This is a genomic window from Aureimonas sp. SA4125 (genome assembly GCF_019973775.1).
GTDB lineage: Bacteria > Pseudomonadota > Alphaproteobacteria > Rhizobiales > Rhizobiaceae > Plantimonas.
Map to the genome: position 1 here is coordinate 3,865,961 of NZ_AP025032.1, position 227,507 is coordinate 4,093,467.

Consider the following 227,507-nt stretch of genomic DNA (forward strand, 5'->3'; position numbering starts at 1 on the left):
CATCGAGGCGACCAAGGAGGTCTATCGCGGCGTGCCCGTCGCCAGCGCCCGGCGCGAGCGGCGGCGGATCATCAAGCCGGTACTGGTGCCCCAGGGCGCGGGAGCGACGCGGCGCGAGGGCGGCGAACCGCCGAAGCCATCCCGCGGGGGCTGACCTCGACCCGCATCGCGCTATGTGTCTCCCGGTACTACCCAAATTCCTGGAAGGCAAACGCCATGAAAAAGCGTACACTCGGCCGCGACCTCGTCGTCTCCTCTCTCGGCCTCGGCTGCATGGGCATGTCGGAATTCTACGGCGAAGGAGACGATGCCGAATCGATCAGCGTCATCCACCGTGCCCTCGATCTCGGCGTCACCTTTCTCGATACAGCCGACATGTACGGCGTCGGCCGCAACGAGGAACTCGTCGGCCAGGCCCTCAAGGGCCGCCGCGAAGGCGTCGTGCTGGCGACGAAGTTCGGCAATGTCCGCGGCCCCAGGGGCGAGCGGCTCGGCATCAACGGCCGGCCGGACTATGTGAAAAGCGCCTGCGAAGCCAGCCTGAAGCGCCTCGGCGTCGAGGTCATCGACCTCTACTATCAGCACCGCGTCGACCCTGCGACGCCGATCGAGGAGACGGTGGGCGCCATGGGACGTCTCGTCGAACAGGGCAAGGTACTGCATCTCGGTCTGTCGGAAGCCGCGCCGGAAACCATTCGCCGCGCCCACAAGGAACACCCCATCACGGCCTTGCAGACGGAATTCTCGCTGTGGAGTCGCGACCCCGAGGACGAGATCCTGCCGACGGTGCGCGAACTCGGCATCGGCTTCGTGCCCTATTCGCCGCTCGGCCGCGGCTTTCTGACCGGTGCCTTCAAGACGGAAGCCGACCTGCCGGAAGGCGATTTCCGCAAGGGTTCGCCGCGCTTTTCCGGCGAGAACTTCCAGAAGAACCTGAAGCTCGTGCAGCTGGTCGAAGCGATCGCGGCCCGCAATGGCGTCAAGGCCTCGCAGGTGGCGCTGGCCTGGGTGCTGGCGCAGGGCGACGACATCGTCCCGATTCCCGGCACGAAGCGGACGAAGTATCTGGAGGAGAACGCCGCGGCCGCCACCGTCACACTGTCCGCCGACGACCTCGAAGAACTCGCCGACGCCTTCTCGCCGGGCGCCGCAGCCGGCACGCGCTACCCCGAGGCGGGGATGAAGGCGGTCAATCTCTGAAGCGAGCGTTCCGAGGAGCGCTCTGAGCAGGGCTCCCTGCCGTCGGCTGGGGGCCTCGACTGGCCGTCAGAAGCCTTGCGAAGTGCCGCATCGATGCGTTCCTCCCAGTCGCCGCTGCTGGCCTGAAAAAACCCGACAATGTCGGCGCTGATCGGAACCGCAACTTTACCCCCGACGCCAGCTGCAGTCCGGGGAAAGGCCGCCAGAACTTCCGGCGGGAGATCGGCAGCGGAGTGAGCTCAGGCAAAATCGTCGGCCGTCCACTCCGGGTTGTCGTCATCGATGATCGGATCGGGAGCGCGTGACACAGCGCTTCACTTCCTTTCCATGAGCACGGCAAAGGCTGATCACCGTGATATGTCCCTCGCGTATTGCCTAGACAAGGCAAGGGTGGCGTCGTCGATCAGACCGAACGCACGGAAACGGAGTTGCCCGTAGTCGTGCCGGTCGTCGGCGACGACCGCCTGGATCTCCCACCGCGCGTGCCAGGGAGAGCCCGTGTTTTTCGAAGTTGGCCGCGTCCTCGTCACTGTCGAACTCGATCCGCATCGCGCTCCCTCGAAGGGCCGCTGAACAGCTACCGGCTGAGCACGAACACGCCCTGCTGGCCGAAGAGATTCCAGAAGGCCCAGGGCATGCGCATGCCCATTTTCTGCCCGGTCGCGTTGATCGCCATCGCCGTCTCGATCCTGGCGCCGATCTCCTCGGTCAGTTCGACGAAGTCGCGCATGGTGCAGAAGTGGATGTTCGGCGTCTCGTACCAGGCATAGGAGACGTTCTTGGTCACCGGCATCCGGCCGGTGAAACCGAGCGATAGGCGGATCGACCAGTGGCCGAAGTTCGGAAACGAGACGATCGCCCGCTCGCCGATGCGCAGCAGTTCCGACAGGACGACCTTCGGATTGCGCGTCGCCTGGATGGTCTGCGACAGGATCACATAGTCGAAGGCGTCGTCTGGATAGTGCACGAGATCGCGGTCGGCATCGCCCTGGATGACGGAGAGGCCGCGCGCCACGCATTCGTTGACGCCGGCCTGACTGAGCTCGATGCCGCGCCCGTCCACCTGGCGACGGAGTTGCAGCAGTTCCAGGAGCGAACCGTCGCCGCAGCCGACGTCGAGGACGCGGCTTCCCGGCCGGACGAGATCGGCGATGAGTTGCAGGTCGATGCGCTGCGCCGCCTCGGCGAGAACGGCGCTGGTCGTCGCGGCGGGCAATCCCGAGGTCCGCGCATCCATCAGGCGATCCCCCGCATGCGCGCCGCCGACGAGATGAAGCCCCCGATCGCGGCAAAGAAATCCGGCTCTTCCAGGAGGAAGGCGTCGTGGCCGCGGTCGGTGTCGATCTCGACGAAGGAGACCGATGCCGCGGCGGCGTTGAGAGCATGCACCACGGCGCGGTTTTCCTCGGTCGGGAACAGCCAGTCGGACGTGAAGGAAACGAGGCAGAAGCGCGTCCGCGTGTTCCGGAAGGCGTCGGCGAGACTGCCGCCATAGTCTGCGGCGATGTCGAAATAATCCATCGCCCGGGTCATGTAGAGATAGGAATTGGCGTCGAAGCGGTCGACGAAGGTCATGCCCTGGTAGCGCAGGTAGCTTTCGATCTGGAAATCGGCGTCGAAGCCGAAGCCGAGCTGTGTGCGATTCTGGAGGTTGCGGCCGAACTTCCGCTGCAGTGCCGCCTCCGAGAGATAGGTGACGTGCGCGGCCATGCGCGCGACGGCCAGGCCCTTGTGCGGGCGCGTGCCGGCGGTGATGTAGCGCCCGGCCTGCCAGTCCGGGTCGGCCATGACCGCCTGGCGACCGACCTCGTGGAAGGCGATGTTCTGCGAGGAATGGCGCGCGCCCGTGGCGATCGGCAGCGCGGCGAAGACACGGCCGGGATAGCTCACCGTCCATTCCAGCACCTGCATGCCGCCCATCGAACCGCCGACGACGGCAAACAGCGTGTCGATGCCGAGCCGGTCGACGAGCATCGCCTGGGCCCGGACCATGTCGCGGATGGTGAGTACCGGCAGGTCCAGCCCATAGGGCTCGCCGCTGGCCGGGTCGATCGACGCCGGCCCCGTCGAGCCCATGCAGCCGCCGATGACGTTGGAGCAGACGACGAAGTATCTGTCGGTGTCGACGGGCTTGCCGGGGCCGACCAGGGCCGACCACCAGCCGGCCTTGCCTGTCACCGGATTGGGGCTGGCGACATACTGGTCGCCCGTCAGCGCGTGGCAGATCAGGATGGCGTTCGACCGCGCCGCGTTGAGGGTGCCATGCGTCGTATAGGCGATCTGGAACGGCGCGAGTTCGCGGCCGGCGTCGAGCTTCAGCGGTTCGTCGGCGCCGAAATGGGCAACGAGGCTCGACGGCTTACGCGCTTCGCGGCGGGCGACGTCCTCCGTCTCAGCCGGCGGGGAAGGGGCGATGATCGTCATGAAGCCAGAAATCCGTCGTCGCTAATCGATCGGCCGACCAACATCACGGTCCGCCGGTCAACGCAAGTTCTCGCCGATGGCCGCATGGCTTTGCAACCCTCCCCGCGCCCGGTAGAAGGACCGTCAATGCCCGGGATTGAGAGAGGTGGAGAATGACGGCCCTCACGGCTGCGGACCCTTCGAGGCTCGCGGAACTGCGCGCCAAGATCGACGCGATCGACGAGTCGGTTCACCGCCTCCTGATGCAGCGCGCTATGGTGATCGACGAGCTCATCGAGGTGAAGGGCACCGCGCGCAATGGCGCCGCCTTCCGCCCGGGCCGCGAGGCCGACATGATGCGCCGCCTGGCGCAGCGCCACCAGGGACATTTGCCGCTGACCGCGATCGAGCACCTCTGGCGCGAGATCATCTCCACCTTCACCGCCCTGCAGGCGCCGTTCGAGGTCGCGGTGTCGACGACGGGCGACTGCGTGGCGGCCGTGGAGACCACCCGCTTCACATTCGGATTCTCCGTGCCGCTCCTGTCCTGCGCCAGTTCCGACGACGTCGTTGAATGGATCGAGGAGGGCGGCGACCGGCTGGGCGTCGTCATGCTCGGCGACAAGGCCGATGCCTGGTGGGAGGGGCTGACGAGCGGACAGGTCGTCGCCCGCCTGCCGTTCTTCGAGGCTGCGGACCGCGAGGCCGGCGCCCCCGCTCTCGTTCTGGCGCCGCCTCTGGCCGATCCCGTGCCCTTCGAGATCGAGTGCCTCGTGGTCTCCGGCCCGTCGCGTGCCGTCGCCACCCTTATGGCAAGTCCGCTCCTCGGTGACGGGACTGCCGAGACCCTCGGCGAGGAGCACTGGGAGGACAGCAGTTCCCTCCTGATCGCCACCGCCGACGCCGCTTCCCTGCAGCAGGCCGCGGCTGCCGCGGGTCTCGACATCAGGGCGGTCGGCGGCTATGCGGCACCCCTTGGCATCGACGCCTGACGCCAAGGCTCGGCACGGCCGAATTCCCTTCCTGGAAGGACGACGATCATGACTCCTGGCGCGCTCCCGGCCCCCAAGCCCGGCATTCTGGACATCGAGGCCTATGTGCCGGGCAAGAGCGCGGCGCCGGCCGGCATCACCCTGCACAAGCTCTCCTCCAACGAGACGCCCATCGGCCCTTCGCCGCGCGCCGTCGAGGCGATGCTGGCAGCCACGACGCATCTGGAATTATATCCGGACGGCCAGGCGACGGCGCTGCGCCAGGCGATCGCCGAGGCGCACGGACTGAACGCCGCCAACATCCTCTGCGGCAACGGCTCGGACGAGCTGCTCGGCCTCCTCTGCAGCGGCTATCTGTCGCCCGGCGACGAGGCCATCCACACCGAGCACGGCTTTCTCGTCTACGACATCTACATCCGCGCCGCCGGCGGCATGCCCGTCGTCGCGTCCGAGACGGACGCGCGTGCCGACGTCGACGCGATTCTTGGCTGCGTCACGGAACGCACCAGGCTCGTCTTCCTCGCCAATCCCAACAACCCGACCGGCACCTACCTGCCTTTCGACGAAGTGCGGCGGCTGCATGCCGGGCTGCCGGGCCATGTCATCCTCGTCCTCGACGCGGCCTATGCCGAATATGTCCGCCGCAACGACTACGGTGCCGGCATCGAGCTGGTGTCGGAGGCGGAGAACGTCGTGATGACGCGCACCTTCTCCAAGATCCACGGCCTTGCCGCCTTGCGCGTCGGCTGGATGTACGCGCCGGAAGCCATCGTCGACGCGCTGAACCGCATCCGCGGCCCGTTCAACCTCAACGCCCTCGCGATCGCGGCGGGGGCTGCGGCGATCGGCGACCGGGCGCATGTGGAGCGGGCCGTCGCCCACAACAGCGAATGGCTGGACTGGCTGACAGGGTGCCTGGAGGGGCTCGGCCTCAAGGTGACGCCGAGCGTCGGCAATTTCCTGCTCGTACATTTCTTGGACGCGCCGGGGTTCGGCGCCGCCGAGGCCGACGCCTTCCTGACCGAGCGTGGCTTCATCCTGCGCCGCGTCACCGGTTACGGCTTTCCCAACGCGATGCGGCTGACGATCGGCGGCGAGGAGGCCAATCGCGGCGTCGTCGCCGCGCTCGCCGATTTTCTCGGGCGTCCCACGACATGAGCGAGCCCCTCTTCGACCGCATTGCGCTTGTCGGCATCGGCCTCATCGGCTCGTCGATCGCGATCAACATCCGCGACAGGGGCCTCGCCCGCCACGTCGCGATCTCGACGCGCAGCGCCGAAACGCTGGCGCGCGCAGAGGCACTGGGGCTCGGCGACAGTTTCCACCAGGACCCGGCGGATGCGGTGCGCAACGCCGATCTCGTCATCCTGTCGGTGCCGGTCGGCGCCTCCGGCGCCGTCACGAAGCAGATCGTCGCCGCGCTGAAGCCCGGCGCCATCGTCTCCGATGTCGGCTCGGTCAAGGGTTCGGTGATCGAGCAGATGCAGCCGCTGCTGCCGGAGAACGTGCATTTCATTCCCGCTCATCCGCTCGCGGGAACCGAGCAGTCGGGCCCGGATGCGGGCTTTCTCGAACTGTTCGAGAACCGCTGGACGATCCTGACGCCGGTACTGGGAACCGCGCCTGAAGCCACAAGACGTCTCACGGCCTTCTGGGAGGCCTGCGGGGCGCGGGTCGAATCGATGACCCCGGAGCATCACGACCTGGTGCTGGCGATCGTCAGCCATGTGCCGCACCTCATCGCCTACAACATCGTCGGCACGGCCGCCGATCTGGAGACCGTGACGCAGTCGGAAGTAGTGAAATTTTCCGCCTCGGGCTTTCGCGACTTCACCCGCATCGCGGCGTCGGACCCGACGATGTGGCGCGACGTCTTCCTGAACAACCGCGACGCGGTACTGGAGATGCTCGCGCGCTTTTCCGAGGACCTCGCCTCCCTGCAGCGGGCGATCCGCTGGGGCGACGGCGATGCGCTGCATGCGCTGTTCACCCGCACGCGTGCCATCCGCCGCTCCATCGTCGAGGCCGGGCAGGACACCGACGCGCCGAATTTCGGCCGCCAGCCCCTCACCCGAGCCGCCGGCGATGCCGGGTCGCCAAAGACGGCGGCGTCGGCGCAAGGCCCCGAGGTCAGTGCAGAGGCGGCAGTGTCCCCAGGGGAATGACGCCGAGCATCGCCTGACCGTCCGCGACGGTGATGCGGATGGTCGTGCGGCCATTCTCCGTCGTGCCGGCGAAGGCGACGCCCGAGGCGAGCGAACCGGCGATCGAGGCCGCCTCGGGGGCGACCGCCGCGACGAGGGCGGCGATCGCCTGGGGGTCGCTGACGACGATGTCGAACGCACCGGAGAGGGTATGGTCGTCGGCGAAACGGAACGGGCCGGAGACCTCCGCGCTGCCGGCACTTGCCCCTCCCAGGTCAAGCCGAAGCGAGCGCAGGACGCCGGTCTTGCCGGCCAGCGCCTCACCCAGCGTCGTGCCGTCGCGCCGGCCGTCCAGCCAGTCCGCGGCCCCCTCGACGGTGAGATCGACGCTCGTGTCGAAGGCGGGAAGGGCGACCAGCGTCGGCCCGAAAACCCTGACGCCCCGATCGGTGACGGCGAGGTCGAGACTGTCGTTGCGGCGACGGGCGTGGACTTCGAGACGGTCGGACTGGACGAGGGGGCGGCGCGAATTCGCCGGCTCGCTGAGGGCGAGAACCGGGTTTTCCAGAAGCAGCGCGAAATGGTCGAGGCCGCGGGTCCGGAAGGTCATGCTCGCCTGGGCCAGGGTCCAGCGGATGTCGAGCGGCGGGACGCGCTCGGCGTCGATGATAACAGGCCCGTCGAGTTCGGCGACCACCTTGTTCGGCTGATAGATCTGCGCCGCCGTGCGAAGCGCCCCGCCGCCGGCGCTGAAATCCCCCGCCGGCGCGTCGATGTGGATCGCGTCGCAACGCAGACCGAGGCGGAACGGATAGCCGAAGACCGAGCGGTTGTCGCAGGCGATGGCGACGCCCTGCCCGCCCGCCGTCTCGATACCGGCTCGGACGGCGACGTCCAGCCGATTGGCGAGGTAATACCAAGCGCCGGTGAGCGCGGCGGCGAGCACGATCACGACCACCAAGATCCAGACGAAGGCGCGCTGCGCACTCCGGTCGGTTCCGTCCCTTGACTGCGTCATGTCTATCCCTTTTGTGCAGTCCCAACAGACCTTACGAGGCCATCCGTCACGCAATGAACGATCTATGGGTCTTTGGCTATGCCTCGCTGATCTGGCGACCCGGCTTTGCCTTCGAGGAACGCGCCAAGGCTCGCCTGGCGGGCTATCACCGCGCGCTCTGCATTCGCTCGCATGTCCATCGCGGCACGCCGGAACGCCCCGGCCTCGTCTTCGGGCTGGACCGCGGCGGCTCCTGCGTCGGCATGGCCTTCCGGGTGCGTCACGAGGAGCGGGAGGCGGTGCTGGACTATCTGAGAGGACGCGAGCTGGTCACCAACGTCTACCGCGAGGTGACGGCATCGGTGCGGCTCCTCGACGGGCGGCCGGTGCGCGCGGTCGCCTTCGTCGTCGACCGCGGCCACAGCCAGTATGCTGGCGCGGTCTCCATCGAGCATGCCGCCGAGGTCGTCGCCCGGGCGCACGGACAGTCTGGCCCCAACACCGAGTATGTCCGCTCCTCGCTGGCCGAGATCAGGGCGATGGGGCTGCGCGATCCCTGGCTGGAAGCGGTGGTCGCCCGACTTTGACCGTCAGGACTCCTCGCGCAGCCTTTCGGCGATCACCGGCGTGATCGGCAGGTCGTCGCGTTCCCGATAGGCCATGCGCAGCAGGTCGAGCGACCGGCCCTCGATGGCTCCCTTCACCTGACGCAGCAGCGCATGGCGGTCGAGACCCGGCATGATTGCCGGCATGAACTGCGCCCGGACAGTTCCCTCCCGGCGAACGAAGCTGTCACGCGGCCAGTAGACGCCGGAATTCAGGGCGACGGGAACCAGCGGGACACCGAGGCGGCTGTAGAGGAAGTGGACGCCCGGACGGTATTCCGGTTCGGCGCCCGGCTCCGTGCGGGTGCCCTCGGGAAAGATGATGATCTGCCGCCCCGAGGCGACGGCCTTCTGCGCGCCGACGAGGATCGAGTTCAGCGCCGCCCCGCGCTTTTCCCGGTCGACGGGAATCATGCCGAGACGGCGCGCATACCATCCAAACAGCGGAATACTCATCAGCTCCTTCTTGAGGACGAAGGTCGGCCGGTCGAGTTCGGGAACGAGGGCGAAGACCTCCCAGAAGGCCTGGTGCTTGGCGGCTATGAGGGCCGCGCCGGCGGGAATGTTCTCCTGCCCGGTGATCTCCGCGCGTGTTCCCGTCACGACCTTCAAGAGCCAGAGGCTGGTTTTCGCCCAGCTCCGCGTGACCCACCAGATCACGTGGTCGGGGCCGAGGAGCACGGCCGGCGAGAAGATCACCATGTGCCCGAAAAGGTTCAGATAGAAGAGGGCGGTGAAGACAAGCGAGCGGAAGGCGGTCATCGCGAAAACGGATTCCGGTTTGTCGGGTGCGTCAGGCGAAGCTTCTGGAGTTCCCCGTTGCGCGAGCACCAATGCACGATGGCGTCCCTTGGTGCCAGCTTTTCACCGCGATCAGGATGCGCGGTGGGGGTTCGTGATCGTGCCGCTCCACGCGACAGGCGCCTCGACGCCGGCGGCCAGCCGCAAACGCGTCGCCAGAAGCTTGACATATTCCGTCAGCAGAACCTTCAACCCGAGCCCACTCGGGAGCGCGTCCCCTGCCCAGAGATCGTCCCGCGCAACGGGATACGGGCGAATCACCGATACATGCGAGAACCGCTCGAACTCCAGCAGCGTTCGCGGCATGTGATAGTCCGAGGTGACGAGGATCAGAGCGTCGAACCCCTGCTCGCGGGCCCAGATGTCGGTCATCTCGGCATTGCCGATCGTGTTGAGCGCGTCGTAGTCGAGATCGACGCAGCAATCGAACCAACGCCGGTCGGTCTCCGTCAGCCTCGACAGGGCGCCGACGCTGGTGCTGCGATTGACGCCGCTGATCAGAAGGCGCTTGGCACGACCTTCCTTCAGGAGATCGATCGCCTGGTCGACCCGCAGGGCGCCGCCCGTCAGGACCACGATGCCATCGGCCGCAGCGACGCGCTGGGGGGGCGCCATTTCGGCCACTTCCTGGGTGAAGCGGATGAAGCCGCCGGCAAAGTAGCCCGTCATGACCACGAGAAGCGCGAGCATGCCGAAGAGCCCTCGCCGCACTGTACCCGCCACGCGATGGCCAGTCCGCTCACGCCCGTCGTCCGGGTGCGTTGACGTCGCAGCCTGCTCACGCAAGGCCGCGACGGCCTCGGTCAGGGACAGCGAAGGAGAGCGGAGGGAAGACATTTATCGATCAACGGTCCCGTTTCGTATCGTGAAGAGTGGGCGCATTTCCTTAACGGATTCTTCCGCCCCTCGGACTGGCCGTTCGGCCTAGCCTTCGACGGGCGATATCATGTCGATCGCCGCCAGTTGCCGCTTGACGGTCAGTCTCGAGGTCAACGCCGTGAGGCCACCGACGGTTGCGACGAGAATGGCGACGCCGACATAGCCGGTCCAGCCGATCGCGAACGACCCGAAAAGGGCACTGATCTGATCGGCTTCGGGGGTCGCCTGGTTCGAGCGTGTCCAGAGACCCATCATCAAGAAAACCAGAACGGCAAGAGATCCCCCCACCATGGCGCCGGCAAGGCCAAGGCGCAGGAAGTGGCCCTGAAACTCGTTGGCGATGAAGCCCGCCCGCGCCCCGACGAAATGCAGCACCTCGATGATGTGGCGATTGCCGGTCATGGCGCCGCGCGTGGCAAAGACCACGGTGAGGATCGTGGCGATCATCACCAGCGCCAGGATCGCGACGCCGACCAGAACCGTCGCATTGGCCATGGTGACGAGGCGCGAAACCCAGGCGCGGTGGTCGTCGAGGCTGGCCTGCGGCACAGCGGCCACCAACCGGTTGCGCAAGGCGGCGAAGTCGGGCGGCGCGTTCTCGTCGATGGCGATGAGCACCAGGCGCGGCACCGGCAGATCCTCGAGGTCGAGCCCCTCGCCGAGCCAAGGCGACAAAAGGCGTCCCGTCGCCGCATCGTCCATCACCTCGACGCCGGCAATGCCGGGCGTCGCCAGCGCGATCTGGCGCACCGTCTCGAGCGCCGCGGCCATGTCCAGCCCGTCGTCGGGACGCACCTGCGCGGTGATCTCGCGCGAGATCTGGCTTTCCCACACGGAGGCGGTGTCGGAGACGAGTGTCACCGCCCCGAGCGTCAGGCTGGCCAGGAAGGTCATGATGCCGATCACCGTCATCAGCGCCCGGCCGGCGACGTTGCCCGGCGGCACGATCGGCGTCTGCCGGGAATCGCGCTTGCGCGCCATCCCGGCGATCTGACCGATGCCGCTCACTGCTGCGCGTCTGACGCCCTCAATCATAGATTTCGAGCCTGCCGTCGGAAAGGATCAGGCGGCGCGCCTCGACCTGGTCCATGAGGCCGAGATCATGCGTGGCGATGATGACGGCGGTTCCCGTCCGGTTCAACTCCATGAACAGGCGCAGGAGGCGGCGCGCCAGCGGCGGGTCGACATTGCCGGTCGGCTCGTCGGCGAGGAGGATGTCGGGCTGGTCGATCAGCGCCCGGGCGATCGCCGCGCGCTGCTTCTCGCCGCCGGAGAGGACGATCGGCAGCGCATGCATCCGTTCGCCCAGCCCGACCCATTTGATGAGGTCGATGACGTCCTGGCGGTAGCTCGCCTCCTCCTTGCCCCGGACCCGGAGCGGCAACGCGACGTTCTCGTAGGTGGTCATGTGGTCGAGCAGGCGGAAGTCCTGGAAGACCACGCCGATGCGCCGACGAATCGCCGGCAGGTCAGCGCGCGACAGCGTCGATGCGTCGCGGCCCAGCATGGTGATCAGTCCGCGCGTCGGCTTCAGCGCCAGGAACAGCATGCGCAGGAGGCTGGTCTTGCCGGCGCCCGAGGGTCCGGTCAGGAACTGGAAGGACTGCCGCTTGATCTCGAACGTCAGGTCGCGAAGCACTTCCGGCCCCATGTCGTAGCGCAGACCGACATTCTCGAAACGAATCACCCGGAACTCCCTCGTGTCTCTGCGCCGTCGCGGCCGCTACCGGAAGCCTGCGCCAGCGCCTGGCGCCGCGCCGGACCTCTCAACGCGGCCACTGTGGCCGTTTCGGGCCGGAGCCCCGCGACAAGTCAGGGACGCCGCTTCACGCTTCGTTAACCATAAATCCTTACCGTTTCCTGAACAGTAGGGGATCGCCATGACCGAGACATCGGCTTCGACCGCCACCCGCCACGCCTGGCCGAGATCATCCAAGGTCATCGACGGTGAAGCCGTTGTCGTCGCCGCACGGCAGGGCGTCAAATCGGCGAGCGCCAAAGCGGCCGCCGCCCCCATGGCGCCGCCGGAAGCCGAGCCCGACGCGCGGCTGTCGATCCGGCTCGCCCCTGCCTTCGAGCGACCGCAGCACCCCATGGCACGGGGCGCCGGGCCGGCCCGCAGGCGCCCCGACCTCGACCTCCTGTTCCAGCCGCCGCAGGAATTTGCCCCGCCGACGCGCGCGAGCGGGCTGACTCTGTTTCTCAAGGACACCGGCGGCAGTGTTCCGCGCAACGGGCGCATTGCCGGGCTCGGCGCGCTGTCACTGGCGCTCCTCCTGCCGGCCGTCCTGTTCCTCTTTCCGGAGGAGGCGGTTGGTTCGGCCGTCGCAGGCGTCCAGGCCGGCGGGTTCCGCGTCGCGGAACTCAGCGCCAGGATCGTGCCGCGCGGCGATGCCGCGGTCCTGTCGGTCGAGGGAAGGATCCAAAATTCCGCAGCGAAGGCCGGCTTCGTGCCTGCCCTCCGCATCGCGCTGAAGTCCGCCGATGGCGTCACGCAGACGCGCATGCTCGCACCGGGCACCAAAAAGCTTGCCTCGGGCGGCGCCCTCCTCTTCCGCTCGACCGTCGCGGTTCCCGCCGGCTCGCGCGGCGATGTCAGCGTCGACTTCATCGGCGACGTCAGGATCGACGCCGTCGGACCGTCGCCACGATGATAACCGTCCGCGGCCGCCCCATCGAGACGCTGTTCTCACAGGAAGCCATCGCCGTCGAGGTCGAGCGCCTGGCAGGCGAGATCGCCGGCCGTGTGACCGGCGAGCTTCTCGTCGTCGCCGTGCTCAAGGGCTCCTTCGTCTTCGCCGCCGATCTCATTCGTGCCATGCACCGTTCGGGTCTGGCGCCCGAGGTCGAATTCATCTCGCTGTCCAGCTACGGCGCCGGCACCGAGGGCGGGCAGGTCCGCATTCTGCGGGACGTCGAGACCGACGTGACGGGCCGCACCGTGCTGATGATCGACGACATCCTCGAATCAGGCCGTACCCTCAAGTTTGCGCACGACCTGATGCTGTCGCGCGGCGCCGCCGGTGTCGAGATCGCCGTCCTCCTGGACAAGCCGATGAAGCGCAAGGCCGACATCGCCGCCGATTACGTCGGCTTCGACTGCCCGGACCATTTTGTCGTCGGCTATGGCATGGACGTCGCTCATGCCTTTCGCGAACTGCCTTTCGTCGGGCGCGTCCTCGACTGAGGCCAGCGCCCGGAGGGGCGCTGGACCTGGGGATGAAGACAAGTCGAGGCATTGGCGTCGCGCTTTGTTAAGGTTCACGCCCCTAGAATCCGTCCATACCGGCAGCGGAGCCGACGCCAGTTTCGGGAAAGCTCGCCATGCCAGGACAATCATGGCGGGATTCAACCGGGATTGCGCCTGCCCGTGCGATCGAGGCAAGGACATGACATGGCAAGAATACTGGTGGTCGAAGACGACGAGGGTGTGCGCCTTCTGGTGACGCGCGCCCTGCGTCTGGAGGGCCATCAGGTCGCAACCGCCGAGGACGGCGAATACGCCCTCGAAGCCCTCGTCGCGGCCAACGGCGCCTTCGACCTCATTTTGTCCGACATCCGGATGCCGGCCATGACCGGTATCGAACTCGCCCACGCGGCCAGCAGCCAGTGGCCCGAGCTGAAGATCCTCCTGATGACGGGCTATGCCGAGCAGCGGGAGGCCGCCGACGACCTCGCCCGCATCATTCTCGGCGTCGTCGACAAGCCGTTTACCGTCGCCGAGATACGCCGGGCCGTTGGCGCAGCCCTGTCGCGCATCGATAGCGTCGACCTGTCCGCGCCGATCGAGATCCGCCGATACGGTTAGGGCGGTCAGACCGCGTCGCTTCGCATCGCCGCGATCAGGCGCGCCGCATCGGGGCTTGCCCACTCCGCCGGACCGGTCAGCACCGCCCGGGCGCATCCCGCTTCGTCGACGAGAAGGCTGACCGGCAGGCCGATCGTCACGCCTTGCGACTTCAGGTCGTTGAAAACCGCCATCGTCTGGTCGCGAAAGAACGGCAGCGACCGGAGGTTCGCCTCGGCATAGAAAGCCTTCGGCTTGTCGGCCACGCCGAGATCGACATTGATCGGGATCACGCCGAAATCCGCTCCCCCTTCCCGCGCCTCGAGCGCGTCCAGCGCCGGCATCTCCTGCCGGCACGGCACGCACCAGGTCGCCCAGAGATTGACCAGGAGCGTCTTGCCGGCGAAGTCGCGGAGCGTCATCGGCTTCGCATTGCCGTCCTCGAAGGCCACGCTGGAGACGTCGAAGGGCTGGTCAAGCGGCGCGACGGCCGCAACCTCGCCCGTCGCCGCCGCCAGCAGCGCCTGCTTCAGCCGGTCGTCCGCCGGGCAGGCTGCGGCCGCTTCATTGCCAGAGCCCGCGTGATTCACGTATATGCCGGCGACACCGGCGACGATGCCCGCGCAGAGCGCCAGAACGCCGACCTGCAGGAAACGGCGCGGCGAGCGGACGGGGCGGTTTTGTTCCGGCATGACGATGCGACCTTTGTGCCTGTGTTTGATGAGCGAGTAGCACGATGACCGAGAGACCGGTGGGCAATGAAATGTGGGGCGGACGATTCGCCGCGCGCCCCGACGCCATCATGCAGGAGATCAACGCCTCGATCGATTTCGACAAGCGTCTCTTCCACGAGGACATCGACGGTTCCAAGGCACATGCCGCCATGCTGGCCGCCCAGGGCATCATCTCGCGCGAGGACGGCGCCGAGATCGCCCGCGGCCTCGAACAGATCCGCGCCGAGATCGTTTCCGGCGACTTTGCCTTCTCGCGGGAGCGCGAAGACATCCACATGAATGTCGAGGCGCGGCTCGCCGAGATCATCGGCCCCGCCGCCGGACGCCTGCACACCGCGCGGTCGCGCAACGACCAGGTCGCCGTCGATTTCCGCCTGCACGTGAAGACCGCCTTCCAGAACGCCGAGGCCGCCTTCGGCCGGCTGATCGAAGCTCTGCTCGCCCGGGCCGAGGAACATGCCGAGACGGTCATGCCGGGCTTCACCCATCTGCAGGTCGCCCAGCCCGTCACCTTCGGCCACCACTGTCTCGCCTATGTCGAGATGGCGGCGCGCGACCGCTCGCGCTGCGTCGACGCGATTTCGCGCCTCGACGAGTCGCCGCTCGGCGCTGCGGCGCTCGCCGGCACGGGCTTTGCCATCGACCGCCATGCGACCGCCCTCGCCCTCGGCTTTCGCGAGCCGACGCGCAACTCGATCGACTCGGTCTCGGATCGCGACTTCGCGCTCGAATTCCTGTCCATGGCCGCGATCGCCGCCGTGCATCTGTCGCGTCTCGCTGAAGAGATCGTCATCTGGTCGACCCCCCAGTTCAACTTCGTCCGCCTTTCCGACGCGTTCTCGACCGGCTCCTCGATCATGCCGCAGAAGCGCAATCCCGATGCGGCCGAACTCGTCCGTGCCAAGACCGGCCGCATCAACGGGGCGCTGATCTCGCTGCTGACCGTGATGAAAGGCCTGCCGCTCGCCTATTCCAAGGACATGCAGGAAGACAAGGAACAGGTCTTCGACGCGATCGACAGCCTCGAGATCGCGCTGGCCGCGGCAACCGGCATGGTCGGCGACATGACCGTCAACGTCGAGGCCATGCGGACCGCCGCCGGCCACGGCTTTTCCACCGCCACGGACCTCGCGGACTGGCTGGTGCGCGAGCTCGGCCTGCCGTTCCGCGAGGCCCATCACGTGACCGGCCGGGCGGTCGCGCTGGCCGAGAGCCGGAAGGTCGGGCTCGAGGATCTGCCGCTCGACGCGTTGCAGGCCCTGGAGCCGCGGATCACGGACGCTGTCTATGCCGTCCTTGGCGTCGATGCGTCGGTGCGCAGCCGCGTCAGCTTCGGCGGGACGGCGCCCGACAATGTCCGCAGCGCCATCGCCGACTGGCGCCGGCGCCTGCATCAGGCGCAGGAGGTGATTTCTCCGGCCGGAGCAGGTATCAACAACGTGGCCGCCGTTGAGCGTCGATGATGGGTGACGGAATGATGCGCTTCAATCTTTCGATCCTGGTGCTGGCGGCCGCGCTGGCGCTGGGAGGCTGCGGCCGGAAGAACCTGCCGGTCGCGCCGCAGCCCCAGAACACGCCCATCGGCGAATCGAGGACGCCGAACGAGGATGCCCCGGCGAGCGTCGCCAACTTCCAGCGCGCGAACGGACTTGGCGCCACGGCAGGCCCTTCCGGCAGCAGCGACAGCAGCCTGACGATCTCGCCCGCCGAGGTCAGCAACAATCCGAATGCCGCGAAGAAATCCTTCCCGCTCGATTTCCTGCTGAACTGACGGCGGCCGGCCGGCCGATCATCCTTTCTCCGAATCGAACGGAACGCGCCAGCGCTCCGGAGACAAGTCATGAACCATTTCCACTACCGGGACGGCGTCCTTCATGCCGAGGACGTCGACATCCCGGCAATCGCGGCCAGCGTCGGCACGCCCTTCTACTGCTATTCCACGGCGACGCTGACACGGCACTACCGCGTCTTCGCCGACGCCTTCGCCGATATCGACGCCCTCGTCTGCTACGCGATGAAGGCCAATTCCAACCAGGCCGTCCTCAAGACGCTCGCCGGTCTCGGCGCTGGCGTCGACGTCGTCTCGGGCGGCGAACTGATGCGCGGACTGACGGCGGGCGTTCCGGCGGAAAAGATCATGTTCTCCGGCGTCGGCAAGACGGCCGAGGAGATCGACCTTGGCCTGAAGACCGGCATCTTCTGCTTCAACATCGAATCGGAGCCCGAGCTCGACCTCCTTTCGGCCCGCGCCACGGCGCTCGGCAAGACGGCCCATGTCTCCTTTCGCATCAATCCCGACGTCGACGCCAAGACCCATGCGAAGATCTCGACCGGCAAGAAGTCCGACAAGTTCGGCATCGCCTTCGACCGCGCCATCGAGGTTTACGACCGCGCCCGCCATCTGCCGGGCATCGCGGTCGCCGGCATCGACATGCATATCGGCAGCCAAATCACCGAGCTCGAACCCTTCGACATCGCCTTCGAGCGGCTTGCCGGCCTCGTGAGGGCGTTGCGGCAGGCAGGACATGCGATCACCCATGTCGACCTCGGCGGCGGGCTCGGCGTACCCTATCGCAGAGACAACAGCCCGCCGCCGGAGCCGACGGCCTATGCCGAGACGGTGAAGCGCCGCGTTCGCGATCTCGGCTGCAAGGTGATCTTCGAGCCGGGACGGCTGATCGCCGCGAATGCGGGCATTCTCGTCTCGCGCGTCCTCTACGTGAAGGACACCGGCGACAAGGTCTTCGTCATCGTCGACGCCGCAATGAACGATCTTGTCCGGCCCACGCTCTACGACGCCTGGCACGAAATCTCCGCCGTTGCCGAACCGTCGAGCGACGAGCGGATCGTCGCCGATGTCGTCGGCCCGGTCTGCGAGAGCGGCGACTTCATGGCGCACGACAGGTCCCTGCCGAGACTCGCCGCCGGCGACCTGATCTCGATCGCCTCGGCGGGCGCCTATGGAGCGGTGCAGTCCGGCACCTACAACTCACGGCCGCTGATCGCCGAGGTTCTGGTCAAGGACGATGCCTTCTTCGCCGTCCGCCCGCGCCAGACGCTGGAGGAGCTCATCGCCCTCGACCGGCTGCCGCCCTGGCTGGATGGCGTCTGACGACAACTTCACAGATCGGTCACCGCCTCGCCTTCGCCGTAAAAACTGTTAACCTGCAGGTTCGACAGCGAAAACGAGAGCACGCCGGATGGCCAAGGATTCCATGAGGATGGCAGAACGGCGGCCGGCACCGGTCGGCCTGCCCTGGACGCGGCGCCGCACCCGCTTGGCTCTCGTGGTCGAGCGTCTGTGGCCGACGCTTCTTGGCCTTGCCGGCCTCGCCTCGCTGTTTCTGATCCTTTCCTGGTTCGGTCTTTTTGCCGCCCTCCCGATGGTAGCGCGCTGGGCCGTGCTGGCCGCCCTCCTTCTCGGGGCAGGGTTTCTCGCCTGGAATCTGCGCGGGTTCAGCTGGCCGGGCGAAGACGAGACCGACCGCCGGATCGAGACGGCCAGCCACCTCGCCCATCAGCCGCTCCAGGCCCAGGGTGACCGGCCCGCGGTGCAGGACGCCTTCGGTGCCGCGCTCTGGCGCGAACACCAGGACCGCATGGCAGCGCGCCTTCGCGACCTTTCCGGCGGTGCGCCGCGGACCCGCACCGAGCGGCTCGATCCCTTTGCCCTTAGGGCGATGCTGGCGCTGCTGTTGTTCACCGCCTTCGGCTATTCCTTCGGCTCCGGCGGCGGCCGAGTCGCCGACGTCTTCACCGCCCCCATGGCGGCGCCCGGCGCCGAGGGACGCGTCGATGCCTGGGTGACACCGCCCGCCTATACCGGCCGCGCCCCGATCTTCCTGACCGAAACCACGGCGACGGGCGCCCCGGCGCCGATCGAGGTTCCGACCGGGAGCATGCTGTCCGTCCGCATTTCCGATGGCACGGAGACGGCCCTCGTCTACACTCCGGCGTCGGGCGGCGAGCCGATGACGATCACGCCCGGCGGGCAAGTCGATCCGGCAGCGCCAGGCGAGAGCGAGACTGCGCAATCCGCGGACGGCGAGCCTGCCGTGGCGGAGCCCGCCCCTCCGACCGAGGCGTCCGATGCGACCGACGCGGCCGGCGCCGGCGAATACGAGTTCAGCCTCGAGGCCAGTGGTTCGGCCGCGCTGTCGACCACATTCCGCACGCTCGGCACCTGGTCCTTCACCGTCACGCCCGACACGCCGCCGACCATCGCCTACGCCGCAGAGCCCGGCGTCACGCGCAATGGCGCCCTGGAACTATCCTATCTCGTCGCCGACGACTATGGCGCGCGCAAGGGCCTGGCCGAGATCGAGGTGAAGGAACCCGTCGCGGCGGGTGCCCGGCCGCTGATCGCCGTGCCGGAGATCAACCTCGCTCTGCCGCGCCGCGCCAAGGGCACCGAGTCCAAGGGCCGGACGGTCAGCGAACTGACCGACAGCCCCTATGCCGGAGCCCGCATCGCCCTGACCCTCGCCGTCACCGACGATGCCGGGCAGGCAGGGCGCTCCGAGGCGAAGATCTTCACGCTTCCCGAGCGCTCCTTCACCAAGCCCCTCGCCCGCGCCGTGATCGAGCAGCGGCGGATGCTGGCGCTCGACGCCAACGCCGCACCGACGGTCGTCGGCATGCTGGATGCGGTGACGCTTCGCGGCGAGGAGACGATCGCGAACCCCAGCGACTATCTCGCGCTGCGCGCCGTGCGCAGCCGCATCGCCCATGCCGAGAGCGACGAGGAACTCGTCTCGGCCGTCGACTTCATGTGGCAGATCGCCCTCGGCATCGAGGACGGCAACCTGTCCCTCGTCGAGAAGAGGCTTCGCGACGCCCAGGAGAACCTCGCCAAGGCGCTGGAGGACGGGGCGAGCGACGCCGAGATCGACAAGCTGATGGCGGAGCTTCGCGAGGCGATGCAGGAATACATGCAGGCGCTGGCCGAGGCGATGAAGAACCAGCCGCCGATGTCGCAGCAGCAGATGCAGAACGCCCAGGAAATCCGCCCGCAGGATCTCGACAAGATGATGGACCGGATCGAGGAGCTGGCAAAATCCGGCTCGAAGGAGGCCGCCCAGCAATTGCTGTCGCAGCTGAAGGAGATGATGCAAAATCTCCAGGCGATGAAGCCCGGCCAGCAGCAGCAGGGTGGCCAGCAGGACGCCATGCGCCAGCAGATGGACAAGCTCGGCGAGATGCTGCGCCAGCAGCAGGCGCTGAAGGACCAGACCTACGACCTCGGCCGCCAGCAGATGCAGCAGCAGATGAACGAGAACGGCGATCCGGGCGAAGAGGGGCAGCAGGGCGAACAGGGCCAGGAAGGCCAGCAGCCCGGCCAGATGAGCGCCGAGGAACTGCAGAAGCAGCTCGACCAGCTGAAGCAGCAGCAGGGCCAACTGCGCGAGGATCTGGAAAAGCTGCAAGAAGCGATGAAGGGCATGGGCATGCAGCCCGGCGAAGGTCTTGGCGAAGCCGGCGAGGCCATGGGCGAGGCGGAAACCGCGCTCGGCGAAGGGAATGACGGCGATGCCGTCGGCCAGCAGGGCAAGGCCATGGATGCCCTGCGCAAGGGTGCGCAGGACATGATGCAGCAGATGCAGCAGGCGATGCAGCAGGGCGAGGGCCAGCAGCCCGGCCAAGGCCAGATGGGCCAGGGCTACGGTCGCGGCGAGCAGCGCTCGGGCCGCGATCCGCTGGGACGGCCTCAGTCGACTCAGGGCGCGGATTTCGGTCAGGACGTCGAGGTCCCCGACGAGATCGACACCCAGCGCGCCCGCCGCATCCTCGATGCCATCCGCAACCGTCTCGGCGACGCCCTGTCGCCGCAGCTCGAGCGGGAGTATCTGGAACGGCTGCTGAAGACGCAGTAGGAACGGCTGATGAGCGCGAAACGCGAGCCGGCCGACTGGCAGCCCGATCTCTATCTGCGCTTCGAGGACGAGCGGACGCGGCCGGCGCACGAACTGCTCTCGCGGGTGATGTTGCGCGAGCCTCGGCACATCGTCGACATCGGCTGCGGCCCCGGCAATTCGACCGAGCTGTTGTCTCGGCGCTGGCCGGCGGCGGACATTCTCGGCCTCGACAGCTCGCCCGCGATGATCGACGCCGCGCGCCGGCGCCTGCCGGGCCTGCGTTTCGAGCAGGCTGACATCACTGTCTGGATGCCCGACACGCCGCCCGATCTCATCTTCGCCAATGCCGTCCTGCAATGGGTGCCGGACCACGCCGCGCTGCTGCCGCGTCTCTTCGCCTCGCTCGCCCCCGGCGGCATCCTCGCCATCCAGATGCCGGACAATCTCGACGAGCCTTCGCACGCCGCGATGCGCGAGACCGCGGCCGAGAGGGAATTTGCTGCCCCTATGGGCGACGTGGCGAAAGCGCGGACACGGCTGCCGACGCTCGATGCCTACTACGACATGCTGGCGGCCGATGCCGCGGGCGTCGATGTCTGGCGCACCACCTACCACCACCCGATGGCGGATGCCGAAGCGATCGTCGAATGGCTGAAGGCGACGGGCCTGCGGCCTTTCCTCGACGCCCTCCCGGAAGGGCTGCGTTCGGGTTTCATCGCGCGCTACCAGGCGCGGATCGACGCGGCCTATCCCGCGCGGGCGGATGACAAGCGGCTGATGGCGTTTCCCAGGGTCTTCATCGTGGCGCAACGCGAAGGCGGCTGAGATTCGAGCCAGTCACGGCGAGGCGCTTTCGTCGCCAGATAGTCATTCTCGGGCTTGGGGACCCATGCGCTATCGCCATACGCAGCCACTTCGGCTCAGGAAGAGGCAATCTGACCCCCCGTCTGATCATCGATGCCGCGCGGCATGGGTTGTCGGGTCAAGCCCGGGAATGACTATCCTGAGAAGTTCGGAGCCTTGGAAATTCGGCTGGGGCGCGAGGCAGACGCCACCCGGCAAAATTGCGCCGTGTCCTGACTGTCCTCCCCCATCCGCCCCTTCGGGGTTCCTTCTCCCCAAACGAGAGAAGAATGCGTCGCGCAGTCTACCGCGTCGGGACCGGCACTTCCCCGCGATAGTCGTAGAAGCCGCGCTGGGTCTTGCGGCCGAGCCAGCCGGCCTCGACATATTTCACCAGCAGCGGACAGGGACGGTACTTCGAGTCCGACAGTCCGTCGTGCAGGACCTGCATGATGGACAGGCAGGTATCGAGCCCGATGAAGTCGGCAAGCTGAAGCGGGCCCATCGGATGGTTGGCGCCGAGCTTCATCGCGGTGTCGATGCTCTCGACCGAGCCGACGCCTTCGTAAAGCGTGTAGATCGCCTCGTTGATCATCGGCAGCAGGATGCGGTTGACGATGAAGGCCGGAAAATCCTCCGAGACCGTGGTCGTCTTGTCGAGCGTTGCGACGAACTGTTTTGACGAAAGGAACGTCGCGTCGGCGGTGGCGATGCCGCGCACCAGCTCGACCAGTTTCATGACCGGCACCGGGTTCATGAAATGGATGCCGATGAAGCGCTCCGGCCGGTCCGTCGAGGAGGCGAGCCGGGTGATCGAGATCGAGGACGTGTTGGTGGCGAGAATGGCGTCCGGCTTCAGCACGGGGCAGACGGTCGCATAGATCTTGCGCTTGACCGTCTCGTCCTCGGTCGCCGCCTCGATGACGAGATCCATGTCGGCAAGGTCCGCGACGCCGCTGGCCGCCGAGACATGGGCAAGCGCCGCAGCCTTCTCCGCGGCGGAAATCTTGGCCGAGGCGAGTTGCCGGTCGAGCGTGCGCTCGACCTGCTCGAGTCCCTTGGCGGCGCGCTCGGGCGAGACATCGTAGAGCGTGACGTCGTAGCCCGCGAGCGCGACGACATGGGCAATGCCTGTGCCCATCTGGCCGGCGCCGACGACCCCGATCTTGTTCAGCTTTTCCGCCATGATCCCGATACCAAACACCAATGGCGGGCGATGATGCCCGCATATCCCTGTCCGACGGTCCGCGCCGCAGCGCCGCGACCATCGCTCTGCCCGCAAATGTCGGCCGCGGGCGTCACTCTCTCACACGGCGGCGCGGGACGGTAGCCGACACCGCTCGGTCTTTGGTCGCACCGCCCCGCGAAGGGTATGGGCGATGCCGCCCGCTCGCCAGCGACGACAGTTCGCTGGGTCTCGGCGCGTTTGAAGCGTGGCGATCATCGGGCGATAGAGGAAAATCGCCCGATGCTCCCTGGCTCTCCTCGTCGCACCGGCCGACGGAGACCCTTTTTCGCCTGGCGACTCAGAGCTTCGACTGGAGCTCCGGCAGCAGCGTGAAGAGATCGCCGACGAGGCCGTAATCGGCGACCTGGAAGATCGGCGCCTCCTCGTCCTTGTTGATGGCGACGATCACCTTGGAGTCCTTCATGCCGGCAAGGTGCTGGATCGCGCCGGAAATGCCGGCGGCGATGTAGAGGTCGGGGGCAACGACCTTGCCGGTCTGGCCGACCTGCCAGTCGTTCGGGGCATAGCCCGCGTCCACCGCCGCGCGCGAGGCGCCGATGGCCGCGCCCAGCTTGTCGGCGAGCGGCAGAATGACCTCGTCGAACTTTTCCTTGGAGCCGAGTGCCCGTCCACCGGACAGGATGATCTTCGCCGAGGTGAGTTCGGGCCGGTCGCTGGTCGCCAGGCGATCCTCGATGAAGGTCGAGAGCGCCGGATCGGCTGCGGCGGCCACCTTCTCGATCGCGGCCGAACCGCCCTCGGCGGCCGAAGCGAAGGACGCCGTGCGCACCGTGACGATCTTCTTGGCATCGGCCGAGGTGACGGTCTGGATGGCGTTGCCGGCGTAGATCGGCCGCTCGAACGTGTCGGCGCCCATTATCGCCGTGACGTCCGAGATCTGCATCACGTCGAGGAGGGCGGCGACACGCGGCAGAACATTCTTCACCGTCGTCGTCGACGGCCCGACGACAGCCTCATAGCCGGGGGCGAGCGAGACGATGAGATCGGCGAGGGGCTCGGCCAGATGATGGGCGTAAGGGGTCGCTTCAGCGAGGAGCACCTTGGCGACGCCAGAAAGCCTGGCGGCGGCGTCCGCGACGGCGGCGGCACCCTCGCCGGCGACGAGGACGTGCACCTCGCCACCGAGGGCGAGCGCGGCCGTCAGCGCCTTGGCGGTGAGGTCGGAGAGCGTGTGGTTGTCATGTTCGGCGAGGAGAAGCGTGGTCATGGCAATTTCCTTCGGGCGATCAGAGGACGCCGGCTTCGTTCTTGAGCTTGGCGATCAGTTCGTCGACCGAGGCGACCTTCACCCCGGCGCCGCGCTTGGGGGGCTCGACGGTCTTCACGACGGTCAGCCGCGGCGCGACGTCGACGCCGTAATCGGCCGGCGTCTTCTCCTCCAGCGGCTTCTTCTTCGCCTTCATGATGTTCGGCAGCGAGGCGTAGCGCGGCTCGTTGAGGCGAAGGTCGGTCGTGACGATCGCCGGCAGCGTCAGCTCCAGCGTCTGCAGGCCGCCGTCGACCTCCCGCGTCACGATTGCCTTGCCGGCCTCGAGCTCGACCTTGTTGGCGAAGGTTCCCTGGCTCCAGCCGAGGAGCGCAGCCAGCATCTGGCCGGTCTGGTTGCAGTCGTCGTCGATCGCCTGCTTGCCGAGGATGACGAGGTCGGGCTTCTCGGCCTCGACCACGCCCTTCAGGAGCTTGGCGACGGCAAGCGGCTCGGTGACGCCGTCGGTCTTGATCAGGATGCCGCGATCGGCACCCATGGCGAGCGCCGTGCGCAGCGTCTCCTGCGCCTGTTGCGGGCCGACGGAGACGGCGACGATCTCGGTGGCGATGCCCTTTTCCTTCATCCGGATCGCCTCTTCGACCGCGATCTCGTCGAAGGGGTTCATGCTCATCTTCACATTGGCGAGATCGACGCCCGTGCCGTCCGGCTTGACGCGGATTTTCACGTTGTAGTCCACCACCCGCTTGACGGCGACGAGGATCTTCATGCCTCAACTCCCACTGGCCCGGCCTGGCCGGGCAATCCCTGGACGCGCCGGAACCGCTGTCCCCATCCCCCGGGGATGTCTCGGTTCTCGGCGCGAAACGCGCTCCTGCGTTATTGCAGTTTGACGTGAAGGTCAAAATCCGAACGTGATCATCGGTGTTTTTGGGCTTTCGCCCCGCCGCTTTCAAGTCTTGCCGCGGCAGCCGTGCGCCTGTTCGCGACGCGGTCCTCCGGTCCCGTCACAAACTCTGCGCAGGCGGTGCAAACAGCGGCACGCCGCGCCGGCGCAGTACCAGCGTCAAAAGGGCTCCGGCGAGGATGCCGCCGGCATGGGCGCCGTAGGAAACGTCCGTGTCGCCGAGGGCCAGCATGGTGAACTGGTAGGCGATCCAGACCAGGAGCAGGATCCAGGCGGGCAGCGCCAGGGGAAAACGGCCGAGCACCAGCACCCAGATCCACACCCTCGGGCTCAGCATCAGATAGGCCGCAACGATGCCGGAGACGGCGCCGGAGGCGCCGAGAAGCGAGCTGTCGGATTGGGGAAGGGTCAACGCATGCGCGCCGGCCGCAGCGGCCGCGCACAGCATGTAGAAAAGGACGAAGCGGACGTGCCCGAAGCCATCCTCGACATTGTCGCCGAAGACCCAGAGGAACAGCATGTTGCCGAGCAGATGCCAGAAATCGAGATGGATGAATGAATAGGTGACGAAGGAGAAGGCCGTCGGCTGCACGTGATATTCCGCCGGCAACTGCGCGTAGTCGTTCACGACGGAAGGGATGAAGCCGTAGGACAGTTCGAAGCCGGAGAGATAGGCCCCGGTTTCCCCCGTTGCCGAGAAAAACACCCAGATCACGACATTGGCGACGATCAGCGCCAATGTCAGATACTGAAAGCGGATCCCTTTCAGCCGGTTGTCGTCATAGAAGGGGAGGAACATTCTGACGCCTTCGCCGCATGGGTCGTGCCATCAAAACTTGGCTGGCACTGGAAGGCAATGGCATGGCCGCGGGACAGTCGCCTGAGGGCGCAGGTCCACCCCCGCCGGGGCGCGGCAGTCGCTGGGAAGGCCGGCCTTGCCTCTCGGGGCCTCGCGCCGCTTCCTGCCGGGATGTCGCCGCGCTCGCGCGATCAGGCCACGACGAGCTTGATGTCCTCTGCCTTGAACCGCTCGAGCAGCGTGAAATAAATGGCGCTGCGCGTCGCGTAGACCGAGCCGGGGCTGGCGACGAAGGCGAACGCCTTGAAGACGACCTTGCTCTCCTCGATCCCGTCGATGAAGACGCTGGGAGCCGGACTGGCGAGAATCGCCTCATGCGTGCCGAGAATGTCGAGAAGCGTATCGCGCACGGCCGCCGCATCGACGTCGAGCGGCGTCGCGAAGCCGATCTGGACGCGACCGAGGGGGTTCGCCATCGTCATGTTGCGGATCGATTTCGTGATCAGCTCGGAATTCGGGACGATCAGCGTCGAACGGTCCGCGATCTGGATCTCGGTCGATCGGACGCTGATGCGCCGAACCTCCCCCTCGTCGGCTCCCAGACGGACCGTGTCGCCGATCTTCACCGGACGCTCGGCAAGGAGGATGATGCCCGAGACGAAATTCTGGGTGATCGCCTGAAGGCCGAAGCCGATGCCGACAGACAAGGCGGAGACGACCAGCGCGATCCGTTCGACGCCGATGCCGAGCGTCGATAGCGCCCAGAAGCCGGCGAGGATGATGCCGGCATAGCTGACGATGGTCGAGACGGAATTTCGCGCGCCGGGATCGAGGTCGGTGGCCGGCAGGAAGCGATCGTCCAGCCAGCGGCGCACGCCGCGCATCAGCGCGATGCCGACGAAGAGGACGATCGTCGCCTTCAGGATCGATCCGGGGACGATGCTGAAGCCGCCGATCTGGATCTCGCTGGAATTGCCGAACTGGTAGAAGAGCGAGCTCGCGCCGGGTCCCAGCGGTCCGGACAGAAGGATGGCAGCGACAACGAGGATGGCGAGCCGCAGCAGCGCCGAGACGATGACGCCGAGCTGATCGACCTGCGCCTTGCGCAGGCCAAGGCCGGCGTGGAGCGATCTCCCGAGCCGGCTCTCGCCCGACAGGAAAGTCGTCGAGACGTCGTCGACGACGATCAGCAGCAGATAGGTCGCGGCCGAAACGATCGCCGTCCAGATCGTCTGCCGGCTGACGAAGAGCGCAAGATTCACATAGCCCTGGAGCGCCGCGACGAGCGCGATGACGACGGCGCCCCAGCCGAGGAGCGTCGCCACGGTCGCGATGGTCGTTTGCGCGCTCGGCTCGGCTCCCTCCGGATGGGTGCGGCGGTAGCGCATCAGGCCGATGAGGAGGGTCGAGATGAGAATGCAGTAGCTTGCGGTGACGGCATAGTTCAGGAAGATCGCCGCCGTCGGGCTGACGCCGACCGCCTTGCCGCCCTCGATCAGGAGGACGCTGAGGAAAGTCAGGATCGCGGCAAGACCGGGATAGGGACGCAGGCGACCGACGGCTTCGTCGCTGATCGGCGGCAGCCGCCAGGAGGGCTGCCCTGAGAGAAGCAGGCCGGCGCCGAGCGAGACCATGAAGCCGCCGATGCCGGCGGTAATCGCCAGCGTCTCGGCAAGCGGTCGCGTCCAGCGGGTGAGGAAGTCACCCCAGTTCAGCGCCTGGTAGACGATGAGGAAGGCAAGGGTCGACGTCAGCGTGCCGACGACGACGAACCAGAGTGCGAGCGCGGACCTGCGGGCGCGCGTGCCCGGCACCTGCTCGACGGCAAAGCGCCGTCCGACCTGGCGCAGCCCCCGCCGGACGGGCAGGAGCAGGATCGCGGCAAGGACAAGGCCGGCAGCGAGGAAGACGAGGCGCAGGCCGATATTCGCCTTGGGGATCGCCAGGACGGAAACGCGCACGAAATCGCTCAAACGCGCGCTGTCGTCTGACAGGCTGCCGGCGAGATCCGCCCATAAGGTCGGCGACAGCGGCGAGGCGACCTTTTTGAACGTGTCGCGGTTGAAGGCCTCGTTGATCTCCCGGATCATCCGGTCGATCATTTCCTTGGCGTCCGCGGCCAACAGGCGGCCACGCTTGATCGTCGAGTCGAGCTCGCCGCGTTCGGCATCGAGCCGCTGCCGCTGCGCCTTGATGTCGGGCGCCTCGTCGTCGAGGACGGGACCGAGTTCGGCGATGCGCGCGTCGATCTCGGCGAGCTGCGGCACGAGCTGGGCGACGGCCGTATTGGCGGTGCTGCCCGCCACCATTCCGCGATCGCGCAGCTCCGCCTTCTCGTCGGACGACGTCTCCGCGTCGGCCGCCCGCTTGATGGCGGCCAGTTCCGCTGCCTGCTGGTCGAGAATGACGATCGGGTCGGTCTCTGGCGCCGCCGCGTCCTGTGCGGCGGCGGGCATGACAGCGACGGCGAAGGCTAGAATCCAGACGAGCGACAGGGACCGGAGGAGATTCCGAAATGTCATGCGGCTGCCTCGTGGTGGGTCGCGATGCGGCAGGCGACAGAACCGCGACGATCAACCGGGGAGACGGCATCGTCGCGGCAGTCGGAGCCGGTTGGTCAGTTGCCTTCGCTACCGGCTCGCGCCCGGCACCCAGAGCACGTCCGCCCGGCCGTCGTCGTTGGCGATGCGGCCGGCGACGAAGAGATGGTCGGACAGGCGATTGACGTAGGTCAGCGCCGCTTCCGAGACCGTTTCGCCCGGCGCCTGCGACAGGGCGACCATCAGCCGCTCGGCGCGCCGTGCGACGGTGCGCGCGAGGTGAAGATGCGCGGCGGCGGGAGAGCCGGCCGGCAGGATGAAGCTCGTCAGCGGCGTGAGGCGAGCGTTCATCGCGTCGATCTCGCGCTCCAGCCGCTCGACCTGTGACGGAATGATGGCGAGCCGCTCATAGGGCAGCTTCTCGCCGGTCTCGGGCGTGGCGAGATCGGCACCGAGGTCGAAAAGGTCGTTCTGGATCGTCGCCAGCATGGCGTCGAGTTCGCCCTCGGTATGCAGGCGCACCATGCCGATCGTGCCGTTCAACTCGTCGACGGTGCCGATCGCCTCGAAGCGCAGGTCCGATTTCAGCCGCCGTTCGCCGGTGCCAAGGCCCGAGGTGCCGTCGTCGCCGGTGCGGGTGTAGATCTTGTTGAGCTTGACCATCAGCGTGCCAGCCAGAGCGCGCCGACCATGATCAGCACCGCGACGCCCTGCAGCATCACGCGGGCCCGCATCAGCTTCTGCGAGCGGTTGCCGTCGCCGCCGCGCATCATGTTGAAGAGCCCCATCAGGAGGACCGCCGTGACGGCCGCCATGGCGACCAAAGCGAGAATGGACAGGATATCGGACATTGGCATCGTTCCGGTTGGGGCATCGTTCCGGTTGGGGCATCGTTCCGGTTGCCGTCGCACCGGATATAGGCTGCGTCGGCGCGATAGGCGAGTGGACCTTGCGTCACGCCTGCGAAACAGGGGGCACGTCGCGTTTCCAGGTCGCCGCGGCGACGCCGGCGGCGGCAAGCACCATGCCGGCGAGCTGGATCGGCGCCAGCGTCTCGCCGAACAGAAGGAACGCCATGCAGGCGGTGACGCCCGGCGTCAGGTACATCAGCGACGACACCTCTGACACCGCCCCCTCGCGAATCAGAAACAGGAGAAGGAAGACGGCGCCGATCGACAGGACGAAGGTCAGCCAGACCAGGGCGAAGACGAGCTCAGCCGTGACGTCGACGCGAAAACTCTCGAAGGCGACGGCGCAGAACGCCATCGGCACCAGCGCACCGAGATACTGCAGCGCCGTGCCGACCCGGAGATCCACGCCGCCGACGAAGCGCTTCTGCCAGATCGTGCCGACCGAGATGGCAAGCGCCGCCAGAAGTGCCGGCAGCAGCGTCAAACCCGAGAGGCCGGCCCCGGTGCCGAGTTTCGGCGCGACGACGAGAGCGACGCCGAGAAGGCCGAGCGCCAGCCCCAGCCAGTGCCGCGGCCGGATCGTCTCGCCGAGGAAGGCTGCGGCGAGGAGCGCCGTCAGGAGCGGCTGAAGGCCAACGATCAGCGCCGCGATGCCGGCCGACAAGCCGTGCCGGACGGCGAAGAAGACACCGCCGAGATAGACGCCGTGGATCAGGCCGCCGGCGAACATGGCGTGCAGCGCCGGTCTGCGCCCGGGCCAACCGCCGCGCACCATGAAGGCGACGGGCGAGAGGAGGACGAGCGCCAGCGCAAAGCGCAAGGCGAGAAAGCTGAAGGGCTCGGCATGCGGCATCGCGTAGCGCGCGCCGATGAAGCCGGTCGACCAGAGGACGACGAAGATGGCGGGAAAATAGGGAAGCAGACGGGGCATGATCGGCCTGTTCTGGGGGCCTTCAGGCCGGCCCCCGTCGCGCGGCGGCAGCCGCCTCGCCTTATGCGACGTCCGGGCCGCCGCGTCTGTTGCCGGAGGGCAACGCGCCGACGACTTCCGGGCCGCGTTGACCCCTCTTGTCTGTTCATCCCGGGCAAACCGCAGCAGACACGGACAGACAGCCGTCTGCGCCGCCGAGGGCCGACGGGAATCGGCACCGACCGGCCGGCACGACACGAGGCTTTCGCCGCACCGCCATGCAGATCATCCTCACCGTCATCGTGCCGATCTTCGCGGTCATCGCCGTCGGCTTTCTTGCCGCGCGGCTGAAGCTGCTGGGCGATTCGGTCGGCGAGGGCCTCGCCAAGTTCGTCTTCGTCATTGCCGTACCGGCGCTCTTGTTCCGCACGCTCGCCACCGCCAACTTCGCGGGCGCCAATCCCCTCTTCCTGTGGCTCGCCTATTTCCTCGGCGTCGCCCTGACCTGGGCGCCGGCGACGATCCTCGTACGCCGCTTCATGGGCACGGACCGGCGCACCGGCATCATCGCCGGCATCTCCGCCAGCTTTGCCAACACGGTCTTCATCGCGATTCCCGCGGTGCAGCGCGCCTATGGCGATACGGGGCTGGAGGCGCTGTTCCTCATCATCGCCATCCACATGCCCGTCATGATGACCGTCGCGACCCTCCTGATGGAGCGCGCGGCAAGGCTCGATGCGGCCGAGAGCGGCAACGCGGCGCCGGCTGGCTCGGCGCTTTCGACGATCGGGCGGATCGCCGTCAACCTGTCGCGCAACGCCATCATCGTCGGCATCCTCTGCGGCCTCGCCTGGCGGGTCACCGGCCTGGCGCTCCCCGGCCCGGTCGAGGACGTGGTGCGGCTCCTCGGCTCGACGGCCGGCCCGGTCTCGCTCTTTGCCATGGGCATGTCGCTGACCCGCTATGGCCTGCGCGGCGACATCGGCAGCGCCGTCGTCATCTCGGCCCTGTCGCTGGTGCTGATGCCGGCCGTCGTCTACCTCGTCGGCACCGCGCTCTTGCCGGCGCTCTGGCTGAAGGTCGCCGTCCTCACCGCGGCGAGCCCGGCGGGTGTCAACTGCTATCTCTTCGCCAGCTATTTCAAATCCGGCGAAAAGCTCGCTGCAACCTCGATCCTCGTCTCGACGCTCCTCTCCGTCGTCACCCTCGCCGTGTGGCTGGCGATCCTCGGCTGATCACGCGCCCGCCACCGCCGCAGTAGCCGGCAGTCCGACCATCCGCCGGATGTCCTCGGCGGTGAGGCCCGCCGCGCGCATCGATCCGAGCGAGGTGTCGCGCGCGCTCTTGGACAGTTTTCGCCCGTCGGGTCCCAGGATGAGGTTGTGATGGTGGTAGATCGGCCGGGGCAGGCCGAGCAGTGCCTGCAGCACGAGGTGCACGGAGGTCGCGGCCAGGAGGTCGCGGCCGCGCACGACATGCGTCACGCCCTGCAGCGCATCGTCGACGACGACCGCGAGGTGGTAGCTCGTCGGCACGTCCTTGCGCGCGAGGACGACGTCTCCCCAGGCCGAGGGATCGGCGACGATCTCGGCCGCTTCCCCGTCCGGCACGGCGCCGGTCTCGATGAAGGACAGCCGGCCGAGGCCGGACAGCGCCTTCGCCATGTCGAGCCGGAAGGCGTGCGGCTCGCCGGCCGCGATCCGGGCATGCCGTTCGGCGTCCGGGAGATGCCGGTCGAGCCCGGGATAGAGCGGCGCGCCGTCGGGATCGCTCGGCCAGGGGGTGCCCGTCTCCTCGAAATGGCGCTCGGCAAAGGCACGGATCTCGCTGCGCGACAGAAAGGCGGGATAGACGAGGCCGGCATCGACAAGCGCGTCCAGGGCCGCGCGGTAGTCGCCGAAATGCTCGGACTGCCGGCGCGGCGGACCGTCCCAGGAAAGACCGAGAAAGCCGAGATCGTCCTCGATCGCCTGCTCGTAGGCGATCGAGCACCGCGCTCTGTCGATGTCTTCCAGGCGCAGCAGGAAGCGCCCGCCCTCGGTCCGCGCCAGGCCATGATTGAGCAGCGCCGAAAAGGCGTGGCCGAGGTGCAGCTCGCCGTTCGGGCTTGGGGCAAAGCGGTAGACCGGTCGGTATTCGTCCATGCAGGATTGCACTCCGCAACCTCCTCGAGGCATTCAGCGGAATGGATATAGGCCAAAGCACCAGGGCGCAGCAGCGATGATCCTGACAGAAGACGACATCGCACGGGAACTTGCGGCGCTTTCCCTGATCGATCCGCGTCTGGCCGCCCTGGTCGAGATCGCCGGCCCCCTCCCCGTCCGTGCGACGCCCGGCGGGCTGAGGGGCCTGATCGGCATGGTCGTCGGCCAGCAGGTGTCCCGGGCGAGCGCCGTGGCGATCCTGACGCGTCTTGGCGCCGCCATGGATCTCGACGACCCCCGCTCCATTCTCGCCGCGACGGATGCCGACTTCCGCTTCGCCGGCATGTCGCGCGTGAAGGAGAGGACCGCGCTGGCCCTGGCCGAAGCCTGTCTCGACGGCCGGCTGGATTTCGCGCGAATCACGGAGCTTTCGCCGGACGCGGCCATCGGCGAGCTCATCGCGCTTCCCGGTATCGGACCGTGGACGGCCGAGTGCTTCCTCCTCTTCTCGGCCGGCCATCCCGACATCTTTCCGGCGGGCGACCTCGCCTTGCAGATCGCGGTCGCGCACGGGCTCGGCCTCGCCGAGCGGCCGAAGCCGAAGCCGCTGGTGGCGCTGGCGCGCGACTGGGCGCCGCACCGCTCGGCTGCAGCCCGGTTGTTCTGGGGCTACTACGCCGTTCTCACCCGCCGCGACGCAGCGCCCGTCGACGCCGCGACCGGCGCCCAGAACCGGCGCGGCGATGATTTGCCGGCGGCTGAGAACGAGGCGGCGCGGGCAGGCGCGACACCGGCTGTGGCCAAGCGCAGCAGGCGCCTTCCCCAAGGCTTCACAAAGGCGACACGATAGGACACCATAGTTCCTGCAAGAAGACGCAAGTCGTTTGGTGAAGGAGACTGTCCTTGACGATTGCAGTAGCTCAGAACCTGTCGCCGACGCTGGTTCTGAACGCGGACTTCCGGCCCCTGAGTTACTACCCCCTGTCGCTGTGGAGCTGGCAGGATGCGATCAAGGCCGTGTTTCTCGACCGGGTGACGATCCTCGCCGAATACGACCAGACGGTCCGCAGCCCGACCTTCAGCATGCAGCTGCCGTCGGTGGTCTGCCTGAAATCTTACGTGAAACCCGCCCGGCACCCGGCCTTCACACGGTTCAACGTCTTTCTGCGCGACCGTTTCCAGTGCCAGTACTGCCATTCGCCGAACGACCTGACCTTCGACCACGTCATCCCCCGCTCCAAGGGCGGGCTGACCACCTGGGAAAACGTCGTCGCCGCCTGCTCGCCCTGCAATCTGAAGAAGGGCGGGCTGATGCCGCGCGATGCCGGCATGCTGCCGCACCAGAAGCCGTATCAGCCGACGGTGCACGACCTTCACAACAATGGTCGCCTGTTCCCGCCCAACTTCCTGCACGAGAGCTGGCTCGACTACCTCTATTGGGACTCCGAGCTGGATCCGGAATAGCCGCGCCGTTTCAGGTGCATCGCCGAGGCGACCAACCCCCGGCCATTCGGGTGATGTCTTCCGCCGGTCGTTCGGATACGTGCCGGTGATTCGACAGGCTCGTGCAAGCCGCGACTGATACGAAAGCCTGTCCTCGGAGCGCTTGGCGGGAACGGGCGTCGGAGACGATGTTGCACCGGCAGGCGGGCCCGGCGCGGACGAGAAACCGCGGCGAGCTTCTCCCCATCAGGCGGAAGGAGCCTTCATGAGCGCCGTGTCAGCCACCGGCAGGATCGCGGCGGTGTTCGAGCAACCCTCCGACAATCCCCGCGACCCGAAAGAAGAGGGCGTCATCATCGCCGTAGAGCCGATCGCCGACGGTACCGCCCCGGCCGAGAGCGGCAATGAGCCGAATGTCGGCAGGTCCACGGCCGAGACCGTCACGGGCGACGTCGCCCTGGCACTCCTGGACGTCCAGCAGGCCGGCAGGACCCACACCGCTTCGCTCTGTGCCGCGGACGCCCTGGCCGAGTACCTGTCGTCTGAAACGGCTTAGGGCGCGCCTGCGGACTTTCGCCAGCGCACGAAATGCGCGCGCTCCATGGTCTGGCCTATCGCATCATCTGGACATCGGATCTTGCAACCCACTCTGTAACGCTCTGCCTCAGACGCGGCGCTCCCCGCGGCCCGTTGCCGCGGCAATGGCGAGACCTGCAAAGAGCAGCGACGCCACCACGTTCCAGCCAGCGAAGGACAGGCCAAGAAAACGCCCCGCGGCCGTGTCGCAGGCGGGCGGGCGGATGGTGTCGATGGTCGAGAGGAGGTCGCCGCTCAGGTCGGCATTGCCGGCCGCGCAGCCGGAAGGTCCTGCCCAGAAATGCCATTCGACGCCCGCGTGATAGATGGCAAGGCAGAGACCGACCAGCATCGCGGCGGCGATCAGCCAGAGCAGGCCGCGAACGATCCACGGCATGGCCCGCCCGGCGGCTGCGACCAGGGCGACGGCGGCGAGGACGATCGAGACATAATAGGGCCAGCGCTCCTGCAGGCAGAGCGCGCAAGGAATGTAGCCGCCGACATGCTCGAAGAGGAGCGCCGTGCCGACGGTCGCCGCGGAGCCGAGGAGAAGCACCGCCGCTCCGATCGTCTGCATCGAGCCGGTCGGGCGGGCGAGACGGGAGGGCGCTGCCATGGGTCTTGCTTCCTGGAATGGGCCGGCGCGCCGGCCAGTGCCTGTGAGCCCTGCTCTAGCACCGCGGCCATGGCGAGGAACAGCCTCGCGACCGCGTTGACGCCCGTCAAAAGTCGGCTGGAAGGCCAGCTTGATCTGGCAATCGCAGGGCATGTGTCGTATACGGGGCGCCGCGGCCCCGACACTTTCGTGCCGGGGCAGGCGCCGTGCGGGCGTGGTGGAATTGGTAGACGCGCCGGACTCAAAATCCGGTTCCGCAAGGAGTGTCGGTTCGATTCCGACCGCCCGCACCACTGCTTCCCATCGGGACGCGCCAGACACCCTCTTCACAATACACAGCGACCGACCAGCAGCGACCCGCGATCCGACACCTTGAGGCCGGCTCGGCGACCCGCGCCATGAGCGGCGGCCGGCGATGGCGCTACGCCCGCGAAAGCCTAACCCCGCTGGAACATCGCCTTCACGCGCTGGCGCATCAGCCGCGCCGCATTGCGGGTGCGGCGGACCTGATCCAGCCCGGTGGCGGCGCGCTCCACCGCGCGGCCCGACTCGCGCGTCAGTCCGACGACGAGCGTCTGGATCGGCAGACGCTGCTTCCAGAGCCGGTTCATCAAAAAATGGTCGGGAACGGCGCAGGAGTCGGCCCGCGTCACGTCGGGGTCGGCGATCAGGGCCTCGGTGGCCAGCACCATCATCTGCAGCCCCGGCGAGGCTGCGGCGTGGGTCTCGTCGAATCCCATCTTCCAGGCAAAGGCCTCTCCGCCGATGACGAAGGCGACGAGGCTGGCGATGGCCTGGCCGTCGAGCCTCAGGGTGAAGATCCGGACACGGTCCTTGTCGGCGAGCTTGTGGATGCTCTCGCGGGCGAAGGCCGCGCGGTAGCGATCCATGATGAGGGCGCTGCGCTCGCGCCCCTTCCAGCCGCTCGCCTCGAGCGTCAGGAACTCCTCCATCGCCAGCCGGATCGCGTCGGGAGTGCGGGCGATGTCGAAGCTGACGCAGCCCTTGGCTTCCAGGAGGCGTCGCTGCCGCTGCAGTTCGCGCCGTCGCTTCGACGACAGGACATTGGCCATCGACGCGCCGGGCGACGCATCCAGTGCGGCACGGTCGAAACTGTGGGCGGCGGAGACCGGAAGCCCCAGCCGCTCGGCGGTCGACATCAACGTGCGCGCGAACGGCTCCTCGATGCGGATGTCGGGAAGGACGAGCACGGAGGGGAAGCCGAGGTCCTTGCGCGACAGCGTCTCCAGAAGATGACCGATCGTGGCGTCGGGATCGTCGGAATCGACCAGGGGGGTTCCCAGCGGGCCGAAGGGGTGCGTCCAGGCGCGGATCACCGGCGGGCCGCCGAACAGACCGGTGCGCTCGATCGAATAGGGCATCAGGAAGCGCAGGCGGCTGCGCTGCGGCCCCTCGTCGCGGATGACCATCAGCCGGACATGGCGCTCGTCCAGCCGCGGCATGGCGGGGATGAGAAATTGCGGGGCGAAGAAGACGTTGTGGTCGATCGCGCGGCGCGTGAGGAAATCGAGTTCGGCTTCGAGATCGAAGGCCGCGGCCGGCAGGTAGGTCGAGAACCGCCGGACACGATCGCCGTCGCCGAGCGTCAGGTTGATGACCGGATTGTCGAGACATCGTCCCTGATCGAGAAGACCGATCGCCGGCGCGGCGCTGGGCGAGGCCAGCATTTCGTCGAGAAGCGGCTTGGCGCTCATCCGTCTTCTCCCGAAGGGCGGGCGCGCGACGGCCCGGCAAAAATGAACATTTTCAGGCCGAGCCGCCGGTAGGCGACCGTCGCCAGCGATGTGGCCTCGAAGATCATCGCCAGCGCCGTGGCAAAGGCCGCCCCGTAGAGGCCGTAGAGAGGGATCAGCATCACGTTCAGCCCGATATTGAGGAGGATCGTCATGAAGTAGACGGCCGCGCAGGCCTTCTGCTCCCCCGACATGGTGAGGACGCTCTCCGCCGGCCCCACGGCCGCGCGTGCCAGAACGCCGATGATCAGGATGAACAGGAGCGGATAGCCGGCGTCGAAGGACGGACCGAAGAGGCCGAGAAGGAGTTCGCCCCCGATGAGGATCAGGATCGCCATCGCCAGGGAGGGCCAGAAGGTCCAGCGGATGGTTTCGCGCACGAAGCTCTCGAACGCGAGCGGCTCGCCCGCATGGTGGTAGTGCGAGAAGCGCTGCGCGGCGCTCGCCTTGACGGCGAAATAGACGAAGTGGACGAGCGCCAGGGTCTTCACGCTCGCATAGTAGATCGCGACGTCGGAGGGCGGCAGGAAATGCCCGACCATCAGGATGTCGACATTGGTCAGGAGGTTGAAGAATCCCTCGACCAGGAAGATCGGCAGCGCCATCGCCATCCAGGTGCGGAAATCGATCCGCCGCGGTCCGCTCCCCGCCCGACGGTCGGTCGTTCGGCGCACCATGAAGAGCTGGACAAGCGTCGTCGTCCAGGTCGCCGCGACGAGACTGCCGACAGCCGTCACCGCATCGGCGGCAAGCCCGGTGAATTCCACCGCCAGCGCCATGTAGGCGATGATCAGCAGCGGCCGGGCGATGAAGGTCGGCAGCAGCGCGAGTCCCGCAAGCGCATGCGCTCGCGACGTCCCGTCGAGCACTTCCCCCAGTGCCATCACCGGCAGGCAGAAGACCCCGATGACGAGCGGCAGAAGGTAGTAATGTGGCACGCTGTCTTGAAACAGCCAGAGCGCCGCAAGGCCAAGCAGGCTGATGATGCCGGACGATGCCAGGGCAAAGAGGCGGCTTGTCACGAGGATCCCGCGCAGGAGATCGAGCTGCTGCGTTACCCGGTATTCCGGCGCGAACCGGATGACCGCGGTCTGGAAGCCGAGGCACGACAGACCGCCGACGATGACGGCGGCGACGAGGACGAAGACGAAGACGCCGTATTCCGCGCTGCCCATCCAGCGGGCGAGAACGACCTGGCTGAAGAAGGCGATCATCGCCGAGACGACGCGGACCGAAAAGGCAAAGAGCGCGATACGGCCGGCGACGGCCTTTTCGCCACGCCCCGACAGCACGGCGTCGATGCCGGCAAAGGCCGGTCGAAGCCGTTCCATCAGCGGTGCCGAAATCCACCGGCCCGCCATTCTTTCCGTCGACGGCATCACGTCTGTCCGTTCTCCCCGGCGGTCTCGCGACCGGACAGAACGAAACTAGCAGTCGAGGTTTAAGATTTGGTCGAGTGCGCCGTGTCCGTCCCCTGTGTCGCCTTCAGAAACTCGAGCTCTTCCTCGCTCGAAGGGCGTCCGAGGATCACGTTGCGGTGAGGAAACCGGCCAAAGCGCCGAACGGTTTCGCGGTGCTCGTGCGCGAAGGAGAGGTTGTCGGGATCGACCTCCTCCATCAAGGCGACGCAGGCATCCTGCATGGCGAGATCCTCCGCGTGCATCAGCGGCAGGACGAGAAACTGGTTGACGTCGTCGCCGACGGCCAGGTGGTCGCCCCGCGCGAGGGCCTCGCGCGCGAGGTGCAGCGCCTTCGCGTCAGTCTGGTACATGCGCCGGTGACCGCGAAACATGTTGCGCGGAAACTGGTCGAGGAGGAGGACGAGGGCCAGGGCGCCGTTCGGCTCCTCGGTCCAGGAATCCAGTTCCCCGAGCGCGGCGCGTTCGTAGATGTCGAGAAAGCGTTGCCGGATCAGACTGTCGAAGTCGGCATCGGCAAAAAACCAGCGATCGGGCCCGGCCTCGCGCCAGAAGTCGATGATCGTCTGCGGGTCGGTAAAGGTTTCGCTCATGGGAAGTCCGGTTCGACGGGTGCCGCTGGCGCGGTGCCATGGCTTCAAGCAAGGGAGGGCCGAAGATAGGGCGGGGTGATGGCCGTGACAAAAATCGCGGTATCAGGAAGAGCTTTTGGCGTCCCGTCTCACGTTTCGCTGGCAACGATCCGCTGGCCGCGCTCGACAGGGCGCATTGCTGCCGGGAGCGTCCATGGGCACCTTCCGGGTTTGCAGGCGAAAGGCATGTCAGTCGGCAGCGCCGGGGTCGCGGGCACGACCAGTTGCCGCGTCAGAACGACATGCCTGGCACGGCGAGCGGATTGTCGGTCAGCGCCGCACGATCCGGCGCGTCGACCCGCGGCTCGCCGACAAAGGCGGCGAAAAGATCGCGCACGAGCCGCTCGTTCAGCCCCTCGCCGATGAGGACGAGGCGCGAGCCCGGCGCGACGCCTTCGGGCCAGGCCGGCAGCAGCGCCGGCGGATGCAGGTACTGGCGCACGCCGTGCAGAACGAGCGGCCGCAGCGGCTGTTCGCTTGTCAGGACGACGGCCTTCATTCGAAGAATGTTTGCTCCCTGCAAGTCCCGCAGCAGATCGAGGAAGGCCTCGATCTGCGCGCGGGGGATCGGCGCCGGATGCTGGATCGAGAAAGTGCCGATGTCGCCGTGCCGCCCCGCCCCGTCATGCCGGTGACCGGCGACGGACGCGGCATGCGCGTGATGATGGTGCCCGCGATGGTCATGTCCCGCAAGGACGGGCTCGGCCTCGTCCTGAAACCAGCGCCGGACATCGGCGGTCTTCGTCGCGGGATCGTAGAGGCCACAGCCGAAGAGGGCGCCCGGCCCCGCTTCGCCGGCAGCCGAGAGGAGTGGTGCCCGCGGATTGAGCGGGCGAACCATGTCCGCCAGCGCTGACATGGCTTCCGGTGGTGCGATGTCGCTCTTCGTCAGGACGATGCGATCGGCGACCGCCACCTGTCGGCGCGCTTCCTGGCGTGCGGCAAGATTCTCCGGTCCGGCCAGCGCGTCGACGACGGTCACGACGCCGTCCAGCGCATAGGCGGCGACAAGCGCCGGATGTCCCATCAGCGCGGCGATCAGGGGCGTCGGGTCGGCGATGCCCGTGGTCTCGACGACGACGCGGGCAAGCGGCGCGATCCGACCCGTCTGCATCCGCTCGGCTAGGTCGGCCAGCGTGTCGACGACCTCGCCGCGGACGGTGCAGCACAGGCATCCGTCGGCAAGTTCGATCACCCCGTCGCGGGCCGTCTCGACCAGGAGATGGTCGATCCCGGCCTCGCCGAATTCGTTGACGATGACCGCGGTGTCGGTGACGCCGGGATCGGCGAGAAGGCGGTTCAGGAGCGTCGTCTTGCCGGCGCCGAGGAAGCCGGTGAGGATGGTGACGCGGATCGGGAAGGCCGGGGTCCTGGTCGATAAGGTCGGCGTCAATTCGTCATCCCGCCGCGCAGGCCGTCTTCTCCGATGCTGCTGGACAGACGCCCGACCTTCTCGCTCTCGGGCTGGTCGGGACTGCTTGTCGCCGGATCGAGCGGACTTCCGATCGCCTTCGCCTTGTCTCCGCCCGTCGGCGCTTCCTGCTCGATGTCGGGGCGCCACCGCGGAAGCGGAATGCCGTAGCCCGGGATCTGCGTGATGCCGGCAACGAAGGTGTCGCCCGCCGCTGCGCCGCCAACGCTGACCGGCACCGTCGCGGGCTCGCGCTTCATCTCGTGCAGGTAGGGCGAGCCCGATGTCTTCTCGGCGCGGGCCGCCTCGGCCTGGCGCTCCTTGGCGCGCTCCTGCTGTCCGGCCGGCGAGCAGATCTCCTTGCTGATGTCGGCCGGGGGGCCGCTGGAGGCAGGCAGCGCCTCGACCAGCGTGCCCATCTTCGCGGGATCGGTGCGGAACCCGTTCTCGAGGAGCTCGGCGGCCATCCGGTCCCGCACGATCGTACCCTCAGCACCGAGAACCACGGCGACGATCGTGCGCTTGCCGCGGGTGGCGGAGGCCACGACATTGAAACCGGAAGCACAGATGTAGCCGGTCTTCATGCCGTCGGCGCCCTCGTAGCGGCCGAGGAGCGCATTGGTGTTGCGCAGCAAGGTGTTGCCGGTCGAGATCGCCTCGACGCCGAAAATCTCGCTGAAGGCCGGGAAGTCGCGGCGCAGGCGGATGGCCAGGATCGCGAGGTCCTTGGCGCTGGAAAACTGCCCGGGGCCCGGCAGGCCGTTGGGGTTGATGAAGCGCGTGTCCTTCATTCCCAGCCTGTCCGCCTCGGCGTTCATCATGCCGACGAAAGCCTCGATCGAGCCGCCGCCGAGCGCCTGGCCGATCGCGACGGCGACATCGTTGGCCGACTTCACCAGCATCATCCTCATCGCCATGTCGAGGCGAAGGATCGTCCCGGGCTCGAATCCCATCTTGCTCGGCGCCTGGCCGGCGGCATAGCGCGTCATCACCACCGGGCTGTCGAGCGTGACCGTCTCGCTCTTCAAGGCCTTCAGGGCGAGGTAGGCGGTCATCAGCTTGGTCGTCGACGCCGGATACCAGCGCGCCGTCGCATCCTTCGTCGACAACACCTTGCCGGTATCGACGTCGACGACCACGGAGGTCTCGGCTCTTGCCGAGGCCGAGCCGAAGGCGACAGCCAGGACAAGAGAAAGCGTGGTAGCCAAGCGCCGCGCCGCGCCCTCCGTGATATTCACAATCCGGTCCTTCGGTGAACAGTTCGAGAATGCATTCTTCGCGCCTATCTCGCCTCTATGGCAGCGTCATGGCAAGGTGCAGGCGACTTGCGGCTGCGATCTCTCTCCGCTGCCGCCAACCGCCACGATGCCGCGCGAAGGATTCCATGCCCGTCAACAACCGCATCGCAGATCGTCAGGACGACATCGCCGGCTGGCGCCGGCAACTGCACCAGATCCCGGAAATCCTGTACGCCGTCGACGACACCGCCGCCTACATCGCCGAAAAGCTGACCGCCTTCGGTTGCGACGAGGTGGTCACGGGCATCGGCCGCACCGGGGTCGTGGGCGTCATCCACGGCCGCAGCGGCCCCGGCTCCCGGCGCATCGCTCTTCGGGCCGATATGGACGCCCTGCCGATCGTCGAGGAGACCGGCGCCGCTTATGCCTCGCTGCGCCCGGGCGCCATGCATGCCTGCGGCCATGATGGCCACATGGCGATGCTTTTGGGCGCGGCCGAGAGCCTCTGCGAGACGCGCGGTTTCGAGGGCAGCGTGGTCGTCGTGTTCCAGCCGGCCGAGGAGGGCGGCGCCGGCGCCAAGGCGATGATCGATGACGGGTTGATGGAGCGCTTTGCCATCGACGAGGTCTACGGCATGCACAACATTCCCGGCCTGCCGCTCGGCCATTTCGCCATCTGCGCCGGCCCGATCATGGCCTCGACCGACACTTTCGTCCTCGCCATCCGCGGCCGCGGAAGCCATGCCGCCATTCCGCAGCAGGGCCTCGATCCGATCGTCGCCGGTGCCGCCCTCGTCCAGTCCCTGCAGCAGATCGTCGCGCGCAATACCGATCCGCTGCAGTCGCTCGTCGTGTCGGTGACGCAGTTTCATGCCGGTTTCACCAGCAATGTCATTCCCGAGACCGCCGTCGTTTCGGGCACGGTCCGGGCGCTGACGGCGGCGATGCGCGATATGGCCGAGACGCGCATGGGCGAGATCGCCGCCGGCATCGGTGCGGCGCATGGTGTCACGATCGAGTTCACCTACGACAGGCACTATCCCGTGACCTTCAACCATGCCGGTGCGACCGATTTCTGCGCCGCCGTCGCGGCCGAGATCGTGCCGGCGTCGCAGGTTGACACGGCGGTGGCGCCTCTCATGGGCGGGGAGGATTTTTCCTACATGCTGGAGGCGCGCCCGGGCGCCTTCATCTTCCTGGGCAATGGCGACACCGCGGGCCTGCATCACCCGAAATACGATTTCGACGATCGCGCCATCAGCTATGGCGCGTCCTACTGGATACGTCTTGCCGAAAGAGCGCTGGCGGGCAGCTGAGCGCCTTTCCCGAGGAATTTCATCCCGCCCGATCCGGCAGCCGTCGCATTATTGCGGCTTGCCGTTCGTCCAGGTCGGCGCAGCGGCAAACAGCGGTATGGTCGAGATCGCCATCTTGGCGCTGCCTTCCTTGATCTCGCGCGAATGCGAGAGATAGATCAGCGTATCGTTCGCCTTGTCGTAGATGCGCTTGACCACCAGCGCCTTGAAGATGAGCGAACGGCGGGTCGAGAAGATCTCCTCGCCGTCCTTGTCGAGATCGATCTCGCCGATGACGACAGGTCCCGTCTGGCGACAGGCGATCGAAGAGTTCGAGGGGTCCTCGAACCAGTTGCCCTGCCGCAGGCGATCGATGACGCTGCGGTCGAAATAGCTGACATGACAGGTGATGCCCTGCACCTCGGGATCGCTGATCGCTTCGATCTTGATGTCGTTGCCAAGCCAATCGGTGGCGATCTCGCCGACTTCTTCGGCGGCGACGGGGGCGGCAGACGCGAGGGCGACCATTACGGCCGCCACGATGGACAATCCTGAATTTCGCATCTTCCGGCTATCCTCGGGTGACAAGTGGTCGCACGCACATGGTCCCTTCAAGGGCCGAGTGCAACGGGATTGAACGAGGATCGGGCGGCGGCAAGCCGACAAAACGCACGGAGTGCGTGCACTCTCCGATATTTCGCGCCGGAATGGGTTGGAATACTCGGCGCCCCCCCCTACGGTGCCACCTCTCCTTCCGGATGAAACCCAGCCGCCCGACCGGGGCCGCAACAGAGGATTGCTTTTGTTCTGCAATGAATTAGCGCATGACCCGGCGCGATCACCGGTCATGCGGACATCCTTGGTCGGAACGCCGACACCTCGCCCCTTCCCTTGGATCATCGGCGGCATCGTCATCGCCGCTCTGGCGTTGCTGTTCGGCACTTTTGCCGCCGGCACGGAGCAGATACGGTCCTTCTTCACTGAAAATGGCGCGATCGAATACGTGCAGGCGATCTGCCTCGCCGTGACCGCGGTGCTCTTCGCAGCCACCTTTCTGAAGTCGAGCGGTGCGCGTGCGCTCTTCTGCGTCGGTTCGTTCGGCGCGATCGTGACGGCGACGACGCGCGAGATACCGCGCTGCGGCAGCGCCTTCTACGACGGGGGCCTATGCCTCACAGCGGGCGGCAAGAACACGGTCGTCATCGCATGCGCCGTCCTCTGCGTGCTGGCTCTGCTGTGGCGACCGCTGGATTGGCGCAAGGTTCTCCATCCCACGGCGCTCCGCTGGGTCTGGCCGTCCTTCGTCGTCATGGCCATTCTCGCCGGGGCCGAGTTCGCCGAGCATGTCGTTCAGATCGAATTGGAGGAATCGCTGGAACTGGCTGCCTATCTCTACCTCGCCGCCTTCAGCCTGTGGTTCCTCCATCATACCCGGCAGGATCTGCCTCCACCGGAGGCTGTGCCGGCGGTCCCGGCCCGCCGTTCGCCTGAACAACGGTAGCCCCGCCCCGCATCCGATCCGGTCGCGGGGATCGGGGAGACCTCCGTAAGTCATATGCCTCCGCGGCCCTGAATGCCCCTCTGTCGCCGGTCGAACGGCGGGCGGAAGACGACCCTCATGACCAGCGCGGGAGCGGGCGGCGATGGCTTGCGGTGGGACTCACAGGCTGCAGCGGGCTTGTCCCGCCGGCGGGCACGCGAAGCCCGCTCTGCCGCTCACCATCTCTTAAGTCCCTGACGCGTATTATGCGGCTTCCCTTTTCGTGGCCCTGGAAGCCCATGCCCATCGTTCCCTGCCGCAAGCTCGCGCTGTTCCTTCTCCTCCTCCCGCCGCTCGGCATGCTGGCCTCCTGTGCCCGCCAGCCGACGATGATGAGCGCCGAGGAATGCATGACACGGGTGATGTATTTCGAGTCGAACCGCTCGAGCGAAGCGGGCATGCTCGCCGTCGGCACGGTGGTGATGAACCGGATGAAGTCGGGAAAATACCCGAAGACCGTCTGCGGCGTCGTCGGGCAAAAGAAGCAGTTTGCGCCGGGCGTCCTGTCGAAGCCGATGGGTGCCGGCCGGGCTCTCGCCGCCAAGACCGCCAAGCTGGTGCTGAAGGGCGGCAAGCATCCCGCGGTCGGCCGCGCCATGTTCTTCCACACCGCCGGCTACTCCTATCCCTATTCCAACATGCACTATGTGACGATCGCCGGGGGCAACGCCTTCTACGAAAAGCGCAAGGACGCCACGTCGTCGCAGGCCGACGTGGCGCGGCGAGAGGCGGCCGGACGCGCCGGGCGCCTGCCCTACGATCCGCCGCAGCGCCAGGCCGTCCGGCAGGAGATCCGCCCTTCGTCCGAAGCGCCGGCAGACCTGGTGTTCGAGCCGGCGGTCATCCCGGAGCCGGGATCGCAGCCGGTGTTCGGGCGGGTGACGCTTGCCCCCGATCCGGTGGTTGAGCCTGCACCGGTGCATCGCAGCGCGCCGGCGGCAGCGCGCGTGCGCGTCAGCCCTGTCCTGCTCGATCCCATGAACATCGAGGACGTGATCCGCAGCGGCGGCTGAGGCTCCGGGCTCGACGCCCGCGACGCTTGCCGCTAAACCCCTCATGCCCCGTTTCCGGGGCGATCCTGGGAGGGAAGTGACATGGCGGAAAAACTCGTCTGGGGCATCATGGGCGCGGCCAATATCGCGATCCAGAAGGTCGTCCCCGGCATGCTGAAGGATGCATCGAGCACGGTGCGCGGCTTCGCCTCGCGCGATGCCACCAAGGCGGCGGCCGCATCCGAGCATTTCGGGCTTGCGACTTCGTACGGAAGCTACGAGGCGCTCCTCGAAGATCCCGAGATTGAGGCGGTCTACATCCCGCTGCCAAACCACCTGCACGTGCCCTGGTCGCTGAAGGCGCTCGCCGCCGGCAAGCATGTCCTTTGCGAGAAGCCGATCGCCCTTGATGCGGACGAGGCCGCCCAGCTCGTGGCGGCGCGCGAAAAAAGCGGCAGGCAGGTGCTCGAGGCCTTCATGGTCCGCCAGCATCCGCAATGGCTGCGTGTGCGCGAGATCGCCGCCAGCGGCGAGATCGGCGACGTCGCGCTGATGCAGACGACACTCAGCTACTACAATGTCGACCCGAACAACGTTCGCAACAAGGCCGACATCGGTGGCGGCGCGCTCTATGACGTCGGCTGTTACGCGGTGCTCCTGTCGCGTTTCGTCTTCGGCAGCGAGCCGCTCCGTGCCGTCGCCCTGGTCGACCGGGACCCGGTGCTGGAGACCGACCGGCTGACCGGCGCGATCCTCGACTTCGGCGACGGACGGCAGCTGAGCTTTGCCACCTCGACCCAGCTTGTGCCCTTCCAGCGCACGCAGATCCTCGGCAGCCGCGGCCGGATCGAGGTGCCGGTGTCGCTGAACGCACCGCAGGGTGAAACGACGGCGGTCGTGGTCGATCTGACCGGCGCCATCGACGGCAGCGGCATCCGGACGGAGACGATCGCGGCCTGCGACCAATACACGCTTCAGACCGCCGCAGCCGTTCGCATCTTCCGGGGCGAGGAGCAGCCGGAATTTCCGATCGAGGACGCGGTGCTGAACATGCGCGCCATCGACGCGCTGTATCGCTCGGGACGGAGCGGCGGCTGGGAAACGATCTGACCTTGCGCTAAAGGCCGGCAGGTCTCAGACGCGGGCATCGCCTTCGTCCAAAACGTGCGGGCCGATGGCATAGGCCTGCCGTATGGGCTAGCGCAGAACGCGGGCCTTGAGCCGCAAGCCTTTGCGGGGAGTTCGTCCGACATGGCGCATTACGCCCTGATCTGCCCGCCCTTCTACAGCCATGTCAGGGTCTTCGAGGCTCTGGCCGAGGCGTTGGCGGCGCGCGGACATCGCGCGACCTTCGTTCTCAATGCCGGCGGTGAGCGGCTTGTGGCAACGGGCGGTCCGGGCGTCGTCACGACGGGCCCCGGCGGCGATCTCGACCGGATCATCAAGCGCGCGGCCCAGCCGAACGGGCCGCTCGGCATCCTGCGGACGGTCGCCGATACCGCAGGCCTCACCGCTGCGCTCTGCCGCGACGGGCCGGCGCTGTTGAAGGCGATCGGGGCGGAGGCGATCATCGGCGACCAGATGGAGCCGGCCGCGGGGCTTCTTGCCGCGCATCTCGGCCTTCCCCTCGTTTCCGTCGCCTGCGCGCTGCCGGTGAACGCCGCGCCCGGCGTGCCCCTGCCCTTTCTCGGCTGGCCCTACGACCCCTCCCCCGCCGGCCTGAAGCGCAACCGTGCCGGGGAAAAGGTCGCGGCCTTCCTGCTCCGGCGCCAGCGCCGGACGATCGAAGCCTGGGCAGCGCGCTTCGATCTCGGCCGGCGCACGACGATGGAGGATTGCGTCTCGCCGATCCTGCAGCTGTCGCAATGCCCGGCGGGACTGGATTTCCCGCGCCCGCCGCATCCCCATTTCCACGCCGTCGGGCCGATCCGGAAGGCCGCGCCGGAGGCGAGCCTGCCGTTCGACATCGACCCCAAACGCCCTTTCGTCTTTGCCTCCCTCGGCACGCTGCAGGGACACCGCCTGGACATCTTCAAGGTGGTCGCCAGCGCCTGCCGGCGGATGGGCGCGCAACTGCTCGTCGCCCATTGCGGCGGCCTGAGCGCGGCGCAGGCCGCATGCATCGGCGCCGACTTCGTCACCGATTTCGCGCCGCAGGCGGCGGTCCTGGCGAGGGCCGACGCCTGTATGACCCATGGCGGCATGAACACCGTGCTGGATGCCCTGCAGGCAGCCGTGCCGCTTCTCGTCATCCCCATCGCCTTCGACCAGCCGGGCATTGGCGCCCGCGTCGTCCATCACGGCGTCGGCCGGATGCTGCCGCGCCGCGGACTGACGCCCGCCACGCTGGAGAGCGCCCTGCGGCCGCTGATCGAGAGACCGGAAGCGACGGCGCGGGCCGCCTGGCTCGGCCGGGAAATCGCAAAGGCCGGCGGCGCGACGCTGGCCGCGCGGCTCGTCGAGGAAGCAACGGCCTGACCACAGCGGGGCAAAATGCGCCGGCTCAGGCGAGGGCCATGCCATCGGGCGCAAAACGATGCACCGGCCCGCCCTGGGGCGAGAGGCCGACCGTCTCGCCGATCGCGACGCGGCTCTGCCCGGCGAGCCGCACCGTCAGTTCCGCCGCCTCGCCGAGCGTGACGTAGAGATAGGTGTCGGAACCGAGGTGCTCGACATGGCGAACGGTTCCCGACCAGCGCGCCCCCTCGCCACCCAGGGCGAGATGCTCCGGCCGGATGCCGATCGTCTCCGCCCCCTCGCGGGCGGCGAACGGACCTTTGAGAAAGTTCATCTGCGGCGAGCCGATGAAACCGGCGACGAAGAGATTGCGCGGGCTGTTATAGAGCTCGATCGGATGGCCGACCTGCTCGACCCTCCCGGCATTGAGGACGACGATCTTGTCGGCGAGCGTCATCGCCTCTGTCTGGTCGTGGGTGACATAGACCATGGTCGCGCCCAGCGCCCGGTGCAGCCGCGCGATCTCCAGGCGGGTGTTGACCCGGAGCGCCGCATCGAGATTGGACAGGGGTTCGTCGAACAGAAAGAGCTTGGGGTCGCGCACGATGGCGCGGCCGATGGCGACGCGCTGGCGCTGCCCGCCGGAGAGTTCAGCCGGCCGGCGCTTCAGGAGTGGCGTCAGGTCGAGAAGGCCGGCCGCCTTTGCCACCCGCGCCTCGCGCTCGGCCTTCGCGACGCCCTCCTGCTTCAAGGCCAACGCCATGTTGCCGGCGGCCGTGAGATGGGGATAGAGCGCGTAGGACTGGAACACCATGGCGATGCCGCGCTTGGCCGGCGGCACCGCGTCGACCGGGACGCCGGCGATCTCGACGGTGCCGGACGTCTGATCCTCCAGTCCGGCGATGACGCGCAAAAGGGTCGACTTGCCGCAGCCGGACGGCCCGACGAAGACGACGAACTCCCCGGTCTCGACCTCGAGATCGATTCCCTTCAGCACCTCGACGGTGCCGAAGCTCTTGACGATCCGGCTGAGCCGCAAGGATTTCATGTCGGTTTCCCCGTCCGTTTCGCCGTGCCGCAACGCTTCGCCGTCACAGGCGCACGCTGCGGTTTTCGCGCATGCTGGTCTCGGCGGCCAGAACGATTTCCAGCGAGCGCACCGCGTCCTCGTTGTGGCGGGCGAGATCCATGTTCTCAAGGATCGCCTGGTGCACGAAGGCCTGCTCGCGGTCGCAGAGCGCCTGGTGGCCCGGCTCGTCCGCGGTCGACAACCAGTCGTCGCCGCGGGCGAAGGCGCCGTCCGGACCGCGCTCGGCATGGTGCACGCGGATGCGCGCCGTCCTGGTGTGCGTATCGACGTCGCTCGACGCGGCCCCCTCGTCCATGATGATCGACACAGCGCCCTTGGGACTGATCACGTCCTTCACGAAAAAGGCCGTCTCCGACATCATCGGACCCCAGCCGGCCTCGTACCAGCCGACCGAGCCGTCATCGAAGATGACCTGGAGATGGCCATAGTTCACCTGCGTCTCGGCGATCTCGTCGGACAGGCGAAGGCCCATGCCGCGCACCTCGACCGGCCTCGCATCGGTGATCTGGCACATGACGTCGACATAGTGGACCCCGCAGTCGACGAGCGGCGACGTCGTCTCCATCAGCCGCTTGTGGATCTCCCAGGCCGCGCCCGAAGACTGCTGGTTGAGGTTGAGACGCATGACATAGGGCCCGCCCAGCGCCCGCGCCGTCTCGATGAACAGCACCCAGGACGGGTGGTGGCGCAGGATGTAGCCGATGACGAGCTTCCTGCCCGTCCGCGCGGCGCAGTCGGTCACGCGCCGCGCTTCCTCCACCGTGGCGGCCAACGGCTTTTCGACGAAGACATGCGCGCCGGCCTGCATCGCCGCCACGGCGTAGTCGGCATGGCTGTCGGTATAGGTCGATATGGCGACGAGGTCTGGATTGAGGGCCAGCCCCTCCTCGTAGCTGCCGAGCCGGGGATAGCCGGAAAGCGCCGGCGGCAGGTCGACGGGCGAGCGGTTGTAGAGGCCGACGATCTCGAAGCCCGGGTTGGCGTGATAGGAGAGCGCATGGCTGAGCCCCATCTGGCCGAGCCCGGCGACGAAGACGCGAAGGGTATCAGAATGATTGGTCAAAGGTCATCCCTATCAGCGATGCGAGCGAGTGCCGCCTCGGCACCGACGACAATCTGCGGCACCGAGATGGTGGCCGCCGACCAAAGCCGGTCAACCGCGATTTCAAAGTATCCGTGGCTCAGCTTGTTGCGCATCGCGTAAGCCGTACGCAGATCAAGGTCGGGGAAGACGGATGGATAATCCGGCACCAGTTTCATCACTTGCCCGGACGCCTCACCGATGACCTCGATGCATTTCATGACCGCATGCTGAGTTTGCACGTTAGCGGCGAAGGTTTGGGGAGTTTTGTCGGCAATATGGTCGGCAACAAAATTCCCCCACGCGATGATGTCTTCGAGCCAAGCCTTGGGATCTCTCCGATGTGGCACAGCTAAAGTGGCCGCTGGTCGCGAAGGACGTTCGGACGGATGTCCTTCTTCAGAGAGTCCAGGGTGAAGAGATCGACGCGGATGCCAAGCAAATCTCCCAATTGCAGTTCCAATCCGACCAGATCGAAAAGAGAGACATCCTTCGGTGCATCGACGAGAATATCGAGGTCGCTTCCATCACCATCCTCGCCGCGCGCCACCGAGCCGAACAGTCGTGGGTTATCGAAGGGCGATCGAGCGATCACCGCCAGCACCTCGTCGCGCTTCGCCGCCAGGATGTCGGAAGGCCTCATGCTTTCCTCCTCATCGCGCCGGCCGCCTCACTTCACCGCTCCCGACGTGATACCGCGGATAAGATTACGCGAGAACAGGAGGTAGAGCACCAGCACCGGCAGGATGGCGAGCGACAGCGCCGAGAGCACGGCCTCCCAGTTGGTGAGATACTGGCCGAGGAACTGCTGCGCGCCGAGCGTCACGGTCTTGGTGGATTCGCCCGGCGCCAGGATCAGCGGGAACCAGAGATCGTTCCAGATCGGGATCATGGTGAACACCGCGACCGTCGCCATCGCCGGGCGCACCAGGGGCAGAACCAGGACGAAGAACACCTTGTATTCCGACATGCCGTCGATGCGTCCGGCATTCTTCAGATCGTCCGAGACCTGGCGCATGAACTCCGACAGGATGAAGACGGCGAGCGGCAGGCCCTGCGCGATGTAGACGAGGATGAGCGCCGTCAGCGTGTTGACGAGGTTGGAGGCGACCATCATTTCGAGGATCGCGACCGTTCCGAGGCGGATCGGGATCATGATCCCGAGCGCCAGGAACAGGCCGGTGAAGGCGTTGCCGCGAAAGCGGTATTCCGACAGAGCGAAGGCCGCCATGGCGCCGAACAGGATGACGAAGAAGATCGACACCACGGTGACGACAAGGCTGTTCTGGAAATAGAGCAGGAAATTGCCCTGCGCCATCACCGTGCCGTAGCCGCCGAGATTGAAGGTCTCGGCCGTCGGCGGTGCCAGCGGGCTGCCGAAGATCGCCCGGCGCGTCTTGAACGAGTTCATCACCACCAGGACGACGGGCAGAACCGCGATCAGCGAATAGACGACGAGGGCAAGGTGGACGAGGCCGATGCGAAAGCCGCCATGCCGTGTGTTGGCCATGTCTCGCCCCTTACATCTGGTAGCGGCGGATGCGCCGCTGGATGACGAAGATATACAGCGAGACGCCGAGCAGGATGATGGTGAACATGCCGGTCGCGATTGCCGCGCCCATATGTCGATCGCCCTGCTGCAGCTGGAAGCCGAAGAAGGTGCGGTAGAGGAAGGTGCCGAGAATGTCGGTCGCCCCGTCCGGCCCGGCCAGCGCCCCTTGCATCGAATAGATCAGGTCGAAGGCGTTGAAGTTGGCGACGAAGGTCAGGATGGTGACGAGGCCGATCGTCGGCAGGATCAGGGGCAGGCGGATCTGCCAGAACTGCCGGAAGCCGGTGATCCCGTCGCATTCCGCCGCCTCGATGATCTCGTCGGGAATGGTCAGGAGCGCGGCATAGACCAGCATCATGGGAATGCCGACATACTGCCAGACCGAGACCAGCGAGACGGTGGTCAGCGCATAGGCCTCGAGACCGAGATAGGGCGCAAACAGGCCCTTCAGCCCGACGGCGCCGAGCAGCCCCGGCGCCACGCCCCAGAGCGGCGACAGGATCAGTTTCCAGATGAAGCCGACGATGACGAAGGAGAGGATCGTCGGCAGAAAAATCACCGTGCGGTAGACCGCGACACCCCGCAGTTTCGGGATCGACAGAAGCGCCGCCAGTGCGATGCCGATCGGGTTCTGGACCAGCATATGGATGGCGAAGAAATAGAAATTGTTGCCGAGCGCGTTCCAGAAACTCTGCGACCAGCGCGGATCGCCGAAGAGGACGCGGAAATTGTCGAGGCCGACGAAGCGGATCTGGCCGTCGACGACGCCCTCCAGCGCGGTCCAGAGCGTCTCGACCAGCGGCACGATCATGATCACGGTGTAGACCAGGATCGCCGGGGCGAGGAAGACGAGGATGTGCCAGCGTCTCGACTTGCGCGGGGCGATGTCGCTCATGGATGGCTTTCTTCGATTTGCTGTCCGCAGCGGTCCGATCACCTCAATCGGCTCTGCCGTCAACTATAAGCTGCAGAGGGACGAAGAGCATTCTTCTCCCCTTTGGGGAGAAGGTCCGGCAGGGGATGAGGGGAACGCCGTGGGAGATTTATCCTTCTAGCGGTGCAGCCCCTCTTCCGGCCGTCGCTTCGCGCCGTCCACCTTCTCCCCAGCGGGGAGAAGAATGGCGCCAAGCCTTTTGGCGCAGCCTTACTTCGCCGGCGTGTACCAGCTGTCGAGGCCCTTCTGCAGCTTGGCGGCGGCCTCGGCAGGGGTCTCGGTCTTGTTCATGACGTTCGCCGATTCCGCCCAGGTCTCGTTTTCGAGATTGGGCGTGCCGCGCGACAGGATCTGGTAGGTCGAGCGGATCGTGGGCGTGCATTCCGAGCGCCACTTGACGAATTCCTGCGCCAGCGGGTCCGTCAGCTCGACCTTGGCGTCGATCAGCGGGAAGAAGCCCGGCGCCTCGTTGGCGTAGATCGTGGCGAATTCCGGCGAGGCCACCCAGGACAGGAAGGTCTTCGCCGCGTCCTGGTTCGGGCTCTTGGCGTTGAGGCCCATGGCGATGTCCGGGTGATCGGAGATGTAGCAGGTGTCGCCGGCCTTCGGCACCGGCGGCTTGAAGGCGCCCATCTCGAAGTCGACCTGCGGCTTGAACGGCGAGATTTCCCAGGAGCCTGTCGGGTAGATCGCGGCGCGGCCGAGGGTGAAGAGGTTCTGGCTGTCGGGATAGGTCTGGGCCTGATAGCCGTCGCCCATGTAGTCGGCCCACTTCGCCAATGTCTCGAAGGGTTTCACCCAGTCCGCGTCGGTGAGCTTCTGGGTGCCGGCGATCAGCGCCTTGCGGCCATCCTCGCCCTTCCAGTAGTTCGGCCCGATATTCTGGTAGCCCATGGTCGCGGCTTCCCACTGATCCTTGGTGCCCATGGCAAGCGGGATATAGGTGCCGTCGGCCTTGATCTTGTCGAGGACGGCGAAGAACTCGTCCTCGGTCTCCGGCACTTCCAGGCCGAGATCGGCGAACGCCTTCTTGTTGTACATGAAGCCGTGGAGAACCGAGGCCATCGGCACGCAGAAGACCTTTGCGCCATCGTCGGTCGACCAGGCCGTCTTGGCAACCTCGCCGAAATTCTCCATGCCCGGCAGCGCCGTGAGGTCGGCGAGCTGACCCTTCTCGAACAAGGCGAGCGACGCGTCGAACGGGCGGCAGGCGATGAGATCGCCGCCCGACCCGGCGTCGAGCTTGGCCGAAAGGGCGGAGTTGTACTCCGTCGGCGCCGATGGCGAGAACACCACCTTGATGTCGGGATGGGCCGCCTCGAAGACCGGGATGATCTTCTCCTGCCACACCGCCAGATCGTCGTTGCGCCAACTCTCGATGGTCAACGTCGTCTGGGCCTGCGAGGGCAGCGCCGCTGCCGAAAGAGCCGCGACGGCGGCGGTCGTCAGAAGGAGGCGTTTGGTCGAAAGGGTCACAGGCTTCTCCATCGATGCGGGGTCAGAAAGCGAGAGGCGACGTCATGGGCCGACGGTGGCCGTCAAAGCGGCAAGTTCACCGACCGCCCGGTCAAGGCGGCCGGAATGGCGCAGGAGGCGGGACCGCGCGGCATCGATGCCGCGCTCGCCCGAGGCGAGCAGCACGGCCGGCTTCACCTCGCCACCGGCAGCCTCCAGAGCGCGCGCCGCAACGTGCTCGTCGGCGCCGCTGAGATCGACGACGATGCGCAGCGCGCGCTGCCGCAGCTTGGCATTGTCGGCACGCAGATTGATCATGTGGCCGCCATGGATATGACCAAGACGCAGGGCGACGAGCGTCGACAGCATGTTGAGCGCCACTTTCTGTGCCGTGCCCGCGCCCATGCGGGTGGAGCCCGCAATGATCTCGGGCCCGGTATCGAGAATTATAGCGACATCGGCGATGTCGAGGAGCGGCACGCCCGGATTGTTGGCGATGGCAACGGTCGCCGCGCCCGCCGCCTTGGCAGCCGCGAGCCCGGCCAGCGTATAGGGGGTCGAGCCGCTGGCAGAGAGGGCGACGACGCAGTCGGCCCCGCCGACGCCGGCAGCCGCGACATCGGCCTCGGCCTGGCCGCCGTCATCTTCCGGCCCGCCGACGAGGCTCTCGGTAATTCCGGGTGCGCCAGCGAGTATGGTCAGGAAGCGCTCGGCCGGCTCGCCATAGGTCTGGGGAATCTCGAGGGCGTCGCCGAGGGCGATGAGTGCCGGGCTGCCGGCGCCCAGATAGATCAGTCGACCGCCCCGATCGAGGCTTTTCACCGCCAGGGCGGCTGCCGATGCAAGCGCTGGAACGGCCGCCTCGACGGCGGCGACGGCCCGAGCCTGCGCCTTGAGGAGTTCGGCCAGGACCCGGCCGTCGTCCCAGGCCTCGATGTCCGCGACCGCCGGGTGGCGCTGCTCGGTCGCGCGCAAGGTCATCGGCGCGACACCGTCACGGACGAGACACGCGTTCCTTCGGCGGCAGGACGGCTCGGCAGGAACAAGGCTGGATCTCCGATTGGCAGCAGGGCTTATCTCCAGAGATGTTACCAACTTGATGCCATTCGTCCAGCCGTCGACGTTAACTTTTTGCTCTTTCGCACTGCAACATCCACAATTGCCTGTTTTTGCAGCTGAATGATTGCCAATATTTGGAATTCGAGGCAATTGACCCACGGTTCGATTTTAAGCATTGCGTCGCTGCCGCCTTTTGGTATTACTTTGGTACCTCGGAGGTATCATGCAGCAACCCATTCTGATCGGCGTCGATGGCGGCGGCAGTCGTTGCCGGGCGCGGGCTCGTCTGGCCGATGGCACGCCGATCGGCGAGGCCGAAGGCGGTTCGGCGAACATCTTCAGCGATCTCGATCTCGCGCTGGTCAATATCCTGGCGGTGACGCGGGCCGCGCTGGAGCAAGGCGGCCATGGCGAGGACGACCTCGCGCGCTGCCATGTCGGTCTTGGACTGGCCGGCGCCAACATTCCTTCGCTCGCCGCCGAACTGGGCCGCCGGGAACTGCCCTTCGCGGCGCGGGCGATCGAGACCGATGCCGTCGTCGCCTGCCGCGGCGCCCATGCCGACCAGGATGGCGCCATCGCGATCCTCGGAACCGGAACCGCCTATGTCCGCCGTTCTGGCGCCACCTTTGCGTCGATCGGCGGCTGGGGTTTTGCCCTGTCGGACCAGGGCGGCGGCGGCTATCTCGGCCGTGCCGCACTCGTCGCAGCCCTCCTCGCCCATGACGGCATCGGACCGGCCAGCGACCTGACGCGGCTGGTGCTGGACCGCTTCGATGGCGATGCGGCGCGGCTGGTCGAGTTCGGCGGCGAGGCCCGTCCCGTCGATTTCGGCGGGTTCGCGCCACTCGTCATGGACAACGCCGACGCCGGCGACCCCGTGGCGATCGCCATCGTCCGTGAGGGCGTCTTCCATATCGTTGCGGCCCTGACGCGGCTTCTGGCGCTCGGCGCCCCGTCGGTCGTCCTCCTCGGCGGGCTTGCCGCGCGCTACCGGTCCCACCTGCCGGACACCCTGATGCCCCACATTGCCGAGGCCAAGGGCGATGCGCTGGACGGGGCGCTGGCGCTGGCCGCCACTTTGGTCGATGCGGCAGAGCGGTGAGCGTCGTCTTCGACCACGGGTTTCTCCCCCCCGACCTCGGCGGGCCGCTGTATCGCCAGCTTCAGGACGGCATTCGTCGCGCCGTCGCCGATGGCCGCCTGCGTCCGAACGAGGCGCTGCCGGCCGAGCGCGACATCGCCACCGGCATCGGCGTCTCCCGGGTGACGGTCCGCAAGGCGATCCAGGCGCTGGTCGCCGACGGCGTCGTGCGCCAGCGCCACGGTTCCGGCAATTTCATCGCGGAGGCCGCGACCCGCGTGCAGATGGGACTGTCGCATCTCAAGTCCTTTACCGAGGACATGGAAAGCCGCGGCTCCTTCACCGACTCGCGCTGGCTGGAGCGCTCGGTCGGCACGGTCAATCCGGACGAAGCCATGCAGTTGCGCCTGTCGCCGGGGGAGCAGGTGACGCGGCTGTTCCGGCTGCGTTTCGCCAACAGCCGTCCGATGGCGATCGAGCGGGCCGTGGTTCCGGCGTCGATCATCCCCGATACCGATGCCGTCGGCCCCTCGCTCTATGCAGCCATGCAGGCCGTCGGCCATCGCCCGGTCCGGGCCTTGCAGCGCATGACCGCGGCCAATCTCGGACCGGAAGATGCCGCTCTGCTCGGACTGGAGCCCGGCGCCGCGGCTTTTGCTATCCTGCGTCTGTGCTTTGACGCCACGGACAGGGCGGTCGAGTTCACCCGTTCGCTCTATCGCGGCGATGCCTACGATTTCGTCGCCGAACTCACGATCTGAAAGGTCGAGATGCCCCCTGCCGCCAAGAGCTTCATGCGCCGCGAGATCAATGAGACGCCCGAGGCGCTGCGCCGGCTCCTGTCGACTTCGGGCGAGGCCATGGAGGCTGCTGGAATGGCCCTGCGCCAAGTCTCGCCGCCTGTCGTCGTCACCATCGCCCGCGGCTCTTCGGATCATGCCGCCGCCTACTTCAAATACGCCGCCGAAATCTCCACCGGCGTGCCCGTGGCCTCGCTCGGCCCCTCGGTCGTGTCGATTTATGGCGCGAGGCTCAAGCTTGCGGGTGCAGCGGCACTCGCCATCTCGCAGTCCGGCCGCAGCCCCGACATCGTCTCCATGCTGACCGCCGCCCGGCTCGGCGGCGCCCGGACGCTCGCCCTCGTCAACGTGCCGGGCTCACCGCTGGAAGCTGCCGCCGATCACGTCGTTCCGCTGGCGGCCGGCCTCGAGCACAGCGTCGCCGCGACGAAATCCTTCCTCGTCTCGGTCGCCGCCTCGCTCGGCGTTCTCGCCGCCTGGACAGGCGACACCGCTCTCCGGGGCGCCCTCGAACGCCTGCCCGACCAGATTGAGGAGGCGCTGCTGCAGGACTGGTCGCCGGCGATCGAGGCCGCGCGCGACGCCGGATCGCTCTATACGCTGGGTCGCGGCGTCGGCCATGCCATTGCCGCCGAGGCCGCGCTGAAGTTCAAGGAGACCTCGCTGATCCATGCCGAGGCCTATTCCGGCGCCGAACTGCTGCACGGGCCGGTCTCCCTCGTCGATGGCGGCTTTCCGGTCTTCGTCTTCGCGCCGGACGATGCCGCCCATGCCAGCCTCGTCGATCTCGGCGCAAGGCTCGAGGCCAAGGGCGCGCATCTCTTCGTCGCCGGCGAGGGCGTTACCGGCAGGCGCCTGCCGACGGTCGCGACCGGCCATCCCCTGACCGCTCCCCTGACCATGCTCGTCTCCTTCTACGGCTTCATCGAGGAGGTGGCGCGCGCCAGGGAGCTCGACCCGGACGTGCCGCGCGGCCTCTCCAAGGTGACGGAGACCATCTGATGGAGCGCTTCGCCCTTGTCGGCGCCGACATCTTCGATGGTGAGATCAGGCGCTCCGCCCACGCCCTCGTCATTGCCGGCGAGCGGATCGCAGTGCTCGTTCCGGAAGGCAAGCTCCCCGCCGGCATCGACCGCGTGGAGCTTGGCGGCGGGTTGCTCGCGCCGGGCTTCATCGACATCCAGGTCAATGGCGGCGGCGGCGTCCTCTTCAACGATGCACCGACGGTGGACGGCATCGCGGCGATCTGTGCCGCGCATGCCCGCTTCGGCTCGACCGCCCTGCTGCCGACGGTGATCACCGACCGCCCCGACGTGACCTTCGCCGCGATCGCGGCCGCGACCCGTGCCGTCGACGCGGGCGTGCGCGGCTGCCTCGGCGTGCATGTCGAGGGTCCCTTCCTGTCGCAGGCGCGCAAGGGCGCGCATGATCCCTCGCTGATTCGCTCGATGACCGAGGAAGACCTGCAGGCTCTTCTCGCCACAACCGTGCGCCCCCTCCTCCTCACCGTCGCGCCGGAAAGCGTAACGGCTGCTCGGATCGGCCGTCTGACCGCCGCCGGCATCCACGTCTCGCTGGGCCATACCGAAGCCGACTTCGACACGGCCAATGCCGCTTTTGCCGCCGGCGCCGGCGGCGTCACCCACCTCTTCAACGCGATGAGCCAGTTCGGCCACCGGACGCCCGGCCTCGTCGGCGCGACACTGGCCAATGGCGACGTGTGGTGCGGGATCATCGCCGACGGCCATCACGTCCATCCCGCCGCCATTGCGCTAGCGCTGCGTGCCAAGACCGGTCCGGGAAGACTGATGGCGATCACCGACGCGATGCCGACGGTCGGCGTCGACGACGACGTCTTCCATCTCGGCGGCCGCCGCGTCGAGCGGCGCGACGGAAGGCTCACTCTCGAGGACGGCACGCTCGCCGGCTCGGACCTCTCGATGATCGGCGCGGTGCGCTATCTCGCGGACACCGTCGGCGTCGACCTCGACGAGGCGCTGCGCATGGCCTCGCTCTATCCCGCACAATATCTCGGCGTAGATGCCGATCGCGGCCGGCTGGCCGACGGTTTTCGCGCCGACATCGTGCATCTCGACGACGCGCGTGACGTGGCGGGTGTCTGGATCGGCGGCGTTTTCGTGGGATAACGCGGCAAGTCGTAGCGCGATGACGGCATGAGCATCGGCCTGCAAGACAGCGCCACCCGGAGAGCCGCCAAGCCCGCGGAAGCTATTCCGATTCACCGCAAAACCTGACAGGCCTTGCCGCAGCGCGCAGACATCGATCGTCAGGCCGCCGAAGCCGGACCTGTGCCGAAAAGATGCGCGACACCGTCGAGATGCAGCGCCACCTCCGCTCCGGGGAGCGGCGCCTGAAGGCTCAGCACTTTCACGCGAAACGCCTGGGCGCCATGCGCGACCGGGCCGTGCGGGTCGACCAGCACCAGCGAGACCGTGCAGAGCGAACCGCCGAAGGCGACCGATTCGATGCGCGCGTGGCAGGGCTTTGCCCGATCGGCGGACGCGCCCGCCTCGGCCAGCGGGCTGAGGCGGATCTGCTCGGGCCGCAGCATGATTTCGGCCGTGCCGCGACGGCTGCCGGAATCGACGCGCACCCGCCCCATCGGACAGGTCGCCCAGCCGTCGACGAGCGTTGCCGGCATGATGATCGCGTCGCCAAGAAAGCTGGCGGTGACCGCGTCGGTCGGCGCGAAATAGAGGGCGCGCGGCTGGCCGTACTGAACGAGACGTCCATCCCGCAGCACCGCCACCTGATCGGCAAAGGACAGCGCCTCGGCCTGGTCGTGCGTCACCAGGAGCGAGGCGACACCGGCCTTCTGGAGGACGGCGACGACCGCCGTGCGCATCGATTCGCGCAGGCCGGCGTCGAGTGCCGAGAAGGGCTCGTCGAGCAGCATCAGCCGCGGCCGGCGCGCCAGCGCGCGGGCCAGCGCCACGCGCTGCTGCTGGCCGCCGGACAACTGGTGCGGCCGCCGTCCGAGCATCGACCGGTCGAGCTCGACGAGTTCCATCAGCCCGTCGATCACCGCCTTCCGGTCCGCCGCCCGCCGTGGCAGGCCGAAGCCGATATTGTGTTCGACATCGAGGTGGGGAAACAGCGCGCCGTCCTGCGAGACGACGCCGATCGCGCGCTGATACGCCGGCACGACGCGCTCGCCATCGGCAAGGCAGACCCCGTCGAGAAGAATGCGGCCGGAATCGGGTGCCTCGAACCCGGCGACGAGGTTGAGGAGCGTGCTCTTGCCCGAGCCGGAGGGGCCGACGATCGCCGTCCGCGTTCCCGCGGGGATGTCGAGATCGACCGCGTCGAGCGCGGTCACGGTGCCGAAACGCTTCGAGACCGATTCAAGGCGCAGGAAGCTCATGCCCGGCCGCTCCTTTTCATTTGCGCCTGCAGGAGCAGCGTCAGCGGCAGCGAGGACAGCACCATCAGGGCGGCGTAGGGCGCGGCGGCGACATAGTCGATCTCGCTGGTCTTGGACCAGAACTGCGTCGCCAGCGTCGTCGTGCCGTTCGGCGAGAGCATCAGGGTGGCGGTCAGTTCGGTGGTGATGCCGAGGGCGACGAGCGCAAAGCTTGCCGCGGCACCGGGCGCTGCCAGGCGCAGCGTCACCTGCCAGATCGCGGCGAGCGGCGAACGGCCAAGCGCCATCGCCGCCTGCTCGAGTTCGACCGGCGCCTGGGCGATGCTCGCCCGCAGGCCGACAAGTGCCCGTGGCAGGAACATCAGGAGATAGGCGGCCAGAAGCGTTGCCGTCGTCTGGTAGAGTGGCAAAGCGATGCGGACGGTGATCGTCACCAGCGCCAGCGCCACGACGACACCTGGCAGCGAGCCGACGTAGTAATGGCAGGCCTCGAGGAGGCGCTGCAGGCGGCTCGGCGCCCGCACCGACAGCCAGGCCATCGGGACGACGAGCAGCGTCGTCAGAAGCGCGCCGCCGAAGCCGAGGGCGAGCGTGGTGGCGAGGGCCTCGGCGACCTCGCCCGTCAGCCAAACTCCGGCGCCGCCAAGCCCGAGCCAGCGTGCGAGGGTATAGACGGGAACGCCCAGCGACAGCGCGGCGACGATGCCGTGCAAAGCGAGCGCCGGCACGGTGGCCCGCCCGAGAGCCTGGCGCGGACGCCGGCGCGGCGCGCCAGAGCCGACGCGGGCATAGCGTTCGCTGCCGCGCGCCAGGCGTTCCAGCGCGATGAGGGCAAGGCAGGACAGCAGCAGCACTCCCGCCATCATGTTCGCCGCCGGCCCGTTGAAGGCCGACTGGAATTGGTCGACGATGGCGGTGGTGAAGGTGTCGAAGCGGATCATCACATAGAGGCCGTACTCGGCCAGGAGATGGATGCCGACGAGAAGCGAGCCGCCGGCGATCGCCAGACGCAGTTGCGGCACGACGACGCGGAAGAAGACCTGCCAGGGCGTCTGCCCGAGGGCCGCGGCCGCATCCTCCAGCGCCGGATCGAGACGCCGCAGCTGGCCGGCGATCGGCAGGAAGAGAAAGGGGAAATAGGCGAGGATCGAGACAAGGACCGCCGCCCCGAGACCGTGCATGCCCGGCGCGACGCTGATCCAGGCATAGCTGTGGACGAAGGCGGGAACGGCCAGCGGCGTTATCGCCAGCCAGGTCCACAGCCGCCCGCCCGGAAGATCGGTGCGCTCGGTCAGCCAGGCGAGGGCGAGAGCAAGGCAGATCGCCGGCGGCAGGGTAAAGAGCTCGAGGAGCGCCGTGTTGACCAGAAGTTCGCCGACGCGTGCCCGGAACACCAGCGCCGCCACCGTTTCCCAACCGCTCTGCACCGCGACCACGGCGACGAAGCCGAGCGGCACCAGCGCCAGCAGCGACACCGCGATCGCCACCGCCTGCAGCGGCAGGCCAGCCGCCTGCAACCGCCGCAATTTCGGGGGCGGCATGCGCGTCACGGTGCGGCGGTCACCGGAGAGAGGATGGGCGATCGACGTCATGGATCTTCCGGCAGAGTGCACCCCGCGCGGGATGCGCGGGGTACGGGCGGCTCCTCTTAGACGAGCGGACCGGCGCTTTACAGCAGGTTCGCCTCGGTCATCAGATCCGTCACCTTGGCGTTGTCGAGCGTGTCCGGCACGACGACCGGCGCCTCGAGATCGGCCAGCGGCGTCAGCGCGGGGTTTGATGCCGCATCCTTGCCGACGGCGTATTCGAAGGACGTGCCGTTTTTCAGGATGGTCTGGCCACCCTTGCCGGCAATCCATTTGACGAAGGCCTCGGCCGCCTCGGGATTGGCGCTCGACTTCAGGACGCCTGCCCCCGACAGGCTGACGAAGGCGCCGGGATCCTGTTTGCGAAAATAATGCAGCGCGACGTTCCGGCTGTTCTCGCCGGTCTTCGCCCGATCACCGAAGTAATAGTAGTGATAGATCAGCGCGCCCTCGATCTGGCCGGCATTGACGGCCTTCATCGCGGTGCTGTTGCCCTTGTAGGGCGTGGCGTTCGCCTTCATCGCCTTCAGCCAGGCGAGCGTCTCGTCCTCGCCCTTCAGCGACAGCATGGCGCTGACGATCGCCTGGAAATCGGCGCCCGAGGGCGACGCGGCCCAGCGGCCCTGCCAGTCAGGCTTGGCAAGATCCATGACCGACGCCGGCAGATCTTTTTCGGTCAGTCTGGTCTTGTCGTAGGCGAACACCGTCGAGCGGGCGGCGACACCGATCCAGTGGCCGTTCGTCGGGCGGAAGCCGGCCGGGACCTCGGCGAGCGTCTCCTCGGACAAGGGAGCGAACAGGCCCGACTTGTCGACCAGCGCCATCGCCGGGGAATTCTCGGTCACGAATACGTCGGCAGGCGAAGCCGAGCCTTCCTGGACGATCTGGTTGGCAAATTCCATGTCGCTGCCCTTGCGCATTGTCACCGTGATGCCGGTGTCGCGCGTAAAGCCTTCGGCCCATTCCCTCGTCAGGCTTTCGTGCTGGGCGTTGTAGACGACGATGCTGCCTTTGGCGCCCGCCGTTTCCTGGGCGTGGGCGGCTGCTATGGCCACCGCGCCGGCCAATGCCGCGAGGCCAAGAATGCGAGCGTAGGAACGTGACATGAACACCTCGTGTGACGCGCCATCCCGCTGGGAACAGCCGTTGGTGGTCACGTCGCAAACATGACATGCCGTGTCAAATTACATTTCGTTATTTTATAACAATTCTAAACTGCCGGACATGCCGGAAAAAAGCCAAAACCATCCGCAAATCACGAAACTACAGTTGGTTGCTTTAGCGCTTCTCTTTGGACGTTGCTTGCTTGCGCCGGGACCCGGGGGGGCGGAACGAGGCACCGGAGCGCCCGCTCGCCCCGAAGAGCGGCACGCGGATGGCGGGCACGACAAGTCTGTTTTTACCGCAGACCAAAAATTAGGGTCTCGATCTATAAGATGCAGCAAGTCGAAGGGATGCATGCTGCTTTGGCTGGCGCAGGAGGAAGCGGACGAACTGTTACAACTCGGCGTTCCACTCCGAGCGCGCCGACCCTCCGTGAGGGATGGTCGAGTGTCGCGAAGAATAGGTGCAGCGGACGAGGCGCCGACAGGAAGCCTGACGAGCACGGGAATGCTGTTTCTCCAGCCCGTCGGCGGCTGCGGTATTTGAACGGTTCCGATTTTACCGCCGTCCGTGGCGGCAGCGCCAGCCGAATGGTGCCGTCACGGGCAGAACTACGCCGACAAGAGCAGAATTCGATCGAGACAGGCGCACCCAGCGACGGCGCCGCAAGTGGAGGAACGTGCAATGGGCGCGATGACGGAAATCAGGCGAACGTTCTTCGAGGAATGCGCCGAGCAGATGGTCGAACTCGACCTTGGACTGAGCGAGATGGAGGCGGGCAGCGGCGATGCCGAGACCATCGGCCGCGTCTTTCGTGCGGTTCATTCCATCAAGGGTGGCGCCGGCGCCTTTCACCTCAAGCAACTCGTGCGCTTCTCGCTGACCTTCGAGGGCGTCCTCAACGAGATCCGGTCGGACCGCCTGGCGCCGGATGCGGCCGTTCTCGCGCTTTTGCGGCGGGCATACACCGTTCTGGGAGATCTCGTCGCCGTCTCGCGTGACGAGGAGGAAGTCTTCCTGGAACTGCGGACCCTCATCCCCGGCGCCGAGGCCGAGGACGTCCCGGAAGTCGAGAGCGAGAGCGAGAGCGAGGCCGAAGTGGACCTCGGCTTCACGCCGGTGGCAGTCGATTTCGGCAATCTTTTCGACGGAGGCGAGAAGCGCTTCCAGATCACGTTCAAGCCGCGGCCGGAACTCTACGCCAACGCCAATGAAAGCGCCCGACTGATCCGTGAATGCCTGGCGCTCGGTTCCGGCGAGGTTTTCTGCGACACCAGCGCGACGCCGCTCCTCGATGCGCTCGTTCCGGAGGGCGCCTTTCTGGCCTGGACCATCGAACTGACGACGGAGTCCGGCGAGGATGCGATCCGCGAGATCTTCGATTTCGCCGAATTCGACTGCGACCTCGCGATCGAACGGCTTGCGGAAGAGGACGGTGCAGCGGAAGCCGAACCCGAAATCCTCGATCCGGAAATCGCGGCCCTGTTCGAACGGCTGAAGGCGGCGGAATAGCCGGCCCGCCCAGCACGCCCTCTGATGCCGCTCCATACCATTCGCACCTGATCGAGGAATTCTGATGAACGACGCCACGGACGCCCTGGTCATCGACCTTCCGGCCCATCTCGACCTGACGGCGGCGGCGCCGCTCGCCGAGCGCTTTCTGGCCGCCCGCGGCGAGGCCATCGCCATCGACGCCTCCAAGGTCGAGCGCTTGGGCGGGCAATGCCTGCAGGTCCTTCTCTCGGCCGTCGTCACCTGGAAGGCGGACCTGACGCCGCTCTCCATCATCCAGCCCTCCGACGGCTTCGAAAGCGGCCTCAAGCTCCTCGGCCTTTCCGTCGACAGCCTGATCGAGAAAGAGATCACCCTATGACCAAGACCATTCTCACCGTCGACGACTCGCGCACCATGCGCGAGATGCTGCGCCGTGCGCTGCAGGATTCCGGCTTCATCGTCGTCCAGGCCGAGGACGGCGTGCATGGCCTCGAAGTCCTCGAAGGCATGGCCTATCCCGACGTCATCATCACCGACGTCAACATGCCCCGCATGGACGGCCTGCAGTTCATCGAGGAAGTGCGCAGCGACGTGAACCGCCGCGTCATCCCCATCCTCGTCCTCTCCACCGAGAGCGACCCGGAGAAGAAGGCAAGAGCCCGCGGCGCAGGCGCCACTGGCTGGATCGTCAAGCCATTCGACCCCGTCAAGCTCGTCGACGCCATCAAGCGCGTCGCCGCCTGACGACTGCGATCGATCGACAATCGGTCGTCGCACACACCAAACAAGACTGAAACGCGCGGCCGGACAAACTCGACCCCGCCATCCCATGAAGTCAAAGGAGAGGGTATGGCCTTCAAGTCGCAACTGAAAGTCCTGATCGTCGACGATCAGCGCACGAGTCGGATGCTGATCCGCGATGCGCTCGACCAGCTGGGGATTTCGCAGATCACGATGGCCGTCGACGGCGAGGAGGCGTTGAAAATGCTGATGAGCGCGCCGAGCCACATCATCATCTCCGACTTCAACATGCCCAAGCTCGACGGGCTGCAGCTCCTGAAGGCGGTGCGCTCCTATCCGCCGACCAAGAAGACCCCCTTCATCATCCTCACCGGCCGCGGCGACCGCGAGCTGGTCCAGAAGGCCGCCGCCCTCGGCGTCAACAACTTCCTCGTCAAACCCGTCTCCGTCCCGGTCCTGCAAAAGACCATCGAAGCCGTCGTCGGAAAGCTGCAATAGCTTTCGATGGGGTTCGGCCGTTGACCCGCGGGCACGACGCTTCCGCGGGATGGCCGGCCTTGCGCGTCGCTCCGCCCGCGACCGCCCTGCCAGGGGGATGAAGCCGCATCATCCCGAGACAAGCTATTGGGACTAGACTTCAGTTTCGTCTCTGGTTTCAGGAGGTCAACGTGACGCATCGGACGGCTTGGCATTGCCCGCATTGTGCCATGTGGCACAGCCCGCACGTGGACACGTGTCCGGAGGGAAGTCTGGCGTCGCAACTGCAGCCCGACGAGATCGCACCGCGGCCCCACCTGCAGACGAAGCGGGAATATAAGCCGCAGCCGTCCCGCGCCGCACGGCGTGGCCTCTACGACGCTCTTGGCCGGAACTGAGACCGGACCGACGTCCCGGCGCTCCCCGACGGGGACGGCGCCTTTCCGCCATGGTCGCCGCCGGAGCGTCACGACCTGCGCGCATCAGATGCCGTGATAGCTCCGGTACCACTCGACGAAACGCGCGACGCCCTCCTTCACCGGCGTTGCCGGCCGGTAGCCGACGGCGCGGACGAGTTCGCTGACGTCGGCAAACGTGTCCGGCACGTCGCCCGGCTGCAGCGGCAGAAGTTCGCGCTCGGCCTTCTTGCCGAGGGCTTCCTCGAGCGCGTCGACATAGGCGGTCAGCTGCACCGGATCGTTGTTGCCGATGTTGAAGAGGCGAAAGGGTGCATTGCTCGTCGCCGGGTCCGGCCGGTCGCTGTCCCAGTCGGGGTTCGGCCGCGCCACGTCGTCGCTCGCCCGGATCACGCCTTCGGCGATGTCCTCGACGAAGGTGAAGTCGCGGGTGTGCTGGCCGTTGTTGAACAGCTTGATCGGCCGCCCCTCGAGAATGCAGCGGGTGAACAGGAACAGGGCCATGTCGGGCCTTCCCCAGGGACCGTAGACGGTGAAGAAGCGAAGGCCCGTCGTCGGCAGCCGGAACAGGTGGCTGTAGGAATGCGCCATCAGCTCGTTGGCTCGTTTCGTCGCGGCGTAGAACTGCAGCGGATGGTCGGCGCTCTGGTGCTCGGAGAACGGCATCGCGGTGTCCGCACCGTAGACGCTGGAGGTGCTGGCATAGGTCAAATGCTGGACGCCGCCGTGACGGCAGGCCTCGAGAATGTTGGTGAAGGCAACGATGTTGCTCTCGACATAGGCGTGTGGGTTCTCGATCGAGTAGCGCACGCCGGCTTGCGCCGCGAGGTGGATCACCTTGTCCGGCCGGTGCTCGGCAAAGCACGCCTCCACCGCCTGGCGGGAAGCGAGATCGGCGCGCACGAAGGCGTAGCTTCCCTGACAGGCCCGTGCCTCCTCTTCCAGAAGCTGCAGCCGCGCCTCCTTCAGCGCCGGATCGTAGTAATCGTTGACGACGTCGAAGCCGACCACGCTGTCGCCCCGCGCCAACAGCTTGCGGGTGACATGGAAGCCGATGAAGCCGGCATTGCCGGTAACGAGATATTTCATCAGAGGCGTCCATCCGTCTGGTTCTTAGAAAAGATGCCCTTCACGTCGTAGAGGACGGCCCCGTCCTTGCCGAGCGCCCGGATCGCCGGCGCGCCCATTTTGGTGAACTCGCGATGGCCGACGGCGAGGATGATGCCGTCATAGATTCCAGCCTCCGGCACGTCCGCAAGACCCTCCAGATCCGTCGTCCGCCGCAGATCTTCCGGCGAAACCCAGGGATCCCAGATGTCGACTCGGGCATTGAACCCCTGCAGCTCCGCGATGATGTCGAAGACCTTGGAATTGCGGATGTCCGGGCAGTTCTCCTTGAAGGCGATGCCCATCACGAGGATCCGGCTGCCGACGACGGGAAGGCCCCTCCCCATCATCGCGCGCGCCACCTGTCCCGCGACATACTGGCCCATGCGGTCGTTGATCCGGCGCCCGGCGAGGATCACCTCCGGATGATAGCCGACCTCCTGCGCGCGGTGGGTCAGGTAGTAGGGATCGACGCCGATGCAGTGGCCGCCGACGAGACCGGGCGTGAACGGCAGGAAATTCCACTTCGTGCCCGCGGCCGCCAGCACATCCTGCGTGTCGATGCCGAGGCGCTGGAAGATGATCGACAGCTCGTTCATCAGCGCGATGTTGAGGTCGCGCTGGGTATTCTCGATCACCTTGGCAGCTTCCGCGACCTCGATCGAACTCGCTTTGTGCGTGCCGGCGGTGACGATCGAGGCGTAAAGGCCGTCGACGGCCTCCGCCGCTTCCGGCGTCGAGCCGGAGGTGACCTTGACGATGGTGGTCAGCCGGTGCTGCTTGTCGCCGGGATTGGCCCGCTCGGGACTGTAGCCGAGGAAGAAGCTCTCGTTCAGCTTCAGGCCGGAAAGCCGTTCCAGGATCGGCACGCAGACCTCGCGCGTGCAGCCGGGGTAGACGGTCGATTCGTAGATCACGACGGCACCGGGGGTCATCGCCCGCCCCACCGTCTCCGTCGCCCGGATAAGAAACCCCAGATCAGGGCGATTGGCGCGATCGATCGGCGTCGGCACCGTCACGATGAAGATGCCGCAGCCGCCAAGATCCTGCGCCTGGCTCGTGAAACGCATATGGGCGGCCGAGGCCAGCATGTCGGGCTCGACCTCGAGGGTCGCGTCATGACCGGCCAAGAGTTCGTCGATCCGCTCCTGGCGAATGTCGAAGCCGACGACCTCGCGCGTCTTGCCGAATTCGACCGCCAATGGCAGACCGACATAGCCGAGCCCGACGACACCGATGACCTGCTCGTCGAAATCGCGGGGGAACATGCTCGAACCTTCTCTCGGACGTGAAATCCCATCTCACACCTTCTCGCCCCCGGCAACGCCAAGGCGGCAGGGGTATTGAAGGAAAGCTGCTTCTCGCGGGGGGCGGGGCCTCGCTTCGCCGTCATCCCGTCGCAGGCGATGCTCGGCCGGATGCTGGTCCACGCCGCGCTCGACGGCCGCGTCCGACCGGTCGGGTTTCACGCCGCCCCTACAGCGGGATGACCATCGGCCGCTGCGTCACCGGGTCTTTCTGGACGAGCGCCTGCAGGCCGAAAGCCAGGAGCAGATTTTCCGCCGTCACCACGGTCTCCGGCGGGCCCTCTGCCACCGGGCCGGCGGTGCCCAGGAGAATCAGGTGATCGCAGAATCGGGACGCCAGATTGAGGTCGTGGAGGACGCTGACGACCGTCGTCCCGGCGGCCCGGTTGCGCTGGCGCAGAAGATCCAGGACGTCGAGCTGGTGCGGCAGGTCGAGGAAGGTCGTCGGCTCGTCGAGGAGGACGACCGGCGTTTCTTGCGCCAACACCAGAGCCAGCCAGGCGCGCTGGCGCTGGCCGCCGGAGAGTTCGGCCAGCGGGCGCCCTGCCAGATCGGTCATCGCCACGGCGCCCAGCGCCTCGGCGCAGGCGCTGGCATCGGCTACGCTCCACGGGCTGAGGAGGCCGCGCCAGGGGGCCCGTCCCCGCTTCACGAGGTCACCAACCCCGATCCCGTCGGGCGCCAGCGGCGCCTGCGGCAGGATGGCGATGCGGCGGGCGAGCGCGCGCGTGTCCTGCCGGTGAATGTCGTCGCCGCCCAGCGTCACCCGGCCCGCCATCGGCCGGATCAGCCGGGCGAAGGCGCGCAGCAGGGTCGACTTGCCGCAGCCGTTCGGCCCGAGAATGGCGGTGACGCGCCCGGTCGGCACGGCGATCGAGAGATCGTCGATCACCCGGCGCCCGCCATAGCCGAGCGTCAGTCGTTCCGCGCGGAGCGTCATGTCGGTCACAGCTCGCCTTTCTCCATTTCGCGCGACAGGCGCCACAACAGGTAGGGCGCGCCGAGCGGCCCGGTCATGACGCCGATCGGCAGGACGAGGCCCGGTATCGCCGCCCGTGCCGCAAGGTCGGCGACGAGCGTCACGCAGGCGCCGGCGGCAGCGGCGGCGGCCAGCCGCCCGCCGAGGCTCCTGGCCCCGGTGAGACGGGCGCCGAGGGGCGCGGCCATCAGCGCCACGAAGGGAACCGGGCCGGCGACGGCAACCCCCGTCGCCGCCAGAAGCACCCCCGTCGCCGCGAGAGACCAGCGCGCGGGCTCCACCCGGAGCCCGAGTCCCGCGGCGAGATCGTTGCCGAACGCCAGCAGGTCCAGCGCCCGGATCTGCAGGGCGAGGGCGGCGACGAGCCCTGCCCCGATCGCCCACACCTGCGCCGCCTGGCCCCAGTCGCGCGCGGCGAGCGAGCCGGAGAGCCAGCGCTGCGCCTCGGCCGCCTCGGAACTCGGCAGCCGCGTCATCAGGAAGGTCCCGAAGGCGGCGGTGGTGAAGCCGACACCGAGGCCCACGAGGACGAGCGTCACCGCCGGCGTCGCCTGCCCCGGCCGATAGGCGAGAGCGGCGACGAGAAGCGCTGCGGCAAGGCCGCCGGCCGCCGCGACGATCGGCAGGGGAAGCGCGAGGCCCGCGGTGACGGCCGCGAGAACCGCGAGCCCCGCCCCCGAGGTGAAGCCCATGATGTCGGGCGCGGCCAGCGGATTGCGCAACAGGCTCTGGAAGATCGCGCCGGACAGGCCGAGAACCGCGCCGGCGCCGAGCGCCACCGCGACGCGCGGACCGCGGATGATCCGGATCGTCAGTGCACCCGGCCCGTCGCCGCCCCATAGCCCCTGCCAGAGGGCGCCGGGACCGAGCGGCACGTCGCCTATGATCAGCGACGCCGCGATCGCGACGAGGATCAGTCCACCGAGGAAAAGCGCGCCCTTCACGCCTGCGCTCCGGGCTTCAGGCGACGGGCGATCCAGATGAAGACCGGTCCGCCGAGAAGCGCCGTCATCACCCCGGCACGGATTTCGCCCGGCGCGAAGATCAGCCGTCCGGCAGTATCGGCAAGAAGGAGCAGTGCCGCCCCGAGCCCTGCCGAGGCGACGAGTTCACGCCGCAGGGAGTGGCCGGCGATCCGCCGCGCCAGAGGCGGCACCATCAGGCCGAGAAAGGCGATCGGGCCGGCGACCGAGACCGCCGCCCCGACCAGCAGCGTCACCGCGACAAGCGAAAGCGCCTGAACCCGGCCCGGTCGTGTGCCGAGACCGCGCGCCAGCGTGTCGCCCAGCGACAGAAGTTCGAGGCGCGGCGCTGCCGCCAGCGCCAGCAACGCGCCCGCGAGCACCACCAGCGCCATCATCGCGACCGGACGCTCGATCGCCGAGGCGAGCGAGCCGGCCATCCAGAAGCGAAAGACCTCCAGCGCCTCGCCGCGCATGAGGACGACGGCCGAGACGCCGGAAAGGAGAAGCGCGTTGAGCGCCGCGCCGGCGAGCGTCAGTCGTATCGGGCCGGCATCGCCGCTGAGCCCGCCGCCGAGAACGAAGACCGCCAGCGATGCCGCCGCCGCGCCGGGAAAGGCCAGTGCCGTGATCAGCCCGCCATCGGCGCGCCCGAGCAGGAGAGCGCCGAGGACGACGGCGAAGGCCGCGCCGGCATTGACGCCGAGAAGGCCCGGATCGGCGAGCGGATTGCGCGTCAGCGCCTGCATCACGCTGCCCGCCATGCCGAGCGCCGCCCCGGCGACGAGGCCGGCTGCCAGCCGCGGCAGGCGGATCGAGAGGATCGCGACGTCTGCCGGGTTGCCGGGATCGGGCGCCGTGAAGGCGCGCCAGAGGTCGCCGGGGGAAACCGGCCGCACGCCCCAGGCGAGCGTCACCACGACCGCGGCGACGAGGAGGCCAAGGACGAGCGCCCAGCCTTTCACGCCCGTTCCTCCGGCATGCGTCATGGGACACGTCCGGGCACGAGGCCGGCGGCCTCGGCCGATGCGACGGGGGTATCGAGATCTCCATCCGCCGCCGCGGCAAGATCCGCCTCGAGGGCCCTCAGGGCGAAGGGAAGAGACAGGACGCTGCCATGCGACATGGCGCCCGAGACAAGCGGCCCGGCCATCACTTCGCGCCCCTCGCGGTGCGCCTTCAACGTCCGTCGCATCGGCAGGCCGACGAGGTCGGGCACCTGCTCCAGTCCGGACATCCAGACGAGAACGTCGGCATCGAGCGGCGACAGGTCTTCGGGCGACAGGGGCACGTAGAAACCGTCCGGCCCCGACAGCGCGGAGATGCCCCGCGTCAGGCGAAAGCCGAGATCGGCGAGGAAGCGGGCGCGCGTGTCGGCGCCGGTGAAGGCGCCGGTCTCGCCGCCGGTATGATAGGCGGCCACCCCCGTCTTCCCGGCCCAGAGCGGGTTGCGAGCCCTGGCGGCGCCAAAGGCTTCGCGCGTTGCGGCAACCAGTTCCTCGGCCCTGTCGCTGCGGCCGAGCGCGCGGCCGAGCGTCAGCGCCATTACGTCCCACGGCGTGCCGTAGCCCGAATATCGTCCGTCATGCACCAGCACCGGGGCAATGCGCGACAGGACCGCATATTCCGCCTTGGAAATGCCGGCGCCGATGGCGACGATCAGATCGGGGGCGAGAGCCGCGACCTTTTCCATCGACACCTCGCCCGACAGGAGCACCGGCTCGGCACCGTTCAGAAAGGGCTGCGCCCAGGGCCAGACGCCGAAGGCATGGTCGCCGTACCAGTAGCGGATGGCGAGCGGCGGCTGGCCGAGCGCCAGCAGCGTGTCGTGCGTGGTATAGCCGAGCGAGACGACACGGGTCGCCGGCCGCGGCAGCACGGTCTCGCCATAGGCGTGGACGAAGCGAAGCCCGTCTTCCCCGGCGGCGGCCGAGGACGGCAGGCCGCAGACGAGGCCGGCAGCGAGGCCGGCAAGAATCGTGCGGCGACTTTGACCGGCGCGGGGCGCCGGGCCGTTGCCCTGCGGTGCAGTCTTCATCAGGTCACGTATCGCAATCGTCGATGGTTTGGAGCCGTGGCGGGTCGCCGCGCCGGTGGGATAGCCCGCCAGGCGGCGACCCGCCACCGCTTGCCGTCTCCGTTCAAAAGGGTTCCGCCGAGTGGAGAGGAGAATTCACCACGTGTATTTCAAAGTCGCCCTGACGGCACGGCCGTCGCCGTAATAGGCGCTGTTCTCGTAGGTGTTGACGCTGGCGATGTACTCCTCGTCGAAGAGGTTGGTGGCGTTGACCGAGAGCTGGGTGCTTTCGGTGACGGCGTATTTGATCGCGGCGTCGACGAGGGTGTGGCTGTCGATCTTGATGGTGTTCTCGTTGTCGGTGAAGCTCGACCCGACGAAGCGCACGCCGAGGCCGAGGGTCAGGTCCCCGAGATGGTCGCTCTCGGGAATGGTGTAGTCGGCCCAGACCGAGGCGAGGTGCTCGGGCACCAGATAGGGCCGGTTGCCCTCGGCCGTGCCGATGCCGTCCTCGACGATCTCCGAGTTCCAGAAGGAATAGGCAAGCGTCATGTTCAGGCGGTCGGTCATCGCCATCTTGCCCTCGAGTTCGAGCCCGCGAACGTTCACTTCGCCGATCTGGCTCTGCGTCGTCGTGCTGATGGAATAGGGCACGTTGGTCTGGGTGAGATCGAACAGCGCCACGGTGAAGAGCGCGTCGAGCCCTTCCGGCCGATACTTCGCGCCGACCTCGTATTGCCGCCCCTCCTGGGGCTCCGGGTCGCCGACGAGCGAGGAGCGGTCGGCCGCGGTCGGCTCGAAGGACTCCGAATAGTTCGTATAGACGGAGATGCCGTCGGTGATCTTGTAGGTAAGGCCCGCGCGCTTGGTGAAGGCGTCGTCGGTGACGTCGTAGGAAAGACCGTATTCCGGCATGTCGCTCTGCGTCCGGACGTGGTCATAGCGCCCGCCGAGCGTCAGGATCCAGCGCTTGTCGAGCGTCAGCTCCTCCTGGACGTAGACGCCCTGCGCCGTCTGGTGATTGTTCCAGGTATAGCCCGGCGGCAGGATGATGCAGTCCCGGCCGCAATAGGAGGGGTTGAAGATATCGATGCCCGCGGCCGATCCGAACACGCGGTATTCGCTGGTCTTGTCATTGCCGTAGTCCATGCCGACGAGGGTGCGGCTGTCGATGCGGCCGTAGCTCGCGTCGTACTGCAGCTGACTGTCGATGCCGAAACGCTGGGCCTCGCCATAGACCGCCCAGGCGCTGCGGCCGGCCGTGATGTCGGCCGTCGCGCCGTAGACCGACTCATAGGTGAGGTCGAGGTCGGTATAGCGGGCATTCTGACGGAATTGCAGGCCGTTGCCGAAGTCGTGCGAGAACTGGTAGCCGATGTTCTTCTCGACCGTGTCCATGGCGTCGAAATCGGGCTCGCCGAGATAGGTCTTCGGGTCGAGGCCTGAGCCGAGCGGAATGGCGTGCGAGGTGTTGCCGTCGCGCTTGTTGTAGTCGCCGAGAATCGTCAGCGAAGTCGCATCGCTCGGGCTCCAGGTCAGGGCCGGGGCGACGTAGAAGCGGTCGTCATTGGTGAAGTCGGCATTGTTGTCGCCGTCCTGCCACTTGGTCGTCAGCCGATAGCTCCAGTCGCCGGCCGCATCGATCGAGCCGCCGAAATCGGCACCGGTCTCGACATGCTCGTCGCCGACCGTCGTGTAGACCTCGCCGAACTTCGTGCTCTGCGGCCGCTTGGTGATGGCATTGACGAGACCGCCCGGCGCATTCAGGCCGAAGAGGGTCGAGGTCGAGCCTTTCAGCACCTCGATCCGCTGCATGCCGTAGGGCTCGATCCGGCTGCCCGTGAAGCCGTAGAGGCGCATCGGCAGCCCGTCGCGATAGGTGCCCTGACCGGTCTGGTAGAAGCCGCGGATGCGGTAATAGTCGTAACGGTCATCCGAGCCGTATTCGTCGGTCGAAACGCCCGCGGTGTAGGCGAGCGCCTCGTCGAGGTTCTGGGCATTGCGTTTTTCCAGCTCCTCTTCCGTCACCACCGAGACAGCGGCCGGAAGATCGAGAATCGGCGTGTCGGTCTTGCTGCCCGTCGCCGACCGCTCGGCGACGATCGACGCATCCGGTCCGACCGCCTTGCCGCCCTGCCCCTCCAGCGTGACCGTATCGAGCTGGATCGGGGCGTTCTCGTCGGTGGCGTCCTGCGCGAGGGAAACTGCGGGCAGACCCAGCACCGGCCCGAAAACCACAAGCGCCATGAGGCGCCGAGCCCTCGCGCGCGAGCGCTCGGGCGCCGAGGCGCTGTCGCCGATATCGATCCCAACCATGACAGTCCCCAACTCGTCCACACGATGACGTTTCGCAGCCAACTTTAGCCGGCGGCAGGCCTCCCCAGGCCCTTAGCCGCGCGGCGGGTTAAAACATGAGCATTCTTATCAAGTAAAGCATTTTGATGAGGGGGACGTCGTTCGCATGGGGGAGAGAAGGTGCCTCTCGCGCGTTGCCGCCTCACTTCCGCCGGATCGGACCGCCTCATGGCAGTGGCACGCGACGATCCACTTCGTCCGGCGAAGGTCACGTCGGCGCCAGCTCCGCCGTCGATGACGTTCGGACGTCGGTCACCCAAGGCTTCGGAACGAGATGCACAGAGAACAACGAGCAGATGTCGGACAAGGTTTGCCACGCAGGATTGCTCTTGCGGTCGCCTTGCTGGGTCTGGTTTCGGTGGCTGGATGCGTGTCCATGACGGAGACGACCTACAAGGACCTCGTCCCGGCCTATGCCGACGTGAAGGTGCGGCCCGCTGGATCGATCCTCGTGCGCATCTTCAAGGAAGAAAGCGAGCTGGAGGTCTGGAAGCTCGGTCCTGACGGCCGCTACGCGCTTCAGAAGACCCACCCGCTCTGCCGTTGGTCCGGCAAGCTCGGGCCGAAGAAGAGGACCGGCGACCGGCAGGCTCCGGAGGGCTTCTACCGTGTCGCCCAGGGGCAGATGAACCCGAATTCAAAGTTCCACCGCTCCTTCAACCTCGGCTATCCGAATCCGCTGGAGAAGTCCCTCGGCTACACGGGCGATTCGCTGATGGTGCACGGCGCCTGCTCCTCCTCCGGCTGCTTCGCCATGACCGACGAAGGCGTCGGCGAGGTCTATGCGGAGGCCGAGAGGGCCTTCGCCCTCGGCCAGGGCGACTTCCAGGTCCAGTCCTTCCCGTTCCGGATGACGACAGCCCAGATGGCGCGTCACCGGCCAGACCCGAACATCGCTTTCTGGCGCAATCTGAAGCTTGGCTACGACATCTTCGAGGTGACGCGGAAGGAACCCGATGTCGCCGCCTGTGGAGGACGGTATGTGTTCGACGCCCGCAGCAAGGACGGTTTGCCGATCGAGCCGGCCGCAGCCTGCCCGCCGATGGAGACCCGGGTCGATCCCGCGGTCGTGGCCAAGCGTACGGAGGACACGAGGGTGCTCCAGGCCCTCCTTTCGGAAGGACGCGGCGGCACGCCCATGAGCTATGTCGACGGCGGCATGCATCCGAGCTTCCGGGACATGCTGAAGCGTCTTGGCACCAAGGAGCTTGCCAGCAAGACCTCTATGACGGCCGTCCAGGTCAGCCGGCCCGACGCGCTGATCGACGATCCCGCCGGGGCGGAACGTTCAGACAAGTCGTCGTCGAGCCGAGATCGCGTCGAATAAGACGTCCGCTGATGTGGCGCCAGGAGCCGTTCTGCTCGTCGGTATTCTGCTCGTTGGTATAAAGGGCCGGAGACCAGCTTTCCCGCCGATCTGTGCCGCGGCCGGGGCGCGCAGTCCCGAGGATTTTTCGCCTGTGAGCCCCCGCGCGGACGCGGGGGCTCTTTTCAAGGGCGAGGCGTTCTAGGCCGCGCGGTACTGCTTCACGAACTGGCGGCCGTCCATCTCCAGCTTGCTGCCGATGATCTGACGATCTTCGCCGAGATACTGCACGTGAAGATATTCACGGTCGTCGAAGTCGGCATGCTTGATCTTGATGTGACGGATGGAATGACCCCCGTCCCTGACGATCTTGCTCGCCTCCGGCGTCAGGCCGGAAAGGACCTCGTTGACGACCACGGCTTCGTTTCCACCAAGAAGCTTCTTGGTGGTGTCGTCCCAGATCAGCTTGTAGACCGCACCATGGCGGAAATAGCTGATTTCGGTCTCGGTCACGCCGTGCGCTTTCGCGACGACGATTTCTCCGAGCTTGGAGCCGACCAGAAAACGGGCCACCGCATTCTGCACGTCCACCGGGAGATCCCAGAAGGAGTTCAGAAGGACTTTGCTTTCATGCATCGTCATGGCCAATCCCTCAGTGCTTGTGCGCGCCGAGTTCGACCTTGCTCTTGTCGATCTCGATGTCGGCAATACCGGCCAGTTCGGAGACGACCGACTTCAGCCGATCCTTGGCCTGACCGAAAGCGTCGTCGTGGCTGGTCGCCTCGACGAAGGCTTCAAGCTCGAGCTTGTCCCCGTTCTCCAGCATGTGGGCGATCTTGGTCTTGAACATCTGCTTCATATGTATCCTCTCTTTCTGAAGCGTTGGGCATTCTCGTCGCCACAAAAGCGACGTCGTCTCGCACTGAGTTTTCGAAGTCTCTCAGCACGCTTCTCACCAGCGGAATGCACTTGTTGCACTTGGGCATGCAGCCGATGGTTCTGAAGCAGGTTTTGACGGTGTGCGCTCCCGCCCGGCAGGCGGCTCGGAAGGCTTCTTCGTCGATATCGTGGCAGGTGCACCGGGACCGCTCGCTCATGGGGCGAACTCCCCTTCGGCGACTTCCTGGGGGCGCAGTGTGCGTCTGACGGAGGGCCAGCTTTCGCGGATCTTGTTGTGCATCTTGGTGATGGCGCTCAGTGGCTGGTTCAACAGCTTCAGGTTCACGAGGAAGACGCCGATCTGCGCCGCGGTGAGTTCGGGAGGCAGAAGCGGCCAGATGCCCGACAGCGAAATCAGCAGCAGGAAGACCAGGGAGAGCCAGAACGCGAACTCGCCGATCGCCTCGCTGACCTGTTTTGTCAGCTCGAACTTCACGCGGTTGACGTAGAGTTTCTCCTGCTCCTCGTGCAGCCGCTGGCGATTGCCCTGGGCGACCGCGGAACTGACGCCGCTGATGAGGATCATGCCCCGGTGGCTGAGGCGCTGGATGATGGCGCCGAAAGCCAGCGACGCGGCGAAGGGGACCAGCGCCGAGACCAGGAGGGCCGGCAGCATTTCCGGGGCGAGCGTCAGCTGCCAGATCAACACGGCAGGCACGCCGACGATGACGACCCAGATCTCCTTCTGGGCGAGGTCGAACAGCTTGACGACGTTGCGGCAGTCGTTGGTCGCCTTGGCGACATGGGCGCCCGCGCAGTCCTCGCCGCGGATCTCGAACCAGCGGCGCTGCACGTCGATCAGGAGACGATCGTCATACATCCGGTTGGTGACCTTCTCGACGATGTGCAGCAAGGTCAGACCGACGAAAACCGCGATCGCATAGGGAGCGTAGGCGAGAAGCTCGACGAGGCTGAACAGACGTTCGTTCTGCGAGATTTCCTGCAGCACTTCCTTCGCCAGCCATGCCTGAACGGGCGCGACGGCGGGCGAGATGATGTTCGGCAGGACCGTCAGTGCGAGAAGCCAGGGATGGGCGAGCATCAGCGCCGCCAGTTCGCGCAGGAGCGTTGCCCGGGGCGTGCGGGCGCTGCGTTGAACGGCTGAAGGTCCAGCCATGCCGATCAATCCCGTGACCCTCATGGCGGGGCCATCGCTGAGCATCCCGTCCGGATAAGACAAGGGGTCGCCATTCAGAACTTCGCCCGAATGCCGGCGAAATAGCTTTGCACCCCTTCCTGGATGTCGATCGTGCCGTCCGCCTTGCGGTTCACCCGCTCGGTCGCCGTGACGTTCTTGGCGAGGCCGTAGACCTCGTAGGTCTCGTTGATGCGGGCATTGGCAGCGAGGTCGAGAGTGAGTTCCGCATCGCGGCTGTCGCTTGCGCTGTCGCCGCCGGAGTCGATTTCCGAGAAGTAGCCGAGACCGGCAGACAGCGAGATCCTCTCGGTCGGGTCGCTCCATTGCAGGGCGAGATCGCCGAAGAAGGGCGCCTGCTCCTTGAACCGGCGCTTCGTTCCGTCGGCCTCGGTGACTTCGCTGCGCGCGAAGGTCTGTGTCGAGAAAATGACGAAGCCGCTGAGAGCGGGCACGTCGAGAGCGGCGAGGTTGGCGCGCTGGCTGAGGATCACGCCGTTCGTCCAGCCGTCGCCGACGTTCTGATACTGGTAGATCTGATCGCCGTCGTCGTTGCGCGTCCCCGTGTCGACCGTCTCCATCAGATCCTCGATCTCCCGGTGGAAGACACCGAGCGACAGTTCGAGGTCCTGCGTCCGGTAGGTGACCGAGCCGTCGAAGGCCCAGGCCCGCTCGGGATCGAGGTCCGGATTGCCGAGCAGCGTGTCGGAGTTCTGCGGGATCAGATTGTCGAACTTCGGCCGGTTGACGAGGCGCGCGACGCCGGCGTCGATCGACCATGCATCCGTCGCCTGGAAATGGACCGGAAGCGAAGGCAGGATGTCGACGACGCTGCCGCCCGCCGAGGTCCCGTCGGCAATGGCGGCATCGAGCTCGCTCGCCTCGACGCGAACGCCCGGGGCCATGGAAAACCCGTTGCCGAAGTTGATGTCGTCGAGGATGTAGCCCGCTCCGACGGTCTCGTCGATGGCATAGACCTCCTTGGCCTCGAGGGCCTGAACGACGCCGCCGACCGATTTTTCCTTTTCCTTGGTCCGATCGCGAACGCGCAGCAGCGCACCGGTCTTCACACCATGGTGGACCCCACCGAGGTCGAAGGGCATGAGGATGTCGACCTGACCGAAAGTGATCCGGTCGAGCTTGTCTTCAGTCTCCGTCTCGAACTTGTTGGTGGCCTCCGCGCCGCTGGCGGCAAAGATGCGCTTTTCCTTGTCCCTGGTCTCCGTCGTGCGGTAATGCCCGCCGCGAATCTCGAAACTCGCGCCGTCCCAGGCATCAAGGTCGTGACGCCAGGAACCGCTGAGACCGTAGGTGCGCTTCTCCTTCTCCTCGATCTCGGTCTCCGATCCATTGGCGGATCCGTCGGCCTTGAACTTGTTCTTGATCTTGTCCTTGTCCTCGTCGAGGCTGAGGATCAGCGGCTTGAGGTGGAAGGCATTGGCATCGTTCTGCCAGAGAAAGTCGGCGAGAGCGCCGACCGTCTCCATCGACTTCTCCTCGTCCTCGGACTCGGCGAGCGTCCCGGTGGCAGAGAGCTTTTCCTTGGTCTTGCCGTTGGAATTCCGGGCGCGGGTCAGGCCTGCCTGTGCGCCGAAACTTTCCGAATACATCCCGCCGCCAAGAATACCGAGGCTATAAAGCGGCAGTCCGTCGGAGCTTCCGCCCAAGGCCCCCTCGGCCTCCCAGCGCGGCGTCTCCGGAATGTCGGCAAGCTTGACCTCGATCCGGCCGGCAAGCCCATCGGCTTCCATGTCGGCCCGGCGCCCGCGGATGACCTCGACGGATTCCACGAGGCCGGACGGGAGGTTGTCGAGGTTGAACTCGCGCTTCTCGCCGCCGTCGGGCAGCACGATCCCGTCAATGGACGTGCGGGTGTATTCCTTGTCGAGGCCGAGAACCCGGGCATCCTTGTCTTCGCCCGGTGCACCGCCGGTCATCACGCCGGGCAGCCGCTTGACGAAATCCTGCGCCTGCGAGCCGCTGGGGAGGCGATCGAGCTGGCCGCGGTCGAACGTGTCGCCGACGACATAGCCGCGCTGCGCGCCTTCGCCCACGCAAAGAGGGCGCCGGTCCCCCTCTTCGCGTCTCGATCCGAGCGGCACGCAGCGATCGCTTTCGCTGTAGAGCGTGATCGGATCAAGGGCGATCGGCGCGTCTTGGGCGCTCGCACCGGTGACGACGACACCGGACAAAATTGCCCAGCCCAAAGGCTTAACTCGCCGGCACATCCGCACACCTATAACATGATTCTTGCAGTCATGTTTCGGATACGAAACATGAGTATAGGAGTCAATATAGCTGGCTTACAATTGGAATCTGTCTAAACAACACCGGCTCTGTCGGTCTGCGGCGAAGCAGACGGCGCCCTTCAGGAAAGCAAGACCGAGGCGATTGGCCGAGGTCTTGGGATCGGCAGGCCTCTTCGACACGACCGGGCGTTGACAGGCGATAGGCGAGGCATCTCGCCAGAGGTGGCAAGCCGCATGCGCGGCCCTCTTGGACATGCTCGGCGCCGACGGCCGGCCGCCTCGCGGCGCGACTTGAAACCCTTGCAGCGCATGTGGTCTCGGCGGCCTGTCACAGCACCGCAATGTTGGCGCGGCATGTGTCAACGACTTGCCACTGGATCGGACCGTCATGCTCAGGAATTTTCGAACACCACGCGCGGCGCTCGCGGTAATCCTCCTCTGTTCGGGCGCGCGTGCCGAAGACGCCGGGCACGCGACCGCCGCCGGCGACCTGAAGATCGTCCACGCCTGGACCCGGGCGGCGGACGCGGGGAGCGACGCCCTGGTCTTCATGGAGATCGAGAACGCAGGCCCGGCCGATCGCCTGATGGGCGGCAGATCGGCACGGGCCGGCTCGGTGACGGTCGTCGGACTGACGATCGTCGACGGCGACGTCGCCACGACCGCGACGGGACCTGTCGACGTGCCACCCGGCGAGATCGAGCTGGATCCGGGGGGGCTGGCCCTGGAACTGCGCGACCTCGGGGAGCCTCTCGTCGTCGGCAGCGAAATGGAGGTGATCCTCACCTTCGAGCGGGCTGGCGACGTCGTCATCCCCGTCGAGGTCGAAGCGATCGATGCCAGGCAGCATAGCCATGCCGGGCATGAACACTGAGCCGAGACGTTTGTCGGCGGCATCCGGCCGGTTGCCCTCCCTGCCCGGTGCGCATCGGGGAATCGTCACGCGGCCGTCATGCAGGTGACTTACGAAGAGGCCATCGAGCCGGCCCGAATGGGCGGTCGAACGTCTTTCCTGTTGGAGGTTTTCCATGAGCCGCGTCGCTTCGATGCTCCTCGCCGGCACTTCGCTGGCGCTCGTCACCTGCATTCCCGCTGTTGCCCAGGAGGCATTGCCGCAGGCGAGCGACAGCTATTTCACCGCCGCTGAGGCCGACCTCGCCCAGCGTCTTGCGATGCAGCCGATCACGGGTACGGCCAAGAACGTCATCATCATGGTCGGCGACGGGATGAGCGTTGCGACCGTCACGGCCGCCCGCATCCTCGACGGTCAGAAGCGCGGCGTCGACGGCGAGTCGAACAACCTCGCGGTCGACACCTTCCCTTTCATGGCGCTGGCCAAGACCTATTCGCATGACGGCCAGGTGTCCGACTCCGCGCCGACCGCGACGGCGATGCTCGCCGGCGTCAAGACGCGCAACGACGTGATCGGCGTCAACCAGACGGTCGCCGTCGGCGATTGCCCGGCCGCCCTCGCCGGCGAGGTCACCTCGATCTTCGAAATGGCCGAGGCCGCCGGCAAGGCGACCGGCGTCGTCTCGACCGCCCGCATCACCCACGCCACCCCGGCCGCGTCCTACGCGCACACGCCGGTCCGCGACTGGGAAAGCGACAAGGACATTTCGGAAGAGGGCAAGGCCGCCGGCTGCAAGGACGTCGCCGACCAGCTCGTCAACTGGACCGCCGGCGACGGCTTCGAGGTCGCCCTGGGCGGCGGTCGCGCCTACTTCATGCCGGCCGAAATGGCCGATCCGGAAGACGCCGAGAAGACCGGCCGCCGCACCGACAAGCGTGACCTCACCGCCGAATGGACCGCCAAGTCCAACAACAACGTCTTCGTCTTCGACCAGAAGGGCTTCGACGCCGTCGACGTCGCCTCGGGCGCCAAGGTGCTCGGCCTCTTCGACATGAGCCACATGGAGTACGAGGCCGACCGGGCCAAGGACGCCGCGGGCGAACCCTCGCTGGCCGAGATGACCACGATGGCGATCGACCGTCTGGCGCAGAACGACACGGGCTACGTCCTGATGATCGAAGGCGGCCGCATCGACCACGCCCACCATGCCGGCAACGCCCAGCGCGCCCTGGAAGACACGCTCGCCTTCGACGCCGCGGTCAAGGCCGTGCTGGAGAAGACCAACCGCGAGGACACGCTGCTCGTCGTCACCGCCGACCACGGCCACACGATGACGATCAACGGCTATCCCAAGCGCGGCAACCCGATCTTCGGCAAGGTCGTCAATGTCGACGACGAGCCGGAGCTGGCCGGCGACGGCAAGCCCTACACGACCCTGAGCTATGCCAACGGCCCCGGCGCCTACTTCCCGCCGGTCGGCAAGGACGAGGACAAGTCGAAGGCGCAGCCCGCTGGCCTGCGCCCCGATCTCAGCGACGTCGACACCACGACGATGGATTACCTCCAGCCGGCCACCGTGCCGTTGTCGAGCGAGACCCATGCCGGCGACGACGTCGCCGTCTACGCCTGGGGTCCCTATGCGCACCTCTTCCACGGCACGGTCGAGCAGAACTATGTCTACCACGTGCTGAGCCACGCTTCGGGCCTCGGCAAGAAGCAGTAAGGCGCGATCAAGGAGAGGATCGGCGGCCCCGCTTGCGGTGCTGCTCGACCTTCGAGGGCCGCCGGTCTCCCTGACCGGCGGCTTCGACATTCGCGGAGGCAAGACAGATGCTCGACAGACGCCGCTTCCTCATCTCGCTCGCGCTTGTCGGCACCGCCGGACCCATGGCCGTTGCGCCCGCCGCCGTGCCAACCATCGCGTTCGGCGATCTCTACGAGCGCCAGACCGTGTTCTCGCAGCGCGCGAAAGACCTCGAAGGCCAGACGATCGAGATGCTCGGCTTCATGGCGCCGCCGCTGAAGGCGGAATCGCGGTTCTTCGTGCTGACGCGGATGCCGATGTCCGTCTGCCCCTTCTGCGAGACGGAGGCCGACTGGCCGAGCGACATCATCGTCGTCTACACCGAGGATCCGATCAGCGTCGTGCCCTTCAACTTCCCGATCCGCGTCACCGGCACGCTCGAGCTCGGGACGACGAAGGATCCGGAAATGGGCTTCGTCAGCCGCGTCCGGCTTCAGAATGCCGACTTCGAACGGGTCGGATGACCGCCCCGCAGCTCACTGCCGAGGGAATCGTCGTCCGCTATGCCGATTCCGGCGGGACCGATATCGCCGTCCTCGACAGCGTCTCCTTCGCGCCCATGCCCGGCTCCCTCGTCGCCATCACCGGGCCGTCGGGTTCCGGCAAGTCGACGCTTCTCAGCGTCCTGTCCGGCCTCGTGCGACCGCAAGCGGGGCGCGTCAGCGTGGCAGGCGCGGACATCTCCGCCTTGTCGGAGGCCCGCCGCGACCGCTGGCGGCGCGACACGGTCGGGCTCGTCTTCCAGAGCTTCCACCTGATCGACGAGCTCAGCCCGCGCGACAACGTCGTCGTCGCCGCCTGGTTCGACCGCCTGTCGGCCAGGCCGTTCCATGCCCGCGCGGATCAGCTTCTCGAACGACTCGGCGTTCCCACGCGCCGCAAGACGCTGAAGGGTTTTTCCCGCGGCGAGAGGCAGCGCGTCGCGATCGCGCGGGCTCTCCTCTTCGACCCGCCCCTCATTCTCGCCGACGAGCCGACGGCAAGCCTCGACAGCCTTTCCGGCCGAGAGGTCGCGACCCTGCTCCGGGCCCTCGCCCATGACGAGGGGCGGACAGTCGTGACGGTCACGCACGACCCCGCGCTGATCGCGGTCGCCGACGTCGTCCACGAGCTGGCGCAGGGGCAACTTCGCCAGAGGCCCGCGCCGTGAACCCGTTTCCGATCGTCAAGACCCTCTACGACAGCAACCGCGCGACCATCCTTCTCTTCATCGGGCTGGTCGCGCTCGCGGTCGCGCTCGGCGTCGCCGTCTCAGCGCAGGAGCGCGCGCTGCGGCAGGGCAGCGCCAGGGCCGCCGATCGCTTCGACCTGATCGTCGCGGCACCGGGAAGCCAGACGGACATTTTGATGAATGTCGTCTACCTCCAGCCCTCGGCCGTGGAGCTTCTGGCCCCGGAGACCGTGGCAAGACTGCTCGCCGAGCCCAAGGCGACGCTCGCCGCCCCGATCGCCTTCGGCGATTCGGTCGCCGGCTTCTCCGTCGTCGGCACGACCGCCGCCTTCGTCGACAGGCTCTCGGGCCCCCTCGCCGAGGGCCGGTCCTTTGCGGCGGAGACGGAGGCGGTCGTCGGCTTTGCCTCGCCCTATCCGATGGGCGCGACGCTTCGGCCCGCGCACGGCCATGGCGCGGCCGCCGAGGGGCCGCACGATTCACGGCTGATGGTCGTCGGCCGCATGGCTCGGACGGGCACGCCCTGGGACACCGCCATCGTCGTTCCCGTCGAGCAGAACTGGCGTGTCCACGGCCTGCCGACGGGGCATCCGCCGGGAGAGACGCGGATCGGCCCGCCCTTCGACTCGGCCTTCCTCCCGGGCGTTCCGGCCGTCGTCCTATCGCCCGATACGGTGCCGTCGGCCTATGGCCTGAGGAGCGCCTACCGGTCGGAAGTGACGACGGCCTTCTTCCCGGCCGAGGTGCTCGTGCAACTCTATGCCGTTCTCGGCGACATGCGGTCGGTGATGGACATACTGACCTTCACGACGCAACTCCTCGTCGTCGCCGCCATCCTCGCCGGCCTGATGGCGCTCATCCAGCTCCAGACCGAGCGCCTGGCGGTCCTGAGGGCACTCGGCGCCTCGCGTTGGTACATCTTCGCCGTCGTCTGGACCGGCGTGACGGCGATGATCGCGATCGGTTCCGTCATCGGCATCCTCATCGGCTACGGCCTGGCCCAGATCCTGTCGATCGTCATCACCCGCGAGACCGGCATCGCCATGACCCCGACCCTCGGCAAACCCGAGCTGATCCTCGCCGCCCTCGTGGTTGCCGTCGGCGGGCTCGTCGCGCTCCTGCCCGCCGCTCTGCTGCATCGGCGTCCCCTGGCCGAAACGCTGCGCGGCTAGAACACGTCGATCGGCGGGGTGACGTTCGCATCACGCTCGAAGGGTGCCGGCGAGACGGTGCGCCGAGCGGCGCCTGCCGTATGCTGGTTCAGGCCGCGAGTTCGGCTGCGATGGTGCCGCCGACGTCGCGCGCGGTCCGGGAAACGCCGATGAGGGTTGCGGAGGCCGGACCCGTCCAGTCACCATAGCCAAGCAGCCAGACACGAGGATCGGCCACCGATCGGGCCCCGTTCGTCGCCACGCGGCCGTCGTCACCGACGATCCCGAGCGGGCGGAGGTGATCGAGATTGGGCCGGAAGCCGGTGCACCAGATGACCGCGTCCACCGCCGTCCGCGTGCCATCGCGCCAGACCACGCCGTCCGGGGTGAACCGGGCGAAGGGCCGCACGGCGTGGAGCACGCCGCGCGCGCGCGCCGCCTGCACGGGAGGTACCATCACCACGTTGCCGAGCCCGCCCTCGCCCGTGGACGGTTCGCGTCCCTCGCGGGCGGCCCGGAAACGCTCCGTGGCGCGTTCGAAGAGGACCCGGCCATCGACGTCGTCGGGCAAAAAGAGGGGCGGCTCGGGCGTGACCCAGATCGCGTCGGCGACGAGGGACACTTCCGCCAGGATCTGCGCGCCCGAATTGCCGCCGCCAACGACGAGGACGGTCTTGCCGCGAAAGCGATCGGGAGAACGGTAGTCGGCGGAATGGAGCTGCTCGCCGTTGAATTCAGCCTGTCCCGGATAGGGCGGGAAAAAGGGGGCTTCCAGCGTGCCTGTCGCGCTGACCACGATGCGGGTGTTCCACCGCCGCTCGTTCGATGAGACCACCAGGCCGTCAGACCCGGCCTCGACGGATCGCACCCGGACGCAACGTTCGATCGGAAGGGCGTAGCGTGCCTCGTAGGCGGCGAGGTAGGCGATCACGTCGTCCCGCGTCGGATTGCCGGGGGTCGTCGGTTCCGGCATCGGCCATCCCGGCAGCGAGCTGTAGCCCGCCGGCGAGAACAGCCGAAGCGAATCCCAGCCGTGGCGCCAGGCGCCGCCCGCGCTGGGCTCGGCGTCGAGGAGGACGAAGTCGAGCTTTGCCCGGCGCAGGTAATAGGCGATCGCCAGGCCCGCCTGTCCGGCCCCGATGACGACGACGTCGCGCAGCGGCCCGCTCATGAGACGACCGGGAGCCAGAGCCACAGAGCGACGAGCGTCGCGAGCAGGACCGGCGGGGTGATGACGAGCCCCACCTTCATGTACTGGCCCCAGGTGATGGTCTGGCCCTTGCCGGCGAGGACGTGAAGCCAGAGGAGGGTCGCCAGCGAGCCGATCGGCGTAAACTTCGGACCGAGATCGTTGCCGATGACGTTGGCATAGACCATCAGCTCCTGCGTCAGCGGATCGAGGGTCGCGCGGTCGATGGCGAGCGCGCCGACGAGGGTGGCCGGGAGGTTGTTCATGACCGAGGCGAGCACGGCCACGGCGAAGCCGCTGCCGATGGTGGCCACGAACGTCCCCTGCGCACCCAGCCAGACGAGAAGGCCGGCGGCTATGTCGGTAAGGCCGGCATTTCCGAGGCCGTAGACCACCAGATACATGCCGATGGAGAACAGCACGATCTGCCAGGGCGCCTCGCGCAGCACCTTGGTCAGCGGAACGACGGCGCCGTTTCCGCCGGACAGCCAGCGCCCGGCGATGGCCATGAGGACGAGAGCGGCGGCACCCGTCACGAAGGAAATGGGCACGCCGAGCGGGCCGGTGACGAAGTAGGCGACGAGGAGGAGCCCGAGCAGGGGCAAGGCGGCGCGGAAAACCTGCGCGTCCTTGATCGCATGCGCCGGGGTCTCCAGCGTCGACAGGTCGTAGCTTGCCGGAATGTCGCGCCGGAAATAGGCCCACAGGACGATAAGCGTGGCGGCAAGCGAAACGAAATTCACCGGAACCATGACCGCGGCATAGCGGCCGAAGGAGACGTCGAAATAGTTCGCGGTCACGATGTTCACGAGGTTCGACACCACCAGCGGAAGCGACGTCGTGTCGGCCACGAAGCCGCAGGCGACCACGAAGGCGAGCGCGCCGGCAGGCGGAAAGTTCAGCCGGAGAAGGATCGCGAGGACGATCGGCGTGAGGAGAAGCGCCGCGCCGTCATTGGCGAAGACGGCGGCGATAGCCGCGCCGAGAAGGACGACGAGCGGAAACAGTTTTCGGCCGTTACCGCCGCCCCAGCGGGCGACGTGCAGCGCCGCCCAGGAGAAGAAGCCGGCCTCGTCGAGGATGAGAGAGATGACGATGAGCGCGACGAAGGTGAAGGTCGCGTCCCAGACGATGTCCCAGACCACGCCGACATCGGCCCATCCGACGACGCCGGTGAGAAGCGCGACGGCGGCGCCCGCCAGGGCCGACCAGCCGATTCCGAGCCCCCGGGGCTGCCAGATGACGAAGACGAGGGTGGCAACGAAGATCGCAAAGGCGAGCATGGGCGGTGTCCAGAAGTGAGAGCGCCGTCCAGGGACCGGCGCGAGGCGCGGCCGACCGGGCGGGTTGGAAATCGACGGGATCGCCGCTCTTTTGCGCCATGAGCGGAGAACTGCGAAGGCGGCGTCCGGTTATCGTCGGGAGACCTGCCGGTACCGGAAACTCTCGCGAGGGGGTGATAGCAGAAACGCCGCCGCGCTCCAGCCTCAGATCGAGGCCTGGTTTACGCGCTTCATCAATGCCTCGGCGCTCTCGACGCGCTCGGAATAGCGGTCTGTCAGATAGGCCGAACGCCCGCGCGTCATCACGGTGAACTTCACCAGTTCCTCGCAGACGTCGACGATGCGATCGTAGAGGGCGGAGGCTTTCATGCGCCCGGCCTCGTCGAATTCGAGGAACGCCTTCGGCACGGAAGACTGGTTCGGAATCGTGATCATCCGCATCCAGCGGCCGAGAATGCGCATCTGGCTGACGGCGTTGAAGCTCTGCGAGCCGCCGGAGACCTGCATGACCGCCAGCGTCTTGCCCTGCGTTGGCCGCCTGGCGCCTTCGCTGAGCGGAATCCAGTCGATCTGCGCCTTCAGAATGCCGGTCATCGCGCCGTGGCGCTCGGGGCTGACCCAGACCATGCCCTCCGACCACGCGGCGAGGTCGCGCAATTCCTTCACCTTGGAATGGTCGGGCTCGGCACCGTCCGGCAGCGGCAGCCCGCGCGGGTCGAAGCTGCGGACGTCACAGCCGAACCACCGCAGGAGCCGCGCGGCTTCCTCCGAAACGAGCCGGGAATAGGAACGCTCGCGGATCGAGCCGTAGAGGATGAGGATCCGTGGCGCGTGCGCCGGCCCGCCGGGTCCGGCCAGCGCCGCCAGGTCGATCGGGCGAAGCTGGCCGGGCTCTATGTTCGGCAGGTCCATCGCGTGCGGATCGGTCACGCCGCGCCCCCCGTCACCGCCTCGCCGTCTTCCTTGGTGAAGCTGGCGACCGGGTTTTCGAGGAGCGGCAGCACCTTCTCCGACGGGCGACAGAGCGCGCCCCCCTTGTCGGTGACGACGATGGGACGGTTGATGAGGATCGGGTGCGCCATCATCGCGTCCAGCAGTTTCTCGTCGGAAAGCTGGGGATCGTCCAGTCCGAGCTCGGCATAGGGCGTCCCCTTCTCGCGCAGGAGATCGCGGGGTGTCATGCCCATGACGTCCAGCAGGTCGATCAGCGTCTCGCGGCTCGGCGGCGTCTTCAGGTATTCGATGACGACGGGATCCTCGCCGGACTGGCGGATCATCGCCAGCGTATTGCGCGAGGTCCCGCAGGCGGGATTGTGGTAGATCGTGACGGTCATCGAAAGCCTCTCAAGCAACGTCCGGCGTCTTGAACGAGGCACCCTCGAGCTGGCCGATTTCCTGGATCTTGGCGGCGAGGCGCGAGCGCTCGAGGCTTGCGATCGGCAGCGCTGTGAAGACGGAGATCCGGTTCTTCATATAGCGGAAGGCGGTCGTGAAGGCCGCCCGCTTCCACATCTCTCCCTGCGTCTCGTTGCTGGGATCCTCAATGCCCCAATGGGCCGTCATCGGCTGCCCCGGCCAGACCGGGCAGGCCTCGCCCGCGGCCTGGTCGCAGACGGTGAAGACGAAATCCATGTGGGGCGAGCCGGGCGTGGCGAACTCGTCCCAGGCCTTCGAGCGCATGTCGTCGGTCGGGTAGCCGAATTCTTCCAGAACGCTGAGCGCCATCGGATTGACCTCACCCTTCGGGTGGCTCCCGGCGGAAAAGGCATTGAACCGTCCGGCGCCGTCCTTGCGCAGGATGCTCTCGGCCAGGATCGAGCGGGCCGAATTGCCCGTACAGAGGAAGAGGACGTTGAAGGACTGGTCGCTCATGGGCACGTCTCCGGAGTGCAGGGGGCAGCGAAATCGGCAAGGTTTCCGCAGATCTCGGGCTGGCCCGAGCAGCAGTCGTCGGTGAGAAAGGCGAGAAGCTGTCGCATGTCGTCGTAGCTCGCCGCGTAGAGGATGCGTCGCCCGTCGCGCCACGATCGCAGCAGCTTCGAGCGCTCCAGCGCCGCCAGATGAAAGCTCATCCGCGTCGGCGGGATCGACAGCGCCTCGGCGATCTCGCCCGACGGCATTCCGTTCGGTCCCGCACGAACCAGCATTCGGAACGCCGCAAGGCGGTCCGCATGGGCAAGGGCAGACAGGGCGGCAACGGCGACGTCATCCTTCATTCCTCCCATTATGCAAATAATGTTGGAGGGTTCAAGGGGTCGTTGCGCTTTGCGCAACGCGCGGCGATTCTGCCAATGCGCTTCGACCCCGCGTCCTCGCGGACCTCATAGCCGTTCGGCAGCATCCGATCGAGCACGTCGCCAGGGAAACGCGATCTGACAGTCGCCTGCAAAGCCTGTGTCGAAGAGGATGGATGCTGAGGAAATCCGCGGGAGCGAGAGTACTGAGCGGCTCGTGCACAGTGATCTTGCTGGACGCCCTATCGAGGGCGACGATGGCGGAAAAAGCCGGGACCGCTGCGAAGGAGCCCATGAAAGCCGATAAGCCGCTCAAAACTCGCGCGGCACTTGGAACCGGTACCCGACCTTGGCCTTGCAAATCGACGGAAGTGGTGTCCCGGAAGGGATTCGAACCCCTGACCCCAGGTTTAGGAAACCTGTGCTCTATCCGGCTGAGCTACCGGGACTGACCGTCTGCGTTCGGTGACTGTTTGGTCCTCGGCCGCACCGCTTCGGCCGTCTGCTTATGGTCCGTTTCGGCCGTTCGTTTCAAGAGCGGTGCATGGGAATCTGCTCCATCCTGCCGGACGACGGCGAACCCGTACACTCTAGGCAAAAGGTCGGACCGGGCCAAGCCCTCGGCAAAGACTGCCTGCTTCAGGGCGCGGCGGGGCCGGCCTGGAAAAGGAGGACGGCGGTGCCGGCGCCAAGGGTGATCTCGACCGGACCGAGGGCCTGGTTCGACTGGGTGAGGATCGACGAGAAGGGAACCGCGACGTCGTCGAGCGGCCATTTTGCGCCTGAGATCGAGAGGCCGGAGAGATCGCTGAACTTCAGGAGCGAGAAATCCGTGCCGGGGAGCATGTCGATACGCTGAGGGCCGAGCTTCAGCGGAACGGCATGCTCGTTGCCGTCGAACAGCGCGACGGCGATGCCGCGCGAAGCGTAGCGCAAAGCGAGGATCAGATGCATGAAGGCATGGTCGGTGCGCGGGCCGCCGAAGGCACCGACGAGGAGGATCTCCTCGGCGCCGCGCGCGATGGCGGCATCGATCGCCAGTTCCCCGTCGGTGCGGTCCTTGTCGCGCGCGAAGGTTTCGCGCGGCACGACGGAAAAGCGCGCCGCGAGGGAAGGAGCGGCGGAATCGAAATCGCCGACCCAGAGTTCCGGAACGACGCCCAGCGCCTCGGCATGCGCCATGCCGCCATCGGCGGCGATGATGCGGGTGCCGGCGATGGCCTGGCGCAGCGCCGGCGTCGGCCGGATCGCGCCGGCGAGGAAAATGGTGAAGCAGCTCATTCCCGGCTCCTAGCCGTCCTCGCGCAGCGCGGCAATGCCGGGGTCCGACTTGCGTCGCCGGCAGGGCTGAACTAGCCTGACCCGGCTCACACGGGGTGCCCTTCGGGGCTGAGAGGCGTTCACCGCCAACCCGCCGAACCTGATCCGGCTCGTACCGGCGGAGGGATTGAGGGCGTCCCGGCGACGATTGCGCTGCCGCGGCACCGTTTCCCCTTGCTGCGAAGGCCCCGTCCAAAGGACACGCCGTTGCGCCTCGTCTCTCTTCCTGCCGCCCTCGCCGCGGCGTCGCTCTTCGCCATGCCGCTTGCCGCGTCGCCGGCCCTCGCCGACGATGCCAAGCCCGTTTTGACCGTCTACACCTATGAGAGCTTCATCGCCGAATGGGGCCCGGGTCCGAAGGTCGAGGCGGCCTTCGAAGCAAGTTGTGGCTGCGACCTGCAATGGGTCGGGCTCGGCGACGGCGTCGAGATCCTCAACCGGTTGAAGCTCGAAGGCGCCGGCACGAAGGCGGATGTCGCGCTCGGCATGACGGCCGAGATGGTCCCGGAAATGAAGGCGACGGGCCTGTTTGCACCCAGCGGGGTCGATCTTTCGACGCTGGCGATCCCCGGCGGCTTCGCCGACGACACCTTCGTGCCCTTCGACTACAGCTACCTCGCCTTCGTCTACGACACCGAGACGGTGAAGAACCCGCCGAAAAGCCTCGACGACCTCGTGAACGGCGATCCGGAACAGAAGATCGTCATCGAGGATGCCCGGACGTCGACGCCCGGCCTCGGCTTTCTCCTGTGGATGAAGGCGGTCTACGGCGACCAGGCGGCGGAGAAATGGAAGACGCTGTCGAAGCGCATCCTGACGGTGACGCCCGGCTGGAGCGAGGCCTACGGCCTGTTCACCTCGGGCGAGACGCCCATCGTCCTCAGCTACACCACCTCGCCGGCCTACCACATGATCGAGGAAAAGGTGGAGCGGTACCAGGCGGCGAGCTTTTCGGAGGGCCACTACCTGCAGGTCGAACTCGCCGGGCAGCTGGCGGGTGCGCAGAATCCCGAACTCGCCAAGGCCTTTCTCGCCTTCATCCTGACCCCGGATTTTCAGGACATCATCCCGACCACCAACTGGTCGCTCCCCGCCGTTGCGCCCGCGACCCCGCTGCCGGAGGTATTTTCCCGGCTGGTGCAGCCGGCAAAGCCGCTCGCGATCGATGCCGCGACGGTGGCGGAGAACCGCAAGGCGTGGACCGACGAATGGCTGCAGGCTCTGGGTCGCTGAACCGGACGCGCCGGTGATCGCCAACACCGACCGACGCTGGCAGGCCCTGGCGGGGGCCGCCGGTCTGCTCCTCCTTGGGCTGTTCGTCATCGGCGCCTTCGCCGCGCTTGTGACGCAGGCGGCCACGATCGATGTCGGTGCGGTCCTCGGCGATCCCTATATCGCCGGCGTCGTGCGCTTCACGCTGCTGCAGGCGGGGCTGTCGACACTGTTCTCGCTGGCCTTCGCCTTGCCGCTGGCGCTGGCGCTGCATCGGTTCCGCTTTCCCGGCCGGAGCCTGGTGCTGAGGTTCTTCCTCCTGCCGCAGGCGCTGCCCGTGCTCGTCGGCGCCCTCGGCATCCTCGCCATCTGGGGCCGCGGCGGCCTCCTCTCCGACGCCCTTGCCGGGCTCGGGTTTGCGCGGCTCGACGTCTACGGCCTCACGGGCATTCTCCTTGCCCATGTCTTCTTCAACATGCCGCTGGCGACGCGCCTCCTCGTCGCCGCACTCGACGCGGTGCCCTCGGAAAGCTGGAAGCTCGCCGGACAGCTGTCGCTCGGGCCCGCCGCCACGTTCCGCCTCGTCGAATGGCCGGCGATCCGTTCCAGCCTGCCGGCTGCCGCGAGCCTCGTCTTCATGCTGTGCATGACGAGTTTCACCCTCGTCCTCGTCCTCGGTGGCGGTCCGGCCGCGACGACGCTCGAGGTGTCGATCTACCAGTCGCTGCGCTATGCCTTCGATCCCGCGCGCGCCGTCGTGCTGGCCCTCGCGCAGGTGCTGATCACGGGGATCGTCCTCTTCGCCGTCACGCGATTCGCCGGCCGGGTGGACGGCATGGCGACGCTGGGTCGCGCCGCCACCCGCTACGACCGGATGTCGACGGCCGAGCGCGGGCTGGCCGGCCTCGTCATCCTCCTCGGCCTCGGCTTCGTGCTGGCACCCTTTGCCGCGATCGTCACGCGCGGCCTTGCCGCCGACCTGTGGCGCCTCTTCGGGGAGACCGCGCTGCACCGCGCCGTTCTGACCAGCATGCTGGTGGCGACGGCAGCCGCGACCCTCAGCCTCGCTCTGTCGCTGGCGCTCCTCTTCGGTGCCCGTGCCCGGCGCCGCAACGCGGAAGAAGCGGGCGGACGCGGACTCTACGATCTCGCCGGAAGCCTCGTCCTCGTCGTCCCGCCGATCGTCCTCGGCGCCGGCTGGTTCCTCTGCCTGCGGCAGGTGACAGACGTCTTTGCCGCCGCGCCCTATCTCGTGGTCGCGACCAATGCGGTGATGGCCATGCCCTTCGTCATGCGCATCGTCGGCCCGGCCCTCTCCTCGTCCGCGGCCCGCCACGACCGTCTGGCAGAGAGCCTTGGCCTTGCCGGCCTGAACCGTCTCGCGCTCGTCGAGTGGCCGGCGACGCGCGGGGCACTCGGCCTCGCCTTCGCCTTCGCCCTCGCGCTCTCGCTCGGCGATCTCGGCGTTGCCGCCCTCTTCGGCAACCAGGATTTCCTGACCCTTCCGCTCCTCCTCTACCAGCGCATGGGCAGCTACCGCACCGCCGACGCCGCCGGGATCGCGCTCATCCTCGGGATCATGACCCTCGTCCTGATGAGCGTCGGCGAAAAGGGATTTGCCCGGAAGGACCCGGAATGACGGACGCAGCGCTCACCCTCGACGGCGTCGTCCACCGCTATGGCGATCTCGTGATGCGCTTCGACCTTGCGGTCGAAGCCGGCGAGTTCCTGACCGTGATCGGCCCGAGCGGCGCGGGCAAGTCGACGCTCCTCGACCTGGCTGCCGGCTTTCTCAAGCCGGATGCCGGCCGCATCCTCATCGCCGGGACAGATGTCACCGACGTCCCGCCGGCGGGGCGGCCGCTCAGCATGGTGTTCCAGGACAACAACCTCTTCGCCCATCTCGACGTCTTTCGAAACGTCGCGCTCGGTCTCTCGCCGCGCCGGCGCGTCGGCGAAGAGAATTCGCGGCGCGTGCGGGAGGCCATCGCCGCCGTCGGCCTTGCCGGCTTCGAACGCCGGCGCCCGGCCGACATGTCGGGCGGGGAGCGTCAGCGGGTCACCCTCGCGCGCGCCTTCCTGCGCGACCGGCCGCTGCTTCTTCTCGACGAGCCCTTCGCCGCCCTCGGCCCGGCTCTTCGCCGCGAGATGCTGGAGCTCATCCAGGCGCTGCGGCGCCTGCGCGGCGGGAGGATGGCGATCGTCATGGTGACGCACCAGCCCGACGACGCGCGCGGCTTTGCCGATCGCATCGCCTTTCTCGATGAAGGCCGAATCGCCGCGATCGGGGCGACGGACGCCATGTTGGCGGAAACCGGCGACGGCGGTCTCTCCGCCTATCTCGGCCGCTGAGAACGCCCTGTTCCACCGCATTTCAGGCGGAATTCGCCCCTAGAGGCATGAGGGATCGTGCTGGCCCCACGATGGCGGCGCGGAAAAGGACGGGGTGTGCCCGCTCAGCCCTTTCGCACTGCAAGCTGATTCGGCTAGACCCTAGTTTCGCACCAAGCGGGTTGGTCGATCGGCGGCGGCGGATCGACGGCCATGTGACTTTCAAGGAATGATCCGGGGATGGCGGCCCACGCGCTCACTTTGCTTCCAGCCGGAACACGGTCTGCCCCAGGCAGATCGGCGCTCCGCCGCGGGGCGACGCTGGGGGGGCTCCTGTTGTCGATGGCCGCCCTCGGCGCTTGCGAGACCATCAATGCCAGCCTGCAGGACGTCGCCAATGGCGATCCCGGCGTGGTCAAGACCGGCTACCTCCCCGGCCCGGCACGCGAGCCCGTCACCTTCGACAACCTGCAGAAGAACGATCCGCAGGCCTCCATCGGTCGCTCGCAGCATCCGAAGATCCTGGCAGCCTATGGCGGCGCCTATTCCGATCCGAAACTCGAGCAGACGATCGCGACGATCGTCGGCCGCCTCAGTGCCGTTACCGACGATCCGAACCGGATCTATCGCATCACCGTCCTCAATTCTCCCAACGTCAACGCCTTCGCTCTGCCCGGCGGCTACCTCTACGTGACGCGCGGTCTTCTGGCGCTCGCCAACGATTCGGCCGAGGTCGCCGCGGTGCTGGCGCACGAAATGGGCCACGTCACCGCCAATCACGGCATCGAACGCCAGCGCCGCGAGGCAGCGGCCGAGCTTGCCGGCCGCGTCGTCTCCGAGGTGCTCGAAAGCGATTCGGCGGGACGGGCGGCGCTTGCCCGCGGGCGCCTGAACCTTGCCAGCTTCTCGCGCAACCAGGAGCTCGAGGCCGATGCCATGGGCATCAAGCAGACCGGCCGGGCCGGCTACGATTCCTATGCGGCCGCGCGCTTTCTGAAGGCGATGGACTCCTATTCGCAGTTCCGCACCGCCTTCCAGGCGGAAAACCCCAATCTCGACTTCCTCGCCACCCATCCTGCGGCACCGCAGCGCATGGAACTGGCCGAGCGGCATGCCCGCGAATTCGGCCCTGCCGGCACCGGCAAGGTCGACCGCGACCGCTATCTCTCGGGCATTGACGGCATGCTGTTCGGCGATTCGGCCGTCGAGGGCTATGTGCGCGGCCACAGCTTCTATCATCCTGGCCTCGGCATCACCTTCGGTGTGCCGACGGGCTTCGTCATCGAGAATACCGCCGAGGCAGTCCTTGCGACGGGTCCGGGCGATACGGCGATCCGCTTCGACGGCGTCGCGCTGCCGACCTCGACGAGCCTGACCGACTACGTCACCAGCGGCTGGATCGGCGGGCTGGACCCCGCCAGCGTTCGCCTGGAGAAGATCGGCGACCTCGAGGCGGTGTCGGCACGCGCGGCCGGCGGCGAATATGTCTTCGACGTCACCGTCATCAGGGTCGGCGGCCAGGCCTACCGCTTCCTGACGGCGCTGCCCGCCAAGGTCGGTGCCGAAGCCGGCAAGGTGGCGGGTGGAGTCGCCAACTCCTTCCGGCTCTTAACCGAAGCCGAGAAGAGTCAGTTGAAGCCCCTGCGCATCCGGGTCGTCGCGGCCAGGGGCGCCGACACGGTCGACAGCATCGCCGCGCGCATGGACGGAGTCGATCGCAAGATGGAGATGTTCCGCCTGTTGAACGATCTGGGTCCCGGCGACCAGGTCAGGGCCGGCGAAAACTACAAGATCGTCGCCGAGTAGGCTTTCGTCGCCACATCGCGCTTCTGGAGTTCCCCGATGGAAAGCCTGCCACGCCGGCTCGAACGGCTGGAGGACGGCCTTGCCGCCCTCCCCCGCGACTACGACGCGATGACGCTCGGCGAGATCGACGGGTTCATCGCCGCGATCATTCTCTGCCCTGTGGCGATCGATCCGGAGGAATGGCTCGGCCATCTCTGGCGCAGCACCGACAGCACCGAAACGGTCGACCCCGCCCTCCTCGAAGACCTGCGCGCGAAAATTCTCGACCATTTCAAGCTGACCGCGCTCGGTCTTAAGGCCGCAGAGGAGGGTTATGCACCCATCGTCTATATCGAGGACGAGAGTGGCGATACCGTTTGGGAAAGCTGGGCGGGCGGCTTTGGCGAAGGCATGCAGTTGCGCATGGAAAGCTGGGACGCCGTCCGCGGCACCGGCGATGCCGAGGCCCTCGCAGCGCTCGACGGCCTGAAGGAACTCGTCCGAATTGCCGCTATGGACTCCCCACCGCCAGCCCAGCTCGGCGGCCTGGTGGCCAAGGCGGCAGATCTCATCCCCGACTGGGTCGAGATTCTCTACGACTGGCGTCTGGCCTACCGCCCCGAACCCGTCCAGCTGCCGGTTCGGTCGGAAAAGATCGGGCGCAACGACCCCTGCCCTTGCGGCTCCGGCCGGAAATACAAGAAGTGCTGTGGCGTGGCGGGATAGCGCAGGCGCGCGTCCATCCCAGCCCGGTCTTTGCGCTGACAGAAGAAAGGGCCCCGGGAGATTTCCCGGAGCGCTTGTTCGTTGTCCCGCGTTCACCGCACCGAGGCGGCTGCCACTTCATCAGCTGACGTAGGCGGCCTGATCCGGATTGGTCTGCAGGAGCGCGGCGCGAAGTTTTTCGAGTGCACGGGTCTCGATCTGCCGGACCCGCTCCTTTGAAATGCCGAGCTTGCTGCCGAGGGCCTCGAGCGTTGCGCCCTCATCCTGCAGCCGGCGCTCCCGGATGATCTTCAGTTCGCGTTCGCTGAGGACATCGAGCGCACTGCGCAGCCAGGTCACGCGCCGCTCGTCGTCGATCGATGTCGAAACCATCTCATCGGGCAGCGGATCCTTGGCGACCAGGAAATCCTGACGGTCGGAGCTGCCCGACTCGTCCTCGATCAGCGGCGCATTGAGCGATGAATCCGGACCGGACAGACGAGAATCCATGAGCGCGACGTCGCTTTCGGACACTTTCAGCGCCGTCGCGATCTCGCGATACATCGCCGAACCGGAAAGGCTCTCCGAACCCTGGCTCAACCGGGCACGAAGGCGCCGCAGGTTGAAGAACAGCGCCTTCTGCGCCGAAGACGTTCCACCGCGGACGATCGACCAGTTGCGCAGGATGTAGTCCTGGATCGAAGCACGGATCCACCATGTCGCATAGGTGGAGAACCGGACCTCCCGCTCAGGCTCGAAGCGGGCGGCCGCTTCCAGGAGGCCGACATGGCCTTCCTGGATCAGATCGTTCATCGCCAGGCCGAAATGCCGGAACTTCGACGCCATCGAGATCACGAGCCGCATGTGGGCCTGCGTGATCTTGTGCAGCGCGTCCTGATCCCGGTTCTCCTTCCATTTCACGGCCAGATCATACTCTTCCTCACGCTCGAGGTAGGGAGCCGCCATGGCGGCCCTGATCATCGTGCGTCGTGCGGACTGGGACGTCATGGATAAACCCCTCAGATGATCTGCGTGCCCTCGGGGCAGCAGCGCGCGTAAGGCTGATAAGAGCGTGCATCGTTCGGTGATGCAACGCGGCAAAGCCTAAAACGTTCCTGAAAGGGAAATCTTTGGGCGCTAGATAGCGCCGTTCTGGAAAAAGCAAGATGCGCAGACGCAATTTTGCTTTCATCTTGAGGAGCTTAACATCCGCCCCTCATATAGCAAACCGGCCGTGACGAATCACGACCGGTCGGCATTGCATTCCGCGGCCAGGGCCGCAGGCCATCGGCGAGGCTTAGGCGGCCTGAACCTCGACCGCGGTCTCGTCGCCTTCGGCCTCGGCGTCGACTTCCGCCTCGTCCTCGACCTTGGCCCCGCGCTTGGGACCCTTGTTGAGATTGAGCTCGATCAACTGCACGGCTTCGGTCTCGGACACCTGGTTCACCGCGGCCAGCTCCCGCGCCATCCGCCCGAGAGCGGCTTCATAGAGCTGACGCTCGGAGTAGGACTGCTCGGGCTGGCTGTCGGCACGGTACAGATCGCGGACGACCTCGGCGATCTGGATCAGGTCGCCGGAATTGATCTTGGCATCGTATTCCTGCGCACGGCGGCTCCACATGGTCTTCTTGACCCGGGCTCTGCCCTGCACGACCTTCAGCGCGCGTTCGACGAAATCGGTCTCGGAAAGCTTGCGCATGCCGACCGCTTCGGCCTTGGCCACGGGCACCTTCAGGCGCATCTTGTCCTTCTCGAAGTCGATCACGAACAGCTCGAGGGTCATTCCCGCGACGAACTGCTCCTCGATCGCGACGATCTGCCCGACGCCATGCGCGGGATAAACGATGCTCTCACCTGTCTGGAAACCTTGACGCTGGGAGGTCTTCTTCTGAATGGTCATACGCGTGTAAACTCCCTGTTGTGCCCGGCCACCACAGCCGCTAGACACAGTGACGACGCGGTTGCATCGCCGATTTCGACGCGCTTCCCCCACGCGGTGGAAGCAACAGCGGCAGCCGACGGACGCGCGGTCCAAGACGACGTCTGGCCATCCGTCTGACGACGGGGTGCCCTCGCGAAGTTTTGGGAGTTGCGCGTCCTTTCGGAACTGCCACGAGCGAAGGCTAAAACCCCAGACGCAGGTTCTCGCTCGACTGTTGCGAGAATATTACCCTATGACGCTTCCAAATTCAAGGTTTTGCGCACTGCACCGTTGACGTCCCAGCCCGATCGCGGCAGGCGTACCGAGGCGCGACCGAACGCCGCAGGCGCGGTCCGCAGCGTGAGCGGGGCGCACGCGCGGCTCTCGGGGCGATCGTCGTTGGACCGACCCCGCCCCTTCGCGCCGAAGCCTCAGTCGCCCTGGCCCGGCTCTGCCGAAAAATACTTTTCGAACTTGCCTGCCTCGCCGTCGAACTTCTCCGCGTCGGCAGGCGGATCACGCCTGATCGTGATGTTGGGCCAGAGGTCGGCGTACTGGGTGTTGACCTTCAGCCACTTGTCGAGACCCGGCTCGGTATCGGGCTTGATCGCCTCGGCAGGGCACTCGGGTTCGCAAACGCCGCAATCGATGCATTCGTCCGGGTGGATCACGAGCATGTTGTCGCCCTCGTAGAAGCAGTCCACCGGACAGACCTCCACGCAGTCCATGTACTTGCACTTGATGCAATTGTCGGTCACGACATAGGTCATAACGGATCCTTAGCGGACAAAACGGGCGCGGGCCCGGTCCATCACGGTAAACATGCAGGGGGGCCACAGCCATTGCGGCGCTGGCGTGCCTGAGGCTTGGGACGTAACGGCTCGGACAAGGGCTTGCAAGGGTAAAGCATGTCGCCATGCCCCCGCATGTCGGAAGGTTATTTCACGGCCCTCTCCGGCACTCTCTGGCGAAGAGCAGCAATGTCAGCCGTTCTCGTCATTGCTGCGAAACCGGTCGAGCGCGCGGCGCTCGCGCTTGTTCGGCGGACGGGGACTCGGCACATATCCCTCCGGCTCCGGAGGAAAGGCGGAAGGCGCCACCGGCTCGGGCTTCGGCGTCAGATCCTCGAAGAGCGTCGCCGCCTCAGGTGCGGGGCCCCGCCGTTCGCCGGGGTCGAGGATCTTCAGGATGCGCACGCCCTGACCGAGGGCGATCGTCAGGACATCGCCCGGCCGCACGAGCTTGGCGGCATTCGACACCTTCTCGCGGTTTACCCGGACGGCGCCGGACAGCATCATCTTCTGCGCCAGACTGCGCGATTTTGCCACGCGCGCGAAGAACAGCCATTTGTCGATGCGCTGTTCGCCTCCGGCCACGCCGGCTTACTTTCCGAGCTTGTCTCGGAGCGCGGCGAGCTTTGCGAAGGGCGAGTCGGGGTCGACGCGAACGGGCTGCGGCTTGTCGAAGCGGCGCGCCGGCACTTCGGCAGCGGGTTTGCGCTGCTCATGCTCCCCGCCGGCGCGATTGCGCCCCCCCTGGTTCTCGCGCCCGTCCCGGTCACCAGACGGCTTGCCGGTCCGCGGCGGCCGAGGACCTTCCTCCTTCTTGAAGCGCGCAGGACGCGAGCCACCCGGTGCATCGCCGCGGCCGGGACGCGGGCCCCGGCGCGTTTCCTGCGAGGCCGGGACTGCGGTTTCGTCCGCGGCGGCGGACGCTCCGGCGCGATCCCCCTGGCGTCCACGTCCGCCGGGGCGCGCCCCATCGCGCTGGCCGCTGCGGCCTTCGCTGCGCTGCAGGCGCCAAACCTGGATGAGCTTCGGTGCCTCGACGACGGGTGGCACCGCGACGACATCGTCGACGACAGCTTCCTCGGCCGGGACGGAGTCGATGGCGGCAGGCTCGGCTTCGGCAGCTTCAACGGCTGCCCCGACTTCCTCGGACGTTCCCTCCGACGGGCCGGCCGCATCGTCCTCATTGCCGGGCTCCTCGCCTTCGGCATCCGTCGATGCATCCGGCTCGTCTCCCGACTCGCCGGGGAAGATCGCGTCGAGCGGCAGCGGATCGCCGTCGTCGCCGGTCGCATCGCTCGAAACCTCGTCGGGATCGTCGATCGAGCCGCCGGCAGGTTCGCCATCGAAGGCACCCTTGCCAGGGATCATCACGGCTTCGCCCTCGGCAAAGGCTGCCGGCGATTCGTTCTCGTCCTCGTTGACCTCGGCAAGGCTGGTGACATCGCCGGCATCCGGGGTCTCGTCGGCTGCATCGACGGTACCGACGGCATCCGCCGCGGCGACCTCGGTCATTTCGCTGCCGATCGCTTCGGCGGGAAGCGCAGCGGCGGAAGGGGTCGCAACCGGCTTCGGAGCGGAAGCCGCGAGGGCCGCTGCATCATAGTCGGCGACGGTTGCCTCGACTTCCCTGGCCTCGACGCCTTGCGCACGATAGCCGAGGCCGCGCAGAATCTCGTCCATATCCTCGGCGGTGGCGCCGAGGATCGACATCATCGCTGGCGTCACCAGGAACTGCGCGCCGTTGTAACCGCCCTCCGGCCGCTTGCCGCCGCCGGGCTTCCAGGCGAGCGCAGGCCGGATCAGGTCGGCCAGACGCTCCAGAATGTCGACGCGCACGGCGCGGCGCCCGAGCAGGCGATAGCCGGCGAGGCCATAGAAAATAGGATCGAAAGAAGGGTCCGGAACCGCGGAGGTGCGGCCGGTGGCCAGAAGCTGCGTGACATCGCCGAAGCCTGGCTTGTCGCGGCCGTCGTTCTGGATGGCCCAGAGCAGCGTCAAGAGGTTCGCCGGTGCCGGCTTCACCAGCGCCGGGACGAAGATGTGGTAGGCGCCGAAACGAACGCCGTGACGGCGAAGGGCGGCGCGCGCCTCCTGGTCGAGCGCGCGAACCTCCTCGGCGACCTCGCGGCGCTGGATCAGGCCGAAATTCTCGAACAGGCGATAGGCGATGCCCTTGGCAGCCCCTTCGAGGCCCTCGGCCGTGTGAAGGTCCGCGAGCGGCTTCAAAATGGTCGAGATCTGATAGGTGACATAGCGTTCGGCCCGCGCCGCGACCTTGTCGCGCATCGGTCCCGTCAACTGCTCGTCGGCCAGGATGACCACGCGCGGCGCCAGCGCGTTCTCGCCCGGTGCGAGCGAGGCGACTGGCGCTCCCAGCCAACGCACCAGGCCGTCGGAGCCAAGCGCGACGTCGCCGTTCGGCGAATTGCCGAAGCGTTCCGCCCGTGCCTCGAACTCGCTGGCGAGCGCCTTTTGTGCCGCGGTACGAACCGCCTTGGCGTCGGGACCATCGGCCTTGACGGCCGGCGTGAACCGGAAGCCCTGCAACTCGCCGACATGGTGGCCCTCGACGAGCACCGTGCCGTCGCTGCCGATTTCAGCATCCATGACTGCGTTCTCTCTCAGTCGCTTCATCAAGACGCTTGTCCTGCGGTCTACGAAGCGTTTCGTCAACCTGTCGTGCAGCGCGTCGGAAAGACGGTCCTCGATGGCGCGCGTCTTTTCCTGCCAGTGTGTCGGATCGGCAAGCCATTCCGGGCGGTGCGAAATATAGGTCCAGGTGCGGATTTCGGCGATCCGGCGCGACAGGATGTCGATATCGCCCTCGGTCCGGTCGGCGCGCATCACCTGACTCGCCATGTAGTCTTCCGAGATGTGCCCGTTGCCGACAAGGTCCTGATAAACCGAGGCGATGATCTCGGCGTGCTGAGCCGGGGCGATGCGCCGGTAGTCCGGCAGCTTGCAGGCCTCCCAGAGAAGCTCGACCCGCCGTGCGTCGGTGGCGCGGGCGGTGATCGCCGGGTCGCGGGCAAGAAACTCGAGCGCCTCCTGGTCGACGGCACGCAGCGCGCGGGTCAGTTCGGGAACGGGCGGGACAACGTCGAGGCTCGCCTTCAGCCGGTCGATCGAGCTGAAGTCGAAATCGGGCGAGCGCCACTGCAGCACTTTGACCGGCGCAAAGTCGTGGCTCTCGAGTGATTCGACGAGTTCGGGCGCAAAGGGATCGACCCGCCCGGTGACCCCGAACGTGCCGTCGCGCACGTGCCGTCCGGCACGCCCGGCGATCTGGCCGAGTTCGGCAGGCGTCAGCTGCCGGTATTGAAACCCGTCGAACTTCCAGTCCTGCGCGAAGGCGACATGGTCGACGTCGAGATTGAGTCCCATGCCGATGGCGTCAGTCGCGACCAGAAAATCGACGTCGCCGGACTGGTAGAGCTCGACCTGGGCGTTGCGCGTGCGGGGCGAGAGGGCGCCCATCACCACCGCCGCACCGCCGCGTTGACGGCGGATCAGCTCGGCGATGGCGTAGACCTCGTCGGCCGAGAAGGCGACGATGGCCGAGCGCCGCGGCAACCGCGTCGTCTTCTTCGAGCCGGAATAGAAAAGCTGCGACAGCCGCGGCCGCGTCACCGTCTGGACGCCCTTGAGGAGCCGCTCGAGCACGCCCCGCATGGTCGACGCGCCCAGCAGCAGCGTCTCCTCGCGCCCGCGGCAATTGAGGATGCGGTCGGTGAAGACGTGACCGCGTTCGAGATCGGCGGCGAGTTGCACCTCGTCGATGGCGACGAAGGCGGCGTCTGTGCGCCGCGGCATCGCCTCGACGGTGCACACGTGATAGCGCGCGTTCGGCGGCTTGATCTTCTCTTCGCCGGTGATCAGCGCCACCTTGGAGACGCCGACCCGGTCGACCACCTTCTGGTAGACCTCCCGCGCCAGAAGGCGCAGCGGCAGACCGATGACACCCGAGGAATGGGCGACCATCCGATCGATGGCGAGAAATGTCTTGCCGGTATTGGTGGGACCGAGGACGGCGGTCACGTTGGTCCCGTCGAAGCGGATCGTCTCGGTCTGGCTGGGGCTGCGATTCATGTCCCGCCCAATGTGGGGCAGATGGACCCGACATGGAAGGAGGGCGGCGCAGCATTATGGTGGCGAACGAGTCAGGGTTCGCCGCGCCAGCACCGGAACTGCCTCTTCTCCCACGCAGGAGAGAAGACGCAGCGGCACCCTTTGCCCTTGACGAGGCGATGCGCTGAGTGGATCGCCGCATCCACAGCCGCCCATATGCGTATGAGTCTTACGCCAGATACTGCCCGCCATTGGCCGTCAGCGTCGAGCCGGTGATGAAGCCGGCATCGTCGGAGGCGAGGAAGACGACGCAGCGGGCGATCTCTTCGGGCTCGCCGAGGCGGCCGACCGGAATATGCGCCAGGATCTGCTTCTGCATCACGTCCTCGGGGATCGTCGCCATCATGTCGGTGTTGATGTAGCCGGGGCAGATGGTGTTGACGGTGATGCCCTTCTTCGCTCCCTCCAGCGCCAACGCCTTGGAGAAGCCGATGTCGCCGGCCTTGGCGGCGGAGTAGTTGGACTGGCCCATCTGGCCCTTCTGGCCGTTGATCGAGGAGATGTTGATGATCCGGCCGAACCCGCGTTCGCGCATGCCCTCCCAGACAGGCCTTGTCATGTTGAACAGGCCGTTGAGATTGGTGCCCATCACCGCCTGCCACTGCTCGATCGTCATCTTGTGGAACATGGCATCGCGGGTGATGCCGGCATTGTTGACGAGGATCTCGACCGGGCCGAGATCTTTCTCGATCGCTGCGAGATGGGTGCTGCACGCCTCGAAACTCGCGACATCCCATTTGCGCACCGGAATGTTGTTCGCCTGGCTGAAGGCCTCGGCCGCAGCGTCGTTGCCGGCATAGCTGGCGACCACCTGATTGCCCGCGCCCTTCAGCGCCTTGGCGATGGCCGCGCCGATCCCGCGCGTGCCTCCCGTCACGACGGCCACTCTGCCCATTGTCCCCTCCCCCGTCTTGTTCAGCCGGGACGGCAGGTCTGCCGTCCCGCTTGGCGGTTTTCCGCCTTACATGCGCTCAAAACACATCGCGACGCCCATGCCGCCGCCGATGCAGAGCGTGGCGAGGCCCTTCTTGGCGTCCCGCCGTGCCATTTCGTGGATCAGCGTGTTGAGGACGCGCGCCCCGGACGCGCCGATCGGATGGCCGATGGCGATCGCCCCGCCATTGACGTTGACGATCGAGGGATCCCATCCCAGTTCCTTGTTGACCGCGCAGGCCTGCGCCGCAAAGGCCTCGTTGGCTTCGACAAGGTCGAGGTCCTCGATCGACCATCCAGCCTTTTCCAGAGCCTTGCGCGAAGCCGGGATTGGGCCGGTGCCCATGATCGACGGATCGACGCCGGCCGTCGCCCAGGAGACGATGCGCACCAGCGGCGTCAGGCCGCGGCGACCCGCCTCCGCCTCGCTCATCAAGACGACTGCCGCGGCGCCGTCATTGATGCCGGAGGCGTTGGCGGCGGTGACCGAGCCCTCCTTGTCAAAGGCCGGGCGGAGTTTGGCGACCTTGTCGAGCGTCGTTCCGGCCTTGATGTACTCGTCCTCGGAGACCACGGTGTCCCCCTTGCGGCCCTTGACCGTGAAGGCGACGATCTCGTCCTTGAAGCGCCCGGCCTTTTGCGCCGCCTCCGCCTTGTTCTGAGAGGCCACGGCGAACTCGTCCTGCATCTCGCGGGTGATCTGCCACTGCCGCGCGACGTTCTCGGCCGTGGTGCCCATGTGATAGCCTTGGAAGGCGTCGAGCAGGCCGTCCTTCAGCATGGTGTCGACGAACTTCAGATCGCCCATCTTCGCACCCGAGCGCAGATGCGCCGCATGCGGCGCCATCGACATGGATTCCTGGCCGCCCGCGACGATGATCTTCGCGTCGCCCATCGTGATCTGCTGCATGCCGAGCGCGACGGCGCGAAGGCCCGAGCCGCACAGCTGGTTCAGGCCCCAGGCAGTGGCTTCCTGGCGCATGCCGGCGGCCATCGCCGCCTGGCGTGCCGGATTCTGCCCCTCGCCCGCGGCAAGCACCTGACCGATGATCGCCTCGTCGACCTCGGCAGGATCGACGCCGGCGCGGGTGAGCGCCTCGGCGATGGCCGCAGCGCCCAGCTGGTGGGCGGGCACATCGGCGAAAGCGCCGTTGAACGAGCCGACCGGGGTGCGGGCAGCACCGACGATGACAACGGACTGTTCGGTGGACATCTTGAATTCCTTCCCTGGCGGGCCTCTTCGGGGCCGAGCGCCCGCATGTGGCGCATCTGTTCTTACCCGAGTTGTCGCAGAGCCCTTCCGGGCCTGTCAAACACGAATGCGCAAGGGCTGTGCCGAGATGCGTCATCGGTTGGGCTGAGCCTGCGACGGCCGCCCGGGCACGCTCAGGAATCCCGGCGGCGCAGCGTCACCGGAAAGGTTTGGTAACCCGCCAATTTTGTGCCTATGATTTCCATGGCGCAGTGCAAAACGTCACAAGTCGGCAGCCAAGACCGACGGGCGTAACCGGGATGGGGAACGACTATGGCCAAGAACACGGAAACGACCGTCATCAAGAAATACGCCAATCGGCGACTCTACAATACCGGAACCAGCACCTATGTGACGCTGGAGAACCTGGCCGCAATGGTGAAGGGCAACGAGGAGTTCGTCGTCCAGGACGCCAAGAGCGGCGAAGACATCACGCATTCGGTGCTCACGCAGATCATCTTCGAGCAGGAAAACAAGGTCGGGCAGAACATGATGCCCATCGCCTTCCTGCGCCAGCTCATCCGCTTCTACGGCGACCAGATGCAGATGGTTATTCCCGGCTATCTCGAACAGACGATGGCCGCCTTTTCGCGCGAGCAGGAGGGGTTTCGCGACAAGGCGATCGGCGCCGGCGGCCAGAACCCGATGAAGATGATGGAGGCGCAGGTGCGCCGCAACACCGAGATCTTCCGGCAGGCAATGACGGTCTTCAACCCCTTCGCCGCCGCGATCATGCCCGCTGGCGCCAATGGCGGGGCCGAGGAGGCCCCTGCCGCCAAGGAAGACCTCTCCGACATGCGCCGGCAGCTGGCCGATATGCAGAAGCGGCTGGAAGCGCTCGACGCCAAAAAGGCCGAATAGTGCGGAGCGCAGGGTCGCCGCCGGGAATAGATCGCGGAAGTCGTGGTGGGCGCAGGTAGCCGCTGAAGATACACGGCTCCCGCAAGACCTGGTCATCCCCGGGCCAAGGCCCCGGGGATGACGAACTCCATGGGCAGCAGCGCCCGCAGCTCCCCTCGACAGCCATGATCTGCCGACGCCCTGGTCTCTCTCAGACGACAAAGGCCGGGCGTTGCCACCCGGCCTCCTCAATTCGCGAAACAGCCCGAAAAATTCAGGCGTTTTCCTTGATCGTCATGATCTGCTTGCCGCGATACATCCCGGTCTTCAGGTCGATGTGGTGAGGACGGCGCAGTTCGCCGGAGTTCTTGTCCTCGATGTAGGTCGGGGCCTTCAGCGCATCGTGCGAGCGACGCATGCCACGCTTGGAGGGCGAGGTCTTTCTCTTCGGTACGGCCATCGGTCTCTTCCGTTCGGATGTCGGGCGGACGGGCCACAAGGGCTGATCCGCGAGGAATGTTCATGTGCTGGAGGATCGCGGCGCGCCCGACGCCCTCCGTGGTCTCCAGCATTCACGTCCCTTACCCGGCGATCAATCGACCGCGTCAGGTTCGGCAATGACGGGAATTCGCCGCAGCCCATAGCAAAACATCGACGCCATGGGAAGGGCGGGGCGCAATTTTCTAGCCGCCCTTGGCCGGCCGCACTGCCACCGCGACGCAGTCGACATAGTCGCCCGAGCGTTTGGCGCGCGCCTCGATCACGCCCGCCAGACGCGAGAGGCCGCGCGGCGGCTTGCCGGGATTGCGCTTCTTCGGCGACGGCAGCGTGACGGCCAGGAGCGCGGCCTCGCGCGCCGTCAGCGCGAAGGCCGGCTTGTCGAAATAGTGCCAGGCTGCCGCCTCGATGCCGTAGATGCCGTCGCCCCATTCGGCGATGTTGAGATAGATCTCGATCAGCCGGCGCTTCGACAGGATGAAGTCGGCATAGACGGCTAGCGGCACTTCGAGCCCCTTGCGGACGAAGGAGCGGCTGTTCCACAGAAAGAGGTTCTTCGCCGTCTGCATCGGGATGGTGGAGGCGCCACGCGTCTCCTCCCCCTCCAGCGTCGAATCGATGACGGCGTTCAGCTCCTTCCAGTCGACGCCGCCATGCGCGCAGTACTGGCCGTCCTCCGACATCATCACCGAATGGACGAGCACCGGCGCGATGTCCTCCAGCGCCACCCATGTCCGCGACACCGGCTTCAAGCTGAGATAATCGCCGAGCATCAGCGTCGAGACCGGGTGGACGAAAGGGAGCGCGTAGACCGGGACGAGGGCGAGCGGCAGGGCGACGAGGACGACCAGCGTGACGATCAGGAAGCCGAAGGCGCGTCGCAGCATGAGAGCTTTCCGTAGGCCGCAGGGGAGAGAGGCGTACCGGCCTTCCGGCGGCGGGTTCCCTTGAGGTCATATCGGCGCGGGGCCGGACTCGCAATCTCTGCGGGCCGTCTTCGGCCGCTCGCTTGACCTCCGCCGGCGGATCGGCGAAGCCGGTCAGCGGTAGGCCCGGTCGCCGCAACGCCCGGCACGGAGAAGAGACATGCGCACGGCGTTCGAGGGTCAGTTGCAGGATGCAGCCACGGTGATCGAGACCGTGCTTGCCGAAAGCCTCGACGGCGCCCATCCGCTGATGCGGGGCACGCCGCCACGCCTGGCCGAAGCCATGCGGCACGGGGCACTGGCGGGCGGCAAACGGCTGCGCCCCTTCCTCGTGCTCGAAACGGCGCGCCTCTTCGGCGTCGGTGGTGCAGGCGTCGCCAACGTCGCGGCGGCGCTGGAATGCGTCCACTGTTATTCGCTCGTCCACGACGACCTGCCGGCGATGGACGACGACGACCTGCGCCGCGGCCGCCCGACCGTACACAAGGCCTTCGACGAGGCCACCGCGATCCTGGCCGGCGATGCCTTGCTGACATTGTCCTTCGGGCTCGTCGCCGGCGCCGAGGACATCGCGCCGCAGGCCCGCCTGGCGCTCATCGACGCGCTATCGCGCGAGGCCGGCGCCGCCGGCATGGTCGGCGGGCAGGCACTGGACCTTTCCGCCGAGACGGAGGTGCTGGGCGAGGCGGAGATTTCCCGAATGCAGGCGATGAAGACCGGCGCGCTCATCGCCTTCGCCTGCGAGGCGGGACCTGTTCTTGCGGGTGCCGCAGAGGAGGACCGCCGGCGGCTGCGCCGCTACGGCGAGATCATCGGCCTCGCCTTCCAGCTCGCCGATGACCTCCTCGACGAGACCGCCGACGCCGGGGCTCTCGGCAAGGCCGCCGGCAAGGACCGCGCCCGCGGCAAGAAGACACTCCCTGCCCTCCATGGTCACGACTGGACGCGCACGAAGCTGGACGATCTCGTGACAGAGGCCAGCGCGTGTCTCTCGCATTATGGCGAGCGCGCCGAGATCCTTGTCGAGACGGCACGTTTCATCGCGAACCGGCGCAGTTAGCCGGACCTGGCATTGCGCCCGTCACCCCGGTGCCTGACGGGACCGGGTCGGGAGCGCCGGTCGGTCGTCACCCCCGGACCGCCCGCGGGAAGGCCGCCACGACGCGCGACTCGAGATCGTGTACCGGCGAGAGCGAGCGCTGGGTGGACCGATGCCGAGACGCACCGCTCCGCTCCATCTGGAATTTGCCGAGCTGGATATTCAGTTCCGCCACCTCGGCGGCAAGTTCGTTGCTGGCCGCCGTCGACTCCTCCACCATGGCCGCGTTCTGCTGGGTCCCCTGGTTCAACGTGCCGACCGCGATGTTGATCTCGTTGAGGCCCGTCGCCTGGCTGCGCGCAGACGAGACGATTGAGGTTACATGAATGTCGATCTCGTTGACTTCGCCGACGATCACCTCGAGCGCCCGGCCCGTTTCGCCGACCAGTTCGACGCCGTCGGCGACCTGTTTGGACGAGTTTGAGATCAAGCTCTTGATCTCCTTGGCGGCCTCGGCAGAACGTTGCGCCAACCCGCGAACTTCCTGGGCGACCACCGCGAAGCCACGACCGGCCTCGCCCGCCCGCGCCGCCTCGACGCCTGCATTCAGCGCCAGAAGGTTCGTCTGAAAAGCGATCTCGTCGATAACGCCGATGATCTTGCCGATTTCCTCGGACGACTTCTCGATCGCGGCCATCGACTGGATGGCCCTGGCCACTACCTGGCCCGAGCGCTTGGCGCCGGCTTTTGTGCGATTGACCAGGAGACCGGCCTCGTCCGCCCGCTGGCTCGACGATCTTACCGCCGTCGTGATCTCGGCCAACGCCGCCGCCGTTTCCTCCAGGGCTGCCGCCTGCTGCTCCGTGCGGCCGGCAAGGTCGTCGGCCGCCCTACGGATCTGCTCAGCGCCGGCATGGATCCCTCCGGCAATGCCGGCGACGGACCGCATCGTCTCGCCCAGGCGATCGACCGAGACGTTATAGGAGAGCCGCAGGGGTTCCAAAGCGGGAAGGAAGGCGTGGTCTATGTCCCGCGTCAGATCGCCCTCGGCCAGCCTGCCCAGCCCCGCGCCGAGTTCATGAACGGCAGCGACCCGCTCACTGACGTCGGTCGCGAACTTGACCACCTTCGTCACCTTGCCGTTCAGGTCGAGGATGGGGTTGTACGAGGCCTGGATGTGGACGGCCTTGCCGCCCTTGCCGATCCGTCGGAACTCGTCTGCGATGAACTCGCCTCCCCGCAGCTTGGCCCAGAAATCGGCATAGTCGGCCGACGCGGCCTGGGCGGGCTCCACGAACATGCGGTGATGCTTGCCCACCACCTCATCGAGGCCATAGCCGATGACTGCCAGAAAGTTCGGGTTGGCGGTGAGGATCTGGCCGTCCGGCGTGAATTCGATGATGCCCTGGGCGCGACCGATCGCATCCAACTTGCCGGCGTTCTCAGCCGCAGCGAGTTTTGCCACGGTGATATCAGTGGCAAATTTCACCACCTTGTAGATCTTGCCCCCACTGTTCGTCACCGGGTTGTAGGACGCCTGCAGCCAGATCTCCCGTCCGTCCTTCGCAATTCGCTTGAATTCCCCGGCGACGAATTGGCCCCGTCCGAGTTGCGTCCAGAACGCCTTGTAGGCCGCAGCCTGCACTTCATCGGGTGCGACGAAGATGCTGTGATGCTGGCCGGCGATCTCCGACAGCCCGTAGCCGAGAGCCCGACAGAAATTCTCGTTCGCCGTCAGGATCTTGCCTGCCGGGTCGAATTCGATGATGGCCAGTGACTGGCCCATGGCGGCGAGAACTCGGACAGCATCGGACGACCCAAAGCCTAGGCAGTGTGGACAAAGTGTCTGATCCACAATCGGATGGATGCCACGAGAACGAAGCCGAGAAAGCTGTCTGCGGTCTTGTCGTATCGCGTGGCCAGCCGCCGACTGTGTTTCAGCTTTGAGAAGCAGCGCTCGACGAGGTTTCTCAGGCCGTAAATGTATCCGTCAATGACGGGTTGGACCTTGCGGTTTCGCTTTGCGGGGATGACCGCGGCAACGCCTCTGGCCTTGAGGTCGGCAAGGATGAAGTCGGCGTCGTATCCCTTGTCGGCGAGCAGGACACAGGGCTTGGGACCGGGCTGGTCCATGACCGGCGCATAGCCTTTCATATCGGAGACCTGACCGCCGCTCAGCGTGATAGCGACAGGGAGGCCTCGAGCATTGCTGCGGAGATGGATCTTGGTCGAGAAGCCACCACGAGAGCGGCCAAGACTTTGGTCCTGATCCCTTTTTTTAGCGCGCCGGCGGCGTGCTGATGGGCGCGGATAATGGTAGAATCGATCATTTGAACGCTGTCATGACCCGTGCCGATCTCATTCAGCGCCTCCAGTATCACGTCCCAGAGCCCCGCCTGCGTCCAGCGCCGGAACTGGCGATAGACGGAGTTCCAGGCTCCGAAATCGCTGTGTAGATCACGCCACGCCGTCCCCGTTCGGGCGATCCAGAAGACCCCGTCGAGCACCAACCGATGATCGCGAGGCCGTCTACCTCGCCTCGGACCCTTCTCGACCACGAACGGCTCGAAGAAGGCCCATTCCGCATCCGACATCAAACCTCGAACCAACACCGCCCTCCGCAAAGAGCAGCCTTGAATCAGTCAGCAGGTGATTTGGGAATCCCCTTTGTCCACACCGCCTAGCATGCGATGCTCCTAAATTTTTGCAGTGCCCAATCAAACCGATCTACGCGCCCTACCATGAATTTTCCGATAAGCTCTGAGAGCATTTTAGCTGGTCAAGCACTATTCCTCAAATATAACGGCTATAATGACGCAATATTGATTGTACAAATCAGACATTCAGAGGCACGGGCGCGATTGAAAACTCAATCCAGGATAGTCCAACTATTGTATAAGTTCTGCACGTTGCGGAGCGACATAGCGCGCCTCCTCGATTGCTCTCCTAAGACGAGCGATCGGGCGATGCTACTAGTTTTGGTTGAATCTGATTTTGGTGCGGCAGATGTAATGTGTAGCGCGGTGTCGGCGGTCCTGGCGGCGCCAAGACAATCAGATTGCCGGGCACAACTGCGTCATCGGTGAAACCCCTCAGCGAGCGGCGCATTGGCCTGAGGGATGGGCAGCGCCAGCGCGGTGCATCCTTGGCCCGTCCGACAGACCCTAACGAGGAGAGACCATGCCGATCGACCGACGAACCCTCCTGACCCTCAGCGGCGCCGCAGCTGCCGCCACCCTTTTGCCAAGCGCCGCAGCCGCGCAGACCCCCGCCCCCGGCGGCTTCACCCAGCCACCCCTGCCCTATGCCGAAGACGCCCTGGCGCCGACGATCTCGGCAAAGACCGTCGGCCTTCACTACGGCAAGCACCACAAGTCCTATTTCACCAAGCTGAACGAGCTTGCGCCCGGCACCCCCTTCGAGGGCCTGACCCTCGAGGAAGCGATCACGAAGTCCAAGACCGACAAGAACCAGGCGATTTTCGACAATGCCGGCCAGGCCTGGAACCACGTCTTCTACTGGAACCAGTTCGAGGGTGGCCCGGCCGCGCCGGAGGGCGCTTTCCTCGAAGCCGCGACGCGTGATTTCGGCGGTGTCGACCAGATGAAGGCCGCCATGGTGGCGGAAGCGGGAAAGGTGTTCGGCACCGGCTGGGTGTGGCTCGTCGCCAGTGAAGGCAAGCTCGAGATTCTTGGTCTGCAGGACGCCGGCAATCCCATCGCCGAGGGCAAGACGCCGCTCGCCGGCATCGATGTCTGGGAGCATGCCTATTATCTCGACTACGAGAACCGCCGCCCGGACCACGTCAAGGCAGTGCTCGACAACCTCGTGAACTGGCGCTTCGTGGGCGAGCAGATGCCCGCCTGAGGCTGAACTGGCCGGGTGGGTTGATCCTGCCCGGCTCTTCCGCACCGGCTGCCTTCGCGTCCGGCGCGGCGGTGCCCGATGCTCAGTTGCGGAACACGACGCAGCTCCCCCCGGCGCCGCGCAGCCGGCCGCACAGCGCATCGGCCTCGCCGCGGGAGTCGGCGCCGATGCGCACGGCATAGATGCGGCCGCGGCTGGCGCGGTCGCGCAGGACGATGGGCGCCTTGCCGCCGAGAATGCCGGAAAACCGGGCTTGGACGCGGCGAAAGGACTGCAGCGCCACCGTCTGGCGCGGACTGCCCGCGACCTGCACGCCCCAAGGCTGCATCGGTGCGCTTTCCACGGCGGGCGCGCGGGTGCGCACCATCGGCATCGCCCGGCAGGATTCGTCGAATCCCTTTGCCTCGTCGAGCGGGGCCGCTTCGATCTCGCGTCCGGGCTGGAGGAACCAGTCGGCCGAGCGGGCCGTGATCGACAGAACGTAGTCCTCGGTCTCGTAGGGCAGCGCCCCCCCCGAGATCTGCCAGCGCTTCACCCGGTTGATGCCGCCATTGTAGGCGGCGGCGGCAAGCCCCCAATTGCCGAGGTCGGCCTTGAGATCGCGAAGATAGAGAGCGGAGTGGCGGATCGCCTCGGCGATGTCGTAGGGATCCTCGAGCCCGCGCTCCTTTGCCGTGCCGGGCATGAACTGGGCAATGCCGCGCGCGCCGACCGGCGACAGCGCCTCGCCGTCGAACCGGCTTTCCTTCCAGATCAACCGGGCGAAGAAGTCGGGCGACATCTCGGTCGCGGCGGCGTTCGCAGCGATGAGGTCGCAGATCAGGGCCGTGCCGGTCTTGCCCGAAGTTCCCACGACAGGCCCGATACCGGGCGGGACGGTTTCGGGCGATGCGCTCGCTGCGGTCACGCCTGACGGATCGATCTTCGCCGCGGCAGGGATGGCGCCGGGAACCGCTTCGGCCACCGCCGGATTCACCGCAGCGAGCGGAGCGACCACGAGTGCGACAAGCGAGGCGCCGCGCAGGACGACCATCGTGCTACTCGGCAGCCGGCTCGACCGCGACCCGCGCCACGCCAAACCGCCGGTCGATATAGTCGGCGACCATGACCTTGAAGTCCTCGGCGATGTTCGGCCCGCGCAACGTCGCAACCTTCTTGCCGTCGACGAAGATCGGCGCCGACGGGGTCTCGCCGGTACCGGGCAGCGATATGCCGATATCGGCATGCTTGGACTCGCCGGGACCGTTGACGATGCAGCCCATGACGGCAACCTTCAGCCCTTCGACGCCCGGATATTTCTCCTTCCAGAGCGGCATGGAGGTGCGGAGGTCGGCCTGGATCTGCTCGGCGAGTTCCTGGAAAACCGTCGACGTGGTTCGGCCGCAGCCGGGGCAGGCCGCGACGATCGGCACGAACTGGCGAAAACCCATGGTCTGCAGGATTTCCTGCGCCACCTGCACCTCGCGCGTGCGGTCGCCGCCGGGCTCGGGCGTCAGCGAGACGCGGATGGTGTCGCCGATCCCCTCCTGCAGGAGGATGCCCATGGCGGCCGAAGAGGCGACGATGCCCTTGGAGCCCATGCCGGCTTCGGTCAGGCCGAGATGCAGCGCGTGGTCGGTGCGGTTCGACAGGTCGCGATAGACCGCGATGAGATCCTGGACGTTGGAAACTTTCGCCGAGAGGATGATCTTGTCGCGCGGAAGGCCGGTTTCCTCGGCGAGCTGCGCGGAAAACAGCGCCGACTGGATGATCGCCTCGCGCATCACCGCCCGCGCCGAGCGTGGCCTGGCGGAGAGGGAATTCTCGTCCATCAGCCGCGTCAGCAGCGCCTGGTCGAGCGATCCCCAGTTCACGCCGATGCGCACCGGCTTGTTCCAGCGGATCGCCATCTCGACGATCTGGACGAACTGCCGGTCCTTCTTTTCCCCGAAGCCGACATTGCCCGGATTGATCCGGTATTTGGCCAGCGCCTCGGCACAGGCCGGATGTTCGGCCAGCAGCGTGTGGCCGATATAGTGGAAGTCGCCGACGAGCGGCACCGTGATTCCGAGCCGGTCCAGGCGCTCGCGCACCTTGGGGACGGCGGCCGCCGACTCGTTGCGGTCGACGGTGATGCGGACGATTTCGGAGCCGGCCCTGGCGAGCGCGGCCACCTGCGCGACCGTCGCGTCGATGTCGGCGGTGTCGGTATTGGTCATCGACTGCACGACGACGGGTGCCGGGCCACCGACCAGGATACCGCCGACATCGACGCCGACGGTCGGGCGGCGCGGGGTGGGATCGGCGTCGAGGCTGTCGATGAGGGGCTCGATGTTCATCTTGGACATCCACACGGCGGAGAAGGACAATCCCGAGGTGGCGCTTTCGGCTCGGCTTGTCAAATGACACCGTCACCATGTCCGTCCTGTGACAGAAACCGAAAGCGCAAGGCGTGCGGCCGTGAAGATTTTCGGGCTAAGCCAACAATCCCGCGCCATCGTGGGAACACACGGCGTCCTCGCGGGTTTGTGACGAACTAACTTCAGCAAGGCGGGACTTCCATGACGATCGGCACCATCCTCCTCATCATCCTCGTTCTCATCCTGGTCGGCGCCATCCCTTCCTGGGGACATTCGCGCAGCTGGGGCTATGGCCCGAGCGGCATCATCGGCGTGATCCTGGTCGTCGTCCTCATCCTCGTGCTGCTCGGCCGGATCTAGCGTTCCGACACCAGCACGACTGCCAGACCTATCCAGCGCCGGCCCGAGAGGGCCGGCGTCTTCAGTTGTGCCGGACGTCAGATCTGCGTGCGGTGGTCGGCCCCGCGAACGAGCCCCGCGGCAAGGAAGGTGACGACGAGCAGCGCCGCCAGTGACAGGAAGACCAGCCGGAAGCCCGAATGTTCGGCAACGAAGCCGATCGCCGAGGGCGCGAGCAGGATACCGCTGTAGCCGAGCGCCGAGACGATCGAGAGGCCCGACCCCGGTTTCAGCCCCTCGATGTTGCCGGCCGCGGAGAAGGCGATCGGTACCATGTTGGAGAGGCCGATGCCCATCAGGGCAAAGCCGAGAAGCGTTACCGGAAGCGCGTCTGCAAGGCCCACAGCCAGCAGTCCCACCGCCGCGACGGCGCTGCAGACCCGTGCCGTGGCCACCGCACCGAAACGGTCGCGGATGCCGTCGCCGGCAAAGCGGAAACACGCCATGGTCAGCGAGAAGGCGGCGAAGGCAAGACCCGAGGCGGCGGCGCCGGCGCCGAGTTCCTGGCGCAGATAGACCGCGCTCCAGTCGATCGCGGCGCCTTCCGGGATCATTGCGAAGAGGGCGAACAGCCCGACGGCCACCGCCTTGAGGACTCCGGCGCGACTCGCCTCGGCGGCGACGGGCGTCGGCGCGGTCCCAGATGCTTCCTGCGGGGCGACCGCATGATCGGCCAGCGCGCCGCGCGCCACCAGAACCCAGAGGGCGAGGATCACGGCGGCGACGACGAGGGAATGGCCGAGCGCCCCCAGCGCGGCGATGATGAAACCGCCGAGGCCGGCGCCGAGAAGGCCGCCGACGCTCCAGAAGCCGTGGCAGGACGACATGATCGCCCGCGGGCGCCGGCGCTCGACCGCCACCGCATTGGCGTTCATCGCGACATCCATGCCGCCGGTGGCCAGCCCCATCAGCGCGACGGCGAGACCGGCGGTGACGAGTCCCGGCGCCAGCACGACAAGCGGCATGGCCGGCACCATCAGGAGGTGCAGCACCAGCATCGGCAGGCGCGACCCGGCCCGCCCGATCACCCGGCCGACCACCGGCATGGCCGCCACGGCGCCGAGGCCGAAGATCAGAATCATGATCCCGAGCGTCGCCTCGGAAATCTCGAGGCGCGCTGCAAACAGCGGGATCTCGGGCGCCCAGCTGCCGATCAGGAAGCCGTTGGCGAGAAAGGCGGCGGAGACGGCGATGCGATGCATCGGGATGGCGACCGCGCGGGGCGCCGGGGAAATCTCTGCATGCGTCATGCCGTCCGCCACGTTCAGATTGGTTTTCGCCATGTCAGGTCCTCAAGGCCCGTGGCTGCCGGGCACCCGCGACCTCAGGCTCGGCCCGCATCACGGCGACGCCCAGCGCCTCCATCGCGGCCACTGCCACAAGATCGCAGTCGGATTCGACGAAGAGGGCCGAGATGCGATCCGTGGGAATGACCGTGTAGGGCGCGGCCGTACCGATCTTGTCGTTGGCCGCGGCGACGAAGATTCGGCGGCTGCGGGACGCCAGCGCCGCCTTGAGTTCGCACTCCTCGAACACGTGCCCCGTCACACCCTCGTCGGCGTCGATGCCGCAGGCGCCGAGGATCAGGACATCGGGCCGAAACCGCTGCGCATCGGCAAGGGCTTTCGGTCCGAAGCAGGCGCCGGTCACCGCGTCGACCCGCCCGCCGATGAGGATGGTCTCGATCCCCGGTCGCTCCAGCAGCGCGCAGGCGATCAGCGGCGCGTTCGTCACCACGGTCAGTCCGGCATTCTCCGCCAGCGCATCGGCGACGGCGAGATTGGTCGAGCCGGCGTCGATGAAGAGCAGCGTGCCGGGATCGATCATCGCCGTGACCGCACGCGCGAGCGCCGCCTTGCGCGCCGGGGCGATGTTTTGGCGGCGGGTGAGCGATCCCTCCGACGGCGCCAGGGGCACGGCACCGCCATAGACGCGGCGGCAGAGACCGGCCTGCGCCAGATCGCGCAGATCGCGGCGCACCGTATCCTCGGAGACGTGGAAGCGCTTCGCCAGCGGAGCGGCGAGCACGCGCCCCTCCGCCTCGAGGAGCGCCCTGATCTTCGCCTGTCGTTCGGATGTCAGAAGTTGAGAGTCCATGCTTCACCAATCGTGCTATAACATGCACAAACATGCATGAACGGGCACACTGGGTCAAGCGGGTCGCGCTTGTCTCGGTAGATGGACCTGGGGGAGCCTGCTCCGCAGGTGCCAAGAGCACCCCGGTGGGGTGCTCTTGAGCCTCGGTGGTTGCAGCGGGCCGGTGGAAGGGCGCGTCAGACCGCGGCGAAGGCGACCAGCAGGTCCTTGGCGTCGATCTGGTCGCCGACCTTCACGTGGACGGCGGCGATCGTGCCATCGCGCTCGGCATGCAGCGCCGTCTCCATCTTCATCGCCTCGATCGACAAAAGCACGTCGCCGGCCCGGACGCTCTGCCCGGCCGCGACCGCGAGCGTCGAGACAACGCCCGGCATCGGCGCGCCGACATGCGCGGCATTGCCCGCCTCCGCCTTCGGCTTGACGACGGCGGACCCGCTGCGGTTGCGATCGGGCACCTTCACCCGGCGCGGCTGGCCGTTCAGCTCGAAGAAGACGGTGCGCAAGCCCTTCTCGTTGGTCTCGCCGAAACCGAGGCAGCGGACCACCAGCGTCTTGCCGCGCTCGAGGTCGATCAGGACCTCCTCCTCCTGCTCGATGCCGTAGAAATAGCTCGGCGTCGGCAGGCCGCTGACTGGACCATAGAGTTCCTGCGCAGCGTGGAAGTCGGTGAAGACCTTGGGATACATGAGGAAGGAAGCGAAGGCCTGGTCGGTGATGGAGGTGCCGAGCTTCTCCTCGATCTTCGCCCGCTCCGCGACGAGGTCGGCCGCGGGGATGAGCGATCCCGGCCGCACCGTGATCGGCGCCTCGCCCTTCAGCACCTTCTTCTGCAGCGCCTCCGGCCAGCCGCCGGTCGGCTGGCCGAGATCGCCGCGCAACATCGAGACGACCGAATCGGGGAAGGCGAGGTCCTTTGCCGGATCCTCGACGTCGGCGACGGTCAGATCCTGGCTCACCATCATCAGCGCCATGTCGCCGACGACCTTGGAGGACGGCGTCACCTTGACGATGTCGCCGAACATCTGGTTGACGTCGGCATAGGTCTGGGCGACCGCATGCCAGCGCGTGTCGAGGCCGAGCGCCCGCGCCTGTTCCTTGAGATTGGTGAACTGGCCGCCCGGCATTTCGTGCAGATAGACCTCCGAGGCCGGGCCCTTCAGGTCGCTCTCGAAGGCGGCATACTGGTTGCGCACCGCCTCCCAGTAGAAGGAGATGCGGCGGATCGCATCGGCCGAGAGGCCGGGATCGCGGGGGCTGCCGGCCAGCGCCTCGACGATCGAGCCGAGGCAGGGCTGCGAGGTATTGCCGGAGACCGCGTCCATCGCCGCGTCCACCGCGTCGACTCCCGCCTCCACGGCCGCCAGCACCGTCGCCGCGGCGATGCCCGAGGTATCGTGGGTGTGGAAGTGGATCGGGATCCCGATCTCCTCCTTCAGCGCCTTGAACAGCACCCTTGCCGCCGAGGGCTTCAGCAGGCCCGCCATATCCTTGACGCCGAGGATGTGGGAACCCGCCGCCTCCAGTTCCTTGGCGAGCGAGACATAGTATTTCAGGTCGTATTTTGGCCGTGCCGAATTCAGGAGGTCGGCGGTGTAGCAGATCGCGCCCTCGCAGAGCTTGCCCGACTCACCGACCGCGTCGATCGAGACGCGCATGTTCTCGGTCCAGTTCAGGCAGTCGAACACGCGGAAGAGATCCACCCCGCCCTTGGCTGCCTCGGCGACGAAGGTCTTCACGACGTTGTCGGGATAGTTCGTGTAGCCGACGCCGTTGGAGCCGCGCAGCAGCATCTGCAACAGGATGTTCGGCGCCCGTTCGCGGATCAGCGCCAGCCGCTCCCAGGGATCCTCGGTGAGAAAGCGCATGGCCACGTCGAACGTCGCGCCGCCCCAGCACTCCAGCGACAGCAGCTGCGGCAGGGCTCTCGCATAGGCGTCGGCGATGGCGACGATGTCGTGCGTGCGCATCCGCGTGGCGAGCAGCGACTGGTGGCCGTCGCGCATCGTCGTGTCGGTGACGAGCACCTGGGGCTGTGCCAGCATCCAGTCGGCAAAACCGCGGGGACCCAGCGCGTCGAGCTTCTGCTTCGACCCCTCGGCGATCGGCAGGTTGAACACCGGCGCCACCGGCGGCGCGTTGTCGGGGTTCGGCTTCGGCCGTCCGCGTGTCTCGGGATGGCCGTTGACGGTGACGTCGGCGAGATAGGTCAGGAGCTTCGTCGCCCGGTCGCGCCGCTTGACCTGGCTGAACAGCTCCGGCGTCGTGTCGATGAAGCGGGTTGTGTAGCTGTTGTCGCGAAACTGCGGATGCGTGATGATCGCCTCGAGGAAGGTGAGGTTCGTCGCCACGCCCCGGATGCGGAACTCGCGCAGCGCCCGGTCCATCCGGGCGATCACCTCTTCCGGGCTCGGCGCCCAGGCCGTCACCTTTTCCAGCAGCGGATCGTAGAAGCGCGTGATCACCGCGCCGGAATAGGCGGTGCCGCCGTCGAGGCGGATGCCGAAGCCGGTGGCGCCGCGATAGGCGGTGATGCGGCCATAATCGGGGATGAAGTTCTGCTCGGGATCCTCGGTGGTGATCCGGCACTGCAGCGCATGGCCGTTGAGGCGAATGTCGGCCTGGGCCGGCACGCCCGATTCGGGCGTGCCGATGGCAAAACCGTCGAGAATGTGGATCTGCGCCTTGACGATGTCGATGCCGGTGACCTCCTCGGTCACGGTATGCTCGACCTGGATGCGCGGGTTGACCTCGATGAAGTAGAACTTGCCGGTATCGGCATCCATCAGGAACTCGACCGTGCCGGCGCCGACATAGCCCGTGGCCTCGGCCAGTTGCTTGGCATAGCCGCAGAGGTCAGAACGCTGCGCGTCGTCGAGGTAAGGCGCCGGCGCGCGCTCGACGACCTTCTGGTTGCGGCGCTGGATCGAGCAGTCGCGCTCGAAGAGGTGGACGACGTTGCCCTGCGTGTCGCCGAGAATCTGGACCTCGACGTGCCGGGCGCGCTCGACCAGCTTTTCGAGATAGACCTCGTCCTTGCCGAAGGCGGCCATGGCTTCGCGCTTGCCCTCGGTCACCTCGCGCAGAAGGTCGGCCTCCTGCCGGATCGACCGCATGCCGCGCCCGCCGCCGCCCCAGGACGCCTTCAGCATCAGCGGATAGCCGACGCTGGCGGCGAGGCGCTTGATTTCGTCCGGATCATCGGGAAGCGGCGCCGTCGCCGGGACGACGGGCACGCCGACCTCGATGGCGAGATTGCGCGCCGCGACCTTGTTGCCGAGCCGGCGCATGGTGTCGGCGGTCGGGCCGATGAAGACGAGGCCGGCCTCGGTGCAGGCGTCGACGAATTCCGGGCTCTCCGACAGGAGACCGTAGCCGGGATGGATCGCATCGGCGCCGGAGAGCTTGGCGACGCGGATGATCTCCTCGATCGACAGATAGGATTCGATCGGCCCGAGATCGCGCTTCAGATGCGGCCCGCGCCCGACCTGGTAGCTCTCATCCGCCTTGAAGCGGTGCAGCGCCAGCTTGTCCTCCTCGGCCCAGATCGCCACGGTCTTGAGACCGAGCTCGTTGGCGGCGCGAAACACCCGGATGGCGATTTCCGAACGGTTGGCGACGAGGATCTTGGCGATGGACAAAGGCGGCACTCCCGGCGAGATGCTTCCTTCTGACGCGGGGAAGCTGATCGCGGAAGATTGCGTTGCTTCCCCGGATTTCGCAAGCGCGAAGAGCGCGCGTGCAATTGCGTCGTCCCGGCAACCGCGGCGACGCCTCGACGATCGGCTGGTAGCGCGCGCCCGACCGGGGCGTCAGACCCGGTTTCGATCGAGCGGCGTCCGCCACGACCAGCCGCTTCTCTTCTCCTCGCGCAGGAAGGTGAAAAGTCCGGAAAACGCGACCAGCGTCATGCCGGCGACACCGAAGGCATCCGGGAATTCGTCGAAGAAGAGCGCGCCGATCAGCGCCGCCCAGATGATCTGGCTGTACTGCGTCGGCGCCACCCGGTTCGCCGGGGCTGCGCGCGTCGCATAGACCTGGATGAGATGGCCGGAGCCGGCGCAAAGACCCGCGGCGGCGACGAAGGGCATGATGCTCCACTCAGGGGCGACATAGGTCGGGATCATCAGGATCGCATTGACGACGAAGGCGCTGAGGACGACCGAGCCGATCAGCGTGATGCGCCGTTCCGTCGGACCGAGGACGCGCAGCACGATGACGGTGACCGCGCCGCAGAAGGCGCAGCCGACGGCCGCCAGATGTCCGGGCAGGATCTCGCGAAATCCGGGCCGCACGACCAGCATCACGCCGACGAGCCCGGTGATCACGGCGCTCCAGCGCTTCCACCCGACCGGCTCCTTCAGGATCAGGGTGGACAGGACGGTCACGAAGATCGGCAGGAGGAAGATCAGCGCATAGGCTTCGGCGAGCGGCAGCGAGGTGAAGGCGACGACGGCGAGGATGCCGCCAGCCGTACCGCTCGTCATCCGCAGGAGGACGAGCTTCGGATGCCGGGGAACGAGCGCCGACTTCCAGCTGTCGCCGCGCTCCTTGGTCAGGAGGGCCGGCAGGATGGCGAAGACCGACGTGAAGAAGCCGATCTCGAAGACCGGGAGGTGGCCGCCCAGATATTTGATCAGGGCGTCGCTGCAGGCATAGACGAAGTAGCTGAGAAAGCCGAGGAGAATGCCGGTCTGCATGGGAAGCCGATCGAATCGGGGCTGCGCGAAGCTATCCCAGCCCTAGGCCATGCGGCGCAGACGGTTCAACCGTCTCCCCGATGAAATCGGCGTCGCGCGGCAATCGCGCCATGCACGCAGCCGCGCAAGCTGTCGGCAAATCGCGACGCCGGCTTTCACTGCGATCGTGCATCCGGCCTTTCGATGCTATTTTGCCGGGATCGGTGCGGCTGGATCTCGGGACGGCACGACATGATCGCAAAGCCCCTCGTTCAGGGCCTTTTCCGGCGCCGCAAGCTGGGGATGAGGCACGCGGTAAGCGCGGGCGCCGTCTTCCTTGCCCTCCTCGCCGGCGCGGCGTGGATGGTGCGCGTGCCGCCCGGCGAGACGCCGCTGCTGCGCATCGCCGGCCCGAGCTTCATCTTCAACTACCGCGTCGCCGACGTCTATTATGGCTTCACCGCCGAAGTTATGCGGCCGGTCCCGGTCTCTTCGACGATCACGGCAGAGTTCGAGGATCCAGCCGGCGGCCCGCCGCACCGTGTCAGCGAAAAGATCTTTCCGCAGACGCGCCGCTACGCGCTGCGCTCGCCCTCGCTGCGTGGCGTGAAGAAGGGCGTCCCCTACCACGTCACCATCCGCCTTCTGAACCGCGGCGACGAGAAACTGCTGTTCGAGACCCGCCTCGCCGCCCGCTCCGACCTCGACGACGCCCTCATGCCGACGCAGCCACTGACGATCGGACCCGGTTACGAGCGCAATCCCTCGCCCCGCGCGACAACGGAAAACGGCGGCTGAAGCGGTTCAGTCGACGGGCAGCACCCGTCCCTCGGCATGCGAGACGAAGCAGAGGTCGAGAAGTTTCTGCACCTTGGCGGCGCGGCGGAAATCCGGTTCGCCATTCTCGCCCGACAGAAGCGCGATGACGAAGCGGTCGGCGTTCTTTGGAGTCGGCGGGCAGTCGACGGGCCGCCAGGTCTGCGTCTCGACGTCGGTGCCAAGACAGGCCTCGAGCCGCGAGTTCTCATGATCGGCCCAGATCCTCAGTGCGCCCTTGTCGCCGTGGATCGTCAGGTCGAGATCGTTCAGCTTGCCGGTGGCAAAGCGCGTCATGTGGACGACGCCGAGCGCGCCGTTCGACATCTCCACCGTCATCGCCACGCTGTCGTTGACGTCGAGCGTGTAGGCGCCGATCGCCCCGCCCTCGGCCTTGTCGAAGGTCTTCATCCGGGCGCCAAGGCTGGAAATGTCGAGGCCGGTCGCAAACATCAGAAAATCGAGGATATGGATGCCGATATCGCCGAGGACGCCCTTCGAGCCGTGCGCCGAGGAGAGGCGCCAGAGCCAGCGCTCGTCCACGCGCCAGTCGCCCCAATGGCCAGCGGTCAGCCAGCTCTGCAGATAGCTTGCCGAAACATGGCGGATGGTGCCGATGGCACCGGCCTCGACCATGCGGCGCGCCGTCTGGACGGCATGCGCATTGCGGTAGGTGAGGTTGACCATGTTGACGAGGCCGGCTGCCTCCGCCGCCTCGGTCATCCCCGATGCATCGGCAAAATTCAGCGCCAACGGCTTTTCGCAGAAAACCGGCTTGCCCGCGGCGATGAGCTTCAGCGTCGTTTCCCGGTGGACGCCGTCGGGGGTCGCATTCACGGCGGCGTCGAACCCGCCCCAGGCAATGGCGGCGTCGAGATCGCCGAAGGCGTAGTCAATCCGGTGCATCTGCGCGAAGGTCCGGGCGCGCTCGGCATCGATGTCGCAGGCCGCGACCAGGCGGCAGCCCGGGAGGACGGAAAAATGCTCGGCATGGCGATGGGCGATCGCGCCGGTGCCGAGGAGGAGAATGCGCTTTTCCGTCACCGCCTGGCTCGTATTCTCATCCGAAACCGTCTTCGCCTGGCGCATGCAGGCTGCCGCCGCGTTGCTCGATGGGCTCGCGCGCCGCTGCGATCGACACGTTCGGCGCCGATGACACGTCGGTCCACGGCTCTGCCGGATTGTGGGCCCAGTGCACGGCGTTACGCAGCACCTTTTGGATCTTCGCGTCGTGATAGATCGGGTAGGTCTCGTGACCCGGCCCGAAGTAGAAGATCTTTCCGGCACCGCGCTGGTAGGTGAGGCCCGAGCGGAAGACTTCGCCGCCCTGGTACCAGGAGATGAAGACGGTTTCGAGCGGCTCGGGCACCAGGAAGGGCTCGCCGTACATTTCCGAATTCGGCAACTCGATCGCGTCACCGATGCCGGCGGCGATCGGGTGTGCGCGATTGATCGTCCAGACCCGCTCGCGCTCGCCCGCCTCGCGCCAGCGCAAGGAACAGGGCGCCCCCATCACCCGCTTGAAGATCTTGGAGAAATGCCCGGAGTGGAGGACGATCAGCCCCATCCCCTCATAGACCCGCTGCGCCACCCGCTCGACCACCGCGTCGTCGACATCGCCATGCGCCTTGTGCCCCCACCACAGGAGAACGTCCGTCTCGGCCAGCCGCTGGGCCCCCAGCCCGTGCTCGGGTTCGTCGAGCGTCGCCGTCGAAACGTCGATCGCCGCGTCCCTCGAAAGGGCCGTAGCGATCGTCTGATGGATGCCGTCCGGATAGATCGCCCGGACGGTGGCATTCTCGCGCTCGTGCCGGAACTCGTTCCAGACCGTCGCTCGGATCGCCATGGGCTTGCTCCTCCTGCAGCTACGTCAGTGGCGGACGCCTCAAACGGCGACGAGCAGAGCGAAGGGCAGACCACCCGGCAGGGAAGCCAGGGCGATCCCGCCCGCCGTCTCCGCCGTCTCCGTGCCGAAGGCACTGCGGAACGCCTGCCCCGCCAGGCTCGCCGGCAGAATCACCGTCGTGTCGCCCCAGAATCCGGCACCCGGGACCAGTCCCTCGCTGCCTTCCAGCATCGCGAGGCAGAGGCGCGGCGCGATCGTGACCGTCGCCGCGCCGCCTTCCTGGATGCGGGCGAAGGCGACGACATGGCGCGCCCGTACGCCCTCCACCTCCAGCGGCACGTAGGCGCCGGTGGTGAACAGTGTCGGCGCCGTCTGGCGCAGGCGCAGCGCGGCGATGGTGAGCTTCGCCTTGACCATGCCGTCACGCCAGTGATCGAGACTCGCACGCAGGGGCTCGTCGTCCTCGATCGCGGCAGCCAGCGCCTTGAAGTCGACAGAGCGGCGGTTGTCGGGGTCGACCAGGCTGAGGTCGTAGAATTCGGTGCCCTGATAGATGTCGGGAACCCCCGGCACGGTCAGTTTGATCAGCGCCTGCGACAGCGATGTCAGGGCGCCCGCCCGCACGAAAGGCTGCACCGAGGCCCAGAATTCATGCAGGAAGTCGTCGGTCGCGCCGCGATCGAGCGCCGCCGCGACAAAACCCTCGACGCCGGTCTCATAGGCTTCGGCCGGCGATGTCCAGCTGGTGTACCGCTTGGCCTCGCGGACCGCCTTCTGCATGAAGGTCTGCAGCCGCCCGGCGATGGCGCTGCGGGCGGCATCGTCCGCGGGGTCGAAATCCGCGGGGAGGACGCCCAGCAGCGCCTGGTAGAACATCCACTCGCTGGGGGCGTCCGGCGCATCGAGCGTCTCGTCGACGGCGATGCGGTAGGCGCCCATGGCCTCGGCGAAGCTCTCGACGAGCGTCGACCAGTGCTTCGGCGCCTCGCTGAGGGTGTAGAGGCGCGCCCTGGCATCCTCGCCCCGCTTGGTGTCGTGGGTCGAGGAGGCGAGGAGGCCTTCCGGCTGGTCCTCGCTGCGAATGGCCATGGCGTCGTGGAAGGCGCCGACATCGGTGCCGTAGTGATCGGGCTCGCCGCCGACCTCGTTGAGGGCGATCAGACGATTGTAGCGGAAGAACACGGTGTCCTCGACGGCCTTGGCCATGACGGCGCCGGTCGTCTGCTGGAACCGCCGCGTGAAGTTCAGCGCGCCGGCGACGTCGCGGCCCTCGTCGAAATCCAGCGTCAGGAGACGGCCGATGAAGTCGATCGGCTCGTCGGCTTCGACCTCGCGCTGCGACTTCGCAAGGGTGACGGCGTCGTCGATGATCGCCCGGTCCGTGGCGGGAACCCCATCGACGCCGACATAGGTGCGGTAGACCGGCAAGGCCGTCGCGACCTCGATGATCGAGCGGGAGATGGTGTCGGGACCGAGATCGCGCGTGGCGAGGCCTCGGCTGGCGACGGCCAGCGCCTCGGCGGTGAGATAGGCGAGTTCGCCCGCCAGGTTCCTCGAGAAGATCGAGCGCTTCTGGCGCAGGATCATCTGCCGGAGATCCTCGTCCTCGCCGATGAACTGGCTGTAGGCCCGCGTCATCCCCTCCTCCTGCTCGGGATCGACATAGAGCCCCGACAGCGCGGAGATGAACTCGTAGCCGGTCGTGCCCTCGATCTCCCAGGATTTGCGCAGCCGCTCTTCGCCGGTGAGAATCTTCTCGACGAAGATGACGGGGTCGCGGCGTACCGACTGGAAAGCCTGGCGAAGGTCGAGGAGATAGTTCTTCGGATCGGCCAGACCGTCGACATGGTCGATGCGGATGCCATCGAGGCGCCGCTCGCGGGCCAGACGGATGACGGTGCGGTGCGACTCGCGGAAGACGTGGCGCAGCTCCTGGCGGATGCCGATGAGGTCGGCGATCTCGAAGAAGCGGCGATAGGTCAGCTTTTCGCGCGCGGTGCGCCACCAGGCGAGGCGCCAGACCTGCGCCTCGTGCAGCGCATGCAGCGCCAACTGGTCGGCATTGATGCTGCCGATGGCGCTCTCGAGCGCGACGGCGAACGTCTCGTCGCCGAGATGCTCGCGCAGGCGTTCCGACAGCTCCTCCCCCTCGATCGGCGTGGCCACTGAAAAACGGCGGATCAGACGGTCACGTTCGGGATGGTCGAGGAAGGCGAAGACGTGCCCGAGCGTGCGCGGATCGAGCGGCAGCTGGTAGCCTGCCGCGTCGAAGCGCATGCGCGAATCCGCCGCATCGAGCACGACCTTGAGGTCGCCATCCATCGAGGCTTCGCCATAAGGCTTGGCGAGCACCGGAACGAGGATCTTCTCGGCATCCCAGGCGATGTCGAACGTGTTGGCGTAGCGGCTCTCGCGGCCCCAGGCGAGGACGTCCTCCCACCAGGCGTTTTCGGGGCTGACGCCCATATGGTTCGGAACGAAGTCGAGGATGAGACCGACATCGGCATGTGCCAGCGCGTCGCTCATCGCGACAAAGCCGGACTCGCCGCCGAGATAGTCCTCGAAACGGTTGTAGTCGATGACGTCGTAGCCGTGCGTCGATCCCGGCGAGGCCGTGAAGATCGGCGACGCATAGAGGTGGCTGACGCCGATCGCCCGGAGATAGGGCGCCATCGCCGCGGCGGTCTCGAAGTCGGTCCCTTCCCGGAACTGCAGACGGTAGGTCGCGATCAGCTGACGGCTCATGAAAGCTCCGGTCTTTCTTCGCGCATGGCCTCGGCGGTCGCCTGGAAGCCGGCATGCTCGGCCAGATCCTCCAGTTCGACTTCGAGGCGAATGCGCCAGTTTGGATATTGGTCGGTCGTGCCCGGGAGATTGGGCTGCAGCACGGCACCGATCATGTCCTCGACCTGCACGGTGACAAGAAGGCTCGGCGCCCGCGCCACGAAGCGATGGACGGCGTCGGCAAGGTCCTGCGTCAGATCCGGCGGCAAGGTATCCTCGCCGCTGGCGACGCGGTGGAAGCGCTCGGGCAGAAGTCCCGCCTCTTCCAGCGCGACGATCAGCATCCGGCGGTCGCGCCGGCGCTCTTCGCGCGTCTCCACCGTCCGCTCCTCGCTCTGCGTGCCGGTTTCCAGCCGCAACTCGATGTCGGAAGACAACCACCAGCCCTTCAGCGTCGGCAGGTCGTGCGTCGAAACGCAGGCAAGCGACATTTCGGGATAGGCCGCCGTCGGCAGGAACTCGACTTCCCGGCGCTCGAAATAGAGGACGCGGTAGGACAGAACGCCCGCTTCGGTCATCGTGGCACGAAAACCCGTCGGCACCGTGCCGAGATCTTCGCCGATGACGAGACAGTTGTTGCGCTGCGAGGCCTCGGCGATCGTGTCGATCATTTTGCCCAGGGGATAGCGGACATAACCGCCGCCGGCAGAATTCTGGCCCTCGGCGATCCACCAGAGGCGCGCCAGCCCCATGGCATGATCGATGCGCACCGCCCCCGCATTGCGTGTCAGCGCGTCGAAGGCATCGCCGAGCGGCCGGAAGTCGCGTTCGGCCAGTGCGAGGGGCGACAACGGCGCCAGACCCCAGTCCTGTCCAGCGGAGTTGAACATGTCCGGCGGCGAGCCCACGCGTGCCGCGCCGACCGTCAGAGCCGGATCGGCCCATGTTTCCGCTCCATCGGGCGCAACACCCACGGCCAGGTCGAGATAAAGTCCGATGGACATGCCGGCGGACCTGGCACGTTTTTGCGCCTCGGCCAGCTGCTCCTCCGCCTGGTACTGGAGCCAGAGATGGAAGAGGAGGTCATCGGGCGCCTCGGCCTCGAACTGATAAACGGCGTCGGCATCGCGGGTCTGATAGTCCTCCGGCCAGGAATGCCAGCCGGCGTGGTAGCCTGCCGCGACCATCCTCGCCGAAATCGCCTCGAACAAGGCGAAGTTGCGCAAGGCCTCGCCGCCGCCCGCGCAGAAGGCTTCGAAGCTGGTATCGGCCCGAATCTTCTCGAGCCTCGCGGCAAAGATGTCGCGCAACAGGCAGTTCTTCAGCCGGCCGACCGCGGGGTAGTCCACGAGATCGCCGTTCAGCCCGTCAAAAGCCTCGGGAGACTCGGCAAACAGCCGTTCCGTCGCATCTGGTCCGCCAGACAGCCGATCGATGGCGATGTACAGGGGATTGAGAAAGCGGCGGGTCGACGGCGAATAGGGGCTGAACCGTCCGCAGTCGGCCATGAACAGCGCGTGCAACGGATTGACACCAACGAAGGCAGCGCCGGCCTGGCCGGCGATCTGGGCGAAATTGGCGAGATCCTCGAAATCCCCCATCCCGAGGTTGCGGCGCGAGCGCAAGCTGTAGAGCTGGCAGGCGACGCCCCAGACGCGCCTCTGTCGGACTGCTTCCGGCAGCGCGCAGTGCCCGCTCGGCCTGTCAGCCGCCTCGTCGTAGGTTCCCTCGGCACCCGTTTCGGGATCGACGCCGAGCGCTTGCAGCAGGGCGACCTTGGCCTCGTCTGCAATGGTCCTGCGCTCGCCCATTTCCGAGATGTAGCCAATCTGGATGCCGTGGCTTTCGGCCAGCCGGTCGAGCCGTTCAGTCATGTGAGCCGTCCCTGATCTCTAGCATTTTCGTCAGACGGAAAACCACAGAAGGCCCGGAAAGGACGCCATCATGAACGTCTTCGGCGGCCTTGCGCGGATGGGCAAACAGCAGCTCGCCCGCATCGCGATCCGCCTCCGTATCGGGCAGCGTCCAAGGTTCGTCGTCGAGATTGGCGAAAAGCCTGAGGACCTGGCCGTTTTGCAGCGTCCATGACACCACGAAGGCACATCCATCGGTGACCGCATAGCTGCCGGAATGCGGCGGGATGTCTTCCAGAAGCGGCATGATCACGTCGCGGCGAAGCTGCAGAAGCTTGCGTACCATGAACAGTCGGCGGCGGTTCGTCGGCTTGTCGATCATGGCCCAGTCGATCGCGGAATGCCGGAAAGTCGCCTCGGAGTTGGGATCGGGAATCAGCGCTCGGCTTTCCTCGTCATGGAAGGCGGCAAACTTCTTGAATTCGGCACGTCGTCCCTCGCGCACGAGGTCGCCGAGCTCCCCGTCGAAATCGGTGAAGAAGCAGAACGGATTGGTGTCGCCGAACTCCTCGCCCATGAAGATCAGCGGGATCTGAGGGGAGAGCAGAAGAATGGTCTGCAGGCATTCGATCACCCGCCGCGAGGCAAGATCCGTCAGCCGGTCGCCGAAGGCGCGGTTGCCGATCTGGTCGTGGTTCTGGATGAAGTTGACGAAGGCCGTGGGCGGCAGTCCATCGGAACGCTCGCCGACGTTCTCGTCGCGGTGGCGCGAATGCTCGCCCTGATAGACGAACCCTTCCGCCAGCGAACGCGCCATCTGCGACACGCTCTTGCGGACATAGTCGGAATAGTAGCTCTCCGACTCATGCGTCGCCAGCACATGCGCGCAGTGGTGAAAATCGTCGTTCCACTCGCCGCTGACGAGAAGCGGCTTCCCCTTGTCGTCGCGCTCTATGTGCCAGACGATGTTGCGGGCGTCCTCGCTGGTCAGGTGGACATGGCGATCGGTGATCTTCTCGCGGACCCGCGCGGCAAGCTCGCGCACCAGCGGCTCGTCCGTCACGTCCTCGATCGAGTCGATGGCGTCGAGGCGGAGTCCGTCGATACGGTATTCGTTCAGCCAGAACAGCGCATTGTCGACCATGAAGTCCCGCACCGGCGGCGCGTCGTAGGCGATGGCGACGCCCCAGGCCGTATGGATCTCGGGATGAAAGAACTCGGGCGCATAGGCGCTGATGTAATTCCCGTCCGGTCCGAAGTGATTGTAGACGACGTCGAGGAAGACCATCAGGCCGCGCTCGTGCGCCGCATCGACCAGCCGCTTCAGCCCTTCGGCCCCGCCATAGACCTCGTGGGGTGCATAGAGCAGCACGCCGTCATAGCCCCAGCCTCGCTTGCCGCCGAACTGGGCGACAGGCATCAGCTCGATGGCGGTAATGCCTGTCTCGACGAGGTAATCGAGTTTGTCGATCGCGGCGTCGAAAGTGCCTTCGGGTGTGAAGGTGCCGATATGCAGCTCGTAGAAGACGGTCTCCCGCCAGGGCCTTCCCTTCCAGGCCGCCGTCTTCCAGACATAGGCGTGCGGGTCGACGAGACGCGACAGCGAGTGAACGTCGCCCATCTGCGCCCGGGCCGCGGGATCGGGCACCACGAGGCCCTCATCGACGCGGAAGCCGTAGCCGCCACCGACGGCGACCGCATCCGTCTCGATCGACCACCAGCCGCCATCCTCTTTGTGCATCGGATGAAACTGCCGCTCGCCGCCGGTTTCGGAAACGAGGTCGAGCTTCTGGATTGCGGGCGCCCATAGCCGGAAGACGGCACCATGGTCCGTCAGGCGCGGCCCCCAGGAGGTCTCGTGTTCGAATGTCGTCTGTGTTGCCGGCATGCCGGGTCTTCCTTCCTGCTCCCGGATCTGCGCGGCATGCCGGCGACCGAGGCGCACGTGCACCGAAAACGATGCGTTGAATTTCTGAACGGCGGCAGGATGCTTCGCTAAGCGCGACCGGGCAGCCAGTGCCCGATATGCGCGATCCGTCCCATGATTACCTGGAGGCCGGCGGCCAGGGTTCCACCCTCCGGCTGCACATTGCTGCGATGCAATCCTTGGCTGGCAAGGGATGTGTGCCTCAAGCAGCCGTGCTCACGAACTGCTGGCTGTCGGCCCTGCGACGACCGATCCGGCCGTGGACGAGATCGTGAATGAAGCCGAGTTTTCCAATGACCACGGGTGAAAGCACGAACGGATAAAGGTCCTGGTGCCCGAGCGAACGGTTGAAGGAATTCAGCGCCAGCGTCAGCGGCGTCCAGGCACGCGCGATATGTTCGATGGTGGTCGCCTCGTCGAAGATCTGGAAGTCGAGATCGACCGCGAGGAGACCCGATCGATCCGCTTCCGGCTTCAGCATAATGCCCCACTCGCCGCCCGTCTCGAGCGTATCGACGATGTGGAAGTAGTGTGCCCAGGTTTCGGCAAAGTCCTCCCAGGCATGCGCCCCGGCATAGGACGAGACATAATGTTCCTGCCAGGAAGATTTTGGCCCGTTGGCGTAGTGGCGCTGCAGGGCCTCGCCGTAGTCTTCCTCGTCATCGCCGAAGACTGCCCGGCACTCGGCGACGACGCCGCCGTCGCGCACCAGCCGGTCCCAGTACCAGTGACCGACCTCGTGGCGAAAGTGGCCGAGCAGCGTGCGGTAGGGCTCGCCCATGGCGTTGCGGCGTTTCTCCCGCTCCGCATCGTCGGCCTCGACAAGCGCGATGGTGATCAATCCGTCCTCGTGGCCGGTCATCACAGGCTGGCTCTGGTCGGCGCCGGTCGTGCGGAAGGCAAAGGCCAGCCCCTCGGGACTTTCCGCCCGCGTCGTCCGCGGCAGCTTCAGTTGCAGGATGGTGTGGAATAGACGCCGCTTGGCCTGCTCCATCTTCTGCCACAGCGCGATGTTTCCCGGGGCATCGAGGTTCGGGATGACGAGATTATGCTGGCAGGCAACGCACAGCGCATCCGGACTGTCTCCCGGCACCAGCCAGTTGCAGACGCCGAACGTGTAGTTGCCGCAGTATTTCCAGCGCCCGCTGCCGTTGGAGCCGGCGGCCTGCCAGATGCCGTCGGCGCTTTCCAGCGCGAGCATTTCCAGGGATTGAGGCTCGAAGCCGAGGGCGTGGTTGCAGCGTTCGCAGAGAACGTTCTCGAAGTAGACGACATGTCCGCAGGCGCTGCAGCAAAACAGCTTCATTCTATATTTCCTTTGGGCCCCGAGCCCGTCCGTCCGCCGTCGCCACCGGGGCGCGCTGATGCGGCTGCTTGAATTTCAAGTGAGGAATGGCCCTGGCAACGCACGGTTCCCCTCTTTGTGAAGCGGGATAGGGCAATTTCTGCAATTGCGAAGAAGTCCGGGCGATCCGCGCTTGCGGGGAACGGACGAACGACTATGGTCGGGCCGAATGAAATTGTCATGACGAAGGGCAAAACCGCAGCCGATGTCGATCCTTGCAGCCCTCCACCACGTCACCCACTACCGCTACGACCGGCCTGTCGGTCTTGCGCCGCAGCTGATCCGTCTACGCCCGGCGCCGCATTCGCGCACACGCGTCCCGTCCTATTCGCTGAAGGTGACGCCGGAAAACCACTTCATCAACTGGCAGCAGGATGCCTTCGGCAACTACCTCGCCCGCTTCGTTTTTCCGGAGAAGACGACGGAATTCAAGATCGAGGTCGACCTCGTCGCCGACATGACGGTCTACAATCCGTTCGACTTCTTCGTCGAGGAATATGCCCAGGCCTGGCCCTTCGCCTACGAGGCGGACCTCAAGACGGACCTCTCCGCCTATCTCGGCGCCGAGCCTGCCGGCCCGCTGCTGCAGGCCTTTCTGAGGGACCTCGACCGCAGCCAGACGCATACGGTTGATTTTCTGGTCGGACTCAACCGGCAACTATCGCAGAAGATCGCCTACCTCATCCGCATGGAGCCCGGCGTGCAGACGCCGGAAGAATCACTGGGGCGCGTCTCCGGCTCCTGCCGCGACACTTCCTGGCTGCTCGTCCAGATCCTGCGCCATCTCGGCTTCGCCGCGCGCTTCGTCTCGGGGTACCTGATCCAGCTGAAGCCCGATCTCGTCTCGCTCGACGGCCCGGCCGGCACTGACCACGATTTTACCGATCTGCACGCCTGGGCCGAGGTGTATCTTCCCGGCGCCGGCTGGATCGGCCTCGACCCGACTTCGGGCCTTATGACCGGCGAGAGCCATGTGCCGCTTGCGGCCACGCCCCACTACCGCTCGGCCGCGCCGATCTCGGGCGCCGCCGACTATGCCGAGGTCGATTTCGCCTTCGAGATGACGGTCGAGCGCATCGCCGAGCGGCCGCGCGTCTCCGCACCCTTCTCCGACGAGAGCTGGCAGGCGCTCGATGCGCTTGGCGAGAAGGTCGACGCTGCCCTGAATGAGGGCGACGTGCGGCTGACCATGGGCGGCGAGCCGACCTTCGTGTCGATCGACGACTTCCAGTCGGAGGAGTGGAACATCGCCGCCGTCGGGCCGCAGAAGCGGGCGCTCGCCGACGATCTGATCCGGCGCCTCCGCGACCGCTTCGCGCCGGGCGGCTTCCTGCATTACGGCCAGGGCAAGTGGTATCCGGGCGAGACGCTGCCGCGCTGGACCTTCTCGCTCTACTGGCGCAAGGACGGCCAGCCGATCTGGAAGAACCCCGACCTCATCGCGCGCGAAGCCGTGGCACGGCCGGTGACGCTCGCCGACGCCGAGACGCTGACGCGGGAAGTCGCGACCGAGCTCGGCGTCGACCCCGACTATGCCGCAGCTGCCTTCGAGGATCCGTCCTACTGGCTGGCACGCGAGGCGAAGCTCCCGGAAAACGTCGAGCCGACCGATCCGAAGCTCGACGATGCCGAGGAGCGGGCGCGCCTTGCCCGCGTCTTCGACCGCGGCCTCAGCAAGGCCTCGGGCTTTGTCCTGCCGATCCAGGCCTGGCAGTCCCAGCCAAGCGCCACCGGCATGACGCGCGGCGTGCGCTGGATGTCGGAGCGCTGGACGACACGGCGCGGCCAGCTCTTCCTGATGCCGGGCGATTCCCCCGTCGGCTACCGCCTGCCGCTCGGTGCCCTGCCCTACGTGCCGCCGGCGCAGTTCCCCTACATCCATCCTGCCGACCCGACCGAGGAGCGGGGACCGTTCGCGGCCGCCGAGGAGACCGGCCCCGGCCGCAACCAGCAGAGGATCGAGGCGCAGAACCCGGAAACCTGGATGGCGCCCGAGCAGAAGCACGAGGAGATTTTCGGCGCGGTGCGCACCGCCGTCTCGATCGAGCCCCGCGACGGCAGGCTCTGCGTGTTCATGCCGCCGACCGAATCCATGGAGGCCTATCTCGACCTCCTCTCGGCCATCGAGACCGTCGCCGAGCGCCACCAGATGCCGCTGGTGATCGAGGGCTACCAGCCGCCGCACGATCCGCGCGTCAACGTCATCCGCGTCGCGCCCGATCCGGGCGTCATCGAGGTCAACGTCCATCCGGCCGCGTCGTGGAAGGAATGCGTGGCGATCACCCGCACGGTCTACGAGGAGGCGCGGCAGTCGCGGCTCGGCACCGACAAGTTCATGATCGACGGCAAGCATGCCGGCACCGGCGGCGGCAACCACGTCGTCGTCGGCGGCGCGACGCCAAGCGACTCGCCCTTCCTGCGCCGGCCGGACCTCTTGAAGTCGCTGGTGCTCTACTGGCAGCGCCATCCCTCCCTGTCCTACCTCTTCTCCGGCATGTTCGTCGGGCCGACCAGCCAGGCACCGCGCGTCGACGAGGCCCGGCACGACGCGCTCTACGAGCTCGAGATCGCCATGGCGCAGGTGCCGCTGCCCGGCGAGGGCGCAGCGCCCCTGCCCTGGCTCACCGACCGCCTGTTCCGCAATCTCCTCGTCGACGTCACCGGCAACACCCACCGCGCCGAGATCTGCATCGACAAGATGTACTCGCCGGACGGACCGACCGGCCGCCTCGGCCTCGTCGAGTTCCGCGGCTTCGAGATGCCGCCGGATGCGCGCATGAGTCTTGCCCAGCAGCTGCTGGTCAGGGCGCTGATCGCAAAATTCTGGAAGGAGCCGGAGACCGGCCGCTTCGCCCGCTGGGGCACGAACCTGCATGACCGCTTCATGCTGCCGGCCTTCCTGTGGCAGGATTTCCTCGGCGTTCTCGAAGATCTCGGCCGTGCCGGCTTTGCCATCCGGCCGGAATGGTTCGAGGCGCAGGCCGAGTTCCGCTTCCCCTTCTGCGGCAAGATCGAGCGTGAGGGCATCGAGCTGGAACTGCGCCAGGCGCTGGAGCCCTGGCACGTGATGGGCGAGACCGGCGCCATCGGCGGCACCGTGCGCTTCGTCGACTCCTCGGTGGAGCGGCTGCAGGTGAAGCTGTCGAACTACGACGTGTCGCGCCACATCGTCACCTGCAACGGCAGGGCCCTTCCGCTGACCCCGGTGGGCGAGAAGGGCGATGCCGTGGCGGGCGTGCGGTTCAAGGCCTGGCAGCCGGCTTCGGGCCTCCATCCGACGATCCCGGTGCACGCGCCCCTGACCTTCGACATCTACGACCGCTGGTCGCAGCGTTCGCTCGGCGGCTGCGTCTACCACGTCGCCCATCCCGGCGGGCGCAACTACGAGACCTTCCCGGTCAACGCCAACGAGGCCGAGGCGCGTCGTCTTGCCCGTTTCGAACAGATCGGCCATACGCCGGGTATCTTCGAACCGGTTCGGGAGTTCCCCGATCCGTCCTTCCCGACGACGCTCGACCTTCGCCGGCCGGCCGGTCTGGCAGTCTGACGGGAAGGCCCGGCGCCCATGACGTCTCCGGAACCGACGAGAAAGCCGCCTGACTTGGCGGCTTTTCTGTCCGCCTATCGCCTGCAGGCCGGCAGCCAGGACGAGATGCTGGCTGCCGACGGATCGGTCCGCCCGCACTATCGCCAGCTGGTCGACGCGCTCGCAACGATGGGCGCGAACGACCGCGCGGGTCGGTTCGGCAGCGCTCAGCAGTATCTGCGCGAGGCCGGGGTCTTCTACCAGGTCTATGGCGGCGCCGAGCAGACCGGCGAGCAGCGCGGCTGGCCGCTGACGTTTCCGCCGGTCATCGTCGCGCAGGACGAGTGGGCTGCCTTGGAGAAGGCATTGGTGCAGCGTGCCGGCTTTCTCGAAAAGCTCGTCGGCGACCTCTATGGCGAGCGCCGGGTCATCGCCGACGGCACCTTGCCCAGTGCGATCCTTGCCCAGAACCCGGAATTCCTGCGTCCGCTGGCCGACCAAGGCCTTTCCGGCGCGCCGCTGATCCGCTTCATCGCCATCGACCTGGGGCGCGGGCCGCAGGGTCGCTGGTGGGTCCTCGGCGATCGTACCCAGGCGCCGTCGGGCGCCGGATTTGCGCTGGAGAACCGGGTGGCGACCTCGCGGGCTTTCCCCGAGCTCAATGCCGAGTTGAAGGTGCAGCGCCTCGCGGGCTTCTTCCAGCGCTTTCGCGACTCGCTGTTCACGCTGAACGGCAGCGCCAGCGACCGGATCGGGGTCCTGACGCCGGGACCGGCCAACGAGACCTATTTCGAGCACGCCTATCTCGCGCGCTATCTCGGCTTCCTGCTGCTCGAGGGCGGCGACCTCGTCGTTCACGGCAACACCGTCAATGTCCGCACCGTCGACGGTTTTCAGCCGTTGTCGGTGCTCTGGCGGCGCATGGATGCCGACTTCGCCGACCCGCTGGAACTCTTCCAGCGCTCGCGCATCGGCACGCCGGGCCTCGTGCGCGCGATTCGCGCCGAACGGGTCAACATGGTCAATGCCCTCGGCTCGGGTATCCTGGAGACTCGCGCCCTCCTCGCCTTCCAGCCGGCTCTGGCGAAGGCGCTGATCGGCGAAGATCTCCTCCTGCCGACCATTGCCACCTGGTGGTGTGGACAGGCCTCGGAACGCGGCTATGTCAGCAAGAACCGCGAAACCCTGTCGCTCGCATCGGCCTTTCCCGCGGCGTCCGGCTCCAATATCACGGCTGCGCCGCTGGACCTTGGCATCAACCGCGATGCCTCCGAACGCTTTCTGGCGGAACTGGAAGCGGGCGGCACTGGTCTTGTCGGGCAGGAAGTCGTCACCCTTTCCACCGCCCCGGTCTTCATCGACGACCGACTGGAAGCCCGCCCGGTGACGATGCGCGTCTTCCTCGCCCGCGACGAGGCCGGCTGGCACGTGATGCCGGGCGGCTTTGCCCGGATTTCCGACGCCGTCGACGCGAAAGCCGTCTCGATGCAGGCGGGCGGGCGTTCGGCCGACGTCTGGATCACCTCCGACCGGGACGTCGCGCCGATCACCCTCATCGGCCCCCGCCCATCGCAGATTCTGCGGCGTCTGCCGGCGGGACTGCCGGCGCGCGCCGCCGACAACCTCTTCTGGCTCGGCCGCTACGCCGAGCGGGCGGAGGTTGCCACGCGGCTTCTTCGCCTCCACGTCGCCCGGCAAAGCGAGGGGACGCGCCACGACCTTCTGGAGCGACGTGTTGCCAAGGTCCTGCGGAGCCTCGGCATCCATGTCGATGCCGCCCACCCGGCGGCCGGCCTCCTGCATCTCGTCCGCTCGGCCTTCGATATCGCCTCGCGCATCCGCGACCGCTTTTCGCCCGATGGCTGGCGCACGCTGAGCGAGATCGTCGCCATGCTGGAGGCGCGCGAGGCGCACGACGACGACGTCGATCTCATCGCCCTCACGAGCGACGTGTTGACCCGCCTGTCGGGCTTCACCGGCCTGGTGCGCGAGAACATGTACCAGTTCGTCGGCTGGCGCTTCCTCACCTGCGGACGGCGCATCGAGCGCGGATTGATGACGGCGTCGATCGCTTCCGCCATCACCGCGGACGAGACGCCGGAGGGCGCCTTCGATGCGCTGCTCGAATTTACCGACAGCCGCGTCACCTACCGCCGCCGCTATCCCGTTGCCCTGTCGCGCGAGACGGTGCTCGACCTGACCGTGCTGGATCCGCTGAACCCGCGCTCGATCGCCTATCAGGTCACCGCCCTCAAGGACGCGATGGACGCGCTTCCCGGCATGGTCCCGGGTGAACAGCTCGACGAGATGGCGCGTCGCGTGGCGCGCCTTGGCGTCCGCGTTGCCACCGGCAGCGCCGCGGAGGTGACGACGGCCTTTCTCGACCGGATCGCCGGGGATTTCAGCGATCTCTCCGAACTCCTGGGCCAGCGCTACTTCGCTGCCCGGCCGGAAGAAGCCGTCGACTGGTTCGAACACGAATGATCTACGACGTCGCCCTGAAGATCTCCTATCACTACCCCTCGGCCGTGAAGGACGCCCACCACATCCTGCGCATCCGCCCGCGCGAGGACGCCGATCAGAGCGTGACGGCACAATCGGTGAAGGTCGTGCCGACACCCGACGAGGCGATGCCGGATCGCGACTTCTTCAGCAATGCGATCGACCATATTCGCCTGCACCAGCCGCACGATGCGCTGGTGGTGGAGATGCGGGCGCGGGTGTCGGTGGCAAGCCGCTTCACTGACCTCGGCGCCACGATGTCCTTGGCGGACATCCGTGCGGCTGCGCTGGCCAGCCGCGACTCCGGCGCTACGGCCCCGTCGCATTTCCTCGGCGCCAGCCGCCTCGTGACGCCGATGCCGTTTGTCGCCGAGTACCTGCGCTCTGGCCGAAGCGATAGACTGGGGGGGTGCGCCATTCTCGACATGACGAAGCAGGTCAAGGCCGACTTCGCCTACACGCCCGGCGCGACGCGGATCGACACGCCGGTCGAGGACGTCTTTCGGACGCGCAAGGGCGTCTGCCAGGACTTTGCCCATCTGATGATTGCGGGACTGCGGGCCGCCGGCCTTCCCTCGGCCTATGTCAGCGGCTTCCTGAGGACCGACCCGCCACCCGGGCAGGCCCGCCTGGCTGGACGTGACGCCATGCATGCCTGGGTGAAGGTCTGGTTGGGTCCCGAGACCGGCTGGGTCGGTTTCGATCCGACCAACGGTATCGCCGCCAGCGCCAGCCACATCGAGGTCGCCGTCGGCCGCGACTATAGCGACGTCGCCCCGGTCAGCGGCGTTCTCGTCACCTCCGGATCGCAGCGAATGCGGCACGCCGTTGACGTCATTCCCCTCGATGAGATAGGCGACTGATATCCGTAAGAAGCAAGATATGGAGCGGGTAACCGGAAAGCGCGGGTCAGCACCACCCATGCCGGAGAGACGATGATCCACCTGCCGACAGCGTTCTTCATTTTCGGAGCGTTGGCATTCCTGTTCGCCATCAAGATGGCTGCGGACGGCATCGGCCGGGGCGAGTCTGCGAAAGTCCTGCTCTGGTGGTGCACGGCCTTTTTCTGCCTTGCCTGCGCGGGCATCGTGGCGGCCCTGCGCCCCGTCGATCCCTCAGGTGTCCGCAGCGGCTTGCCGAGCTTCCTTCTTCTGGTGGCTTTCGCCCTGACCTGGCGTGGGATCGCGGCCTTCACCGGCACGCGCGCCCCCTGGCCGCTCGTCCTTGCCGGCCCGCTGATCTGGATCGGGGCGTGGAGCGCAGGGCTGTTTGCTGACGACGCATACCGTCTCATATTGGTCTCGGTGGTCGTCATCGGCTACATGCTCGCCACCGGACACGCGCTGTTCTTCCACGGGGGCGGACTGAGATCGGCGCGGCAGGCCGGCTGCGTCTGCTTCTTCCACGCCGGCGTGCAGGTGCTGCGCATCGCCACCATCCTGTGGCTGGTCTCGCCGACGGAGCCGGTGCGCATGGCCGGATTTCCCGCGATCCTCTTCGTGTTCGAAGCGGTGCTGGTCCTGGTGGCGCTCGGCTATCTCTTCCTCTCGCTGTCGCGCGAGCGCGGCGAGCAGATGCTGCTGGCTGCGGCTCAGACCGACTCGCTGACCGGAACGCTTAATCGCCGCGGCTTTGCCGACAAGGCGCAACAGCGTCTCGCCGCCAGGGAAGATCCCTTACGCGAAGATCCCTTGCGCGAGGACGCTCTCTTGCTCTGCGACCTCGATCATTTCAATGAATTCAGTGACATCAACCGTCATGGGTTTGGCGACGAGGCTCTGACGGTGTTCTGCCGCACCGCGGAAAGCCACCTTGGTGCCGGCGACCTGATCGGACGGCTCGGCGGCGCTGAATTCGCCATCCTGCTGGTGGGAACCGACAGGGCAGCCGCGACACGGCGCGCCGATTCCCTCCGTCAGGCTTTCGAGGCGGCCGCCAGAAACAACTCCGCACTTCCTGCCGGATTAACCGTCAGCATCGGCCTTTCCAGCACCGGGCCCGGTCGGGAACTCGAAAATCTCCTCCGCCGGGCCGACAACGCCCTCCACCGGGCCAAGGCGCGCGGCCGGAACCGCGTCGTCAGCGCCGACGACCGGACGGAGGACAGTCCGGCCGCCACTGCCTCGGCAGACTCTAGCTCTCTTGTATCAAAACGATCGTCGCCAGTGGCGGCAGGGTGAGCGAGAGGGAATAGGGCCGGCCGTTGACGGACAGCTCCTCGGCAGGTTTTCCGCCCATATTGCCGACATTGGAGCCGCCGTAGATCCCCGCATCGGTATTCATCCGCTCCGTCCATGTGCCGCCGTCCGGCACGCCGACACGGTAGTCGTGACGCGGCATGGGCGTGAAGTTGGAGACCACGAGGACCGACCGGCCGCTCTGGTCCTTGCGAAGGAAGGCGATGACGCTTTCGTCGGCGTTCTGGGTGTCGATCCATTCGAAGCCCGCGGGATCGCAGTCCAGTTCGTGCAATGCCGGGATTTCCCGGTAGAGCGTGTTCAGATCGCGCACGAGACGCTGGACGCCCTTGTAAGCCGGCTGATCGAGGAGATGCCAGTCGAGCGACTGGTCATGGTTCCACTCCTTCTCCTGGGCGAACTCGCAGCCCATGAAGATCAGCTTCTTGCCCGGGTGCGACCACATGAAGCCGTAATAGGCGCGCAGATTGGCGAAGCGCTGCCAGTCGTCGCCGGGCATCTTGCCGAGCAGCGAACCCTTGCCGTAGACGACCTCGTCGTGGCTGAGGGGCAGGATGAAGTTTTCCGAATACGCATAGACCATGCCGAAGGTCATGTGGTGGTGGTGGTAGCGCCGGTTGATCGGGTCTTCCTGCATGTAGTGCAGCGTGTCGTGCATCCAGCCCATGTTCCACTTGAAGTGGAAGCCGAGGCCACCGGCATAGGTCGGCCGCGAGACGCTTGGGTAGGCCGTCGACTCCTCGGCATGGGTGGTGGCGTTCGGAAAGGCTGCACCGACCCGCTCGTTCGTCTCCTTCAGAAAGGCGACGGCCTCGAGGTTCTCGCGACCGCCGTGGATGTTCGGCTCCCACTCCCCGGCATTGCGGGAATAGTCGAGATAGAGCATCGACGCCACGGCATCGACGCGCAGCCCGTCGATGTGGAAACGGTCGAGCCAGTAGCTGGCATTGGAGACGAGGAAATTCTTCACCTCGGTCCGGCCGTAGTCGTAGATCAGCGTGTTCCAGTCCTTGTGGAAACCGCGCTTGGGATCGGGATGCTCGTAGAGCGCCGTGCCATCGAACCGGCCGAGGCCGTGAATGTCCGTCGGAAAATGGCCGGGAACCCAGTCGAGGAGCACGCCGATGTCGGCCTGGTGCAATGCGTCGACAAGACGCGCGAAAGCGTCGGGCGAGCCATAGCGCGAGGTCGGCGCGTAGAGACCGATCGGCTGATAGCCCCAGGAGCCGTAAAACGGATGCTCGGAGACCGGGAGGAACTCCACATGCGTGAAGCCCATCTCCTTGACATAGGGCACGAGCAGGCCGGCGATCTGGTCATAGTCCAGCATCGCATTGTCGTCGCCGCGCCGCCATGAGCCGAGATGCACCTCGTAGATGGAGATCGCCTTGGAAGCATCCTGCCAGTCCGGAGACTTCGACTTGAATTCCGCGTCCTGCCAGTCGTGATCGACGAGCCCGTCGACGATCGAGGCGGTCGAGGGCGCCTCCTCCTGCAGGAAGCCGAGAGGATCCTGCTTCAGTGGCAATACTTCGCCCTGTGGACCGATGATCTCGAATTTGTAGATCTCGCCGCGTCCGATGGCCGGAATGAACAGCTCGAACGCCCCGCACTCGTGCCGCTTGCGCATGACGTTGCGACGGCCGTCCCAGGCGTTGAAATTGCCGACGACCGATACCCGGCGCGCGGCGGGGGCAAGAACGACGAAGCTCGTGCCCTCCACGCCGTCCATCACCGTCGGATGAGCGCCGAACTTTTCGTAGATCCGCTCATGCGTGCCTTCGGCCAGGAGATAGACGTCCATCTCGCCGAGGATCGGCCCGAAACGGTAGGCGTCGTCTTCGACCCAGGCATCGGCGCCATGGGTGAAGCGGAAGCGGTATTCAGCGCCCGCTTTCAAACCGGGCACGAAGCCCGAGTGAAACCCTTCCGCCAGAACCGGCTCGAGTTCGCCCAGCACCTTGCCGGAAACATCGGTCACCGCGGCGGTTTGCGCGCCGGGACGGAAGGCGCGAACGATCGCGCCGCCCTCCACAAAGCGGGGGCCGAGGATCGAGAAAGGATCGCCATGCGTCCCGCGCGCGATTTCGTGCGCTTCGTGCTCGTTCGGGCGGTGCGCGATATCGACCCGATCGGTCGCCGCGCGGGCCTTCGAGATATTGCTCATGAAAGAACCTGTCGCTTGTCGAGGAGGGAAATGATTCCCCTGAGAGGAATCGACAGCCACGCCGGACGCGAGGCCGCCTCGTACTTCAGCTCGTAGAATGCCTTCTGCAGCAGGAAGAGATCGAGGAGGCGCGCCGTCTCCTCGCCGGCAAGATCGATGCCCGACGCCTCGCTCCAGGCCGAGAGGAAGGCGCGGCTGACCTCGTCGCGCCAGCTTTCAGCCATGTCCCTGAGCTTGCCGAGCGTCGCCTCGGTCGAGGGGCCCGCCTTGTCGAGAGCCGCAAAGGCGGCATAGTCGAACGAACGCAACATGCCCGCGACGTCGCGCAGCGGCGACGACTTCTGCCGGCGCTCCTCCAGCGGCGCGCCGGGCTCGCCCTCGAAGTCGAGGATGACGACGTCGTTCTTGGACACCAGAAGCTGGCCGAGATGGTAGTCCCCGTGGATTCGCGTCATCACGCCCGCGGCGGGAAGCTGGGCGAACCCGTCGAACCAGGCGTGGATCGCGCTTTCGGCGCCGAGGAGCCTGTCGATGTCCTCGCCGATCGCCTCGCCCGCCGACGTTCTGACTCGCTTCAGGATCTCAAGGGCCTCCGTCGCACTGGCGCGCGCGCCGTCGACGAAGCGCCCCAGGGCCGCCGTGTCGATGGGCGCGGGATCGAAGGCGGCATCGCCCGTGACCGTCGACAGGGCCGCGTGCATCTCGCCCGTGCGCCGTCCGACGAGATCGCCGGCATCGATGCGGGTCTGGGTCGGCAGGCTCGACTCGACCGCCGGATCCTCGTCATCGGCACCGGGCTGCGTCGCATAGGCGTTGTCGCGCAGATGCCGCGACAGGCCGTCGACCACCGCCGTCCAGGCATCGCCCTGGTTTTCGACCCTTTGGAACAGCGCGGCAATGGCCGAGCGCGTGCCATCCGGCCTGACCAGCTCGACGGAGCCCAGCAAGGCCGGCGTTCCCGTGAAATCGGTCTTGTCCGTCAGGAAACGCGTCACTTCGAGTTCCGGCTGAACGCCATCCTGCAGCAGCCGGTAGAATTTCAGCACCGCCTCGTCGCCGACGAGAATCGACGTGTTCGACTGCTCGCCGGAAATCGCCGCGATCTTCTCGACCGGCACATTCGCCGCGCTGGCAATCAGATCGGCCCAGGGAGCGGAGGAGGCGATTTCGAGACGCCCGCCATCCATGGAGACATCGCCACCCTTTCCGATCATGTCGACGAACAACTTGACGAGACCGGGATCGCGGGTGCCGTCGATGATGGCGCCGAGCCGCGGTCCCTGCCGCAGCTTCATCAGGGTAAAGGGCAGATTGACCGCGTTGGCGCCGACATGCGGTTCGCCCCAACGCGCGCTGAGCGGCAGGAAGTAGCGCTGCTCGCCCGCTGCGGTCCGGATCATGGTCTCGGCAAGAACGTGACGCGGATGTTCGGGAGACGGCATGCCGATGGCGGCAAAGCTGGCCCGACCGACACGCTCGGTCTTGCCGGCGAACCAGCGCTGGCGGCCGATGAACTCCGGCAGGACGTGCTCGATCTCGCGCTGGTTCTGCTCGTTCAGAGTCGCCTTGAGATCCTTCAGGACGACAAGCGTCGCAAATTCCGGCATCGGCAGCGGTGCCTGGCCACCGGTCGTCGTGCCGTCCGCCGAAGGCGTCAGGTCGAACCAGAAGAAGCCGTAGGCCGGCAGCGAGAGGACGTAGGGATTCTGGCCAATCGTTGGGAACAACGACTGCCCGAGCATCTCGACAGGCGCCGTGCCGATGAAGGCGCTGAGGTCGAGTTCCACCGCCTGGGCCGAGCTCGACAGGTTGGCGACGCAGAGAATGCGCTCGGCCCCGTGCTCGCGGGTATAGGCGATGATCTTGCGGTTCGACGGATAGAGGAAGTTGATCGTTCCCCGTCCGAAAGCCTCGCGGGTGCGCCGGACCTGGATCAGGCGGCGCGTCCAGTTCAGCTGGCTCGCCGGATTGTTCGACTGCGCCTCGACGTTCACGGCCTGGAAGCCGTAGATCGGATCCTGGATCGGCGGGAGATAAAGCCGCTGCGGATCGGCGCGGGAGAAGCCGCCATTGCGGTCGGCCGACCACTGCATCGGCGTGCGCACGCCGTCGCGGTCGCCCAGATAGATGTTGTCGCCCATGCCGATTTCGTCGCCGTAATAGAGCGTCGGCGTGCCCGGCATCGACATGAGCAGGGCGTTGAGGAGCTCGATCTTGCGGCGGTCGTTGCCCATCAGCGGCGCAAGGCGCCGGCGGATGCCGAGATTGATGCGCGCGCGGGTATCGGCGGCATAGGTCGACCAGAGATAGTCGCGCTCTTCCGCGGTCACCATTTCGAGCGTCAGCTCGTCATGGTTGCGCAGGAAGATGGCCCACTGGCAGTTCTCCGGAATCGACGGCGTCTGGCGCATGATGTCGGTGATCGGATGCCGGTCTTCCTGGGCCAGCGCCATGTACATGCGCGGCATCAGCGGGAAGTGGAAGGCCATGTGGCATTCGTCGCCATCGCCGAAATAGGGCCGCGTATCCTCGGGCCACTGGTTGGCTTCGGCGAGCAGCATGCGGTCGGGATAATGCGTGTCCAGATCGGTGCGGATCGCCTTCAGGACGACATGCGTCTCGGGCAGATTTTCGTTGTTCGTGCCCTCGCGCTCGACGAGATAGGGGATGGCATCGAGGCGCAGTCCGTCGACGCCCTTGTCCAGCCAGAAGTGCATGGCGCCAAGCACCTCCTCCATCACCTTCGGATTGTCGAAGTTGAGGTCGGGCTGGTGCGAGAAGAAGCGGTGCCAGAAATACTGCTTGGCGACCGGGTCGTAGGTCCAGTTCGACGTCTCGGTATCGGTAAAGATGATGCGGGTCTGGTCGTAGCCCTTGTCGTCGTCGGCCCAGACGTAGAAGTCGCGCTCGGGGCTTCCCTTCGGCGCATTGCGCGCCGCCTGGAACCAGGGATGCTGGTCGGAGGTATGATTGATGACGAGCTCGATGATGACCCGCATGCCGCGCTTGTGCGCCTCGTCGACAAGCCGGTCGAAATCGTCCATGTTGCCGTAGGACGGATTGATCGAGCGGTAATCGGAGATGTCGTAGCCGTCGTCGCGCAGCGGCGAGGGGTAGAAGGGCAGCAGCCAGAGCGCCGTCACGCCAAGCTGCTGGACATAGTCCAGATGCGCCAGAAGACCGCCGAAGTCGCCGATGCCGTCGCCGTTGGAATCGGCGAAGGTCTTGACGTGCAGCTGGTAGATGATCGCGTCCTTGTACCAGTCGGTCGCCTGAGGGTTGGGACCGGTGGTCGGATCGGCGGGCGTGATGGTCGCGTGCTCGTTCATGAAGGATCGCTTTGGTTTGGGTCGGTGGTCGACACGTCGGTATGCGTGAAAAGCGGCGAATCTATCGGGACCTGAGTCCGGTCCGCTTCGCCGAAAGACGAAGCGTGGTTTCGCGCGTCAGATCGACAGCCTGAAGGCGGCATAGGGTAGGACGGACGGATCGATCCACCAATGCTGGATCTTGCCCCGCCAGACGAAGCTCTCGCCGGTCACGAGATTTTCCGCCTTCACCGAACCGTCGTCCGGAAGTCCAAGTTCCCAGAACGGCACCTCGAAGCTGCCGCCCTGTCCCGCGAAGGGATCGAGCGAGACGATGAAGAGGAGGAAGCTCGACCGGTCGGGCGTGCGCTTGCCATAGCAAAGGAGATTGTCGTTCCAGATATTGTAGAAGGCGAGATCGCGAAAATTGCGCATCGCCGGCTCGTCGCGGCGGATCCTATTGAAGAAGGCGATATCGTCCCGAATATTGCCGGGCGCCTTCCAGTCGAAGGCGCGGATCTCGTATTTCTCGGAGTTGAGATACTCCTCCTTGCCCTGAACGGGCAGGTATTCGCAGAGCTCGAATCCGGAATAGACGCCGTAATTGCCACCAAGGGTCGCCGCCAGCGCGAGCCGGATCTGGAAGCCGGGGCGGCCCGAGGTCTGCAGGAAGCGCGGGTTGATGTCGGGCGTGTTGACGAAGAAGTTCGGCCGCATGTACTCGGCGCATTCTTCCTGCGTGAGTTCGGTCAGATACTCCGTCAGCTCCCCCTTCAAATTCCGCCAGGTGAAGTAGGAATAGGACTGGTTGTAGCCGACCTTCGCCAGCCGCTTCATCGGCTTCGGCCGGGTGAAGGCCTCGGCGAGGAAGATCGCACCAGGCTCCGTCCGGCGCACTTCGGCGATCATCCACTCCCAGAAGGGAAAAGGCTTGGTGTGCGGATTGTCGACGCGGAAGATGCGCACGCCCTTTTCGATCCAGAACAGCACGATGTCGCGCAGTTCGTACCAGAGCGAGGGAATCGCGCCGCGGTAGAAGTGGACGTTGACGATGTCCTCGTACTTCTTCGGCGGGTTCTCGGCGAACTTGATCGAGCCGTCGGGCCGCCAGTCGAACCATTCCGGATGCTGCTTGATCCAGGGATGATCGGGCGCGCACTGGATGGCGAAATCGATGGCGATCTCCATCCCGTGCTCGCGCGCCTTGCCGACAAGCCGGGCGAAATCCTCGAAAGTGCCAAGTTCGGGATGGAGCGCGTCGTGGCCGCCCTCGGCCGAGCCGATGGCATAGGGGCTGCCCGGATCGTCGGGACCCGGCGTCAGCGTATTGTTCTTGCCCTTGCGATTGGTCTTGCCGATCGGGTGAATCGGCGGAAAGTAGAGGACGTCGAAACCCATCTCCTCGATGTCGGGAAGACGCTTGATGACGTCGTCGAACGTGCCGTGGCGCATGGGATCGCCGGACTGCGAGCGTGGCATCAACTCATACCAGGCGCTGAACCCGGCGGCCTCGCGGTCGACCCACACGGGTACGTCAGTGGCATACCGGGTCAGGTTCGTCCGGTCGCCCGTCGCCTCAAGGATGCGGACGGTCTCGGCATCCATCAGCAGCGCATACTGCCCTTCGCCGTCTCCCTTGGACTTCAGACGGTCGAGCTTCTGGACGAGCGCCTTCAGCGCCTTCTGATCGTCTCTGCCACCCCGCCCGGAAGCGGTGGCGGCGTCGAGAAGATTGCGTCCCTCGATGAGCTCGAGGGTGATGTCGAGACCGGCGGTCTTCTTCTTCACCGCCTCGTATCGCCATGTCGCGGACAGGTCGCGCCAGGCGATGATCGAGAAACGGTGGGGACCCGGGGTCGCGAACGAAATCTCGCCGCTCCATCGATCGTTCTCGACGAAGGTCAGCGGCATTTCGTTTTCTGCCGCGCCCGCAGGTCCATAGACGACCGCGGCACCCAGCACCTCGTGGCCGTCGCAATAGATGTCCGCCTCGACGATCAGCGGCTCGCCTTCCAGGCGCTTGACGGCAAAGCGACCGCCATCGATCTCCGGCGCGACTCCCTCGATGACGACGCGAGAGGCAGCCAATGCCTGCAAACGCGCTTCCACATCCGCCTGGTTGGTTTTGAGAGGAACTCGCTTGGGCTTGCGGGTCGCTTCGATGGCATCAGCCATGATGAACCTTCCGGGGCAGTTTCGGGAAAGGGCGATCGAGCAGCGAAGCTCGCGAGACTCTGCGCTCGGGCCGGCCTCGACGATTCCGCCTGTTCAAGGTGAACCGCGTCGGCGGCAAGAGGTTGCGCTGCAGCGAAGGAAAGTTTGCCATCCTTCGCCTCAGGCGGAATGAGCCTTCACATTCAGACGCTGCTCGCCGAGATGCGTTCCGCCGAGCGAAATGATGTCTCCCGCCTGTAGCCAGCGCGGCGGCTTCATCCCTGCGCCGACGCCCGCCGGCGTGCCCGTGGTGATGACGTCGCCCGGCTGGAGAGCGATGAACTGCGAGATATAGGCGACGAGCGTCCGCACCGGGAAGATCATCGTCGACGTCGAGCCCGCCTGCATCCGGGTACCCGACACGTCGAGCCAGAGATCGATCGCCTGGACGTCCGCGATCGCGTCGGTCGTCACGAGCCATGGCCCCAGCGGTCCGAAGGTCGGCGCGCTCTTGCCCTTCATCCACTGGCCGCCCCGCTCCTTCTGCCAGGCACGTTCGGAGACGTCGTTGCATAGGCAAAAGCCGGCGACATGATCGAGCGCGTCGGCTTCCGAAACATTGAAGGCGCTCTCGCCGATGACGATCGCGATCTCGACTTCCCAGTCAAGCTTCGTCGAGCCCGGCGGAATGATCACGTCGTCATGCGGCCCGACGATCGACGAAGTCGCCTTGTTGAACAGCACCGGTTCCGTCGGCAGCTCGGCGCCGGTTTCGGCCGCATGATCGGCATAGTTCAGTCCGACCGCGATGAAGTTGCCGACGCGCCCGACGCAGGGCCCCAGCCGCCGCGAGGGGTCCGCCTTCGGCAGGCTCTTGGGATCAAGCGCGCGGATGCGCGCGATGCCGGCCCGCGACAGGTGGTCTCCGGCGATGTCGTCGATCTCTCCGGAAAGGTCGCGCAGGACGTGATCGGCATCGATCATTCCCGGCTTCTCCGCGCCCGGCTCGCCAAATCGCACCAGTCTCATGCTCGTCTCCCCTGTCCCGGCCGCCCGAAGGCGGTCTCTGCAGTGTGAACATAGGTGAGTGAACCCGATTGTCGCGCCGCGATGGCGACCAAAGATGTCGCCATGCCGCGAGGAATGCCCGTCTTCCCGTCTGCTCGGCGCAGCCAGACTTCATCGGCTACGGCAGAAAAAAGCTCTCGCGCCTTGCCCAGGAGTAGTTGCCGGTAAGTCATGCACAAGGAAGTCGATATACGTCGTTGATAGCTAGTTCGCTCCCGTTCGACTGCTTGACCTAGAAGGCAAGTCGGCCTGTTAAAATGGTATGCTGTGGAAACTTTACTAGACATGCAGGCGACAAGTGCCCCGGCTGAAGTGACACTGTTGCAGACATCACGATTGCTAAGGGATGAATACCTTGGCCGGATGTCGGTAGTGAAGACCGACGAGTTTGCGCAGTTGCCCGAGATCGCGACGCTGTACCATGCCAAGCGGGCGCTGAAGCGGATCTGCGAGGCGAACGAGCTTGCAGGTTTCGCCCTGCTGACGGTGAAACTGGACGGGGGGGCAGTCTCGTTCGAGATGGTGACGTCGAACTGGACGGACGATCCGGTTGCGGCGCTCGACCACCTCGTCGAAACCGATCGTCAGGCCAAGGCGCAGCTTCTGGGCGCGATCGCGCCGTTCCGGCTCGCGGCAGAGCAGCAGGTCTCCGGCCTGGACAAGGCGGTCTTCCTGCCCCTGTTCTGCGAGCGCGCCCGCGGTGCGATGCTGGTCGCCCCGAAGGGCAAGATGCCCTCCATCGAATCCTACGGCGAGCTGCATCTCTACACGCTCTATCTCTTCGCGCGGCTGACGGGCCTGCTCCAGCCCCGCACGGTCACCACCTCGCTGGCGCCGCGAGAGATCGAGTGCCTGCGCTGGAGTGCCGCCGGGAAGACATCGTCGGAGATCGCGGGCATCATCGGCGTCTCCGAGAACACGGTGAACTCCTATCTGAGCTCCGCCGCGCAGAAGATGAACGCGGTCAACCGCGTGCAGACCGTCGCCCACGCCATCCGCCTCGGCCTGCTCGGCTGATCCGTGTGCGGCTCCGGCCGCGGCCTGTTCGGTGTTTACTGGGCCGACTGCCGCTCGCCCGACGGAGACGCAGGCGCACGGCCCGCTTCTTCACGGGGCGCAAGACCCGGAACCCCGGCCCCGTGTCGCTCGTGCACCCGGCGCCCGGCGGCATAGGTCGCCACGATGGAGCGGTCGTCCCCCATCGTCATCAGTACGAACAGCTCTTCCGACAGCGTCCCGGCGCGGGCCATGCGCCGCCGCAAGGCCGGCGTCGCGGCCGAGTCGAGAACCACCATATCGGCGTCGAAGCCCGGGGCAAGCCGGCCGATCCGCGTCTCCAGCCCGAGCGCATGCGCATTGCCGGCCGTCATCATGTGGAAGGCGTCGTCAGCCGTCAGCGTCTGGCCGTTCAGCGCCAGCACCTTGTAGGCTTCGGCCGCCGTCTGCAGCATCGAGTAGCTGGTGCCGCCGCCGATGTCGGTGGCAAGGCCGATCCGGATGCCGGCGCCGCGCATCGCGGCGAGATCGAAAAGCCCCGAGCCGAGAAAGAGGTTCGACGTCGGGCAGAAGATCGCGGAGGCATCTGCCTTCCCGAGAGCGTTTCGTTCGCGATCGCTGAGATGGAGGCAGTGGCCGAACAGCGCCTTCTCGCGGACGAGCCCATGCCGTTCGTAGACCTCCGTATAGTCCTTCGACCAGGGGAACAGCTCGCGCACGAAGGCGAGCTCGGCATGATTCTCGGAAAGATGCGTCTGGATGTGGAGCTCCGGATACTCCGCGGCGAGAACCCCCGTCGCGGTCAGCTGCGCCTCGCTGGAGGTCGGCGCAAAGCGCGGCGTGATGGCGTAGGCAAGACGCCCCTTGCCGTGCCAGCGCTCGATCAGCGCCTTCGACTGGAGATAGCCGCTCTCGGCCGTATCGAGGAGCGCGGGCGGCGCGTTGCGGTCCATCATCACCTTGCCGGCGATCATGCGGAGCTTGCGCCGGTCCGCTTCGGCGAAGAAGGCGTCGACGCTGGCGGGATGCGACGTGCAGTAGACCGCGGCCGTCGTCGTGCCGCAGCGCAGGAGTTCATCGATCAGGAAGACCGAGGCCTCGTGCGCGATCTCGGGATCGCCATAGCGGCTCTCCTCGGGAAAGGTGTATTTCGCCAGCCATTCCAACAGCTCGGCCCCGTAGGAGCCGATCACCTGCGTCTGCGGCATGTGGAGATGCGGGTCGATGAAGCCCGGTATGATCAGATGCGGGCGATGGTCGACGACGGCGACGTCGCCCGCCAGCCGCTTCAGGATCGGCGCGGCCTCGCCGACCTCGGTGATCACGCCGTTCTGGGCGACGACGATGCCGTCCTCGATGAAGCGCACGGCATGGGCGCTGAGGGCCGGGTCTGCGTCGAAGGATACGAGGCGGCCGCGCAGTGCGGTCCTGCGCGAAGGGGGATCGATCATGGTCACGGCCGATAGACTCCGTCGCCGGACCGGATCCAGGCAGAGAGAAGACGGCGCTCGCCGGGTTCGAGACCGGTGATGTTTCCGGGTGGCATCGCGTGGCTGCGCACGGCCTGGACCTCGATCAGGGAGACGTTGTGGAGGATGTCGTCCTCGCTCTCCAGGAGGACGTTCTTCGGGGCAATGACGAGACCCGGCCAGAGCGGCTCGCGGGCATGGCACATGGCGCAACGGGCCTGCACGATCCCCGTCGCCTCGGCAAAGTGCACCGAGGCCAGAAGGGCCGCCTGCGGGTCGCCCTTGCCCTGCCGCGAAGCCGCTTCCGCCGGCGCGACGCGCCAGCCCGGCGCGCCCGACAGAGTGATGACGGCGGCAAACAGCACGCCCGCCACGCCCCAGCACCACCAGAGTTTCCGGTGCGTGCGGTGCAGCGTGTTGAAGAAGTGCCGGATGACGGCGCCCATCAGCAGCACCAGCCCGGCGATCGCCCAGTTCCACTGCGTCGCAAACGCCAGCGGATAGTGGTTCGACAACATCAGGAAGACGACCGGGAGCGTCAGGTAATTGTTGTGCAGCGAACGCTGCTTGGCCTCGGCGCCGAGATGGGCCGGGGGCGTGCGCCCCGCCTTGAGGTCGGCGACGACGATCCGCTGGTTCGGGATGATCAGCCGGAAGACGTTCGCCGTCATGATCGTCGCGATCATCGCGCCGGTGTGCAGCATCGCCCCGCGCCCCGAAAACACCTGCGCGAAGAGATAGGAGGCGAGAACGACATAGACGAAGAGCGCGGCCAGCAGCGCCGTGTCGTTCTTCTTCAGCGGCGACTTGCACAGGAGATCGTAGACGACCCAGCCGAGCGCGAGGCCGGCAATGCCGATCGCCGATGCGCCCCAGACCGGCAGATCGGCGCGCTCGGGGTCGATCAGATAGAGATCGGCGCCGAGATAGTAGACGAGGAAGAGCAGCGCCGCGCCCGACAGCCAGGTCGAGTAGCTCTCCCATTTGAACCAGGTGAGATCCTCCGGCATGTCGGGCGGGGCGACCATGTACTTCTGGACGTGGTAGAAGCCGCCGCCATGCACCTGCCACGCCTCCCCGCCGACGCCCGGCGGCAGGACCCGTGACTTGCGAAGGCCGAGATCGAGGGCGATGAAGTAGAAGGAGGAGCCGATCCAGGCCATGGCGGTGACGACATGCACCCAGCGGACGGCGAAGGAGAGCCATTCGGTGACATAGGGGGCCATGCGGATTGCCTTGGTGTTGTGTTGCGGATCGGCGCCACTGTGGCGGCGCTCGCCCCCCTCTGGGCTGCTGCCCATCTCCCCCTCAAGGGGGGAGATCAGCTATTCTCTGCCCTTGGCGCGCTCGATCTCCCCCCTTGAGGGGGAGATGCCCGGCAGGGCAGAGGGGGGTGAACCGCCGCCCCCTGTACCGAGTCTGAACGCTGGTCGCCTCAAGACTTCACGCCCTCGACATACCAGTCCATCTTCAGCAGGTCGCCGTCCGGAATGACCGTGCCGGCCGGGATCTTCTCGGCGCCCGACTGGTCGTTGATCGGCCCGGTGAAGATCTGGAAAGTGCCGGTCTTGGTATCGTCGACGATCTTCTGGGCGGCGGCCTTCACGTCCTCGGGCATCTTCGGGTTGAAGGGTGACATCTGGACGAAGTCTTCCTTCATGCCGTGCCAGACGTCGCCGGCCTTCCAGGTACCGTCGAGCACCGACTGGAGCGTCTGCGTGTAGTACGGGCCCCACTGATCGACGATCGCCGTCATGTGGGCGTTCGGGGCGAAGCTCTGCATGTCCCAGGCCTGGCCGAAGGCGATGGCGCCGCGCTGCTCGGCGGCCTGCAGGGGCCCCGGCGAGTCGGTGTGCTGGGTGATGATGTCGGCGCCCTGGTCCATCAGCGCCTTGGCGGCATCCGCCTCCTTGGCCGGATCGTACCAGGAATTGACCCAGACGACCTGCGTCTCGAAGTCGGGGTTGATCTTGCGCGCGGCCAGCGTGAAGGCGTTGATGCCCATCACGACTTCCGGGATCGGGAAGGAGGCGACATAGCCGCCCTTGCCGGTCTTCGACATCATCGCCGCAATGGTGCCGAGGACAGCGCGGCCCTCGTAGAAGCGGGAGTTATAGATGCCCATGTTCGGGGCGGTGGTGAAGCCGGTCGCATGCTCGAACTTCACGTCCGGGAACTGCTTGGCGACCTTGGCGGTCGGCTGCATGAAGCCGAAGGAGGTGGTGAAGATGATGTCGTTGCCGTCCTGCGCCAGCTGGCGGATGACGCGCTCGGCGTCCGGCCCCTCGGCGACGTTCTCGACGAAACTCGTCTCGACCTTGGCGCCGAGCTTTTCCATGGCGTATTTGCGGCCCTGGTCGTGGGCATAGGTCCAGCCGAAATCGCCGACCGGGCCGACATAGACGAAGGCCGCCTTGACGGTCTCCTTCTTGGCTTCCTGGGCGAAGGCAAAGCCCGGCAGGCTGGCGAGGACCAGGAGGGAAGCGCCTCCGGCGAGCAGTTGGCGGCGGGTCATGACGGTCATGGTGGCACTCCTTGTAGCGATGGTGGACGGGTTGACGGGCAAGATCAGGTGGTCGCCCGGAACGGCTTTCCGAGACAGGCGGGCGCGATGCTCCCGGCCCGGCCGATCGAGATCACGGCGAGGACGACGATGGTGGCAAGGTAGGGCAGGCTCGACAGGAATTCCGGCGCGAAGGCGGAGAAGCCCGCGGCCTTCGCCTGCAGTTCCAGCGTGATGACCGCCCCGAACAGATAGGCGCCGAGCGCCAGCCGTCCCGGCCTCCAGGAGGCGAAGACGACGAGGGCGATGGCGATCCAGCCCCGCCCGGCGGTCAGCCGCTCGGCCCACATCGGCGTCAGGACCAGCGAGTAATAGGCGCCGCCGAGCCCGGCCATGGCGCCGCCGAAGAGGACGGCGAGATAGCGCACCTTCAGGACTGGATAGCCGATTGAATGGGCGGCGGCATCCGATTCGCCAACGGCGCGCAGGATCAGCCCGGCGCGGCTGCGCGACAGGAACCACCAGACGGCGACGGTCAGGAGGAGCGCGATGTAGACCAGGGGCGAATGGCCGAAGACGAGGCGCAGCACCGGGTCGGCGGCAAGGCTCGACGGAAAGACGAGGCCGAGCGTCTGCGTCGTCAGGCCGACGAAGGGGGCGCCCGCAAGCGCCGAGATGCCGGTGCCGAAGATGGTGAGGGCAAGGCCCGTCGCCACCTGGTTCGCGGTGAGGCTGAGGGCGAGAACGGCAAAGACCATCGATGCCGCGCCGGCGGCCACCATCGCCGCCAGGCAGCCGAGCGCCGGACTGCCGGTCGTCACGGCCGTCGCAAATCCGGCGACGGCGCCGATCAGCATCATGCCCTCGACGCCGAGATTGAGGACGCCCGACTTTTCCGCCACGAGTTCGCCGAGCGCGGCGATGAGGATGGGCGTCGCTGCCGCGGCGAGCGTCATCAGGATCGAGATTGCCAGCGTCGTCGTCATGGCGCCACCGTGCGGGCAGTCGCCACCGGCTCGGCTTGGCTCGCAGCGTCGATACCGAGCACCAGGCGGTAGCGGACCAGAATGTCGGCGGCGAGGAGAAAGAACAGCATCAGCGACTGGAACACGCCGGCCGCCGCCGCCGGCAGGCCGATCGTCGTCTGCGCGCTCTCGCCGCCGACATAGGTCAGCGCCAGGACGAGCGCGGCGAGGAGGATGCCGATGGGATGCAGCCGGCCGAGAAAGGCGACGATGATCGCGGTATAGCCGTAGCCCGTCGGAAATCCCGGCACCATCTGGCCGAAAGGCCCGGCGACCTCGATGGCGCCGGCAAGGCCGGCAAAGCAGCCGCCGGCCATCAGCGCCAGCCAGATCGTGCGCTTTTCACGGAAACCGCCATAGCGCGCGGCGTTCGGCGCGAGGCCGACGACGCGGACCTGGAAGCCCATGACGCTGCGGGCCAAAAGGAACCAGACCGTCAGCGCCAGAGCGGCGGCGATCGGCACGCCGATGTGGACGAGCGTGCCGGGAATGGCGATCGGCAGCGTCTGCGCCGCACCGAAGAGGATCGTCTGCGGAAAGTTGAAACCCATCGGATCCTTCCAGGGACCCCGCATCAGAAAGTACAGGAGCTGAATGGCGACATAGTTCAGCATCAGGCTGGAGAGGATCTCGTTGACGCCGAGCCGGGTGCGCAGCAGCGCCGGCACCGCGGCATAGGCCATGCCGCCGATGATGCCGGCAAGGATCATCGCCGGCAGGATCCAGGCGCCGGTCATCTCAGCCGTCAGCAGCGCCACGGCGGTGCCACCGAGACCGCCCAGCACGTACTGGCCCTCGGCGCCGATGTTCCAGACATTGGCCCGAAAGCCGATCGACAGGCCGATGGCGATGATCGCGAGCGGCGCGGCCTTCACCAGAAGGTCCTGCCAGCGATAGGCCGACATCAGCGGCGTCAGGAAGATCTCGCGGATCGCGCCGATGCCGTCATAGCCGAGCAGCGTGAAGCCGAGCGCACCGACGAGGACGGTTGCCACGACCGCGATCACCGGCGCGGCGAACACCATCGACCGGCTGGGGGCGAGCCGTGGGACGAGCCTAGGCCCCATGCACGGCTCCGACGATCTCCGCCGAAAGCGGCTGTGGCGGCAGGTTCGCGCCATGGACGCCGCCCATCAGGAGCCCCAGCGTTTCGATCGACACGCCCTTCACGTCCATGACCGGCGAGAGACGCCCCTCGTTGATCACCGCGATGCGGTCACACAGGTCGAGGAGTTCGTCGAGGTCCTGGCTGACCACGAGGATCGCCGCACCCTTGGCGGCGAGGTCGAGCATGGCCTGGCGGATGAAGCCGGCCGCGCCCGCATCCACCCCCCAGGTCGGCTGCGACACGACGAGGACGGCGGGGTCCTGCATGATTTCGCGGCCCATGATGAATTTCTGCAGATTGCCGCCCGAGAGACTGGAGGCAAAGGCCCGTGGACCGGTCGAGCGGACCGAGAAGGCGCCGATGACGTCGGCCGCGTAAGCGCGCGCCGCGAACGGCCTGAGGAAACCGCCGACGGCAAGCCGCTTGCGACCGCGGGCCGAGAGAACGGCATTGTCCGAGAGGTTCATGCCCGGCACGGCCGCGTGGCCGTTGCGCTCCTCGGGCACGGCTGCAAGGCCCCGGCGCCGGCGGCCGTCGACACTCAAACCGTTGATCTCGGCGCCATCGAGCGCGATCCGCCCTGATCCGGGCACTTCGCCCGAAAGTGCGGCGATCAGTTCGTTTTGGCCGTTGCCGGCGACGCCCGCGATGCCGAGGATCTCGCCGGCCCGCACGGTGAAGCCGATTTCCTTCAGGCTGGTGCCGAAAGGCGGCTCCCCCGGCGCCGACAGATTTTCGACGACCAGCCGGTCGGCCCCGGCGCCGCCACCATTCTTGTGCGACAGGTCCTTCAGCGTGCCGCCGATCATCATCTCGGCCATCGAGCGCGCCGTCTCCTGCCGCGGGTCGCAGGTCGCGACGACCTTGCCGAAGCGCAGGATGGTGGCGCTCTCGCACAGCGCCTTGATCTCGGAAAGCTTGTGCGAAATGTAGAGGATCGAGCAGCCCTCGGCCGCGAGCTTGCGCAGGATCTGGAAGAGCTTTTCCACCTCCTGCGGCGTCAGCACCGAGGTCGGCTCGTCCATGATCAAAAGTTTCGGCTTCGTCAGGAGCGCCCGGACGATCTCGATGCGCTGGCGCTCGCCGACGGAAAGCGTGTGGACGTAGCGGTGCGGGTCGAGCGAGAGGTCGTAGGTCGCGAGCAGCGCCCGGACCTCGCCCTCCAGCGCCTTGCGCGGCGGCGGATGATCCAGCCCGAGCGCGATGTTCTCCAGCACCGTCATCGCCTCGAACAGCGAAAAATGCTGGAACACCATGCCGATGCCGAGTTTTCGCGCCTCACGGGGACTGGCGATCGTGACCGGTCGCCCGTCCCAGAGCACGGTTCCCTCGTCGGCCTTCTGCACGCCATAGATGATCTTGACGAGCGTCGACTTGCCGGCGCCGTTCTCGCCGAGCAGCGCATGGATCTCGCCGGCACCGACCGAGAAGGACACGTCCTCGTTGGCGGTGACGCCCGGAAAGCGCTTGGTGATGTGGCTGAGCTCAAGACGCGCGGGCATGGCGTCCTTTCGGCTGGACGGAGGCGATGGGCTCACTATTGCACTGCGATGCAGCGTCCGCCACGGGGCCCGCGGCTTTTTCCTCAGCCTTCCCCAGAAGCACCGAAACGAGTTCGGCGGCGGTCAACGCGGCGATGACTTCCGGCCGCTTGTCGCGCACGGCCAGCCCGCCGATCGGCAGGACAAGCCGGTCAATCAGCGCCTCGGCGCCCGCGTCGCGCAAATGCCGGCGAAATTTCTCCCGCTTCGTCGCCGAGCCGATCATGCCGACATAGGTTGCGTCCCCCCGCCCGAGCGCCGCGGCGGCGATGAGGAAATCGAGCTGATGGTCGTGCGTCATGACGAGGAAGGCCGTGCCCGGCCGCGCCGCAGCGACCGCCGTCTCCGGCAGTGCGAGAGCGCGGGCGTCGACGCCCTCCGGCAAGGTCGCGAGCGCATCCGGGCGGGTGTCGACGACGCCGACCTGCAACGGCAGCAGAGCGAGCGCCCGGGCCAGCGACTGGCCGGTATGGCCGGCGCCGAAGATCAGGACTGCCGGACGCGCCGCGGCTTGGGCGCGATCGCGGGCTTCCTCTGATGCCAGAAGCGCTGCATCGACGGCGGCAAGCGCCAGCGTCACATGCCCGCCGCAGCACTGGCCGATGCGGGGGCCGAGCGGCACGGCAAGCATGGCTTCTGCCTCGCCGGCGGCGATCATCGTGCGGGCCCGCTCGATGCTCAGACGTTCCAGCGCCCCGCCGCCAACAGTGCCGGTCGAGGTCGCAGCCGTGACAACCATCGCCGCCCCCGCCTCCCGCGGCGTCGAGCCGAGCGCCGACGCGACGCGCACGAGGATGGCGGGCTCGCCCGAGGCGAGGAGTGTGCGCAGACGGGCCGCGAGATCGATCATGGCACGAACCAAGCGGGAGGATGGATGATCCCTTCGTTGACGCCACCGCCAAACACCCCCCTCTGGCTTGCCAGCCGGCAGGCAGAGGGGGGTATGACGGCAAGATCGCCCAAAAGCACAGCAACCGATGTCGGCTGACAGAGCCGCCCGGTCAGAATGTAATCGGTGAGGCTAGCGGCCTTCACCCCGCCCCCCGCACGGCATCCACGGCGGCGAGTATGCGCTCCGGCGTCGCCGGCGCGTCGAGATCGGGAAACGCCCGGCCCTCCCCCGCCGCGCAGACTGCGTCCGTCAGCGCCGAGAACACCGAGATCGCCAGCATGAAGGGCGGCTCGCCCACGGCCTTGGAGCGGTAGATGGTCTCGGCCCGGTTCTCGCCCTTCGTCCAGAGATTCACGCGAAAATCGTCGGGACGGTCGTTGGCGGTCGGGATCTTGTAGGTCGAGGGCGCGTGCGTGCGCAGCCGGCCGGCCTTGTCCCACCAGAGCTCCTCCGTGGTCAGCCAGCCCATGCCCTGGATGAAGCCGCCCTCGATCTGGCCGAGATCCAGCGCCGGATTCAGCGAGCGGCCGACATCGTGCAGGATGTCTGCGCGCAAGAGCCGGTTCTCGCCCGTCAGCGTGTCGATCACCACTTCCGAGCAGGCGGCGCCATAGGCGAAATAGTAGAAGGGCGTGCCGGTGGCGCTCTCGCGGTCGTAGGAAATGCCGGGCGTGGCATAGAAGCCGGTCGAGGACAGCGAGACGCGGGCGAGATAGGCCTCGGCGACGAGATCGCAGAAGCGCTTCTCCACCGTGCCGATCCGCACCCGGTTGGGCAGGAAGACGACGCTCTCCGGCGCCACCCGATACTGCGCGGCGGCATAGGCGATCAGCCGCTCCTTGATCGTGCGCGCGGCGGCCTGCGCCGCCATGCCGTTGAGATCGGAGCCGGACGAAGCGGCGGTGGCGGAGGTGTTCGGCACTTTCGCCGTCGTCGTGGCGGTGATCCTGACCTTGCCGACGTCGATCTGGAACTCCTCTGCGACGACCTGCGCCACCTTGGTGAACAGGCCCTGCCCCATCTCGGTGCCGCCATGGTTCAGATGCACCGAGCCGTCCTTGTAGACATGCACGAGCGCTCCGGCCTGGTTGAGATGGCTTGTCGTGAAGGAGATGCCGAATTTCACCGGCGTCAGGGCAAGGCCCTTCTTGAGGATCGGACTGGCCGCATTGAAAGCCTTCACCGCCGCGCGCCGGGCCCGGTAGCTGCTGGAAGCCTCCAGCTCCGCGACGATCTCGCCAATCACCGAATCCGTCACCGCCATGTGGTAGGGCGTCAGCGCCGCCCCCTCGGCGGGATAGAAGTTTCGGATCCGTACGTCGAGCGGATCCATGCCGAGGTCGAAGGCGATGCGGTCGATCGCCCGCTCGATGCCGACCATCCCCTGCGGCCCGCCGAAGCCGCGAAAGGCGGTGTTGGAGACGGTATGCGTCTTCAGCCGTCGCGAACGGATGCGGGCCGCGGGCAGCGCATAGGCATTGTCGGCATGGAACATGGCCCGATCAGCGATGGCGCCCGAAAGATCCTTGGAATAGCCGCAGCGGATGAGATGGCCGAAATCGGCGGCCGCGATCCGTCCGTTCTCGGCATAGCCGAGGTCGTAGCGGATGCGCGCCTCGTGGCGCTTCCCGGTCATCTCCATGTCGTCGTCGCGGTCGAGCCGGCATTTGGCCGGCCGCCCGGTCTTTTGCGCCACGAGCGCGGCGACCGCGGCAAACAGCGCCGGCTGGCTCTCCTTGCCCCCGAACCCGCCGCCCATGCGCCGGACTTCCACCGTCACCGCGTGGTCGGCAAGGCCGAGCGTCTTGGCGACATTGTGCTGGACCTCGGACGGGTGCTGCGTCGAGGAGCGCACCAGCATGTCGCCGTCCTCGCCGGGGATCGCCACGGCGATCTGCCCTTCGAGGTAGAAATGATCCTGGCCGCCGAGATCGAGCGCGCCGTGGATGCGGCGCGGCGCGGCCGAAAGGGCTGCATCGACATCGCCGAGCCGCATTTCGTGCGGCGGCAGGAGATCGGCGCCGACAGCGTCGGCCAGCTTTTCTGCCGCATCGATCGAGATCGCGGCGGGGAGATCCTCGTAGCCGATGACGGCCAGCTTCGCCGCCGCGCGCGCGGCAGCCACCGTCTCGGCGGCGACGGCAAAGATCGACTGGCCGACATATTCGACAACGTCTTCGGCAAAGATCGGATCGTCGCCGAAGACCGGTGAATAGTCGTTGATCCCGGGAATGCCGGCCGCGGTCAGGACCGCCACGACGCCTTCGGCGCTGCGGACGGCGGCAAGGTCCATCCCCGTGATCCGCGCATGCGCCCGGGTCGACATGGCGACGTACACCTGCAGCGTCCCCGGCAGTTCCGGGTCGTCGTCGATGTAGCGGGCCGCGCCAGAGACGTGTTTCGCCGCGCTGTCGTGGGCGAGCGCCGCGGCGACGCCGCCCACGATGCTCGCCTGGGGCGGTGGCGGTGTCTCAGTTAGATCCGCGGGCGTGACCGTTCCGGCCATGCCGCGGTCTTGCACCCGGCTCTCGCCGTCGGGGTGATCCATCGCCGCCGTCATGCGACGTCCAGCACGCTGGTGGCGGTGCCGCCCTCGTGCTCCAGGCGAAACCGCGTCAGCAGGTTCTGCGCCACCGTCAGGCGATAGGCGGCCGAGGCGCGCATGTCGTCCAAGGGCTGGAAATCCTCGGCCAGCGCCTGGGCTGCCCGCGCCACGGCTCCGATGTCGAAGGGCCGGCCGACGAGCGCCGCCTCCGCCTGCGCCGCCCGCTTCGGCGTTGCCGCCATGCCGCCGAAGGCGAGCCGCGCGTCGATGATCGTGTCGCCCTCGAAGGTCAGCCGCAGCGCCGCCAGCACGGCAGAAATGTCGGAATCGAAGCGTTTCGAGATCTTGTGGCAGAAGAAGCGCTGATGGGCGAAGAGCCCCGGCACCTCGACCGCCGTGACGAACTCGCTCGGCGCCCGGTCCTGCCGGCCATAGGCGACGAAAAAATCTTCCAGCGCGAGGTTGCGCGCCGTGTCGCCTTGGCGCAGATGCAGCCGCGCGCCGAGCGCGATCAGCGCCGGCGGCAGGTCGCCGATCGGCGAGCCGTTGGCGATGTTGCCGCCGACCGTGCCGGCATTGCGGATCTGCGCCCCGGCAAAGCGCCGGACGAGTTCGCCAAGCGCCGGGTGCAAATTCGCGAGCTTGGCCTGGGCATCGCGGTGGGTCACCGCCGCGCCGATGAACAGGCTGCCGCCGGCCTCCTCGATCATCCGGATGTCGGCGACGCGCGAGACGTCGATCATGACAGGCAGATCCCGGTGCTGCTTCGTCACCCAGAGCCCGACATCCGTCGCCCCGGCGACGAGTACCGCATCGGGATGGGCGGCGTAGAGATCGGCAAGATCGTCGACGTCGCCGGGCGACAGCCACAGCCCGCCGGCGCCCCCGTAGCGGAACACGCCGCCACCTCTGAGAGTCGCCAGCCGGGCGGCGAGAACGGCATCGGCGGCCGCCGTATCCGGCAAGCGTGTCGCGGCGAGCCGCAGGCCGGCCTCGATGATCGGGCCGTAGCCGGTGCAGCGGCAGAGATTGCCGGAAATGGCGTCCTTCACCTTCTGCCGGTCGGAGATCGCGCCGTTCAGCCAGCCGGCATAGAGCTGCATGACGAAACCCGGCGTACAGAAGCCGCATTGGCTGGCATGGGTCTCGACCAGGGCGGTCTGGATCGGGTGCGGCCCATCGCGTCCGAGATGTTCGACCGTCTCGATCGCCCGCCCGTGCAGTGACGGCACGAACTGGATGCAGGCGTTGACGGCGCGACGGCGCAGGCCGTTCTGTCCATCCGGCTCCAGCATCAGCACCGTGCAGGCGCCGCAGTCGCCTTCGGCGCAGCCCTCCTTCGTGCCGGTCAGACGCTCGGTCTGGCGAAGGTGGTTCAATACGGTCGTCGTCGGCGCGAGGCTGACAATCTCGCGCTCCTCGCCATTGAGGATGTACCGGATCGGCGTCGCGGACTCGAAGCGCACGACTCAGCTACCCCGATAGGTTGAATAGCCATAGGGCGAGAGCAGCAGCGGCACATGGTAGTGCCGGATTTCCCCGACGCTGAAGCGCACGGCGATGTCGTCGAAGAAGGGCGCCGCGCCCCCGGCGGGCATGGTCGCGGCGAGATAGGGTCCGGCGGCGAAGACGATATCGTACTGGCCGGGCACGAAGGCCGTGCCCGCGAGGAGGGGCTTGTCGCAGCGGCCGTCGGCATTCGTCTGCGCCCTTGCCAACGGCGTGCGCCGGCCGTCCGCGTCGACGGCAAACAGTGTCACCGCCATGCCCGCGGCGGGCTTGCCGAGGCTGGTGTCGAGGACATGCGTCGTCAGCCGTCCCCCCTCGTTCTCCGCCATCACGCGACCTTCGTTTTTGACCATCTGGTAAAGCCAGTGTGCAACGGGCCGGATGGCGGCGTCCAGAGCAAAGCGCGGGGCTGATGATGGCCGTTGCCGGGGGTAAGGAAATATCTTACCTCTTTTCCGTCCAGTCTCTGAGGAGAGGAGTTCCGGGGCATGATCACGAGCAGGCTCAGTTCGAAGTCCCAGACCACCATTCCCCAGCCGGTGCGCAAGGCGCTCAATCTGAGGGAAGGCGACGAACTGGTCTATGTGATCGAGAACGGCCGGGTCATCCTGATGCGCGACGAAGGCGACATCTTCAGCAATCCCTTCGCGACCTTCACCGAATGGGATAGCGACGCCGATCACAAAGCCTATGACAAGCTTTGAGCAAGGCGACGTCGTCGTCGTTCCGTTTCCCTACACCGAGCGCGACACCGCCTATCGCCGGCCGGCCCTCATCGTCTCGACAAAGCTTCTCGGACCGATGCGACTCGCCTGGGTGATGATGATCACCAGTGCCGACAACGCGCCGTGGGAGGGGGACGTTCATCTGGGAGCGGCCTATGCCGACGTTGGACTTTTCGATCCCTCCGTGGTTCGCACGGCCAAGATCGCCAATGTCGAGACGGTCGGCTTTCAGAAGATCGGTCGGCTACCGACCGAGCCTTTCCAGCGCGTGATGGCGGAACTGCGATCCGTCATCGGCGCCTGACTTCAGGATTGACAACGATGCCCCCCTATCCCCGAGACATGCGCGGCTACGGCCGCACGCCGCCCGATCCGCGCTGGCCGGATGGCGCCAGGATCGCCGTGCAGTTCGTCGTCAACTACGAGGAGGGCGGCGAGAATGCCGTGATCCATGGCGACGCGGCCTCGGAAGCCTTCCTGTCGGAGATCGTCGGCGCCGCGCCCTGGATCGGGCAGCGCCACATGAACATGGAGTCGATCTACGAATATGGCGCGCGCGCCGGTTTCTGGCGGCTGTGGCGGATGTTTACCGAGCGGGCGATGCCGGTGACGGTCTATGGCGTCGCGACGGCGCTGGAGCGCAGCCCCGAGCAGGTCGCAGCGATGCGGGAGGCGGACTGGGAGATCGCCTCACACGGGCTGAAGTGGATCGACTACCGCGACTATTCCTATGAGGACGAGCGCGCCCACATGCGCGAGGCGATCGAGATCCACACGGCGGTGACGGGGTCGCGCCCGACCGGCTGGTACACCGGCCGCTCCTCCGTCCACAGTCTCGATCTCGCTGCCGAGGAGGGCGGCTTCCTCTACGCCTCCGACGCCTATGCCGACGACCTGCCCTATTGGCAGGAGACGCCGTCGGGCCCGCTCCTCGTCCTGCCCTATACGCTCGACACGAACGACATGCGGTTTGCGACGCCCCAGGGCTTCAATTCGGGGGACCAGTTCTTCGCCTATCTCAAGGATTCCTTCGACGTGCTCTATGCCGAAGGGCAGGCCGGCGCGGCGAAGATGCTGAACATCGGCCTCCACTGCCGACTCGTCGGCCGCCCCGGCCGAGCCGCGGCGCTCGCCCGCTTCCTCGACTATGTCGGCTCGAAGCCGGACGTCTGGGTCGCCAGGCGCGTCGACATCGCCCGCCACTGGCGCGAACATTTTCCCTACGCGCCGGGCCTCAAGCCGAGTCGGATGGCGCGGGACGTGTTCGTCGAGACGTTCGGCGGCGTCTTCGAGCATTCGCCGTTCGTCGCCGAGCGCGCCTTTGATCGTAGCCTCTCCGCCGCGCACGACAGCGCCGCGGGGCTGGCCGGCGCCATGGCCACCGCCTTCCGCCGGGCAAGCCACCTGGAACGCCTCGGCGTTCTGCGCGCCCACCCCGATCTTGCGGGCCGTCTGGCCCTCGCGGGCGAACTCACCGCGGAGTCGTCGAACGAACAGGCCTCGGCCGGACTCGATCGGCTTACACCTGCTGAACTCGCCCGCTTCGAGGAACTGAACTCCCGCTATGTCCAGCGCTTCGGCTTCCCCTTCATCGTCGCGGTGAAGGGCAGGACCAAGGAGGACATCCTCGCCGCCTTCGAGGCCCGCCTCGACAACGATCCCGAGACCGAGCGGGCCAAGGCGGCGCGCGAGGTCGAGCGCATCGCCACCCTTCGCATCCAGAGCCTTTTCGGAGACACAGCATGAGCGACCGCTTCATCACCGCCGCCCCGGCACAAGAGGCCGAGGCGCTCCTGAAGCGCAGCATCGACCTTGCCCATCCCCGCCTCGGCACCGTCGTGACCCACGCCAGCGACGATTTCTTCGCCGACAAGAGCCGGCTTATCGCCCCCGAGGCACCGGTCTTCTATCCCGACCGGTTCGACGACAACGGCAAATGGATGGACGGATGGGAGTCGCGCCGGAAGCGCGTCGCGGGCCACGATTTCTGCATCGTCAAACTCGGACAGCGCGGCCGGATCCATGCCGTCGACATCGACACGGCCTTCTTCACCGGCAATTTTCCGCCCGAAGCGATGATCGAGGTCGCCGACACGCCGGGCGAACCCGGAGAGGGCGACTGGTCCGTGCTGGTCGAGCGCCGGGCCTTGAAGGGCGATAGCCACCACGTCATCGAGACGGCGTCGGACCGCAGCTGGGGCTGGCTGCGCCTCCACATCTATCCCGATGGCGGCGTTGCCCGGCTGCGCGTCTACGGCACGGTGGACAAGGACTGGTCGACCGTTTCCGCCGACGCGACAGTCGACCTCGTGGCGCTGGAAAACGGCGGCACGGCGATCGCCTGGAACGACGCGCATTACGGCGCGCCCGCCAACATGCTGGCGCCCGGCCGCGCGCCCGTGATGAGCGACGGCTGGGAGACCGCCCGCCGCCGCCGGCCGGGCAATGACTGGTGCGTCCTGAAACTCGGCCATGCCGGCACCGTCGAGCGGATCCACATCGACACCCGCCATTTCAAGGGCAACTTTCCCGATCGCTTCTCGCTGAAGGCGATCCGTCTCGACGCCGACCCCGCGGCCGCCGAGATCGAGGCGGCGAGCGCCGCCTGGCCCCTGCTTCTCGGCGAAACGAAGCTTGCCGCAGACGCCATCGCGGAATTCACGCCGGCGGCCGATGCGGGGCCGGTCACCCATGTGCGTCTCGACATCTATCCCGATGGCGGGATCTCGCGCCTCCGCCTCTTTGGCCGAAAAGCATGATCCCGCCGGACGATGAGCGGGCGGCAGGACCCCGCCTCCTCGTCGCCGAGCCGCTGACGCTGCTCGGCTTCGAGCCTTTCGGCCAGGTGATCGAGCCCGACAATGCGGATTCGATCCGGCTGATCAATGGCGGCACGACGACGCGCTTCCACGACCTCGCCAAGATCGACGTCGCGGCCGAGGGCGGCCGCCCGCTGGTCAACATCTTCCGCGGCAAGCCGTTCTCGTTGCCGCTGGAAATCGCCATGATGGAGCGCCACCCGCTCGGCAGCCAGGCCTTCGTGCCGCTGCACGACCGGCCCTTCCTGATCGTCGTGGCGCCGGACGAGGGCGGCAGGCCGGGCAAGCCGGTCGCCTTCGTCGCCCGCGGCGGCCAGGGCGTGAACTATGGCCGCAACACCTGGCACCACCCGCTGGTCTCGATCGATGCCATGAGCGACTTCCTGGTGATCGACCGCGGCGGCGAGGGAAACAATCTGGAGGAGGCGTTCTACGCGGCCCCGTTTCGGATCGAGGCACTGTAGAGCCTGCCGGATTTTCACGGAACCCGTGGGCTCCTACGGGCGGGCACAGACCTCGACGGCCGCTGCCGGCCATTGCCTCAGCCAAGCACCAGCAACTCTTCGAAATGCGTCATGTCGGCGAAGCGGCAGAAAGCGGGCGGGCGCAGGTCGAGCATCGGGGTGTCGCGCTGCAGCGCGAGCAGCTCGGCGGCAAGCGCCGCCTCCCAGACAGGGAGATCGTCGTCCTCGAGCCAGTCGATCATGTAGGCGAAGGTCATGTGAAAGCTGTAGTCGTCATGCTGCGGCTGGCGATAGCTGAAGGGAACCGTCAGGGCGTCGCGCCAGGCGCGCATTACCGCCTCGTCCTTCGCGCTGGCGCCTGCGAGCTTCAGTCCGTTCGGCGTCACGCCGACGACAGCGACCTTGAAGGCGCCATGGCCCTCGAAGCCTTCGAGTCGCCTGAGGAAATACGACGTCAACGCGTCGATGGAGGTGTCGAAGGGCATGTCCTGCGGCCAGGCGGAAGGGGTGCGGCGGGTCTCCAGAACGCCTTCGAACAGCGTCATGTGCAGGCTGCCCGGAGGCGTGAAGGCGAGCTTTCCCGCCGGCGCCAAGGCCATGATGCGGGACCGGGCGCCGATCACCGCGGCCTCTGAGGACGAGCCTTCGACAAGGTGGCAGACGACGGTATTGCCGTGCTCGGGCAGAAACTGCCCCTCGGCGTCGTAGCGGCTGCCGAGCCGTGGCGGCGGGCCCGGATGACGGACTCTTCTGAATCGATCGAGCGAGGGGTGGGTCGTCGGCATGGCAGTCTCCGGGCGTCCCGGAGCGCCCAGGATGAGGCGACCCGGATACGCGTGCGACCTGACAATCATGTGACGATATGGCGGAAACGGCCGGCAACCGCCCTCCGGCGGCAGGTGGACGCCGCCGCCGGCTCAGGCGAAACGCGCCGCCGCCGCCCCGTGCTCGGCCCGCAGCCGCGCGACGTCCACGCCCAGCGGCATGCCGTCAACGACGCGCCACGTTCCCTTGACCATCACCCGGTCGGCCCGCGTCGCGCCGCAGAGGACGAGCGCGGCGACCGGATCGTGCGCGCCGGAGAAGCGCAGCTCGTCCAGTGCGAACAGCGCGAGGTCCGCCTGCAGGCCGACGACGATGCGGCCGATGTCGCTCCGGCCGAGGCAGGCGGCCGAGCCCTCGGTGCCCCAGCGCAGCACGTCGCGTGAGGTGACCGCCGCCGCGGACTGCGTGCGCAACCGACCGACCATCAGCGCATGACGGGCGGATTCGATGAGGTTGGAAGCATCGTTCGAGGCCGAGCCGTCGACGCCGAGGCCGACCGGGCTGCCGGCGGCCATCAGTCCCTCGACCGGACAGAAGCCGGAAGCGAGCACGGCGTTGGAAGTCGGGCAATGACAGATGCCGACGCGGTGGCGGCCGAGGCGGGCGCATTCCTCGGTGGTGAAGTGGATGCCGTGCGCGAGCCAGGTCCGGGGCCCGAGCCAGCCGACCTCCTCCAGATAGTCGAGCGGGCGATAGCCAAAGAGTTTCTGGCAGTAGTCGTTCTCGTCCTTTGTCTCGCCGAGATGGGTGTGCAGCCGGCAGTCCTCGCGCTCGGCCAGCTCGGCGCTCTGCACCATCAGGCTCTTGGTCACCGAGAAGGGCGAGCAGGGCGCAAGCGCGATCTGCAGCATCGAGCCTTCGGCGCGGTCGTGGTATCGGGCGATCAGCCGTTCACTGTCGGCCAGGATCGTGTCCTCGTCCTGCACCACGCCGTCGGGCGGCAGACCGCCGTCCTTCTGCGAAAGGTTCATCGAGCCGCGGGTGAGCGTCGCCCTTATGCCGAGGCTCGCCGCCTCTTCCGCCTCGATGTCTATGCCGTTCTCGAGCCCTTTCGGGAAAAGATAGTGGTGATCGGCAGCGGTCGTGCAGCCGGACATCAGGAGCTCGGTCAAAGCGAGCCGGACCGAAAGACGGAAGGCGTCGGGATCGAGCCGCGCCCAGATCGGGTAGAGGCTGGTCAGCCAGGGAAACAGCTCCTTGTCCACTGCCGCCGGATGGGCGCGGGTCAGGGTCTGGTAGAAATGGTGATGGGCATTCACGAGGCCCGGCAGCACGACGTGGCGAGAGGCGTCGAACGTCTCGTCCACGGGCCCCAACGGGGCCGCACTCGCGGGAACCAGTTCGGCGATGCGGCCGTCCTCGACGACGATCCCGCCCTCGGCACCTTCCGCCAGGATGCCGAGCGGGTTCTTCAAGAACAGCCGAGCCATCGTCAGGCCGCAGCGGCGATCGCGGGCAAGCCTCCCTGCGCAACGAGGAAGGCGAGGATGTCGGCAAGGCCCTGGCCGCGTGACAGGTCGGCGAACACCGTCGGCAGATCCTTGCGGCCGCGCGCGGTGTCGGCGTGCATGCGCTCGAGGTCGGCCCCGACATAGGGCGCGAGATCGGTCTTGTTGACGACGAGAAGATCCGACCGCGTGATCGCCGGCCCGCCCTTTCTTGGAATGTCGTCGCCCTGGCAGACCGAGATGACGTAGATCGAGAGGTCGACGAGATCGGGCGAGAAGGTCGCGGCGAGATTGTCGCCGCCCGATTCGACCAGGACCAGGTCGAGATCGGCATGGCGGGCCCGCAATTGCTTGATCGCGGCGATGTTGATCGAAGCGTCCTCGCGGATGGCGGTATGCGGGCAACCGCCGGTTTCGACGCCGATGATGCGGTCGCTGGAGAGCGCCTGCAGCCGTACCAGCGCCTCGGCGTCCTCGCGGGTGTAGATGTCGTTGGTGACGACGCCGATCGACCAGCTGCTGCGCGCCGCCTTGCAGAGTTTCTCCACCAGAGTGGTCTTGCCCGAACCGACGGGGCCGCCGATGCCGACGCGGAGGGGTCCGTTGTGTGACGTCATGAGCGAAAAAGCCTTGTTGTCATGGTTTCGTGCCGCATCGCGGCAATGTCGGAGAGGAAAGACGAGGAGCCGAGATCGTCCAGCGTCGAACCCTCGGCACGCCGGGCGGCCGAAAGTTGGACGGGCTCCAAAGCGTGGAGAACGAGCACCATCTGGCTCTGCCCGAGCGGAACGAGCCGCGTCGCGACCGCGACGAGATTGGCGCAGAAGCCGTGGGCATAGGCGGTGAGGGCGTCGAGCAGCGCGATGTCGCCGACGCCCGCCAGGCGCCCGACGGCGACCGGATATGGCGCGTCCGGCAGGTCTGCCGTCGTTGCCGCAGCGTCATGCCAGGGCTGCGCGGCCGCGCCGAAGGCTGCGCCGAGCGCCTGCGTTTCGGCCCGTCGCTCCATCGAGCCACCGAGCGCGAGCGCCAGTTCGCACACCGCCGCCATCCGGGTGGAATCCAGATCTTTCGCCGCACGAAACGCTTCGGCGAACAGCACGAGATCGTTCCAGCCGCTGCCACGCAGCAGCAGCGTCTCGAGCCATTTCGACAGCGTTGCGGCATCGGCGACACGCCGCTCCGCGATCGCCGATTCCAGCCCGTGCGAATAGGCAAAGCCCCCGACCGGAAAGGCCGGCGACAGCCAGGTCATCAGCCGCAGCAGCGCCGAGGAACCGGGCGCCTGCAACTCATTCATGGGCATGCGGGACAGCGTGACCGTCATGGGGCGCGTCGTCGTGAGGGGCTGCATGCGCACCGCCATAGGCGCCGCCCTCGGGATCGAAGGGCGCGTCGAGCTCGATGACGCTTGCATGAAGGCCCTCCAGCATTTCGCGCAGCACCGGCTCGCGGCGGATCAGGATGTGGTCCTCGAGGATCTGCGCCGCCTGATGGCGGTTGCCGAGGTGCCAGGCGAGCGTCAGGAGATGCGTCGCGTTCTGGCCGCGCACGACATAGAGCGGCTCGTCCTTCGCCTTGACGCGCAGGATCCGCCCGTCGTCGAGCCCGATGCCGTCGCCGTCGCGCAGCCGCACGGTTTCGGCCAGGTCGAGGAGGAAAGCGATGCCGCCGTCGGAGACCATCGCCATGCGGCGGCGATGGCGCTGCATCTCGTCGAGCGTGATCGTGTCGTCGGGGTGGAAGTGCGCCTCGCGGGCGTGGATCTCGGTCGCGCGGATCATGGGACTACCTCGGAAGGTCCTGTGGACGACCCGGCAGAAATCCTGAGTCGCGAAGCTGGGGAAGCGTGTAGGGGCAGGAAGACGGGAAAGTCGCCTTTTCCAGATCGGTCGCCTCGACGGCCTCGAACACGGCCAGCTTGTAGGCGCCGGCCAAGGCCCCGGCGGGAAATCCGCGAAGGCTGGGACTATCGTCGATAATCATGTCCCAGCGGAGCCGTTGTTCAGACAGCGTCGATAGCCATCCCTCCTGTCGTTTCTCTGGCTGAAACTGCCACTTCAAGAGGTATTGGAAGGTGCCCTTCAACCGACTGCGAATTTCGCGTTTGTCACTCCGCCCCACGCTCTCGATCTCCTCGGCGACATTCTCCCAGTCGATGTCGCCGCCCTCGCCCGACCTTGCTCTCAACCGCCCCGCCTGCGCTTGCGTCCAGGCATAGAAGTCCGCGTCGTAGAGTGAGGGTTGAGGCTTCGCGGTCATTGGTCACCGCCTGGCAGATAGCCCATGTCGAGGATCTGGGAGACCGTGAACGGGCAGTCGGCGGGGAAGGTATCGGGCGACAACCGCGTCTCGCCTGCCGCATTCCAGCGAGCGATCGCATATTCCTCGTCGAGCACTTCCAACGGATGCCCTCTCAGGCTGGGACTACGCCGGATCCGCCGGTTGATGCGACGCCTCTGCTCGTGGATCGTCCCGCGCCAGCTGTTCGACCGCCGCTCGGGCTGAAACTGCCATTTCAGCAGATGCGTCAATAGCACCGCCATCCGGCTTTCGATCTCGCTGCGCTCCGACTCTCCCACGCTTTCGATCTCCTCGGCGACATGCTCCCAGTCGAGGGAGGTCGTTGCCTGAGCCCGGAGCCGCGCCGACTGGTCCTGCGACCAGGCATAGAGGTCCGTCTCGTAGAGGCTCGGCACCGGCGCTTTCAGGGCATCTGACATTTACGCCTCCGCCTCGGGGAAGAAGTTCCGGTCGAGGATGTCGGCGAGAGCGAAAGGGCAGTCCGGCGGAAAGGCCGCTTCGGGCATTCCCGTCTCGCCGGCCGCCTTCAGACGCGCCACCGCGTATTCGCGACCGAGCCTTGCGGCTGGATAGGGCCGTAAGCTCGGACTCTCGTCGAGATCGTCAAGGATCTGGCCGCGTTGCTCGGTGATCGTGCCCGTCCAGCTAGACGATCGGAAAGCTGGCTGAAACCGCCATTTCAGGAGATGGACGAGCAGCACATTGAGACGCGAGGCGATCTCGCGTTTGACCGAGCGCCCCAAGTCCCCGACCTCCTCGGCGAGATTTTCCAGATCGAGCCGGTCGTGCCGACCGGCCTTGAGAGCTGCGACCTGATCCTGAGTCCAGGCGAAATAGTCCTCTGCATAGTCCGCCCCGGCGCGCGGCAGCGCCGAGGATTCCGGGGAGAGACCAAGCGGACGGGACACCGGTTCGGCTCCTTTGGCAAAAGCGACGTTTGCGCCGGGGCGCGGCCCATGAGCCGATCCTAGAACATGAAATAGCGCTGCGCCATCGGCAGCACCGTCGCCGGCTCGCAGGTCAAAAGCTCGCCGTCGGCGCGCACTTCGTAGGTCTCCGGGTTCACCTCGATGTGCGGCACGGCATCGTTAAGGATCATCGAGGCCTTGGAAATGCCGCCGCGGGTGTTCTCGACGGCGAGAAACGTCTTGTCGCAGCCAAGGCGCGCGCGCAGCCCGTCGTCGAGGGCGGCCTTGGAGACGAAGGTGGCGCCGATGGCGCCCGGCGCCTTGCCGAAGTTGCCGAACATCGGTCGGTAATGCACCGGCTGCGGCGTCGGGATCGAGGCGTTCGGGTCGCCCATGGGCGCGGCCACGATCATCCCGCCGAGGAGCACCAGCGAGGGCTTGACGCAAAAGAAGGCGGGATCCCAGACGACGAGATCGGCGCGCTTGCCGACCTCGACCGAGCCGATCTCGCGGCTCATCCCCTGCGCGATCGCCGGGTTAATGGTGTATTTCGCGACATAGCGGCGGACCCGCAGATTGTCGTTGTCGCCGGTCTCGCCGGCAAGGCTCCCGCGCTGGCGCTTCATCTTGTCGGCGGTCTGCCAGGTGCGGATGATCACCTCGCCGACGCGGCCCATGGCCTGGCTGTCCGAGGCGATGATGGAAAAGGCGCCAAGGTCGTGCAGAATATCCTCCGCCGCGATGGTCTCCTTGCGGATGCGGCTTTCGGCAAAGGCGATGTCCTCGGGGATCGACGCGTCGAGATGGTGGCAGACCATCAGCATGTCGAGATGCTCCTCGAGCGTGTTGATGGTGTAGGGCCGCGTCGGGTTGGTCGAGGACGGGATGACGTTCGGCAGGCCGCACACCTTGATGATGTCGGGTGCATGCCCGCCGCCGGCGCCCTCAGTGTGGAAGGCGTGGATGGTGCGGCCGCGGAAGGCGCCGACCGTGTCCTCGACGAAGCCCGATTCATTCAGCGTGTCGGTGTGGATCATCACCTGCACGTCGTGGGCGTCGGCGACCGACAGGCAGCAGTCGATCGCCGCCGGCGTCGTGCCCCAGTCCTCGTGCAGCTTCAGGGCGCAGGCGCCGCCGAGCACCATTTCCTCGAGGGCCGCCGGCAGCGAGGCATTGCCCTTGCCGGAAAAGCCGATGTTCATCGGCAGGCCGTCGACCGCCTGCAGCATGCGGGCGAGATGCCAGGGACCGGGCGTGCAGGTGGTCGCGAGCGTGCCGTGTGCCGGCCCGGTGCCGCCGCCGAGCATGGTGGTGATGCCCGAATACATCGCCTCCTCGATCTGCTGCGGGCAGATGAAGTGGATATGGCTGTCGAAGCCGCCGGCGGTGACGATCTTGCCCTCGCCGGCGATCGCCTCGGTGCCGGGGCCGACGACGATGGTGACGCCCGGCTGCGTATCGGGATTGCCGGCCTTGCCGATGGCGTGGATGCGGCCGTCGCGCAGGCCGATGTCGGCCTTGTAGATGCCGGTGTGGTCGAGGATCAGGGCGTTGGTGATCACCGTGTCGACGGCGCCCTCGGCCCGGCTCTTCTGCGACTGGCCCATGCCGTCGCGGATCACCTTGCCGCCGCCGAACTTCACCTCCTCGCCATAGGTGGTGAGATCTTTCTCCACCTCGATGAACAGCTCGGTATCGGCAAGACGCACCTTGTCGCCGGTCGTCGGACCGAACATCGCGGCATAGGAGGAGCGGGAAATTCTGGCAGGCATGACGACCTCTTTTGGCAATGCGCCGCGGCGATCGGCGGCATGGCGCCGTCCCTGTTGCAGCGCCGAAGACATTCGGATCGCAAAGCCGGGAGTTTGTCAAAGCCTGCAGAGACCCCATCTTGAATGCGGAGGGTGCTTTCAGGCGTCCGGCGAAAGGACGCAGTCGATGACCAGACAGATGATCGCAGCCGCAGGGCTCCTCGCCCTTGCCCTCGGCACCGGCGAGGCGGCGGCGCAGGCGTTCGAACCGGGCCCCCCCGGCACGCCGACCGGCACCTCGATGGCAGGCGCCAGTATCGTCGGCGCGCCGAAACTGCCGCGCGGCAACAGGATCCCGAACGCCCGGGTGTTCGGCGACACGGCCGAGGAGCGTGCCTATGGCCGGGATTTCGACGACAGCTACATCACGCCCGAAGTGCCTCGCGGCATCGGCAGGAAGACGACCAACCCCGCCCGCGCCGGCCGCTCCGATATCGATCCGACCAGCGCCGGGGATTTTGCCCGCGGCGGACCCGCGGCGATCGGCCAAAGTTCGGTGACGCGCGGCAGCAGCTTCAGCCGCGGCAGCCGGGGCGGCCGTGCCCGAATCGTGAACGAGCCATAGACGACCGCCCGTCGCCTTTCGTCGGAACGGCTGCCCATGCCGCCGAGTTGGGAACCTGAACGTGTCGCTCACCGACGGCGCCAGAGAAGCGCCAAGCACGACACCACAGGAGAGATATCATGCGCGCATCGCAAATTGCCCTCGCTGCCTCAATCGTTCTTTTGAGCGCATCGTCAGCCCTTGCCCAGTCGAGCGGGAGCTCGGGAAGTGCCGGATCCGGGGGATCGGGCTCCGGTGCCTCTGGCAGCGCGGGCGGCACCGGCGTGACCGGAAGCCCGGCGGCTTCCGGCAATGGTCTCTCCGGCAGCACGGGCGGCACAGGCGCCGGCAGTGCCGGCAGCGGCTTGTCTGGCTCGAGCGGCACCGGTACGTCGACGACGATCCTGCCGGGCAACGCCGTCAATCCGCAGCTTGGCACCACTGCCGGCAGCGCGACGGGGACGGGCGTCACCGGCAGCACGGGGACGGGTATCTCGACGAGTTCGCCGGCGGATCTGTCGGGGGCGAACGGAGACTCCGGATCGTCGAGCACCGGGGTCGCCACAGAGGGATCCAGCACGATCAACTCGACAAGCGTAGACGGGATCGCGCGGTCCGGCGATGCGGGAGCCGCCAGCACGATCGGCGAGACGTCTGGCTCGGCTGCGGGAGCGACCAGCTCGGGCGGCCTTGCAGGATCGGGTCAGCGTGAAGACTACCGCATCGCTGCCCCGCCCATCGCGGTCGACGTCGAGGCCATTCGCGGCGCGCTGGACGCCGAGCCAGGGGCAACGCCGAAGGCCAACGGAAACTGACGGCACACCGCCTTTGCGGTGCGTAATATCTGGGCCGTACGTCAGGTCCGGGCGGCGCCTCAGATGTGAGGCGGGATCAACGGAAATGGGGGCTACAGCGCCCCCATCACCTTGCCGTTGAAGCCGTATACGTGTCGCTCGCCCCGGAGCGGCACGAGCGAAACCGCGCGGGTCTGTCCCGGCTCGAAGCGCACCGCGGTTCCCGCGGCGATATCGAGACGCTGCCCCCGCGCGATCTCGCGGTCGAAGGCCAGCGCCAGATTTGTTTCGGCGAAGTGATAGTGCGAACCGACCTGGATCGGCCGATCACCGGTATTGGAGACCTCGATCGTCGTCGCCGGCGAGCCCTCGTTCAGGACGATCTCGCCTTCTGCCGCGATCACCTCGCCGGGGATCACCGGCGTCAGCCGATCATCAGCGCGACGCCGGCGATGGCCGTGCCGGCGCCGAGCGTGCGGGAGAGTGCAGATCCAGCCCTCTGGCCGACACCACGTCCGGCGACCAGGCCAAGACCGATGCCGGCGCCATGCAGCAGCGCTGTCGCCGCAACGAAGCCGAGCGAGAAGCTCAGTGCACCGGCAGTGCCGATCTCGCTGGCGTGCGCAGCGCCATGCGCCAGCGCGAACAGACCGACGAGCCCGGCGCTCGCCAGAAGCGGCACGCGGACGGCGGTCGCGACGACGAGGCCGAGGACGATGACGGAAGCGAGGATCGCCGGCTCGACGAAAGGAAGCGCGAGGCCGGAAGCGCCGAGGATGAAGCCGAGGGCCATGGCACCGACGAAGGCAGCCGGGACGGCGTAGAGCGCCCGTCCGCCAAGCTGCGCGGCCCAGAGACCGACCGCGACCATCGCCAGGATATGGTCGAGGCCCGATAGCGGATGGGCGAACCCGGAAAGAAAGGAGCTGTGCGCCTGCGTGCCGACATGGGCGAAGGCGGGTGCGGCACCGGCCAGAAGGGCGGCGGCAGCGAGAGCTAAACGTTTCGACATCTGTTCCTCATCGGTCAACATGGGCGCCCGGATTTGGGTCGCGCCCGCTTTTCGCATTGCGGCACAGGACAACAGATCTCTGCGGCGGTGCGGTGCCATTGTGGAAGAACGGCCGGCGGCTGTCAAAGCGCTTAACCGTTTCGAAGCCTTGGAAAGCGAGATACCGCCCGAGGCGCGGCATTGTCGCGGTTCCTTCAAGGGTCCCTCAACCGGAAAGCGCCATGCTCGTCCACAGCACTGCATGGCCACCCGGGACGGGTCGCCGAACCGGACGAGACACAGGGACACGCATGACCATCCGCACTCGAATCCTGCAGGCAGCCGGTGCTGCGACGATGGCAACCCTCGCGGTCAGCCTCTGCGGCGACATCGAGCCGAACCACATCCGCACGGCGACGATCGATGGCGTCCGCGGTCCGGTCTACTATTCCGTGGTCGACGGCACCTATCATCGCATCGGCCATTCGGATGCCCGATCCATGCCCCCCGGTCTGCAGGTCGCCGACGCCGCCTCGGGACAACGCTGATCCTGCCTGGTGGCCGCTGACGATCCTGATCGCGCCCCTCCCCATCACCGGGCTAAAGCGGGATGGCTTTTCTTCGAATCGCCGACCCGCTTTAGGTCCTTGTCCTCGCATGATCTTTTCCGAAAGCCGGAACCCACCTTCCGGGATCATGCTCCATGAGATCGAGGCTGGCGATAAGACGCCTTAGCGAATCGGCTCGTGGACCGTCACGAGCTTCGTGCCGTCCGGAAAGGTGGCCTCGACCTGGACATCGTGGATCATCTCGGCGATCCCCTCCATCACCTGGTCGCGCGTGACGACGTGGGCGCCCGCCTCCATCAGATCGGCGACCGAGCGCCCATCACGGGCGCCTTCGACGACATAGTCCGATATCAGCGCGATGGCTTCCGGATGGTTCAGCTTGACGCCGCGCGCCAGCCGCTTGCGTGCGACTTCGGCGGCCATGGCGACGATCAGCTTGTCCTTTTCGCGCGGCGTCAACTGCATCGGCTTGCTCTCTTCAAAGACACGTCAAAGCGACCATACAAGCGGAAGCGGTGCCTTTGCCAGCGTGGCGAGCACGGGAACGAGACGCTTGCGCAGGAGAAATCCGCTGCCGGCAACGAGCCGCGCGACGACGAGACCGTCGAAGGCGCTGGCGCCGCCATCGGGGCCGATGATGTCGCGAAGGGCCCCGAGGAGTGCCTCGCCGTCCGGCAGCTGCGCCATGACGGTGGCAAACGCCTTGGCGCCGCCAAGCCCGGCTGCCGCCGCGGCGATCGCCTCGACCGGCCCGTCCAGCAGCAGTTGCTCGGCGAAGACGAGGCGCCCGTCGCGGCGCACGCGCCAGCGGTCGGACAGCTTTCCCTCCACCACCGTTTCGCCCATGAGCGTGCGGCCGAGGACGACGCTCTCGACGAGCAGCACCCGGCTCGACGCGGCGCAATCGACATCCAGCCGACGTGCCAGCGCGCCGCCGTCGAAGAGGATCGTCTCCTGCGGGAGATAGAGGAAGTCCGCCTCGGCGGCGACAGTGACGCCGGTCTCGATCCGCGCCTCGCCTCTCGACGCGCGGTAGACGCGCTCGCAGGCCTGTGTCGTCAGGCTGAGGCTCGCGCCCGAGCCAACGGAAATGTCGACGGCGAGCCTGTCGCCACCGGTGAGGCCGCCGGAGGAATTGATCAATATCGCCTCCGCCGCGGGACCTGGCGTGCGGGGAAAGCGCAGCTTCAGGCAGCCGGCCTGATGCAGCCGGGCGATTCGCGAGCGGCCTGCCGTGAAGCGAAACTCCGCCATGGCACGGCCCTTCGCCCTCTGCATGGACGGCTCGACCGTCTCGCCTTGCGGCAGCAGGGGATCCCAGGCGGCCGGCCGCGGCTTCTCGGCGGCGGACGGCGCGGCGGGCGACAGGGCATCGGCGATGGAAGCGTCAGACGGTGAGATGCTTGCGAACCTCCGGGCGACTGAGATCCTCGGCCACGCCCTCGAAGACGATCTCGCCGCGATCCATGATGTAGACCTTGTCGGCGAGTTCCTGACAGAAGTCGAGATACTGCTCGACGAGGAGAATGGCGAGGCCCGACTGCTCCTTCAGATAGCGGATGGCGCGCCCGATGTCCTTGATGATCGAAGGCTGGATTCCCTCGGTCGGCTCGTCGAGGACGAGGAGGGTCGGCCGCGTCACCAGCGCCCGGCCGATGGCGAGCTGCTGCTGCTGCCCGCCCGAAAGATCGCCCCCGCGCCGCCCGAGCATCGACTTGAGCACCGGAAACATTTCGAAGACGTGGTCGGGGATCACCTTCTCGCCGCGTTTCAGCGGCGCGAAGCCGGTCTGCAGATTTTCCTTCACCGTCAGGAGCGGAAAGATCTCGCGCCCCTGCGGCACGAAGCCGATGCCGCGCCGCGCCCGGGTATAGGGCGCCTCGCGACCGAGCGGATGGCCGTCGAGCGCGATCTCGCCGGACCGGATCGGCTGCTGGCCGACGACGGCACGCAAAAGGCTCGTCTTGCCGACGCCATTGCGCCCGAGAACGCAGGTGATCTCGCCCTTCTTCGCCTGCATCGACACGCCCCGCAGCGCCTGCGCCGCGCCGTAATAGAGGTCGACATTGGAGACGTTCAGCATGGGTTGGTCCTTTGCAGTGGCCGGCCCGCCCGAACGGAGCGTTTCCGCGCTTGCCGTCGAAGAGTCGACATTCCTTGCCCCGACAGCCGCACAGAAATGTACAGACTCGACGGCGTCCAACCGGGCGCCCACCCTCATCGCCCGAGATACACTTCGACCACCCGCGGATCGGCGCTGACGGCGTCGAGCGTGCCTTCGGCCAGCACCGAGCCCTCGTGCAGGCAGGTGACCTTCACACCGAGCGCCCGGACGAAATGCATGTCGTGCTCGACGACGACGACCGAGCGGGTTTTCGCGATGTCCTTCAAGAGGCGCGCGGTCTCCTCGGTCTCGGCGTCGGTCATGCCGGCGACAGGCTCGTCGACAAGGAGGAGCTCGGGGTCCTGCGCCAGGAGCATGCCGATCTCCAGCCACTGCTTCTGGCCATGGCTGAGATCGGCCGCGAGCGTCTTGCGCTTGTCGCCAAGGCGCGTCGTCGTCAGGATGTCCTCGATCCCGGCCGCCTCGGCCGCCGTGTTGCGGTGGAACAGCGTCGCGAGCACGCCGCGCGGGCCGGCCATGGCGAGACGCAGATTGTCCTCGATGGTGTGGCTGTCGAAGACGGTCGGCTTCTGGAATTTTCGCCCGATGCCCATCGAGGCGATGTCCGCCTCGTCGTGCTGGGTGAGGTCGATGTCGCCTTTGAAGTAGACGTCGCCCTTGTCGGGCCGGGTCTTGCCGGTGATGATGTCCATCATCGTCGTCTTCCCAGCGCCGTTGGGGCCGATGATCGCCCGCATCTCGCCCCGGGCGACGACGAGCGACAGGCCGTTGATCGCCTTGAAGCCGTCGAAGGTCTTCGACACGCCGTCGAGGTAGAGCAGCGTCTCGCGCCGCGCCGTAACGTCGCTCGGCGCGTTCCTGGCTGCCAGCGCCCGCTGCGTCGCATAGGGGTGGGGCGAGACGAAAGGATCGCCCGGATTGGCCCGGACGACGGCGGCCGGCAAGGTCAAGCCGGGCGCCGCCGGAGAGGCCGGGCCCTGCACCGGTTCTGTCACTTGCAAGCCTTGCGCCTGTCGCAGCCGCTCCGCCTGCCTTTCCGCCTCGCGCCGTGCCGCGCTCTCCTCGGTCATTACGCTCACTCCGCCGCGCTCGGGGCCGCATCGCCGGCCATGGTGGCGGCCCGGCTGTCGCCGATGCCCTTCTCCGCGCTCTTCGACAGGCGCCGCGCCCGCATGCTGCCCCAGCCCGCATCGAAGGTGCCGACGATGCCGCGCGGCAGGAAGAGCGTGACGAAAACGAACAGCGAACCCAGCACGAACAGCCAGAATTCCGGCGCCGCGGCGGTGAAATAGCTCTTGCCGGCATTGACGAGGAGGGCGCCCACGACCGGGCCGAGCAGCGTGCCGCGGCCGCCGACGGCCGCCCAGACGACGACCTCGATCGAGTTCACCGGCGCGAATTCGCCGGGATTGATGATGCCGACCTGCGGCACGTAGAGCGCCCCGGCCAAGCCCGCCATCATCGCCGAGACGGTGAAGGCGAAGAGCTTCACGTGCTCTGCCCGCCAGCCAAGGAAGCGCGTACGGCTTTCCGCGTCGCGCACGGCCAGCATCAGCTTGCCGAGCTTGGAGCGGGTGATCGCCCCGACGAGGACGACGCCGAGCCCGAGCGCGGCGCAACTCGCCACGAACAGGCCGAGCCGGGTGGAATCCGCCTGGACGCTGTAGCCGAGGATTTCCTTGAAGTCGGTCAGGCCGTTATTGCCGCCGAAGCCCATATCGTTGCGAAAGAAGGCGAGGAGCAGCGCATAGGTCAGCGCCTGGGTGATGATCGAGAGATAGACGCCGGTGACCCTGCTGCGGAAGGCGAAATAGCCGAAGACGAAGGCCAGCACCCCCGGCACCAGGAAGACCATCAAGGCGGCGAACCAGAATTGGTCGAAGCCGTGCCAGAACCACGGCAACTCCTTCCAGTTCAGGAAGACCATGAAGTCCGGCAGCACCGGATTGCCGTAGACGCCGCGCGTGCCGATCTGACGCATCAGATACATGCCCATGGCATAGCCGCCGAGCGCGAAGAAGGCGCCGTGGCCAAGGCTCAGAATGCCGACATAACCCCAGACGAGATCGAGCGAGAGGGCCAGCAGCGCGTAACAGAGATACTTGCCGATCAGCGGCACGGCATAGGAGGGAATGTGCAGGGCGCTATCCTGCGGCAGCCACTGATTGGCGAGGGGCACCAGGATCGCGGCGGCGACCAGCGCCAGAACGATGAACCAGACGCGCGCCCCAAGGAATCTGGCGAAAATCATGCCTCCACGAACCTCCCCTTCTGGGCGAACAGGCCACGCGGTCGTTTCTGGATGAAGAGGATGATGAGGACGAGCACGACGATCTTGCCGAGTACCGCGCCGGCATAGGGCTCCAGCAGCTTGTTGACGATCCCGAGCGACATCGCTCCGACCAGCGTGCCCCAGAGATTGCCGACGCCGCCGAAGACGACGACCATGAAACTGTCGATGATGTAGCCCTGACCGAGATCGGGCGAGACGTTGTCGATCTGGCTGAGCGCGACGCCGGCAATGCCCGCAATGCCCGAGCCGAGCGCGAAGGTCGCCGCGTCGACCCAGGGAGTGCGGATGCCCATGGCCGAGGCCATCTTGCGGTTCTGGGTGACGGCGCGCATCTGCAGGCCCATCGCCGTGCGGTTCAGCGCGGCGAGGAGCGCAAAGAAGATCACGGCGGAGAAGACGATGATCCAGGCGCGGTTCCAGGTCACGGACATCAGCCCGATGTCGAATGCGCCGGACATCCAGGAGGGATTGCCGACCTCGCGGTTGGTCGGGCCGAAAATCGTCCGGATGCCCTGCTGCAGGATCAGCGACACGCCGAAGGTCGCAAGCAAGGTCTCCAGCGGCCGCCCGTAGAGAAAGCGGATGAGGAAGCGCTCCATGACGAGACCCACCGAGGCGGAGACGGCGAAGGCCAGCGGCAGCGCGATCGGCAGCGACCAGTCGAAAAGTCCGGGCGCATGGGTCCGGATCGCCTCCTGGACGACGAAGGTGGTGTAGGCGCCGAGCATCACCATCTCGCCATGCGCCATGTTGATGACGCCCATGACGCCGAAGGTGATGGCAAGGCCGATGGCGGCCAAGAGCAGCACCGAGCCGAGCGACATTCCGTACCAGACGTTCTGGGCATAGCCCCATAGCGCGATGTTCTGCTCGATCGCCTCGGCGGCGGCGGTGGCCGCAACTGTCAGCTCGGAAGCTTCGGCGGCGCGGATCTCGCCCAGCACCACCAGCGACTGGCGGTCGCCGCGGTCAGCGATCAGGTCGATGGCCGCGAGCTTTTCGGCCACCGGCCGGTCGGACTTGATCACGGCGGCGGCGCGCGCCTGCTCCAGCCTGACCTTGACGCTGGCGACGTCCTCCTTGGCGATGGCCGCGTCGAGCACGCCGACCTGCTCGGGCGTCGCCGAGGTGAACAGGTTCATCGCGGCGGCGCGGCGGCGCTCGGGATCGGGCGAGCCGAGGGTGAGCGTTCCCAGTGCGTCGGCGACGACGACGCGGATCGAATTCTTCACGCGGACCTTCTCAAGGTCGGCGACGGCTGCGGTGCCGAGGGGCGCGCCGGTATAGGGGTCGAGAATCCCGGCCGGATCGGCCCTGCCGCGGGCGATCACGACACTGCCGTCGGCGCGATAGAAGAGTTCGCCCGCAGCAAGCGCATTCAGGACGAGGGCGACGGCAGGATCGCCTGTCGCCGCAAGCTTGCGCACCGTCGCCTCGGTTTCGTCGAAACTATTCTTGCCGGCAAATTCCGAGATGATCGGGGCGGCGCTCGCCGCATCCTGGGCAGAGGCCAGACCCGGAAAGGCGGCCGCGGCCATCCACATCAGGCCGGCAATGAGAAGCAGTCGCAGCGGATAAAGGGTCATCGGCACGCCGGTCCGGAGGAAATTCAGGCGGGGCGGCGGCTGCCGCCGCCCCGGGGGAAGAAACGCATGCGGGAGGGTCATGCGCGCCTTCCGGGCAGACCTTGCGAAAGAGGGTGCCGTATCGCGCCGGACTGCCAAAAGTGCCGCGCCGCCGGAGCGGTGCGGCTGGGAAGACCTAGTTCGCCGTGACGGTACCGCCGCAGGTCTTGGTCTCGCTGTTGTAGTTGCCGCAGCGGATCGGGTCGGTCCAGTCGGCCACCAGCGGCTTCGATTCCGGCAGGTAGTCCGACCAGGCATCGCCCTCGACGGCCGGGATTTCCTTGACGACCTCGAACTGGCCGTCGGCCTGAATTTCGCCGATCAGCGTCGGCTTGGTGATGTGATGGTTCTTGCCCATCACCGCCATGCCGCCGGTGAGGTTCGGGACCTCGATGCCGACCATGGCGTCGATGACCTTGGCCGGATCGGTGGTGCCGGCCTTCTCGACCGCCTTCACCCACATGTTGAAGCCGATGAAATGGGCCTCCATCGGGTCGTTGGTCACGCGCTTGTCGTTCTTGATGTAGGCGTGCCAGGCCTTGATGAAGGCGGCATTCTCGGGCGTGTCGACCGACTGGAAGTAGTTCCAGGCGGCGAGATGGCCGACCAGCGGCGCGGTGTCGATGCCGGCGAGCTCTTCCTCGCCGACCGAAAAGGCCATCACGGGGATGTCTTCGGCGGTGATGCCCTGGTTGGCGAGTTCCTTGTAGAACGGCACGTTGGCGTCGCCATTGACGGTCGAGACGACGCCCGTCTTCTTGCCGGCCGCGCCGAATTCCTTGATCGCGGAAACCTCGGTCTGCCAGTCACTGAAACCGAACGGCGTGTAGTTGACCTTGATGTCCTCGGCCGGAACACCCTTGGACAGGAGGTAGGCTTCGAGGATCTTGTTGGTCGTGCGGGGATAGACGTAGTCGGTGCCTTCCAGCACCCAGCGCTTGACGCCCTCCTCCATCATGTAGTCGACGGCCGGGATCGCCTGCTGGTTCGGGGCGGCGCCTGTGTAGAAGATGTTCTTGGACGATTCCTCACCCTCGTACTGCACGGGGTAGAAGACGACGGTGTCGAGTTCCTCGGCCACCGGCAGGATCGACTTGCGCGAGACCGAGGTCCAGCAGCAGAACACGGCGGCGACCTTCTGGGCCGAGACGAGGTCGCGCATCTTCTCGGCGAACAGCGGCCAGTCGGAGGCGGGATCGACCACCACGGGCTCGAGCTTCTTGCCGAGGAGGCCACCCTTGGCGTTCTGCTCCTCGATGAGCATCAGCATGACGTCCTTGAGGGTCGTCTCGGAGATCGCCATCGTGCCGGAGAGAGAGTGCAGCACGCCGACCTTGATCGTATCGGTGTCCTGCGCCATCGCGCCCGTCACGCCCAACGACCCCAGTGCACCCAGCGTCAAGGCGGTCGCCGCACCGCGGAACCAGTTATAGGCTGCATTCATGAGACGCTCTCCAGACAACCGGCGCGTCCCCTGACGCGCCCTCGTGTCCAGACTGGCAAGCGCCATGCCATTTGGCGGCCACGCGGGAGAAGTGCACCGGCATGCGCTCGGTGCTTCTTTAACGACCTGTCTGGCGTTCTTGGCTGGGGCCACAAGAGGGCCCGCGGACCGCCATGTCACGCACCGCCCATGCACCGGCATATGCTCAATCGATATTCAACTGCGCAATTTGCAGGCAATTCGCGGTCGCAGGCTTAGACGCCTCTTGACCGAGCGAATGGCTAAATCGCCTGTTCGCGATCCTCGGGCCAGGCACATTTCCAGCTGACTACCTTCCACTTCGGGTGATTGCCTGCCCATTCCGCTACGTAGGGCGTCGAGAGCATCATGCACTGGGCAAGTGTTCCACGGCTCTCATAGGAGATGCGCTGCTCCTCGCAGGCGCTGGGATCAGCGAGGAGGCAGACGGAGAGAATGAGGTCGATCATCAGCGGTCTCCCGGACAGGGCTACAGTGCCAAGCTCCAGCTACGCGCCAGAGGCTCCAAAGGACGCACGCTGCCCTTGCGACACTTGGCCGCAGGCATCCCATCATGCGGCGGTTGCTGGGATGTCCGGTGCTTCTTCACGCCATGGTGACCGAACTCCCGCCGCTGGCACTCGGCGCCGCACCAGCCGGCGATTTACAACCGTCTCAGGAAAGCGGTAGAAAAATCTCCCCGAGGCCGAGCATGGCGGTGTCGCCGCCAAGGCGCCGCATGGAACCGCCATCGAAGAGTCCCGACGCGAAGGGCGGCACAGCGAAGGCGCGGGCCATCAGCCTTAGGATGATGAGATCGGCGGGGCCATTGTCGAGAAAAGTCGGTCCGATCGCGGACGCGCCGCCGGCGAGCACCAGCGTGCCCCGCTTCATCAGCATGCCGGGATAGCGTCCGGCCCGGCCGCCGACCACGAGCGTCCCGGCAATCATGCGCGACCCCGCGTGATCGCCGGCATCGCCCTGGACCAAAATCGTGCCACGCCGCATCCGATCCCCGGCGCGCGCGCCGGCCGAGCCGAGGACCTGGATCGTGCCGCCGCGAAGGCCTGTCGTCTCGCCGGCCAGCGGTCCGCCGAGATCGTCGCCCGCGTCGCCTTCGATCGTCAGCGTCCCGCCCAGCATGCCCGAACCTGCGAAGGGACCTGCCGCGCCCGTCACCGTGATCGTTCCGGACACCATCGACCGGCCGACCTGCTGCCCGACCGCGCCGTCGACGCGGATAGCGCCTCCGTCGAGGCCCTCGCCAATCCGGTCGAAGCGCTCGGAGCCGCCGGTGAAGGTGATGGTCTCGAGATCGCCGAAACCGATGGCGAAGGCGTCGCCGACGGTCAGCCTCTCGCGGCTGGTGCCGATCGCGATGGCGCCGATCTCCCGCTCGCCGAGGCCGGCAAGGTGGCGCGCGGTCAGGCGGGACAAGTCGAGGCGCTGGTTCGGCTCGCCGCGCAGCGTGAAGGTCAGACCGCTCATGGTGCCAGATCCTTCAGGTGGTAGTGGTGCGGCCCGAGTTGGCCGCCGTAATTGCCGGCGCTGACGCGCAGCGCGCCGCGCTCGGGGCCGAGATCGACCACCGCCTTCAGGCCGACGCGCATCGCCTCGGCGACGATGTCGGAGGTCAGGCCGTCGATGACGATCTCCAGCACCGAGCCGACCTCCGGCGTCAACTGCGTCGGGCTGACACCCTTCAGCGTCGGGCAATAGGCGTTGTTGGTGGAGGCCATCATGCCCTTGTACTTGCCGCCGACCTTCGAGCCCGATCGGACGACGCCGCCGGGAAACGGCATGATCGCCCCCTCCACCGCATGGACCGCATCGACCGCAGCTTCCGCAGCGGCCAGCGCCTTCGCGGCATTCTCGGCGAGGAACAGGAGATTGCCACCGCCGACGCCCTTGCCGGTCATCCCGGTCTTCGCCTCGCAGAGGAATTCGCCCTCCATCACCGGCATCCGCCAGTAGTGTTTGCCGGCGAATTTTTTCGAGATCTGCCAGCCATCGGCGAAATAGCGGATGGCGTTGCCGAGGTCGATCTTGGACTCGCCTTCGAGGCCCGCAAAGCAGGCGGAGGACGGCGCGGTGAGAATGCACTGGCCAAGCCGGGTCGCCAGTTGCTTCTTCAGCCCCTCCCCGTCCATGCCGAAGATCAGGATCCGCGCACCCGGCCGGCCGTCGGGCGTCTCCTCCGGCGACAGCATTTTGTCGATGCCGGCTTCGACGCCGCAGGCGATGACGGAGGTGGCAAAACCCGTCATCGAGCGCGCCGCCTCCAGCACCCAGCGCTCGTTCACGGCGGTGACGACGATCCCCGTACCGCTCATCGGAAAGGCTTCGGCGAAAGTGTCGTCGATGACGACGCCGTTGCGGGTCAGCGCTGCCATGGAACCACCTTGAAGGGATCTGCGAGACCGAGGGCATGCTCCGGCACCTGGAACCAGCGCATCGGAATCCCATAAGTGTCGTCGAAATAGCGCTCGAGCCGGCGCGTCATGGCCGGATCCGCCTTGGTGTCGAGCGTCAGCGTCCGCCCCATGCGGCGCGACACGACCGCGCCGTCCTGGACCACGAGATGCCCGTCCTTGTAGAGAAGGGCCGCCTTGCCGAAGAGCGCGGAACGGTCGCCGCCGGCGCGGTAGACCGCGACATCGGCGATCTTGCCCGGCGAAAGATCGCCGCGATCGGCGAGCCCGAGGAGCTTGGCAGGCGCGGCCCGCGTCATGATCGCGATCTCGGCCAGCGTGTATTCGCGCTCGATCTCGGCCAGCCGCGTCATCGCCACCGCCGCCTTCGGCAGGGCCTCGATCCACTGCCTGCGAAGATTGCGGTCCATCAGCAGGGCGAAGAGATCGGGATAGGCCGTGAACGGCGCGCCGTTCGGATGATCGGTGGTGAAGAACACGCGCCAGGGATCGTCGATCAGCAGGAAGAGTTCCAGCCCGATCGCCCATTGCAGGGCATTGTAGTAATTGGCCTGGCGGTAGTCGATCGGCACGACGCCACCGCCATTGGCCTCGGCGTCCTGGATCACGCTCTTCTTCGGGCTGGCGCCCGCCCGCCCGCCGAACTGGCGCAGCGCGTCGGAGGAGACGGTCACCGTCTGGCCGAACATCACCTGGCCGATGTCGACGGTGATCTCCGGCGAGGCGTTGACGATCTCGGCAAGCCTTGCCGCCTCCGAGGAGAAGGCGCGGCTGCCCTCCTTGCCGTAGCCGTAGAACTGGATATGGGCGAGATGCAGCGGAACGCCGTCCGCCGCCTGCATGGTCATCTCCGCCGACTCGACGCTGGAGCCGGGGAGACCCAGATTGTTGCAGTGGACGTGCAGCGGATGGGCGATGCCGAGCCGGGACACCGCACCCTGCAAGGCCTTGACGATCTGGCGCGACGTGACGCCGTAATCGGGCACCGTGTCGTCGAAGGAGAAGGCCCGCACATTCGCCTTGAAGGCCGCCGAGCCGCCGGCATTGATCGTCTTCACGCCGAGCGAGCGGGCAGAGGAGACGGTCCAGGCGACATAGTCCTCGATCGCCTGCTCGCTCTCGCCGGCCCGCAGCATCGACAGGAGAAAATCGTCATTGCCGAGGACGACCAGCGTCGCCTTGTCGATGATCGGGATGTCGGCAAGCTCCAGATGAGCGTGCAGTGCCGCCGTCGGCGCCATGGCGGGCTCGACCACGGTGGTAAAGCCCATCGCGGCATAGAGAATGCCCGTCTCCTCGGTGGTCCAGCCGACCTTGCCGAGCGGCGTCTGGCCGGGACGGGCCTGGAACGCCTTGTGATATTCCGGCAGGAGCAGCCGCGCCGTGTTCACATGGCCGCCGGCAATGTGGGAGTGGATGTCGATCGCCCCGGCCATCACCACCATACCGCTGCAGTCGACCACCTCGTCCGCCGGCCGGCCGTTGGCGGGCGCCGCGACGATCAGCCCGTCCTCGATATAGACGTCGCCGATGCCGTCGCGGCCGTTGACCGGATCGACGACATGGCCTCCCTTGAGAACCCTCAGCATCATGCCGCCCTTTCCGCTGGAGCGCCGAGCGCCGCGGTGATCGCCAGGAGGATCGCGGCCGCCGAGCCGCCGGGGCCGTCCGCGGCCGGCCCGTCCACGGGCACGAAAGTCGCGGCCATGTCGTCATAGAGCGCGCCGGCATGATCGCGGCCGGCAAGCCCGACCTCGAAGGCGACGGCCGGCGTCCCTGCAAAGGCCGCATTGGCCCCCGCGATGGCGATCACCGGCAGGGTGCCGGCATCGACCGGGGCGCTGCCGCCGGCGAGCGCGTCGACATGGAGGACGAGGTCGCATTCACCCGATGCAATCAACCGGCGCCCGTCATAGGCGAAGGGATCGTGCACAGCGACGCCGCCTGCGAAACGGCTGCGCAGGGGAAACCCGCTGACGGCCGTGGCGATCTGCGCCGCGCCGAAAGCCTGACCGGCGCCGCCGAGCGCCAGCGACGAGGCGCGCGTCGTGAGGTTCAGGTCGGCGACGAGGCCCGACAGCATCTCGGCGCCGAGCGCGTCGAGCGAGGCGGCGGACCAGACGACGCAGGCAAAGCGCGCCTCGGCGAGGAATGCGGGGACGCTCGCTGCGGCGGCCGTGTCGATCGGCCCCGTCGCAAAACGCCGTCCGCCCAGCGCGGCGCGAATCATCGCGACCCCTTGCGCAAGGTCCGGTCCGGCACAGGCGATCGTCTCGGCGTCGATGCCGACGGTCGGCAGGACGGCGCCTGCCGGGCCGCCGAGCCAGACGACCTTGCGGCCGCGTGATTCGCCCGGCTCGCCGGACGTCCCATTCCCGCCGAGTACGAAGGTGAGGAAGTCCGGCGACTGCGCGGCCACCTCGGCCCCGACCACGAGAAAGCGGTCGGCGCGACGGCGCATCTCGGCCGGCGCCGCGACGAACATGCCGGCGCTGCGCAGAACATCGAGGTTGCGATAGAGAATATCCGACCCCGCATGGTCGATCACGCCGCCCGCCTGCCGTGCGAGGGCCAGCGCTGCCTTGACGCCGGCGACGTCGACGGCGAGCCCGGTGACGAGCGGCAACCGGCTCGCGGCGATAAGCCGTGCGGCCTCCGCGACGGCCTCGTGCTCAGGGACTTCGGTCCCGCTGATCCATGCTTTGCCCAAAAGACTTCGCTTCCTGGCGCCCGGCCATCAGTTACAGGAAACCCGGTCGAGGCGCCAAGCCCTGGTCGGTGATTAATCGCGCCGATCGTGCTTGATATAGGCGAAGCGCGGGTCGTCCGGCGGCCCCGTCAGGGCGCCGCCCTCGGTCCCGGGCTGCCAACCGACGACTTCCTCGATCTTTGCCGCCAGCTCGAAATCCTTGTCGGTGATTCCCTTGGCGGCATGGTTCATCAGGCGTATCTCGACCCAGGCGTAGGAAGCGGTCAAGTCGGGATGGTGGAACGCTGCTTCCGCCAGATGCCCGACCGTGTTGATGACCATCAGCGTCGATTTCCAGCCGGACGTCTTATACGTTCGCCGGATGCATCCGTCCTCCAGCCGCCAGGCCGGCAGTATCTCGCGCAGCCTTTCTTCGACTTCCGCCGGTGGATAGGTCCTTTCGTTCCTGTCAGCCATCTCGACCCTTCTCCCTTGTCGGTTCCGGACAAACCGGAATAATAGGGCCTGGGCATCAGAGGACAGGGCATTATCGTGAAATCAGACGTCGTCAACGTCTCGGCGCCCGCGCGCCTCCACCTCGGCTTCCTCGACATGAACGGCAGCCTTGGCCGCATGTTCGGCGGCATCGGCATGGCAATCTCGGCGCCGGTGACCCGGCTGACCCTGTCGCGTGCCAGCACCACGACGGTGGATGGCCCCGACAGGACGCGCGCCCGCTGGCATCTCGAGGCCATTCGTTCGCATCTGTCGATCAGCTACGAGCATCACCATCTCGTCATCCACGAGGTGATCCCGTCGCATTCGGGCCTCGGGTCGGGAACGCAGATCGCGCTCGCGGTCGCTGCGGCGGTGCGTGCGCTGGAAGGCCTGCCCCTCGATCCCGAGGGGGACGCGCAGTTCCTCGGCCGCGGCAACCGCTCGGGTGTCGGCGCCGGGTTCTTTCTCAAGGGCGGCGTCCTCGTCGACGGCGGAAAGGGACACTCTGCCTCCCCACCGCCGGTCATCGCCCGGTTGCCCTTTCCCGAGGACTGGCGCGTCATCATGGTTCTCGATCCTGCGCTGAAGGGTCTTACCGGCAACGCCGAGGTCGACGCCTTCTCAACCCTGCCGCCCTTTCCCGAGCGTGACGCCGCCGACATCTGCCGCCTTGTCCTGATGCAGGTTCTACCGGCCCTGGCCGAGACCGACATCGCCGCCTTCGGCGCGGCGATCAGCGACATCCAGCGCCGCGTCGGCCAGCATTTCGGCCCGGCGCAGGGCGGACCCTTCGCCAGTCGCCAGGTCGGCGACGCCATCGCCATGCTCGGCACGCTCGGCGCCCATGGTCTCGGGCAGAGTTCCTGGGGCCCGACCGGCTTTGCCTTTGCGCCCGGCGCCGAGGAGGCGGCCGTCCTCGTCCGGCAGCTGAAGGAATCGGGCAATACCGAAGGCCTCGACATCCGGATCGTCGAAGGCCGCAACGACGGGGCGACGATCGAGATCCCTGCTCCCTAGACCCGCCCAAACGGCCTACGTCCCTGTTCGCGGCGGCGGAATCGACCGGCCAGCCATGCCTGGAGAATATGATGACGGCAAAGAATATCCTGCACATGCTGACGCCGCACCGGCATGTCAGCCCCTTCGACGTGAACATGGCCGCCGATGCCGGCTTCGACGTCATCGTGCCTTATGAGAACGTGACGCTCGACGAGGTCGGGGACCTCGTGCAGGACGCGATGTTCTCGCGCCCGCCGCATGACGGCGCGTCGACCGCCATCTTCTTCGGTGGCGACGATGCGGTGCTCGCGCTCGACATGATCGACGCGGCCAAGAAGGCCCGGGTTTCGCCCTTCGGCACGCATGCCTTCGCCGACCCGCAGGGCTCCTTCACGACGGCCGCCGCCATGGTCGCCTGCACCGAGAAGGTGCTGAAGGAAAAGAAGAACCAGGACCTCAAGGGCACGCGCATCGCCGTCTTCGGCGCGACCGGCGTCGTCGGCTACTGCGCCGCCGTCATTGCCGCGCTGGAAGGCGCCAAGGTGACGCTCGTCGGCCATAGCGGCCTCGAGCGTGTGAAGGCGAGGGCAGACGAGATGAAGCAGCGCTTCGGCGTCGACGTCGCCGCGGTCAACGGCGCAAGCGATGCGGAAAAGGCTGACGTGCTGGCCGAGACCGAGGTCGTCTTCGCCGCCGCCAAGGCCGGCGTGCGTGTCCTCACCACGGCGCTTCTCGCCGGCGCACCGAAGCTTCTCGCTGCGGCCGACGTGAATGCCGTGCCACCATCCGGCATCGAGGGTATCGACGTCTTCGACCTGGGCAAGGAGATCGCCGGCACCGAGACGCACGGGATCGGGGCGCTCGGCATCGGGGCGCTCGCCATCGGCAACGTGAAGTATCAGACCGAATCCGGCCTGTTCAAACGCATGATCGCCTCCGACGAGGTCCTGGTCCTCGACTTCCGCGATGCCTTCACCCTCGCCCGCACACTCGTACCCGACCTGTGATCGAGCCTGTCCCAACGAAGGGCGATCTCCTGATCGCGACCTTCTCCGCCCGCTCGCTTGCCGCCAGCGCGCGCGCGGCGGGCTATCGGCCGCTGGTCGCCGATCTGTTCGCCGACAACGACCTGCGTGATCTCGTCGCCGACTTCCGCACGGTCGACGGCGACTTCGTTTCCGGCTTCGACGGGGCGGCCCTCCTCTCGGCGCTGGAATCCCTGGCGGCGGGCCGCGACCTCGTCGGCATCGTCTGCGGCCCCGGCTTCGAGGATCGACCGGAACTCCTCGACGCGATCGCCGAGCGCTGGCGCCTCCTCGGCAATACCGGCGAGACCGTGCGCCGCCTCAAGGATCCGATGGGTTTCGCCGGGCTCTGCCGGGAACTCGGCATCCGCCATCCCGAGACGCGGATGGAACGCCCGGCATCGGACGAGGATGGCTGGCTCAGCAAGCGCGCGGGCGCGGCCGGAGGGCTTCACATCGGGCCGCTCGCCGAGCGCGCGCCCTCTCCCGACCGCTACTACCAGCGCGTCGTTGGCGGCGACCGTCGATCCGTGCTGTTCCTTGCCAGTGGCGGCAAGGCGGAAATTCTCGGCCTGTCGGAACAATGGCCGAGCCCGAGCCCGACCGAGCCCTACCGCTATGGCGGCGCCTGCGGTCCCGTGACGGTGGCCGACGGCCATGCCGAGGGCATGCGCCGGGCGGTCGAGGCGATCGCTGCGGCCATCCCCGCTCTCGTCGGCCTCGGCAGCGCCGATTTCCTCTTGGCCGACGGCGAAGATCCGGTGCTCCTCGAGATCAATCCGCGCTCGGGCGCCTCGATGGACGTCTTCGAACGTCCTGGCCATCCGCTCTTGCGCCTCCATATCGACGCCTGCGAGGGCCGACTGCCCGGCCCCGCCGGCGCCCTGCCGAAAGAGCCCGTCCGGGCCGCGGGTTTTGCCTATCTCGGCGTCGAAACCGTTACGGTCGGCGCCGTCGATTGGCCTGACTTCGTTTCCGACCGGCCGATGCCGGGAACCGTCATCCGCTTCGGCGAGCCGCTGTGTACGCTGAAGGCGGACGGACCCGACGCCGACACGGCCATCGCCCTGTTTGCCGCGCGGCTTTCCGCCATGAAAAGCATGATCGAAGGATCGTTCGCATGACCGTGTCCCCTGCCCGCCGCGCCGCGATCTCCGTCAACCGCGGCGCCGAGCCGCTCGTCGCGACGCTCATTGCCCGCGCGGACGCGCTGGGCGTGACGGTATCCACCGGCGCCGCCGGCGAAACGCTGGTCGATTGCGGTGCCGCCGTCGCCGGCAGCCTCGAAGCCGGCCGTCTCCTGACCGAGATCTGTCTCGGCGGCCTCGGAAGCGTCGCCATCGGCACGGATGCGAGCCTGCCGGCCTATCCCTTCACGCTGACCGTGCAAACATCGAACCCCGTCATTGCCTGCCTCGGCAGCCAGTATGCCGGCTGGATGCTGACCGCGGGCGAAGGCGACAGCGCCTATTTCTCCATGGGCTCGGGCCCCGCCCGGGCGCTTGCCGGCAAGGAGGAGCTCTACGGCGACATCGCCTATGCCGATGACAGTGCCAGCGGCTTTCTGGTGCTGGAGACGGCCAGCCCGCCGCCGGAAGAGCTCGTCCGCCGGATCGCGGCGGACTGCAAGGTCGCGGCCGACCGGCTGACCATCCTCTACGCGCCGACGCAGAGCCTTGCCGGCACCGTGCAGATCATCGGTCGCGTCGTCGAGGTGGCGATGCACAAGGCGCACGTCCTCCATTTCGACCTCACCCGCATCGTCTCCGGTCTGGGCTCCGCACCGCTTGCCCCGCCGCATCCCGACTTCGTCACCGCTATGGGACGCACCAACGATGCCGTCATCTACGGCGGCCGTGTGCTCCTGCACGTCACCGGCCCGGCGGCCGATGCCAAGGCGCTTGCCGAGGCGCTGCCGAGCCGCAGTTCGAAGGATTTCGGCCGACCCTTCGCCGACATCTTCCGCCAGTACGAAGGCGATTTCTACAAGATCGACGGCAGCCTGTTCAGCCCGGCCGAGGTCGCGGTGGTGGCGCTGGAGACCGGCGAGACGTTTCGCGCCGGCGGCGTCGACGCGGCCCTCGTCGCCGCCTCGTTCGGGTGAGGAGAATGGGCGACGCTCTTTCGCTGCCCTCCGCGCACTCGCAGCCTCTTGGCGACAGGACAGGGACGCCGCCGCGCATCGCGCTGGTGACCGCCGATCTCGATCGCCATGCCCGCGATCTCCTGAAGGCCTTCAAGGCGGCCGGCGCACGGGTCAAGGCGATCGAACTTGCCGACATCGCCTATGACAGCGAGGCCCGCCACGGCCTCGTCCTGCCGCATTTCGGCGAGGACCTGCCCGACGCCGTCTGCGTCCGGACCATGGACGGCGGCAGCTTCGAGCAGGTGACGCGCCGGCTCGGCATCCTCCACGCCTTGTCGGAACTCGGCGTCCTCGTCTCCAACGATGCCCGCGCCATCGAGCGCTGCGTCGACAAGTCGATGACGAGCTTTCTCCTCGCCCGCGCCGGCCTGCCGAGCCCGCGCAGCTGGACGGTGGAATCACGCGATGCGGCGGCGGCCATCATCGCGTCGGAGCCCGGCCCGCTGGTGCTGAAGCCGCTCTTCGGCGCGCAGGGCAAGGGGTTGAAGCTCGTCCGCGGCGCGGACGACCTGCCGGCAGACGAGGCGATTGCCGGCGTCTACTATCTCCAGCGTTTCGCGGGGCGGCGGGAGGGCGGCCTCTTCACCGACTACCGCATCCTTGTCTCCAACGGGCGGATCGCCGCGACGATGATGCGCCAGGCGGGTCAATGGATCACGAACATCAAGCAGGGAGCCGTTCCCCTGCCGATGCCGGCCGATCCCGAGCTGGAAAGCCTGGCGCTCGCCGCGACGCGAGCCGTCGGCGGCGACTTCTGCGGTGTCGACCTGCTGCGCGATGCCGAGGGCGCGGCCCAGGTGATCGAGGTCAATTCGATGCCGGCCTGGACGGGCCTTGAGAAGGCGAGCGGCGTCGACGTGCCCGCGCTCCGGGCGCGCGATCTCCTCGACCAGCTCGGCCCGGCCCGCCAGCCGCGCGCCCGCAGCGCGCTGGCTCGGGCGGTGTGACGGCGTGGCCCTGCCGGCGCCGCTGATCGCCGCGACCTATCGCGATGCCTGCCGCGCCGAGCTGACCGCATTGAAGCCCGGCAACGTCCATCGCTTTGCCGGCGGCCACGGCATGGACGTCGGCGTCTTCGAGCGAAGCGCCGACGTCTCGGCCCCCGAAATCGCCGCGCCCGGCAGACCGGTCGGCGCCCGGGTTCGGCGGTCGGTCGACGCGACCTTCGCTGCCGTCGGCATGAACACCAATCTCGGCATCCTTCTCCTCTGCGCCCCGCTCGCCGCGGCGGCGGAAGGCCTGCCCCGTCGCCCTGCCCCTCCATCCGTGGAAGACCAGCTGCACGAGGCGGTGGCGGACAAGCTCGCCGCCCTTGGCCCGGACGACGCCCGCGACGTCTTCGCGGCCATCGCCCGTGCCTCGCCCGGCGGCCTCGGCGACGGCGGCGCGCACGATGTCCGCGCCGCGCCGACCATCGGCCTCGTCGAAGCGATGCGAATCGCTGCCCCGCGGGACCTCGTGGCGCGCCAGTATGCCGAGAGTTTTGCCGCCGTCTTCTCCATTGGCGTGCCCGCATTGCGGATGGCGCACGCCGAAAACGACGACGGGATGATGCCCGCGGTCGATTGTTTCCTGACCTTCGCCGCCGCCTTTCCGGACAGCCACGTCGCCCGGAAGTTTGGCGATGCGGCTGCCGTGGCACTGCAGCATCGAATGGCCGACGCCCGCAAGCGGTTGAAGGTGATAGGCAATCGCGGGTCCCGCCTGGCGTTTCTGGCTGCCTTCGACGCCGAGCTGAAGCGCGAGGGCCTCAATCCCGGCACCTCGGCCGACCTCACCGTCGCCAGCATTTTCGCCGACGGCCTCTGCAGACAGCTTGAAGATTGGGGGTCCGGATGATTGACTGTGCCGCGCGAGGGTCCATGTCCCTCCAGCAGCTATCTGGCCAACCGGTCTCGCAAGGGGCGTCGTGAACAGGGATAGCCGTGCGGCGGATCGAGAGGGATCCTGCTGCCGGGAGGATCTTTGGTCGTTGGTTCCGCGCTTGGCGCCTTCGGCCGAGGCTTTTCCCTAAAAACGGAACGACAGAACCGGTCCCTCGGGCACCGGAAGTGCATGTATGTGAACCATCTCAGGAGGAATGAGACATGGCGAAAATCAACAAGGTGATGGTCGGCGAATCGCTCGTCGGCGAAGGCAACGAAGTCGCCCATATCGACCTGATCATCGGACCCCGCGGCAGCGCGGCCGAAACCGCTTTCTGCAACTCGCTGACCAACAACAAGGACGGCTTCACGTCGCTCCTCGCCGTGGTCGCGCCGAACCTGCCCTGCAAGCCCAACACCCTGATGTTCAACAAGGTGACGATCAAGGGCGCCAAGCAGGCGGTGCAGATGTTCGGACCGGCGCAGACCGCCGTGGCGCGCGCCGTCGCCGACTCGGTCGAGGACGGCACCATCCCCGCCGACGAGGCGGACGACCTGTTCATCTGCGTCGGCGTCTTCATCCACTGGGAAGCCGAGGACGACGCGAAGATCCGCGAATACAACTACAAGGCCACCAAGGAATCGATCGAGCGCGCCATCAAGGGCACGCCGACGGCTGCCGAAGTCGTCGCCAAGAAGGGCACCGCGGCCCATCCTTTTGCCGGTGCTTAGACAAGAGACCATCCCGGGGAAGACGACAAGCCGGCGATGAAAGCCGGCCTTCTCCGGCGATTGGCCGCCATTTTCGGGTTCCAGTAGAGCGAACCCACCGAGAGGAAAAAGGGGCCCCGGCCCCTTTTTTGTTGGCGGCATTGTCAGTGGACGAGCTGCGCCCGACCGCCTGACGAGACTGTTGCGCGCGCGTCGGCGGCGCCTTTTCCTTCAAAATGCCGGTCACGTTCCATAGCGGGCGAGCGTTGCCGCATCGAGCCGTCCATCGTGCAGCGCCGTGGCGACGAGGGCGCCCGCGATGCCCGCCGCCTGGAGCTCATCCAGGTCCGCCGCATGGCGCACGCCGCCCGCAGCAAACACCCGCCGCCCTCCCGCGGCCGCCTTCACCTTCGTCAGTCGCTCCAGATCCGGACCAGCGCCGCTGCCAACCTTGGCCAGCGTCATCGCGATCACCCGCGCCGGCCAGTCGTCTGCCGCGTCTTCGAGCCCTTCTGGTCCGACGAAAGCCGAGCCGCGGTAGTCGAGCGACAGGATCGCGCGTTCCTCGCGGCGAAGATCGGCGATGGTCGCGGCGCTGTCGATCGTCTCGCTGCCGAGGACGACGATGACCCCCAAGCCGAGATAGTCCCGCGCTTCATCCGCCGTGTGGACACCCGCATCGAGCCAAAGCTCGAGTTCGGGAAACTCGGCCGAGAGCGCTTCGATTGTCCCCCGGTTCGCCGGCCGCCCTTCGATGGCGTCGAGATCGGCAATGTACAGCGCCTTGAAAGCCGCGAGCGACAGGAGCCCGCGGGCAACGTCGAGCGGCTGCGGCGTCGCCGACAGCGGCGTTTCGATCGGGCGATAATTGGCCCGGTCGCCCATCACGCCGCGCACGACGACCCCGCCCTTGATGTCGAGCACCGGAATGATCTGCACCGCTGGATACCTCTTCTCCGCATGGCCTCTCGCGAGGCCCACCAGCCCGGCCGTTTCCGCCCGGTCCGATCGACCGGTTGGTTTCCCGTCCCGGCGGCCTTATACCAGAGCCGGTCACAAGGGGGTGACGGATTTGCTGGCCGTCCGGGCGCGCCGCATCAGGGAAGTGGACCATGACGAGAACGCTGGGTTGGGATGTGGGAGGCGCCCATTTGAAGGCCGCACTCGCCGAGAACGGCGAGATCCGCCATGTCTGGCAACTGCCGACGCCCCTCTGGAAAGGCCTGGAACCGCTGGATACGGCGCTTTCGGCAATCCTGTCCGAGGCCGGCGACGTGTCCGGGCATGCCGTGACGATGACGGGCGAGCTGTCCGACGTCTTCACCGAAAGGGGCGAGGGCGTCGCCTCCCTCACCGCGATCGTCACCCGCCATCTCGGCGAGAACGTGCGTCTCTATGCCGGCAGCCTCGGCCTGGTGCCGGCGGCAGCCCACGCCGATCACGTCGGCAAGATCGCCTCGGCCAACTGGCATGCCAGCGCCGGCCTCGTCGCGGCGCGCATCGAAGCGGCACTGTTCGTCGACATGGGATCGACGACCACCGATATCGTCCCGGTGACCGAGGGCGCCGTCGTCGCGCAAGGTGAGACCGATGCCGAGCGGCTCCTCGCGGGCGAACTCGTCTACCAGGGCTATACCCGCACGGCGCTGATGGCCGTCTCCGACCGCGTGGCCTTCGCCGGACGGCAGACCCCGATCATGGCGGAGCTCTTCGCCACCATGGCCGACGTGCAGCGCATCCTCGGCATTCTCGACGAGGATGACGACCAGCACGCCACCGCCGACGGCAAGGACAAGACGATCGACGCGTCCCGTGCCCGCCTTGGCCGGATGATCGGCCGCGACGCCTCCGAGGCCGACGAGGCGAGTTTCGAGCACCTCGCCCGTGCCTTCGCCGAGGCCCAGGTCCGGCGCATCCACGACGCCGCGCTGCAGGTGCTCTCGCGCGGCACGCTTCCCGGCCAGGCGCCGCTCGTCGTCGCGGGCGCCGGCCGCCCCGTGTTGAAGCGCCTTGCTGCCCGCCTCGACCGCGGCGTCGTCGACTTCGCCGATCTCATCGACTGCCGCTCGGAACTGCGCGACGACACCTGCCGCGCAGCTCCGGCAGCGGCGCTCGCGATCCTGGCGCAGGAGGCGGAATAGAAGGTTCAGGCCTCCGCGGAGGGCTCGGTCGCCGCGAGATGCGCGATGATCTTTTCCATCAGCCAGTACCAGGCCTGGCGCTCGTCATCCCCGGCGGTCTTTTCGATGGCGATGTTGAGATAGGCCACCTCGGCCTCGATCTTGTCGGCGGGCAACATCGACAGCCGGCTGACGAGGATCGCCGCCTCGACGATCGCCGCCCGCGCCCGGTTCATGCCCGTGAACGGCCGGTGCTGGCCCGATCCGGTGATGCGACAGTGGAAACGCGGGCGCTGCGCGTGCGTCTCGACGCGCTCGACGGTGAGGATATCGTGGGCGAGCGCGGCTTCGAGGCGCGGCACCGCGCAGTCCTCGAGCGCCGTCAGCGGCCAGTCCTTGCGGCCGGTCAGGCAGCCGGCGAAGATCAGGGCGTCGTCGGTGTAGTTGACGACGGCAATGCCGTTCGCCTCGAGATTGTCGAGCGTCTTCGACGGCCGGAAGGGCGCGATGACCCAAAGATCCCCGTCTTCGATGATGCCGAGCGGCGCGATGTGCACGGCACCGTCCGGGCCGATCGTCGTCAGAATGGTCTCGCGGATGTAGGGCATGGGCTCCATCACTTTGATCATCGTCCTGGCGAAGGCGGGCCACGCCGCAGTGCCGGCCGGCATTCCCGTGTGCGCCTTCGCTACGGGTCGGCGTCGCCCTTTGCAGCGACGGGCTCCGGCATGGCCGGGGCATCGCCGCCGGTCTTCGGCTTCAGCGTATGGCCCGCCGATTCCAGCCGCGTCCGGTCGACCGGCTCGGGCGGCGTCGCGACACCGAAATCGATCGGGCCGTCCTGCGCATAGCGCTTGCCGAGACGCCAGGCGATCTCGGCCTTCTGCAGTTCGGCGCCGAGATAGAAGGCGTGCGCGGCATCGTCCGCGACGCCGAGATGGGGATAGAACTCGAAGGCGTCCGTCTCCACGCGGTGGATGTCCCGGTTGTAGACATGGACCCCGTCCACCGCCGTCTCGATCCGGAAATTGCGGTCGCGCACTTCGCTCGCCTGTGCCGCGAGTTCCTCCGGCGTCGAGGCGAAGGGTTTCAGGTCGTGCACCTGGAGGAGCGCCGACGAATAGCCGCGCGGCAAGGCGCTATCGGCGCGGGCGGCAAACATCATGCGGCGCGCGGCATCGTGCTCCTCGATCGTGCGCCGCGTGTGCGGGCTGACATGGACGACGAGGAGATGGCGGATCGCCAGTTCCGAACAGATGCCGAGAAGGGTCGCGGTGACGCCCGACGTGTCGGCGTCGGTCAGCTCGGTGAGATTGCCCGTTCCCATCAGGATCGCGATATCGGGATGTCTTTCCCGCAGGCGCTGATAGCGCACCAGCGACGCCGTGAAGCCGTAGTGGATGGGATCGAGGATCGAATCGGCGATGAAGGGGATGCCCATCGACCGGGCCTTGCCGATGGCGCGGTCGAGGGAGTCCAGATCATGCGGGACTGCCGGCACGAGGATCGGCACGGCGCTGCCCATTTCGGCAATGTCGAGTGTCTCCTCGGAGAGGCTGAGAAGAAAATCGGCCCCGGCGCGGGTGGCGCGACCGAGTTCGTCGCGGTTGGCCGAGTCGACGCTGACCTTCAGGCCCTGGCGCTTCAGCTCCTGGATCGTCTCTTCGAGATGGGCAAAAGGCGTATCGGGCAGGCAGCCGAGGTCGATGACGTCGGCGCCGGCGGCGCGCATGCCGAGCGCGCGCGTCGCGATGGCGGCGACGGACATCGCCGAGGCGTCGACGATCTCGGCAAAGATCTGCATGTCGTGGCGCGACAGGTCCGGCGGCGCGCCCTTGCGGCCGAGAAAGGCGGGAAGGTCGACGAGTTCGTCCGGGCCGCGCTGGAAGAGGACCCCGAACTGCCGCGACAGATGGTCGAGATCGGCGCGGCACCGGCCGGGCACGATCACCCTTGTGGCGTCGACCGGCTTCGGCAGGCGACGCCCGATGATGTCGCCGGTCATCAGCGCCGCGACCTTGACGCCGATGTCGTGGATCGCCCAGTCGAAATCGGTGGACCCGAGCGCCGTCAGCAGCTTTTCGAGCCGCGGCCGCGCGAGATGCCCGGTCAGGAAGAGGAGCTTTTCGCCCGGCATGGCTCGATCCCTTGGAGCCGGCGGACGGCTGCTGTCATTCGGCGGCGTCGAGTATCGCCGGCCGCCCGGGAATCTCATGACCGGGAATGCCGCCTTCCGCAAGCACCACGCCCGCAAGCGCCAGATCCGAGGGTCCCGCGACATGGACGGGGGTCTCGGGACGCAGCATCGACAGAAAGCTCTCGTCGACGATGCTCGCACCGGCAAGGGCGTCGAGATGGGTATCCTCGGGCACGTCGATCTGCTTGACGAGGAGAAGCCGAGCGCCGGGCAGGCGGCCCGCGAGCCAGGCCGAGAGGCTGTCGGACGTCACCGACCAGTCGCGGGCGACTTCCGTCGACTCGACGGCACTTTGTGCGGCCATCCAAACCGGGATCTTGCCCGCATCGAGGGCGGCGATCATCTCGTCGTCGCTATGCGCTTCGACCATGCGACTGCCGAGGCTCACCAGCGCCAGGCCGAACTGCACCATGGCGAGGATCGCCATGTGGTGCGCTGCCTCGTCGCCATAGCCCATCTTCGTCTGGTATTTGCGCACGGCGTTGGCGAAGGGACCGCCGCCGGGAACGATGATGACCGGGCGCGTCGCCTCCTCGATCGCCGCGATCCATCGGGTGAAGTCCGGCGAGGCGGCGGAGCTGCCGCCGAGCTTGACCACGAGAATGTCCTGCATCTGCCTTTCGCCGCCAGCGCGACGCCTCTCTCCCGACGCCCAGAGACTGGACGCCTCCGCGTTGGATTTTCGCTCTCGTTTCGCGCCCAGCGGACGTCCCGTCACGGGCAACCCTCGCGTCATCATACGGCCGCTAGGGGGCGGATTGTAAAGCGCATTTCGTCGCATTCGTGCTTCAGCAGAGGATGCTGCAGCGCGGCAAGGCCGGCCAATTCCGGGTTACGGCCGATGGATTTCGATCCCCACAGCGGCCGGCCCGAGCTCGAGCTTCTCGACGCGAACCGTGACCGACGTCACCCGCGCGTCGCCCAGAACCGCCTGTGCCAGATCCTCCGCCAGCGTCTCCACGAGATCGGTATGGCCGCGCGCGACGAGGCTTCGGACCGCGTCCATGATGAGGTCGTAGGAATAGATGTCGGCCATGGAAGCGGGGGCCGACGACGCCGGCGCCACGGCCGCGTCGACGCTGAACCGGACCTTCTGCGTCCGGCCGCGCTCGAAGCCGTAGGCGCCGATCTCCATGTCGAGCGTGAAGTCGCGAACGAAGATCCGGTCGGTGCGGGCGGAGCTCGGCGTCTTCTCGACCACGGCCGCAGGTGACGACGCCTCGGTATCGATCAGGACGCGGATCGTCCGGACCGCATCCAAGGAAAGGCCATCTTCGCGCCGCCCGGCAGTCAGCGCGCGGCGAAAGCCGAGATAGTCCGGCTTCAGGACACCGAGACGGGGCACGTCCGGCGCCTCGAGCGAACCGGCGAGACCACAGAGGAGGCCGCGCTCGCGGCAGTCCGTGACGAAGCCAGCCAGAGCGTGGAGGGACAGATGCTTCAGGAGGCCGCCACCGTCCTTGCCGATCGTGTCGATCATCGCACCGCGGAATCCAGCCCTGGCGAGATCGGTCAGGAGCGAGAAGTCCGGGTCGCCGTCGGCGAAGAAGACGGCGATGAGCGGCGTCGCGGCCGCCTGCGACGCCAGGGCGAAGATCACGTCCTGCCGGTCGTCGCGACTGGCGGGGAACAGCCCGATCTTCACGAAGTCCGCCGCCGCTCGCGCCGCCACCGCCGAGCGCACCGCGTCGGGCTGCATCGGCAGGTCGCCGGCGACGGCCGAGACCGGGCGACGGCCGGCGACGCGGGCAATCGTGGCCGCGAGGATTTCCGGCGAAACGGCCCCGAGCGCCCCCTGGCGCGGGTCCTTCAGGTCGATGAAGTCGGCCCCGCCTTCGAGCGCCAGTTCGGCCTCGTCGGGGCCGGTGACGCTCGCCAGAAGCTTCATCACTGCGCCGCCTCGATTGCGGTGAACTGCTTCTTCAGCGTGTTCTTCCACAACGCCTCGACGCCGCGGCCCCACATCTCGTCATTGTTGCCGCGGATGTCGGCGCTCCCCTGGGCAACGAGCTTGCCGGTCGCGACCTCATGGCCATAGGCGTTGATGTTGAGGATGAGATTCGAGACCTTCTGCACCGTTCCGGTGACGACGATGTCGGCGCCGAGGTCCTTGCCGAGGGCGAGGACACACTTGTCGCACTTCCGCAGGACCTGCTTGCCCGCCTCTTCGGCAACGGGCGTGACGTCGACGATGGAAAAGTTCGCCTCCCCGTCGATGTCGGCGCGCAGGCGCGGCGCCAGCAGCGTCAGCCGCTGTGTCTGGGCCGGATCGACGCCGTTGATCTCGCCTTCGAGGCTGGTGTCGATCAGTTCGAAGTCGAATACCGCCACCTTCTTTTCCGCCGCGGCGGCCGGAACCGCCATCAGGGCCAGGAGCAGAACGGGAAAAAGTCCACCTTGTCTTCGCACGGCGATTTTGCTCCTCATGCAGGATAATGGCGCCCGCCGTCGGGGACACTTAGCGCCGCCGGACCGCCAGACAAAGAGAATTCCGCCGGCCAGCGCGCCGCGGGCGATGCACCTGGGAGGGTAGCGTGATGAACGGCAGCTTGATCGGCATGGGAGGTCCCGCCCGCGCGGCCATCCTGGCTCTCGGCCTTTTCTCGGCCCCCGCCATGGCCCAGACGCCCCCCGCCGCCCCGGCTGCGGACGCACCCGCACCACCAGCTGCAGCCGCCACAGCGCCTTCGCCCGCCGTGATCCGGATCGGCTTTCTGCGCAGCTACGAGAAGACGACGGCACTGTCGGTCCTCGACGAGCCGCCAGAGGACATCGGCCTTGCCGGGGCGAACCTGGCCATCGCCGACAACAACACCACGGGCAAGTTCACCGGCCAGAATTTCACGCTCGAAACCGTGACGTCAAAGCCTGGTGAGGACGTGATGCCGGCCGCCGAAAAGATGATCGCCGACGGCATCCACTACATCGTTACAGACCTTTCGGCGGAGGACACGCTGAAGGTCGCCGACAGGCTCGCGCCCAGCGGCGCACTCGTCTTCAATGCGGGGGCGCTCGACGACAGCCTGCGCGAGGAAAACTGCCGTGCCAACATGCTGCACACGGCTCCCACCCGTTCCATGCTGGCGGACGGCCTCGTCCAGTATCTGATGTGGAAGCAGTGGCGGAACTGGGTGCTGATCACCGGCAGCCACGACAAGGACAAACTGTTTGCCGACGCCCTGAAGAATTCCGCGAGAAAGTTCGGCGGCAAAATCCTCGAGGAGAAGATCTTCGAGGACACCGGCGGCGCCCGCAATACCGATTCAGGCCAGGCCCAGGTGCAGCGCCAGATCCCGGTCTTCATGCAGGGCCTGCCCGAGCACGATGCCGTCCTCGTCGCCGACGAGAGCGAGGTTTTCGGCACCTACATCCCCTGGCGCACCTGGGTGCCGCGTCCCGTCGCCGGCTCGGCCGGACTGCGGCCGAATTCCTGGCATCCCTCCTCCGAGCAATGGGGCGGCGAGCAGATCCAGAACCGTTTCGAAAAGTCCGCCGGCCGCCGCATGCAGTCGAAGGACATGCAGGTCTGGACCGCCATCCGGGTCCTCGGCGAGGCCGCCTCGCGCACGAACTCTGTCGAACCGGCGAAGATCGACGCCTTCATCAAGGGACCGGACTTCACCTTGGCCGCCTTCAAGGGCCAGCGCCTGACCTTCCGCGACTGGAACTGGCAGCTGCGCCAACCGATCCTTCTGGCCGACGATACCTCCGTCGTCTCCGCCTCCCCGCAGGAAGGCTTTCTGCACCAGAATTCGGAACTCGATACGCTGGGCATCGACAGGCCGGAGACCAAGTGCAGCTTCTGATCCCGGCAGCCTGCAGCCGCAGTTTGCGGCGGGCCTGCCGTCCGACCTATGATGCGCGACGCTAGCTTCCGGCAATCCAGCGAAATCGCCTGAAGCTCCAGTCCGTGGATCGTCGCGCCGGATCTTGCGAAAACCGGATTCCGCTATTTCGCCCGGCACTCCAGGCCGCCGCTTGAGAAGGAATTGTCCGTGTCGCTGAGGGGCAGGATCGCCGCGATGATCGCCATTGCCGCTCTGGCGATGCTCATCGTCGGCAGCGCCATGAGCATCGTGCACGCCCAGCGCCGCGTGGCGACCGAGATGGCGGCAGCCGGCACCGTGGCGGGCAATGCGGTGACGCGCCTCATCGCCGAACTGCCCGCCTCCCCCCGCCCGCAGCACGAGCTCGAAGGCCTCGTCCAGACCTTCAACGGCGACCGCCACGCCCGCATCCTCCTGGTGGACGCTTTTGGCCGCGTCCGCATGCAATCGGAACTGGCGTCGCCGCCCTTGCGCCTGCCGGCTGTGCTGGAAAAGCTCCTGGCGCCCGCGCCGCAGACACGGCTCGTGCCGTTGCCGCCGGCCGCCGCTCCCGTCGTCGCCGCCATGCTCGTCGTGGCCCCCATCAACGAGATCGCCGAAGTCTGGACCGAGCTGACGACGAGCCTCCTTCTGCTGGCCCTCTTCGTGGTGGTCACTTCCGGCCTGGTCTTTACCGTGGTCGGCCGGGCGCTTGCCCCGCTCGGAGATCTCGTCTCCGCCTTCCACCGCATCGGCCGGGGCGATTATGCCGTCGCGCTGGCGCCCCGCGGCCCGCCGGAACTGGCGGCCCTGACGCGCGGCTGCAACGACATGGCGTCCCGGCTGCAGGAAATGGACCGGCGCAACCGGCGCCTGTCGGAGCAGTTGTTGCGGCTGCAGGACGAGGAACGCGCCGGGCTCGCCCGCGATCTCCACGACGATGTCGGCCCCTTCCTGTTTGCCATCGACGTCGATGCCGGCAGCATCGCCAGCCGGGCCGAAACGGACACGCCGGGTTATGACAGTACGGAAATCGCCGAGCGCGCCGAGGCGATCCGTCGCGCGGCGCGCCATGCCCGCCAGGAGGTGCGACGGATTCTCGGGCGTCTGCGCCCCGGACTTCTCTCCGGTATCGGACTGAAGGCGACCCTCGACCACCTCGTGGCCGACTGCCGCAGCCGCCATCCCGCCATCGATTTCAACCTCGACGTGACCGAGACCGATCTGGGATCGGAGACGGAGGCCCTCCTGTTTCGCATCGTGCGCGAGGCGGTCAACAATTCGCTCCGCCACGGACGGCCCACCGCCATCGGCATCCGCATCCACGAGCAGTCGGGCGTCGTCTCGTACCGGATCACCGACGACGGCGGCGGCTGGCCGGTGACGGGCGTATCCGGGGGCTACGGGCTGATCGGCATGCGCGAGCGTGTCGAGGCCGCGGGCGGCCAGCTCGAGTTCGGCGAGATCGCGATACCGCCGGGCGTCAGCATCGCCGGCGTTCTGCCGCAGGCCGATATGGCGACGGACATGTCGGTCGATGCCACTGAGGAAGAAGCGGTTGGCACCGGCATGACCGATCGCACAGCCGCGGCACCTTCCCTCGCCGTCAGCCCGCCGGTAAGGGACAAGAACCTGGCGCGAAGGACGCAATCGGCATGAAGGTTCTCATCGTCGACGACCATGTCGTGGTGCGCGAAGGCGTGCGGCGTCTGCTCGCAAAGCTCCCGGCCAGCGCCGTCTTCGACGCCGAGACGCCGTTCCAAGCCCTCGATGCCTTTCGCAGGCATCGGCCCGACATCGTCGTCCTCGACATCAACCTGAAGGGCGGCAGCGGGCTCGACGTCCTCCGGCGGCTGCGGGCGGACGATCCGCAGGCGAGAGTCGTCGTCTTCTCGATGTATTCCGACCTTGTCTACGCAACCTCGGCGCAGCGCGCCGGCGCACTCGGCTATGTCTCCAAGAGCGCGCCCTCCGAGGAACTCCTCGTCGCCATCCGCAAGGCCGTGCGCGGGGAGACCTATGTCGATTCCGAGACGTTGCAGGACATGGCGGCGGCACCCGCCGCGACGCGCAATCTGTCGGCGCGCGAGCTCGAGATCCTGCACATGCTCGGCGATGGACGAAGTCTGTCGGAAATCGCCGAAGGGCTCGGCGTCGCCTACAAGACGATCGCCAACACCTCGACCCGCATCAAGGAAAAGCTCGGCGTCGAGCGCACCGCCGATCTCGTGCGCTTTGCCATCGAGACACGGGGCGGTCGGCTGATCGACCCCGGCGCGTTCTGAGCTTTCGGCACTTCCCGGCAATGACGGGAACTTATCCCATTTCCCGCCTCTGGCACCCCGGCTAGCTTCGTTCTGCACGCTGTCGTCCTGTCTCGACCCGTTCCCAAGGCGGACCCTTCCGGGATGACAGTGTGCCTGTAGCCAGCTGACCTCAGGGGTCAAACGGCAAGTTACCTCGTCCAACGGCAAAGCCGCTGCGAGTCCTTCCCGACACAGCCGGAGACCGGCCTGGTCGGGCCAGAACAGAGTTCCGGCATCGGAACCATCGGGAGGAAGAATGCGCACACTCGCTCTGGCGGCTCTCGCCTCGACTCTGTTGATGTCGGCCAGCCCCGCCTTCGCCTACAAGATCTTCGTCTCGAACGAAAAGGGCAACGACGTCACCGTTCTTGACGGCGAGACCTTCGAGATCATCCACACCATCAAGACGGGGCAGCGGCCGCGTGGCATCGTCAGCAGCCCCGACGGCAAACGCATCTATGTCTGCGCCAGCGACGACGACACCATCGAGATCTTCGACGCCGCGACCTACGAGAAGCTGGGCACGCTTCCCTCCGGTCCCGACCCCGAGCTGATGGTCGTCGCGCCCGACGGCTCCAACATGTACATCGCCAACGAGGACGACAACCTCGTCACCGTGGTCGCCCTGGCCGACGGCTCGCGCCTCGCCGAGATCCCAGTCGGCGTCGAGCCCGAGGGCATGGGCATCTCGCCGGACGGCAAGACGATCGTGAATACGTCCGAAACCACCAACATGGCGCATTTCATCGACCGCGACAGCCAGGAGATCGTCGCCAACGTTCTCGTCGACTCGCGTCCGCGCTTTGCCGAATACAAGAAGGACGGTTCCGAAATCTGGGTCTCGGCCGAGATCGGCGGCACGGTCAGCGTCATCGACGACGCGACGAAGGAGATGAAGCACAAGATCACCTTCGCCATTCCCGGCATTTCGTCGGAATCGATCCAGCCTGTCGGCGTTCGCCTGAACCAGGAGGGGACGAAGGGCTATGTCGCCCTCGGACCGGCCAACCGCGTCGCGGTGGTCGATGCCAAGACCTACGAGGTTATGGATTATCTCCTCGTCGGCCAGCGCGTGTGGCAGCTCGTCTTTTCGCCCGACGGCTCACGCCTTTTCACCACCAACGGCATTTCCAACGACATCTCGATCGTCGACACGGAAAGCGACGAGGTGATCAAATCCGTGCAGGTCGGCGAGCAGCCCTGGGGCGTCGCCGTCGGCGACTTCTGAACACGCGCCCGGCGACAGACGGTTCGCGCAGAAGCGGTCGCGGCCGGGTAATGAATGAAGGCAAGGGGAGGACGACGATGAGGGTATTCTGGCTGTCGCTGATGGCGACGACGCTGGCCGTGGCGCCGATGACGGCGGCATTGGCGAAGGACGGCAAGATCGTCCTGGCGCAGGCCGACGATGATGACGACGACGACGATGCCGCTCCGGCCGCCGCGAGCGGGCCATCGCCCATGGCTCCCGCCGAAGCGCCGGGGAAGGGCATGCCGGCCAGCGCCCTCAACGCCAAGAAGCTCGGCCTCGCCGATGTCTCGCTGTCGAGCCAAGACGTACCGGAGCTGATCCTCGGCTCGGCCGAAAGCGAATTCGTCACCAACCACAAGCATTTCGTGCTGCGGGCCGGCCAGGGCTACCGCTGGAACATCACCTCGGCGGCGGGTCTTGAATACAAGTTCCGCGCGACCGACTTCTTCCGCAATGTATGGTTCAACCAGATCGTCATCGACGATCTCGAGATCCACATGGCCGGACCGCCGGCCTGGCTCGAGTTCGACGCGATGGGAACGATCGCGATCCAGTTCACCTCCATCCGCCCCGGCGACTACGAATGGCACATCGACGGGCTCGATGGTGCGCAGGACATGAAGGGCACGATCACGGTCGTGCCGTAGGGACCGACATGGGATCCAACGATCCGCGCGCCTTCCCGCGCTCTGCGGGACGGCCGGTTCCAGCGCTCGACATCGCGGGCGTCAGCCACTCCTATGGAGCCCGGCTGGCGCTCGACGATGTCTCGTTCACTGTTCCGCAGGGCAGCTTCACCGCGCTTCTCGGTCCCAACGGCGCCGGCAAGTCGACGCTGTTCTCGCTCGTCACCCGCCTCTACAACACGTCCAAGGGCGAGATCTCGATCCTCGGCCGGGCGCTGTCGCGCGAACCGGGCGAAGCGCTGCGCCGCCTCGGCGTCGTGTTCCAGGCGCGCACTCTCGACCTCGATCTGTCGATCCGCCAGAATCTCGCCTATCACGCGGCGCTTCACGGCCTGCCCGGTCGTGTCGCGCGGGCGCGGACGGAGGCGATCCTGAAGGGAAGCGACCTGATGGACCGCCTCGGCGAAAAGGCCCGCAATCTCTCGGGCGGCCAGCTGCGCCGCGTCGAGATCGTGCGCGCCTTCATGCATTCCCCAGAGCTCATCCTTCTCGACGAGCCGACCGTCGGTCTCGACATCGGCTCGCGGGCCGAGATCGTGGCCGAGGTCCGCCGTCTCGTGCGGCAGGAGGGCGTCAGCGTCCTCTGGGCGACGCACCTCATCGACGAGGTCGAGGCAAGCGACCGGGTGGTCGTTCTGCACAAGGGCAGGGTCCTCGCCGAGGGCGGCGTTGCCGCCATCGTCGAGGACCAGGGCGCCAGCTCGATCCGCGACGCTTTTGCCACCCTTACCGGCCTTGCCCGGCCTGATCTCGGCGGCCCCGTCGCCGCGGAGTTCCGGACGTGAGCGACGCCGTCCGGACTCCGGCAGACAGCCCTCCCCGGCCCGGCTTTACCTCGGCCCACTATCTCATCTGCTTCTGGGGCATCGTCTGGCGCGAGGCGCTGCGGTTCCTGCACCAGCGCGAGCGCTTCGTGTCGGCGCTGGTGCGCCCGCTGCTCTGGCTGTTCATCTTCGCCGCGGGCTTTCGCCAGGTGCTCGGCGTTTCCATCGTGCCCCCCTACCAGACCTACATTCTCTACGAGGTCTACATCACGCCGGGTCTCATCGGCATGATCCAGCTCTTCAACGGCATGCAATCCTCGCTGTCCATGGTCTACGACCGCGAGACCGGTTCGATGAAGACGCTGCTCGTCTCGCCGCTGCCGCGCTGGTTCCTCCTGGTGTCGAAGCTGTCGGCGGGTGTCGCGGTGTCGCTCGTCCAGGTCTACGTCTTCTTCGCCATCGCCTGGTTCTGGGAAGTGCATCCCCCGGCGATCGGCTATCTCACCGTGTTTCCGGCCCTCGTCCTGTCGGGCCTGATGCTCGGCGCGCTCGGGATGCTGCTGTCATCGCTGGTCCAGCAGCTCGAGAATTTTGCCGGGGTGATGAACTTCGTGATCTTTCCGATGTATTTTGCCTCATCGGCGCTCTATCCGCTCTGGCGCATCCTCGAATCGAGCCCGCTTCTCTACCGGATCTGCCAGGCCAATCCCTTTACCCACGCGGTGGAGCTGATACGCTTCGCCCTCTATGGCCAGTTGAACCTGGCGGCGCTCGCGGTCGTTTTCGGCTGTACGGTCCTTTTCCTCGGCGGGGCGATCCTTGCCTATGATCCCGGCCGTGGCGTCATCGGCCGCAAGCGGCAATAGGCAACGCGAGTCCGCTGCAGGCGGTAGAGACGGATCGAAGGTGCAGGCCCACTTCTCGCTCGCAGCCCACATATCCTGGGGAGGATAACATGACATCGACGAGATGGCGGATTTTGTCCTGCTGCATGCTGGCGCTCTGGGGCACCGATGTGGCCTCGGCGCAGACGACACCACGCCCGATACCGGAAGGGTTCGTCCTGCCCGGCCCGCCGCCGACCAACGCTCCAGGCGCAACCGGCGCCGACGCCCCGGTCGCCCCCGCGAATGCCGCCTCTTCGCCGACACTGCCGACGGCAGCGCCCGCTTCGGCGGCGACGTCGGCAGGCCCACGCCCGATCGTCGGTTCCATGGCCGTCGCACCTGCTGCCGTGGCGCCCGGCGCCGGCACGACGCAGCTGCTCGGACAAGTGCCCGGCGGCCCCCGTGCCTGGCCCTGTATCCAGCGCAAGCTCGACCATGTCGACGCTGGCCAGGTCTGGCAGGGACCGCCACTGGAGAGCGTCGCGGGCGCACCGCGCACGGAAGCGATCAGCCAGTTCGTCGCTTCCGTCGCACCCCGCCGGGTGCCGCTGGGCGATGCCGAAGCCAAGGCCCGCGATTTCGTCCGTTCGCTGCCGGAAGCCGAGCGAAAGGATCGCGCCACCGCTGCCTTCGCCGAGCTTCTGGCGCTGCTGAATAGCGAGCGGACCAGCATCATGAACGGCATCGAGCGCTATGGCGCCAAGCAGCAGGCGCTGGCCGCCAAGCTGCGCGAAGAGAATGCCGCACTGAGCGACCTGCGCAACAAGGGTGAGATGGCAAAGGCCGCCGACGCGCTGGAGGCGCTGCAGTGGGACACGCGGGTCTTCGATGAGCGGCGCCGGTCGTTGACCTATGTCTGCGAGGTGCCGACGCTCATCGAACAACGCCTGTTCGCCTTGGGCCGGGCAATGAGCGGCGCGCTGTAGAACGCTAGAGCATGGTCCCGAAAGGTGGCTTCCGACTTTCGAAAGAGACCATGCGGAAACAAAGAACCAAAGCAGGACGGCGATTTGAAGAAAGGCCATCCCGCTTTGGCGTTACGGGCGATTTTCCGGGCTCGCGCGAAACGCCGGCTTTCAAGTTGCCGCGCCGGATACTGCGAAAAGCCGGTTCCCACTTGTTCGCCCGGCGCTCTATCGCCTGGACGGGTGCGTGCTGCGCGGGCGAGCCGGCAGGACGCTACTCTCCGGGACCCGCCCGCTATTCGTCCGGGCGCGTCTCCGGCTCCCGCGGTTCGAGCGGAAGGCCGGCCTCGGCCCAGCCGTCGGTGCCGTCGGGATACCAATGGACGGCGCCGTAGCCGGCCGAGAGCGCGCGACGGGCGGCGTTCCAGCTCATCCAGCAGTCGCGCAGGCAGTAGAAAACCACGGGTCGCTGCTTGTCGCCGCCCGTCGCCCTCGCCAGACCATTCAGAAAATAGGCTTCCATTGCCGGCGGCAGCGCGCCGTAGCCGGTGTCGACCAGCCAGACGGAACCCGGAATATCCCGGCGCGGCTTGGGATGCCAGACGGTCCCCTCGGGCAGGCCCTGCGGCCGCGGCGCCCGCGGCAGGACGTCGACGAAGACGGCACGTTTTTCATCATGGAGAAGCTTCGCCGCATCGGTATCGACCACGTTGGCGCCGGCAAGCGTTGCCGGTGTCGGCGAGCGGTAGTCATCCATTCGATAGCCCGGCGGCTCGACCGGAACATCCACCGGCGCCGCAGTCGTCACGGCAAGTGCCGGGGTGCCGAGCGGCGTCAAGAAGGCCAGCGCGAGTGCAAACGCCGCCAGACCGCGCATTCTAGCCGCCGTGCTTCTTCGAGACGATCGGCTTGTCCTGCTCGTCGAGCAATGGCACGCCGAACGACAGGAGGATCTCGTTCAGCTCGTCCTGATTGGAGCGGATCATGTCGTTCAGCGTCCGCTTCCACTCCTGGTCTGAGACGCGGACGCCCATGGTGATGCGAAAGGCCATCGGCGGACCCTTCGTCTCGCTCACCAGCGGCGTCACGACGTAGTCCTTCTTGGCCTCGCGGGCGTAGTAGCCGGCCTGCGGACCCCAAAGGATCGCCGCATCGATCTCGCCCTTGCCGAGATCCTCGATCATCTGCTGGGCCGAGTTGTCGTAGCGGGTGTCGACCATCAGCTGGTAGCCCCGCGCCTTTCCGATCAGGCCGGCGCGGGCCATGTAGGTGCCGGGCGGGGTGCCGGCGACAACGCCGATCACCTTGTCCTTCAGAAGCGGATCGCCGATGGTCGTGACGCCGGCCAGCGGACCGTCCTTCGGCACGACAAGCGAATAGGCGGTGCGGTAATAGGCGTTGGTGTTCTGGACGAGCTCGTCGCCTTGCGGATAGCTCATGATGACGTCGCAGGCATTGGCGGCCAGCGTCATCCGCACGAATCCCGTCGCTTGCGGGAAGAAGCTGTAGCTCACCGACTTTCGCCCGAGCTTTGCCGCGACGAAATCGGCGAGGGCATTTTCAAACCCCGCGCCCTTGTCGTTGGAAAAGGGGAGGTTGCTGGGGTCGGCGCAGACCCTCAGCACATTGGGATCGACCAGCTCGATCGAACCGCCGAATTCGCGGTCCTGCGCATGCGCGGTGCCGGCAAGGGCGAAAAGGGCGGCAGCGGCGAGGCCAAGGCTGGTGCGAAACCCGCTCATCGCCTCAGAACCCCAGGCAGGAATTTTCGGCCGCCTGCGCTTCCTTGTTGAGCGCCGGCTTTTTCGGCTCGCCCCGCGGAATGGCCCCGTCGGCCCGGCCACGAAGATAGACGTAGATGCTGTCGAGGAAGCACATCACGTTCACGTCCTCGCCCCAGGCGGGCATGATCGAATTGACCGGATGCCACTTGTTCTGCTGACCGTTCACCACGATTCCGGTGAAGTCGTAGTAGTTGATCCGCTGCAGCTGCTCGGCGAGATTCGGCGCGAAGGACGAGCCGAGGCCGTCAGGCCCGTGGCACTGGAAGCAGTTGGCAGAATACTTCTTGTAGCCGCGCCAGGTGTAGTAGTCGAACGTTCCGTCGGCATTCTTGGCGTAGATGGGATTGCCAGCCGAGTCGACAAACTTGCCCTCTTCCCCGGGCGTCGCTTCCATTCCGTTCTCTTTCGAGTCGATCGACATTGCGCCGCCAGCGGCGGGCGCGGCCGAGGCAGTGGCCGTTGCAGCTGCCGGCGCAGCGGCAGCAGGGGCGGTCGGCGCTGCGGCTGGTGCCGCCGGCGTGGCAGCGGGCGTCGCGGGCGCGGCAGCCGGAGAAGTGGCGGTGGCCGCAGCCGCGCCGGCGGGGGCCGCCGGCACGATCTGTGCAGGCGCCTGGGCCGTCTGGGCCGAACCGAGGGAGGTCGTCGCCAGAAGGGCGGTGCCGGCAAGGGCGAGTAGGGTGCGGTTCATCGAAGCCTCATGGAATAACCGGGTCCTGATCGACCGGCCCGGCCGACGCTGACAATACAAAGACACAACATCGATAACGCATCGAAACTGCGATAGATGCGTAAGACGATAGATCTGCGGACACTTACCAGACGTGAACAATCGCTACCGGACGTGAACAATTTCGCTCCGCCCCACGGCTCCGCCGTCGATATTTACCTGAGTGTTTTTCGTCTGCACGAATGCATGCGGTAGATAGACAAAACCCGGCGATCAGCCACGGCCGCTCGTCGGGTTCGGTGGCGGTTGACCTCGCCGCCGGAGCGGCGAGGTCGAGAGTTGAACGCGCCTACTTCGCCGCGGTCTGGTTCGGAACGGTGAACACCGTCAGCTGGCCGCCGAGCGCGGTGTACTTCGACAGGGCGGCGTAGCCGCCGACCGCGCCGAGACCGGCGTTCGGGTCGGTGAGGCCGGCCGCGAGGCCGATGCCCGCCCAGCCGCCGATGCCCGAGAGCACGCCGACGAACTGCTGGCCGTCAGTCTCATAGGTCATCACGTTGGCGATGATGCCCGACGGGGTCTTGAACTTGTAGAGTTCCTCGCCCGTGGTCGAGTCGACAGCCTTCAGAAAACCTTCCAGCGTGCCGTAGAACACGATGTCGCCAGCCGTGGCGAGCGCACCCGACCAGACCGAGAACTGCTCGGGGAGCGACCAGACGATCTCACCCTTGCCGGCGTCCCAGGCAATGAAGTTGCCCATGCCGCCATGGCTGTTGGGGGCCGGGTACATCGACAGCGTCGCGCCGACATAGGGCTGGCCGGCGGTGTAGGCGACACGGAACGGCTCGTAGTCCATGCAGACGTGGTTGGTCGGCACGTAGAACAGCTTGGTCTTCGGCGAGAACGCCGCCGGCTGCTGGTCCTTGGTGCCGAGAGCGGCCGGGCAGATGCCCGTCGAGTTCACGTCTTCGCCGTTCTGCTCGGTCGAGTACTGCGCGACCACCTGCGGACGGCCGTACTGCTCCGATTCCTTGTCCATGACGACTTCCGTCGCCCAGTTCACGGCCGGATCGTACTTCTTGGCGACGAGCAGTTCGCCGGTGGCACGGTCGAGCGTGTAGGCAAAGCCGTTGCGGTCGAAATGCGCCAGCACCTTGCGCGGAGCGCCGTCGACATCGATGTCCGCGAGGATCATCTCGTTGACGCCGTCGAAGTCCCACTCGTCGTGCGGGGTCATCTGATAGACCCACTTCGCCATGCCGGTGTCGGCATCACGCGCCATGATGGCCATCGACCACTTGTTGTCGCCCGGACGCTGCGACGGGTTCCAGGTCGAGGGGTTGCCCGTGCCGTAATAGATGAGGTTCAGCTCCGGATCGTAGGAGTACCAGCCCCAGGTGGTGCCGCCACCGATCTTCCACTGATCGCCTTCCCAGGTCTTCAGCGAAGAGTCCGCACCGACGGGCTTGCCGAGGGCCGTGGTCTTCTCCGGGTCGAACAGCATTTCGGCGTCCGGGCCCGTGGAATAGGCGCGCCATGCCTGCGTGCCGTCCTTGAGATTGTAGGCCGTCAGCGATCCGCGCACGCCGAACTCGCCGCCGGAGATGCCGATCATCACCTTGTCCTTGACGACCATCGGCGCGGCCGTGCCGGTCTCGCCCTTGCTCGGATCGCCGTTCTTGACCGTCCAGACCTGCTCGCCGGTCGCCGCATCGAGCGCAACCACCGTGGTGTCCGCCTGATGCAGGATGATCAGGTTCTTGCCGCCCTCGGCAGCCGGGGCATAGGCAACGCCGCGGTTGACGGTATCGCAGCACATCACCGGAATGACGTTCGGATCCTGCACCGGCTCGTACTTCCACTTGATCGACCCGTTATCCTTCAGGTCGAGCGCGTAGACGATGTTCGGGAACGGCGTGTGGACAAACATCGTGTCCCCGATCACCAGCGGATTGCCTTCATGGCCGCGCAGAACGCCGGTCGAGAAGGTCCAGGCCGGGACGAGGTCCTTGACGTTGCCCTTGTTGATCTTGTCGAGGGTCGAGTATCGCGTGTTGGCGTAATCGCCCGTCGGCATCGTCCAGTCCGCAGCATTTTGCTGCATCGTTGCCAACGCCTCGTTCGCGGAAGCAATCCCGGCCCCGAGGCCGATCATCAGGCTCGTCGCCAGTGCCGCCTTCGTCATCATTTTTAGCATTAGATTCCTCCGAAGGAACTAAACCCACCGGCTCCCGCGAACGGAATGTTCACGCGCGACCGCCTCGATCACAATGGGGAAGGTTTCCGGCAGCGTGTCACGACCGCCAATAGGGGTCTTGGTGGGCACCGTTGAAACTGCCCTACCGTGGCCTTCGAGATTCGCCATGCTCCCAACACGGCGACCTTGAAGCCGGAAACCATGGAGCGAGGCTAGGCTGAGAAGAATGCGGATGCAAGCGGCTCGACACCGAATTCATGTGTGCAATGCAACATACTTACGGTGCGCCGCGGTATAACCATTGATCTTCGGCTCTTGCATTCAGGATATTTTCCTTATTGAACACTTACGATATACGTATTTCTTCATGCTATTGATATGAAATACAATACAGACCCCATTACGCCCAAGAAACCTCCTTATCCGAATCGGAAATGGCTTCAAACGGAGGGTGGATAAAGCCTGCGCGCCGTCATTTTCATCACCGCAGCGTTCAGATAATTTATCTCCCGCCGACAGGGTGGAGAAAACGACTTTCAGTGGGCGCGCCCCATAGCTCAGGTTACGTCGTTCTCAGACTTTCGGCATAATTGCGTGAATCCCGTTGGGATCTGATAAAGGCCGTCGCGTCAGGGCATCGCCGCAGACAGGAGGGCGAAAAACGATGATGTCGCGGAGAAGCCTCCTCCAACTCGGCCTTGTGATGGCGTCGGGGGCGGCGAAAGCTGCAAATGCGGACGCCGAGGGGCCGCTGGAAACAGGGCGATTCCGGGCCATCGCCGATGGCGTCTATGTGCGGCTGGGACGGGTGGCGCTGATCAGCCAAGGGAATCTCGGTGCCATCGCCAATCTCGGCTTCGTCGTCGGGAAGGATGCCGTCGCGATGATCGACAGCGGGGGCAGCATGGAGGACGGGCGTGCCGCGCTGGCCGCCATCCGCGCCGTGACGAGCCTGCCCGTGCGCTACCTCGTCAACACCCACATGCATCCCGACCATATCTTCGGCAACGAGGTCTTCAGGCAGGCGGGCGCAGAGATCATCGCCCATCATGCCCTTCCCGCGGCGCTGGCCGCACGGCGCGAGACCTATCTGACGACCATGCGAGACGAGCTCGGGGCACGGTTGACCGCCGAGGTGACGATCGCCTTGCCCGACAGCACCGTCGACGGCGAACGCCTGCTCGATCTCGGCGGCCGACAGTTGCGCCTGACGGCCTGGGGGACGGCGCATACCGATAACGACCTCACCGTCCTCGACGAGACGAGCGGCACACTGTTTGCCGGCGACCTGGTGTTTCTCGACCATGTGCCGATCGTCGATGGCAGCCTCAAGGGCTGGATTGCCCAGCTGGATGCCCTCGCCGCCCTGCCGGCAGAGCGCGTCGTGCCGGGCCATGGCCCTGTGGCTGCGTCCTGGCCGCAGGCGCTTCAGCCCGGGCGGCGCTATCTGGAGACGCTGGCCGGCGACATCCGGCTTGCCATCGCCGAGGGGCGGACACTGAGCGAGGCGATCGCCACGGCCGGCGCCAGCGAGGCCGGGAACTGGGCGCTGTTCGACGACTACAACGCCCGCAACGCCTCCGCCGCTTTCGCCGAGCTCGAATGGGAATGATCGTGCCTGCCGCGCGGCAAGGCCGGCGCGGCTCGTCACGCGGAAGTTTTCATCGGGCGCTTGAGCCCGGGCGACTTCCGCCGCACAATCGGGACAGGCGACGGAACCGCGGGAAGGCACACGTGGACGACGCCATTGGGAGAAACCGATGCTCAATCACGACGGCCGCCGGCCACGACCCTCATTCCGCGCCACGCTGACCTCGGGCACGCTGGCTTTTGCGCTCCTGACCGCCGGAACGGCATCGGCCGTCTCTGCATCGCCCGACACCGCACCTTCGCCTGAGGAGATTGCCGGCCAGGCGGAGTCATCCTGGCCGGGCCTCGTCACCGACGTGTTCGACGACCGGCCGATGCAGGACGGCACCGGCGTCATCACGCTCGAAGCGCCGGCCCGCGCGACCGATCCGGCGATCGTCCCGGTCAAGCTGACTCTCGATCCGGCGAAGAACATCCGCAAGGTGACGCTCGTCATCGACGAAAACCCCTCGCCGGTCGCCGCCACCTTCACGATCGGTGCCAAGTCGGGCCTGACGGAGCTGGAGACGCGCGTGCGCGTCAACGCCTATACCGACATCCACGCCGTGGCCGAGGCTGCGGACGGCACGCTCTACATGGTCAAGCGCTTCGTGAAGGCGGCCGGCGGCTGCGCCGCGCCCGCCGCCAAGGACGCGGTGGCCGCCGCCAAGACGATCGGCCAGATGCGGCTGAAGCGGTTCGGCGCGCAGGAAGGCTCGGACGGCGCGCGCCAGGTGGCCCAGCTGATGGTCCGTCATCCCAACAATTCAGGCCTGCAGAAGGATCAGGTGACGCTCCTCTACATTCCCGCGCATTTCATCACCGATATCCGCGTCGAGAGCGCCGGCGAGGAGATCTTCTCCATGACAGGCGGCATCTCGATCTCGGAAGATCCGAATTTTCGCTTCGCCTATGCCGGAAAGGGCGACGAAGAGTTTCACGCCAAGGCGACAGACACCGAAGGTGCGGTCTTCGAGAAGGAATTTGCACCCGGCAGTTCCTGACAGGCTCGTCCTGCTCAGAAGAGAACGGTTTTCCGATCGGCGTTCAGGCGCCGCGATAGCCGCAGCGCGCCGCCGCTCTCGCGAACCGGCCGCCGGCGAGCCGCCGTTCCTGCCGGCTTGAATGGCGGAAGCGCCTTACTCGAAGCAGCGAATCTCCGCTTCCGCCTGGGCGCGGCGCAGGTCGCCGATGACGCGATTGGATTCCACCGAGCCGCGGAACAGCGAACCCTTCTCTCCCGAGACCTGCCCCATCGACAGAAAGGTGGAGGCCTCGACATAGATGTCGTACGGCACGATCGAGGCGACGACGTCGAAGGAGCAGGCACAGCGTTCGAGCGACTGCGGCGTATTGCCGTTGGCCTGCATGCAGCCGAAGACATAGTCGGCGGTGGCGGTCGTCGGATAGCCGGTGCCGATCGTCGCAGGCGTCATGCTGCCGGTACCCGTCGCCGTCTGGGCAAGGGCCGCCGATGTCGAAGCCGCGACGGCTGCCGCCAGCACGAGCCGGATCAATGTGGACATGTTTCCTCCCGAAATCGCCTGCGCCGGCAGCTCGGTCGCTGACCTGCGCTTTGAAATCCCACCGCCGTCACGGCAGCGCTCTCACCTTGCCTTGCGGATGAAGGCGCCAAATGCCCGCGGCCCGTCTCCGACCTCGACCTCGCCGACGACGTCGAGAGTCGCCGTGTCGATCTTCATCATGACATTGTCGAACCAGTTGACGACGTAGACGTAGGCATCGCCGCTCCCCGCTTCGATCCCCTCCGGATACTCACCGACCTGTATCGTCTTCACCACGGCGTGCGTCGCCGCGTCGAAGACGCTGACCGTACCGCCATATTGATCGGTGACGAAGACCTTGCCGGCCGCCGCCGCACCGACATACGGGCGCTCTCCGACCGGCACGGTGGCGGCCAGCTTGCGGGTGGCAAGATCGACCACGCTGACCGCGTTGCTGCCGACATTGACGGCGTAGACCTGCTTTCCGTCGGCGGAAAAGCTGACGCCGAAGGGACGCTCGCCGACGGGAACCGTCGCGGTGACCGTCAGGGAGCCGGCATCGATGATCGAGATCTGGTTGGAATCGCGATCGGCGGTGACGATGGTCCTGCCGTCTGCCGAGACGGCAACTCCGGACGGCGACTGCCCCACCTGGACGCGCTGGGTGATCGCTCCGCCCACGGGATCGACGACGAAGAGCTCGTGCTCGAACCAATCCGCGACATAGACCGGCGCCCCAGACGGATGGACCGCGACGCCGAGCGGCCCCCCGGCGAGCGGGATCCGCTTCACGACCTCGCCCTTCACCGTGTCGATCACCGCCAGCGATTTCGACTCGGGGCTGGTGACGAAAGCGTGCAGCCCATCCGGCGGAATCGCGATCCCGGCCGGCTTGCCACCGATCGGGATCGTCTTCGTCACCGCCATCGTGTCGAGATCGACGACGGAGACGTCGTCGCTCGACTGGTTGGTGACGAAGGCCGTGTCACCGGCCACGGCCGGCGACAGGAGGAGGCCGATGGCGAGCGCCGCCGCGGCGCCAGGCCGAAGAGACCGGAGAACCATCAGGAGCCCTGCTCGACGGCCTTCTTGATGCCTTCCAGGCCTTCCCTGGAAAACGCGGTGACAGCCTTGATCGCCGCTTCCTCGTTCAGCTCCGGCGGCGGATCGCCGTTCGGGTCGCCGCGGTAGAAAGCGGTGCGGTATTCGACGACCGAGGTCTCCGGCGTCTTGCCGGGCTTCACCGTGAGATAGGCTGAGAAGTTTGTGACCGGCAGGATCTTGAGGTCGACATGCGGCAGCAGCGTCGCATAGCTCATCTTGGCCGCGTCGTAGCGGTAAAGTGTCTCGGCGAGCTCGCCGCCATCCTTCAGGGTCACGAGCCGGGCCGTGTCGACCGTGTTGCCGGGCGCGCCGTCGGTCTTGGCGACGCGCGGGTGCCAGGACATGTCGTTGAATTCCTGGATCCTCGCCCATACCTTCGCCGGCGGGGCGGCAACCTCGATCGTCTCGGTCACCTTCTGCCTTGTGGGTCCATGCGCGAGCGCCAGGCCCGGCAAGATCGTGAGCGCCAAAAGGGCGCCAAACAGTCGTGCGATCACGACGTACCTCCTTGATTTCATTAAGACGCAACGCCAGAGGCGCGGCCCGTCGGTGCCCGGCGCGGAGCCTAGTGCAGTTCGGGTTCGAAGGAAAAGCGATAATCGCGGCAGTCGCCAGATTTAATAGACGACACCTTGGCCCTTTGTCCGCGTCCAACCCGTGTCTGGTTGGCCAAGCCGCTGCAGTGTCTTCAGCATGCCGCCGTCGGCGAAATCCGTCGGTCCGACGCTGTAGCTGGGCCGCTCGAAGCACAGGAGGACGAAGTAATCGGCGAGTTCCTCGGGCGTGCCGAAACGCTTGATCGGCGCGTGCTCGTCGGCGATGGCGAAGTCGATGCCGACGATGGCCCCGGCGACCTTGCCGCGCAGCTTGAAATCCAAAATCGTCCTCTTTGGCCCCGGCATCTGCTCTTGGCCTGTTTCTTCGAGGGCAAGATGGGGCCGGTGAGATCGCCCGCCAAGCGTTCGGCTTTGGTGCGCCAGTTTGACAGAGAGGGTCCGTCGCCTAAGCTGCGTCGACCCCTGGAGGGACTTTCCATGCTGCACCGCTTCGCTTTTGGCCTCACCGCCCTCGCCTTCCTCGCCGCACCGCTGCAGGCACAACAGCTGGCGCCGGCGCCCGAGGCCGCCTCGGGTGTCATGCAGAAGGTCCTCGTCCGGGCAAAGTCGCAGATGGTCGTCGCCGCCCATCCCCTCGCCGCAGAGGCCGGGCGGGAGGTCTTGCGGGCCGGCGGCAATGCCATCGACGCGATGGTCACGGTTCAGCTCGTCCTCGGCCTCGTCGAGCCGCAATCCTCGGGCCTTGGCGGCGGCGCCTTCCTCGTTCACTACGACGCCTCAACAAAGCAGCTCGAGACCGTCGACGGCCGCGAGACGGCGCCCGCCGGGGTGACGCCGCAGCTTTTCCTCGACGCCAGCGGAAAGCCGCTGACGTTCCTCGACGCCGTGGTCGGCGGGCGCTCGGTCGGAACGCCCGGCACGGTGCGCTTGCTCGAAGACACGCACCGGCGTTTCGGCGCCCTTTCCTGGCGTCGCGTGGTCCAGCCGGCCATCGACCTTGCCCGCACGGGTTTTGCCGTCACGCCGCGGCTGAACAGCCTTCTGGCCGGCGACGAAACGCTGCTCTCGTCGCCGACGCTGAAGGCCTACTTCTTCGACGCGGACGCAAAACCCTGGCCGGTCGGCCACATCCTGGTCAACGAGGCCTATGCGAAGACCCTGGAGAGGATCCGCGACGAGGGTGCGGCCGGCTTCTACACCGGCCCGGTGGCCGACGGCATCGTCGCCGCGGTCGCCAGCGGCACGGATCTCGCCGGCAAGGCCAATCCCGGCATGCTGTCGCGCGCCGACCTCGCCGCCTACCGCGCCAAAGTGCGCCCGCCCGTCTGCCTCGACTATCGCGGCTTCGAGGTCTGCGGCATGGGCCCGCCCTCCTCCGGCGCCTTGGCCGTCGGCCAGATCCTCGGCCTGATCGAGCCGACCGACATCGCCGATCTCGGCCCGAAGAGCGCCAAGGCCTGGCGCCTCATCGGCGACGCCTCCCGCCTCGCCTTCGCCGATCGCGGCCGCTACGTCGCCGACGCGGATTTCGTGGCCCTGCCGAGCGGCCTTCTCGACGACGCCTATCTGGCAAGCCGCGCGACGCTTCTCGACGGCGACAGAGCGCTGGCCGATGACGCGGTGGTTGCAGGCGAGCCGAGCTGGGACCACGCGGGACTGGCACCGCCGCGCGGCGACGATGCAAGTCTCGAACTTCCCTCGACCAGCCATTTCGTCATTGCCGACAAAGAGGGCGACGTCGTCTCGATGACGACGACGATCGAGAACGGTTTTGGCTCCCGGCTGATGACCGGCGGCTTCATCCTCAACAACGAGTTGACCGATTTCTCCTTCGCGACACAGGAGGACGGCCGCCCGATCGCCAATGCCGTGGCGCCCGGCAAGCGGCCGCGCTCGTCGATGGCGCCGACCATCGTGATGAAGGAGGGAAAGCCGGTGATCGCCGTGGGCTCGCCCGGCGGCAGCTCGATCATCGGCTTCGTCGCCGGGGCGCTGGTGGCGATGATCGACTGGCGGATGGACGCCCAGCAGGCCGTGGCCCTGCCGCACCTCCTCAACCGCTTCGGCACGTTCGAGCTGGAAAAGGGCACCCCGGCCGCCGACCTCGAACCCGAACTGCAGGCGCTCGGCTTCAAGACGAAGGTCGGCGACCTCAATTCCGGTCTGCACGCCATCGTCATCACCCCGGACGGACTTGCGGGAGGCGCCGATCCGCGACGCGAAGGTGTCGCTCTCGGCGATTGACGCGGGGGCTCGGGGACTGACAGGCTGCGGCCGCTGGCAGGTGCCGGCCTAGCGTCCAAAAGGTTCTTTCATGAGCTTCACTGCCTCCGCCGTACCCGAGATCGTCTTCGGGCCGGGCAGCCTGCGAGAGGTCGGCGTGCGCGCCGCCTCGCTCGATCCGTCGAAGCGCGCGCTGATCGTCGCCGACGCCTTTCTGGTCGAGTCGGGCGTTGCCGCGGCGCTCGCCGCCAACCTGGCTTCCTCCGGCATAGAGGCCGAAATCTATGGTGACATCGCCGGCGAGCCGAAGGCGAGCCACCTGCAGGCGGCGGGCAATGCCGCCCGCGATCACGGCGCCGGCCTCGTCATCGGCCTCGGCGGTGGCTCGGCGCTCGACGTCGCCAAGATCGCGGCGTGCCTTGCCGTCGGCATCGTCGATCCCATGCATTATGCCCTGGCGCAAAACCCCCTGCCGGCGGTGCCGCTGCGCAAGATCCTGATCCCGACGACCGCCGGCACCGGATCGGAAACTTCGTCCACTTCGGTCTTCTCCGATGCGGAGGGGCGAAAGGTCTGGATCTGGGGGCCCGAGACGAAGGCGGATCTGGCCCTTCTCGACCCCGCCCTCACCGTCACCCTGCCCCCCGCGCTGACCGCGGCCTGCGGCATCGATGCCTTCGTCCACGCCTTCGAGGCGGCGACCAACCGCAAGACGCATCGCGGCGCGGAGCTCTACGCCCATCAGGCGATGCGGCTGGTCGCGGGGTCGCTGGCCCGCGCCGTCGCGGCCCCGAACGATCTCGAAGCGCGCGGAAACCTTCTCCTCGGCTCCTGCTATGCCGGGGTCGCCATCGACTATTGCGGCACCGCCGTCGCGCACATGATCAGCCACGCCATGGCGAGCCTTGCCCCTGTCAATCACGGTTTTGCCACCGCGCTCGCCTTCGAGGCGACGCTGCCCTGGCTGGTCGAGACGCCGACGGCCGAGATGGAGGCGGCGGCGCACGCCTGCGGCCTTGCCGAAGCCGCAGAGCTGCCGGGCTTCGTCTCGGCCCTGATGAGCGAATGCGGCATGGTCCGTCGCCTGCCGCCCGTCTTCGACAGGATCGGCACCGCAGCGCTGGCCGAAGCGATGCGGGCCCCCGGCCAGGCGCCGATGCGACACGCCACCGCCCGCGCGGTGACCGACGCCGACACCGAGAAGTTTGCCGCCGCGCTGCTGCGACTGGCCGAAGAGAAGGCCGCGTGATGGCGAAGATCGTCTCGATCGAGATTTCGCGCCACCGTCTGCCGCTCGACCCGCCGTTCAAGGCGAGCTGGGACGGGCGGCCACGCAGAAGCTTCGACGCCGCGATCGTGCGCATCCGCGACGACGAGGGGCGCGAGGGCGTCGGCTCGGGCGACCTGATGCTCGGTTTCGAGGGGCACGAGGATCTCTTCATCGGCGAGGACCCGCGCCATGTCGAGCGGCACTACGAGGTGCTGTCGCATCTGCAGTTCCACTATGGCCGGTGCTGGCCGGTCGACCTCGCTTTGTGGGACCTCTCCGGCAAGATCACCGGCGAACCGGTCTGGCGGATGCTCGGCGGGCGGGCCGACAAGGTGCGGCTCTACGCGTCTTCCGGCGTCCTGCGCGATCACGGCGCCATGGCCGAGACGGCCGAGCGATTCCTGTCGGAGGGCTTTCCGGCGATGAAGGTGCGCTTCTCCTCGTCGGCGGGCGGGCGCGAGAGCTGGCGCGAGGATTTGGAGGCGCTGGAGGCGATCCGCGCCCGCGTCGGCGCCAAGCTCGATCTGATGGTCGACTGCAACCAGGGCTGGCGCATGCCCTGGGACACCTCCGCCGCATGGACCTACAAGGACGCGCTTGCCGTGGCGCGCGAGCTGGAAGGGCTCGGCGTCTACTGGATGGAGGAGCCGCTGCACCGTGCCGACCGCAAGGGCATGGCGCTGCTCCGCCAGACCGTCTCGATCCGCATCGCCGGCGGCGAGATGACACGCGAACTCCATGAATTCCGCGACCTTGTCGAGGGCCGCTGCCTCGACGTGCTGCAGCCCGACGTCGCCCTTGTCGGCGGCATCACCGGCCTCCGCCGCGTCGCCCTGATGGCGCGCGAGGCCGGGCTCGCCTTCACGCCGCATTCCTGGACGAACGGCATCGGCGTCCTCGCCAACGCCCATCTCACCGCCGGCATCGGCGAGGCGCCCTGGCTCGAATGGCCCTACGACCCGCCGGAATGGTCGCTGGAACGCCGGGATTACCCGATGAACGCGCCTCTTGTCGCGAAGGACGGCTGGCTGCATCTCGGCGATGCGCCGGGCCTTGGCTTTGCCGTCGACGAGGAAAGGCTGGCGGCGACGCGGGTCGGGTAGACCGGTGGCGGGCCGGGCCGGGCCGCGAGATGTGCCGGCTGCCTGACGGGTGATGCCGTGCAGGGCGAACGGGTGGGCCCAGCGGCGCCAGCCGGAAGTTGTCGCCGCCGCGGCGGCCCTGCGCCGCCGGCTTCAGAGGGGCTGCCCGGTCAGATCGCGGCGATCGCCGCCAGCACGGCCTCGTCGACCTCGATCCCCTCCTCGATCGCCGCGCGCCGCGCGCCTTGGCTCCGGCGACCGGGAAGGCGCGCACCGGGTTCTTCGGCAACCCGGGCGGCGAGCTCTGCCATGCGCAGCGTCGCGCCGGGGCCGCCGATCGCCTGGGGATCGAGGACAATCAGGAGATGACCAAGACCGACCGGCGGTCCCTTGGCGTCGAAGAGCGAACTCGCCTCATACGCGAACTGGCTGCCGGTGACGCCGGCGGCCAGCATCTCCACCATCAGCGCCAGCGCCGCGCCCTTGGAATCGCCCGTCGGCACCATGGTCCCCGCCAGCGCCGCCTCCGGATCGGTGGTCGGCGCCCCGTCCTTGTCGAAGGCCCAGCCCTCGGGCAGTGGCACGCCCTTTTGCTTGGCCTCCATCACCTTGCCGCGCGCGACCTTCGACAGCGACAGGTCGATGACCAGGGGATCATGCCCCTCGCCCAAGGGTGCGGCGAAGGCGATAGGATTGGTGCCGTAGAGCGGCGTCCGCCCGCCCCAGGGCGCCATCGCCGCCGGGGCATTGGCGACCATCAGCGCGACGAGTCCGAGTTCGGCAAAGCGCTCGACCGTCAGTCCCATGACGCCGGCATGGTGCGAGCGCCGGATGC

Annotated in this window: 208 protein-coding genes, 2 tRNA genes, 2 pseudogenes and 1 riboswitch (2 of these 213 running past the window's edge); of the genes and pseudogenes, 82 read left to right on the plus strand and 130 right to left on the minus strand. The window is 66.9% G+C overall.

The features are described from left to right. Both Sa4125_RS18325 and Sa4125_RS18330 read left to right on the plus strand, forming a co-directional pair. On the plus strand, positions 1–154 hold the 3' end of the coding sequence (locus Sa4125_RS18325) for a methyltransferase domain-containing protein (protein ID WP_224000215.1). The gene continues 626 nt to the left of window position 1, outside the view; only the last 154 of its 780 coding nucleotides appear in the window; its start codon lies off the left edge, out of view; the stop codon is at positions 152–154. 62 nt (positions 155–216) lie between these two features. Beyond that, entirely contained in the window at positions 217–1,200 is a 984-nt protein-coding gene (locus tag Sa4125_RS18330) for an aldo/keto reductase (RefSeq protein ID WP_224000217.1), read from the plus strand. A 577-nt stretch (positions 1,201–1,777) separates the two neighbouring features. On the opposite strand, the gene metW is transcribed toward Sa4125_RS18330, so the two are convergent. Both metW and Sa4125_RS18340 read right to left on the minus strand, forming a co-directional pair. After that, positions 1,778–2,437, minus strand: coding sequence for a methionine biosynthesis protein MetW (gene metW / locus Sa4125_RS18335; RefSeq protein WP_224000227.1), 660 nt, complete (start codon positions 2,435–2,437; stop codon positions 1,778–1,780). Further along, positions 2,437–3,624, minus strand: coding sequence for a homoserine O-acetyltransferase (locus tag Sa4125_RS18340; protein WP_224000229.1), 1,188 nt, complete (start codon positions 3,622–3,624; stop codon positions 2,437–2,439). The genes metW and Sa4125_RS18340 overlap by 1 nt, the downstream gene beginning before the upstream one ends. 152 nt (positions 3,625–3,776) lie before the next feature. Here Sa4125_RS18340 and pheA point away from each other — a divergent pair, with 152 nt between their 5' ends. Genes pheA through Sa4125_RS18355 form a run of 3 tightly spaced genes read left to right on the plus strand, consistent with a single transcriptional unit; the run spans position 3,777 to position 6,760 of the window. Then, positions 3,777–4,595: a chorismate mutase gene (gene pheA / locus Sa4125_RS18345; RefSeq protein WP_224000231.1), complete on the plus strand. Its 819-nt coding sequence runs from the start codon at positions 3,777–3,779 to the stop codon at positions 4,593–4,595. Positions 4,596–4,643: 48 nt separating this feature from the next. Further along, the gene (locus tag Sa4125_RS18350) at positions 4,644–5,753 is read left to right on the plus strand and encodes a histidinol-phosphate transaminase (RefSeq protein WP_224000233.1); all 1,110 of its coding nucleotides are present in this window, start codon (positions 4,644–4,646) and stop codon (positions 5,751–5,753) included. Next, positions 5,750–6,760, plus strand: coding sequence for a prephenate/arogenate dehydrogenase family protein (locus Sa4125_RS18355; RefSeq protein ID WP_224000235.1), 1,011 nt, complete (start codon positions 5,750–5,752; stop codon positions 6,758–6,760). The genes Sa4125_RS18350 and Sa4125_RS18355 overlap by 4 nt, the downstream gene beginning before the upstream one ends. Here the strand turns inward: Sa4125_RS18355 and Sa4125_RS18360 are convergent. Continuing rightward, positions 6,726–7,757 (minus strand): DUF2125 domain-containing protein, encoded by a 1,032-nt coding sequence (locus Sa4125_RS18360; protein WP_224000237.1) that lies wholly within the window; start codon positions 7,755–7,757, stop codon positions 6,726–6,728. The genes Sa4125_RS18355 and Sa4125_RS18360 overlap by 35 nt on opposite strands. A 53-nt stretch (positions 7,758–7,810) precedes the next feature. Here Sa4125_RS18360 and Sa4125_RS18365 point away from each other — a divergent pair, with 53 nt between their 5' ends. After that, positions 7,811–8,323, plus strand: coding sequence for a gamma-glutamylcyclotransferase (locus Sa4125_RS18365; protein WP_224000239.1), 513 nt, complete (start codon positions 7,811–7,813; stop codon positions 8,321–8,323). Positions 8,324–8,326: 3 nt separating this feature from the next. Here the strand turns inward: Sa4125_RS18365 and Sa4125_RS18370 are convergent, their stop codons facing one another. The 4 genes from Sa4125_RS18370 to ftsE all read right to left on the minus strand — a co-directional run bounded on the left by Sa4125_RS18370 (position 8,327) and on the right by ftsE (position 11,708). Further along, positions 8,327–9,103, minus strand: coding sequence for a lysophospholipid acyltransferase family protein (locus Sa4125_RS18370; RefSeq protein WP_224000241.1), 777 nt, complete (start codon positions 9,101–9,103; stop codon positions 8,327–8,329). A 111-nt stretch (positions 9,104–9,214) separates the two neighbouring features. Continuing rightward, a complete protein-coding gene (locus tag Sa4125_RS18375) occupies positions 9,215–9,865 on the minus strand; it encodes a YdcF family protein (protein WP_224000243.1) in 651 nt (216 codons plus the stop codon). A 201-nt stretch (positions 9,866–10,066) separates the two neighbouring features. Further along, positions 10,067–11,002, minus strand: coding sequence for an ABC transporter permease (locus Sa4125_RS18380; protein ID WP_224007962.1), 936 nt, complete (start codon positions 11,000–11,002; stop codon positions 10,067–10,069). 46 nt (positions 11,003–11,048) lie between these two features. After that, entirely contained in the window at positions 11,049–11,708 is a 660-nt protein-coding gene (gene ftsE / locus Sa4125_RS18385) for a cell division ATP-binding protein FtsE (RefSeq protein WP_224000245.1), read from the minus strand. 193 nt (positions 11,709–11,901) lie between these two features. Here ftsE and Sa4125_RS18390 point away from each other — a divergent pair, with 193 nt between their 5' ends. From Sa4125_RS18390 to Sa4125_RS18400, 3 genes are all read left to right on the plus strand, one after another. Further along, positions 11,902–12,675: a hypothetical protein gene (locus Sa4125_RS18390; protein ID WP_224000246.1), complete on the plus strand. Its 774-nt coding sequence runs from the start codon at positions 11,902–11,904 to the stop codon at positions 12,673–12,675. Next, positions 12,672–13,208 (plus strand): hypoxanthine phosphoribosyltransferase, encoded by a 537-nt coding sequence (gene hpt / locus Sa4125_RS18395; RefSeq protein ID WP_224000248.1) that lies wholly within the window; start codon positions 12,672–12,674, stop codon positions 13,206–13,208. Before Sa4125_RS18390 ends, hpt begins: the two co-directional genes overlap by 4 nt. A 207-nt stretch (positions 13,209–13,415) precedes the next feature. Continuing rightward, complete coding sequence (locus Sa4125_RS18400; protein ID WP_224000250.1) at positions 13,416–13,829, plus strand: response regulator; 414 nt, start codon at positions 13,416–13,418, stop codon at positions 13,827–13,829. A gap of 5 nt (positions 13,830–13,834) precedes the next feature. Here the strand turns inward: Sa4125_RS18400 and Sa4125_RS18405 are convergent, their stop codons facing one another. Beyond that, positions 13,835–14,500 (minus strand): TlpA disulfide reductase family protein, encoded by a 666-nt coding sequence (locus tag Sa4125_RS18405; protein WP_224000252.1) that lies wholly within the window; start codon positions 14,498–14,500, stop codon positions 13,835–13,837. A 44-nt stretch (positions 14,501–14,544) separates the two neighbouring features. Between Sa4125_RS18405 and argH the strand changes: the two genes are divergently transcribed. From argH to tam, 5 genes are all read left to right on the plus strand, one after another. After that, on the plus strand, positions 14,545–16,005 hold the full coding sequence (argH, locus tag Sa4125_RS18410; RefSeq protein ID WP_224000254.1) for an argininosuccinate lyase: 1,461 nt from the start codon (positions 14,545–14,547) through the stop codon (positions 16,003–16,005). Beyond that, positions 16,005–16,313: a hypothetical protein gene (locus Sa4125_RS18415; RefSeq protein WP_224000256.1), complete on the plus strand. Its 309-nt coding sequence runs from the start codon at positions 16,005–16,007 to the stop codon at positions 16,311–16,313. Before argH ends, Sa4125_RS18415 begins: the two co-directional genes overlap by 1 nt. 69 nt (positions 16,314–16,382) lie before the next feature. Then, positions 16,383–17,654: a diaminopimelate decarboxylase gene (gene lysA / locus Sa4125_RS18420; RefSeq protein ID WP_224000259.1), complete on the plus strand. Its 1,272-nt coding sequence runs from the start codon at positions 16,383–16,385 to the stop codon at positions 17,652–17,654. A gap of 109 nt (positions 17,655–17,763) precedes the next feature. Further along, positions 17,764–20,415, plus strand: coding sequence for a TIGR02302 family protein (locus Sa4125_RS18425; RefSeq protein WP_224000260.1), 2,652 nt, complete (start codon positions 17,764–17,766; stop codon positions 20,413–20,415). Positions 20,416–20,424: 9 nt separating this feature from the next. Continuing rightward, positions 20,425–21,222 carry a trans-aconitate 2-methyltransferase gene (gene tam / locus Sa4125_RS18430; protein WP_224000262.1) on the plus strand — a complete coding sequence of 266 codons (798 nt, stop codon included), beginning with the start codon at positions 20,425–20,427 and terminating at the stop codon, positions 21,220–21,222. Positions 21,223–21,544: 322 nt separating this feature from the next. Here tam and Sa4125_RS18435 read toward each other — a convergent pair whose 3' ends face one another. The 8 genes from Sa4125_RS18435 to Sa4125_RS18470 form a co-directional block, all read right to left on the minus strand. Continuing rightward, positions 21,545–22,426, minus strand: a complete 882-nt coding sequence (locus Sa4125_RS18435) for a 3-hydroxybutyryl-CoA dehydrogenase (RefSeq protein WP_224000264.1) — start codon at positions 22,424–22,426, stop codon at positions 21,545–21,547. Positions 22,427–22,766: 340 nt separating this feature from the next. Continuing rightward, positions 22,767–23,696, minus strand: coding sequence for an electron transfer flavoprotein subunit alpha/FixB family protein (locus Sa4125_RS18440; RefSeq protein ID WP_224000266.1), 930 nt, complete (start codon positions 23,694–23,696; stop codon positions 22,767–22,769). 19 nt (positions 23,697–23,715) lie between these two features. Next, on the minus strand, positions 23,716–24,465 hold the full coding sequence (locus Sa4125_RS18445) for an electron transfer flavoprotein subunit beta/FixA family protein (RefSeq protein ID WP_224000268.1): 750 nt from the start codon (positions 24,463–24,465) through the stop codon (positions 23,716–23,718). Between the two features lie 238 nt (positions 24,466–24,703). Continuing rightward, a complete protein-coding gene (locus Sa4125_RS18450; protein WP_224000276.1) occupies positions 24,704–25,402 on the minus strand; it encodes a rhomboid family intramembrane serine protease in 699 nt (232 codons plus the stop codon). A gap of 191 nt (positions 25,403–25,593) precedes the next feature. Continuing rightward, on the minus strand, positions 25,594–27,924 hold the full coding sequence (locus Sa4125_RS18455; RefSeq protein ID WP_224000278.1) for a DUF3772 domain-containing protein: 2,331 nt from the start codon (positions 27,922–27,924) through the stop codon (positions 25,594–25,596). 108 nt (positions 27,925–28,032) lie between these two features. Beyond that, positions 28,033–28,605 carry a cob(I)yrinic acid a,c-diamide adenosyltransferase gene (locus Sa4125_RS18460; protein ID WP_224000280.1) on the minus strand — a complete coding sequence of 191 codons (573 nt, stop codon included), beginning with the start codon at positions 28,603–28,605 and terminating at the stop codon, positions 28,033–28,035. Next, complete coding sequence (locus Sa4125_RS18465) at positions 28,605–28,793, minus strand: twin transmembrane helix small protein (RefSeq protein WP_224000282.1); 189 nt, start codon at positions 28,791–28,793, stop codon at positions 28,605–28,607. Before Sa4125_RS18465 ends, Sa4125_RS18460 begins: the two co-directional genes overlap by 1 nt. 103 nt (positions 28,794–28,896) lie before the next feature. Next, complete coding sequence (locus Sa4125_RS18470; RefSeq protein ID WP_224000284.1) at positions 28,897–29,784, minus strand: DMT family transporter; 888 nt, start codon at positions 29,782–29,784, stop codon at positions 28,897–28,899. Between the two features lie 257 nt (positions 29,785–30,041). On the opposite strand from Sa4125_RS18470, the gene Sa4125_RS18475 reads away from it, so the two are divergent. After that, a complete protein-coding gene (locus tag Sa4125_RS18475; protein ID WP_224000286.1) occupies positions 30,042–30,998 on the plus strand; it encodes an AEC family transporter in 957 nt (318 codons plus the stop codon). On the opposite strand, the gene gluQRS is transcribed toward Sa4125_RS18475, so the two are convergent. Next, entirely contained in the window at positions 30,999–31,907 is a 909-nt protein-coding gene (gluQRS, locus tag Sa4125_RS18480; protein WP_224007965.1) for a tRNA glutamyl-Q(34) synthetase GluQRS, read from the minus strand. A gap of 76 nt (positions 31,908–31,983) precedes the next feature. Between gluQRS and Sa4125_RS18485 the strand changes: the two genes are divergently transcribed. The 3 genes from Sa4125_RS18485 (at position 31,984) to Sa4125_RS18495 (ending at position 33,906) form a co-directional block, all read left to right on the plus strand. Next, positions 31,984–32,757 (plus strand): DNA-3-methyladenine glycosylase 2 family protein, encoded by a 774-nt coding sequence (locus tag Sa4125_RS18485; RefSeq protein WP_224000288.1) that lies wholly within the window; start codon positions 31,984–31,986, stop codon positions 32,755–32,757. Between the two features lie 53 nt (positions 32,758–32,810). After that, positions 32,811–33,371, plus strand: a complete 561-nt coding sequence (locus tag Sa4125_RS18490) for an HNH endonuclease (RefSeq protein WP_224000289.1) — start codon at positions 32,811–32,813, stop codon at positions 33,369–33,371. 244 nt (positions 33,372–33,615) lie between these two features. After that, the gene (locus Sa4125_RS18495; protein WP_224000291.1) at positions 33,616–33,906 is read left to right on the plus strand and encodes a hypothetical protein; all 291 of its coding nucleotides are present in this window, start codon (positions 33,616–33,618) and stop codon (positions 33,904–33,906) included. A gap of 108 nt (positions 33,907–34,014) precedes the next feature. Here the strand turns inward: Sa4125_RS18495 and Sa4125_RS18500 are convergent, their stop codons facing one another. Continuing rightward, positions 34,015–34,542, minus strand: coding sequence for a disulfide bond formation protein B (locus Sa4125_RS18500; protein ID WP_224000293.1), 528 nt, complete (start codon positions 34,540–34,542; stop codon positions 34,015–34,017). 208 nt (positions 34,543–34,750) lie between these two features. Here Sa4125_RS18500 and Sa4125_RS18505 point away from each other — a divergent pair. Then, a tRNA-Leu gene (locus Sa4125_RS18505) sits at positions 34,751–34,835 on the plus strand. Positions 34,836–34,979: 144 nt separating this feature from the next. Here Sa4125_RS18505 and Sa4125_RS18510 read toward each other — a convergent pair. The 5 genes from Sa4125_RS18510 to Sa4125_RS18530 form a co-directional block, all read right to left on the minus strand. Beyond that, complete coding sequence (locus Sa4125_RS18510; protein ID WP_224000295.1) at positions 34,980–36,257, minus strand: GNAT family N-acetyltransferase; 1,278 nt, start codon at positions 36,255–36,257, stop codon at positions 34,980–34,982. Continuing rightward, entirely contained in the window at positions 36,254–37,675 is a 1,422-nt protein-coding gene (locus Sa4125_RS18515) for an MATE family efflux transporter (RefSeq protein WP_224000297.1), read from the minus strand. The genes Sa4125_RS18510 and Sa4125_RS18515 overlap by 4 nt, the downstream gene beginning before the upstream one ends. 62 nt (positions 37,676–37,737) lie before the next feature. Continuing rightward, entirely contained in the window at positions 37,738–38,307 is a 570-nt protein-coding gene (locus tag Sa4125_RS18520; RefSeq protein ID WP_224000299.1) for a DUF924 family protein, read from the minus strand. Positions 38,308–38,578: 271 nt separating this feature from the next. Beyond that, positions 38,579–39,739, minus strand: coding sequence for a GTP-binding protein (locus Sa4125_RS18525; protein WP_224000301.1), 1,161 nt, complete (start codon positions 39,737–39,739; stop codon positions 38,579–38,581). After that, positions 39,736–40,995 carry a D-alanyl-D-alanine carboxypeptidase family protein gene (locus Sa4125_RS18530; RefSeq protein ID WP_224000304.1) on the minus strand — a complete coding sequence of 420 codons (1,260 nt, stop codon included), beginning with the start codon at positions 40,993–40,995 and terminating at the stop codon, positions 39,736–39,738. The genes Sa4125_RS18525 and Sa4125_RS18530 overlap by 4 nt, the downstream gene beginning before the upstream one ends. Before the next feature lie 146 nt (positions 40,996–41,141). Between Sa4125_RS18530 and Sa4125_RS18535 the strand changes: the two genes are divergently transcribed. Continuing rightward, on the plus strand, positions 41,142–42,311 hold the full coding sequence (locus Sa4125_RS18535; protein WP_224000305.1) for a M20 aminoacylase family protein: 1,170 nt from the start codon (positions 41,142–41,144) through the stop codon (positions 42,309–42,311). Positions 42,312–42,359: 48 nt separating this feature from the next. Here the strand turns inward: Sa4125_RS18535 and Sa4125_RS18540 are convergent, their stop codons facing one another. Continuing rightward, on the minus strand, positions 42,360–42,818 hold the full coding sequence (locus Sa4125_RS18540) for a CreA family protein (protein WP_224007968.1): 459 nt from the start codon (positions 42,816–42,818) through the stop codon (positions 42,360–42,362). Positions 42,819–43,137: 319 nt separating this feature from the next. Between Sa4125_RS18540 and Sa4125_RS18545 the strand changes: the two genes are divergently transcribed. The 4 genes from Sa4125_RS18545 (at position 43,138) to Sa4125_RS18560 (ending at position 47,300) form a co-directional block, all read left to right on the plus strand. After that, positions 43,138–43,791 carry a hypothetical protein gene (locus Sa4125_RS18545; RefSeq protein WP_224000307.1) on the plus strand — a complete coding sequence of 218 codons (654 nt, stop codon included), beginning with the start codon at positions 43,138–43,140 and terminating at the stop codon, positions 43,789–43,791. Between the two features lie 338 nt (positions 43,792–44,129). Then, positions 44,130–44,843 (plus strand): cell wall hydrolase, encoded by a 714-nt coding sequence (locus tag Sa4125_RS18550; protein WP_224007971.1) that lies wholly within the window; start codon positions 44,130–44,132, stop codon positions 44,841–44,843. 81 nt (positions 44,844–44,924) lie between these two features. Then, complete coding sequence (locus Sa4125_RS18555) at positions 44,925–45,932, plus strand: Gfo/Idh/MocA family oxidoreductase (RefSeq protein WP_224000309.1); 1,008 nt, start codon at positions 44,925–44,927, stop codon at positions 45,930–45,932. 141 nt (positions 45,933–46,073) lie between these two features. Further along, positions 46,074–47,300 carry a nucleotide disphospho-sugar-binding domain-containing protein gene (locus Sa4125_RS18560; RefSeq protein WP_224000311.1) on the plus strand — a complete coding sequence of 409 codons (1,227 nt, stop codon included), beginning with the start codon at positions 46,074–46,076 and terminating at the stop codon, positions 47,298–47,300. A 25-nt stretch (positions 47,301–47,325) separates the two neighbouring features. Here the strand turns inward: Sa4125_RS18560 and Sa4125_RS18565 are convergent, their stop codons facing one another. The 8 genes and pseudogenes from Sa4125_RS18565 to Sa4125_RS18600 form a co-directional block, all read right to left on the minus strand. Continuing rightward, the gene (locus Sa4125_RS18565; RefSeq protein WP_224000320.1) at positions 47,326–48,327 is read right to left on the minus strand and encodes an ABC transporter ATP-binding protein; all 1,002 of its coding nucleotides are present in this window, start codon (positions 48,325–48,327) and stop codon (positions 47,326–47,328) included. A gap of 43 nt (positions 48,328–48,370) precedes the next feature. After that, complete coding sequence (locus Sa4125_RS18570) at positions 48,371–49,432, minus strand: Gfo/Idh/MocA family oxidoreductase (protein WP_224000322.1); 1,062 nt, start codon at positions 49,430–49,432, stop codon at positions 48,371–48,373. After that, positions 49,429–49,800 carry a HepT-like ribonuclease domain-containing protein gene (locus Sa4125_RS18575; RefSeq protein ID WP_224000324.1) on the minus strand — a complete coding sequence of 124 codons (372 nt, stop codon included), beginning with the start codon at positions 49,798–49,800 and terminating at the stop codon, positions 49,429–49,431. Before Sa4125_RS18575 ends, Sa4125_RS18570 begins: the two co-directional genes overlap by 4 nt. A gap of 2 nt (positions 49,801–49,802) precedes the next feature. Continuing rightward, complete coding sequence (locus tag Sa4125_RS18580) at positions 49,803–50,093, minus strand: nucleotidyltransferase domain-containing protein (protein ID WP_224000326.1); 291 nt, start codon at positions 50,091–50,093, stop codon at positions 49,803–49,805. A 27-nt stretch (positions 50,094–50,120) separates the two neighbouring features. Beyond that, positions 50,121–50,960 carry a carbohydrate ABC transporter permease gene (locus tag Sa4125_RS18585; protein ID WP_224000328.1) on the minus strand — a complete coding sequence of 280 codons (840 nt, stop codon included), beginning with the start codon at positions 50,958–50,960 and terminating at the stop codon, positions 50,121–50,123. 10 nt (positions 50,961–50,970) lie between these two features. After that, on the minus strand, positions 50,971–51,897 hold the full coding sequence (locus tag Sa4125_RS18590; RefSeq protein WP_224000330.1) for a sugar ABC transporter permease: 927 nt from the start codon (positions 51,895–51,897) through the stop codon (positions 50,971–50,973). A 249-nt stretch (positions 51,898–52,146) separates the two neighbouring features. Further along, positions 52,147–53,325, minus strand: a pseudogene (locus Sa4125_RS18595) (ABC transporter substrate-binding protein); the annotation flags it as partial. Positions 53,326–53,454: 129 nt separating this feature from the next. Then, positions 53,455–54,372 (minus strand): N-acetylmuramic acid 6-phosphate etherase, encoded by a 918-nt coding sequence (locus tag Sa4125_RS18600; RefSeq protein WP_224000332.1) that lies wholly within the window; start codon positions 54,370–54,372, stop codon positions 53,455–53,457. Between the two features lie 301 nt (positions 54,373–54,673). Here Sa4125_RS18600 and Sa4125_RS18605 point away from each other — a divergent pair, with 301 nt between their 5' ends. Genes Sa4125_RS18605 through nagA form a run of 4 tightly spaced genes read left to right on the plus strand, consistent with a single transcriptional unit; the run spans position 54,674 to position 58,481 of the window. Beyond that, positions 54,674–55,555: a BadF/BadG/BcrA/BcrD ATPase family protein gene (locus tag Sa4125_RS18605; RefSeq protein ID WP_224000334.1), complete on the plus strand. Its 882-nt coding sequence runs from the start codon at positions 54,674–54,676 to the stop codon at positions 55,553–55,555. Continuing rightward, entirely contained in the window at positions 55,552–56,295 is a 744-nt protein-coding gene (locus Sa4125_RS18610) for a GntR family transcriptional regulator (protein WP_224000336.1), read from the plus strand. Before Sa4125_RS18605 ends, Sa4125_RS18610 begins: the two co-directional genes overlap by 4 nt. A 9-nt stretch (positions 56,296–56,304) precedes the next feature. Further along, complete coding sequence (locus tag Sa4125_RS18615; RefSeq protein WP_224000338.1) at positions 56,305–57,336, plus strand: SIS domain-containing protein; 1,032 nt, start codon at positions 56,305–56,307, stop codon at positions 57,334–57,336. Beyond that, a complete protein-coding gene (gene nagA, locus Sa4125_RS18620) occupies positions 57,336–58,481 on the plus strand; it encodes an N-acetylglucosamine-6-phosphate deacetylase (RefSeq protein ID WP_345944295.1) in 1,146 nt (381 codons plus the stop codon). The genes Sa4125_RS18615 and nagA overlap by 1 nt, the downstream gene beginning before the upstream one ends. Positions 58,482–58,621: 140 nt before the next feature. Here the strand turns inward: nagA and Sa4125_RS18625 are convergent, their stop codons facing one another. From Sa4125_RS18625 to Sa4125_RS18635, 3 genes are all read right to left on the minus strand, one after another. Further along, positions 58,622–59,719 carry an ABC transporter ATP-binding protein gene (locus Sa4125_RS18625; RefSeq protein WP_224000340.1) on the minus strand — a complete coding sequence of 366 codons (1,098 nt, stop codon included), beginning with the start codon at positions 59,717–59,719 and terminating at the stop codon, positions 58,622–58,624. Then, positions 59,716–61,260, minus strand: coding sequence for an iron ABC transporter permease (locus Sa4125_RS18630; RefSeq protein ID WP_224007982.1), 1,545 nt, complete (start codon positions 61,258–61,260; stop codon positions 59,716–59,718). The genes Sa4125_RS18625 and Sa4125_RS18630 overlap by 4 nt, the downstream gene beginning before the upstream one ends. A gap of 128 nt (positions 61,261–61,388) precedes the next feature. Further along, positions 61,389–62,411 (minus strand): iron ABC transporter substrate-binding protein, encoded by a 1,023-nt coding sequence (locus Sa4125_RS18635; protein WP_224000342.1) that lies wholly within the window; start codon positions 62,409–62,411, stop codon positions 61,389–61,391. A 682-nt stretch (positions 62,412–63,093) separates the two neighbouring features. On the opposite strand from Sa4125_RS18635, the gene Sa4125_RS18640 reads away from it, so the two are divergent. The 4 genes from Sa4125_RS18640 to Sa4125_RS18655 all read left to right on the plus strand — a co-directional run bounded on the left by Sa4125_RS18640 (position 63,094) and on the right by Sa4125_RS18655 (position 65,142). Continuing rightward, a complete protein-coding gene (locus Sa4125_RS18640) occupies positions 63,094–63,921 on the plus strand; it encodes an Hpt domain-containing protein (protein ID WP_224000344.1) in 828 nt (275 codons plus the stop codon). Between the two features lie 64 nt (positions 63,922–63,985). Further along, positions 63,986–64,282 (plus strand): STAS domain-containing protein, encoded by a 297-nt coding sequence (locus Sa4125_RS18645; protein WP_224000345.1) that lies wholly within the window; start codon positions 63,986–63,988, stop codon positions 64,280–64,282. After that, positions 64,279–64,647 carry a response regulator gene (locus Sa4125_RS18650; protein WP_224000346.1) on the plus strand — a complete coding sequence of 123 codons (369 nt, stop codon included), beginning with the start codon at positions 64,279–64,281 and terminating at the stop codon, positions 64,645–64,647. Before Sa4125_RS18645 ends, Sa4125_RS18650 begins: the two co-directional genes overlap by 4 nt. A 105-nt stretch (positions 64,648–64,752) precedes the next feature. After that, positions 64,753–65,142: a response regulator gene (locus tag Sa4125_RS18655; RefSeq protein WP_224000347.1), complete on the plus strand. Its 390-nt coding sequence runs from the start codon at positions 64,753–64,755 to the stop codon at positions 65,140–65,142. 461 nt (positions 65,143–65,603) lie between these two features. Here Sa4125_RS18655 and Sa4125_RS18660 read toward each other — a convergent pair whose 3' ends face one another. From Sa4125_RS18660 to Sa4125_RS18690, 7 genes are all read right to left on the minus strand, one after another. Then, positions 65,604–66,626 (minus strand): NAD-dependent epimerase, encoded by a 1,023-nt coding sequence (locus tag Sa4125_RS18660; protein ID WP_224000349.1) that lies wholly within the window; start codon positions 66,624–66,626, stop codon positions 65,604–65,606. Further along, on the minus strand, positions 66,626–67,912 hold the full coding sequence (locus Sa4125_RS18665; RefSeq protein WP_224000351.1) for a nucleotide sugar dehydrogenase: 1,287 nt from the start codon (positions 67,910–67,912) through the stop codon (positions 66,626–66,628). Before Sa4125_RS18665 ends, Sa4125_RS18660 begins: the two co-directional genes overlap by 1 nt. A gap of 208 nt (positions 67,913–68,120) precedes the next feature. Then, positions 68,121–68,891 (minus strand): ABC transporter ATP-binding protein, encoded by a 771-nt coding sequence (locus Sa4125_RS18670; RefSeq protein ID WP_224000353.1) that lies wholly within the window; start codon positions 68,889–68,891, stop codon positions 68,121–68,123. A 5-nt stretch (positions 68,892–68,896) separates the two neighbouring features. Then, entirely contained in the window at positions 68,897–69,874 is a 978-nt protein-coding gene (locus tag Sa4125_RS18675; RefSeq protein WP_224000355.1) for an iron ABC transporter permease, read from the minus strand. Then, positions 69,871–70,881, minus strand: coding sequence for an iron ABC transporter permease (locus tag Sa4125_RS18680; protein ID WP_224000357.1), 1,011 nt, complete (start codon positions 70,879–70,881; stop codon positions 69,871–69,873). Before Sa4125_RS18680 ends, Sa4125_RS18675 begins: the two co-directional genes overlap by 4 nt. After that, positions 70,878–71,930 (minus strand): ABC transporter substrate-binding protein, encoded by a 1,053-nt coding sequence (locus Sa4125_RS18685; protein ID WP_224000360.1) that lies wholly within the window; start codon positions 71,928–71,930, stop codon positions 70,878–70,880. Before Sa4125_RS18685 ends, Sa4125_RS18680 begins: the two co-directional genes overlap by 4 nt. Positions 71,931–72,065: 135 nt before the next feature. Next, complete coding sequence (locus Sa4125_RS18690; RefSeq protein WP_224000362.1) at positions 72,066–74,225, minus strand: TonB-dependent siderophore receptor; 2,160 nt, start codon at positions 74,223–74,225, stop codon at positions 72,066–72,068. Between the two features lie 415 nt (positions 74,226–74,640). Between Sa4125_RS18690 and Sa4125_RS18695 the strand changes: the two genes are divergently transcribed. Continuing rightward, positions 74,641–75,591, plus strand: a complete 951-nt coding sequence (locus Sa4125_RS18695; protein WP_224000364.1) for a murein L,D-transpeptidase family protein — start codon at positions 74,641–74,643, stop codon at positions 75,589–75,591. Between the two features lie 180 nt (positions 75,592–75,771). On the opposite strand, the gene Sa4125_RS18700 is transcribed toward Sa4125_RS18695, so the two are convergent. The 4 genes from Sa4125_RS18700 to Sa4125_RS18715 form a co-directional block, all read right to left on the minus strand. Then, a complete protein-coding gene (locus Sa4125_RS18700) occupies positions 75,772–76,212 on the minus strand; it encodes a hypothetical protein (RefSeq protein ID WP_224000366.1) in 441 nt (146 codons plus the stop codon). 10 nt (positions 76,213–76,222) lie between these two features. Beyond that, positions 76,223–76,429, minus strand: a complete 207-nt coding sequence (locus Sa4125_RS18705; RefSeq protein WP_224000374.1) for a hypothetical protein — start codon at positions 76,427–76,429, stop codon at positions 76,223–76,225. Between the two features lie 234 nt (positions 76,430–76,663). After that, the gene (locus Sa4125_RS18710; RefSeq protein ID WP_224000376.1) at positions 76,664–77,626 is read right to left on the minus strand and encodes a hypothetical protein; all 963 of its coding nucleotides are present in this window, start codon (positions 77,624–77,626) and stop codon (positions 76,664–76,666) included. Positions 77,627–77,700: 74 nt separating this feature from the next. Beyond that, a complete protein-coding gene (locus Sa4125_RS18715) occupies positions 77,701–79,851 on the minus strand; it encodes a TonB-dependent receptor (RefSeq protein WP_224000378.1) in 2,151 nt (716 codons plus the stop codon). Positions 79,852–80,281: 430 nt separating this feature from the next. Between Sa4125_RS18715 and Sa4125_RS18720 the strand changes: the two genes are divergently transcribed. The 5 genes from Sa4125_RS18720 to Sa4125_RS18740 all read left to right on the plus strand — a co-directional run bounded on the left by Sa4125_RS18720 (position 80,282) and on the right by Sa4125_RS18740 (position 84,893). Beyond that, complete coding sequence (locus tag Sa4125_RS18720) at positions 80,282–80,767, plus strand: copper chaperone PCu(A)C (RefSeq protein WP_224000380.1); 486 nt, start codon at positions 80,282–80,284, stop codon at positions 80,765–80,767. 154 nt (positions 80,768–80,921) lie between these two features. Next, positions 80,922–82,469 carry an alkaline phosphatase gene (locus Sa4125_RS18725; RefSeq protein WP_224000382.1) on the plus strand — a complete coding sequence of 516 codons (1,548 nt, stop codon included), beginning with the start codon at positions 80,922–80,924 and terminating at the stop codon, positions 82,467–82,469. 107 nt (positions 82,470–82,576) lie between these two features. Beyond that, on the plus strand, positions 82,577–83,014 hold the full coding sequence (locus Sa4125_RS18730; RefSeq protein WP_224000384.1) for a hypothetical protein: 438 nt from the start codon (positions 82,577–82,579) through the stop codon (positions 83,012–83,014). Beyond that, positions 83,011–83,700: an ABC transporter ATP-binding protein gene (locus tag Sa4125_RS18735; protein WP_224000386.1), complete on the plus strand. Its 690-nt coding sequence runs from the start codon at positions 83,011–83,013 to the stop codon at positions 83,698–83,700. The genes Sa4125_RS18730 and Sa4125_RS18735 overlap by 4 nt, the downstream gene beginning before the upstream one ends. Then, positions 83,697–84,893, plus strand: a complete 1,197-nt coding sequence (locus Sa4125_RS18740; RefSeq protein ID WP_224000388.1) for an ABC transporter permease — start codon at positions 83,697–83,699, stop codon at positions 84,891–84,893. Before Sa4125_RS18735 ends, Sa4125_RS18740 begins: the two co-directional genes overlap by 4 nt. Positions 84,894–84,981: 88 nt before the next feature. On the opposite strand, the gene Sa4125_RS18745 is transcribed toward Sa4125_RS18740, so the two are convergent. From Sa4125_RS18745 to Sa4125_RS18780, 8 genes are all read right to left on the minus strand, one after another. After that, the gene (locus Sa4125_RS18745; protein ID WP_224000390.1) at positions 84,982–86,043 is read right to left on the minus strand and encodes an ArsO family NAD(P)H-dependent flavin-containing monooxygenase; all 1,062 of its coding nucleotides are present in this window, start codon (positions 86,041–86,043) and stop codon (positions 84,982–84,984) included. Next, positions 86,040–87,344, minus strand: a complete 1,305-nt coding sequence (locus tag Sa4125_RS18750) for an arsenic transporter (RefSeq protein WP_224000392.1) — start codon at positions 87,342–87,344, stop codon at positions 86,040–86,042. The genes Sa4125_RS18745 and Sa4125_RS18750 overlap by 4 nt, the downstream gene beginning before the upstream one ends. Positions 87,345–87,548: 204 nt before the next feature. Next, the gene (gene arsH, locus Sa4125_RS18755; protein WP_224007985.1) at positions 87,549–88,256 is read right to left on the minus strand and encodes an arsenical resistance protein ArsH; all 708 of its coding nucleotides are present in this window, start codon (positions 88,254–88,256) and stop codon (positions 87,549–87,551) included. A 14-nt stretch (positions 88,257–88,270) separates the two neighbouring features. After that, positions 88,271–88,678: an arsenate reductase (glutaredoxin) gene (arsC, locus tag Sa4125_RS18760; protein ID WP_224000394.1), complete on the minus strand. Its 408-nt coding sequence runs from the start codon at positions 88,676–88,678 to the stop codon at positions 88,271–88,273. A 10-nt stretch (positions 88,679–88,688) separates the two neighbouring features. Further along, on the minus strand, positions 88,689–89,216 hold the full coding sequence (locus tag Sa4125_RS18765) for an arsenate reductase ArsC (RefSeq protein ID WP_224000396.1): 528 nt from the start codon (positions 89,214–89,216) through the stop codon (positions 88,689–88,691). Beyond that, positions 89,213–89,560 carry a metalloregulator ArsR/SmtB family transcription factor gene (locus Sa4125_RS18770; protein WP_224000406.1) on the minus strand — a complete coding sequence of 116 codons (348 nt, stop codon included), beginning with the start codon at positions 89,558–89,560 and terminating at the stop codon, positions 89,213–89,215. The genes Sa4125_RS18765 and Sa4125_RS18770 overlap by 4 nt, the downstream gene beginning before the upstream one ends. A gap of 390 nt (positions 89,561–89,950) precedes the next feature. Beyond that, positions 89,951–90,027: transfer RNA gene (locus tag Sa4125_RS18775), tRNA-Arg, on the minus strand. A gap of 190 nt (positions 90,028–90,217) precedes the next feature. Beyond that, positions 90,218–90,859: a thiamine diphosphokinase gene (locus Sa4125_RS18780; protein WP_224000408.1), complete on the minus strand. Its 642-nt coding sequence runs from the start codon at positions 90,857–90,859 to the stop codon at positions 90,218–90,220. 81 nt (positions 90,860–90,940) lie between these two features. After that, positions 90,941–91,043: riboswitch (TPP riboswitch) on the plus strand. Between the two features lie 113 nt (positions 91,044–91,156). On the opposite strand from Sa4125_RS18780, the gene thiB reads away from it, so the two are divergent. From thiB to Sa4125_RS18805, 5 genes are all read left to right on the plus strand, one after another. Next, a complete protein-coding gene (thiB, locus tag Sa4125_RS18785) occupies positions 91,157–92,131 on the plus strand; it encodes a thiamine ABC transporter substrate binding subunit (protein ID WP_224007988.1) in 975 nt (324 codons plus the stop codon). 13 nt (positions 92,132–92,144) lie between these two features. Beyond that, positions 92,145–93,749 carry a thiamine/thiamine pyrophosphate ABC transporter permease gene (gene thiP / locus Sa4125_RS18790; protein ID WP_224000410.1) on the plus strand — a complete coding sequence of 535 codons (1,605 nt, stop codon included), beginning with the start codon at positions 92,145–92,147 and terminating at the stop codon, positions 93,747–93,749. Continuing rightward, positions 93,746–94,462, plus strand: coding sequence for an ATP-binding cassette domain-containing protein (locus Sa4125_RS18795; protein ID WP_224000412.1), 717 nt, complete (start codon positions 93,746–93,748; stop codon positions 94,460–94,462). Before thiP ends, Sa4125_RS18795 begins: the two co-directional genes overlap by 4 nt. A 321-nt stretch (positions 94,463–94,783) precedes the next feature. After that, entirely contained in the window at positions 94,784–96,247 is a 1,464-nt protein-coding gene (locus Sa4125_RS18800; protein ID WP_224007991.1) for a M48 family metalloprotease, read from the plus strand. Positions 96,248–96,283: 36 nt separating this feature from the next. Then, positions 96,284–96,952: a UPF0149 family protein gene (locus Sa4125_RS18805; RefSeq protein ID WP_224000414.1), complete on the plus strand. Its 669-nt coding sequence runs from the start codon at positions 96,284–96,286 to the stop codon at positions 96,950–96,952. 120 nt (positions 96,953–97,072) lie between these two features. Here the strand turns inward: Sa4125_RS18805 and Sa4125_RS18810 are convergent, their stop codons facing one another. The 7 genes from Sa4125_RS18810 to Sa4125_RS18840 all read right to left on the minus strand — a co-directional run bounded on the left by Sa4125_RS18810 (position 97,073) and on the right by Sa4125_RS18840 (position 105,917). Further along, complete coding sequence (locus tag Sa4125_RS18810) at positions 97,073–97,939, minus strand: RNA polymerase factor sigma-32 (RefSeq protein WP_224007994.1); 867 nt, start codon at positions 97,937–97,939, stop codon at positions 97,073–97,075. A 289-nt stretch (positions 97,940–98,228) separates the two neighbouring features. Next, complete coding sequence (locus tag Sa4125_RS18815; protein WP_224000416.1) at positions 98,229–98,831, minus strand: CarD family transcriptional regulator; 603 nt, start codon at positions 98,829–98,831, stop codon at positions 98,229–98,231. A 452-nt stretch (positions 98,832–99,283) separates the two neighbouring features. Next, positions 99,284–99,622: a ferredoxin FdxA gene (gene fdxA / locus Sa4125_RS18820; RefSeq protein WP_224000418.1), complete on the minus strand. Its 339-nt coding sequence runs from the start codon at positions 99,620–99,622 to the stop codon at positions 99,284–99,286. A 213-nt stretch (positions 99,623–99,835) separates the two neighbouring features. Continuing rightward, positions 99,836–100,228, minus strand: a complete 393-nt coding sequence (locus Sa4125_RS18825) for an RNA-binding S4 domain-containing protein (RefSeq protein ID WP_224000420.1) — start codon at positions 100,226–100,228, stop codon at positions 99,836–99,838. A 6-nt stretch (positions 100,229–100,234) separates the two neighbouring features. Then, on the minus strand, positions 100,235–103,732 hold the full coding sequence (locus tag Sa4125_RS18830) for a helicase-related protein (protein WP_224000422.1): 3,498 nt from the start codon (positions 103,730–103,732) through the stop codon (positions 100,235–100,237). 208 nt (positions 103,733–103,940) lie between these two features. Then, a complete protein-coding gene (gene phbB / locus Sa4125_RS18835) occupies positions 103,941–104,666 on the minus strand; it encodes an acetoacetyl-CoA reductase (protein ID WP_224000424.1) in 726 nt (241 codons plus the stop codon). A gap of 66 nt (positions 104,667–104,732) precedes the next feature. After that, on the minus strand, positions 104,733–105,917 hold the full coding sequence (locus Sa4125_RS18840) for an acetyl-CoA C-acetyltransferase (RefSeq protein WP_224000426.1): 1,185 nt from the start codon (positions 105,915–105,917) through the stop codon (positions 104,733–104,735). A 312-nt stretch (positions 105,918–106,229) separates the two neighbouring features. Between Sa4125_RS18840 and phaR the strand changes: the two genes are divergently transcribed. After that, complete coding sequence (phaR, locus tag Sa4125_RS18845; RefSeq protein WP_224000428.1) at positions 106,230–106,817, plus strand: polyhydroxyalkanoate synthesis repressor PhaR; 588 nt, start codon at positions 106,230–106,232, stop codon at positions 106,815–106,817. A 253-nt stretch (positions 106,818–107,070) separates the two neighbouring features. Here phaR and rpmF read toward each other — a convergent pair whose 3' ends face one another. Further along, positions 107,071–107,256, minus strand: a complete 186-nt coding sequence (gene rpmF, locus Sa4125_RS18850; protein WP_188854693.1) for a 50S ribosomal protein L32 — start codon at positions 107,254–107,256, stop codon at positions 107,071–107,073. Positions 107,257–107,479: 223 nt separating this feature from the next. After that, positions 107,480–108,181, minus strand: a complete 702-nt coding sequence (locus Sa4125_RS18855; RefSeq protein ID WP_224000430.1) for a transglycosylase domain-containing protein — start codon at positions 108,179–108,181, stop codon at positions 107,480–107,482. 199 nt (positions 108,182–108,380) lie between these two features. Between Sa4125_RS18855 and Sa4125_RS18860 the strand changes: the two genes are divergently transcribed. Then, positions 108,381–109,280, plus strand: a complete 900-nt coding sequence (locus tag Sa4125_RS18860; protein ID WP_224000432.1) for a polyprenyl synthetase family protein — start codon at positions 108,381–108,383, stop codon at positions 109,278–109,280. A 67-nt stretch (positions 109,281–109,347) separates the two neighbouring features. Here Sa4125_RS18860 and Sa4125_RS18865 read toward each other — a convergent pair whose 3' ends face one another. Together Sa4125_RS18865 and Sa4125_RS18870 are read right to left on the minus strand one after the other, a co-directional pair. Continuing rightward, on the minus strand, positions 109,348–111,045 hold the full coding sequence (locus tag Sa4125_RS18865) for a PAS domain-containing methyl-accepting chemotaxis protein (protein ID WP_224000434.1): 1,698 nt from the start codon (positions 111,043–111,045) through the stop codon (positions 109,348–109,350). A gap of 38 nt (positions 111,046–111,083) precedes the next feature. After that, positions 111,084–111,853, minus strand: a protein-coding gene (locus tag Sa4125_RS18870) for an IS5 family transposase (protein ID WP_224000436.1) whose coding sequence is annotated in 2 segments (ribosomal slippage) — positions 111,084–111,542 and positions 111,545–111,853 — 768 coding nt in all. Because the reading frame shifts where the segments join, the coding sequence is not laid out codon by codon here. Positions 111,854–112,439: 586 nt separating this feature from the next. On the opposite strand from Sa4125_RS18870, the gene Sa4125_RS18875 reads away from it, so the two are divergent. Further along, entirely contained in the window at positions 112,440–113,126 is a 687-nt protein-coding gene (locus Sa4125_RS18875; RefSeq protein ID WP_224000438.1) for a superoxide dismutase, read from the plus strand. 82 nt (positions 113,127–113,208) lie between these two features. Here Sa4125_RS18875 and Sa4125_RS18880 read toward each other — a convergent pair whose 3' ends face one another. Continuing rightward, positions 113,209–114,159, minus strand: a complete 951-nt coding sequence (locus tag Sa4125_RS18880; RefSeq protein ID WP_224000440.1) for a lytic transglycosylase domain-containing protein — start codon at positions 114,157–114,159, stop codon at positions 113,209–113,211. Between the two features lie 4 nt (positions 114,160–114,163). After that, a complete protein-coding gene (ispG, locus tag Sa4125_RS18885) occupies positions 114,164–115,444 on the minus strand; it encodes a flavodoxin-dependent (E)-4-hydroxy-3-methylbut-2-enyl-diphosphate synthase (RefSeq protein WP_224000442.1) in 1,281 nt (426 codons plus the stop codon). A gap of 222 nt (positions 115,445–115,666) precedes the next feature. On the opposite strand from ispG, the gene Sa4125_RS18890 reads away from it, so the two are divergent. Continuing rightward, positions 115,667–115,825, plus strand: coding sequence for a DUF3309 family protein (locus Sa4125_RS18890; protein ID WP_224000444.1), 159 nt, complete (start codon positions 115,667–115,669; stop codon positions 115,823–115,825). Between the two features lie 77 nt (positions 115,826–115,902). Here the strand turns inward: Sa4125_RS18890 and Sa4125_RS18895 are convergent, their stop codons facing one another. The 4 genes from Sa4125_RS18895 to Sa4125_RS18910 all read right to left on the minus strand — a co-directional run bounded on the left by Sa4125_RS18895 (position 115,903) and on the right by Sa4125_RS18910 (position 122,658). Continuing rightward, positions 115,903–117,114, minus strand: a complete 1,212-nt coding sequence (locus Sa4125_RS18895; RefSeq protein ID WP_224008001.1) for an MFS transporter — start codon at positions 117,112–117,114, stop codon at positions 115,903–115,905. A 34-nt stretch (positions 117,115–117,148) separates the two neighbouring features. Beyond that, positions 117,149–117,961 carry a DeoR/GlpR family DNA-binding transcription regulator gene (locus Sa4125_RS18900; RefSeq protein ID WP_224000446.1) on the minus strand — a complete coding sequence of 271 codons (813 nt, stop codon included), beginning with the start codon at positions 117,959–117,961 and terminating at the stop codon, positions 117,149–117,151. Positions 117,962–118,137: 176 nt separating this feature from the next. Next, complete coding sequence (pyc, locus tag Sa4125_RS18905) at positions 118,138–121,599, minus strand: pyruvate carboxylase (protein ID WP_224000448.1); 3,462 nt, start codon at positions 121,597–121,599, stop codon at positions 118,138–118,140. Positions 121,600–121,770: 171 nt separating this feature from the next. Further along, positions 121,771–122,658, minus strand: coding sequence for a DMT family transporter (locus Sa4125_RS18910; protein ID WP_224000451.1), 888 nt, complete (start codon positions 122,656–122,658; stop codon positions 121,771–121,773). A 231-nt stretch (positions 122,659–122,889) separates the two neighbouring features. Here Sa4125_RS18910 and Sa4125_RS18915 point away from each other — a divergent pair, with 231 nt between their 5' ends. Continuing rightward, the gene (locus tag Sa4125_RS18915; protein ID WP_224000453.1) at positions 122,890–123,435 is read left to right on the plus strand and encodes a hypothetical protein; all 546 of its coding nucleotides are present in this window, start codon (positions 122,890–122,892) and stop codon (positions 123,433–123,435) included. A gap of 6 nt (positions 123,436–123,441) precedes the next feature. On the opposite strand, the gene Sa4125_RS18920 is transcribed toward Sa4125_RS18915, so the two are convergent. The 6 genes from Sa4125_RS18920 to Sa4125_RS18945 form a co-directional block, all read right to left on the minus strand. Then, complete coding sequence (locus Sa4125_RS18920) at positions 123,442–124,542, minus strand: Gfo/Idh/MocA family oxidoreductase (RefSeq protein WP_224000455.1); 1,101 nt, start codon at positions 124,540–124,542, stop codon at positions 123,442–123,444. Then, complete coding sequence (locus Sa4125_RS18925) at positions 124,514–125,299, minus strand: ThuA domain-containing protein (RefSeq protein WP_224000457.1); 786 nt, start codon at positions 125,297–125,299, stop codon at positions 124,514–124,516. The genes Sa4125_RS18920 and Sa4125_RS18925 overlap by 29 nt, the downstream gene beginning before the upstream one ends. A 39-nt stretch (positions 125,300–125,338) precedes the next feature. After that, positions 125,339–128,044: a malto-oligosyltrehalose synthase gene (gene treY, locus Sa4125_RS18930; RefSeq protein WP_224000459.1), complete on the minus strand. Its 2,706-nt coding sequence runs from the start codon at positions 128,042–128,044 to the stop codon at positions 125,339–125,341. Continuing rightward, entirely contained in the window at positions 128,041–129,897 is a 1,857-nt protein-coding gene (malQ, locus tag Sa4125_RS18935; RefSeq protein ID WP_224000461.1) for a 4-alpha-glucanotransferase, read from the minus strand. The genes treY and malQ overlap by 4 nt, the downstream gene beginning before the upstream one ends. Beyond that, positions 129,890–131,764 (minus strand): malto-oligosyltrehalose trehalohydrolase, encoded by a 1,875-nt coding sequence (gene treZ / locus Sa4125_RS18940; RefSeq protein WP_224000463.1) that lies wholly within the window; start codon positions 131,762–131,764, stop codon positions 129,890–129,892. The genes malQ and treZ overlap by 8 nt, the downstream gene beginning before the upstream one ends. A 241-nt stretch (positions 131,765–132,005) precedes the next feature. Continuing rightward, complete coding sequence (locus tag Sa4125_RS18945) at positions 132,006–133,109, minus strand: putative zinc-binding peptidase (RefSeq protein ID WP_224000465.1); 1,104 nt, start codon at positions 133,107–133,109, stop codon at positions 132,006–132,008. Between the two features lie 244 nt (positions 133,110–133,353). Here Sa4125_RS18945 and Sa4125_RS18950 point away from each other — a divergent pair, with 244 nt between their 5' ends. From Sa4125_RS18950 to Sa4125_RS18965, 4 genes are all read left to right on the plus strand, one after another. Beyond that, complete coding sequence (locus Sa4125_RS18950; protein WP_224000467.1) at positions 133,354–136,695, plus strand: transglutaminase family protein; 3,342 nt, start codon at positions 133,354–133,356, stop codon at positions 136,693–136,695. 54 nt (positions 136,696–136,749) lie between these two features. Then, entirely contained in the window at positions 136,750–139,158 is a 2,409-nt protein-coding gene (locus Sa4125_RS18955; RefSeq protein ID WP_224000469.1) for a circularly permuted type 2 ATP-grasp protein, read from the plus strand. Beyond that, on the plus strand, positions 139,155–140,039 hold the full coding sequence (locus Sa4125_RS18960) for a transglutaminase family protein (protein ID WP_224000471.1): 885 nt from the start codon (positions 139,155–139,157) through the stop codon (positions 140,037–140,039). Before Sa4125_RS18955 ends, Sa4125_RS18960 begins: the two co-directional genes overlap by 4 nt. Positions 140,040–140,111: 72 nt before the next feature. Continuing rightward, positions 140,112–141,356, plus strand: a complete 1,245-nt coding sequence (locus tag Sa4125_RS18965) for a GGDEF domain-containing protein (RefSeq protein ID WP_224000473.1) — start codon at positions 140,112–140,114, stop codon at positions 141,354–141,356. Here the strand turns inward: Sa4125_RS18965 and glgB are convergent. The 4 genes from glgB to Sa4125_RS18985 form a co-directional block, all read right to left on the minus strand. After that, positions 141,310–143,541: a 1,4-alpha-glucan branching protein GlgB gene (gene glgB, locus Sa4125_RS18970; protein WP_224000475.1), complete on the minus strand. Its 2,232-nt coding sequence runs from the start codon at positions 143,539–143,541 to the stop codon at positions 141,310–141,312. The genes Sa4125_RS18965 and glgB overlap by 47 nt on opposite strands. Next, positions 143,538–146,870, minus strand: a complete 3,333-nt coding sequence (gene treS / locus Sa4125_RS18975; RefSeq protein ID WP_224000477.1) for a maltose alpha-D-glucosyltransferase — start codon at positions 146,868–146,870, stop codon at positions 143,538–143,540. The genes glgB and treS overlap by 4 nt, the downstream gene beginning before the upstream one ends. 117 nt (positions 146,871–146,987) lie before the next feature. Continuing rightward, positions 146,988–149,024, minus strand: a complete 2,037-nt coding sequence (locus Sa4125_RS18980) for an alpha-1,4-glucan--maltose-1-phosphate maltosyltransferase (RefSeq protein WP_224000479.1) — start codon at positions 149,022–149,024, stop codon at positions 146,988–146,990. Positions 149,025–149,183: 159 nt separating this feature from the next. Beyond that, on the minus strand, positions 149,184–150,032 hold the full coding sequence (locus tag Sa4125_RS18985; RefSeq protein WP_224000481.1) for a fumarylacetoacetate hydrolase family protein: 849 nt from the start codon (positions 150,030–150,032) through the stop codon (positions 149,184–149,186). A gap of 402 nt (positions 150,033–150,434) precedes the next feature. Here Sa4125_RS18985 and Sa4125_RS18990 point away from each other — a divergent pair, with 402 nt between their 5' ends. Next, positions 150,435–151,088, plus strand: coding sequence for a LuxR C-terminal-related transcriptional regulator (locus Sa4125_RS18990; RefSeq protein WP_224000483.1), 654 nt, complete (start codon positions 150,435–150,437; stop codon positions 151,086–151,088). Between the two features lie 35 nt (positions 151,089–151,123). On the opposite strand, the gene guaD is transcribed toward Sa4125_RS18990, so the two are convergent. The 10 genes from guaD to uraH form a co-directional block, all read right to left on the minus strand. Then, the gene (guaD, locus tag Sa4125_RS18995; protein ID WP_224008007.1) at positions 151,124–152,518 is read right to left on the minus strand and encodes a guanine deaminase; all 1,395 of its coding nucleotides are present in this window, start codon (positions 152,516–152,518) and stop codon (positions 151,124–151,126) included. Between the two features lie 2 nt (positions 152,519–152,520). Beyond that, entirely contained in the window at positions 152,521–153,762 is a 1,242-nt protein-coding gene (locus tag Sa4125_RS19000) for a urate hydroxylase PuuD (RefSeq protein ID WP_224008013.1), read from the minus strand. Between the two features lie 209 nt (positions 153,763–153,971). After that, the gene (locus Sa4125_RS19005; RefSeq protein WP_224000485.1) at positions 153,972–155,060 is read right to left on the minus strand and encodes a BMP family ABC transporter substrate-binding protein; all 1,089 of its coding nucleotides are present in this window, start codon (positions 155,058–155,060) and stop codon (positions 153,972–153,974) included. A gap of 44 nt (positions 155,061–155,104) precedes the next feature. Continuing rightward, positions 155,105–156,025, minus strand: a complete 921-nt coding sequence (locus tag Sa4125_RS19010; protein WP_224000487.1) for an ABC transporter permease — start codon at positions 156,023–156,025, stop codon at positions 155,105–155,107. Continuing rightward, complete coding sequence (locus tag Sa4125_RS19015; RefSeq protein WP_224000489.1) at positions 156,022–157,131, minus strand: ABC transporter permease; 1,110 nt, start codon at positions 157,129–157,131, stop codon at positions 156,022–156,024. Before Sa4125_RS19015 ends, Sa4125_RS19010 begins: the two co-directional genes overlap by 4 nt. Then, the gene (locus Sa4125_RS19020; protein ID WP_224000491.1) at positions 157,121–158,674 is read right to left on the minus strand and encodes an ABC transporter ATP-binding protein; all 1,554 of its coding nucleotides are present in this window, start codon (positions 158,672–158,674) and stop codon (positions 157,121–157,123) included. Before Sa4125_RS19020 ends, Sa4125_RS19015 begins: the two co-directional genes overlap by 11 nt. After that, complete coding sequence (xdhC, locus tag Sa4125_RS19025; RefSeq protein ID WP_224000493.1) at positions 158,658–159,563, minus strand: xanthine dehydrogenase accessory protein XdhC; 906 nt, start codon at positions 159,561–159,563, stop codon at positions 158,658–158,660. The genes Sa4125_RS19020 and xdhC overlap by 17 nt, the downstream gene beginning before the upstream one ends. A 181-nt stretch (positions 159,564–159,744) precedes the next feature. After that, complete coding sequence (xdhB, locus tag Sa4125_RS19030) at positions 159,745–162,165, minus strand: xanthine dehydrogenase molybdopterin binding subunit (protein WP_224000495.1); 2,421 nt, start codon at positions 162,163–162,165, stop codon at positions 159,745–159,747. Then, on the minus strand, positions 162,162–163,616 hold the full coding sequence (gene xdhA / locus Sa4125_RS19035) for a xanthine dehydrogenase small subunit (protein WP_224000497.1): 1,455 nt from the start codon (positions 163,614–163,616) through the stop codon (positions 162,162–162,164). The genes xdhB and xdhA overlap by 4 nt, the downstream gene beginning before the upstream one ends. Positions 163,617–163,619: 3 nt before the next feature. Further along, a complete protein-coding gene (uraH, locus tag Sa4125_RS19040) occupies positions 163,620–163,988 on the minus strand; it encodes a hydroxyisourate hydrolase (protein ID WP_224000499.1) in 369 nt (122 codons plus the stop codon). Between the two features lie 159 nt (positions 163,989–164,147). On the opposite strand from uraH, the gene Sa4125_RS19045 reads away from it, so the two are divergent. Genes Sa4125_RS19045 through Sa4125_RS19065 form a run of 5 tightly spaced genes read left to right on the plus strand, consistent with a single transcriptional unit; the run spans position 164,148 to position 167,667 of the window. Then, positions 164,148–164,363 carry a type II toxin-antitoxin system PrlF family antitoxin gene (locus Sa4125_RS19045; RefSeq protein ID WP_224000501.1) on the plus strand — a complete coding sequence of 72 codons (216 nt, stop codon included), beginning with the start codon at positions 164,148–164,150 and terminating at the stop codon, positions 164,361–164,363. Beyond that, positions 164,350–164,688: a type II toxin-antitoxin system PemK/MazF family toxin gene (locus Sa4125_RS19050; RefSeq protein ID WP_224000503.1), complete on the plus strand. Its 339-nt coding sequence runs from the start codon at positions 164,350–164,352 to the stop codon at positions 164,686–164,688. The genes Sa4125_RS19045 and Sa4125_RS19050 overlap by 14 nt, the downstream gene beginning before the upstream one ends. Positions 164,689–164,705: 17 nt before the next feature. Further along, complete coding sequence (gene puuE, locus Sa4125_RS19055; RefSeq protein ID WP_224000505.1) at positions 164,706–166,130, plus strand: allantoinase PuuE; 1,425 nt, start codon at positions 164,706–164,708, stop codon at positions 166,128–166,130. Continuing rightward, a complete protein-coding gene (gene alc, locus Sa4125_RS19060; RefSeq protein ID WP_224000514.1) occupies positions 166,127–167,143 on the plus strand; it encodes an allantoicase in 1,017 nt (338 codons plus the stop codon). The genes puuE and alc overlap by 4 nt, the downstream gene beginning before the upstream one ends. Next, positions 167,140–167,667, plus strand: coding sequence for an ureidoglycolate lyase (locus Sa4125_RS19065; RefSeq protein ID WP_224000516.1), 528 nt, complete (start codon positions 167,140–167,142; stop codon positions 167,665–167,667). Before alc ends, Sa4125_RS19065 begins: the two co-directional genes overlap by 4 nt. Positions 167,668–167,744: 77 nt before the next feature. On the opposite strand, the gene Sa4125_RS19070 is transcribed toward Sa4125_RS19065, so the two are convergent. The 9 genes from Sa4125_RS19070 to ureC all read right to left on the minus strand — a co-directional run bounded on the left by Sa4125_RS19070 (position 167,745) and on the right by ureC (position 174,924). Then, on the minus strand, positions 167,745–168,452 hold the full coding sequence (locus Sa4125_RS19070) for a DUF1868 domain-containing protein (RefSeq protein WP_224000524.1): 708 nt from the start codon (positions 168,450–168,452) through the stop codon (positions 167,745–167,747). Between the two features lie 132 nt (positions 168,453–168,584). Next, positions 168,585–169,922 carry an 8-oxoguanine deaminase gene (locus Sa4125_RS19075; RefSeq protein WP_224000526.1) on the minus strand — a complete coding sequence of 446 codons (1,338 nt, stop codon included), beginning with the start codon at positions 169,920–169,922 and terminating at the stop codon, positions 168,585–168,587. Between the two features lie 2 nt (positions 169,923–169,924). Beyond that, entirely contained in the window at positions 169,925–170,557 is a 633-nt protein-coding gene (ureG, locus tag Sa4125_RS19080; RefSeq protein ID WP_224000528.1) for an urease accessory protein UreG, read from the minus strand. Continuing rightward, entirely contained in the window at positions 170,554–171,267 is a 714-nt protein-coding gene (locus Sa4125_RS19085) for an urease accessory protein UreF (RefSeq protein ID WP_224000530.1), read from the minus strand. The genes ureG and Sa4125_RS19085 overlap by 4 nt, the downstream gene beginning before the upstream one ends. Further along, on the minus strand, positions 171,233–171,724 hold the full coding sequence (locus Sa4125_RS19090; protein WP_224000532.1) for an urease accessory protein UreE: 492 nt from the start codon (positions 171,722–171,724) through the stop codon (positions 171,233–171,235). Before Sa4125_RS19090 ends, Sa4125_RS19085 begins: the two co-directional genes overlap by 35 nt. A gap of 4 nt (positions 171,725–171,728) precedes the next feature. Beyond that, positions 171,729–172,202 (minus strand): DUF29 domain-containing protein, encoded by a 474-nt coding sequence (locus tag Sa4125_RS19095; protein WP_224000534.1) that lies wholly within the window; start codon positions 172,200–172,202, stop codon positions 171,729–171,731. Further along, positions 172,199–172,663 carry a DUF29 domain-containing protein gene (locus tag Sa4125_RS19100; RefSeq protein WP_224000536.1) on the minus strand — a complete coding sequence of 155 codons (465 nt, stop codon included), beginning with the start codon at positions 172,661–172,663 and terminating at the stop codon, positions 172,199–172,201. Before Sa4125_RS19100 ends, Sa4125_RS19095 begins: the two co-directional genes overlap by 4 nt. After that, positions 172,664–173,152 carry a DUF29 domain-containing protein gene (locus Sa4125_RS19105; RefSeq protein ID WP_224000539.1) on the minus strand — a complete coding sequence of 163 codons (489 nt, stop codon included), beginning with the start codon at positions 173,150–173,152 and terminating at the stop codon, positions 172,664–172,666. Between the two features lie 59 nt (positions 173,153–173,211). Beyond that, complete coding sequence (gene ureC / locus Sa4125_RS19110; RefSeq protein WP_224000541.1) at positions 173,212–174,924, minus strand: urease subunit alpha; 1,713 nt, start codon at positions 174,922–174,924, stop codon at positions 173,212–173,214. Positions 174,925–175,090: 166 nt separating this feature from the next. Between ureC and Sa4125_RS19115 the strand changes: the two genes are divergently transcribed. After that, positions 175,091–175,528: a hypothetical protein gene (locus Sa4125_RS19115; protein WP_224000549.1), complete on the plus strand. Its 438-nt coding sequence runs from the start codon at positions 175,091–175,093 to the stop codon at positions 175,526–175,528. Positions 175,529–175,791: 263 nt separating this feature from the next. Continuing rightward, positions 175,792–176,322, plus strand: a complete 531-nt coding sequence (locus Sa4125_RS19120; protein WP_224000551.1) for a hypothetical protein — start codon at positions 175,792–175,794, stop codon at positions 176,320–176,322. Between the two features lie 92 nt (positions 176,323–176,414). Here the strand turns inward: Sa4125_RS19120 and Sa4125_RS19125 are convergent, their stop codons facing one another. Further along, positions 176,415–176,720, minus strand: coding sequence for an urease subunit beta (locus Sa4125_RS19125; RefSeq protein WP_224000560.1), 306 nt, complete (start codon positions 176,718–176,720; stop codon positions 176,415–176,417). Positions 176,721–176,725: 5 nt separating this feature from the next. Then, the gene (locus Sa4125_RS19130; protein WP_224000562.1) at positions 176,726–177,313 is read right to left on the minus strand and encodes a HupE/UreJ family protein; all 588 of its coding nucleotides are present in this window, start codon (positions 177,311–177,313) and stop codon (positions 176,726–176,728) included. A 290-nt stretch (positions 177,314–177,603) separates the two neighbouring features. On the opposite strand from Sa4125_RS19130, the gene Sa4125_RS19135 reads away from it, so the two are divergent. After that, positions 177,604–177,840, plus strand: coding sequence for a hypothetical protein (locus Sa4125_RS19135; protein ID WP_224000564.1), 237 nt, complete (start codon positions 177,604–177,606; stop codon positions 177,838–177,840). Positions 177,841–178,023: 183 nt separating this feature from the next. On the opposite strand, the gene Sa4125_RS19140 is transcribed toward Sa4125_RS19135, so the two are convergent. The 13 genes from Sa4125_RS19140 to Sa4125_RS19200 all read right to left on the minus strand — a co-directional run bounded on the left by Sa4125_RS19140 (position 178,024) and on the right by Sa4125_RS19200 (position 190,964). After that, positions 178,024–178,326, minus strand: a complete 303-nt coding sequence (locus Sa4125_RS19140; RefSeq protein WP_188854642.1) for an urease subunit gamma — start codon at positions 178,324–178,326, stop codon at positions 178,024–178,026. A 24-nt stretch (positions 178,327–178,350) separates the two neighbouring features. Continuing rightward, a complete protein-coding gene (locus Sa4125_RS19145; RefSeq protein ID WP_224000567.1) occupies positions 178,351–179,115 on the minus strand; it encodes an urease accessory protein UreD in 765 nt (254 codons plus the stop codon). A gap of 133 nt (positions 179,116–179,248) precedes the next feature. Next, the gene (gene urtE, locus Sa4125_RS19150; RefSeq protein ID WP_224000569.1) at positions 179,249–179,944 is read right to left on the minus strand and encodes an urea ABC transporter ATP-binding subunit UrtE; all 696 of its coding nucleotides are present in this window, start codon (positions 179,942–179,944) and stop codon (positions 179,249–179,251) included. A 134-nt stretch (positions 179,945–180,078) separates the two neighbouring features. Continuing rightward, a complete protein-coding gene (gene urtD, locus Sa4125_RS19155) occupies positions 180,079–180,855 on the minus strand; it encodes an urea ABC transporter ATP-binding protein UrtD (RefSeq protein WP_224008018.1) in 777 nt (258 codons plus the stop codon). A 206-nt stretch (positions 180,856–181,061) separates the two neighbouring features. Beyond that, positions 181,062–182,237 carry an urea ABC transporter permease subunit UrtC gene (gene urtC, locus Sa4125_RS19160; RefSeq protein ID WP_224000571.1) on the minus strand — a complete coding sequence of 392 codons (1,176 nt, stop codon included), beginning with the start codon at positions 182,235–182,237 and terminating at the stop codon, positions 181,062–181,064. Continuing rightward, positions 182,234–183,817 (minus strand): urea ABC transporter permease subunit UrtB, encoded by a 1,584-nt coding sequence (gene urtB, locus Sa4125_RS19165; RefSeq protein WP_224008023.1) that lies wholly within the window; start codon positions 183,815–183,817, stop codon positions 182,234–182,236. The genes urtC and urtB overlap by 4 nt, the downstream gene beginning before the upstream one ends. Before the next feature lie 223 nt (positions 183,818–184,040). Further along, positions 184,041–185,264 carry an urea ABC transporter substrate-binding protein gene (gene urtA, locus Sa4125_RS19170; RefSeq protein WP_224008028.1) on the minus strand — a complete coding sequence of 408 codons (1,224 nt, stop codon included), beginning with the start codon at positions 185,262–185,264 and terminating at the stop codon, positions 184,041–184,043. Positions 185,265–185,629: 365 nt separating this feature from the next. Further along, positions 185,630–185,836, minus strand: coding sequence for a hypothetical protein (locus Sa4125_RS19175; protein WP_224000573.1), 207 nt, complete (start codon positions 185,834–185,836; stop codon positions 185,630–185,632). Positions 185,837–186,041: 205 nt separating this feature from the next. Further along, positions 186,042–186,854 carry a formylmethanofuran dehydrogenase subunit C gene (locus Sa4125_RS19180; protein ID WP_224000575.1) on the minus strand — a complete coding sequence of 271 codons (813 nt, stop codon included), beginning with the start codon at positions 186,852–186,854 and terminating at the stop codon, positions 186,042–186,044. Then, positions 186,851–187,759: a formylmethanofuran--tetrahydromethanopterin N-formyltransferase gene (gene fhcD, locus Sa4125_RS19185; protein ID WP_224000577.1), complete on the minus strand. Its 909-nt coding sequence runs from the start codon at positions 187,757–187,759 to the stop codon at positions 186,851–186,853. Before fhcD ends, Sa4125_RS19180 begins: the two co-directional genes overlap by 4 nt. Beyond that, positions 187,747–189,387, minus strand: coding sequence for a formylmethanofuran dehydrogenase subunit A (locus Sa4125_RS19190; protein WP_224008031.1), 1,641 nt, complete (start codon positions 189,385–189,387; stop codon positions 187,747–187,749). Before Sa4125_RS19190 ends, fhcD begins: the two co-directional genes overlap by 13 nt. After that, complete coding sequence (locus Sa4125_RS19195) at positions 189,387–190,508, minus strand: hypothetical protein (RefSeq protein ID WP_224000579.1); 1,122 nt, start codon at positions 190,506–190,508, stop codon at positions 189,387–189,389. Before Sa4125_RS19195 ends, Sa4125_RS19190 begins: the two co-directional genes overlap by 1 nt. Before the next feature lie 72 nt (positions 190,509–190,580). Further along, complete coding sequence (locus Sa4125_RS19200; RefSeq protein ID WP_224000588.1) at positions 190,581–190,964, minus strand: 4a-hydroxytetrahydrobiopterin dehydratase; 384 nt, start codon at positions 190,962–190,964, stop codon at positions 190,581–190,583. Between the two features lie 75 nt (positions 190,965–191,039). Here Sa4125_RS19200 and Sa4125_RS19205 point away from each other — a divergent pair, with 75 nt between their 5' ends. The 7 genes from Sa4125_RS19205 to fae all read left to right on the plus strand — a co-directional run bounded on the left by Sa4125_RS19205 (position 191,040) and on the right by fae (position 197,752). After that, complete coding sequence (locus tag Sa4125_RS19205; RefSeq protein WP_224000596.1) at positions 191,040–192,002, plus strand: beta-ribofuranosylaminobenzene 5'-phosphate synthase family protein; 963 nt, start codon at positions 191,040–191,042, stop codon at positions 192,000–192,002. 71 nt (positions 192,003–192,073) lie between these two features. Beyond that, positions 192,074–192,991 carry an NAD(P)-dependent methylenetetrahydromethanopterin dehydrogenase gene (locus tag Sa4125_RS19210; RefSeq protein ID WP_224000598.1) on the plus strand — a complete coding sequence of 306 codons (918 nt, stop codon included), beginning with the start codon at positions 192,074–192,076 and terminating at the stop codon, positions 192,989–192,991. Further along, on the plus strand, positions 192,988–194,133 hold the full coding sequence (locus Sa4125_RS19215; RefSeq protein WP_224000601.1) for an ATP-grasp domain-containing protein: 1,146 nt from the start codon (positions 192,988–192,990) through the stop codon (positions 194,131–194,133). The genes Sa4125_RS19210 and Sa4125_RS19215 overlap by 4 nt, the downstream gene beginning before the upstream one ends. Continuing rightward, on the plus strand, positions 194,130–195,113 hold the full coding sequence (gene mch / locus Sa4125_RS19220; protein WP_224000603.1) for a methenyltetrahydromethanopterin cyclohydrolase: 984 nt from the start codon (positions 194,130–194,132) through the stop codon (positions 195,111–195,113). The genes Sa4125_RS19215 and mch overlap by 4 nt, the downstream gene beginning before the upstream one ends. Before the next feature lie 5 nt (positions 195,114–195,118). Then, on the plus strand, positions 195,119–196,102 hold the full coding sequence (locus Sa4125_RS19225) for a RimK family alpha-L-glutamate ligase (protein WP_224000605.1): 984 nt from the start codon (positions 195,119–195,121) through the stop codon (positions 196,100–196,102). Positions 196,103–196,106: 4 nt separating this feature from the next. Beyond that, on the plus strand, positions 196,107–196,994 hold the full coding sequence (locus tag Sa4125_RS19230; RefSeq protein WP_224000607.1) for a triphosphoribosyl-dephospho-CoA synthase: 888 nt from the start codon (positions 196,107–196,109) through the stop codon (positions 196,992–196,994). A gap of 248 nt (positions 196,995–197,242) precedes the next feature. After that, positions 197,243–197,752, plus strand: coding sequence for a formaldehyde-activating enzyme (gene fae, locus Sa4125_RS19235; RefSeq protein ID WP_188854627.1), 510 nt, complete (start codon positions 197,243–197,245; stop codon positions 197,750–197,752). A gap of 222 nt (positions 197,753–197,974) precedes the next feature. Here the strand turns inward: fae and Sa4125_RS19240 are convergent, their stop codons facing one another. Then, positions 197,975–198,670 (minus strand): HisA/HisF-related TIM barrel protein, encoded by a 696-nt coding sequence (locus Sa4125_RS19240; protein ID WP_224000609.1) that lies wholly within the window; start codon positions 198,668–198,670, stop codon positions 197,975–197,977. 173 nt (positions 198,671–198,843) lie between these two features. On the opposite strand from Sa4125_RS19240, the gene Sa4125_RS19245 reads away from it, so the two are divergent. After that, a complete protein-coding gene (locus Sa4125_RS19245; RefSeq protein ID WP_224000611.1) occupies positions 198,844–199,872 on the plus strand; it encodes a hydantoinase/oxoprolinase family protein in 1,029 nt (342 codons plus the stop codon). A gap of 5 nt (positions 199,873–199,877) precedes the next feature. On the opposite strand, the gene Sa4125_RS19250 is transcribed toward Sa4125_RS19245, so the two are convergent. From Sa4125_RS19250 to Sa4125_RS19270, 5 genes are all read right to left on the minus strand, one after another. Beyond that, positions 199,878–200,459, minus strand: coding sequence for a DUF447 domain-containing protein (locus Sa4125_RS19250; RefSeq protein WP_224008034.1), 582 nt, complete (start codon positions 200,457–200,459; stop codon positions 199,878–199,880). 80 nt (positions 200,460–200,539) lie between these two features. Then, a complete protein-coding gene (locus Sa4125_RS19255; RefSeq protein WP_224000613.1) occupies positions 200,540–201,988 on the minus strand; it encodes a DUF6513 domain-containing protein in 1,449 nt (482 codons plus the stop codon). Positions 201,989–202,022: 34 nt separating this feature from the next. Next, positions 202,023–202,661, minus strand: coding sequence for an amino acid kinase (locus Sa4125_RS19260; protein WP_224000615.1), 639 nt, complete (start codon positions 202,659–202,661; stop codon positions 202,023–202,025). 219 nt (positions 202,662–202,880) lie between these two features. Next, positions 202,881–203,936 carry a (5-formylfuran-3-yl)methyl phosphate synthase gene (locus Sa4125_RS19265; protein WP_224000617.1) on the minus strand — a complete coding sequence of 352 codons (1,056 nt, stop codon included), beginning with the start codon at positions 203,934–203,936 and terminating at the stop codon, positions 202,881–202,883. Beyond that, entirely contained in the window at positions 203,936–204,457 is a 522-nt protein-coding gene (locus tag Sa4125_RS19270; protein WP_224000619.1) for a DUF3280 domain-containing protein, read from the minus strand. Before Sa4125_RS19270 ends, Sa4125_RS19265 begins: the two co-directional genes overlap by 1 nt. A 128-nt stretch (positions 204,458–204,585) precedes the next feature. On the opposite strand from Sa4125_RS19270, the gene Sa4125_RS19275 reads away from it, so the two are divergent. The 8 genes from Sa4125_RS19275 to Sa4125_RS19310 all read left to right on the plus strand — a co-directional run bounded on the left by Sa4125_RS19275 (position 204,586) and on the right by Sa4125_RS19310 (position 212,675). Beyond that, entirely contained in the window at positions 204,586–205,854 is a 1,269-nt protein-coding gene (locus tag Sa4125_RS19275; RefSeq protein ID WP_224000621.1) for an ABC transporter substrate-binding protein, read from the plus strand. A 189-nt stretch (positions 205,855–206,043) separates the two neighbouring features. Continuing rightward, entirely contained in the window at positions 206,044–207,513 is a 1,470-nt protein-coding gene (locus tag Sa4125_RS19280; protein WP_224000623.1) for a sensor histidine kinase, read from the plus strand. After that, a complete protein-coding gene (locus tag Sa4125_RS19285) occupies positions 207,510–208,139 on the plus strand; it encodes a response regulator transcription factor (RefSeq protein ID WP_224000625.1) in 630 nt (209 codons plus the stop codon). Before Sa4125_RS19280 ends, Sa4125_RS19285 begins: the two co-directional genes overlap by 4 nt. 277 nt (positions 208,140–208,416) lie before the next feature. Next, a complete protein-coding gene (locus Sa4125_RS19290) occupies positions 208,417–209,388 on the plus strand; it encodes a PQQ-dependent catabolism-associated beta-propeller protein (RefSeq protein ID WP_224000627.1) in 972 nt (323 codons plus the stop codon). A 77-nt stretch (positions 209,389–209,465) separates the two neighbouring features. Further along, positions 209,466–210,059, plus strand: coding sequence for a hypothetical protein (locus Sa4125_RS19295; protein ID WP_224000636.1), 594 nt, complete (start codon positions 209,466–209,468; stop codon positions 210,057–210,059). Positions 210,060–210,067: 8 nt separating this feature from the next. Further along, on the plus strand, positions 210,068–210,883 hold the full coding sequence (locus Sa4125_RS19300) for an ABC transporter ATP-binding protein (protein WP_224000638.1): 816 nt from the start codon (positions 210,068–210,070) through the stop codon (positions 210,881–210,883). Beyond that, a complete protein-coding gene (locus tag Sa4125_RS19305; RefSeq protein WP_224000640.1) occupies positions 210,880–211,728 on the plus strand; it encodes an ABC transporter permease in 849 nt (282 codons plus the stop codon). Before Sa4125_RS19300 ends, Sa4125_RS19305 begins: the two co-directional genes overlap by 4 nt. An 89-nt stretch (positions 211,729–211,817) precedes the next feature. Continuing rightward, positions 211,818–212,675, plus strand: coding sequence for a hypothetical protein (locus Sa4125_RS19310; protein ID WP_224000642.1), 858 nt, complete (start codon positions 211,818–211,820; stop codon positions 212,673–212,675). A 274-nt stretch (positions 212,676–212,949) separates the two neighbouring features. Here Sa4125_RS19310 and Sa4125_RS19315 read toward each other — a convergent pair whose 3' ends face one another. The 4 genes from Sa4125_RS19315 to xoxF5 form a co-directional block, all read right to left on the minus strand. Beyond that, positions 212,950–213,531 (minus strand): PQQ-dependent catabolism-associated CXXCW motif protein, encoded by a 582-nt coding sequence (locus tag Sa4125_RS19315; protein ID WP_224000644.1) that lies wholly within the window; start codon positions 213,529–213,531, stop codon positions 212,950–212,952. Position 213,532: 1 nt separating this feature from the next. Then, complete coding sequence (locus Sa4125_RS19320) at positions 213,533–214,396, minus strand: substrate-binding domain-containing protein (protein WP_224000646.1); 864 nt, start codon at positions 214,394–214,396, stop codon at positions 213,533–213,535. A 4-nt stretch (positions 214,397–214,400) separates the two neighbouring features. Continuing rightward, entirely contained in the window at positions 214,401–215,126 is a 726-nt protein-coding gene (locus tag Sa4125_RS19325; RefSeq protein ID WP_224000648.1) for a cytochrome c, read from the minus strand. Between the two features lie 328 nt (positions 215,127–215,454). Beyond that, entirely contained in the window at positions 215,455–217,260 is a 1,806-nt protein-coding gene (xoxF5, locus tag Sa4125_RS19330) for a lanthanide-dependent methanol dehydrogenase XoxF5 (protein ID WP_224008037.1), read from the minus strand. Positions 217,261–217,966: 706 nt separating this feature from the next. Here xoxF5 and Sa4125_RS19335 point away from each other — a divergent pair. Then, entirely contained in the window at positions 217,967–218,914 is a 948-nt protein-coding gene (locus Sa4125_RS19335) for a quinoprotein relay system zinc metallohydrolase 2 (protein WP_224000650.1), read from the plus strand. Between the two features lie 148 nt (positions 218,915–219,062). After that, entirely contained in the window at positions 219,063–219,935 is an 873-nt protein-coding gene (locus tag Sa4125_RS19340; protein ID WP_224000655.1) for a quinoprotein dehydrogenase-associated SoxYZ-like carrier, read from the plus strand. A 135-nt stretch (positions 219,936–220,070) separates the two neighbouring features. Here the strand turns inward: Sa4125_RS19340 and Sa4125_RS19345 are convergent, their stop codons facing one another. From Sa4125_RS19345 to Sa4125_RS19360, 4 genes and pseudogenes are all read right to left on the minus strand, one after another. Further along, positions 220,071–220,367, minus strand: a complete 297-nt coding sequence (locus Sa4125_RS19345) for a hypothetical protein (protein ID WP_224008040.1) — start codon at positions 220,365–220,367, stop codon at positions 220,071–220,073. Positions 220,368–220,538: 171 nt separating this feature from the next. Beyond that, entirely contained in the window at positions 220,539–221,501 is a 963-nt protein-coding gene (locus tag Sa4125_RS19350; RefSeq protein WP_224000657.1) for a beta-propeller fold lactonase family protein, read from the minus strand. Then, the gene (locus tag Sa4125_RS19355; protein ID WP_345944298.1) at positions 221,501–222,037 is read right to left on the minus strand and encodes an SRPBCC family protein; all 537 of its coding nucleotides are present in this window, start codon (positions 222,035–222,037) and stop codon (positions 221,501–221,503) included. Before Sa4125_RS19355 ends, Sa4125_RS19350 begins: the two co-directional genes overlap by 1 nt. Before the next feature lie 183 nt (positions 222,038–222,220). Further along, positions 222,221–222,364 (minus strand): annotated as a pseudogene (locus tag Sa4125_RS19360) (short-chain dehydrogenase); the annotation flags it as partial. 210 nt (positions 222,365–222,574) lie between these two features. Here Sa4125_RS19360 and ggt point away from each other — a divergent pair. The 3 genes from ggt to Sa4125_RS19375 all read left to right on the plus strand — a co-directional run bounded on the left by ggt (position 222,575) and on the right by Sa4125_RS19375 (position 226,693). Then, positions 222,575–224,341 carry a gamma-glutamyltransferase gene (gene ggt / locus Sa4125_RS19365; protein ID WP_224000659.1) on the plus strand — a complete coding sequence of 589 codons (1,767 nt, stop codon included), beginning with the start codon at positions 222,575–222,577 and terminating at the stop codon, positions 224,339–224,341. Between the two features lie 70 nt (positions 224,342–224,411). Continuing rightward, positions 224,412–225,569 carry an iron-containing alcohol dehydrogenase gene (locus Sa4125_RS19370; RefSeq protein ID WP_224000661.1) on the plus strand — a complete coding sequence of 386 codons (1,158 nt, stop codon included), beginning with the start codon at positions 224,412–224,414 and terminating at the stop codon, positions 225,567–225,569. Beyond that, the gene (locus tag Sa4125_RS19375) at positions 225,569–226,693 is read left to right on the plus strand and encodes a mandelate racemase/muconate lactonizing enzyme family protein (protein ID WP_224000663.1); all 1,125 of its coding nucleotides are present in this window, start codon (positions 225,569–225,571) and stop codon (positions 226,691–226,693) included. The genes Sa4125_RS19370 and Sa4125_RS19375 overlap by 1 nt, the downstream gene beginning before the upstream one ends. Positions 226,694–226,842: 149 nt before the next feature. On the opposite strand, the gene Sa4125_RS19380 is transcribed toward Sa4125_RS19375, so the two are convergent. Next, positions 226,843–227,507, minus strand: partial view of an Ldh family oxidoreductase gene (locus tag Sa4125_RS19380; RefSeq protein ID WP_224000666.1) — the 3' portion only. 331 nt of this gene lie beyond the right edge of the window; only the last 665 of its 996 coding nucleotides appear in the window; its start codon lies beyond the right edge, outside the window; the stop codon is at positions 226,843–226,845.

Coding starts and splice junctions, on each gene's coding strand:
- Sa4125_RS18330 (WP_224000217.1), top strand. CDS start 217: ATGAAAAAGCGTACACTCGGCCGCGACCTCGTCGTCTCCTCTCTCGGC.
- metW (WP_224000227.1), bottom strand. CDS start 2,437: ATGGATGCGCGGACCTCGGGATTGCCCGCCGCGACGACCAGCGCCGTT.
- Sa4125_RS18340 (WP_224000229.1), bottom strand. CDS start 3,624: ATGACGATCATCGCCCCTTCCCCGCCGGCTGAGACGGAGGACGTCGCC.
- pheA (WP_224000231.1), top strand. CDS start 3,777: ATGACGGCCCTCACGGCTGCGGACCCTTCGAGGCTCGCGGAACTGCGC.
- Sa4125_RS18350 (WP_224000233.1), top strand. CDS start 4,644: ATGACTCCTGGCGCGCTCCCGGCCCCCAAGCCCGGCATTCTGGACATC.
- Sa4125_RS18355 (WP_224000235.1), top strand. CDS start 5,750: ATGAGCGAGCCCCTCTTCGACCGCATTGCGCTTGTCGGCATCGGCCTC.
- Sa4125_RS18360 (WP_224000237.1), bottom strand. CDS start 7,757: ATGACGCAGTCAAGGGACGGAACCGACCGGAGTGCGCAGCGCGCCTTC.
- Sa4125_RS18365 (WP_224000239.1), top strand. CDS start 7,811: ATGAACGATCTATGGGTCTTTGGCTATGCCTCGCTGATCTGGCGACCC.
- Sa4125_RS18370 (WP_224000241.1), bottom strand. CDS start 9,103: ATGACCGCCTTCCGCTCGCTTGTCTTCACCGCCCTCTTCTATCTGAAC.
- Sa4125_RS18380 (WP_224007962.1), bottom strand. CDS start 11,002: ATGGCGCGCAAGCGCGATTCCCGGCAGACGCCGATCGTGCCGCCGGGC.
- Sa4125_RS18390 (WP_224000246.1), top strand. CDS start 11,902: ATGACCGAGACATCGGCTTCGACCGCCACCCGCCACGCCTGGCCGAGA.
- hpt (WP_224000248.1), top strand. CDS start 12,672: ATGATAACCGTCCGCGGCCGCCCCATCGAGACGCTGTTCTCACAGGAA.
- Sa4125_RS18400 (WP_224000250.1), top strand. CDS start 13,416: ATGGCAAGAATACTGGTGGTCGAAGACGACGAGGGTGTGCGCCTTCTG.
- Sa4125_RS18405 (WP_224000252.1), bottom strand. CDS start 14,500: ATGCCGGAACAAAACCGCCCCGTCCGCTCGCCGCGCCGTTTCCTGCAG.
- argH (WP_224000254.1), top strand. CDS start 14,545: ATGACCGAGAGACCGGTGGGCAATGAAATGTGGGGCGGACGATTCGCC.
- Sa4125_RS18415 (WP_224000256.1), top strand. CDS start 16,005: ATGGGTGACGGAATGATGCGCTTCAATCTTTCGATCCTGGTGCTGGCG.
- lysA (WP_224000259.1), top strand. CDS start 16,383: ATGAACCATTTCCACTACCGGGACGGCGTCCTTCATGCCGAGGACGTC.
- Sa4125_RS18425 (WP_224000260.1), top strand. CDS start 17,764: ATGGCAGAACGGCGGCCGGCACCGGTCGGCCTGCCCTGGACGCGGCGC.
- tam (WP_224000262.1), top strand. CDS start 20,425: ATGAGCGCGAAACGCGAGCCGGCCGACTGGCAGCCCGATCTCTATCTG.
- Sa4125_RS18435 (WP_224000264.1), bottom strand. CDS start 22,426: ATGGCGGAAAAGCTGAACAAGATCGGGGTCGTCGGCGCCGGCCAGATG.
- Sa4125_RS18440 (WP_224000266.1), bottom strand. CDS start 23,696: ATGACCACGCTTCTCCTCGCCGAACATGACAACCACACGCTCTCCGAC.
- Sa4125_RS18445 (WP_224000268.1), bottom strand. CDS start 24,465: ATGAAGATCCTCGTCGCCGTCAAGCGGGTGGTGGACTACAACGTGAAA.
- Sa4125_RS18450 (WP_224000276.1), bottom strand. CDS start 25,402: ATGTTCCTCCCCTTCTATGACGACAACCGGCTGAAAGGGATCCGCTTT.
- Sa4125_RS18455 (WP_224000278.1), bottom strand. CDS start 27,924: ATGACATTTCGGAATCTCCTCCGGTCCCTGTCGCTCGTCTGGATTCTA.
- Sa4125_RS18460 (WP_224000280.1), bottom strand. CDS start 28,605: ATGGTCAAGCTCAACAAGATCTACACCCGCACCGGCGACGACGGCACC.
- Sa4125_RS18465 (WP_224000282.1), bottom strand. CDS start 28,793: ATGTCCGATATCCTGTCCATTCTCGCTTTGGTCGCCATGGCGGCCGTC.
- Sa4125_RS18470 (WP_224000284.1), bottom strand. CDS start 29,784: ATGCCCCGTCTGCTTCCCTATTTTCCCGCCATCTTCGTCGTCCTCTGG.
- Sa4125_RS18475 (WP_224000286.1), top strand. CDS start 30,042: ATGCAGATCATCCTCACCGTCATCGTGCCGATCTTCGCGGTCATCGCC.
- gluQRS (WP_224007965.1), bottom strand. CDS start 31,907: ATGGACGAATACCGACCGGTCTACCGCTTTGCCCCAAGCCCGAACGGC.
- Sa4125_RS18485 (WP_224000288.1), top strand. CDS start 31,984: ATGATCCTGACAGAAGACGACATCGCACGGGAACTTGCGGCGCTTTCC.
- Sa4125_RS18495 (WP_224000291.1), top strand. CDS start 33,616: ATGAGCGCCGTGTCAGCCACCGGCAGGATCGCGGCGGTGTTCGAGCAA.
- Sa4125_RS18500 (WP_224000293.1), bottom strand. CDS start 34,542: ATGGCAGCGCCCTCCCGTCTCGCCCGCCCGACCGGCTCGATGCAGACG.
- Sa4125_RS18510 (WP_224000295.1), bottom strand. CDS start 36,257: ATGAGCGCCAAGCCGCTTCTCGACGAAATGCTGGCCTCGCCCAGCGCC.
- Sa4125_RS18515 (WP_224000297.1), bottom strand. CDS start 37,675: ATGCCGTCGACGGAAAGAATGGCGGGCCGGTGGATTTCGGCACCGCTG.
- Sa4125_RS18520 (WP_224000299.1), bottom strand. CDS start 38,307: ATGAGCGAAACCTTTACCGACCCGCAGACGATCATCGACTTCTGGCGC.
- Sa4125_RS18535 (WP_224000305.1), top strand. CDS start 41,142: ATGCCCGTCAACAACCGCATCGCAGATCGTCAGGACGACATCGCCGGC.
- Sa4125_RS18540 (WP_224007968.1), bottom strand. CDS start 42,818: ATGGTCGCCCTCGCGTCTGCCGCCCCCGTCGCCGCCGAAGAAGTCGGC.
- Sa4125_RS18545 (WP_224000307.1), top strand. CDS start 43,138: ATGCGGACATCCTTGGTCGGAACGCCGACACCTCGCCCCTTCCCTTGG.
- Sa4125_RS18550 (WP_224007971.1), top strand. CDS start 44,130: ATGCTGGCCTCCTGTGCCCGCCAGCCGACGATGATGAGCGCCGAGGAA.
- Sa4125_RS18555 (WP_224000309.1), top strand. CDS start 44,925: ATGGCGGAAAAACTCGTCTGGGGCATCATGGGCGCGGCCAATATCGCG.
- Sa4125_RS18560 (WP_224000311.1), top strand. CDS start 46,074: ATGGCGCATTACGCCCTGATCTGCCCGCCCTTCTACAGCCATGTCAGG.
- Sa4125_RS18565 (WP_224000320.1), bottom strand. CDS start 48,327: ATGAAATCCTTGCGGCTCAGCCGGATCGTCAAGAGCTTCGGCACCGTC.
- Sa4125_RS18580 (WP_224000326.1), bottom strand. CDS start 50,093: ATGAGGCCTTCCGACATCCTGGCGGCGAAGCGCGACGAGGTGCTGGCG.
- Sa4125_RS18585 (WP_224000328.1), bottom strand. CDS start 50,960: ATGGCCAACACACGGCATGGCGGCTTTCGCATCGGCCTCGTCCACCTT.
- Sa4125_RS18590 (WP_224000330.1), bottom strand. CDS start 51,897: ATGAGCGACATCGCCCCGCGCAAGTCGAGACGCTGGCACATCCTCGTC.
- Sa4125_RS18600 (WP_224000332.1), bottom strand. CDS start 54,372: ATGACCTTGCGCGCGACCGAGCAGCGCCACCCGGCGGTCGCGGACATC.
- Sa4125_RS18605 (WP_224000334.1), top strand. CDS start 54,674: ATGCAGCAACCCATTCTGATCGGCGTCGATGGCGGCGGCAGTCGTTGC.
- Sa4125_RS18615 (WP_224000338.1), top strand. CDS start 56,305: ATGCCCCCTGCCGCCAAGAGCTTCATGCGCCGCGAGATCAATGAGACG.
- nagA (WP_345944295.1), top strand. CDS start 57,336: ATGGAGCGCTTCGCCCTTGTCGGCGCCGACATCTTCGATGGTGAGATC.
- Sa4125_RS18625 (WP_224000340.1), bottom strand. CDS start 59,719: ATGAGCTTCCTGCGCCTTGAATCGGTCTCGAAGCGTTTCGGCACCGTG.
- Sa4125_RS18630 (WP_224007982.1), bottom strand. CDS start 61,260: ATGCCGCCCCCGAAATTGCGGCGGTTGCAGGCGGCTGGCCTGCCGCTG.
- Sa4125_RS18635 (WP_224000342.1), bottom strand. CDS start 62,411: ATGTCACGTTCCTACGCTCGCATTCTTGGCCTCGCGGCATTGGCCGGC.
- Sa4125_RS18640 (WP_224000344.1), top strand. CDS start 63,094: ATGGGCGCGATGACGGAAATCAGGCGAACGTTCTTCGAGGAATGCGCC.
- Sa4125_RS18645 (WP_224000345.1), top strand. CDS start 63,986: ATGAACGACGCCACGGACGCCCTGGTCATCGACCTTCCGGCCCATCTC.
- Sa4125_RS18650 (WP_224000346.1), top strand. CDS start 64,279: ATGACCAAGACCATTCTCACCGTCGACGACTCGCGCACCATGCGCGAG.
- Sa4125_RS18655 (WP_224000347.1), top strand. CDS start 64,753: ATGGCCTTCAAGTCGCAACTGAAAGTCCTGATCGTCGACGATCAGCGC.
- Sa4125_RS18660 (WP_224000349.1), bottom strand. CDS start 66,626: ATGAAATATCTCGTTACCGGCAATGCCGGCTTCATCGGCTTCCATGTC.
- Sa4125_RS18665 (WP_224000351.1), bottom strand. CDS start 67,912: ATGTTCCCCCGCGATTTCGACGAGCAGGTCATCGGTGTCGTCGGGCTC.
- Sa4125_RS18670 (WP_224000353.1), bottom strand. CDS start 68,891: ATGACGCTCCGCGCGGAACGACTGACGCTCGGCTATGGCGGGCGCCGG.
- Sa4125_RS18680 (WP_224000357.1), bottom strand. CDS start 70,881: ATGACGCATGCCGGAGGAACGGGCGTGAAAGGCTGGGCGCTCGTCCTT.
- Sa4125_RS18685 (WP_224000360.1), bottom strand. CDS start 71,930: ATGAAGACTGCACCGCAGGGCAACGGCCCGGCGCCCCGCGCCGGTCAA.
- Sa4125_RS18690 (WP_224000362.1), bottom strand. CDS start 74,225: ATGGTTGGGATCGATATCGGCGACAGCGCCTCGGCGCCCGAGCGCTCG.
- Sa4125_RS18695 (WP_224000364.1), top strand. CDS start 74,641: ATGACGGAGACGACCTACAAGGACCTCGTCCCGGCCTATGCCGACGTG.
- Sa4125_RS18700 (WP_224000366.1), bottom strand. CDS start 76,212: ATGACGATGCATGAAAGCAAAGTCCTTCTGAACTCCTTCTGGGATCTC.
- Sa4125_RS18705 (WP_224000374.1), bottom strand. CDS start 76,429: ATGAAGCAGATGTTCAAGACCAAGATCGCCCACATGCTGGAGAACGGG.
- Sa4125_RS18710 (WP_224000376.1), bottom strand. CDS start 77,626: ATGGCTGGACCTTCAGCCGTTCAACGCAGCGCCCGCACGCCCCGGGCA.
- Sa4125_RS18720 (WP_224000380.1), top strand. CDS start 80,282: ATGCTCAGGAATTTTCGAACACCACGCGCGGCGCTCGCGGTAATCCTC.
- Sa4125_RS18725 (WP_224000382.1), top strand. CDS start 80,922: ATGAGCCGCGTCGCTTCGATGCTCCTCGCCGGCACTTCGCTGGCGCTC.
- Sa4125_RS18730 (WP_224000384.1), top strand. CDS start 82,577: ATGCTCGACAGACGCCGCTTCCTCATCTCGCTCGCGCTTGTCGGCACC.
- Sa4125_RS18735 (WP_224000386.1), top strand. CDS start 83,011: ATGACCGCCCCGCAGCTCACTGCCGAGGGAATCGTCGTCCGCTATGCC.
- Sa4125_RS18745 (WP_224000390.1), bottom strand. CDS start 86,043: ATGAGCGGGCCGCTGCGCGACGTCGTCGTCATCGGGGCCGGACAGGCG.
- Sa4125_RS18750 (WP_224000392.1), bottom strand. CDS start 87,344: ATGCTCGCCTTTGCGATCTTCGTTGCCACCCTCGTCTTCGTCATCTGG.
- arsH (WP_224007985.1), bottom strand. CDS start 88,256: ATGGACCTGCCGAACATAGAGCCCGGCCAGCTTCGCCCGATCGACCTG.
- arsC (WP_224000394.1), bottom strand. CDS start 88,678: ATGACCGTCACGATCTACCACAATCCCGCCTGCGGGACCTCGCGCAAT.
- Sa4125_RS18765 (WP_224000396.1), bottom strand. CDS start 89,216: ATGAGCGACCAGTCCTTCAACGTCCTCTTCCTCTGTACGGGCAATTCG.
- Sa4125_RS18770 (WP_224000406.1), bottom strand. CDS start 89,560: ATGAAGGATGACGTCGCCGTTGCCGCCCTGTCTGCCCTTGCCCATGCG.
- Sa4125_RS18780 (WP_224000408.1), bottom strand. CDS start 90,859: ATGAGCTGCTTCACCATTTTCCTCGCCGGCGCGATCCGGCCGACGCCG.
- thiB (WP_224007988.1), top strand. CDS start 91,157: ATGCCGCTTGCCGCGTCGCCGGCCCTCGCCGACGATGCCAAGCCCGTT.
- Sa4125_RS18795 (WP_224000412.1), top strand. CDS start 93,746: ATGACGGACGCAGCGCTCACCCTCGACGGCGTCGTCCACCGCTATGGC.
- Sa4125_RS18800 (WP_224007991.1), top strand. CDS start 94,784: ATGGCCGCCCTCGGCGCTTGCGAGACCATCAATGCCAGCCTGCAGGAC.
- Sa4125_RS18805 (WP_224000414.1), top strand. CDS start 96,284: ATGGAAAGCCTGCCACGCCGGCTCGAACGGCTGGAGGACGGCCTTGCC.
- Sa4125_RS18810 (WP_224007994.1), bottom strand. CDS start 97,939: ATGACGTCCCAGTCCGCACGACGCACGATGATCAGGGCCGCCATGGCG.
- Sa4125_RS18815 (WP_224000416.1), bottom strand. CDS start 98,831: ATGACCATTCAGAAGAAGACCTCCCAGCGTCAAGGTTTCCAGACAGGT.
- fdxA (WP_224000418.1), bottom strand. CDS start 99,622: ATGACCTATGTCGTGACCGACAATTGCATCAAGTGCAAGTACATGGAC.
- Sa4125_RS18830 (WP_224000422.1), bottom strand. CDS start 103,732: ATGAATCGCAGCCCCAGCCAGACCGAGACGATCCGCTTCGACGGGACC.
- phbB (WP_224000424.1), bottom strand. CDS start 104,666: ATGGGCAGAGTGGCCGTCGTGACGGGAGGCACGCGCGGGATCGGCGCG.
- Sa4125_RS18840 (WP_224000426.1), bottom strand. CDS start 105,917: ATGTCCACCGAACAGTCCGTTGTCATCGTCGGTGCTGCCCGCACCCCG.
- phaR (WP_224000428.1), top strand. CDS start 106,230: ATGGCCAAGAACACGGAAACGACCGTCATCAAGAAATACGCCAATCGG.
- rpmF (WP_188854693.1), bottom strand. CDS start 107,256: ATGGCCGTACCGAAGAGAAAGACCTCGCCCTCCAAGCGTGGCATGCGT.
- Sa4125_RS18855 (WP_224000430.1), bottom strand. CDS start 108,181: ATGCTGCGACGCGCCTTCGGCTTCCTGATCGTCACGCTGGTCGTCCTC.
- Sa4125_RS18860 (WP_224000432.1), top strand. CDS start 108,381: ATGCGCACGGCGTTCGAGGGTCAGTTGCAGGATGCAGCCACGGTGATC.
- Sa4125_RS18865 (WP_224000434.1), bottom strand. CDS start 111,045: ATGGGCCAGTCACTGGCCATCATCGAATTCGACCCGGCAGGCAAGATC.
- Sa4125_RS18875 (WP_224000438.1), top strand. CDS start 112,440: ATGCCGATCGACCGACGAACCCTCCTGACCCTCAGCGGCGCCGCAGCT.
- Sa4125_RS18880 (WP_224000440.1), bottom strand. CDS start 114,159: ATGGTCGTCCTGCGCGGCGCCTCGCTTGTCGCACTCGTGGTCGCTCCG.
- ispG (WP_224000442.1), bottom strand. CDS start 115,444: ATGAACATCGAGCCCCTCATCGACAGCCTCGACGCCGATCCCACCCCG.
- Sa4125_RS18890 (WP_224000444.1), top strand. CDS start 115,667: ATGACGATCGGCACCATCCTCCTCATCATCCTCGTTCTCATCCTGGTC.
- Sa4125_RS18895 (WP_224008001.1), bottom strand. CDS start 117,114: ATGACGCATGCAGAGATTTCCCCGGCGCCCCGCGCGGTCGCCATCCCG.
- Sa4125_RS18900 (WP_224000446.1), bottom strand. CDS start 117,961: ATGGACTCTCAACTTCTGACATCCGAACGACAGGCGAAGATCAGGGCG.
- Sa4125_RS18910 (WP_224000451.1), bottom strand. CDS start 122,658: ATGCAGACCGGCATTCTCCTCGGCTTTCTCAGCTACTTCGTCTATGCC.
- Sa4125_RS18915 (WP_224000453.1), top strand. CDS start 122,890: ATGATCGCAAAGCCCCTCGTTCAGGGCCTTTTCCGGCGCCGCAAGCTG.
- Sa4125_RS18920 (WP_224000455.1), bottom strand. CDS start 124,542: ATGCGCCAGGCGAAGACGGTTTCGGATGAGAATACGAGCCAGGCGGTG.
- Sa4125_RS18925 (WP_224000457.1), bottom strand. CDS start 125,299: ATGGCGATCCGAGCGACGGTCTGGAACGAGTTCCGGCACGAGCGCGAG.
- treY (WP_224000459.1), bottom strand. CDS start 128,044: ATGAGCCGTCAGCTGATCGCGACCTACCGTCTGCAGTTCCGGGAAGGG.
- malQ (WP_224000461.1), bottom strand. CDS start 129,897: ATGACTGAACGGCTCGACCGGCTGGCCGAAAGCCACGGCATCCAGATT.
- treZ (WP_224000463.1), bottom strand. CDS start 131,764: ATGCCGGCAACACAGACGACATTCGAACACGAGACCTCCTGGGGGCCG.
- Sa4125_RS18945 (WP_224000465.1), bottom strand. CDS start 133,109: ATGAAGCTGTTTTGCTGCAGCGCCTGCGGACATGTCGTCTACTTCGAG.
- Sa4125_RS18950 (WP_224000467.1), top strand. CDS start 133,354: ATGTCGATCCTTGCAGCCCTCCACCACGTCACCCACTACCGCTACGAC.
- Sa4125_RS18960 (WP_224000471.1), top strand. CDS start 139,155: ATGATCTACGACGTCGCCCTGAAGATCTCCTATCACTACCCCTCGGCC.
- Sa4125_RS18965 (WP_224000473.1), top strand. CDS start 140,112: ATGATCCACCTGCCGACAGCGTTCTTCATTTTCGGAGCGTTGGCATTC.
- glgB (WP_224000475.1), bottom strand. CDS start 143,541: ATGAGCAATATCTCGAAGGCCCGCGCGGCGACCGATCGGGTCGATATC.
- treS (WP_224000477.1), bottom strand. CDS start 146,870: ATGAACGAGCACGCGACCATCACGCCCGCCGATCCGACCACCGGTCCC.
- Sa4125_RS18980 (WP_224000479.1), bottom strand. CDS start 149,024: ATGGCTGATGCCATCGAAGCGACCCGCAAGCCCAAGCGAGTTCCTCTC.
- Sa4125_RS18985 (WP_224000481.1), bottom strand. CDS start 150,032: ATGAGACTGGTGCGATTTGGCGAGCCGGGCGCGGAGAAGCCGGGAATG.
- Sa4125_RS18990 (WP_224000483.1), top strand. CDS start 150,435: ATGTCGGTAGTGAAGACCGACGAGTTTGCGCAGTTGCCCGAGATCGCG.
- guaD (WP_224008007.1), bottom strand. CDS start 152,518: ATGATCGATCCCCCTTCGCGCAGGACCGCACTGCGCGGCCGCCTCGTA.
- Sa4125_RS19000 (WP_224008013.1), bottom strand. CDS start 153,762: ATGGCCCCCTATGTCACCGAATGGCTCTCCTTCGCCGTCCGCTGGGTG.
- Sa4125_RS19005 (WP_224000485.1), bottom strand. CDS start 155,060: ATGACCGTCATGACCCGCCGCCAACTGCTCGCCGGAGGCGCTTCCCTC.
- Sa4125_RS19010 (WP_224000487.1), bottom strand. CDS start 156,025: ATGACGACGACGCTGGCAATCTCGATCCTGATGACGCTCGCCGCGGCA.
- Sa4125_RS19015 (WP_224000489.1), bottom strand. CDS start 157,131: ATGGGGCCTAGGCTCGTCCCACGGCTCGCCCCCAGCCGGTCGATGGTG.
- Sa4125_RS19020 (WP_224000491.1), bottom strand. CDS start 158,674: ATGCCCGCGCGTCTTGAGCTCAGCCACATCACCAAGCGCTTTCCGGGC.
- xdhC (WP_224000493.1), bottom strand. CDS start 159,563: ATGATCGATCTCGCGGCCCGTCTGCGCACACTCCTCGCCTCGGGCGAG.
- xdhB (WP_224000495.1), bottom strand. CDS start 162,165: ATGACGGCGGCGATGGATCACCCCGACGGCGAGAGCCGGGTGCAAGAC.
- uraH (WP_224000499.1), bottom strand. CDS start 163,988: ATGGCGGAGAACGAGGGGGGACGGCTGACGACGCATGTCCTCGACACC.
- Sa4125_RS19045 (WP_224000501.1), top strand. CDS start 164,148: ATGATCACGAGCAGGCTCAGTTCGAAGTCCCAGACCACCATTCCCCAG.
- Sa4125_RS19050 (WP_224000503.1), top strand. CDS start 164,350: ATGACAAGCTTTGAGCAAGGCGACGTCGTCGTCGTTCCGTTTCCCTAC.
- puuE (WP_224000505.1), top strand. CDS start 164,706: ATGCCCCCCTATCCCCGAGACATGCGCGGCTACGGCCGCACGCCGCCC.
- alc (WP_224000514.1), top strand. CDS start 166,127: ATGAGCGACCGCTTCATCACCGCCGCCCCGGCACAAGAGGCCGAGGCG.
- Sa4125_RS19065 (WP_224000516.1), top strand. CDS start 167,140: ATGATCCCGCCGGACGATGAGCGGGCGGCAGGACCCCGCCTCCTCGTC.
- Sa4125_RS19070 (WP_224000524.1), bottom strand. CDS start 168,452: ATGCCGACGACCCACCCCTCGCTCGATCGATTCAGAAGAGTCCGTCAT.
- Sa4125_RS19075 (WP_224000526.1), bottom strand. CDS start 169,922: ATGGCTCGGCTGTTCTTGAAGAACCCGCTCGGCATCCTGGCGGAAGGT.
- ureG (WP_224000528.1), bottom strand. CDS start 170,557: ATGACGTCACACAACGGACCCCTCCGCGTCGGCATCGGCGGCCCCGTC.
- Sa4125_RS19085 (WP_224000530.1), bottom strand. CDS start 171,267: ATGACGGTCACGCTGTCCCGCATGCCCATGAATGAGTTGCAGGCGCCC.
- Sa4125_RS19090 (WP_224000532.1), bottom strand. CDS start 171,724: ATGATCCGCGCGACCGAGATCCACGCCCGCGAGGCGCACTTCCACCCC.
- Sa4125_RS19095 (WP_224000534.1), bottom strand. CDS start 172,202: ATGACCGCGAAGCCTCAACCCTCACTCTACGACGCGGACTTCTATGCC.
- Sa4125_RS19100 (WP_224000536.1), bottom strand. CDS start 172,663: ATGTCAGATGCCCTGAAAGCGCCGGTGCCGAGCCTCTACGAGACGGAC.
- ureC (WP_224000541.1), bottom strand. CDS start 174,924: ATGCCTGCCAGAATTTCCCGCTCCTCCTATGCCGCGATGTTCGGTCCG.
- Sa4125_RS19115 (WP_224000549.1), top strand. CDS start 175,091: ATGACCAGACAGATGATCGCAGCCGCAGGGCTCCTCGCCCTTGCCCTC.
- Sa4125_RS19130 (WP_224000562.1), bottom strand. CDS start 177,313: ATGTCGAAACGTTTAGCTCTCGCTGCCGCCGCCCTTCTGGCCGGTGCC.
- Sa4125_RS19135 (WP_224000564.1), top strand. CDS start 177,604: ATGACCATCCGCACTCGAATCCTGCAGGCAGCCGGTGCTGCGACGATG.
- Sa4125_RS19140 (WP_188854642.1), bottom strand. CDS start 178,326: ATGCAGTTGACGCCGCGCGAAAAGGACAAGCTGATCGTCGCCATGGCC.
- Sa4125_RS19145 (WP_224000567.1), bottom strand. CDS start 179,115: ATGGCGGAGTTTCGCTTCACGGCAGGCCGCTCGCGAATCGCCCGGCTG.
- urtE (WP_224000569.1), bottom strand. CDS start 179,944: ATGCTGAACGTCTCCAATGTCGACCTCTATTACGGCGCGGCGCAGGCG.
- urtC (WP_224000571.1), bottom strand. CDS start 182,237: ATGATTTTCGCCAGATTCCTTGGGGCGCGCGTCTGGTTCATCGTTCTG.
- urtB (WP_224008023.1), bottom strand. CDS start 183,817: ATGGCCGCGGCCGCCTTTCCGGGTCTGGCCTCTGCCCAGGATGCGGCG.
- urtA (WP_224008028.1), bottom strand. CDS start 185,264: ATGGCGCAGGACACCGATACGATCAAGGTCGGCGTGCTGCACTCTCTC.
- Sa4125_RS19175 (WP_224000573.1), bottom strand. CDS start 185,836: ATGATCGACCTCATTCTCTCCGTCTGCCTCCTCGCTGATCCCAGCGCC.
- Sa4125_RS19180 (WP_224000575.1), bottom strand. CDS start 186,854: ATGAGCGGTCTGACCTTCACGCTGCGCGGCGAGCCGAACCAGCGCCTC.
- fhcD (WP_224000577.1), bottom strand. CDS start 187,759: ATGGCAGCGCTGACCCGCAACGGCGTCGTCATCGACGACACTTTCGCC.
- Sa4125_RS19190 (WP_224008031.1), bottom strand. CDS start 189,387: ATGCTGAGGGTTCTCAAGGGAGGCCATGTCGTCGATCCGGTCAACGGC.
- Sa4125_RS19200 (WP_224000588.1), bottom strand. CDS start 190,964: ATGGCTGACAGGAACGAAAGGACCTATCCACCGGCGGAAGTCGAAGAA.
- Sa4125_RS19210 (WP_224000598.1), top strand. CDS start 192,074: ATGACGGCAAAGAATATCCTGCACATGCTGACGCCGCACCGGCATGTC.
- mch (WP_224000603.1), top strand. CDS start 194,130: ATGACCGTGTCCCCTGCCCGCCGCGCCGCGATCTCCGTCAACCGCGGC.
- Sa4125_RS19225 (WP_224000605.1), top strand. CDS start 195,119: ATGGGCGACGCTCTTTCGCTGCCCTCCGCGCACTCGCAGCCTCTTGGC.
- fae (WP_188854627.1), top strand. CDS start 197,243: ATGGCGAAAATCAACAAGGTGATGGTCGGCGAATCGCTCGTCGGCGAA.
- Sa4125_RS19245 (WP_224000611.1), top strand. CDS start 198,844: ATGACGAGAACGCTGGGTTGGGATGTGGGAGGCGCCCATTTGAAGGCC.
- Sa4125_RS19250 (WP_224008034.1), bottom strand. CDS start 200,459: ATGCCCTACATCCGCGAGACCATTCTGACGACGATCGGCCCGGACGGT.
- Sa4125_RS19255 (WP_224000613.1), bottom strand. CDS start 201,988: ATGCCGGGCGAAAAGCTCCTCTTCCTGACCGGGCATCTCGCGCGGCCG.
- Sa4125_RS19260 (WP_224000615.1), bottom strand. CDS start 202,661: ATGCAGGACATTCTCGTGGTCAAGCTCGGCGGCAGCTCCGCCGCCTCG.
- Sa4125_RS19265 (WP_224000617.1), bottom strand. CDS start 203,936: ATGAAGCTTCTGGCGAGCGTCACCGGCCCCGACGAGGCCGAACTGGCG.
- Sa4125_RS19275 (WP_224000621.1), top strand. CDS start 204,586: ATGAACGGCAGCTTGATCGGCATGGGAGGTCCCGCCCGCGCGGCCATC.
- Sa4125_RS19285 (WP_224000625.1), top strand. CDS start 207,510: ATGAAGGTTCTCATCGTCGACGACCATGTCGTGGTGCGCGAAGGCGTG.
- Sa4125_RS19290 (WP_224000627.1), top strand. CDS start 208,417: ATGCGCACACTCGCTCTGGCGGCTCTCGCCTCGACTCTGTTGATGTCG.
- Sa4125_RS19295 (WP_224000636.1), top strand. CDS start 209,466: ATGAGGGTATTCTGGCTGTCGCTGATGGCGACGACGCTGGCCGTGGCG.
- Sa4125_RS19300 (WP_224000638.1), top strand. CDS start 210,068: ATGGGATCCAACGATCCGCGCGCCTTCCCGCGCTCTGCGGGACGGCCG.
- Sa4125_RS19310 (WP_224000642.1), top strand. CDS start 211,818: ATGACATCGACGAGATGGCGGATTTTGTCCTGCTGCATGCTGGCGCTC.
- Sa4125_RS19315 (WP_224000644.1), bottom strand. CDS start 213,531: ATGCGCGGTCTGGCGGCGTTTGCACTCGCGCTGGCCTTCTTGACGCCG.
- Sa4125_RS19320 (WP_224000646.1), bottom strand. CDS start 214,396: ATGAGCGGGTTTCGCACCAGCCTTGGCCTCGCCGCTGCCGCCCTTTTC.
- Sa4125_RS19325 (WP_224000648.1), bottom strand. CDS start 215,126: ATGAACCGCACCCTACTCGCCCTTGCCGGCACCGCCCTTCTGGCGACG.
- xoxF5 (WP_224008037.1), bottom strand. CDS start 217,260: ATGATCGGCCTCGGGGCCGGGATTGCTTCCGCGAACGAGGCGTTGGCA.
- Sa4125_RS19335 (WP_224000650.1), top strand. CDS start 217,967: ATGATGTCGCGGAGAAGCCTCCTCCAACTCGGCCTTGTGATGGCGTCG.
- Sa4125_RS19340 (WP_224000655.1), top strand. CDS start 219,063: ATGCTCAATCACGACGGCCGCCGGCCACGACCCTCATTCCGCGCCACG.
- Sa4125_RS19345 (WP_224008040.1), bottom strand. CDS start 220,367: ATGACGCCTGCGACGATCGGCACCGGCTATCCGACGACCGCCACCGCC.
- Sa4125_RS19350 (WP_224000657.1), bottom strand. CDS start 221,501: ATGGTTCTCCGGTCTCTTCGGCCTGGCGCCGCGGCGGCGCTCGCCATC.
- ggt (WP_224000659.1), top strand. CDS start 222,575: ATGCTGCACCGCTTCGCTTTTGGCCTCACCGCCCTCGCCTTCCTCGCC.
- Sa4125_RS19370 (WP_224000661.1), top strand. CDS start 224,412: ATGAGCTTCACTGCCTCCGCCGTACCCGAGATCGTCTTCGGGCCGGGC.
- Sa4125_RS19375 (WP_224000663.1), top strand. CDS start 225,569: ATGGCGAAGATCGTCTCGATCGAGATTTCGCGCCACCGTCTGCCGCTC.